The following is a 222580-nucleotide window of genomic DNA, read 5'->3' as shown; positions in this document are numbered from 1 at the left end:
AATGACGTATTGCGTGGGCATGATGCTGGAAAAGGGGCTCGTTCTGATGAGCGACACCCGCACCAATTCCGGCGTCGACAACATTTCCACCTTCCGCAAGATGAACCACTGGGAAATCCCGGGTGAACGCATGATCGCCGTGATGACGGCAGGCAATCTCGCCACCACGCAGGCCGTGATCAGCCAGCTTGAAGAGCGCAACAAGGCGCCTTCGGAGCGGCACAATTCGCTGCTTGATGCGGAAACCATGTTTCAGGTGGCAACGATCGTGGGCAACCTGCTGCGCGATACCATTGCTGCCCGCGCCAGCGACAACGGGCAGGATGCGGCCGCGGGCACGTTCAGCGCGACGATGATCGTTGCCGGCCAGATCAAGGGCATGGAGCCGCGGCTGTTCCTGATCTACCCCGAAGGCAATTTCATCGAGGCGAGCTTTGATACGCCGTTCTTCCAGATCGGGGAGACCAAGTACGGCCGCCCGATCCTGATCCGCGGCTATGATCGCGAAATGACGTTCGAAGCCGCTGTCAAGCTGATGACCGTCTCGTTCGATTCGACGCTCAAGGCCAATCTCTCGGTGGGCCTGCCGCTCGATCTGCTGGTGATTGAGCGTGATCACTTTACGCCGCATCACGAACGCCGCATCGATGCGGCCGATCCCTATTTTCAGGCGGTTTCCACCGGATGGGGCGAAGCGCTGAAGCAGGCGCTCGATGCCTTGCCGGATTACCGGATGGACCCGGACTTGCAGGACGCGGCGGAATAAGTCCTGCCCGGCACCTGCAACGGCAGGGGCTTGCGTTCCAGTCCTGACGCTTTGCACCTTGTCTGGTTGTGATACACTGCATCTCGCAGGCGGCCCGCCCAGAGGCCGCAGCGGGAGAGGCCAGGATCATGCAGGATGTCGCCGCGCTCGATCTCCATTTTCTCGAATGGAACACACCCGAATTCGCGGCCAATCCCTGGCCCGAGTTCGAAAAGGCGCGGGCCCGCCATCCCTGGATTGCGCGGACGGGCGAAGGCTATGCGATCTTCGATCTGCGCGCCATTCGTGATCTGATGGTGCGTGATGACGCCTTGCGGCCGAGTTTCGATGGCATCGTCGATATCATGGAATGCCGGGGATCGCCCTGGGGCCGGTTCGCCGAGGAGCAGATGATCGCGCTGCCGGACCGCGAGCACCGGTTCCTGCGTGGTGCCTTCGCGCGCAAGTTCACGCCCCGCTATGCGAACCGGCTGCGTCCGCTCATGCGCGAGACGATGGCGCGCCTGCTGGCCGAATGGGCGCCGCGCGAGAGGATCGATTTCGAGGAATTCGCGTCGTACTATCCGATTGCGGTGACGGCGCAGATGGTCGGCGCGCCGGTTTCGGTTATCCCGGGCCTGCGCCAATCGATGGAGACGATGGGGCTGGCCTTTTCCATGGACAAGTCCCGCGTGCCGGCGCTCGATGCGGCTTTCGAACATCTGGACGCTTTCGCGCACGATTTGCTGGCCCGGCGGCGCGGAGCGACCGGCAGCGGAGAGGAAGCCGATCTTCTCGACATGCTGGTAGAGGCCGGGGCGGAAGGTGATGTGAGCGAGCGGCAACTGGCCGATCTCATCATCTTCCTGTTCGTGGCCGGATACGACACTTCGAAGAACGTGCTCACCTACATGATGCACGTGATGATGGATAACCCGGCGATCTATGAGCGCTGCGCGGAGGATCACGAGTACTGCCGCCGCGTGGTTGAGGAGACGCTGCGGGTTTTCAATCCCGGGTCTGCATTCCGCTTCGCCACGCAGGACATCGAATACCGCGGCGTGCGCATCCCGGCCGGGACCATGCTGTTCTTCAACCTCAATGTCGCGGGGCACGATCCGGTGCTGTTCCCCGATCCTGCGCGCTTCGATCCCGGCCGCGCCATCGTGGCCGAAAACCGGCATGTCGCCTTCGGCATGGGTAAGCACATGTGCCTTGGCCAGTACATCGCCCGTGCCCAGCTTCAGGAGGGGATTCACCTGATCGCGCAGCATATGCGGAGCCCCCACGCTGATGGCACACCGGGCTGGCGGCCCTTTCCGGGCGTATGGGGGATCAAGGGCCTGCCGGTCGCTTTCACACCTGCCTGAGATTTTCATACCGGCGCAAGACGAGGAACCACTATGGCGACAATGACCGCCGATCCGGCAATAGCGCGATCCGGGGCACCGTCCGGCAAGACCTGGCGGGAACGCGTCCGCGCGCTTGGCCCGCAGATCGACGCCGCCGCTGCCGTGCACGAGGCGGCCAGCGAACTCGATCCCGCGGTGGTGCGGATGATCGACGATGCCGGGGTCTTCGCAATGATGGCGCCGCGCGAGACCGGTGGGGCGGAGGCACATCCGTCCGATCTTGCCGATGTGATCGCGGAACTGGCTTACTGGGATGGTTCGGCGGGCTGGTATGCCCATGCCGTGATGACCGGAGGGGCCGTTGCAGGCGCCTATCTTGGCGATCGGGCGATCGAGGCCGTTTTCCCGGGTGGACGCTATCTTCACGCCGCCGGGCAGGCCGCCCCCACCGGAAAGGCTGTTCGCGAAGGGGAGGGCTATCGCATCTCGGGCCGCTACGCGTTCGGATCGGGCAGTCCGCATGCGCAGTTTCTGGTGGGCGGCTATGTATTGCACGAGGATGGCGAGCCGGTGAAGAACGCGGCCGGTCTGCCGGTGATGCTGATTGGCCTGGCTCCGCGCGATACGGTTACATTCCTGGGCAATTGGGACGTGATGGGGCTGCGAGGCACGGGCTCATACGATTTTGCAGTGAACGATCAGGTGCTCCACGCGGATTTCTTTCACAACACCAGCGCGCCGGTGCAGCGGCGGGGCGGTGCGCTTTACCGGATGGGTTTCATGGCGCTGCCGTGCCTGTCCCACGGCGCCTTTGCAGTCGGCGCCACGCGGCGCGTGCTGGACGAGTGGAAGTCCTTTGCCGCCAACCGCCGCCGCCCTGATGGAACAACGATGAACGAAACCGCGACGTTCCAGCGGGATATCGCGATAGCCGAGGCGGATGCCCGCGCCGCCAAAGCTTATCTGCGGACTACATTCGACAAGCTCTATGACGCTGCCAGCGCAGGGGAGGTGCCCGAGGATTTACGGCTCGACGGGCGCCTCTCGGCAAGCCACGCCTTCATCGCCGCGATGCGCATCGGCCAGACCGCTTATGCCTCCTGCACCACCGCCGTGCTGCGCAATGGTCATCCCCTGCAGCGGGCCTATCGTGACATCTGCGCAGGCAATGCGCACTTCCTCACTGCCGAACAGTCGCTGATTGATGCGGGACGGGTGATTGCCGGTGTACAAGGGGCGGCGCTGGTGTTCTGAATCTGGAGGCTCTGCTAGGTCCTTCGTGGAGGGTTTAGCGATGCGAATCATGGTGTTGGGGGCGGGCGGCTTCATCGGCCGCCATGTCCTGTCGGAACTGTCTGCTGCCGGACACGATATTGTCGCCGTGGTTCGCCGCTCCCGCGAGATCGAACGCGCGTTCCCGCAAGTGACTTTCGTGGAAAGGGATCTGGCCCGCGCGACTGGTAAGCAAGGCTGGCTTCCGCTGCTTAGCGATATCGACATGATCGTGAATGCTGCCGGATTGCTGCGCGGGCGCGATCTGCAGGCGGTGCATGTAGCAATGCCGGAGGCGCTTCATGCCGCCGCGCTTGATGCAGGCGTGCGCCGCGTCGTGCTGATATCGGCGATCAGTGCCCGGCCGGACGTGACGACGGATTATTCGCTGACCAAGCTGGCGGGCGAACAGGCGCTGCGCGAGTGCGGCATCGATTGGACCATCCTGCGGCCGTCGCTGGTCTATGGAGATGGCAGTTATGGCGGCACCTCGCTGATGCGCGGGATGGCGGGGCTGCCGTTTTTCGTGCCCTTGCCGGGGAAGGGGGATTTTCCCTTCACCCCGATTCACGTGCGCGACCTTGCCCGGGCCGTCCGCCATGTCTGCGAAGATCCGGCTTTCGCCGGGCAGATGCTGGAACCGGCCGGGCCGCAGACGCTGGACTTGCGGCAACTGCTGGCGCGCTATCGCGGCTGGCTCGGTTTCGGCAAGGCGCGTTTCATGGCGGTGCCGATGCCGGTCATGCGCGCGCTGGGGCGGCTGGGAGACATCGCGGGGGACGGCCCCGTCTCGACCAACAGCCTTGTGCAGATGATCGCCGGAAATGCAGGAGACGGGGCGGTTTTCGCACGCGCCATCGGTTTCGAACCGGCCAGTCTGGAACAGGCGCTGCGCGACCGCCCCGCGCAGGTGCAGGACCGCTGGCACGCGCGCCTGTTCTTTCTGGCTCCGGTGCTGAAGGTTTCGCTGATCTTGCTCTGGCTGTTCTCGGCGTGGCTGGGGCTCACGCACGGCGCGGAGCAGACGGCGCTGTTCGTGGCAGGAATGGGGCTTCCCGATGTGCTCGCCGCCCCGTTGCGGATTGGCAGCAGCCTGCTCGACATAGGTATCGCCGCATTGGTGATGTTCGACCGGCGCGCGCGGTGTGCCACGCCGGTTCAACTGGCGGCGGTGGCAGGATACACGCTGGTGATCGGCACGGCCTTGCCGCATTTGTGGCTGGATCCGCTGGGCCCGCTGTTGAAGAACCTGCCCGTGCTGTTGGCGATCGCGGTGCATGGCGCCATTGCGGACAAGCGCTGATGGAACTCTTTTTTCTGATCAAATGGATTCATGTCCTGAGCAGCACGATCCTGTTCGGCTTCGGTGCGGGGACGGCGTGGTACTTCTGGAACGCGCACCTTACCCGCGATCCCGCCATGATCGCGGGCGTGGGGCGCATGGTCGTTGTTGCCGACTGGATCTTCACCGGCTCCAGCGGGATCGTCCAGCCTGCCAGCGGGCTCTGGCTGGTCCATATCGCGGGATATTCGCTCACCGAATCCTGGCTCATGCTGTCTTACGCGCTCTACATTCTGGCTTTCCTCTGCTGGGCGCCGGTGGTGCGATTGCAGATCAAGGCGCAGAAACTGGCACAGGCCGCCAGGGAAAGCGGAGAGCCGCTGGGGGCCGAATACAAGCGCACCATGCTGTGGTGGTTCGGCCTCGGCTGGCCTGCCTTCCTCGGCCTGCTCGGCGTTTTCTATCTTATGATTGCCAAGCCCGTCTTGTGGTGAGGCCTCCAGGGCCGGTGCCGCGAACGCGCCTTTCCGGACAGCCTCACAGTCCCTGACGGTCAGGCCCATTATCACGGCGCGCCGAAACCGGCCTGGATATCGTCAAGCGCCGGCGGTTGTGGCATGATCTTCTCCCGCCTGTGTTTCTGTCCAGGTGAACTTTGGCGGGCAACAAGTGTACTCTCGTGCGGGCGCAGTGCCGCGGCCAGAGGGGCGATTCATCGTGTGCGCGTTAGCCTATGCGATTGAATTGCTGCGGACCGGTTGCGAAATGAGAGCCATTAATTTTTCGCACGAATTTTCGGGAGAATCGCAATGGCCGATGCAGAAACCAAGGATATGCAGGAATCGGCACGGAAGTATTGGTCCGCTGAAGGCTATCTGCCCGGCGGCGTCATCCGTGAGATCGACTATGCAACCCAGTCCGGCGGTCTCGACCCTTCGCTGGAAGGGATCAAGATCGTCGATACCGACACCCACATCGTCGAACCGCCGACGCTCTTCACCGACCGTGCCCCGGCCGGGATGAAGGACAAGATGCCTTATGTGAAGCGGACGGAGGACGGCGTCGACCGCTGGTTCATCGGCGACCGCAACTGCGGCACGCTGGGCGGCAACGTGATCCGCAAGGACAACAACAAGCTGCTCGGCCGTCTCGCGTTCCCGACGCTGGAAGAAGCGCATGCGGGCGGGCACGAAGTCGCTCCGCGCCTTGCCGCGATGGACGACATGGGCGTTCACGCGCAGATCTGCTTCCAGAATTCGGGCATTACCCAGGCAGGCATGCTGATGACGCTGGGGGACAACGATCTCGCCCTGCAGATCATGAAGACCTACAACGATTTCAATGCCGACTGGCAGAAGGAATCGGGCGACCGTCTGTTCCCGATGGCGCACCTGCCGTTCTGGGACAAGGCGGAGCTGGAGAAGGAAGCGCGCCGGTGCATCGACATGGGCCTGCGCGGCTTCGTGCTGCCCGATACGCCCGAGCGTGTGGGTGTGCCCAGCTTCCATCACGATTACTGGACACCGTTCCTCGAAATGATCGATGCCGAGGGCATTCCGCTCAATTTCCACCTCAACGCCGCGATCGATCCGAACACGCTGACCTGGGAAGGGTTCCAGTTCGAACAGATCCTCTCGGTCGTCGCCACGATGTTCTCGATCGGCAATGCCGCGACGCTGGGCAACTGGATGGTCTCGGGCCGTCTCGATCAGCACCCGAACCTCAAGATCGGCCTGATCGAAAGCGGCATGGGCTGGGTGCCTTTCGCGGTCGAGGCGCTGGAGCATCAGTTCCAGGAAATGCTGCCGGGCAAGCGCGACATGCTCAAGAAGCAGCCGTGGGACTATTTCCGCGACCACTTCATGTGCACTTTCTGGTTCGAGAAGGTCGGCCCCAAGCAGTTGCTGGAGACCATCGGTGTGGATAACGTGATGTTCGAAACCGATTTCCCGCATCCGACCTCGCTCTATCCGGGCGTGCAGGAGCACATCAAGAACGTGCTCGGCGGCTATTCCTATGAAGTGAAGAAGAAGGTTCTGCAGGACAACGCGGCGCGTTTCTACAAACTGCCGTTCTGATCCGCCGCGCCGCAAGCGGCTGGGATAAGGAAGACCCGGGAAACCTTGCGGTTTTCCGGGTTTTTCCTTGGGCGCTGCAGGTGGACGGAGTTACCGGCAGAATTTGCCGCCGTCGGCCTCCACGTGGAAATGGTTGGCATGCGCGGCGTTGTAGTCCGGCCCCAGCGTCGTGCCGAAGCGCTTGCAGGCGCTGGCGTGAACGACGCGCAGGAAATGCCGCTCGGCGGGCGTGCCGCCATCCCAGTCGTCTAGCACGGAGATGCGGCGCCCGTCGGCCAGCACGAAGGCGGACACGTCGATGGCATTGGCCGTGGCATGGCCCGACCTGCGGCTGGTGCCTGCCACATTGCGGCAGTTGTAGCTGCCGAACGTCTCGATCCGGGAAAGCCGGCTGCCCAGAATCTGCTCTGCGGCGCGGCCAACGCCGTAACGCGCCCAGGCGGCGAATGTCGTGGCTGCATGGCATGTGACAGGGCCGAGATTGGTCAGGCTCAGCGAGGCCGTGTCGCTCTGGAGGCTGGAGAGCCGCACCGTTTCCACAGTCGAACAGCCGGTGCCGAAGTACTGGTCGGGCAGGGGGGTGAAGGCCGCATGCTGCGCGCCCAGCTCCGAAAGGCATTGCCGGTATTCGGGGGCAGGGCTGAACGGCACCGTCTGCCGGTGCACCGCTTGCTTGCGGGGCGCCTGCGCCTGCGGAATGTCGATGCAAGCGCTCAGGGTGGCAAGCAGAGACAGGATGAGCAGATATCTGCGCATGACCGGCAATGTCCCAGTCAATGGTTAACCCAACCTTGCTGATTATGCTTAACAAGTTCCAAACTGGACTGGATCGGCCGGGCCGGTGGCAGGCCGCGCAGGGGGTGTCCGCCGCAATTCGATTGACAAAACGGCTGCGCCCGTTAGGTCCGGCGCCGGGCCACGCGGTCCCAACGCCGCGCGTGCTCTCTGTAAGGAGAGTCTTAAATGACTGATATCACGATTCCGGCGCGCAAGCCTGCGCGTCCGCATTTCTCGTCCGGTCCCTGCGCCAAGCCGCCCGGATATTCCCCTGAAAAGATTTCCACCGAATCGCTGGGCCGTTCGCACCGCGCCAAGATCGGCAAGGCGCGTCTCGCCTATTGCATCGATCTGATGCGCGAAGTGCTGCAGGTGCCCGATACGCACCGCATCGGTATTGTCCCCGGTTCGGATACCGGCGCTTTCGAAATGGCCATGTGGACCATGCTCGGCGCCCGCGGCGTGACGACGCTGGCCTGGGAAAGCTTCGGTGAGGGCTGGGTCACCGATGCCGTCAAGCAACTCAAGCTCGATCCCACGGTGATGCGCGCCGATTACGGCCAGCTCCCGGATCTCGACAAGGTCGACTGGTCGAACGACGTGCTGTTCACCTGGAACGGCACCACTTCCGGCGTGCGCGTGCCCGACGGCGAATGGATTCCCGACGACCGCGAAGGCCTGTCCTTCGCCGATTCGACGAGCGCGGTGTTCGCTTACGACATTCCGTGGGCCAAGATCGACGTCGCCACTTTCTCCTGGCAGAAAGTGCTGGGCGGCGAGGGCGGCCACGGCGTGCTGATCCTCGGCCCCCGCGCTGTCGAGCGTCTCGAAACCTACACCCCGTCCTGGCCGCTGCCGAAAGTCTTCCGCCTCACCAAGGGCGGCAAGCTGACCGAAGGCGTGTTCAAGGGCGAGACGATCAACACCCCCTCGATGCTCGCGGTCGAGGATGCGATCTTCGCGCTCGAATGGGCCAAGTCGCTCGGCGGTCTCGAAGGGCTCAAGGCGCGTTCGGATGCCAATGCCCATGCGCTCGACAAGATCGTCGCCGAACGCGACTGGCTGGGCCACCTCGCGGCGGACAGCGGCACGCGTTCGAAGACCTCGGTCTGCCTGACGGTGGAAGGCGCGGATACGGACTTCATCAAGAAGTTCGCCGCCGTCCTCGAAAAGGAAGATGCGGCCTATGACATCGCCGGGTATCGCGATGCCCCGGCTGGCCTGCGCATCTGGTGCGGTGCCACGGTCGACACCGCCGATATCGAGGCGCTCGGGCCCTGGCTCGACTACGCTTACGCCACCGTCAAGGCCGGCTGAGCCTTCCGAACAAAAACTGCGTCGCCCCCGCGAAGGCGGGGGCCCCGCTTCCTTCCCGCTAAGGCGCGACTGTTGCGCCACAAAGCGGGATCCCCGCCTTCGCGGGGATGACGAAAAGGGAACGCGGGCAGGACGAAAAGGATACGAAAAATGACCACCAAGCCCAAAGTCCTCATTTCGGACAAGATGGACCCCAACGCCGCCCGCATTTTCGAAGCGCGCGGCTGCGACGTTGACGTCATCACCGGCGAGACGCCGGAACAGCTCATTGCCCGCATCGGCGACTACGATGGCCTGGCCATCCGCTCCTCGACCAAGGTGACCAAGGAAGTTCTGGCCGCGGCCAAGAACCTCAAGGTCATCGGCCGCGCCGGGATCGGCGTCGATAACGTCGATATCCCGGCGGCTTCGGCGCAGGGCGTAGTGGTGATGAACACGCCGTTCGGCAACTCGATCACCACGGCCGAACACGCCATCGCGATGATCTTCGCGCTGGCCCGCCAGATTCCCGAAGCCAATGCCCGCACCCAGGCCGGCGAATGGCCCAAGAGCAAGTTCATGGGCGTCGAAGTGACCGGCAAGACGCTGGGCCTCATCGGTGCGGGCAACATCGGCTCGATCGTCGCCTCGCGCGCGCTCGGCGTGAAGATGAAGGTCGTGGCCTTCGACCCGTTCCTGACGCCCGAACGCGCGGTGGAAATGGGCGTGGAGAAAGTCGAACTCGACGCGCTGCTCGAACGTGCCGATTTCATCACCCTGCACACGCCGCTGACCGATCAGACCCGTAACATCCTGAGCCGCGAAAACCTGCTCAAGACGAAGAAGGGCGTGCGCATCGTTAACTGCGCGCGCGGCGGCCTGATTGACGAAGCCGCGCTCAAGGACCTGCTGGACAACGGCCATGTCGCCGGGGCCGCGCTCGACGTGTTCCAGACCGAACCGGCCAAGGAATCGCCGCTGTTCGGCACGCCGAACTTCATCTGCACCCCGCACCTGGGCGCATCGACCACCGAAGCGCAGGTCAACGTGGCGCTGCAGGTGGCCGAGCAGCTTGCGGACTACCTTGTCAACGGCGGCGTCACCAACGCGCTCAACATGCCGTCGCTCTCGGCCGAGGAAGCGCCCAAGCTCAAGCCCTACATGAAGCTGGCGGAGCAGCTCGGTTCGATGGTTGGCCAGCTCACCCACGATTCGGTGCCGCGGATCTCGATCCACACCGAAGGCGCTGCGGCCGAACTCAACATGAAGCCGATGGTCGCGGCTGTGCTGGCCGGGTTCCTGCGCGTCCAGTCGGACACGGTGAACATGGTCAACGCGCCGTACCTCGCCAAGGAACGCGGCCTCGAAGTGCGCGAAGTCAAGACCGAGCGCGAGGGCGACTACCACACCCTGATCCGCGTTTCGGTGAAGACCGAGGCCGGTGAGCGTTCGGTGGCGGGCACGCTGTTCAACAACGTCGAGCCGCGCCTGATCGAGATGTTCGGCGTCAAGGTGGAAGCCGAGCTGGACGGCCCGATGATGTACATCGTCAACGAGGACGCCCCGGGCTTCATCGGCCGCATCGGCACCCTGCTCGGCGAGAACGGCATCAACATCGGCACCTTCAACCTCGGCCGCCGCGAGGCTGGCGGAGAGGCGGTGCTGCTGCTCTCGGTCGATACCGAAGTGCCCGAAACCGTCCTCAAGGCCGCTTGCGCGCTGCCGGGCGTGAAGATGGTCAAGGCGCTCAAGTTCGCCTGATCCGGGTACAGACAGATCCCAACGGAAAGGGCCGGTACCGCAAGGCATCGGCCCTTTTTCGTGGGAGAGAAAGGTTGCCTGTGCTTCCTTCCCGCCGGGAGATCAGCCGCTTTCGCGGGCAAGGCCGGTCAGCCATTCCGAGAATGCGCGCATGGCAGCGGTTTGCGGCCGCGAGGACAGACGCGTGAGCCAATAGCTGCCGCGATCCACCGCAAGATCGAACGGGGCCGCCAGCAGCCCGCTTTCCAGTTCCCGCTGGAACATCGCGATGGGCAGCAGCGCGACGCCCATGCCACGAATGGCTGCCGTGGCCATGAGGTGAGAAGCGTCGAAGATCGGGCCTCTCGCCACTGCGTTCCGCACGTGTGCCGCTGCAAACCAGGCAGGCCAGTCCTGCAGCCGGTAGGAGCGGAGCAGCGTGACGTGCGCCAGATCGCTGGCCTGCATGATCCGGTTTGCCAGCGCGGGGCTGCACATCGGCGTCATCGGCGCGGGCATCAGCGGTTCGGCTGCGACGCCATGCCAGGAACCATCGCCGAAGCGTATCGCCAGGTCCAGGCTTTCAGTCCACAGGTCGACCGCGTTGTTGTTGGTCTGCAATCGCACTTCGATGCCGGGGTGCGCCGTCTGAAAGTCAGGCAGACGCTCCATCAGGAAGCTGAGCGCGAACGTGCCGACGGCCCCCACGGTGAGGATTTCGCGAACATTTCCGCCAGCCACGACGGCCAGTGCAGCGCTCATCCGGCCAAGCGCGTCAGACACGACAGGAGCCAGCACGGTCCCTTCATCGCTCAGCACCAGCCCGCGTGTCGTCCGCCGGAACAGGGGCTTGCCGACATGGCTTTCGAGTGTCTTGACCTGCTGGCTGACGGCAGCCTGGGTTACGCAGAGTTCATCTGCGGCCCGGGTGAAGTTGAGATGCCGCGCCGATGCCTCGAAGGCGCGCAAGGTGTTGAGCGAAAGGGCCCTGATATCCACGCTTGTTCCTAGGTATTCTTGGGATGAACCGCAAAAACCATCGTTTGCCGGAAGGGTCAATTGCAAAGATATTGGCCCCCGAAAGTCAGGATGGAAGCGAGGAAAGCGATGATTGACAGGCGCGGCGCGATAGTGGGTGCGGCCGTTACCCTGCTGGCGGGATGCGGGCAGGGACGTTTGAGCGCCCTTGGTAAAACTGGGGGTAATCTTTCCTCTCATGTGGAGGGGCTGCGGCGGATAGAGCAGGCGGCGCGGGGGCGGCTGGGGGCGTTCATTCTCGATCCGGCCAGTGGCACCAGCTTCGGCTGGCGTGAGAACGAACGCTTCACGCACTGCAGTTCGTTCAAGCTGTCGCTGGCGGCCATGCTGCTTGCCGGGGCAGACAAGGGCACCCTCGATCTCGATGAAATCTTGCATTGGCAGAAGGCGGACGTGCTTTCCTACAGCCCGGTGACATCCAAGAACATCTCCGGCGGGCTTACGGTGCGCGAGCTGGCCCGGGCAGCTCTGGTCACCAGCGACAACACCGCCGCCAACACTCTGCTGCGGCGCTTCGGCGGGCCCGAGGCGCTGACGCGGTTCTGGCGGGCAGCGGGCGACAAGGTGAGCAGGCTGGACCGTTACGAGCCCGAACTGAACCATACGCCGCCCGGCACCGCGCTGGACACGACCACGCCTGCGGCGATGGCGCAGACCGTGGGCAAGCTGGTGACAGGGGATATCCTTGAGCCTGCCAGCCGCACTGTTCTGCGGGAATGGATGATGGCCGTGTCCACCGGGCGCAAGCGCATACGGGCAGGGTTCCCGGCGGATTGGGTGGCAGGCGACAAGACGGGAACCGGTATCGGCGAGACCCGCCACACGTACGCCGATCTGGCCTTCGGCGGTCCCAAAGGCGCGCCGCCGGTGATCGTTGCGGCCTATTTCGAGCCCGAGCGGCTCGCCCCGCCGATAGATGCGGTTTCCGAGGGCGCGCTTGCGGACGTGGGGCGGCTTGCCGCAGCTGCATTCCCTTTCCACGGCGGACGGGCCTGATCCGGGCCGCTCGCCTGCCCTTGAGCCAATCCTCCAACCCATTCGACATTCCCGCCGGACCGGGCTAAGGGCGCGGCCATGATGCAGGATACCGATCGCGATCTTCTCCCCGAGGGGCTGGGGGACCGGCTGCCGCAGCAGGCGGCGGCGTCTCAGCGGGTGCGCCGGGCGGCGCTCGATGTCATGGCGGGCCATGGCTATGAGCGCGCCGAGACGCCGATGCTCGAATTCGAGAAGTCGCTGGCCAGCCGCATGGCCGGGGTGCAGGTGCGGCGCATGTTCCGCTTTGTCGATCCGGTGTCGCTGCGGATGCTGGCGCTGCGTTCGGACATCACCGCGCAAGTCGCCCGCATGGCGGCCACCGGACTGGCGGCTGCGCCGAGGCCGCTGCGGCTGTGCTATTCGGGGCAGGTGGTCACGATCAAGGGCGACGGGCTCGATCCCGCGCGCGAGCGGTTGCAATTGGGCGCCGAACTGATCGGCACCGATACCGCAGCGGCGGCTGCCGAACTGGTGGAAATTGCTATCGAATCGCTGCGCGCGGCAGGTGCCACGGGGATCTCGGTGGACTTCACGCTGCCGGATCTCGTCGATACGCTCTCCGCCGGGGCGCTGCCGCTGGCTGAGGGGCAGATTGCCGCCGTACGCCAGATGCTCGATGCCAAGGATGCGGGCGGGCTGGCCGCAGCGGGCGGCGAGGCGTACCTGCCGCTGCTCTATGCCGTGGGGCCCTTCGAAACCGCGATCGAGCGTCTGGCCGCGTTCGATACCGGCGGCGCGCTCGCCAGCCGTATCGCGGGCCTGCGCGAGATTGCCGCACGGGTGAACGGCACCGCGCGCCTGACTCTGGACCCCTCCGAGCGTCATGGTTTCGAGTACCAGTCCTGGTTCGGCTTCACGATCTATGCCGAGGGCATTTCCGGCGCGCTGGGGCGCGGCGGCACCTATCGTATCCTTGGCAGCGCCGGGGATGAGGCGGGCGAGCCTGCCGCAGGCTTCTCGCTCTATCCCGATCCGCTGATCGATGCGCTGGCGGCCGGAATGCCCGGGCGCAAGGCGCTGTTCCTGCCGCTCGGCCACGACCGCGAAGTGGCCGCGCGCCAGCGGGCGGTGGGCTGGACGACGGTGGCCGCGCTGGCGGAGAGCGACGATCCCGTGGCGCTGGGCTGTTCGCACCGGCTGGAGAACGGCGAGGCTGTCGCGCTCTGAATTTCCGGCAGGGCGGACAATATCCGCGCTGCCGCGTGCTGCTTCGGTGCAATCATATTGCCATATATCGCCAACCGCGCCTTGCTCTCGGCGCGCGACTCCCCTAGGGCGCGCGGCGGACTTCATAACAGCAGTGAAAGCGTCAAACGTTGGCTAACGTAACCGTGATCGGCGCCCAGTGGGGCGATGAGGGCAAGGGCAAGATCGTCGACTGGCTGGCAAGCCGCGCCGATGCCGTGGTGCGTTTTCAGGGCGGGCATAACGCCGGGCATACCCTTGTCGTGGGGGAGCAGGTCTACAAGCTCTCGCTGCTGCCATCTGGGATTGTCACCGGCACGCAGTCGATCATCGGAAACGGTGTGGTTCTGGACCCTTGGGCGCTGCAGGCCGAGGTGGAGAAGCTGCGCGCGCAGGGCGTGGAGATCACGCCTGAAAACTTCGCGATTGCCGATAACTGCCCGCTGATCCTGCCTGTTCACCGCGAGCTGGACGGCATGCGCGAGGCGGCGGCCGGTGCAGGCAAGATCGGCACGACCGGGCGCGGCATCGGCCCGGCTTATGAGGACAAAGTGGGCCGCCGCGCGATTCGCGTCTGCGATCTGGCACACCTCGATTCGCTCGACCCGCAGCTTGACCGCCTCTGCGCGCACCACGACGCGCTGCGCGCCGGTTTCGGCCAGCCGGGGATCGACCGGGCGGCGCTGCTCAAGGAACTCGCCGAAATCGCGCCGTTCGTGTTGCAGTTCGCGCAGCCGGCCTGGCGGCGGCTGAACAAGATCAAGAAAGCGGGCGCGCGCATCCTGTTCGAAGGCGCACAGGGCGTGTTGCTCGATGTCGATCACGGCACGTATCCGTTCGTGACCAGTTCCAACACCGTGTCCGGCACCGCTGCCAGCGGCTCGGGCCTTGGCCCTTCGGCCACTGGTTTCGTGCTCGGCATCGTCAAGGCTTACACAACCCGTGTCGGTTCGGGCCCGTTCCCGACCGAACTGGATGACGAAACCGGCCAGCGCCTGGGCGAGCGGGGGCACGAATTCGGTACCGTTACCGGCCGCAAGCGCCGCTGCGGCTGGTTCGATGCGGTGCTGACGCGCCAGTCCTGTGCGATCTCGGGCGTGACCGGCATCGCGCTGACCAAGCTCGATGTGCTGGACGGGTTCGAGAAAGTGAAGATCTGCACCGGCTATCGCCTGAACGGCAAGATCCTCGACTATTTCCCCAGCCACGCGGCGGATCAGGCCAATGTAGAGCCGATCTACGAGGAAATGGAGGGCTGGAGCGGTACAACCGCCGGGGCACGCTCGTGGGCGGACCTGCCCGCTCAGGCGATCAAGTATATCCAGCGCGTGCAGGAACTGATCGAAACTCCGGTGGCGCTGGTTTCCACCAGCCCCGAGCGCGAGGATACCATCCTCGTGCGCGATCCTTTCGCGGACTGAGGCGATGCGGGGCTGGCGCAAGTTTGCCCCGCTCTGCTTGCTGCTCACGCTGGGCGCCGCGCAGCCGCAGACGCCGCTGTCCCTGCCCAAAATCGGCTTCGTGCGCGTGCACAAGGGCGCGCGGACGATGGAATTGTTCGCGGATGGGCGGCTGGTCCACGTGATCGAGCATATCCAGCTCGGCGGCGCGCCGGCCGGGCCCAAACGTTTCGAAGGCGATCAGCGCACGCCCGAGGGGCTCTACGAGATCGACTGGAGCAATCCGGACAGCAGCTACCACCTCTCACTCCACATCTCCTATCCGAACGGGGCGGACCGCGCCTACGCCGCTGCGCGGGGGCGTTTGGCGGGCGGCATGATCATGATCCACGGCCAGCCCAATGCCTTGCCGTTCGGCCGCGTGCCGGGCGACTGGACCGATGGCTGCATCGCCGTTTCCAACGAAGAGATGGACGCGCTGTGGGAAGCGGTGCCGGACGGCACACCCATAGAGATTACGGCTTAGGTGCAGGAACTGAAGTTCGCATCACCACTGCTCGTCATCCCCGCGCAGGCGGGGGTCCCGCTTTTGGCGACATAGCGTAAGAAAAGGCAGCGGGGCTTGGCCGACCGATCGGGCAGCCCATTTGCAGGGTGCAGGCAAAGCTCAGAAGTCGACCGCGATTCCCTTGCGGACCCAATCGCCATAGCGGGTGGGCGACAGGCCATCGGGATCGGTCTGATCCTTGGCGGCTTCCGGCTGGGGCGCAGGTTCATTGGTCCAGTGAGCGGGCTTCCGGAACTCTTCGGGACGTTTGGTGGCGCGCTGTGTCATGCTCCCCATGTGGGGTGGCTGGCGGGAAAAGGCAATCCGCTCTAGAGGCAGCGCATGGATATTCCCGGTCTTCCCGCGCGCCGTGCGGCGCTCAACCTTATCGATGCCGTGCTGCGGCGGGGCGAAACGCTGGATCAGGCGGCAGGCGCGGCGCTCGCCCGCGTGCGCGGCGATGCCGACCGGGCGCTGGCCCGCGCGATCGCCGGGGAAGTGCTGCGCTGGAAAGCGGATCTCGATGCGCTGATCGACAGCGCCACCCGCCAGCGCCTGCCCGACGATGCCAAGCCGCGCGCCGTGCTCGAACTGATGCTGGCGCAAGTGCTGCGGCTGGAAACCCCCGCTCATGCCGTGATCGCGACCGGTCTGCCGCTGCTGGCGGGCGGGCCGCGGCGGCTGGCGCACGGCGTGTTCTCCACGCTCACCAAGCGGGAGGCCACGCTGCCCGAAGTGCCCACGCTTCCCGATGCGGCGCGGATGCGCTGGGGCGAGCGTGCCGGAGCCATCGCGGCGGGTCTTGCGGTGCCGCCGCCGCTCGATCTGGCGCTGCGCGATCCCGCGCAGACGCAGGCATGGGCCGGGAAGCTGGGCGGCACGTCGCTGATGCCGGGCCACGTCCGCCTGCCGCGCGGCACCGCTGTCGAGAATCTGGAAGGCTTCCGCGAAGGCGCCTGGTGGGTGCAGGATCTCGCCGCGAGCCTGCCCGCCCGGCTGCTGGGCAGCGGGGCAGGGCGGCGCGTGCTCGATCTCTGCGCGGCGCCGGGCGGCAAGACGCTGCAACTGGCGGCGGCGGGCTGGCAGGTCACGGCGCTCGATATCAGCAAGCGGCGGCTGGAAAGGTTGCGCGCCAATCTGGAACGGACCGGCCTTTGCGCAGACGTGGTGCAGGCCGATGCGCTGGCATGGCAGCCCGAGGCGCCGTTCGATGCCGTTCTGCTCGATGCGCCCTGCACCGCCACAGGCACCTGCCGCCGCCACCCGGACGTGCTCCACCGCATCGGCCCGCGCCAGATTGCGGAGATGACAGAGCTGCAGGAAGCCCTGACCGCGCGCGCGGCCGGATGGCTGAAACCGGGCGGCACGCTGGTCTATGCGGTATGCTCGCTGGAGCCGGAGGAGGGCGCCGAACAGGCCCGCAAGGTCACGCTGCGGCCGCAGCCGGTCGCCCTGCACGAACTGCCCGAAGGACTGGCGCCAACGGACGAAGGCTGGCTGCGCAGCGATCCCGGCATGCTGGCCGGGGCAGGCGGGCTCGACGGCTTCTTCGTGGCCCGCTGGCGGAACCCTGAACCGGCAAGGGTTCGGCTCAGGGAGCATCAGGCAGTTTCCTGAAGGACAGGCGCCGCAGCATAGCAGCTTGAGCACGGATTGTGCGGCGCGATGGATGCTGAAACACGTTCGGCATGACGGGGGTGGGGCTAACCCCGTCCCCCAAGGCTTCACGCCCTGCGGGGCCGCCTGCGCCAGAACAGAAGGCCGATGAATGCCAGGCCGAACAGGGCCAGCATCCCGGGCTCGGGCACTTGCGTTCCGCCGGAGGAACTGCTGCTCGATCCTGCCGGTGGCTGCGGATCGGTGGGCGGGGTGTAGTAGCCGCCATTGTAGGTGCCCACGTGCATTTCGCCGTTCTGCACCAGGCTGCCGAACACCGCGGAACCCTGGATGTAGTTCGCCGTGCGCGCATCGGCCTTGGGAGCCAGGACCGAGCCGCCCCAGGCCGTGCTCAGCGAGAGATCCTTGGCATCGGGGAAGTTCCAGATGACGTGCTCGCCCAGATTGTTGGTGCCGCCCAGGAAATTGTCGTTGAGATTGATCGCGCTGCCCGAGACATTGACGATCGCGGTATCGGCGCCGTTGAGGTTGAACTGGATCTCGCCGATCTTGTCGAGGTCGGCCGCGCTGATGTTGAACACTGCGGTGCCATCAGCGCCCGGCTGCGCGTTGAACGTGCCGCGATTGCCGCTGATGCTGAGCGAGCTGTTCGCGTCCAGCGTGCCCAGCGAATAGCTGAGATTGCCCATTGAGGTTTCGATCAGGCTCTTTTGCTGGGTGAGGTTCTGGACGAAGCCCGGATCGGAGACGGCGAGCCCTGAATTCACGGTATTGTTGTTGACGTTGGTGTTGCTGATCGTGCCGCCGACCAGCACCGTCTGCGGATTGCCGTTAAGGTTGAGCCCGCTGTTCACATTGCCGCCGACGATCGCGCCGGACCCGTTGTTGAGGTTCTTGTAGCCGCCGTTCACATCGCCGACCACCGTCAGGCCCGGCGTGCCGGTGCCGGCATCGACCGTGGGGCTGATTTGATAGTTCGAGGCGTTGCCGTCGAGATTTCCGCCGACGAAGGTGCGACCTTCAACCTCGGAGGACGAGGTGAGATCGCCCAGCACCACAAGGTTCCAGGTGCGCAGCACATCTGTGCCTGCAACCATGCCCGATGAGGCAAGGGCAGGAGCTGCCGGCAGGGCAATGGCAGCGGCTAACGGCAGAACGAATTTGTGAAAGCGGGGCACGGGCGGAACATCTCGATAACGGACGGGGGAGACGCGCGCTTACTGCCAGCCAATCCATTGCGAAAGGTTAACGTGAGCGCTGTTCCAGTCCGGGACCGGGGTGAATCCGCCCCGTGCCGTTCAAGGGCGGTTCAACTCTTGATCTTGTTCTGAAAGCTCTTGCGCAGCTTCATCAGCTTGGGCGGGATTACCGCCAGGCAATAGGGATTGCGCTGGCCTTCGCCTTCCCAGTATTCCTGATGATAGCCTTCGGCCGGATACCACGGGGCGGGGCCTTCGATCGTGGTTACCACTTTGCCGCCATTGTCTTCGTTGGAGCGGGCGATGGCCGCTTCGGCTTCGGCGCGCTGGGTATCGTCCAGCGGGAAGATCGCCGAGCGGTATTGCGTGCCCACATCGTTGCCCTGACGGTTGAGCTGCGTCGGATCGTGGGTGCCCAGAAACACGTCGAGAATCTCCGCATAGGAAATCGCGTGCGGATCGTATGTCACCTTGATCGCCTCGGCATGGCCGGTCGCGCCGGTGCAGACTTGCTGGTAGGTGGGGTTTTCCACGGTGCCGCCGATATAGCCGCTTTCCACTTCGCTCACGCCGATCACGTCGCGGAACACCGCTTCGGTGCACCAGAAGCATCCGCCTGCCACGATTGCCGTTTCCATTGTCCGTTCTGTCCTTGTCGTTCGGGGGGCATTCACGAAGGCGAAGATAGGAACGCGGCTGTTGCTTGTCATCTGGTGGAGGGACAGCGGGCTGATCCGGCTTGTGTTTGAATGGTGCCGGGATAGTCTCTGCCCTGCCTGCATCGGGAGAAGTCACATGCGCCGGACCTTGCTTGCCATATCCTCTTTTGCCGGTCTGTTGGCCGGCCCTCTTTCGACCGCGAACGCGGAAGTGGAAACCGACACGGGAACAGCCGCGGAGGCCGATTTCTGCAAGGGGTGCGATGCCCTGCTGGAACTGGCGCTGGCCCATCCCGGCCGCAAGGACGACCGTGCGCGTGACGCCTACCGCCACCCGGCCGAAACGCTGGCGTTCATGAGAGTACGCCCCGACATGAAAGTGGGCGAATACGCCCCCGGCGGCGGCTGGTATTCGCGGGTGCTTGGCCCCTATCTGGCGAAGGAAGGGCATCTGGCGGGTCTGTTCTTCAGCCCCACGCCGGGGCGGTTCGCTGCAGAGAAAGTGCAGTCCGATGCCGAGGCTTTCCCCGGGCGCGTGGCGGCCGGAACCGGGCTGGCGGCAGGCAACTTTTCCGGCATGACTCTGGGGGCGGTTCCCAATGCCGAAAAAGGCACGTTCGATCGCATCCTGGTGTTTCGCATGATGCACAATCTGCTGCGCTGGAACATGGCCGACGGCGAAATCAAGGCCATGCGCGCGCTGCTCAAGGACGATGGCCTGCTGGGCATCGTCCAGCACCGTGCCAGCCCGGACGCCGCCTATGCCTATGCAGACGGCAACCATGGCTATCTGCGGGAGGCGGACGTGATCCGGTTCATGGAAGTGAACGGCTTCGAACTCGTGGCGAAATCGGAAATCAATGCCAACCCCAAGGACAGTGCCGACTGGGAAGGCGGCGTGTGGACGCTGCCTCCCACGTTCGCGCGCAAGGATCAGGACAAGGCGAAATACGCTGCCATTGGCGAAAGCGACCGGATGACGCTTCTGTTCCGCAAGCGCCCCTGATAAAGGCGCGCCCATGGCCGAAATTACCGTAGCAGCTTTGCAACTCGCCCTGGGTTCCGCCGACGAGGCGGAAAATATCGCTGCCGTGTCCGTTCTGGTTGAGGACGCGGCAGGGCAGGGCGCGCAGATCGTACTGCCGCCCGAGCTGTTTTCCGGCCCCTATTTCTGCAAGACCGAGGAGGAAGAGCTTTTCGCGCAGGCCCGGCCAGTGGCGGAGCACCCCTCGGTCGTGGCGATGCAGGCCCTCGCGGCAAAGCTGAAGGTGGCGATTCCCACCAGTTTCTTCGAGCGGGACGGGCACCATTATTACAACACGCTGGCGATGATCGGCCCGGACGGGCAGATCATGGGCACCTATCGCAAGAGCCACATCCCCGACGGGCCGGGCTATGAGGAAAAGTACTACTTCCGGCCCGGCAATGACGGGTTCAAGGTGTGGGACGTGTTCGGCACCCGCATTGGCGTCGGCATCTGCTGGGATCAATGGTATCCCGAATGCGCGCGGGTGATGGCGCTGATGGGGGCGGAACTGTTGTTCTACCCCACGGCCATCGGCTCCGAGCCTTACGACGCGGATCTCGACACCAGCCGCATGTGGCGCCGGGCGATGCAGGGCCATGCAGTATCAAATTGCATGCCGGTGATCGCCGCCAACCGCATCGGAGCCGAATCCGAAACCGGCAGCGAGCAGGCGTTTTACGGTCACTCCTTCATCACCGGCGAATGGGGCGATTTCCTGGCCGAATTCGGCAGGGAAGAGACCGGTGTGCTAGTGGCCAAGATCGATCTTGCACGTGCCGCAAAGCACCGTGCGGGCATGGGCTTCTTCCGCGACCGCCGTCCGCAGCTCTACACGCGTATCGCGCAGGATATCTGAACCGCGATGGGCCGCCACCGCTACCTGATCGCGCTGGGCTCCAACATGCGCCACCCGCGCCACGGTCTGCCGCGCGCGGTGATCGGTGCGGCGATCAAGGCGCTGGACCACGGCAAGACCGAGGTGTTGGCCGTGTCGAAGACAATCGAGACCCCGCCGCTTGGCCCTTCACGCCGCCGCTATGCCAATGCCGCAGTTCTGCTGCGCAGCAAGCGCGCGCCGGACGAAGTGCTGCGCAAGCTTCAGAAGATAGAGCGCAAATTCGGCCGCAGGCGGACCGGACAGGCCTGGGGTGCCCGGGTTCTGGACCTTGATGTCGTGCTGTGGAACGGCGGTCCGTGGGTAAGCGAAGAGGGCGGCGACAGCCTCGTTATCCCACACCCGGCCTTCCGCGAACGCGCTTTCGTGCTGGGCCCGGCGGCCACGATCGCAGGCGATTGGCGCGACCCGTTAACAAGATTGAGCGTCCGGCAGCTATCAGCCCGCTTGACCAAGCCCCGTCGGCCCCTTAGGTGACCCCTTCCGCAGTCGCGATGCCATCGCGAACGGCTTGGGGGCCCTTAGCTCAGTCGGTAGAGCAACTGACTTTTAATCAGTAGGTCGCTGGTTCGAACCCAGCAGGGCTCACCATAAAATCAATGACGGGCGCAGCCAATCGAGCCCATAATCTGCCGTTCGGTGACCAGCTAGGCTCGTTTTCGCGTTTCATCTTCGATGAAGGCTTCCAAATCGAAGGGGTGGTAGCGCACTGTCCAGCCTCGCAGTTTCACGAGAATTGGGCCAGCCCCGATGTCGCGCTACACTTGCATTTCCAGAGTTCGCTTGGTGATGCTGGGTAAGACCGCTGTCCGCGCTATTGCGGACGCTAGATAGCCGACTGGTGGTAGTTTCCTATCAGCGAAGTCTTCGGCTTTGATTTTTTTCTTGTGCTGCTGCTGCGAAAAATTCCGCACATTGTTCTGTTTATTTGCGATGTAATTTGCCATCTTCCCATTCGGCAGAAGAAGGAACAATGGTGCGCCATGAACGGAGCGGATCTACCTGTTTACTCGACCGATTTATTCATCCCCAGATATCAGTCGATGCGGGTGGGTGATTGGGAAATGCGGTGCGGCGCCAACGTGCTGTGCTGCGGTTACTGGAGCGACACTCAGCTCGTATTGGGCATGGCGGCGCTGATTCGTGGGTACGATACGTGGATGTCGATGACGCCGATGGAAATAGAAAGTCAGGAAATCGGTTGCCGTCTGGCGCGGGGGCATACGGCCATTATGGGGATCGGCATGGGATGGGCCGCAGTGAATGCCGCCCTGCGACCTGAAGTGACGCGTGTGACAGTGGTTGAACGTGATCCCGATGTGCTCGCGTGTCATGAGGCACTCGATGTCGTGGGGCAACTGCCACCCAATGCGGCCTCGAAAGTGCAGATCGTTCAAGCTGATGCTCTGGAATGGATTCCGGATGAGCCGGTCACCACGCTGTTGGCTGATATCTGGCTTCCCCTCAATGGCGATGAACGGGTCGAGGAGGTCCGGCGGATGCGCGGGAACACCGGGGCAGAGCATGTCTATTTCTGGGGACAGGAAATGGTGATCGCCCGCCGCGCCCGCGCTCAGGGCCGCCCTCTGGATGCGGCGACTGTCGCTTCCATCGTGACGGAACTGGATCTGCCGCTGCTGGGGCCGGGGGTGCTGCGGTATCCTGAACTGATTGCGAAGGCTGCGGCAAGGCATCTGCGTGACTGAAGAGGGGCAGGAGGAAGAGCCGATGCCGCCTGTGCTCGCACGTGCAAGGGCCTCGGACATCAGGACGGATCCGTTCCCGCACATCGTGATACCCGATGCACTGCCATCAAAGGACTACACCCGGCTGGCCGCCGCTTTTCCGCCTTTTGAACGCATCGCCGGGAAATGTAGCGGCCAGTTGCCGAGTAATCGGCGGCATCCGATGTTGGCGCACTCGATTCTGAGAGCACCTGATTTGGCGGACTGCTGGAAGGCGTTCGTTCGGCAGCACAGCGGTCCAGCCTTTCTGGAGAGGGTTGGTGAGTTGTTCCGGGGGTATTGGCCGACGGCGATTCTGGCGGAACTGGAGGGGCGATTCTCGGGGCATACGGTGGAACGCCTCAATCTGGCCGTCTCGTCGCAGTCCAAGATCATGCAGGATGCCCGGATCGAGATAAACACACCGGTACATGGCGCTCCATCGTCCTCGCGAGGCCCCCATCTCGATCAGGCCAGTCGCATTTTTTCCGGACTTTTCTATATGCGCGCGCCGGAGGACGATAGTGAGGGAGGGGAACTGGTGCTCTACCGCTGGAAGCGGGGGGGCGTCGGCAATATAGGGGCCTACGAACTGCCCGGCGATGATGTGGAGGCGGTTGTGCGGATACCCTATCGCGCCAACCAGCTGGTGCTGTTTCCTCAGGGAATCGACGCGCTGCACGGCGTCGGAATGCGATATCCGACGCCGCATTTCCGCCGGTATGTCTTCATTACGGCGGAGCTCGATCATGACTGGCTGTATCCGCCACGAGTGCATGACGATCTTGGCCGGAAAGCCGCGCAGGTATGAGGTTGCTGGTGCATGGCATGCAATCAAGCGGCGCGACAACCTTTACCCAGGTGCTTGCGCAACGGCCCGGTTGCATCGCCTTGGTTGATATTCCTAATAATTTCGCCGCGCCTCGCGTCACGACGCGAAAAGACTTCGTGGCGAAGGCTGTCATTACAACGGCTTATCCTCTGGCAGTACACGTGGAGCGGTTTCGGCCTGACCGGGTGGTCCTGTTCCTGCGCGATCCGCGGGACAACTATGTCAGCCTGAGCACAAAGCCCTACCGGCATCACTCCGGTCTGATGGAAGAGAAATTCCGCCTTCTGGAGCAGTTGTTTGCCCAGTCCGACCGTTTCGACGCGATCATCCATTACGAGGATCTGGTCGCGCGCAAGCCGTGCGTGTCGGTCGCCATGGAGGCGCTCGGCTGGCCGGTGAGGGAGGAGCACTTCCGGTTTCGTCGCTCTTGCGACGAGCTTCTGAGGAGCCTCTGGGAAGCGGAGCCCAGCTTGATCGCCGAGATGGACGCTGCCTTCGGCGCTGCGCGTGGAGATCGCATGAGCGGGCGGTATCGGCGGGAAAACCGGAATAAGGATAGCGAGGGAAAAGTTGCTCAGCTATGCCCGGGATTGCTAGCTCACTATCGCATTCGTGAGCTCAGCCGGGGTGAAGATATGGATGCCGGAGCGTGAGGCGTGCGGTCAACCGGCTGGCCAGATGTTCGGGGCCGATTTGCCGGGACGATATCATCCGTTCGAACTATGAAAAATCAAGTCATGACAAAGCACGATAGCCAGTACTACCGTTTATGCGGGTTTTCCGTCCGATCGCAAATCCCGCTCCCCGAACTCCCTGTGCTTGAGGCAGGCGATGTTCCTTCCGATGTCGATCTGGACATTCGTTTCGGACCGGTTCCCGAGCGGCTGGAAAATGCCGATCACGTTTATCCGCGGTTTGAGACATCGGGCTCTGATCTGCTGCTGATAAAGTCGGCTCAGATCGCCCGGTATTTGCTGCAAGCGCCCGGAAAAGTAACAATCCAGTCGTGGGAGCCGTTCGTGGAGCGGGATGTCCGATCAGTCTTGCTGGCATCGGTCATGGGGGGCTTTTTCCACATGCAGGGTCTGTTTCCCCTGCATGCAAGTGCCGTGCGTTTCGGCGATGGAGTCGTCGCGTTCTCAGGTGCCTCGGGGGCCGGCAAGTCGACGCTGGCGGCTTTCCTCAGCGAACGGGGATATCAGGTGATTACTGATGACGTGTGCGTCATCGATCTGGCAGAGGATGCAGGGAGGGCTCTGGTCCGTCCATCCTTTGCCCGGCTGAGGCTTTGGGGCGAGAGCATGGATGCTCTGGGTAAGCCTTTGACCGAGGAGAGCCGGAATACGGTGCGATGGAACAAATATCATCTCATGCTGCCATCCTCGCGGGACGTGTTGCCGCTAAAGGCTGTCGTGCTGCTTGAGGCGGATGCTTCGTGTGACAGGCCGGGGCTTGTCCCCGTCAAGGGCGGTCAGGCCATTGCGAAGATGATACAGAACGTTTTCCGTCCGGAATATGCCCGTTTTCTGGGACGTGATCAGGTGAGTTTTCGCTCTTCGACGTCGATTGCCGGGAATGTTCCCGTCCATGAGTTGCGCCGCAAGCGCGATTTCGAGCAGATGGAAGATGTCGTTTCTCTGCTCGAAAATGCGTTTGCCTGACAATCAGTTAAAGATGATCTGATAGTGCATCTGCCCGTCCCTCGGGCCGTTGTTGGTGATGAATAGTGGGCAGACACGCCCGTCCGGAAGGCGGATGGGCGCTGTGTCCTGAATGAAGTAACGGTCCGCCGGGCCGGACAGTTCCAGGTAGTATCCTTCTCCGCCCTGGGCGCGAGGGCGTCCCTTGTTGTAAGGGGATTCGACCACGGCCCTGAGTGTCAGCGCCAGCGGATCCATCTGGTCGGTGGGGATAATAAAGTCTTGGTCGATCCAGGCTTCGAAATCCTGGCGGGTCAAGGAACCGGGATCGACGGTTTCCTCTGCCGGTGAAAGTGTTTGCGATCCATCAGTCATGGCAATGGTCTCCCTGTTCGATATTTTCGGATGTTTAAGCTCCCGGCATGACGATACGCGGCGCCATGTGCTCCCTGGCTGGTTCCCATCGCAGCAGCATGTGGCTGGCGGTCGGCGGGATATCCGGATCGGGTAGGAAGCCGAGCTGCCGGTAAAGCTTCACGGCTCCGTAATTGTGATGTTTGACCGATAATGTGACAGGCACCGCCATGGAGCCTGCAACCTTTTGCATGGCCTGCAGGACCGTGGTGCCGATCCCCTGTCCATGCCAGGCGGGCAGAACAGTGATGTCGACGATATGGACTTCGTTGTGTCCGAAATCGATCATCAGCCTGCCTGCCACATCCCCGGACTTCTCGATCATGTAGTAGTGGGCGTTGGGATAGGCCGAAGCATGACCGTCGTTTTTGGCCCTGTACTGAAAATCCATCACGCTCCGGACGAACTCGGTCTCACCATCGATCAGAGTGAGGTCCTGTCGATTGGCATCATGAATGCTCCGTTCCAATTGGGCATCGGCGGTTGTCGCCGCGCGCAGTCGGACACCGTTCGGCAGGTCGGCAATTCCAAGCATGAAACCTGTAACCTTTCATCTGGCATGTTTTGAGCGCCCGGCCGTTTCCGGGTCGGGTAACTACGGAGTGTCGCAAGTCGGTGGCGGAGGTGGGCCTTGCGGACATGGTCTTGCGGTTTTGGCGGCCGCATGAGCACGTCGCGGAAGGATGATTGACGTATCTCAACAACCTCTCTCCGTGGAGCGCTTTACCTTCATCGGACCGCAGATGTTACAATATTGTAACATCTGCGGTCCGATGAAGAGCCGGGATGATGGATGTGTTGTGCCTCATTTTCAAGGGGGCGGGAAAAATGTGCTATTTAATCTATTTTCCGTCTCATATATCATTTCATGATTAATTTGTTTTAATCTTATGAATCGTCTGAATTGCTGCAGTTTGTCATTTTCATCGGTGGGTGGCGATGACATTTCCGGGGTGCGGCAGATTTTAATTGAAAAAGGCAATTGCAAAATTGTCCTTTGGACGTAATTTGCAAGGAGTCGTTAGGGTTTGACTTGCATTTATCCTGATGAAGTGTGACGTCTGAGCGGCAATCTTAATAAGGAGGGGAGCATGACTACACCCTTTGTTGGCGAGATTCAGTTGATGGGCTTCGGCTGGGCGCCGAAAAATACCGCGCTTTGCAATGGGGCGGAACTGACGGCGTCCCAGTATCCGGCGCTCTATGCTCTTATCGGTGACGTGTTTGGCGGTAATGCTGGGGGGGGCACCTTTAAATTGCCCGATATGAGGGGGCGGGTTCCGGCCGGTCCGGATGGTAACTACGTTTACCAGCAAGGAGTCTTCGGGGGCTACGAGACGGTGCCGCTAACGCAGGCAACGGCGCCGGCGCATAGGCATTTCCTGCGTGGTGCGGATGAGGACGGCGATTTTTCCTACGGTGTTGATCGTGTCTTCGCAAACGTCGGAGTAAATCCCACAACGGGAACGAGGCCTCTTGCTTATGGGCCGGCAGAGAACCTGACGCCTATCGGGCAGGGGGAGGTTAGTAGCTTTGGCGGAGGTCAGCCTCACACCAATGTCCAGCCTTTCCTGGTAATCAACTTTACGATCGCTCTGACGGGGGTGTTCCCCTCGCGAAACTGACGGTTGCGGCGCAGTTTGAGGTTCGATGGAAGTTTCATTTCGGGAGAGGTGAGATGTCTGATCCGTTTTATGGTGAAATTCGCATGTTCGGAGGGGATTATGCGCCTGTGCATTGGGCTTTTTGCAGTGGAACCCTTCTGAACATTTCTGGCAATGAGGCCGTGTTTTCGTTGTTGGGAACGGCCTATGGCGGCAATGGGACGACGAATTTTGCGTTGCCCGACATGCGCTGCCGGGTGCCGATGGGGCAGGGTAACGGTCCGGGCCTTACGCCTCGTGTGCTTGGGCAGTCCGGTGGCTTAGATACGGTGACTTTGACGGAAGATCAGATTCCGTTTCATTCTCACCATGTGATGGTTTCGCAAAATTCGGCTACAATGACTACTTTTGCGGATGCGGTTCCCGCAAAGCAATATATCTATGAAGATGTTGAAGGAGCGCCGGTAGTGGGTAATTTGGCTGATGGAACTTTATCTACTACCGGAGATGGGAATGCGCATGAAAATAGAATGCCCTTCCTTTCTGTGAGTTTTATTATCTGCATGCTGGGGGTGTATCCCATGCGGAATTGATCAGGCGTGTGATTTTGAGGAGTGGAAAGCATGAGCGTTGATCCGTTCTTTGGTGAAATCGACATCCTTCCCTATACTTTTACGCCGGAAGGTTACGTTGCTTGTGAAGGGCAATTTCTGCCAATTACGCAGTACCAGGCGCTTTACGCGGTGATCGGCATTAATTTCGGTGGTAATGGTCAAACCACTATGGGGGTCCCAAAACTGACGGGGCGTGTGCCGACTTGTTGGGGGGAGGCCCCGGGTCGGCTTCGTCAAGATATCGGTGAATTCGGCGGGCTAAATTCAGTGTCTCTGCACTATACGCAAATGCCGCCTCATAACCATACCTGGACAGTGGTTGGCGAACCGAATTCGAATATCGACCAGCAGATCAACTATACGATGGGACTCGCAAAAGCTATCGATGATCCTGCGCAGCCCACCATTCCGATGTATTTGGAGCAAAATCCCCCCGGCACACCTGCGCTAGACACGAGATTTTCCGATGAGGCCATCTCCATTTACGGGCAGAGTATAGGGCACGCGAACATGCAGCCTTTTCTTGGGCTTAGATTTTACATGGCTGTTATGGGGGTTTTCCCCTCACGGTCTTGAGCGGGGTGACGGTCCGGTTTGAAAAAATTAATTGGCTACATGGCGGATGTAGACTATTATTGATTATAGTGAGTCCATTATACGATGGATGTGTACGGTACGGAGGGCTGAGACATGAAAGAAGTTAAAGCGCAAGAGGGTGTGTCCTCCCGAGTTGAAGAGGACAAGGCTCGCAAGTCGTGGAAGCATCCCGAGGTGCAGGAAATCGATGTAGCTTTTGTTACGATGTCTGCATTTAGCGGAAGTAGCGATGCTATTACATCGACTTGACCTGTGTTGTTTGGGTGGAAGAGCTATCTTGCAGGATAGGGCTGCGGCCCATCCGCATATGGCTATGAGCTTATGGCCGTAGTGGAAGTTTCCAGACAAAAGCGCTCCTGAGAAACCGGGGGCGTTTTTGTGTTATGAATAGATGGCCGCCATTTTGATCAGCTGTTTCGACCAGTTATGTGGTTGATGAACAGGCTGGTGCCCAGAAGCCTTGAGACGCGCACCTGCTGTGAGAAAGGGAAATCCACGGCTTGGGTTTCCGGCTGAGAATTGACGAGTTGCTCCGGTACCACTTTTTGGAAAAGAGAACTCTTGGCGGTGGCACGTGCAATCTCAGACAGGATCTTCTCCCTTTCGGAGAAGAACATTCTATGTGAATCCGCTGCTTGCCGGCCTTTTACGAAAACGGCAAGACGGTCTGCGGAAAGGTGGCGTTGATACAGCGCCTTGGCAAAGGCCCGGTCGTGGCCATGGGAAAACAGGTCGATCGGAACCGACAGGCAGAACTTGACGATTCTGAGGTCGCTGCAGACGTCACGCTCATCAATCCGGTTCAGCGCCTGGCTTGCTTTCATCAAGCTGCCGTGATCTCTCTGCTGCAGCAGAAACGCGCGCCCGTGTCCTGCCATTTCTCCATCAAACCCGTGCATTCGATACCGCCGGTTCACGCGGTCGGTAAGATCCAGGTTTGAAACAACATCGCTTTTGAGAAGTGTAACGCCGCTTGGCACTTCCGGTGCCCGGGAAAGCCGGGACTGGACAGCATGGAACAGTGCGGGCGGCAGGACGTCGTGCAGAACATAGGCCATGGCCCGGCGTGGCGTGACTTCTCCGGCTTGGGCGAGGGACGCCACGCGATGCAGATAGGACAGCCGGGACCGGCGATGGCGAAATTCCGGCGCGGTCAATTCAAAGCCGGCGCTGAAGGTGAAGTTTCCACGGATGCCGTTGAGGATCGTCGAAATGCCTTTCTTGTGGGCGTCGCGCTGAATTGCGTCCATCCACACAAGGTTGGCGGGATTTAGCGGTATTTCATCCATGATGCCGATGTACCGGGCGGTAACGTCGGTCATGGGGTTCGCATCGTTGAAGATGATCCGGTGTTCGATATTGGGGAAAAGCGCGGCAACCTGACGGGCCTGAGGGCTTTCATCTGCGAGTTGGCGAAGCGATGGCGGAAGCTCTTCGGGCGCGCGCGGCGCTGCAGTGTAGGCACTTAGCGTTTTCCCTTTCTCCGCTAAGACTTTTGCCGATAGTGCCGTTACGACGCCGCTATCGAGGCCGCCGCTCAAATGACTGCCGATGCCGCCGATACTGCGGGTCTGGGCTCGAATGACGGTTTGCATCAGATCATCGAGCGCTTCCAGCGTTTCGTCGAATGAGCCGAAGCGTTGTTCGGGGATGCTGGATAAGTCGCACCAGTGAACGGTTTGCGCCTTGTCTCGCGACAGGCGCACCATGCGCCCGGGGGCGACGCGAGAGATATGCCGGAAGAAAGTGACGGGGCCTTTATGCGGCAGCAGCGAGATATATTCGGCAAGCCAGGTCTCGTTCAATTCTCTCGGCACATCGGCAAGGGCAAGCAATCCCTTGAGCATGCTGCTTGCCGCAATGAACCGGGGGTGTTGGAAATAGTAGAGAGGCCTGTAGCTTGACGGGTCCCGAACGAGCGTCAGGGTTTTGTCTTTCCGGTCCCAGACAGCAATCGCGAACAGGCCGGCCAGTCTGGGCAGGGTGTCCTCTATTCCCCAGTGTTCAAAGGCGGCAGCCAGCAGGGCCGCGTCGCAAAGCAGGCGCGCCTGCTGGGCGGAAAGCGCCAGTTCGCTATGTAGTTCATCGCGATTATCCAGCCGAATATCGGCAACGAGCTGGTATCGGCCGCCGGCGAAGTCCACGGGCTGGCGGTCGAGCACGTCCTCGGGCAGCATTCGCATCAGGTTGCGGCCCAATGCGATCTCGCTGCTGCCATCAAGGGCTGTATTGTCCGGCCCGAACATGGATTGGGCCCTCAGCATCCGCTCCACGTAGTTGCGGGCGGAAACCTCGCTCGACCAGGACAGGCAGGTGGCAAGGGCAGTCACGAAGTAAGGCTCCGGGAATTTATCGCATCCGTTTCAGGTGATGCATGTTGCAGCTTCGTTAATATCCTGCCGGTAACTTATAGTCGAGTTTCTTCATGATATCTCCATGGCAACTGATGATTTTGTTGATATGTCGAGACTTCAGGTGATTGTGCCAGTCGCCAGGGCGGCCGTTTCTGAAAAAAGGAGTGCGGGCAGAAACGCGCTCGCCAAATCCCGAATCGGATTCGAGTTCCTGCAAACGATCAAACCGGCAGGCCGCTACAGCGTTGCGCAACGCGTCCGGGCTTGCTGTGAACTGCAGAAAATGCGCAATTCGGGCAAAGTGTGTGATGGGATCGGAAACAATGTCTTCGTATCTCAGACACAGCTTCGGAATGGGGGCGGCCTGCCAGCTTGTCACGTGCGTGCTCCAGCTGCGCAGGATCTGCCTCATTATCGGAGTTGCTCTCTTGTGCGGATCGGCAATCATCGACCGGTCGTCACATAGAAAGTCAACGGCCTCATCAATGCTGATATCAGCGTGAAATGCCCAGGAAACAGCAATATCCAGTGGATTGCGGACGAGATAGACCGCGCCTGCCGTAATATCGGGCGGAAACAGCCATTCCCCTCCTGCCGTTCGGTCGTAAGCGTCGTGAGCTTTGAGAATGGTTTTGCCAATCCGTTCCCGGGCGATAAATCGATAGGCCTTTGGCCTGAGATTTTCCTGGTCGTCCGGAGATAGATGAACTGTCGGCAGGCCGACTGCAGGATCGATGATCTTTCGGCTGGAGGCCAGGGCACTTTCATCGCCATGGTTCAGGCTGAAATTGCCTCCCGATGAAATATGCCTGAGTATTAGGCGTATCCATGTGTTTCCCGATTTGGGATAGGATGCAATCCAGTATGCGCGTTTAATCATTTTCAGCGCTGCTGAGAAGGCCTGTAAAATCAATCTCCTGAACGGTGCCAGATGGCCTGTCCATCTCAAAGCAAGGTGTCGCGTTCAATAACTGGATGGCCTTGAGGAATTTGTCTTTCGGGCGGTGCATTTTTGAAATGGGGCCCCTTTGAGACTGCGAAAGTTCGAGTTTTCGTAGTGCATCCTTGCCTTTCAGCCGGGTTCTTACAGGAGGAGAGGACAAAGGGCCGCTTCTGAGGAATACGATCATGGCAAGGGGCGTAGGACCGGTACAGGATGGGAAAGGAACGCGGAAGGAGGGATGGGCGAAGCCGACCCGGTATTCTTCCGGAATTTGATGACCTAGCAGGCCGAGGCTCTCCTTTGTGAGAATTAATGCGCGGGCTGTCGGTAATACCGCCGGGCGCGGCGAGGTGTCGATCAGGCAAGGATCATCAGCAATGATCCGGTGCCCCTGACCTGCAAGCTGGGCCACCAACGTCGATTTTCCACTTACGGGACCTCCGCAAAGAACGACCGCCTGCCCGTTCATTTCCATTGACACCGCTTGCAGGCACATCAATCCTACGGCCTGAGCCCAGACCGGCAGAACGGAAGACATGAAAAACCAAGCGATTTCAGGAGTTTTCCGAGGAAGAACGGGATCGATCGTCAAAAGGGTACTGTTGGTTAGCAGATAACGCCCCACTCCCGGCACCTTCAGAAGGAAACTGTCATGGCCTTGTGTCTGACAGGCAGGCATGGCGAGATCGGGAGCAGGCAGGTTTTCCGGGACAGGGCCGAACCGGATTTCCAGATCGGCGCAAATTTGAGCATCGGCTGCTGGCACAAGATCGGGCAGAGCGAGTTCCGAACGTATCTGGAAACGACCCAGATTATATGAGAAGATCAAAGTGTTTGAGACGAAGGGGGCTTCCAAGCGCCTGTTTCCCGGAAATCTGTTCGTTGATGGCCTGAACTGGAAATCTGACTCTGCAGATGCTCCCCGGCGTCATGCAGGCCTATGCCGCAATCTCGATCAGTTTTCCCTTATAGAGGTCTCCCAGAAGGGCGATAACGTCGACGCGAACGGTATCGACCGATGCATCGAATTCCCTGGCAAGAGCGTCGCACAGGGTTGCGACGGTCATGGGGTGTTCGAGGCGCGCCCAGACCTCTGACGCGATATCGTTGAGGTTATAATATTTGCCCTCTTCGATGCTCATCAGCACCACATCGCCATCCAGTTCGGCCGCAATCTGGTTGTCGCTCTGCCTTACTGTTGTAGACAAAGCGATTGTCACGTTTTCCGTCATTCCCGTTCTCCGAAGAAAAAACAACCTTATATTACATGGATCTGTGCCGAGAGCGTAGGGCTAATTGTAGCAGATGGCCGGTGCTTTCTCGCGTCTCGTCGAAATTCCTGTCAGGCTCTCGCTTTCCGCAAGGTCATTTGCCGCCTGAGCGAGCCTATGGGGCGGGTTCAGGAGCGGTTCGTACCTTTGACCTGTTTGTGAGTGATCCTGAGGGAGGTGTGCTTGCTGCATTTTGGTCGAGCAGAGCAGGTTTGAGGGCAAACGGCAGTCCATGGGGTTCCGGTCCCAGTGATGCTTTCACCGGAGTCGCGTCTCCCGGTCTACGCCGGTTCAGACTGCATGGGGCGGCGCAGCATCGATGCTGCAGCTCTGCGCGCCGTGCAGGAACAGGCGGGTGCGATAGAGGATCTGCCGGTCGTAATCGTCAGGAGACATCTGGTTCCACAGCGTAAGCTGTACCGAGCCTTCGACGACGAGGATCAGAAAGGCCGCCGCCGCATCGCGCGCGTCGGGCACGGAGGGGGCATCCGGGCGCAGGCGGCGTTGCAGAAGATCGGTGAGGTAGCCCAGCGTCGGCTCGGCAGTGCGTTCCCACAAGTAGCGGGCGACTTCGGGGCTGCGGAACACTTCGGTATTGGCGATGCGCACCAGACGCATCCCGGACTTCTTCTTGATGTTGGAAACCCACAGCCGGGCCACGGCCACCAGCGTCGCTTCCAGATCGTCGCATTCCTGCTCGCGCAGGCGTTCGACCGGGATGATCCACTGGTCTATCGCCCGCTGGAGCGCGGCCTTGAACAGCGTCTCCTTGTCGCCGTAGCGCGCGTAGATCGTGCGGCGCGACATGCCGACATCGGCGCAGATCGTATCGATCGTGGTGGCATCGAAGCCGTTGTCGAGAAACAGGTCGAGCGAGCGATCGAGCAGCTCCTCGTTGCGCTGCTCGATCATCTCGCGCGTAGGCCGGCCCGGGCGGCGGCCGTCGCAACGGGGCTTTCGCACCGGTTTTCCGGTGAAGAGCGGGGCCGGTTCGCTTGTCGTCATGGCCGCTGGTTAGAGGACAGCCGGGCGGGCTGTCACCCGGTAATGTCCACATCGGCATAACCGGCCAGCATCGCCGGATCGGGCAAGGGCATCTGCAGGTAGATGTCGAGATGGTGGATCAGGCCCGCATCGTCGAATTCATAGACCGAGAGCGAATTGACCGCGTTTTGCACGCCGCCCATCGTCGTGCGCTCCTCCAGTTCGAGGAGGACGAGGTTGCCTTTCTCGGTCACGCGCTTGAACGAGCATTCCCAATCGGCGGTTGGCGCCCACCCGGCGAGGAAATCGCGGTAGGCGGGCCAGTCCATCACTTCCTTGAAATTGCCCACCCGTTCAAAACGGGCCACGTCGAGGAAAGCGCTCATCTCGTTCCAGCGGGCGGGATCGAAGCCGGGCTGCTTGGAGGCATCGACGAGCGCCTTGGTGGTCTCGCCATAGTCCAGAACCTTGCGCGAGAGGCCGGTGTAGTCGCCGATGATCTGCGCGATGTCGTGCATGTCCATGATGGGGTCTCCGGTCAGGCGGCCTTGGCGGCAAGATAGCGGTCGATCACGGTGTGGAACCGGGCAATGCTCAGTTCCTCGTGGATCAGCGACATGTGATCGAGGCCCTTGTTGCGCAGGCCCTGCTGCTGGCGCGGCATCTGTTCGTAGTCCTGCTGCAGCGCGAGGAAGTAGGGGTAGCTGCCCGCCTCGGTCACTTCCACCGGCTCGGCGCGGTATTGCGCGCGGACTTGTTCAGGCAGCCACATATAGGCGGTGACGTGCCATATGCACTTGTTGGGATCGCCGCCCGGGTCGGGATAGGCCATGATCGTGGTGGCCTCGCCCGCGCGGATGGTCATGAAGAAGTTGGGGAACAGGAACCAGCCCTGATTGTCGCTCATCTGATCGTCGGAAAGCGCGCTGACGTCGAGTCCCTTGGCGGTCAGCGTCTCGCGCGTGGCCTGCTGGAGCAGAGTGCGCACAGTGACGCCTTCGGGGAAGGAAAGGGCGCCGCCCGCATCGCGATAGCCGTTCACCAGCTCCTCGAACCGGGGCAGGACTTCGGCGACCGTGGGGAAAGTGCCGGGCAGGCTGCGGATGCCTTCGACCTGTTCCTCCAGCGAGCATTCGGCGGTGCGTTTCACTTCGAAGGGGGAGACGGCCATGCCGTGATCGCCGAAGAAGCCGTGACGGCTGTTCCCGGCTTCAAGGTCGATCACCGAGAGCAGTTCGGGGTGGACGCCGATGATATGATAGCCTTCGGAGAAAGCATCGATCACCACTTTCCAGTTGCAATCGAGCGGTTCGCGCACGTCCATGCCCACTGGGGTCATCTCGTCCAGCTTGTAGGCGGAGAGGCGTTCGACCACTTCGGCGCCGAGGAATTCGGCGAGCGGCTTCGCCTGCTTGTCCGGGTTCAGGAAAATGAAGCCCGCGAAAGTATCGACCGGCACTTCCACCAGACCGTGCGCGCCCTTGTCGATGTCTCCCACGATATCGGGCCGGGCCACCGCGATCAGCTTGCCGTCGAGGCCATAAGTCCAGAGGTGATAGGGGCAGGTGAAGCGGCCGGAGTGGCCCTTCTTTTCCGCGCACAGGATGTTGCCGCGGTGGCGGCAGGCGTTGATGAAGCCGCGGATCACGCCGTCGCGGCCGCGCACGATCAGGAAGGACTCGTCGAACAGCGTATAGACTTTCCAGTCGCCGCTTTCGGGCAGTTCATCGGCGCGGCCGACGACTTGCCACACTTTGCTCCAGATCCGCTCACGTTCGAGGTCCTGGATTTCGGCGGAGGTGTAGCGGTCTGTGCCGATCCGCCAGTTGAAGGCCGAAAAGTCGATTTCGCCGAACGGCCGCACGGCAGTTTGTTCTGTCATGGTGTGAACCTCTCCCATGGTTCCTGAGTCTCATCCTTCCTACGGGGTTCCGGAGGTCTCAACAATAATAAATGATACGGTGCATTCTCTTTTGTGCGAGCGCGGAGGCCAAAGCGCACAGGCGTATCGGCCGCTCAGGCCATGGCGGCGCTGGCAGCGTCCATGATCCAGCGGCCGGAATCCTTCGCTTGCTCGTAGATGTCTAGGTGGACGATCTTCCTGTCCTCGTTGAAGACGTAGAGCGCGATCACGTTCTTGCGGATGAATTCCTCACCGCGATAGTGGCGTTCCTCGATTTCCTGCACCACCACGCGTCCGGCTTCGGTGATGCGGAAAAGCGTCATTTCGAACCGGGTGCCGCCGCTGACCCATTCGGTCATGAAATGGCAATACTGCTGCCAGTCCAGCTCCTCCAGGTAAGCGCCTACGCGCTTGAATTCGCCGGTGGCGACATATTCGGACAGCGGTTCCCAATCGGCAGGCGAGGACGCGCCCTGTGCGGCGATCCGGGCGACGGCCTCGCTATAGGCCTCGACGCGCCGGGTGAAGGGGCCTTTCTCGCTGGTCGTCGCGGTGGCCGTGATCACTTCCATGTGTGGTGTTCTCCCCTTGGTATTCTCAGTGCGCGCCGGGGCCTTCCACCCAGCTCGCGATGGAGGCATGATAGTGGGCGAGGCGCACTTCCTGCCGGGTCAGCGTCAGGAACGGCTGGGCCATGTTGCGCAGGCCGCGCTGCTGGTGCTGCATCTGTTCGTAGTCCTGCTCCAGCGCCAGGAAGTAGGCGAAGTGTTCGCCCTCCGGCACGGTGGTGAGCGGCGTGCGCAGTGCGGCGCGCCGATCCGGCGGGACCCATTGCAGGGTCTGCACGTGCCAGGTGCAGCGGTTGGGATCGCCGTCCTCGCTGGGAAAGGCCATGATCAGCGTGCCTTCGCCGGCGTGGATCGTCAGGAACAGGTTCGGGAACAGGATCCAGAAGTGATTGTCGCTGAGCTGGTTGCCGGTGAGCCCGCCGACATCGAGCCCCTTGGCTTGCCAGCTTTCGCGCATGGCCTGTTGCAGCAGCGCGCGCAGCGGGATTTCGGGGGCGGGCGGCATCGTGCCGTCGGGCCGGCGGCAGCTTTCCACCAGTTCGTCGAAACGCGGAAGGCAATCCGCCACGGCGGGGAACGTGGCGGGCAGGCCGTGGATCGCGGCGATCTGGTCCGCAAGGCTGCTCGCGCCGAGATTCGAGGCGCCGAAGGGAGCAGTCGCGACGCTGTGATCGCCGCAGAAGCGATAGCGTTCGCGCGATTCGTCCATGGCCGCGACGAGTTCGGGGTGCACGCCCTGGATGTGATAGCCTTCCTGAAAGGCATCCATCACCACTTTCCAGTTGCAGCCTATGCTCTCGCGCACGTTGAGGCCGCAGGGGATCATCTCCTCGATATGGTAGGGCGCCAGCAATTCGCGCGCTTCGCCGAGGAAATCGGCGAGCGGGGCGGCGTCGCGATCCGGATTGAGGAAGACGAAGCCTGCGAAAGTCGCCACCGGCATTGGGATCAGGCCGAGGTCTTCCTTGGCGCCCACGAAGTCTTCCAGCGAACCGTCGAAATCGGGGCGGGCGACGGCCAGCAGCTTGCCGTCCAGCCCGTAGGACCAGTTGTGATAGGGGCAGGTGAAGCGCGCCGCATGTCCCCGGCCCTGGCAGAAGGCATTGCCCCGGTGGCGGCAGGCGTTGACGAAGCCCCGGATCGCGCCGTCGCGCCCGCGCACGACGATCCACGACTGGTCGAACAGCCGGTATTCCAGCCAGTCGCCCGCTTCGGGAATGTCGTCGCAGCGGCCCGCGACCTGCCAGACGCGCAGCCACAGCGCCTCGCGCTCGCGTTCGGCATAGGCCCGCGAGCGGTAGCGGTCCGTGGGCACGCGCATGCGGTATCCGGTAAAATCGATATCCGCGATGCGTGGCCCTTCGTCGACCAGCCTGCCGGGCTTCTCGTCCTGCATTGTCCTCTCCCGCCGGGGCGAGCCTGTGGACTCGCTGCTTTCGGCGCGATTAAAATGCCATATGGTCTATTTATTCGCAACCCACTGCCGCAGCCGGTTTCGCGATCCTGCGGTTTCTTGTTAGGGGAGCCCGCATGACAGCGGCGAAGCAGGTAAAGACGCAGTTGGAGGAAGGGCAGGCGGCATCGACGCGTGGCAAGAGCGCGGCTGCGCGGCCCGCCCGCCCGCGCGGGCGGCCGACGAGCGAGGACGTGGAGGCGATCGAGAAGGCGCTGCTCGATGCCGCGCTGGCCGAGTTCATCCGCGAAGGCTACGGCGGCGCCTCGATGCGCAGCATCGCCAAGGCGGCTCAGGTCGCGCGCACCACGCTGCAGGCGCGCTATGCGACCAAGGACGCGCTGTTTCAGGCGATCATGACCGGGCAGATCACCCGCATGTCGGCCGCCGCTTCGCTCGATGCCGAAGGAACGCCTGACCTCGCCGCCGGGCTTAAGGCCTATGCCAACCGCGCGCTGTCCTACAGCCTTGAGGGCGACTATCTCGACATCAACCGGCTGATCTACGGCGCCGCCAGCCAGTTCCCCGAAGTCGCTCGCGCCGCGCGCGAAAGCACGCGTCTGGGCATAGACCATATCACCGCCTTTATCGCCCGCTGCGCCGAGGCGGACGGCATCGCCTGCCGCCGCCCGGAAGTGCCCGCCGAGTGCTTCATCCTGCTGGTGCGCGGCTGGTACGGCCATGCCTTCCTGCGCGAGGAACCCGTTTCCGCCGCCGAACGCGAAAGCTGGGTCGATACGATGGTCGATCTGCTCGTCGCGGGCCGTGCGGACTGGTGAGCCGGGCGCTCTGCTTCTTCTGAGCGGCCTGTCCGGGCGTGCTTGACACGCCGGCGCGCTGCATCATAAAAATAGGCCGTGTGGTATTTTATCGTTCGCGGCATCGTGCATGACCGGCGGGCGGTTGGGGGAGAGGACACATCATGATCCAGGTGAGCAACCTGACGCCGCAAATCGGCGCCCGCGTGGAAGGAAAGCCGGAAGAGGTGCTGATGCCGGAAACGGCGGCAGGGCTGCGCAAGCTGCTGGTGGAGCGCGGCGTGCTCGTCTTTCCGGAGCTGAACCTGACCGGCGAGCAGCAGGTCCGGCTGGCGGGCATGATGGGAAATGTGAGGGACGAGGGCGAGAAGGGGATCTTCAAGATCACGCTCGACGAGAAGACGAACTCGCGGGCGGAATACCTCAAGGGCTCATGGCTCTGGCATATGGACGGCACGCATGACGATGTGCCGGTGTTTGGCTCGCTGCTGACCGGGCGCAAGCTGTCGGACGTGGGTGGGCGCACGGGCTTCGCCAATTCCTATGCCGCCTACGAAGCGCTGCCGCCGGATGAGAAGGCGCGGCTCGAAGGGCTCAAGGTGGTGCACAGTTTCGCGACGTCGATGGAGCGCGCGGGCGTGATGCCGACCGAGGATGACATCGCTTATTGGCGCAGCATTCCCGACAAGACGCATAACCTTGTCTGGACACATAGGTGCGGGCGCAAGTCGCTGGTCGTCGGCTGTCATGCCTCGCATGTGGTGGGCATGGACCGGGCCGAAAGCGATGCATTGCTGGCCGGACTGCTCGACTGGATCACGCAGCCGCAGTTCCTCTACTGGCACGAATGGACCCTGGGTGATCTGCTGATCTGGGACAATACGGGCGTGCTGCATCGCGCCGAGCCCTATCCGCTAGACAGCGGGCGGATGATGCACCGCACTACGCTGCTGGGTGAGGAAGCCTTCGCCTGACGCGTCAAAGGAGGGGGCACGCGCGCACGAAAAAGGGGCCGTGCCCCCCGACACGGCCCCTCCGCACTCGGTAAGTTTCCCCCCCGGTGCTTATTTCGGTGGCATACGGATCGCGCCGTCGAGGCGCACGCACTGGCCATTGAAGTAAGTGTTACGCGAAAGTTCCATCACGAGGGAAGCGAATTCCTCCGGGTGGCCGAGGCGCTTGGGGAACGGCACCGCCTTGCCCAGGCCTTCGTAGACGTCTGGCGCCATTTCCTTGACGCGCAGCATCGGTGGCGTGGCGAAGGTGCCGGGCAGGATCGCGTTGACGCGGATGCCGAGGTCCATCAGGTCGCGCGCCATCGGCAGCACCATCGAATTCACCGCACCCTTGCCGCCGCCATAGGCGACCTGACCGATCTGGCCGTCCTGCGAGGCGGCAGACGAGGTGAAGATGATGCAGCCGCGCTCGCCGTCCTCGTTCACCGGATCGGCATTGGCCATGCCCAGCGCCGCGATCGAGGCCATGCGGTAGGAGGCGGTGAAGATGCCTTCGGCCGATTTGGAAATCTGCTCGGTGGGGGTGCGCTTGTAGCAGTTGTTCTTCTTGTCCCACGAAACGGTCTTGCCGCCGCCCGCGACGATGGCGCAGTGCACGACGATGCGTTCCTGCCCGTGGGCCTCGCGTGCCTTGGCGAAGCCGGCCTCTACGCTCTCTTCGTCCATGATGTTGACGTTGCAGAACACGCCGCCGATTTCGGCCGCGAAAGCCTCGCCCGCTTCCTCGCTGATGTCGAAGATGGCGACTTTCACGCCCGCGTCGGCCAGAGCCTTGGCACTGGCGCGGCCGAGGCCCGAGGCGCCGCCGGTCACGACTGCGGCAATGGTGTTGTCGATCTTCACTGGCATATCTCCCGCATCTGGCGAATCATGTTGGCGGCCTCGCTAGCGCAGATCGCAAGCGATTTGGCGCGCGGGATTGCTTGCACGCGCAAGTATCGCCCGAGCGGACAGGCGGCTCTCGCGCTGGTCCAGGGCTGCAATCCGGCTTGCACCGATTGACGACAGGCTTGCACCTTCGGACAGGCGCGCCTTGGATGCCGGGGCGAAACAGCGCAGCATCGCAAGAATGCAAGGACGGCCGGTGCGAAGACCGGCGCGCAGGAAAGGGAAGAGCAGCATGGCCGAAGGGGACGCAGTCCTGGATACCAGCGACGTTGACAAGTGGGTGGGCAAGCCCGTCATTTTCGCCGAGTTCTGGGATCCGTGCAACGCGACCGACATTCGCCGCTGGGTGCAGGCGATGGACTATGCCAATCCGCTGCACTGGGACGAGCAGTTCGCCCGCGCCAGCAGGTTCGGCGGCATCGTCGCGCCGCAGAGCTTCACCGTGGCGATGGACTACGGCCACGGCTGCCACCCCTCCTGCGTGGGCAAGATCCCGGGATCGCACCTGATCTTCGCGGGCGAGGAATGGTGGTTCTACGGCACCCCCGTGCGCCCCGGCGACAAGCTGACGCAGGAGCGTACCTTCGCCGGATACAAAGTGACCGACACCGCCTTTGCCGGGCCGACGATGTTCGCAGACGGCGATACCGTCCACCGCAACCAGCACGGCGGCCTCGTCGCCAAGGAGCGCGCGACCTCGATCCGCTATCTGGTGGAGGAAGCGGCCAAGCGCAAAGTCTATGACAAGGGCAACGTGCCGCCGCGCCTGTGGACCCAGGCCGAGCTGGACGAAGTGGCGCGGGTGCGGCTGGAATGGATCAAGTCCAACCGCATGGGCACGTCGCCGAACTGGTCATCGGTGAACGTCGGCGACGCGCTGGTGCGCCGCGTGATCGGTCCGCACAGCCGCGTGACGTTCGCGCTCGAATGCCGTGCGCACCGGCAGAACATCTGGGGCACCTGGCGCTGGAACGTGCCCGAAGGCGTCTATGATCCCGCCACCGAGGATGCCGGTTTCACCTCCGGCATGAGCTACGATTTCGAGGCCCGCAAGATCGACCCGCGCCATGGCGACGGTCTGTTCCACGGCCCCAGTTCCGGCCACATCAGCGACGAGAAGGGCCAGAAAGTCGGCATGGGCGGCGTCTATGGCTATGGCTCCTCGATGAACGCCTGGCATCTCGATACCGTGGCCTACTGGGCCGGGCATGACGGTTACATCTGGCATTCCAAGACGCAGTTCCGCAGTCCAGCCTTCGAAGGCGACGTGACCTATGTGGACGGCACTGTGGTGGACAAGCAGGAGACCAGCGAATTCGGGATGCCGGTCGTCACCGTGGAAACGCGCATGACCACGCAGGACGGCAGCACCATCCTGAAAGGCACGGCCACCGTTTCGCTGCCGCGCTGACGGGGCGGCCCGCGCTGGACAGCGCAGGGGCGCCGCCGTAACAGCGCGGCGTGCCGCCCTCAGCCCGTCCCGAACCAGACTTCCGCGCCGATTGCACGCGCTGCGCGGCGCTGTGCTGCGTCGCTTTCGCGCTGAACGATCCGGAAATGTTCGCGGTGCGCAAGGAAGCGGGCGAGCCGTGCCCCAACCTCAATGCGCGGGGCGGCTGCACCATTCACGGGGCGCTGGCGGACAAGGGCTTTCGTGGCTGCGTGCTCTACGATTGCCTGGGCGCGGGCCCGCGCGTGACGCAGGAGCTGTTTCAGGGCCGAAGCTGGCAGGACGATCCGGCGCTGCTGGGCCCGATGTGCGATGCCTTCCGCGTGCTCACCCGCGCGCACAAGCTGCTGTTCCTGCTGCGCGAGGCAGGGCGGCTCGATCTCTCGCCAGAGGACCGGCTGAGGCTGGCGGCGCTGCGGGAAGCGGTGGACCGGGCAGGCACATCGTTCGCGGCCATGGCGGAAATCGAGAGCGAAGCGCACCGCTTCCTGCGCGGTTTGCGAAGCTACATCGACAACGCGGGCTGAAACCGGGGACGAAACTTGCCGACAATCCTCCCCCTCCGGGGGAGGGGAACCGCCCGCAGGGTGGTGGAGGGGGCGAGCACACGCCAGCATCGCGCCAAACCCGCCCCCCTCCGTCAGCCGCTGCGCGTCTGCCACCTCCCCCGGAGGGGGAGGATTTGGGAAGGGCGGCGATGTGCGCAGTGTCTCGAAAAATATGGATAGCTGCCGCGCGCTCAAACGAAATCCTGTCAACAAAGGTTGACGAAAAGGCGCGTCAACATTAGTTGACGGTCATGTCGAAAATTTTGCTCGCAGAACCTGCAGATCCGGAAGAGGCGCTTGCCGCAGTCGTTGCGTTGCGTCGCCATGCCGACAGGCTCGAAAGGCGGGCTGTTCGCCAGGCCATTTCGGCAGGCTGGAGCTGGGCGGACATAGCCGAGGCACTGGGTGTCACGCGGCAAGCTGCCCACAAGAGACTGGCCCCTTTGATACTGCGGGAAGGTGAAAGAGAATGACCATGCTGAAGAAGCTGCGCGACCGCGTCGAAAGTATCCGCGGAATTGCCGGACTATGCACAAGGGCTGAAACCATCGCGCGCAGTGGCGGAGAACTGGAACCTGCTGCCGAGCATTTCCTTTTAGCCGCTCTGGAAATGGAGGACGGGAGCGCGGCGAGAACGCTGGCCGCACTTGGTCATGATCGGGCGTCGTTGGATCACGCCATCCGGGAACAACACGCGGCCATGCTTCTTGCCGCGGGGATTCCGCAAGACCATCTTGTGGAGGGCGAGGCTGTTGCCGCTCCATCCGGCACCGGCCTCTATCGTGCGACGGCCTCCGGGCAGCAACTCTTGCAGATCCTCAGCCTTCAAGCCCGCGAGAGACGCTCAGGCGGCTTTCAGAGTGTTCACGTTCTCGAAGCGGCAGCAGCCTTGCGCCATGGCATCGTGCCCAGAGTACTCAGGAAACTGGGAATATCGGACCAGCTTGCACAACCTTCGCAGGTAGTCGGTTGAGTTGGGATTGGCTTCTCAACGGCAGCTTCCGAGAAAGTTTGCACCGGACCAGATGAGCAGAAAGTCGTCGATTGGCTGTTTGTCCGCCTCCGCCCCATTGATGCTCAGTCTGCCTGCCGAGACGCAGCTCGCCAAACCATTTTCCTACATCCCCTCCATTTGCGATACTGCGTGCGGCATCCGTCTGGCCGTGTTCTTTGAATCGTCTATGTCTTCGCTTTCGCTGCCGTTTTGCAGCGCGAAGTTCCTGTGGGTATAAGCCACTGTAAAACCAGGAAGTTATTCGGACTTCCCATGGCGCGAGTGGGTGAAGTTCGTGAACATGAAAAACCGCGCCGGTGCAGGACGCGGCGCGGTTTTCGGAATGTTGCGAATGGAAAGGTGCAGGTTCAGCCCAGCGCCTGTTCCTTCTCTGCGTAGATCCGTTCCAGTTCCTCGCGGTCGCGCTGGGCGCGGCTTTTCTTTTCGGCGGCGGTCTTGAGCTGGCCGCAGGCGGCATCGATGTCGCGGCCGCGCGGGGTGCGCACCGGGGCGGAAATACCCGCCTCGAACACGATGTTGGAAAACGCCTTGATCCGTTCGGGCGTTGAGCAGTCGTAAGGCGCGCCGGGCCAGGGGTTGAACGGGATCAGGTTGACCTTGGCGGGCAGCTTGTAGTGCTTGATCAGGCGCACGAGTTCGCGGGCGTCCTCGTCGCTGTCGTTCTTGTCCTTCAGCATCACGTATTCGAAGGTGATGCGCCGGGCATTGCTGGCGCCCTTGTAGTCGGCGCAGGCCTGCAGCAGTTCCTCGATGCCGTACTTCTTGTTGATCGGCACGATCTCGTCACGCACGTCCTTGGTCACCGCGTGGAGCGAGACCGCGAGATTGACGCCGATTTCCTCGGCGCAATCGGCCATCCTTGGCACCACGCCCGAGGTGGAGAGCGTGATGCGGCGCTTGGAGAGGGCGAGGCCGTCCCCGTCCATCACCAGCTTGAGCGCGTCGCGCACATTGTCGAAGTTATAGAGCGGCTCGCCCATGCCCATCATCACGATGTTGGTGAGCAAGCGCCCGTCCGCCGAGTAGGAGCCTTCATCCTCCTCGTCGTCGAGCCCGGCCATAGTGCCGCCGCCCTTAGGCCATTCGCCCAGCGAGTCCCGCGCAAGCATCACCTGCCCGACGATCTCGCCCGCCGTCAGGTTGCGTACCAGCCGCATCGTGCCGGTGTGGCAGAAACGGCAGTTGAGCGTGCAGCCCACCTGACTGGACACGCACAGCGTGCCCCGGTCCGCGTCGGGAATGAACACCATCTCGAAGTCGTGCCCGTCCGCCGTGCGCAGCAGCCACTTGCGGGTGCCGTCGCTGGAGTGCTGGGCCTCGGCCACGTCCGGGCGGCCGATCACGAAGCGTTCGGCGAGCCAGGGGCGCATGGTCTTGGCGATGTCGGTCATCGCCTCGAAATCGGTGACGCCGCGGTGGTAGAGCCAGTGGAACACCTGCTTGGCGCGCAGCTTGGCCGCCTTGGCATCGAGCCCGGCGGTCTCGAACAGTTCGGCGATGCGTTTCTTGGGCAGGCCGATCAGATCGATGCGCCCATCCTCGCGCGGCGTGACGTCACGCGGGACGGGAACCGGGTCGATATGCCCGGGGATCGGCATGAGTTTCGTAGCTGTCATGATTGGCGGTCCTATAAGGCATATGGCGCGATTCCGGAAGAGCGCACGATTCTTGCGCGGCGGGTATGACGGCATGGGGGCCTGCGGTTCCGGCGTGATGGGCCGGGGGATCAGGCTGCTTCGCTGGAAAAACCAATATGTTTCGCCGGTTAAGCCGATGTCCTAAGGCAGCCTCTTACGCCAGGGGGCATGGCGATTGTCTTTTTCATGTCGCAAATGTGCGGGGTGTAACCGGGCGCTCCGGTGCCGCGAATGGGCAGGCAAAGGCATTTGCTGCGAGGACTGATCATGAAACTGGCGCTTTCGATCCTGCCCATTGCGTCTGTCGCTCTGGCCGTTCCGGTTCAGGCCGAAGACGCCGGTTTTTCGGGCCCGCGTGCCGGTGTGATCGCGGGTTACGACCGGACCGATCTGGCGCCCGGGGCCGGCCCGCAGGGAGGCGGGCTCTATGGCCTGCAACTGGGGTATGACTGGAACCTTGGCGGTGTGGTGCTGGGCGTGGAGGCCGATCTTGCCGGTTCCACGGCCGATACGGACTTGCCTGCCCTGCGTTCGGACGCGCAGCGTTATGCGACGGTAGCGGCGCGTGCGGGTTTCGAGCCGCTCTACGGCGTGCTGCTCTTCGCACGCGGCGGGGTGGCCCATGCGCGGGTGGACATCGATCCCGGCGCGGACTTCGACGGCAGCGGGTTTACCGTGGGCGGCGGCGCCGAACTGGCTTTGTCCGGGCGGCTCTATCTGCGCAGTGAATACCGCTATTCGGACTATGGCGACCGGCTGCGCGGCCAGCAGGTGCTGGGCGGTGTGGGGCTGCGTTTCTAGCGCAACTGGGCGCAGCCGATCGCGGCGGCATCCATGGCTGAGGCCGCGCCCGCGAGTGGCCAGGTGTTGGAAAAACGCCCGCCGGTTTCACCCCGCGCATAGACCGTCATCCGCGTGGCCGAGCGCATGGCGGCGATGATCGCGGCGTTGTCGTGGTCGTCCTTCGGCCAGGCGTCGCCGCCGCCGCCAGTCAGCTCGATGCGCTCGCGGCCGATGCGCAGGACGATCTTGGTGCCTTCGGCCAGTTTGCGCGACAGGCGGAAATGGACCTGATTGCGGGCCGCGCGTTTGGGCCAGGTGCCGATCGCGGCATAGGGCTGATAGTCGCGGCGCAGCGTGCTGGGCAGCGCCATGGCAATGGCATAGCAGCGCGGCACCAGCGGATCGCGAAACGCGCCCCAGGTGCCATAGAGGCCAAGGCTTTCGCGCGCCTGTGCCGCGCCTGCGAAAGCGGCGAGGGCGGATAGGGCTGCGATGGGCAGGATGGTCCAGCGTTTGATCACGCGGGGCTCATGGCATGAAACGGCATGATCGCAAATGCGTCAGGAGAGTTTTGCGGACAGCGATGCAACTGCCGCTTCGATGCCGCCCGCGAAATCGCCCGCGCGAAAGCGGGGGATCATGTCGCTTTGGATGACATCGGAACAGGCGGCGTTGGTCAGCACTTTTTCGAGGCCGTATCCCACGGCGATGCGCACTTTGCGCTCGTTCGGAGCCACGAGGATGACGACGCCGTCGTCATGGCCTTTCCGGCTGATCCCCCAGCGGTTAGCCAGCGTTCGCGTGTAATTGGCAATCTCTTCGCCGCCCAGCGAGCGCACGGTTACGACGACCATCTGGTGGCCCGTCTTTTTCTCAAGCGTCTGCAACTGCGCGGTCAGCCGGGATTCGGTTTCGAAATCGAGGATGCTGGCGGCGTCGTTGACCCGGCCTTGCAGGTGCAGGGCTTCACCGGCCGGTTGCGCGGTCGATTCCGTGAACGGCGGCGCCGCGCTGCCGCAGCCTGTGGCTGCGAGCACGAGGGGCAGGACGGCGTGGCGAAAGGGCGCTTTCATGTGGTGGATGTGCCCGTATGGCTTGCGCCCGGTCAATGGCCTTTCGCAGTGCCCGGCACCTGAGGCCGGGCACCGCGCCGTTCGCGCTACCCGGCCTCAGGTGTTCACAGATCCTTCGGTTCGCCTGTGCCCATGTAGCGGGCAAGGTTGCGGTGCAGGCTGATCACCGCGCCTTCGGCTTTGGGGTTGGGTACGTTGCCCGCATAGCCCGCCATTTTCATGCCTTGCTGCACGGCGGCCATGTTGGAAAAGTCCTGTAGCAGCACATGCGGGAAGGCGCTGGGATCGGCGTATTCCCACTGCGTTTCAGGGGCTTCGCCTGCGGGGTAGAGTTCGTAGACGGCGACCTCGAAAATGCACTTGTCGGGATCGTAGCCGTAGGGCCGCGCCTGATAGCACAGCATGTTGTTGACGGCGTGGCCGATCTGCTGGTTTGGGAAGATCTGCCAGGCCGTGCCGCTCGCCGCCACATGCGCGGCATCGACCTTGGGCCAGACCACGCCGCGTTCCTCGTCGATCTTGCGGGCGGTTTCCAGCCAGTAGCGCAGCACTTCGTCGCCCGGCGTGCCTTCGGGCAGGGCATCGGGCAGGGTCTGCGCGACATCGACAAGCGTCTGGGTGGTGTTGGTGTTCACGCCTTCCCAGGTGTATTTCTGCATCTGCGCGGTGGTCACGCGCGGATCGCCCGCGCCCAGGCGCAGCTTGGCGCTGGTTTCCTCCAGCCCCTTGGGCGCGTCGTAGCCGATGTGGCTGTGCTTGCCCTGCGCGCGGCCCCAGCCGACGAAATCGCCGAACTCGGTGAATTCCGGGTGCGTGCCGGGCACGTGATAGGTCTCGTCGAAAGCTTCCAGTGCGACTTTCCAGTTGCAGTCGAAAATCGTCCACTTGCGCCAGCGCGGGCGCATGTCCTGAAGCTGGAAGGGATCGAGCATGGTGGCCGCTGGTTCCAGATAGGTGCGCAGCAGTTCGGCCTCGGGATCAAGGTTGACCCACACGAAACCGCCCCAAGTATCGATCTTCACTTCGCCCAGGCGCGTGACCTCGTCGCACAGCTTCGGGCCCCAGTCTTCCTTCGACTGGATGTAGCTGCACGAACCGTCCAGCTCGAACGTCCAGGCGTGGAAGCCGCAGACAAAGTTCATGCGTTTGCCGTGCGCGTTGCGCTCGCCCTTCGGGGTATCGACGAGGCGGCGGCCGCGGTGGGTGCAGACGTTGCGGTAGGCCTTGATCCTGCCGTCCGCGCCATTGGCGGCATCGCCTTCCGCCACGCGCACGATCAGCACCGAATCGTCGAGGATTTCGTAAGTGATGTAGCTGCCCACGTCGGGCAGGTCTTCCACGCGGCCTGCCTGCAGCCAGCATTTGCGCCACAGCTTGTCCCGCTCGGCGCGGGCATAGTCTTCGGAAATATAGGCTTCGACCGGGATGACGACCGGCTCGGGTGCCGTCTCCGTGGCCGCTGCGACCTTGCTCAGTTCGTTCATCGTTCCGCTCCCGTCAGATGTCTTTGCAGGCTGCTAATCAACAGCACTGTTCACTGAGGGTGGTGTACCTCCGGGCGTGGCCGGTGAACTTTGACCAAACGCAAAACTGTCAGATGCGGGGATATTCGATGGACACCACTTCCCACTCCTTGGCGCCCGAAGGCAGGCGCACCGTGCGCAGATCGCCGATGGCCGCGCCGCGCAGCGCGCGGGTGAGGGGCGCGCTCCAGCCAATGCGCCCGGCCGAGGCATCCTGCTCGTCGTCGCCGACGATGGTGACGGTCATGCGTTCGTCGTCCTCGTCCGCCAGTTCGACGGTGGCGCCGAAGAACACTTTGCCGCGCTCCTCCTGCCGGGCCGGATCGACCACGCGCAGCGCTTTCATGCGGCGGGCGAGGTGGGCCAGCTCGCGATCGATCTCGCGCATGCGCTTGCGGCCGTAGAGGTAGTCGCCGTTTTCCGAACGGTCGCCATTGCCCGCCGCCCAGGAGACGATTTCGACGATTTCCGGGCGTTCCTTGCCGAGCAGGTGATCGTAGCGGGCGCGCAGGGCGGCCATGCCTGCGGGGGTAATGGGAGGTCCGGCTGGTTTCATCGCGGTGTCTTTAAGCGGGGCGGATCGCGGCGCCAAGCCGGTGCGGGGCGTTTTCGTCCGGGGAAGCAGGCTTGCAAGGTGTCTATTTGTCCGACAAAAGACCTGCCGAACAGGAACGAGGAGGAAAACCCATGGACATATCCCGCCGTAATCTGATGACCGCCGCCGCTGCGGTGGCACCGCTGGCGGGGCTGTCCTCGGCGGCTCTTGCCGGGGCGGCCTCCGCTTCGCAGGATACGGGGCCTTGCCCGCTGCCGGAAGCGCCCGGTGCCAGGCTGGCTCCCCGCCCGCCGATGGGCTGGAATAGCTGGAACAGCTTTGCGGGCACCATCACCGAGGCGCAGACGCTCGAAACCGCCGCGATCATGAGCGAGAAGCTGCTGCCCTTCGGCTATGACGTTCTTACCGTCGACATCCAGTGGTACGAGCCGGACGCCAGCAGCTACAGCTACAATCCTCATCCGGTGCCCGCGCTGGACGCATATGGGCGGCTGGTGCCCGCGCCGAACCGCTTCCCTTCCGCGAAAGGCGGCAAAGGCTTCGCGCCGCTGGCGGAGAAAGTGCACGCGCTGGGCATGAAGTTCGGCATCCATGTGATGCGCGGCATTGCCCGCCATGCGGTGGAACTGAACCTGCCGGTCTATGGCACCAAGGTCCAGGCGCGCGATATCGCCGATACCTCCAGCATCTGCCCGTGGAACCCGGACATGTACGGCGTCGACATGACCAAGCCCGGCGCGCAGGATTACTACGACGGGCTGTTCCGGCTCTATGCCTCGTGGGGCGTGGACTTCGTGAAGATGGACGACATGAGCCGCCCCTATGATGCCCATGCGCCGGAGATCGAGGCGGCCTCGAAAGCGATTTCCCGCTGCGGCCGGCCGATCGTGCTCAGCCTCTCGCCGGGCGAAACGCCGGTGGTGCGCGGCCCTCACGTGCGCCAGCATGCCCAGATGTGGCGCATTTCCGACGATTTCTGGGACGATTGGGGCATGCTGGCCGCGCAGTTCACGCGGCTGGAGAACTGGACGCAGTATTGCAGCGCCGGGTCCTGGCCCGATGCCGACATGCTGCCGCTGGGACGGTTGGCGCTGGGCGATCGCGACACCCGTTTCACGCCCGACGAACAGCGCACGCTGATGACGCTGTGGTCGATCGCCCGCTCGCCGCTGATCATGGGCGGAGACTTGCGCCATCTCGACGCGGCGACGCTGGCGCTGCTGACCAACCGTGAGGTGCTCGCCGTCAATCAGGCCAGCGCAGGCAACCGGCCGCACTATCTGGAAGACGGCATGAAAGTATGGTCGGCCTGGAGCGAGGATGGGCGCGATTGCTATCTGGCGTTGTTCAACGTGACCGGCGGCGAACGGGACGTGGGCGTCAAGCTGGCGCAACTCGGCATCGACCGGCCTGCGCAAGTGCGCGATCTCTGGCAGAACGCGGACATCGGCGTGGCGCAGGAGCGGGTTTCGGCAAAGCTCCCGGCGCATGGATCGCTGCTCTACCGGCTGCGTTTCCGGTAAGGCATGGAAGGCACGGGCGGATCTGAGCTGCCCGTGCCTTTGCGTGTTTCTTGTCTTCGTTAGCCCGGCTTCTTCTTGCCCGGCATCAGGTGCGTGAGCTTGTTCGGGCCTTTGTAGTCGGACTTGTCGGGGTACATCGATTCATAGACCACGGCGTTTTCCAGCACGCGCTGGATGTAGTTCTTGGTCTCGTAGATCGGAACGCGCTCGATCCAATCGATCCAGTCGACCGCGCCGGTGCGCGGATCGCCATTGGCGCGCAGCCACTTGTTCACATTGCCCGGTCCGGCGTTATAGGCGCCCACGGCCAGCGGCGTGGCGCCGCGGTAGTAATCCATCATCCGCGCGAAGTATCCGTCGCCCAGACGGATGTTGTAGACCGGATCGCTGATTAGCGAATCCCGGTTGTAGCTCAGGCCCATCTTGCTAGCCTGCTCACGTGCGGTGCCCGGCATGAGCTGCATCAGGCCGCGTGCCCCGGCATGGCTCAGCGCGTTCTGGGCGAACTGGCTTTCCTGCCGGGTCAGGGCATGGACCATGGTCCAGTTGGTGCCCGGCGGCGTTGGCAGCAGCGGATAGGCGATCTCGCCGAACTCGCCGAAGCCGTCGGCATGGGCTTGCTGCCCCAGGATCACGGCAAGGTCGCGCCGTCCGATTTCCTTTGCAAGGTCCGCCACGAGGACATGATCTGCTTCTGTCTGGGCCGAATCGGCGATCTGACGGAAGAATTGCACGGTCGTGCGCCAGTCCCCGTCGCGCGCGACATCGCGCACGGCATCGACGATCGGGCGGGCAAGGAAGGCCTTGCGTTCCGCCGCGGTTGGCATGGCTTGCGGCACAGTGTCGAGATTGGGCAGCGGGCGGCCGAGCCGTTCAAGGGAAAGCTGGCCGTAGAAATAGTGCGGATAGCGCGCGGCCATCTCGAAATAGCGGTTGGCGCCCGGTGTATCGCCCGCCTGGGCGAGCGCTCGGCCTGCCCAATAGAAGCCCTTGGAGCGCGTTCCCGGCGTTTGCGCCGCCGCGCCGTAGCGGTAGAACAGAGGCGCGGCGCGGCGCGGCTCGTGCAGATCCCACAGCGCTTTGGTGCCGCCCAGCCAGACCAGCGAGGTGTAATCGTCGCGCAGGCGGTAGGATTTCTGGCTGATATCAGTGCCCGGCGCGAAGGCATCGTCGATCGAACTGGCGATCTTGACCGCGCTGTCCGCCCCGGCGCCGCGCGCGGCAGTGAGCAGCTCCTTCACCCATTTTTCGGGATCGAATACGGGGGCGGAGAGCAGCGGGCGGTTGGCCAGCATGGTGATCTCGCTGGGAAGATTGCCCGACCGGCGTGCCTGCACCGCGCGGTTGTAGACATAGCCCGGGTCGGCGGCGGCCATGGCGGGCAGCTTCAGGCCCAGACTGCCCGGGGCCGATCCCTGCAGCAGGGCCAGCCGTTCCATGAAGATATTGCGCTTGGCTGCCGACACGAACGAGATCTGCCGTTCGGCCTGGTCCGTCTCTCCCTGCCAGAGCAGCGCGTCCATGCGCGCGTCGTGATCGGCAGGCGTGAATACGTCACGGTACAGCGAGAGCAGGGTGGCCTCTGCATTGGGCGTCAGGCTGCCGCCGCGCCAGGCAGCCTCGGCCTTTTCGCGCGCATCGAAACGGCGCACGGCGGCCAGCGCGGTAGCATAGCGCCCGGCGGCCTCGCTGGAGAGCGGGGGATAGCGGTCGAAGAAAGCGATCACCGTGGCGGGATCGGGCGATTCGTCGAGCAGTGCCCTTTCGGCGAAAGCACGGATTTTCGTTTCTTGCGGATAGCCGGGATACGTCAGCAGGAAGCTGGCATAGGCGGAAAAGCCCATGCGGCTGTTGGCCACCAGCTGGCGCCAGCGGTCTATCGACTGGTGCACCGCCATGTCATGCTTCTGCATGGACCGGGCCCGCGCAACATCCCATTCGCGGCCATCCTCACCCCAGGCCGGCGCCCCCAGACATGCAAGTGAAACCGTCAGAAACAGGGGAGAGACACGCAACATGCTGGACATTTTCGAAGAAGGCTCCTTATCAGGCGCTGAACATTATGGCCGACGTGGATGGGGATAGTCCCCGACGGGCCTGATAGTTGAACGTCAGCAGGGGTAAAGTCCATGTTCTCGGGGTCCATTCCGGCACTTGTCACACCGTTTCGCGACGGACCGTTTGACGAGCCGGCTTTCCGCCGCCTGGTGGAGTGGCAGATCGAGAGCGGATCGTCGGCGCTGGTCCCTTGCGGCACGACGGGCGAATCGCCCACGATCACCCATGAAGAGCACATGCGGATTACCGATGTGTGCATCGAGGTGGCGGCCGGGCGCGTTCCGGTGATCGCCGGAGCGGGTTCGAATTCGACGGCAGAGGCGATCATGCTGGCCCGCCATGCGCAGGAAGCGGGCGCCGATGCGGTGCTCGTCGTCACGCCTTATTACAACAAGCCGAATCAGGAAGGTTTGTACCAGCATTTCAAGAGCATCCATGATGCTATCGGCATCCCCATCATTCTCTACAACATTCCGGGCCGTTCGATCGTCGATCTGGGCATGGAAACGATGGTGCGCCTTGCCGGACTGCCGCGCATCGTGGGGATGAAGGATGCCACGGGCGAGATCGCGCGTGTTTCGGACTATCGCCAGGCGATCGGCAACAGCTTCTGCCAGCTTTCGGGCTGTGACGAATCCGCGCTGGCTCATTTTGCGCATGGCGGCGCGGGGTGCATTTCGGTCACGGCCAATGTCGCGCCCCGGCTCTGCGCCGAATTTCAGGCTGCCTGCGCGGCGGGGGATATGGCCTCTGCGCGCGCGCTCAACGACAAGCTGCATCCGCTGCACCGCGCGATGTTCGCCGATTGCTCGCCGGGGCCGGTGAAGTACGCGATGTCGCGCGTGCTTGACTGGATGACCGTGGACGTGCGCTTGCCGGTCGTGCGCTGCAGCGAACAGGCCCGCGCCGCGGTCGATGCGGCGCTGGCCCACGCTGGTCTGCTGTAAGAGCCGGGCTGCTGTAAGACTGGCCCGAAGGCCCGGCGGATCAGTCCGCCGGGTTGTATTTCTGCACGAACCGCATCGCTGCGGTAAGCATCTGCAGCCGCGTGTCTGATTGCGAAAGCCAATGGTCCTCGTGCTTGAGGACGACCATTTCATAAGGCTTGTGCGCGTCTTTCAGGGCATCGGCCATGACGGCGCTTTGCTTGAACGGGACAACGGTATCGTCCTTGCCGTGGATCAGCAGGACAGGCGCATCCGCCTGATCGGCGAAACGGCGCGGGGAAATGCTGTCGAACTCCTTGGGATTGCCAAGCGATTCGCGCAGGGACTTTCTGGTCATGCGCGTGCCGCCGCTCTCATAGACGTCGGTGTTGTACATCAGCTCGACATCCGCGACCCCGGCAACTGAAACGGCGCAGCGGTAGATCCCGTGCTGCAGGGTGACTCCGGCAAGCGCGGCATAGCCGCCATAGCTGGCGCCCACGATGCAGGCCCGCTTGGGATCGGCTATACCTTGGCGGACGAGTTCGTTCAGGCCGTCGGAAATGTCGGTCTGCATCTTGCGGCCCCATTGTCCGTACCCGGCGCGGCGAAAGGCATCGTCGCGATTGGTCGAGCCGCGGAAATTGGGCTGGAACACGGCATAGCCGCGTGATGCGAAAGCTTGCGCCCACCAGTCAAAACCAGGCTCGTCATGCGCGGTAGGGCCGCCGTGGGGGAGCATGATCACGGGCAGGTTCTTGGCCTCGCGCCCCGGCGGCAGTGTCAGGATGCCGTCCATTTCAAGGCCATCGGCAGCCTTGTATTCAACGGTTGAAATCGGCCCCACCGCATCCGGCAAAATGGCATCGCGGTCATAGCTGACGGCATCGGCTTTCAGGTTGGCAACATCCACACGAAACCAGGTGCCGCTGTCCTTGTTGCCGCTGGTATGGACGATGGCGTGCGTCATGTCCGGCGTATAGTCGATCAGCGTCGCATGCCATTTGCCGAAGGCCCGGTAAATCTTGTCAGCCGCTTTCTGGCGCTCAGGATCGAAGAAGACAGGCTTGGGCTCCGCACCGCCGGGCAGATAGCCCAGCAGGCGGCTGTTGCGCTTGTCTATGTAAAGGCGTTCGACCCGGGTGTCGGGCAGGACTTCGACCGCGTCCCCGCCTGCCAGCGGCACTTCGAACCAGTGCGTGACGCCTTCGTTATCGTCTTCCGTGGAATACAGAAAACTCGAACCGTCCTTGCCAAAACATATCAGGCTGATGTCGCCCGTCGGATCGACACCTTCTGCCAGCTTGTCGTGATGTTCGTTGGTGATCTGCCACTTGCCGTTGTTGCGATTGACGTCGAGCGTGACGGCAATCTCTCCGTTCTCATCGACCAGCCAGTCGCGAAAGTGGTTTTCCGAGGCGGGCGCGGCAGCGATCCGGGCTCTGTTCGTTGCCAGGTCCACGCCGTAAAGCGTCGGGCGGCCATGGCGCCAGCGGGTATTCAGACCGTCGGTATCCAGAGCGATGCCACCGAAGTAGCCTTTCCATTCCCCGTCGATCTTGCGAAGGCCGTAACGGCCTTGGGTGGTGTTGGCGATGCCCTTGGTGCCGCCGAACACGAATTGCGCCTTGCTCCCGTCTATCGGGAGAACGATCGTGCCGTTGAATTCGTATTTCGATGCCGTGAACATCGGCCCCAGTGACGCTGTTGTGCTCTTGGTGACGAGAACGAAGTCATCACCCGCCCAGTCGATGCCGCGCAGCTTGGAGTCTCCGGCCGGGATGTTGAGGAGTTGGCGGTTGTCGGAATCGATGACAATGACCCGGGGCTTGCCTTTGACCGTGGCGACGACGGCGATCTTGTCTCCGGTGGTGGACGATATGGCCATGTCTTTCACCAATGGCAGGTTGCCATAGGCTGCGAGCGGCGGGACGGAAGGTGCTGCGGCCACGGTCATGGCGGACAATAAAGCAAGCGCGGAAGTCGCGGCCTTCGCGCTCGAAACCAGCTTATGCATTCTTTGGAAATTCCCCCTGAATTCAAGATATCATATCCTGGCAGCATGCTGCGAAGGCAAGGCTCTTGATATTTTGAGCGGCGATTATTTCGATTAAATTTCTGAAAGGCCGGGTAATGGCGGAGATCATGGAATGACCTCTGCCAGATAAAGCACCGGGCGGGGTGGCTGGCGCCGGCCGCTGCAGAGGCCGCAAGGCGCAGGGCAAATGCCAATCGCCGAAACGGACGTTTTCTTTTGCCGCGCGCATCCCTACATGGCGCATCACCATGGCACGTCCGCAGCACTCCACATTCGATAAAGTCAAAACCGTCGCTGAGAACCGCAGGGCGCGGTTCGATTATCATATCGACGACAAGTTCGAGGCCGGTATCGCGCTCACCGGGACCGAGGTGAAGAGCCTGCGTTTCGGCGAGGGTTCGATTGCCGAATCCTATGCCGAGATCAAGAATGGCGAGTGCTGGCTGGTCAACGCCAATGTGCCTGAATTCAGCCACGGCAACCGCTTCAACCACGAGCCCAAGCGCCCGCGTAAACTGCTTCTACACGAACGCGAGATATCCCGTCTGCAAGGCGCGGTGGAGCGCAAGGGGATGACGCTGGTGCCGCTGTCGATCTATTTCAACAGCCGCGGCCGGGCCAAAGTCGAACTGGCGCTTGCCAAGGGCAAGAACGCGGCGGACAAGCGTCATACGATCAAGGAGCGCGACTGGAAGCGCGATCAGGCCAGGATTTTGCGGGATAACCGATGAGTACGCTTCTTTCCCGCATGTCCCGCTGGCTGCACAGCCAGATGCCCACGCACGAACAGCTTGAGGCGAATCGTTTCACGGCGCCTTTCGCGCGGCGGCAGGAACTGTTCCGCTTCACCCGCCGCTCGGTGCCGCGCGGTGTGGCGGTGGGGCTGCTGGTGGGCATCTTTGCGCTGATTCCGGGTATCCAGATCGTGGGAGCAGCGCTCATGTGCGTGCCGTGCCGGGGCAATATCCCGATTGCCGCGGCGATGACGTTCCTGTCCAATCCGGCAACCACGCCGCTGATTCTGGCCGCCTCGATCTGGGTCGGAAACCTGCTCGGCTATCATGCCGATCTCTCGACGTTCTATGCCCTTTACGAGAGTGGCGCGGGGATCGGTGACTGGACGCACTGGCTGGTTTCGGATGCGGCGCCTGCGCTGCTGATCGGCCTTTTCGTGATTTCAACGGTCGCGGCCTCGATCGGCTATGTGGTTTCCATGTGGTTCTGGCGCTTCTGGATCGGGCGCAAGCACCATGCGCGCCGGTTGCGCTGGCATCACCGGCTGCACGGCGCGGAGCCCGATCATGCCAGTCCGCCCGTAAAGCCGGACGCGTCTGCATGAAGCCTGTGCCGGACAGGGCCCGGCGCCTTCCCGATGCGCTGCTGATCGCGCTGGCGCTGCTGCTGAGCGCCGCGCTTGTCTGGCTCGTGTCCGGGGATGGCGTGCTGACGGCGATCTTCGTGGCGGCCATGGCGGTTTTCTCCGCCCTGGCCTGGATGGTCTCGCACCGCCGTCCTGCCCCTGCCGAACCCGAGTTTGCACAGCCCGACTGGTCGGTGACTGTCACTGCGATCGACCGGCCGGATGCAGCCGTGTCCGTAACTGACCGGGCAGGGCGCCTGGTCTGCGCCAACGCCTGCCATGAAAACTGGTTCGGTGTGGCCAGCGCGCCGCCGCAATTGCCGGTGGACGATGCCTCGCTGGAATGCCTTGCCGATGCCACACGCCTCGTCTGGCGCGACGGATCGGCCCAGAGCGAGATCGCCGGGCCGCGTGGCGAACGCTGGTGGGTGGAAGCACGGCGCGCCGGGCGCGGTGACGATTTCATCGTCTGGCGTATCACGCAGGTGAGCGCCGCCGATTTCGTCGGCGATCTGGTCGGCCATCTCGATGGCAAGCTGGGGCGGGCCTTGGCGAAGGCGGGAATCGCGGCGGCTCTGGTCGATCCCGACGGCATGATCCGCGCCGCCAGCGCAGGGCTGGCGCTGCGCGCGACCGGCGATGCGCTGACCGATATGACCGGGCAGGACTTCGTCTCGCTGCTCTCGCAGGATGAAGGCGAGCGCATCGGCTGGGCCCGCGAAGGCGGGCGCGGCGGCGCGCTGGTGCTCTATCACTTGCCGGTCGCCGATCCCGATCTGCCGGTGGAGCCCGATCCCAACACTACCCCCTCGTTGATGCTGGTAGTGGAGGCCGGGCAGGGCATTGGTGCGAGCGCGGGCGGCAGCGCCGCCGTGCCGCATCTCGAAGCGCTGCTCAGCCAGCTTCCGCTGGGCCTGGCCATGGGCGACCGCGACGGGCGTCTGCTCTTTGCCAACCCCGCTTTCATGCGCGCGGCCGGGCGCGAGGGGCAGGCGCCGCCAACGTACCCGACGGATCTTGTCGTGCGCGAGGACAAGCGCGCCCTGTCCGAAGCGATCCGCCGTTTCGCACAGGGCCCCGCCACGGCTGGCGACATCGCCATCCGCCTGACCACCCAGCCGGACGATCCGGTCTCGCTCAGCCTTGCCGGGGTGCGCGGGCTGGGCGAAGCGGCGGTGCTGCTGGGGCTGACCGACACGTCCGAGGAAACCCGGCTCAAGCGGCAGGTCGCGCAGGCCACCAAGATGCAGGCCGTGGGCCAGCTCGCGGGCGGCGTCGCGCACGATTTCAACAACGTGCTCACCGCGATTCTGGGCACCTGCGATCTCATGCTGATGCGCCATACGCCGGGCGATTCGGATTATGACGATATCCAGCAGATCCGCGCCAACTCGAACCGCGCCGCCTCGCTGACCCGCCAGCTGCTTGCGTTCTCGCGCCAGCAGACGCTGCGGCCCGAAGTGCTGCAACTGCCTGATGTTGTGGCCGATGTCTCGCAGATGCTGCGCCGCCTGATCGGCGAGAAGATCCAGTTCGTCGTCACCCATGACCGTGATCTCGGCCCGGTGCGCGCCGACCCGACCCAGCTTGAGCAAGTCATTGTCAATCTGGCCGTGAATGCCCGCGATGCCATGCAATCGCGCGGGGACGGTTCGGGCAAGCTGACGCTCGCGACGCGCAAGGTCAGCACCACCGATGTGCGCGCGATGCGCAGCGAGATCATCCCGGCGGGCGAATATACCGCGCTGATTGTCGAGGATACCGGCGGCGGTATCCCGCCCGAGCATCTCGGCAAGATCTTCGAACCGTTCTTCACCACCAAGGAGCAGGGCAAGGGTACCGGGCTTGGCCTTTCGACCGTTTACGGCATCGTCAAGCAGTCGGGCGGGTTCATTTTCGCCGAGAGCGAAGTGGGCAAGGGCACGCGCTTCATCGTCTATCTGCCGGTCTATCATGTCGCTGCGGCCAGCGCGGCCGAGCTTCCCGCAGTCAAGGAAGAGGCTCCCGTCAGCCAGTGGGCGGGCGGCGGCCGTATCCTGCTGGTGGAGGATGAAGACCCGGTGCGCATGGTCGCCGAACGCTCGCTCATGCGGCAGGGCTATGAAGTCACCAGTGCCCGCGATGGCGAGGAAGGCCTCGTGCTGGTGGAAGAGGGCGGCCAGTTCGATCTCGTGGTGTCCGACGTGGTGATGCCCTCGATGGACGGTCCGGCGATGGCCCGCGAAATCCGCAAGATCGCGCCGCAACTGCCGGTGCTGTTCATGTCCGGCTATGCCGAGGAGCAGCTGCGCAAGGAAATCGGCCTCACCAATGCCTGGTTCATGCCCAAGCCGTTCTCGGTGCAGCAGCTGGGCGACAAAGTGGGCGAAGTGCTGGCACGTACCGCAAGGTGAGGCACGGTCAGTTCGTTTAGAAACGCGTGCGCTTTCCGCTAAAATGAATGAAAGAGATCTTGCGGTGATCTAATGGAATTGTTCTTGGTTAACGGCTTGAAATGATTGTTATGTATATGTGACAATATTTACTGCAATTTCAGCTTGACAGTGTGAGTTGTTGTTCGGCTATGTGTAAGTGCCATTCGCTCCAAGGCATGTGATATTTAGAGAGTGGCGCTTAGGAGAGTAGAACAATGGCCTTTCCGACTGCCGTAAACAGCCAGATCACCGACGCGGTAACACAAACCAACGTCGAAGTCCTGGGGGATGCGCCCGCGCAAGCGCTGGGCACGCTTTATCAGACAATGGCGCACTCGCTGTCGCTTGCCGCGCAGAATGCGGTTTCTGCACAGCAGGCGATGAACGAGCTTTCGATGGCGACCACCACGGCATGCGTGAGTGCGTTGCTGGGCACCGGTTCGCACTGATTGCGCACATCTGAACAGGAGAGAGGGACATGGCATTTCCCACGAGTGTCAACGATCAGATTACCGACTCGACCACCCAGTCGAATGTGAAGGTGCTTGGCGATGCCCCCGCGCAGGCGATGGGCTCGATCTACCAGGAAATGGCCGCGGCGCTGGGCAATGCGATGCAAAATGCGGTCTCTGGCCAGCAGCAGGCCGGGATACTTTCTCAGGCAGTGACCACGCTCTGTGTCAGCAAGCTGGTCGGCACCGGTTCGGGCAGCTGACATGGCTGGTGATCCCGCTCCCGATGCCGGGCCGGACGCAGAGTCTTCGCAAGACGCGTTGAATGACCAGATTCGCGACAGTGTCGCCCAGATCAACAAGCTGCTGGACGATGGAGGCAGCAATGCGCGGGCCATGTCGTATCAGTTGATGGTGCATACCGTCGGCCTGTCGCTGTACAATGCGGTGCATCAGCAGCAGCAATTGTACATGCTGAAGAACGCGGTCACCACCGCGGCGGTTCGCAAGGCGCTCGAGTCCGATCCGTCGGAGGCTATCAAGCTGATTGAGCAGGCCGCCGCAGATGGCGCGCTGATGGATACGATCGCGAAGTTGAAAGCGATGATGGACGATCTCAATGCGACTTATGCCGATGTGACGGGCGCTGCGCAGAGCGCTGGAGGGCAGTCACGCACCACCAAGGCGGAATAGACGGCGCGGCCTGGGGCACACTGCCCGAAAGGGAAACCATGATCGAGAATACGAAGCCCGAAGGCGAAGTGGAACCGGCTGCAGCATCCGCCATTGAAACGGAAAGCGAGGCATCAGGTGATGCCCTGCCGCCTGCTGAATCGGATGAGGGCACAGTGCCTGGTGCGCCGGGGTTGGCAATCGATCCTCAGTCGCAGGAACAGATTGCCGCCGCCATGCAGGAGGCCGAGCAATCGGTGATCGATGCGGTCAGGGGCACCGCACAAACTCTCGCAAACGTGTCCCGCGCGCTTGACTAGGGCTGGAATGGCGCGCTGGCCTTGGCAGCCTCGATCCAGGCTGCTTTCCGCGCCGGGGGCGCTGTCATCGTCCCCGTACGGCCTTCCGGCTTGAAGCCGTCCTGGTTTCGGCTGCGAGGGCTCGCTTGACGGCGCGTGCATTAAATTTGGGAAAACTCCCTGTGTTCCTCTCTTGTTCTACTGGAACAAATGCGATACATCGTTCCCCATAACGTTGACCTTTCCGGTCAGACCGGTAGCAAAGGGGAAGTGATATGGCTGCTCAGCTCAAGCTGATCCAGGAAGGCAAGGACAAGGACTCCATGGACCGTCAAAAGGCGCTCGACGCAGCGCTCGCCCAGATTGACCGCGCATTCGGCAAGGGCAGCGCGATGAAGCTCGGCTCGAAGGAGGCGATGCAGGTTGAGTCGATTTCCACCGGCTCGCTGGGGCTCGACATTGCGCTCGGCGTGGGAGGGCTCCCCAAGGGCCGCGTGATCGAGGTCTACGGGCCGGAAAGCTCGGGCAAGACCACGCTCGCGCTGCACTGCATTGCCGAGGCGCAGAAGAAGGGCGGCACCGCGGCTTTCATCGATGCCGAACACGCGCTCGATCCGGTCTATGCCAAGAAGCTGGGCGTGGACATCGACGAACTGATCGTCTCGCAGCCCGATACCGGCGAACAGGCGCTGGAAATCACCGATACGCTGGTGCGTTCCAACGCGATTGATGTGCTGGTGGTCGACTCGGTCGCCGCGCTCGTCCCCCGGGCCGAGATCGAGGGCGAGATGGGCGATAGCCACGTCGGCCTGCAGGCCCGCCTGATGAGCCAGTCGCTGCGCAAGCTGACCGGTTCGATCAACCGCTCCAAGTGCATGGTGATCTTCATCAACCAGCTGCGCATGAAGATCGGTGTGATGTATGGCAATCCGGAGACGACGACGGGTGGCAACGCGCTCAAGTTCTACGCTTCGGTCCGTCTCGACATCCGCCGCACCGGCCAGATCAAGGACCGGGACGAGATTGTCGGCAACGCCACCCGCGTGAAAGTCGTCAAGAACAAGGTCGCGCCGCCGTTCAAACAGGTCGAATTCGACATCATGTATGGCGAGGGCATTTCCAAGATCGGCGAAATCCTCGATCTCGGCGTCAAGGCAGGTATTGTCGAGAAGTCGGGCGCGTGGTTCAGCTACGATTCGATCCGCATCGGCCAGGGCCGCGAGAACGCGAAGAATTACATGCGGGAAAATCCCGATGTCTGCGAACGCCTCGAAAAGGCGATCCGCGCGCAGACCGAAGGCCTTGCCGAGGAAATGATGGTCGGCCCTTCGGCGGACGACGAATAAGCCAGCCTGCAGCTTTGCAGGATAGGGAAAGCCCCGGCCGCCGCGCCGGGGCTTTTGCTTTGGGAGGCTTATGTTGATCCGGTCGTAAGCGTACGACCTAAACCGTTGAATTGAATGTTCTGGCTATCGGAAACCTTTGCGGTTCCGAACATTGGCTGCCAATATCGGTGGTATGAATACTCTTCTGTCGCTCATCCTAGCTGGTTCTGTGGCTCTTTCTGGTGACGTTGGGGTCTGGGATTTGAAGGTCGATAATTCCACGATTTTTCGGTTCGAAATCGAAGATACACCTAAAGGCAAGGAGGCCGTCTGGGAGCGCCCCGAACACTTTCGGTTCGATGGGGATACCTTTTCGGAGGTCTCTGGGCCGGTTGTGCAGCGCAAGGCGATGAGCGTAAAGGCCATTGGCGACGAACTCGAAATGAGCTTCGAGGACCCAAGACCTCTCTCCCGCCCCGACGTTTTCCACTTTCAGATTATCGATGCCGATCATGCACGAGTGACGTACGAAGGAATGGAGCCATTCGATTTAGTTCGAACTGGCTCGAATGACGCCCAGCTCGGGCCATGGGATGCCATGCACGACTACACACGTGTCGTTGTACGTCCAACCAATGCGGAGATGACAGCAATCTTCAACGCAGACCAAGGTGATCGCAGGGGACCAAACATTGACTGGTCGAAAGTGAGGCCGGCCGATAGCCGCCGGTTGACGCGAACCAAGGAGTTGTTAGCCGGAGGCGCTTTGCAGAGCGGAGACGACTTCGAGCACGCCGCATTCGTATTCCAGCATGGGTCTAAGCCTGATGATTTCCTGCAAGCGCATCTTCTAGCCATGATCGCAGTAGCGAGAGGTAAGCCAGAAGCTATCTGGATCGCATCTGCCACTTTGGATCGCTACCTCTGCAACATTGGCAAGCCACAAGTTCTTGGGACGCAATACAGCTTACCTAGTGACGGCGGCGTTACTCAGGAGCCTTACGATCGTACGCTTGTCTCGGATGCAATGCGCAGGGCGCTTCACGTTCCCACGCTTGCGGAACAGGAGCAGGAACGGCAAAGGATGCTAGAAAATCGCTCTACGGAAAAAAAGAAATAGAGCAGTACGCGCAGGAAAATCTGACCGTTCAAATCAGGAGGTCGGACCAATTCCACGGCAACAGTTCGTCGACCGGCTTGCTAGCCAGATAGACCTTCGTGACGGGCGCCAGCGAAATCGCGAAACATCTCAAGGCGCACGAAGGACATGACCCAGCGTCTTCTCGGCATCCGAATACTTCCTGCGCCGCTCCGCGCGCGCGATGACGTCCACCCGGTCTGCTACTTGGCCTCCTTCTGGAGTCCAGAAAGAGACTTCTCGTCGGAAGTCTATCAGCGCCGAACCTCAATGCCGCGACACGACCGAGGCCGTACGCTTACTTCCGGCCGGGCGATGCCAGGGCTGGCGCTGGCCATACATCAAGGTGCGCCAGAGCCATTCCAGCGGGCCGAAGCGGTGGGTGCGAAGCCAGATCCTGCTGATCACGGCCTGTATGGCGAACAGGCCGCAGGCCACGCCAAGGCCCGCCGCAGCGCCCGTGTTGCTCATCCATCCGAGGCCATAGCCGTAGAACAGCAGGCAGAGGATTGCGGACTGGGCTATGTAGTTCGAAAAGGCCATGCGGCCGATCGGGACGGCCCATTGCAAGGCGCTCCGCGCTCTGCCGTATCCGCTGGCTGCGAGGATAAGCGCGGCGTAGCCGAATGCGGTCATGACTGGCGTCATGCCGTTGAGCAGGCTGAGGGCAAATCGCAGGGCCGGGCTGGCATGCGCCCAGTCGGGGTGCCATTCGAAATAGCCTTTTTCCTGCGCCGTCAGGAACAATCCGGCAGCCGTCAGCAACAGGCCCGAAGCGAGCAGTGCGGCGGGGCGTTTCCCCATTTCGCGGATCGCGCCCGACCGCCAGAGCCACGCGCCCAGCAGGATCAGCGCGAGTGTTCGCGGGAAGATATAGACATGCAGCTTGGCGATCTGCGGAACTTCCGCGATCCGCAGCCGCAGGATGTCGAGGAAGCTCCCGCTCGAATAGATAGCACGCGCTTCCAGCGCATGATGGGTGAGCCAGCCCCCGTCCGGAAAGGAAAAGGGCAGCGGAATCCAGGGCATCGCCGCGTAGGCGAATACGAAGGCAACAGAGCCCATCAGCGATAGCCGGGCCGGTGCGAAGAGCGCTGGCAGCACCACGAACCCGGCAAGGGCATATTCGGTGAGAATATCGCCGTTCCAGATCAGGAACATGTGGATCAGCCCGAAACCCAGCAGCGCCAGCAGGCGCCGGATCAGCAGCACGCCGCCGCGCGGATGATCCGCCAGACGCTCGTGCTGGATGGCAAGACCCACGCCGAACAACATGGAAAAAAGCGAAATTGCCTTGAACTCGAAGGCGAACGAAAGCGCTGTGGCGGCCATGTGGTCTACGGCGCTTTCCGGCGGCGGGGCCAGGAACTGTTCGAAAACCGTCCTGCGGAACTCGGTATCCAGATTGATGGCAAGCACGCCGAACAGCGCGAGCCCGCGCAAGGCGTCGATCGCCCAGACTCTCTGCGCGGGCGGCACGGGAACGGCGCGATCCGGAGGTGGCGGGGCGGGGGGAGTATATGATGGCAAAGGATTTTCCTTTGATATCGGGCGCGCCGGAACGGGCGCTGGCGGAAGATAGGCACTTCCCACGCCGCGCCAAGTGCCGGGCTCGCGTGCGGCTTATCGCTTCGCTCGAACACTCTGACTGCACCAAGCGGCTTGCCGACCTCGCGCGCGTGGCTTATCGGCGCCAGCATGCAGACGACGAACGAGATCCGCCGGTCCTTCCTCGATTACTTCGGCTCGCAGGGCCATGACGTGGTGCAGAGCGCACCGCTCGTGCCCTATAACGACCCGACACTGATGTTCGTGAACGCGGGCATGGTGCCGTTCAAGAACGTATTCACGGGGCTGGAAACCCGCGCCACGCCGCGCGCCACATCCTCGCAGAAGTGCGTGCGCGCAGGCGGCAAGCACAACGATCTCGATAACGTCGGCTACACCGCGCGCCATCACACCTTCTTCGAGATGCTGGGGAACTTCTCTTTCGGCGACTATTTCAAGGAACAGGCGATTACCCACGCCTGGACCCTGTTGACCAAGGAATGGGCGCTCCCGATCGAAAAGCTGCTCGTCACGGTCTATCACACCGACGACGAAGCTTTCGAGCTGTGGAAGAAGATCGCCGGCCTTCCCGACCAGAAGATCATCCGCATCCCCACCAAGGACAATTTCTGGGCGATGGGCGATGATGGCCCGTGCGGGCCGTGCTCGGAAATCTTCTACGATCACGGCGATCACATCTGGGGCGGCCCGCCGGGAAGCCCCGAGGAAGACGGCGACCGCTTCATCGAGATCTGGAACCTCGTGTTCATGCAGTTCGAGCAGACTGCGGGCGAGATCACCGGCGATCTGCCCAGCCCCTCGATCGATACCGGCATGGGGCTGGAGCGTATCTCCGCCGTCATGCAGGGCGTGCATGACAACTACGATATCGACACCTTCAAGGCGCTGATCGCCGCTTCGGAAGGCCTTACCGGGGTTGCCGCCGAGGGCGATCATCAGGCCAGCCACCGCGTGATCGCCGATCACTTGCGATCGACCAGCTTCCTGCTGGCCGATGGCGTGCTGCCTTCCAACGAAGGGCGCGGTTACGTTCTGCGCCGCATCATGCGCCGCGCGATGCGCCATGCGCATCTGCTGGGCGCGAAAGACCCGCTGATGCACCGTCTGGTGCCCGCGCTGGTGGCGGAGATGGGCCAGGCCTATCCCGAACTCGGCCGCGCGCAGCCGCTGATCGAGGAAACGCTGGAGCGCGAGGAAGTGCAGTTCCGCCGCACCCTCTCGAACGGCCTCAAGCTGCTCGACGAAGCCACCGCAGAGATGGGCGAGGGCGCCGAGCTTCCCGGCGAAACCGCCTTCAAGCTCTACGATACCTATGGCTTCCCCTACGACCTCACCGAAGACGCGCTGCGCCCGCGCGGGATATCGGTGGACAAGGACGGCTTCGATGCCGCCATGGCCCAGCAGAAGGCCGCCGCGCGCGCCGCATGGAAGGGCTCCGGGCAGGCTGCGGACAGCGAAGTCTGGTTCGACATCGCCGAGCGCGAAGGCGCCAGCGAGTTCACCGGCTATACCGCGACGAGCGGCGAAGGCCGTGTGGTGGCGCTGGTCGTCGATGGCAAGGAAGTCGAGAGCGCCAAGGCGGGCGATGCCGTGACGGTGCTGACCAACCAGACCCCGTTCTACGGCGAATCGGGCGGTCAGGTCGGCGATGCCGGTACGATTACGGGGAAGGGCCTGAAGATCGCCATCGCCGATACCGCCAAGCCGCTCGGCCGCCTGCACGCGATGAGCGGCACGGTCGAGGAGGGCACGATCAAGGTGGGCGATGTCGTCAACCTCGCGGTGGATGTGGAGCGCCGCGATGCGATCCGCGCCAACCACTCGGCGACGCACCTGCTGCACGCGGCATTGCGCAACCGGCTGGGCGATCATGTCACGCAGAAGGGCTCGATGGTCGCGGCCGAACGCCTGCGTTTCGACTTCGCGCATCCCACGGCGCTTTCGCCGGAAGACATCGCCGCGATCGAGGCTGAAGTGAACGCCGAAGTGCGCGCCAACGAGCCCGTGCTCACCCGCCTGATGACGCCGGAAGACGCCATCGAAGCAGGCGCCATGGCGCTGTTCGGCGAGAAATACGGCGACGAAGTGCGCGTGCTCTCGATGGGCCGCGCGTCCGGGGACCGTACCTATTCGGTGGAACTGTGCGGCGGCACCCATGTGCGCGCGACCGGCGACATCGGGGTGTTCCGCGTGGTGTCCGAAAGCGCCGTCAGCTCCGGCGTGCGCCGTATCGAGGCGCTGACCGGCGAAGGCGCGCGCCAGTGGCTGGTCGGCCGCGAGGATGCGCTCAAGAACGCGGCAGGCCTGCTGCGCACCAATCCCGAGGATGTGGAAACCCGCATCGCCGCACTGCTGGACGAGCGCAAGAAGCTCGAACGCGAACTGGCCGAGGCGAAGAAGGCCTTGGCGCTGGGGGGCGGCGGGGCCGCGTCCGGCCCGGCGGACGAAACCGTTAATGGCGTGACCTTCTCGGGGCAGGTGCTCGACGGTCTCGATCCCAAGGAACTGCGCGGGCTGCTCGATCAGGCCAAGCAGCGGATGGGCTCGGGTGTGGCCGCGATTGTCGCGGTGAACGAGGGCAAGGCCTCGATCGCCGTGGCCGTGACCGATGATCTCAAGGACAAGGCCAGTGCCGTCGATCTGGTTCGCGCGGGCGTTGCGGCGCTGGGCGGCAAGGGCGGCGGCGGCCGCGCAGACATGGCGCAGGGCGGTGGTCCGGATGGCGACAAGGCCGCAGATGCCATTGCAGCCGTGAAGGCGACGCTGGCGGGATGATACCGGGCAGGCAGATGGCAGCGACGTTTTTCGGCGTGGTCGTCTCACTAGCGATACCGGCTTTGGCGATGGCCGCTGACAAGGCTCCATCATGGCCCAAAGGGATCTACAGTTCGGTCAGCACGCACCCGGAGACCGGGGATATGCTGGGCATGGAAGTGCGTTTCTTCAAGCGGGATGGAGAGCCCGTGGTGGAAGCGGTTATCTGCGAAGGCTGGTGCAACGCTTCCAGCATCGTGCCTGTGCAGCGGACAGAGCGCGGTTTTTCATTTCGCGTAACCGAGCGTTTTCAAAGCGGTGATGGACCGCATAGCCTTGTTACTTATGTGGAGCTGATCCCACAGGGCCGCGGTTTGTGGGCATGGACCGCCCTTCGGCAAGGCAAGCAGTCGGCGGAATGGAATGACGCGATATGGCTGCGTCATGTTGACGAGCCTTACGGACTTTCGATCGTACATTCTCAAGACGCCCCCAGCCAGCCGTGACGGACATAGCGTCCATCGTCTCCGAAATCGCCGAGGACATGCGTGCTCACGAGCATCGCGGCAAAGTGGCGGATTACATCCCGGCGCTGGCCGCCGTGCCGGACAGCAAGTTCGGCATCGCCGTTGTCCTGCACGATGGCACTGTCCATACGGCGGGCCACGCTGAGGAGCCGTTTTCGATCCAGTCGATCTCCAAAGTCTTCGCGCTGACGTTGGCGCTGGGCGCGGTGGGGGATCAGCTCTGGCAGCGGGTGGGGCGCGAGCCTTCGGGATCGGCGTTCAATTCGATTGTCCAGCTTGAGACCGAGCACGGCATTCCGCGCAATCCCTTCATCAATGCCGGGGCCATCGTCGTGTGCGACGTGCTGCTGGGGCGCCTGCAGCCGCGCGAGGCGATCGGGCAGATGCTGCGCTTCGTGCGCATGGTCGCGGGTGACGAGAGCATTGCCATCGACGAAGCCGTGGCCAGCGCCGAGCAGGACACCGGCTTTCGCAATATGGCGCTGGCCAACTACATGCGCGCGTTCGGCAACGTCCATGCGCCGGTGGAACTGGTGCTGGGCACCTATTTTCATTTCTGCGCGTTGGCGATGAGCTGCCGTCAGCTCGCCATGGCCGGGCGCTACCTGATGGATGGCGGGCGCTCGGACGGGCATTCGGTGATCTCGCCCCGCCGCGCGCGGCGCATCAATGCGCTGATGATGAGCTGCGGGCATTACGACAATTCGGGCGATTTCGCCTATCGCACCGGGCTGCCGGGTAAGTCCGGCGTGGGCGGCGGTATTCTGGCGGTGGCGCCGGGGATCGCCAGCATCGCGGTGTGGTCCCCCGGCCTCAATCCCAGCGGCAATTCGCATCTGGGCCAGATCGCGCTGGAGCGGCTGGTGCAGCGCACGGGCTGGTCGGTGTTCGAACCACGCCTGTCAGGAGCCTGAGGGTTCGTGCAACTGGCCGGAGCGCAGCGCCGGTTTCTCCTTCAAGCCGCCTTCGTGCATGATCATCTCGCGGAATTCGTCGCGCTTTTCGTGGATCGAGGCGATTACGGGGCCCATGGCGACGCCAGTTTCCACCAGCACGGCTTCGGAAAGCTGGAGCGAGCTTTCCAGCGTTTCGGGCACGGCGTGGGTGGCCCCCGCGCGGTAGAGCTGGGCGGCGTGATCGGCATCGCGGGCGCGGGCGATGACCGGCAGGTCCGGAAACTGGGCGCGCAGCTTGCGCACGATGCGTTGGGCGGTGACGGGCTCGTCCATCGTCAGGATCACGGCGGCAGCGTGGGCCGCGCCCATGCGCAGCATGGCATCGCCGCGCCCGGCATCGCCGAACGTGACGGCATAGCCGCGCCGCCGCCCTTCGGTGACGAAATCGGTGTCGCTGTCGATCGCGACATAGGGGCGCCCGTGCTTGGTCAGCATGTCGGCCACGAGCCGTCCGACGCGGCCGAAGCCGACGATGATTGTGCGCGGCTGGCTGTCGTCTTCGGCTGGCTGGTGCGGGGCATCGCCGCCGTCTACCCGCCGCGCCATGATCTTGCCCGTCAGCGACAGCAGGGGCGTGACGGTCAGGCCGATGGCGGTGACGATCTGCCAGAATTGCGCGGTTCCCGGCTGGATTAACTGAGCGGAGGCTGCGGCGGTGAGCACGATCAGCGTCGTCTCGGAGGGGCTGGACATCAGGATGCCGGTCTCGGTCGCCGTGCCGCGCCGGGCGCCCATCAGCCGCAGCAGCACGCCGGTGACGATGGCCTTGAGGCAGATCACGCCCACCGTCGCGACCAGGATCGAGCCGAGGTTCTGCCAGACCACGGTGATATCGATGCTCATGCCGATGGTGATCAGGAACACGCCGAGGGCAAGGCCCTTGAACGGCTCGGTGATCTGCTCGACTTCCGAATGGTATTCGGTCTCCGCGATCAGGAGCCCGGCGACCAGCGCGCCGACGATAGGCGAAAGGCCGGTTGCGGCTGTGGCCAGGGAGGCGAGGATCACCACCAGCAGGCTGGCGGCCAGAAACAGTTCGGGGCTCTTGGTGCGGGCAGCCTGGGCGAAGAGCGGGGGCAGAAGATAGCGCCCGAAAACCAGCAGCGCGACCACGGCGACGCTGCCCCACAGCAGCGTGTGCAGCAGGTTGCCCATACTGTCGCTGTCCGCATGGGGTGCCAGCGCGCCGAGCAGGAAGATAATCGGCACCAGCGCGATATCCTCGAACAGCAGCATGGCCAGCGCGGCGCGGCCGACCGGGGTGGCGGTATTGGTGATCTTGAGCACCAGTGCGGTGGAGGACAGCGCCAGCGCAAGGCCCAGCGCCAGCGCTCCGGCAAAGCCCTGGCCGATCGCGGCGAGGATGAATGTCAGCGAAGCGCCGATCACGATCAGTTCCAGCGAGCCGAGCCCGAAGACCATCCGCCGCATCTGCCACAGGCGCCCGAACGACAGCTCCAGCCCGATCGAGAACAGCAGCAGGATGATGCCGAACTCGGCGAAGACCTCCAGTCCGTCGGGATCGGTGATCGTGATATAGGACAGCCACGGATGGTCGAAGACATGCCGCCCCAGCCCGAACGGCCCCACCAGCAGGCCCACCAGGATAAATCCGATGACGGGCGTGATCCGGTAGCGGTTGAACACGGGAATAACGATGCCCGCTGCGCCCAGGATCACCAGAGCGTCGGACAGGACGGGGGAATAGAGATCGCTGCTGCCGGCCATGTCCGGCCACTATGACACGGGACTGCGGCCAGACAATGCACAACTTTCCCCCGAAATGCGCCTGCGGCCTGATACCGGGGCAAGATACCCGCGGAGGATCGCGGAACTTCACTTGGCGTTCAGCATCGTGCTGGCTATAGACCCTCGCCATGCTCGAACGTTCGCGATTGAAGACCGCTCTGATTGCCGCCGCTACCGGGGCGCTTGTTCTGACTGCCGGCTGTGCCGGGCAGGGGGGACGGAACAAGGATACCGCCTATGTCGCGCGTGACGTCGATACGCTTTACGCCGCCGCGAAAGAGCGCCTGAACCAGGGGCGAACCCGGCAGGCCGCCGCGCTGTTCGACGAGGTCGAACGCCAGCATCCCTATTCGCCCTGGGCGCGCCGTGCCCAGCTGATGAGCGCTTTCAGCTATTACGCCGCGCGCGATTACAACAAGTCGATCCAGTCCGCGCAGCGGTTCCTCTCGATCCATCCGGGCAACCGTGATGCGCCTTACGCTTATTACCTGGTCGCGATGTGCTATTACGAGCAGATCAGCGACGTGACCCGCGACCAGAGGACGACCGAGCAGGCCAAGCAGGCGCTGACAGACATCATCCGCCGCTACCCGGCCACCAGCTATGCCGCTGACGCCAAGCTGAAGCTGGACCTCGTGAACGATCACCTGGCGGGCAAGGAAATGACCATCGGCCGTTCCTACGAGCGCAGCGGCAAGTGGCTTGCTGCCACTCTGCGCTTCCGCAACGTGGTCGATAATTATCAGACCACCAGCCACACGCCCGAGGCGCTGTTCCGCCTTGTCGAAGGCTATCTGTCGCTGGGCATTCCGGAAGAGGCGAAAAAGGCCGCAGCCGTGCTGGAAACCAACTATCCCGGCAGCAAGTGGTATGCCCGCGCTTACAAGCTCATGCAGAAGTACGCGCCGCAAGACGTCGCCGCCTGATCTGAAACCCTTTGCGGCCTAGATGCGGGTTTACCATTTGGGCACTTGTTTCCCGTAAACCGGCACAATGACGGGACTGTAATGTCCCCGTCCGGGAAGATCGTTCCCGGACAAGTGCGGTCGCAAGGAAACAAGCCATGAAGGCAAAGGAAACAGGAAGGCTGGACGATCTGCATCCCGGCAAACCGGCTTCTGGCCGGTCCTGGGAACTGGAAACGATCGGCGCACTGATGGCGCTGGTGTGGCTTCTGGGGGCGATCCAGTTCATTCAGCACATGATGTGAGCGGTCCTGCCGCCCGTCTCTGAGCGGGGGGTTGAGCTGCAAAGGCAGGCGCGCGAAGCGGGGTGACGGCGGCGTTGCTCTTCGCTAGAACGCTTCGCGAACATGCTAAGCCGTCTCTCCATTCGAAACATCGTTCTGATCGAGGCGCTCGACCTCGATTTTGCCGGAGGGCTTGGCGTCCTCACCGGTGAGACGGGCGCGGGCAAGTCGATCCTGCTCGATGCCTTGGGCCTCGTGCTCGGAAACCGGGCCGATAGCGGCCTCGTGCGCGGGGGAGAAGCGCGCGCCAGCGTGACGGCCAGCTTTGATTTTGCCGCGCTTCCCGATGCCGTGCAGGGCGTGATCGAGGATGCCGGGCTGGAGATCGAGCCGGGCGAATCGCTGATCTTGAAGCGCCAGCTCAAGGCCGACGGCGGATCGAAAGCGTTTCTCAACGATCAGCCGGTGGGCGTGGCGCTGCTGCGCGAAATCGCCCCGGCGCTGGTGGAAATTCACGGCCAGCATGACGATCGCGGTCTCGTCAATCCGCGCGGGCACCGGGCTTTGCTGGACCGCTTTGCCGGTGGCGATGTGGCCGGTGTGGAGGCCGCCTGGAAAACCTGGCGCACGGCGCGCGATGAGCTTGAGGCCGCGCGCAGCCAGGTCGCCAAGGCGGCCGAGGATCAGGATCTGCTGCTGGCGCATCTTGCCGAACTCAGCGCGCTCGCGCCGGAGGAAGGCGAGGAGGAGCAACTCGCCATGGCCCGTGCGGACATGCAGAAGGGCGAGAAGCTGGCCGATGATCTCTCCGCCTTGCAGCATTTGTGGAACGGTTCCGATTCGGCGCTGGCCCATCTGCGCGGCGCGGCGCGGCGGCTGGACCGGATCGCGGGCGAGCACGACCTGCTGGCTGAAGCTCTGGCCGCGCTAGACCGCGCGGTGATCGAGGCCAGCGAGGCGGAAGACAAGCTGGAGCGCGCGGCCGAGGCCTTGGCATTCGATCCCGCCGAGCTGGACCGGATCGAAACGCGCCTGTTCGATTTGCGCGCGGCGGCCCGCAAGCATGGCTGCCAGGTCGATGACCTGCCGGGTAAGATGCAGGAAATGCGCTTGGCGCTCGATGCCATCGAAGGCGGCACCGAGCATCTCTCCGCGCTGGAAAAGGCGGCGGACAAGGCCGCGCTGATCTACCGCGAACAGGCAGAGGCGCTGCATGATCTGCGCCGCGCGGCGGCCAAACGGCTCGACGCTGCAGTGGCGGGCGAACTGGCCCCGCTCAAGCTCGATGCCGCGCGGTTCCAGACTGCAGTGGTGCGCTTGCCCGAGGATCGTTGGGGCGCGCAGGGCATGGACGCGGTGGAATTTCTCATCAGCACCAACCCCGGCGCCGATTTCGCCCCGCTCGCCAAGATCGCCTCGGGCGGCGAGCTTTCGCGCTTCATCCTCGCGCTCAAGGTGGCGCTGGCCGAAGAGGGCGGGGCGGCGACGGTGATTTTCGACGAGATCGACCGGGGCGTGGGCGGCGCTGTCGCTAGTGCCATCGGTGAACGCCTGGCGCGGCTGGCCAGTGCCGGGCAATTGCTGGCGGTGACTCACTCGCCGCAAGTCGCGGCGCGAGGGAACCGGCACTACATGATCGCCAAGTCCAGCGAGGGCACAGTCACGCGCACCTCGGTGACGCCGTTGGACCCGCCTGCCCGCAAGGAAGAAATTGCGCGCATGCTCTCCGGCGCGGAAGTGACCGATGAAGCCCGCGCACAGGCGGACCGGTTGCTGGAGGGGGTGTGAAGAGGCGAAGTCCTCACCACCCCCCGGCCCCCTCCTCTGAAGAGGAGGGGGAGAAGCAAAGCACATTACTCAAAGCCCCCTCCTCTTTAGAGGAGGGGGTTGGGGGTGGTGGACGCCCCGACCGCCAAACGATGCTGCAACGTGCGGCCGCCATGCGCCGAATCTCCTCCGAACCGGAACGCAGGTTGTGGATGGCGCTGCGTGACCGGCGGTTTCAGGGCTATAAATTTCGCAGACAGGCGGTAATCGGCTCCCGTATCGCTGACTTCTTTTGTCCCGCCAAAGGGCTGATCGTGGAAGTCGATGGCGATACGCATGATCGCGAGCAGGATTTGCGCCGTGATCATGCTCTGGAGCAGCATTTGGGTTTCCGCACCGTGCGGTTCGCCAACCTTGAGGTGATGTCGAATATGGAAGGCGTTCTGCTGGCCTTGCTGGATGCACTGGAATCGCAGCCGGACCGTTGGAGGAGAAGATGAGCATCTCCGAAGCCGAAGCCGCCAACGAACTGATGCGCCTTGCGAGGGCGATCGCGCGGCACAATCGTCTCTATCATGCCGAAGACGCGCCGGAGATTTCCGATGCGGAGTACGATGCGCTGGTGCGGCGCAATGCCGAGCTGGAAGCGGCGTTCCCGCATCTGATCCGGCCGGACAGCCCGTCGAGCGCGGTGGGGCATGAAGTCGCGGCCTCGCCGCTGGGCAAGGTCACGCACGAAGTGCGCATGATGAGCCTCGACAATGCCTTTGACGATGAGGAAGTGGCTGAGTTCGTCGCGCGCATTCGCCGGTTCCTGTCTCTATCGGCGGACGAGCCGGTGGTGATGACGGCAGAGGACAAGATCGATGGCCTCTCCTGTTCGCTGCGCTACGAAAAGGGCAAGCTGGTGCGCGCGGCCACGCGCGGTGACGGGCAGGTGGGCGAGGATGTCACGCCCAATGTCGCGCATATCGCCGATATCGTGCAGGAATTGCGCGGTGAGGGCGTGCCTGACGTGTTCGAGGTGCGCGGCGAAGTCTATATGGAAAAGGCCGCGTTCCAGGCACTCAACACGCAACTGATGGATGAGGCGCGCGCTCTGGCCGAAACCAAGGGCGAAGTGTTTGACGAGGCGAAGGTCCGCCAGTTCGCCAATCCGCGCAATGCCGCCGCCGGTTCGCTGCGCCAGAAGGATGCCAATGTCACTGCCAAACGCCCTTTACGCTTCTGGGCGCACGGCTGGGGAGCGGCTTCGCATGTGCCGGGGCAATCGCAGCATGCAGTGATCCGCCGGATCGAGAGCTGGGGCCTGCCGGTCTCGCCGCAATTCCGCCAGTGCGCCTCGGTGGAAGAAATGCTCGAAGCCTACCGCGCCATTCGCGACGGGCGGGCCGGGCTGCCGTTCGAGATCGACGGGGTGGTCTACAAGGTGGACCGGCTCGACTGGCAGCAGCGGCTGGGCTTCGTGGCCAAGGCGCCGCGCTGGGCGCTGGCGCACAAGTTCCCCGCCGAACAGGCCGAGACCGTGCTCGAATCGATCGATATTCAGGTAGGCCGCACCGGCAAGCTCACGCCGGTCGGGCGGCTGAGGCCGGTGCTGGTGGGCGGCGTCACTGTCACCAATGTCACGCTGCACAACCGCGACGAGATCGCGCGGCTGGGCGTGCGGCCGGGCGACCGGGTGGTGCTGCAGCGGGCCGGGGACGTGATCCCGCAAGTGGTCGACAATCTCACGCGCGAGGAAGAGCGCCCGGCCTACCTGTTCCCCGATCACTGCCCCGAATGCCATTCCGAAGCCGTGGCCGAGGAAGGCGAGGTCGATGTGCGCTGCACCGGCGGGCTGATCTGCCCGGCGCAGCGGACCGAGCGTCTCAAGCACTTCGTCAGCCGCGCCGCGCTCGATATCGAGGGGCTGGGCGAGAAGACCATCGACGAGTTCTTCGCCAAGGGCTGGCTGGAAAGCCCGGCCGATATCTTCCGCCTGAAAGCACGCCGGGACGAGATCCTCGCGCTCGAAGGCTGGAAGGACAAGTCTGTGGACAACCTGTTGAGTGCTGTGGAAAGCAAGCGCGCGCCCGATGCGGCGCGGCTGCTGTTCGGCCTCGGCATCCGCCATGTCGGCGCGGTTACGGCGCGCGATCTGATGAAGCGCTTCGAGACGCTGCCCGCGCTGCGCGAGATTGCCGAACTGGCGCATCAAAAGGATGGCGAGGAACAGGCGCAGGCGGCCAGCGATGCCTATGCCGAACTGATCTCGATCGACGGGATCGGCCCTGTCGTGGTGAAGGCGCTGGGCGATTTCTTCCACGAGGATCACAACAAGCAGGTCTGGGACGATCTGCTCTCGGAAGTCTCGCCGCCGCCCTATATCGTCGAAACGCAGGACAGCGCGGTGGCGGGCAAGACGGTGGTCTTTACCGGAAAGCTCGAAACCATGAGCCGTGACGAAGCCAAGGCGCAGGCCGAACGGCTGGGAGCCAAGGCCGCCGGTTCCGTTTCGCCCAAGACCGACCTTGTTGTGGCCGGGCCCGGTGCGGGATCGAAGCTCAAGAAGGCGGCGGAACTGGGCATCGAAGTGATCGGAGAGGCGGATTGGGCGGAAATCGTGAAGGCGGCAGGCTGAAGGGAGCCATCAGCCGCAGTCCCGCAATTTCCGCCCTTCCTCTCCGCTTCGGGAATGCTCAGGAATAGCGGCCCTGGCGCTCATGCACCTGGCGGTAGTGCTGCACGCGGGTCGCGCGCAGTCCGGCCATGCCTTCGCGGTCGATGGCACGCTGCCAGGATGCGAGTTCTTCCAGAGTGAGACTATAGCGTTCGCAGGCTTCGGCAATCGTCAGCAGTCCGCCATTGACGGCAGCGACAACTTCGGCCTTGCGCCTTACGACCCAGCGGGACGTATTGGGCGGCGGCAGGTTTTCCTTCCCAAGCGCCTCGCCCAGTGGCCCGATAACCGTATCGGGCCGGTCGAGATCAGATTGAAGCATGGCTGGTCCCTTTGTCAGTACCAACCCCCCTTGGCTCTAGATTCTTGGCGAAAACCGTTAACGTCACCTCTCTCAAGATGGTTAATTCGAATTTACACGAAATTGCGTAATATGTTGAAAAATATATGCAAAATTGAGTTTTGAGAAGTTAAGGTTTCTTTACGCACCGTTAACCTATCCTAATTACTTTTCCGGACGAGCCCTTCGAAGAGTTTCCGGGACATCGGATAGGATCATGATTTCAGTGGCGCATAAGCGTGCTTGCACGGCTCTGGCTAAACACGTGTTTGCCGAGGGCTGCCAGTTCGTCGTCAAGCAGGACAGCATTGCACCGGGGCAGCGTTTTCGCTTTAATCTCGAAGGGTTACAGCCTGTCGTCGGCACGGTGCGGTGGGTCGTGGAGGACCGTGTCGGGTTCGCTTTTGACCGTCCGCTCAGCCGCAAGAACCAGGACGCGCTGACCAGCCATTGCCGTTCCGTGCACGGACTGGATCTCTATCTGGCCTGAGCGTGAGGTCTTAACGTCCGCGTTTGCGCAGCCAGAGAATCGACCAGTCGCCATTTACGAGTCGCGCCGCAAGCCGGAGCCCGGCTTTGCGGCAGGCGGCGCGCACGGCGGCTTCCTGCGTCTCCAGCAGCCCCGCCAGCAGCAGGTGTCCGCCAGGCACGAGCGCTGCGCCGAAATCGGGGGCGAGCGATACCAGCGGCCCTGCCAGGATATTAGCCATGATCAGGTCGTAGGGGCCGCGCGCGGCGAGCAGGGGATGGCCCATCCCGTCCGCCACGGTCATGACCAGCTGGCCTGCGCCTGGTCCCATCGGCACGCCGTTGCTCTGCGCATTGGCCTTCACCACATCGGGGCAGACCGCATCGATATCGCTGGCCGTGGCCAGTGCGCGCGGCCAGAGGGCCAGCGCGGCAAAGGCGAGCAGGCCGGTGCCGGTGCCGATGTCCGCGCAATTGCGCACTACGGCGCCTTGCGCCTTCATGTGCGTCAGCATCGTCAGGCATCCGGCCGTCGTGGCATGCTGGCCGGTGCCGAAGGCCTGACTGGCGGGAATGGTGAAATCGAACAGGCCCGGCTCGTCGCGGGCCGGATGATCGGGGGTGTGGACGTGGAAGCGCCCGGCATGGATCGGCTGGAGATCCTGCTGGCTGGCGACGAGCCAGTCCGTATCGGGCAGCTTTTCGATCGTGAACTTCGGCGCATCCCCGGCGAACAGGGCGGCAAGTGCCGCCTTATCCGCCGCTTTCGGTTTGTGGGACAGCCAGGCTTCCAGCTGCCAGTCGTCCGGCCGGTCCTCGGCCACTTCGCTGCCGGAAAGAATGATTTCGGGATCCCAGTCCAGCGCATCTTCATGCGCGACCAGCGCGGCCTCGATCACGGGACGGGGGGCGAAGGCAGTAATCTTCCAGCTCACGGTATTTCAGTCTTTCAGTTCCGCTGCGGCAGATTCGGCCGCGTCTGTAACGTTTTCGGCGGCCAGGCGTGCTGCAAAGCGCCGCTTGGCGGTTTCGGCATAAGTCCGGCAGACGGTGGAATCGGTCAGCGGTGCCTTGCCTGCGAACCGTTCCATCATGGCGCTGGCCGAAGGATGCGGCGTGAGCAGGATATCGCAGGGCAGGGCGGCGATTCGCGCCAGCCCTTCATGAACTTGCGCCACGCGGCCGGGATGTTCGGAGAAGCGGTAGCTGTCCGCCGATATCGCCGTTGCGCTGTCGGCATAGGCGATCATGCGGCAGGTGAAGGTCTCGTCGCACGATTGCCAGGTCCAGCTTGTCGAGCCCGGGGAATGGGCCGGGGTGGCATGCGCCGTTGCCGCGATGGGGCCTGCGACGATGCTGTCCCCGTCCGCGAGGATGCGGTCCACTTTGACGGGCGCCATGCCCTTGAGCATGCCGTACTGTGGATCGTTGGAAGAGGGCTCTCCGGTTTCCAGCACGGCAGCGGCGGGTTTCAGGGCCGCGACTTGCGCACCAGTGGCGCGCTGCAGGGCGGCGAGGGCACCGGCATGGTCGAAATGTTCATGGCTGGAGAGGATCCAGCGTACGTCGCTCGCCTTGAATCCCAGTACGGCGATGTTTGCCAGAACCAGCGGTGCGGCCTCCGCCATCCCGCCGTCGATCAGTATGTGGCCTTCGGGGCCGGTGATCAGGATCGCTGAGATGCCGCACGTGCCGACATACCAGGTGTTGCCGAAAATGTGTGCGGGCGGCGCGGGATCGATCCATCCATCGCGGCCTTCGCAGGCTTCGGCCAGCGCCTTCGCCGTGTGCGCTGCAGGCGCTGCCGGAGCCGCATAAGCCGCAGCCGGGGCGGCGGCCAGCAGCGCCGCAGGCAGGATCGTCTTGAGCAGGCGAGTCATGCCCGTGCTTTAGGCCTGCGGCATGGGATATGCCAGAACCGCAGGCACTATCTTGCGTTGCAGAACTTGCACCAGCCCGTGATTTGGCTAAGGGGACTTCGACAAGGGCAGCGTGCTGCGCTGCCGCAGGCAAGGGGATTCGCTAAACCATGGCCACCGCCGGCACCAGGAAACGCCCGCTTTCGCCCCATCTCCAGATCTGGCGCTGGGGCCCGCACATGTTCATTTCGATTTTGCACCGCGTCACGGGCAACGGCATAGCCGTCGCCGGGCTGGGCCTGCTGCTGTGGTGGCTCGGCGCGCTGGCCAGCGGCCCTGCCGCCTATGACACCTTCGCCGGCTGGGTCTGGGCGGATATGGGCAAGCTCGATTGGAACGGCGTGGCGGTTATCGCTTCGCTGGTCAAGATCGTGCTCAAGCTTGTGATGATCGGCATCTCCTGGGCTTTCTTCTCCCACATGATGAGCGGCCTGCGCCACTTCGTGCTCGATGTCGGCGCGGGTTTCGAACTCAAGACCAACCGGGTCTGGTCGATCCTGTCGCCCATTCTGGGTGTGGTCCTCACCGCCGCCTTCTGGGCGCTCCTGCTGCTTCGCTGAGGAACGGAAACAATGGGTAACGGAACCTCCATCGGCCGCGTGCGCGGCCTCGGCTCGGCCAAGACCGGCGCGCATCATTGGCTGGTGCAGCGCTTTACCGCCATCGGCAACCTGCTGCTGGTGCTGTGGCTGGCCGTCTCGCTCGTGCTGCTGCCGGACTTCAGCTACGCCACGGTTGCGGAGTGGCTGGCTCGCCCCATCCCGGCGGTCGCCATGATCCTGCTCGTCGTCTCGACCTTCTGGCACGCCCGTCTCGGCATGCAGGTCATGATCGAAGACTATGTGCATGAGCATGGCAGCAAGTTTGCCTGCCTTGTCGCCCTCAACTTCGCCGCATTCGGTGGCGCCGCTTTCGGTGCCTTCTGCGTCATCCGCCTCGCGCTGGGAGCCCATTGATGTCCGCCCCTGCTTACAAGATTATCGATCACACTTACGACACTGTCGTTGTCGGCGCGGGCGGCTCGGGCCTGCGCGCCACCATGGGCTCGGCCGAGGCTGGCCTCAAGACGGCGTGCATCACCAAAGTGTTCCCCACCCGCAGCCACACCGTGGCGGCGCAGGGCGGCATTGCCGCCTCGCTCAAGAACAACACGCCGGACCACTGGACCTGGCACATGTACGACACCGTCAAGGGGTCGGACTGGCTGGGCGATCAGGACGCCATCGAATACATGGTGCGCGAGGCTCCCGACGCGATCCTTGAGCTGGAACATGCCGGCATGCCCTTCAGCCGCAACGAGGACGGGACGATCTACCAGCGCCCGTTCGGCGGCCACATGCAGAACATGGGTGACGGCCCGCCGGTGCAGCGCACTTGCGCCGCGGCCGACCGTACCGGCCACGCCATGCTGCATACGCTGTACCAGCAGTCGCTGAAGTACGCGGCGGACTTCTTCATCGAATACTTCGCCATCGATCTCATCATGGATGGCGGCAAGTGCGTTGGCGTGATCGCGCTGTGCCTCGATGACGGTTCGATCCACCGCTTCCGCTCGCAGGCCGTGGTGCTGGCGACCGGCGGCTATGGCCGCAGCTACTTCACCGCGACTTCGGCCCACACCTGCACCGGCGACGGCGCGGGCATGGTCCTGCGCGCGGGCCTGCCGCTGCAGGACATGGAATTCGTGCAGTTCCACCCCACCGGCATCTACGGCGCGGGCGTGCTCATCACCGAGGGCGCGCGCGGCGAGGGCGGTTATCTCACCAACTCCGAAGGCGAGCGTTTCATGGAACGCTATGCCCCTTCGGCCAAGGATCTGGCCTCGCGTGACGTCGTCTCGCGTTCGATGGCGCTCGAAATCCGCGAAGGCCGCGGCGTGGGCCCGAACAAGGACCACATCTACCTGCACCTCGATCACATCGATCCCAAGGTGCTGGCGCAGCGCCTGCCGGGCATCACCGAATCGGGCAAGATCTTTGCCGGCGTCGACCTCACCCGTCAGCCGCTGCCGGTGGTTCCGACCGTCCACTACAACATGGGCGGCATTCCGACGAACTACCACGGCGAAGTCATGACCATCGGTGCCGATGGCAACCCCGAAACGGTCGTCCCCGGCCTGTTCGCGGTGGGCGAGGCGGCCTGCGTGTCGGTCCACGGCGCGAACCGCCTGGGCTCCAACTCGCTGACCGACCTTGTCGTGTTCGGCCGCGCGACCGGCCACCGCCTCAAGGAAACCGTCAAGGCAGGGGCCGCGCAGCCCGAACTGCCTGCGGACTCGGCGGACCTGGCGCTGACCCGCCTCGATCACTTCCGCCACGCCGACGGCGGCACGCCGACCGCGCAGATCCGCACCGAGATGCAGCAGACCATGTCGGGCCACGCCGCGGTGTTCCGCACCGACGAAGTCATGGCCGAAGGCAAGGCCGCGATGGCCGAAGTCTACAAGAAGATGCAGGACATCAAGGTTTCGGACCGCGGCCTGATCTGGAACTCCGACCTCGTCGAGACGATGGAACTGGACAACCTGATCGGTGCGGCCACCGTCACGCTGCACGGCGCCCACGCGCGCAAGGAAAGCCGCGGCGCCCACGCGCACGAGGACTTCCCCAACCGCGACGACGAGAACTGGATGAAGCACACCGCCGCCTGGTTCAACGGCTGGGGCGGCAAGGGCGGCGAGGTTCGCCTCGATTACCGTCCGGTTCACGAATACACGCTGACCGACGATGTCGAGTACATCAAGCCGAAGGCGCGCGTGTATTGATGGACCTGCAGGACTTTGTTGCCGAAACGATACTCCAGATTATGTCTGGAGTATCGTCGGCGATAAGGTCCCATGATGTGGGGGAACTAGGTGGGATCATAAACCCTCTCCCCGCGTCAATGGAGGGACTACAGGGGCAGCGCGACCGTACGAGCATAGATTTCAACGTCGCTGTGACGGTGGAAAGCAGTACGTCCGGGGCCAAAGAGGGCGGGTTGAACATTAAGGTTCTCGAAGCTTCGCTTTCCAAAAATTCGGAAAATAAGACAGTTGGTGAGTCTCGCGTAAGCTTTTCTGTTCCAGTCGCGCTACCCTATACGACTGTAAACAACGCGTAAGATCGCGCGCAGCCCTCTCACACTAGCCACGCATCGAAGTCCGACGCTATGTGCAGAATTCGCACGATCTCGATGGCGTCGTCGGAGACGCAATAAATCACCGTATGCTGCCCGCAGCGCATTCTGTGCAGCCCGGGGCGGGTCTCAACCCGAGGATGGCGGAGTGGGAATTCGCGCAGGGCTTTAATCCGCTCGCGCAATTGTGCGGCGTATTTTCGAGCCTGATCCGTGCCCCATGCCGACTTGGTGTATCTGGAAATCTGGCGCAGGTCCTCCGACGCGGCGGTACGAAAGATCAGCCTTCGCACGCTGGGCCGAATTCCTCGTTGAACCAAGTGTCGATGTCGAACGTAGTATCGATCGGGCTGGCCAGTCCTTCATCGATCGCTTCGAGCAGCTTCGATTTGAACGCCGCGCGCTCCTCATGCAGCCGCAGCGCATCGCGCACGACTTCGCTGGTCGAAGTGTACTCGCCCGTTTCGACCTGGCGGCGCGCGTAGGCGGCGAAGTGGTCGCCGAGCGCAATGGAGGTGTTTTTGGCTGCCATGAACGGGTTTATACCAGATATTGGTACCGCCCCCAAGATTGCTTGAGCATTCACCTGCCATTCATGTTTACACACGTAGTCGATTACACATGTAAACGATGGAGCCGCGCTTGTCTGACGCATCCGAACAGCCCGAACGTATTTCCGAGGCCGAACAGGCGGTTATGGAGGCGCTGTGGCAGCGTTCTCCGCTGACCGCGCAGGAAGTGTGCGAGCAGGTTTGCGGGCCGCGCGGGTGGAGCCTCAATACGGTCAAGACGCTGCTTTCACGCCTTGTTACCAAGCAGGCGGTGGCGACCGAGCCCGATGGCAAACGCTTCCTCTATTCCCCGAAGATCGCGCGGGCCCAATATGTGGGCACCGAAAGCCGCCGTCTGGTCGATCGTCTGTTCGGCGGGCGCGCGGCGCCGCTGTTTGCGCATCTGGCCCAGGCCGAAGCGCTCACTCCCGATGACATCGCTGAAATCGAAGCCCTGCTGAAGGAGCTGAAGTCATGATCGAATGGCTGACCGATACGCTCGTGATGACCGGCGCGCTGCTGGCGCTGGTGCTGCTGGTGCGCAGGCCCGTGGGCCGCTGGTTCGGGCCGAACGCGGCCTATGCGCTGTGGGCGCTGCCGATGCTGCGGCTGGTGCTGCCGCCACTGGCCTTGCCGCGCGGGTTCGTGCTGCCCAAAGTTGCGATCGAGCCGATCATGGCCGGGGCGGCGCCGGTACAAACCGCTGTGCCCGCAGGAGCCCTGGAAAGCGCGGCCATGCCCGCGGCTTTTGGTGTGTCTGCGCAGGCAGCGGCGCCCGGCCTGTTGGCGCAGGTTCCTTGGACCGGGCTGTTGCTGACGCTCTGGCTAACGGGGGCCGCGGCGTTCCTGGCATGGCGGTGCTGGAACTACTTCACGATGCGCCGCGAACTCCTGGCGCAGGCGCATCAGGTCGCGACGGCGGAGGGTGTGCGTATCGTTGAAAGCCCCGCTGCGGCCGCGCCGCTGGCCTTCGGGGTGTTCGACAAGGTGGTGGCCCTGCCTGCCGGGTTCCTGGCGAACACCGACTCGGAAAGCTCGGACTTCGCGATCGCGCACGAGCTGGAGCATCATGCCGGTAACGATCTGCTGGCGATCATCCTCATGCAGCCGCTTTTCGCCATTCACTGGTTCAATCCGCTGGCCTGGGCGGCGTGGCGGGCGCTGCGCGGCGATCAGGAAGCGGCGTGCGATGCCCGCGTCATGGCCGGGCGCGATCGCGAAGTGCGGGCGCGTTATGGCCGCCTGATCGCTTCCTATGCTGCGGGAACCCGGCTGGCGCTGGCCGCGCCGATGGCGGGGCCGCTGACCGGGACCAAGCCGATCATTCACCGGCTCAAGGCGCTGGCGCACAAGGATGTCAGTCCGGCGCGGCGGGTGCTGGGCCGCAGTCTGTTCGCGGTTGCCGTCGTCGCGGTGCCGGCCACGGCCACGGTCAGCTATGCCGCAATGGAAGAGACCGGCGCCGCGGATGTTGCGCAGGTTCCCGATGTGCCGGACGTTCCGCCGGTCCCGGCCGTGGACGAGGTGGCAGAGCATCTCGCACTTGCCGATGTGCCCGAGCCGCCCGCCGTACCCGAACCGCCCGCCGCGCCGAACGTCAGTGCCGAGCCTCCGCTGCCGCCTGTGCCGCCGGCTCCTCCCGCCCCGCCCGAACAGTCCTTTGCCGCGAAGCAGGCCTGGATCAGTGAAGCCAAAGCGCAGGAGAGCGAACGCCAGGCAGCGCAAGCCGAACGCCGCGCCGCCAAGGCAGAGCGGATGGCCGCAGAGGCTGTCGCCCGGGCCCCGAGGGTCGAGGAGGCGGTGACGCGCAGTGGCAAGAAAGTCATCCGCATCGTGCGCAAGGACGGCAAGCGCGAGCTCGCACAGGAAATGATCCTCGACGAGGATTGCCCTGCCGACAATGGCCGGAGCCATACGAAGACCAGCCGTGACGGCAACAAGACCTCCGTGGTGATCTGCACGGGCGTGCCCAAGGCGGCGGTGACGGCGACGATCACCGCGCTCAAGTCCGCCCGCAGCACCATCGCCTCGAACAGTCACATCGACAGCAAGACGCGCACGGAGATCCTTGCCAATCTGGATCGCGAGATTGCCGAGGCCTTTGAGGAGGCCCGTCAGGGGCGTTGACTCTCATTATTTAGCACCGGAAGCGTTTCATCGCTCCGGTGCTTTCATTTTTCGCGGTTGATATGGGGTTTGTGCCGCCATATCCTCTTCCAAAAGACGGGAGGGATATGGTCATGCACGATAAATACCCCGGAGTGTTCTCATCTGTCCGGCTTGGGCCGGTCGAGCTGCCGAACCGCTTCTTCTTTGCCCCCCACGGCAGCGCGCTTTCGGCGGGCACCAAGCCTGCCGACGACCTTGCCGCTTATAGTGCCGAGCGGGTGAGGGGTGGGGGCTGCGGTCTCGTGATCGTGGCGCTGGCCATGCACGAGCGTGGCCGCACCCGGCAGCCCAGCCCGCATGAGGCCGTGAACATACCGGCCTTCCGTGTGCTGACCGATGCCATCCACGAGGCTGGCGGCAAGATCTTCGGCGAGCCGTTCTATCACTGGATCGGCGCGGGATACTGGCAGCTTTTCAGCCCGCCCGCGCCCGCCATGGCGCCATCGGTGCGCCAGTTCGGCCATGGCGGGCGGGCGCATTCGACGCGGGCCATGTCGCACGAGGAGATTGCCCGGATGATCGCGGCCACGCGCGAGACGGCGGCCAACATGGCGGCAGCGGGGTTTGACGGGATCATGCTGCATGTCAGCCATGCGGCGCTGATCCAGCAGTTCCTCTCGCCCTGGTTCAATGAGCGTGATGACGAATATGGCGGCTCGCTGGAGAACCGCATGCGGTTCCTTGTCGAAAGCCTGCGCGCGGCGCGCGAGGGGGGAGGTGAGCAATTCGCCGTGGGCCTGCGCCTCAATTGCGACGAGCAGCTTGCGGGCGGCTATGGGCCGGACACGGCGCGTGAGGTCGTGGCCGCGCTCGCGGCGCAGGGGCTGATCGACTATATCGATCTCGACGTCGGGCTGGAGCCGCAGCAGTTCCGCCACGGCATGCCGACCGGATTCGAAAAGGCGCAGTACTACCGCCCATGGGTGGAAGCCGTGCGCGGGGCGGCGGGCGATGTGCCGGTGCTGTCCGTGCTCGGGAATGTGACGAGCATGGCCGATGCCGAAGCGGCCTTGCAGGCGGGCGTGTGCGATGTGATCGGTGCGGCGCGCCAGCTCATTGCAGAGCCCGATTTCGTGCAGAACGCCCGCGATGGGCGCGAGGCGCGCAGCCGCACCTGCATCGCCTGCAACTGGTGCACGGCAGCAGGCGGCGAAGGGGCGCAGGGCTGCGCGATCAATCCGGCCTCCTACCGCGACCGCCTCTGGGGGCGGCACAGTTACGAACCGGCTGCGGCAAGCAAGCGCGTGACCGTGATCGGCGGCGGGCCGGGCGGCATGGAGGCGGCGCGCGTCGCGGCGGAAAAGGGGCACAGCGTCACCCTGTTCGAAGCGCGTGACAGACTGGGCGGGGCTTTGGCGCTCTGGGCGGACTTGCCAGGGCGCGGGCACTATGCCGCCGCCATCGGCTGGTGGGCGCGGGAGATGAAGCGGCTGGGCATCGATGTGCGGCTGGGCACGGCTGCGGACGAGGCCATGGTGCTGGCCGGTGCGCCCGATGCCGTGATTGTCGCGACGGGCGCCAGCTACAGCCCGGGCGGGCGCTCGATCACCTGGGATGGCGACATTCCCGGCTGGGACCAGCCCCATGTCCTGCGGCCCGAAGACGTGCTGCTGGGCGGCGAGCGGCCCGGCGGGCGGGTGTGGGTCTTCGATGCCGAAGGTTATCACACGGGCACCGGGATCGCCGAGATCCTCGCCGGGACCGGTGCCGATGTGGGCTTTGTCACGGCGGGCTATTCGCCGGTGTCCGCGCGCAACACTGATAATTGGGAGGAGGGCTACATCGTCGCGCGGATGAAGCGGGCCGGGGTGGGGCTGGTGCCGTCCACCTGGCTGCGGGCGATCGGCGCGGATACCGTCACGCTTTACGATGTCCATACCGGGAAGGAGCGCATCGAACCTGCCGATGCCGTGGTGCTTGTCACCGGCCGCGTGCCGCAGGATGGGCTGGCCCGCGCGCTGGAAGGCAAGGTGGCGCAGCTTTTCACGATTGGCGATGCGCTGGCGGCGCGGATGCTGGCGGCGGCGCCCTACGAAGGGCATAAGTTCGCCCGCGCCATCGGCGAACCCGGCGCGCCCGCCAGTTTCGCCGAGGCCTGGTTCGCGCCCGACCCGCTGGAAGTCATGCCGTTTCCGGCGGATGTGCCGAGGCCCGTTCCTGCGTCTTGATGCTGTTCAGAGAGGGGAAAGGCGGGGTGGCGGATGCGCGCTCTTGCGGGCATAGCGAAGTGCTCGCCGGTATGAGACTGGCCGGTATTGGGACTGACAAGGGGCAGGCATGGAAGACGCAGGCAGGGTTAAGGCACCGTACCGGGAGCGGTCGCCGGGTATGAAGCTGCTGTTCGTGGCGCTGGTCAGCATGGTGCTGATCGTGCCGCTGATGCTCGTCTATGCGCTGGTCTATGACCGGCAGGACCAGTCGGAAACCGCGCAGGCTTCCATCAATGCCGGATGGGGCGGGGCGCAAGTGCTCTCCGGTCCGGTGCTGGTCGTGCCCTACCGCACCACCCAGACGCAGACCGAAACGGTCGACGGCAAGCAGGTGAGCCGCGCCGTAGAGGTGGAAAAGCCGCTCTACATTTCGCCTGTGACGAACACGGTCTCGACCCGGATCGCGCCCGAAGAGCGGCGCAAGTCGATCTACCGCTCGGTGCTGTTCACGGCGAAGACGGAGGGCAAGGCGACTTTTGCGCTGCCCGGCGATCTCGAACGGTTCGGCGTCAAACAGGACAAACTTCTCTGGAGCCGGGCCGAGCTGCGCATCGGTGCATCCGACGCGCGCGGGCTGACCACCGGCGGCACGATTTCGGTCGATGGCAAGCCGCTCGAAGTCCAGCCGGGTAACGGTCCCGCGGCCTCGGGCGGGCAGGGCTTTTTCGCTTTCGTGAACTGGGACGGCACGGGCCGGATCTCGGTCGATTATGCTTTCGGGCTGCGTGGCAGCCGCACGGTCAGTCTGGTCCCGCGCGGCGGCTCGACCGTGTGGACCGTATCCTCGCCGTGGCCGAGCCCCAGCTTTGAAGGTTCGTTTCTGCCGGAAAAGCCGCAGGTTTCCGAAAAGGGCTTCAAGGCCAGCTACACTATCGACAAGCTCGCACTGGGGCAGCCCCCGGTGTCGACGGAGGATTATGGCGTTCCGCGCGATTCAGGGCGTTACGGCTATGACGGTGCCGAGCTCAACGGAAACGCCAGCCGTGCGGTCAGCGTCAGCCTGATCGAGACGGTGGATCTCTATTCCAAAGTCAACCGCTCGGTGAAGTACGGTTTTCTGTTCATCGGCTTCACGTTCCTCGCCTTCTTCCTGTTCGACATTGTCGGCGGGGCGCGGGTGGCTTCGGTGGAGTATCTGCTGACCGGGGCGGGGCTGGTGCTGTTCTTCGTGCTGCTTCTGGCCTTTGCCGAAGTGATCGGCTTTACCGCCGCCTATCTGGCCGCCAGTGCGGCGGTGATCGGCCTGCTGACGGCTTATAGCGCCGCCGTGCTGAAAAGCTGGAAGCGGGCGCGGTTCATTGGCGCGCTGCTGGTCGGCCTCTATGCGCTGCTGTTCGTGCTGCTCAATCTGGAGGCGTGGTCGCTGATGATCGGTTCGCTGCTGCTCTTCGTGGCGCTGGCCGGGGTGATGTACGCGACGCGCCATGTCGACTGGGCGAGCGTGGGCCGCCATGCCCATGGCGAGGTGCAGGCGTGAGCGCCCGCTGCGCATTTTGAGAAAGCCCTGTCTGCCCTGAGTCTGTCGAAGGACGCTGGCGCTGCGCCACGTTCCACACCCTTCGACAAGCTCAGGGTGAGCGGGATAGCTGCGATGTCTTTGCCTTACTGCCTGCGTGGCAGGCTCTAAGGGATGGGCTGCACCACAGGTTCGGAGGTGAAGGTCACGCCTTCCTTTTCCTCGGTTTTCTTGTCCCGTGCCTTCTTACGGTCCTTGTTGTCATCCGCCCTGAGTTCTTCCAGCCGGGCCTGGATGACCGCCTGCGTTGCGGGCCGGGCCGGGTACTTGCAGCCGCGCGTCATGCCTACGCCTTTCAGGAAGCTGCGCCGGGCCACACCGGCCTGGATCGCGGCGCTGACTTTGCGGTCCTGGCTGTTGGCGCCCGAGATTTCGCGGATGAGACCGCGAAACGGGATGAAGGAAGACACGACCCACTTGGCCACGCGGCCACCGCTGATCCGGTCTCGCTCTTCCTGCGGCAAGTCGATGTCGGGGCCAAGAACCGCATCCAGACCGGTGATCGCGGCGGAGAGCTGGCGGCACTTCCCAAGCCCTTCCAGCGCATAGGGATCGGCCTGCGCGGCAATGAGAAGCGGCGGGATCTCGCCGTCGCGCCCCACATTGAGATCGTCCACCGGGGTCTTGGCGACGTCCACGGCGCTGGGCTCGCGTTCGGTGATCGGCTTGTCCTGCGCCCGGGCAAACGCTGGCGAAGCGGCCAGCGATGCCGCGGCTGCGGCAGATACCCAGAAACGGTGCATTGTCTTTCCTCCTGTTCGCCCGGCCGAGCCTCGCCTGCCTGCAAGCAAGGAGACAGCCTAGCTCATAGTATTGAACGTATCACAGGCATCCTCGTTCCCGGTATCGATGCCGGTCTTGAGCCATTTCATGCGCTGGGCGCTGGAGCCGTGAGTGAAGCTTTCGGGGCTGACGCGCTGGCCTGCGTTCTTCATCAGCGTGTCGTCGCCGATGGCGCTGGCGGCGGTGAGGCCTTCTTCCATGTCGCCCGCTTCGATCTGGCTGCGATTCTTGCCCGCCCACACGCCAGCATAGCAATCCGCCTGCAGTTCCATCCGCACCTGCAGGGCATTGGCCTGCGATGGGCTTTTCTGCTGCGCGCTGCGCACCTGACGGTCGAGCCCGAGCACATGCTGGATGTGATGGCCATATTCGTGCGCCACGACATAGTAGCGCGCGAAATCGCCCTTGGCGCCAAGCTGCCGGTCCAGTTGATCGTAGAAGCTGGTATCGATGTAGATGCCTTGGTCGGCGGGGCAGTAGAACGGCCCCATCGCGCTTTGCGCCACGCCGCAGCCGGATTGGCCGGTGCCGTTGTAGAAGTGCAGCGTCGGCTGCTCGAACGGGATGTTGGCTTGCCGGAACAGCGGCTGCCAGGTGCTGTTGAGCGAATCCAGCGCATTGCAGGATTCGAGCGCATAGGCGTTTTCGGTGCAGATCGTATTCGCATCGCGGGATGCGGCTTGCGGAGCCGTGCCCGCGCCTTGCTGTTGCTGCCCGTTTTCCAGCGATCCCAGCATCTGGGAGGGATCGACGCCAAACACCAGCGCGCCGATCAGCACCAGAACCAGCGTGCCGATCCCCACGGTGCCGCCCCCGCCGGGGATACGGCGCCCTCCGCCGCCGCGGCTGACACGGATATTGGCGGGGTTGAACCTCTTCAAGCGCATCGGAAAGGCGTCCTTTGTCATGGGCGCCAGACGCGCCTCAGGACGGATGCGTAGCCGCGCGGCAGAGCGTGGATCAATCCTTATCGTGCCGCCAGAGCGCCATCCTCGCGTACCGGTCATGCCAAAATGACGAAAAGCCAGCGTCTTCCCGTAAATTTTTCACCGCCGCCGCAGAATCGTCGTATAGACTGGTTCCGATGGGTCCGGGTTCATTGGCAGGCATGGTGAGAATAGCGGGGCTGGCGTCGCTTGGCGTGCTGGCCCTTGCCGTGTCCGCGCCGTCCGTGGCTCGCAACAGCCGTGCCGACCGGGAACTCGAAGCCCGCCTGCGCGCGCATATCGAAGTGCTGGCAAGCGACGACTTCGATGGCCGCGAACCGGGCACGGAGGGTGAGGCCAAGACGCTGCGCTATCTGGGGCGCGAATGGTACAATATCGGCCTGGTTTCCGGCACCAACGATCCCGGTAACGAATGGTTCGCGCCGGTGACTCTGGTGGCGCGCGAACCGGCGGCCTCTTCCGCGCGGTTCCTGCGCAAGGGCTACCGCACGCCGATCACGCCGCAGGACGTGCTGGTGCTGACGTCGGGCAAGCGCAGCCTGGTGCGTAACGCTCCGCTGCTGTTTGTGGGCCGCGCCGACGGGACGGATTTCACGCGCAATGAGCTGGCCGGGCGGATCGCCGTTCTGCTGGATGGCGAAACGCCGGACTCCCGGCGCCAGAACGAATTGCTGGCGATGGGCGCTTCGGCCGTGCTGACCGTGCTCGATGGCGATCGCAGCCTGGAGGAAGTCGCCGCGCGGCGGCAGCGGTCCGGCTATGCCCTGGCCGACGATTCGCTTGGCGGCGATCTGGAAGCCTTCATCAGCCGGGCGTCCATGGCGGCCCTGCTCAAGAGCACGGCGCATCCGCTCGACGATCTGGAGAAGGCGGCCGCCGCGCCGGATTTCGCACCCGTGACGCTCGACGTGACGGCTTCGCTGGAGGCGGCGACCCGCGAAACGACGATCCACACCCACAACCTGATCGCCAAACTGCCGGGCAAGCATCCGGAAGAGGGCGCGGTCCTGTTCCTCGCGCATTGGGACCACTTCGGCGAATGCGGCGAGCCGACTGCGGAAGACCGGATCTGCAATGGCGCCATAGACAATGCCAGCGGCGTGGCCGCGCTCACCGAAGTTGCGCGCCGCCTGGCCAAGGGGCAGCAGATGGACCGCGACGTCTATTTCCTGGCTACGACCGCTGAGGAGCTGGGCCTGCTGGGCGCGCATGCCTTTGCCGAAAATCCCCCGCTGCCGCTGGACCGGATCGTGGCGGCCTTCAATATCGACAGCGATGCGATTGCCCCCAAAGGCACGCCCTTCGCCATTGTCGGCCGGGGCATGACCGGGCTCGATGCCGATATCGCCAAAGTCGCGAAGGACGAGCATTTCAAGCTGATCGAGAATGACGAGGCCAACGAATATGTGCGGCGGCAGGATGGCTGGGCCCTGCTGCAGCACGATATCCCGACCGTCATGGTCACGACCGCCTATGGCAAGATCGGTCTGATGCGCGCATTTTTCGACGGGGACTATCACCGGCCAAGTGATGACCTTGTGCATCTTTCGCACCCCTTGCAGCTGGGCGGAGAGGTGGAGGATGTGAAAATGCTGACAGCGCTGGGCCGCTGGTTCGCCGATCCCGCGAAAGTCCCGCTTAAAGTCGTGGGGTGACGGCCGGGGAAGGCCCCGGCGCGATACCTTCTGTATCTTAAGGAAACTCCCCTCTAGCCCAATCCCCTCCGCTTGATTACATGGGCCGCCACGATTCTCCCCGCAAAGGCATTGGTGGCACATATGGATATCCAGATCGGACTCACTTTCGACGACGTTTTGCTGCGTCCGGCCAAGTCCGATATCGTGCCGACCCAGGCCGATACGCGCACGCGTCTGACCCGCGAAATCTGTCTCAACATTCCGGTTATCTCCTCGGCCATGGATACCGTGACCGAAGGCGACATGGCGATTGCCATGGCGCAGATGGGCGGCATCGGCGTGTTGCACCGCAATCTCACGATCGAGGAACAGTGCGCGGCGGTGCGCGGTGTGAAGCGCTTCGAAAGCGGCATGGTGGTCAATCCCATCACCATCGCGCCCGATGCCACGCTGGGCGAGGCGCAGGCGCTGATGACCGCGAACAAGATCAGCGGCATCCCGGTGGTCGAGGCTTCGGGCAAGCTGGTCGGCATCCTCACCAACCGCGACGTGCGCTTTGCCGACAATCCTGCCCAGCCGGTGCGCGAACTGATGACGCATGAGAACCTGGCGACCGTCGGCCTCGGCGTGTCGCAGGAAGAGGCACGCCGCCTGCTGCACCAGCGCCGCATCGAAAAGCTGCTGGTGGTGGACAATGCCTTCCACTGCGTCGGCCTCATCACCGTCAAGGATATCGAGAAGGCCGTCACTTATCCGGATGCCACCAAGGATGCCGCGGGCCGTCTGCGCGTCGCGGCGGCGACCACGGTGGGCGACAAGGGCTTCGCACGCACCGAGGCGCTGCTCGCCGCCGAGTGCGACGTGGTGGTGATCGACACTGCGCACGGCCATAACAAGGACGTGGCGCTGGCAGTCGAGCGGGTGAAGAAGCTTTCCAACTCGGCGCAGGTCATTGCGGGCAACATCGCCACCGCCGAAGCGGCGCGCGCGCTGATCGATGCCGGCGCGGACTGTCTGAAAGTGGGCATTGGCCCGGGCTCGATTTGCACCACGCGCATTGTCGCCGGTGTCGGCGTGCCGCAGCTCACTGCAGTGATGGAAGCCGCCGAAGAGGCGGACAAGTCCGGCGTTCCGGTGATTGCCGATGGCGGCCTGCGGACCTCGGGCGATGCGGCCAAGGCGCTGGCGGCAGGCGCCTCGTCGGTCATGATCGGCTCGATGCTGGCCGGGACCGAGGAAGCGCCGGGCGAAACCTTCCTCTATCAGGGCCGCGCCTACAAGTCGTACCGCGGCATGGGCTCGGTCGGCGCGATGGGCCGGGGCTCGGCTGACCGCTATTTCCAGGGCGACATCAAGGACCAGATGAAGCTGGTGCCCGAAGGCATTGAGGGCCAGGTGGCCTACAAGGGCCCGGCGAAGGATGTGGTCCACCAGCTCGTCGGCGGCGTCAAGGCCGCGATGGGCTACACCGGATCGGCCACGATCGACGATCTGCGCAAGAATTCGAAGTTCATCCGCATCACCAATGCGGGCCTGCGCGAGAGCCATGTTCACGACGTGACCATCACCCGCGAGGCCCCGAACTATCCGACGCGGTAAAGCCATGAGAGGTCTTGTCCTCCCCGGCACGGGGAGGGGGACCGCCGCAGGCGGTGGAGGGGATTCGCCCCATAGCGCTGCGTCAGGTGGAGAATCCCCTCCACCATGCTGCGCATGGTCCCCCTCCCCGTGCCGGGGAGGACTGGCCCTGTGACCCCCGCCGCCCGCGTTCAGGCCGCCATCGACGTGCTCGACCTCGTAATTGAGGCCGCACGCACCAATGGCGCCCCCGCCGACCGTCTCATCGCCGACTGGTTCCGCCCGCGCCGTTTCGCGGGCAGCGGAGACCGCCGCGCGGTGCGCGAACTGGCCTACCGCGCGATCCGCGGCTGCGGTGAAGTGCCTGCAAGCGGGCGCGCCGCGATGCTGCGGGTGGCGCAGGACGATGCAGCGCTTGCCGCGCTATTCGACGGTTCGCGCCACGCGCCTGAGCCCATTACGCCGGGCGAGCCTGTTGCAGCTGGCGGCATTGCGCCCAAATGGCTGATGGAGCGGCTGGCCGCGAGCGGCGTCTCCGAAGCCGAAGCGGCCGCACTGCTGGACCGCGCCCCGCTCGATATCCGCGTTAATACGCTGAAGGCAGGGAGCCTGACGCTGCCCGAAGGCGCGGAGCGGACAGTTGCGGCAAACGGCTGGCGCTATCCGCCCGAAACGCGCATCGAGCAGACGCCTGCCTATACCACCGGCGCCATCGAAGTGCAGGACACCGGCTCGCAGCTCACGTGTGAAGCCGTGGCCGCGCGGCCCGGCGAACTGGTGATAGACTTGTGCGCCGGGGCCGGGGGCAAGACGCTTGCGCTCGCCGCCGCCATGGAGAACCGCGGCACGCTGGTAGCCAGCGATGCCGACCGCGCGCGCCTCTCGCGTCTGACGCCGCGTGCGGAGCGGGCCGGTGCCACGATTGTCGAGACCGTGCTGCTCGATCCCGGCCGCGAGATGCAGGCGCTGGGGCGTTTCGCCGGGAAGGCCGATGCGGTGCTGGTCGACGCGCCCTGTTCGGGCACCGGGACCTGGCGGCGCAATCCCGAGGCGCGCTGGCGCCTGACCGAGAAGCAACTCGCCCGTTATGCCGGAATGCAGGCGCGGCTGCTCGATGTCGCGGCTGGATTGGTGCGCCCGGGCGGGCGGCTGATCTTCGTGACCTGTTCCCTGCTTGATGCGGAAGGCGCCGGGCAAGCGGAAGGCTTCCTCCAGCGCCATCCCGGCTGGCAGTCCCGGCCACCCGCGCTTCCCGCTGGGCAGGTGCGCGGGCAGGGCTTGCGATTGTCACCGTTTCATGACGGTACGGACGGGTTTTTCGTCGCACGCTTCGATTGCGTGTGATAGCGTCCGTCCCCATGATGAGGACGAAACCCTCGGCCAAGGACTTGCTGATGCGTTACACGCCCGTTGCTGTTGCTCTTTCCCTGCTTGCCGCGATCTCTTCCAGCGTTTCCTATTCCGAGGCTCCCGAAGCCCTCGATCCCCGCGCGGTAACGCTGCTGAGCGAAGGGCGCACGGCGATGGCGGGCGGCCACTACAACGCGGCGGTCGATGCCTATGAATCCGCGCTGACGGTGGCGCCGGGCAGCGTCAGCGTGCTGCTGGCCCTCGCCGATGCCACGCGCAAGGAAGGGCTGCAGGGCAAGGCGCTGCACTACTACCGCGTCGCGCTGACGGCAGACCCGCGCAATATCGAGGCGCTGGCCGGAGAAGGCGTGGCGCTGGCGGAAAAGGGCGCGACCGAAAAAGCCAACCGCAACCTCGCCCGCCTCCAGACGCTGTGCGGCAAGGACTGCTCGGAAGCGAAGACGCTCGCCGCCGCCATCGCCAAGGGGCCGTCCCAGCATGTGGTCACGGCGGACGCGGTGAAGCCCAAGCCGGTGGTTAGCGAGAACTAAGAAGTCTGGCCGAATTTGATGACGGCTTTTGGAGTCTCGCTTCCGATAGCAGCCGTTCCGGACGCGCCGACATAGCGGACGTAAACATATCCTCAGTGGTTATCTGTCGCGAACAACACGAAAGCCCACATCTACGGCGCTCTCCGTGCTTATCATGTGGAAAATCTTGTTCGCTTCGTTTGGATCATTTCCAAACGCGAGCCCTATGAAATTGACTTCACGACACTGGGGTTGCTTGTATATTTTGCAGAGGTGCTCGTCGCCGGGTGTGTCCAAGCTCGTCATTTCTCCAACGCCATCAACCAACCCGTAGATTCCATCATTTGATGGTCGACCGCGCAACACAGGTCGCGTCGCTAGGCTTCTTACACCTTGCCGAGGATCATCTACCAGGTTTGACGGAACGGGATCGTCGTAAGGGGATGAGGCAAGTGCTGTCCTTGAGGCCGCCTTCCATTCTTCCGGCGTTGGAAGACGATAATGATAGGAAGACTTATTTGATAGCCACTGCACGAAGCAGAGTGCATCATTTCGAGTTATCCCTGATACAGCATAGTCATCATCGAGTTTATCGGCATTCTTGATCGGGACATTCCGCAAGTTGGTCGGCAAGGCGCATCCTGCTTCTCGAACCGCAGTGAGATATTCACGCCAACTCGTTTCAAATGTCGCCATGTAGAACGGCTCAATTCCCGTCCCCGTAGTATCAACAAGGCTGATGGATACGCACTCAGGGCAGTCGCGGAAAGGCGCATTTGAAGCCGCACTGGGCGATGCGATCGTGGCGACTATCGCTGTTAAGCTCATGAAATTTATGGCGCGCATGCCTCATCCCGATGTTTCGACGTCAATGAGTGAAAGTTGCATGACTTCACTGCCAAACTGTGAATGGTCGAATTTTTTGAAGGCGGTATGTCCGCTTGCCCCGGCTTTTCGGTCAATCAGCATCCCCCAAGCGCATCGTGAAAACCGACAAAGGTTCAGGCGCCGCATTTACGGTCTGATCCACGCCGGACGCCCGCTCAGATCAGCGCCCGGAACTCCTCCAGCACCGCGCGGTAGACGCGTTTCTTGAACGGCACGATCAGCTCGGGCAGCGTTTCCGCTTCCACCCATTTCCAGTCGAGGAATTCGGGCGGCTGGTGGGCGTTGAGGTCGATATCGGCGTCGCTGCCTTCGAAGCGGCCGAGGAACCAGTGCTGGCGCTGGCCGCGGTACTTGCCCTTCCACAGCTTGCCCAGCAGCTCGTCGGGCAGATCGTAGAGCAGTTCTTCTTTGGTGCGCGCGAGGATGGTGACGTGCTGTTCCTGGACGCCGGTTTCCTCCCACAGCTCGCGGTGGGCGGCGTCCTTGAGCTCTTCGCCCTTGTCCACGCCGCCTTGCGGCATCTGCCACCAGTCGCCCTCCTTGGTGTCGATTCGCTTGCCGACGAAAACTTTCCCGTCATGATTCACCAGCATCACGCCGACGCAGGGGCGGTAGGGCAGAGTCGCAAAGTCATTCATTGGGAAGGGTAATTCCGTGAGTTATGGGAGAGGCGCTGGCTGAAAGGGAGTGTTTCGATCGCCCGGTCGCAACGCATGAATGCTAGAATGGCCCATGGCGGCGCTCTTGACTAGCTTGTTTTATGGTTCTCAAGGCGGAAGGTCAGGATTGTTCGCCTGAGAGATTTTCTAGGTTGCGTCCCGGGGCCCGGAAGCTCAGGGGCGGAATAACACAGCAGTTCCGGCACGTTGCCGAAGAGGAATGGAATGGCCACTATCACAGCCGAGCACGAACACGAGGCATCCGTGCAGGACGCCTCGCCCGAAGCCGTCGTCGTGCGTTTCGCAGGCGACTCGGGAGACGGCATGCAGCTCACGGGTGGCCAGTTCACCCTGTCCACCGCGCTGGCGGGCAACGATCTGGCGACGTTCCCGGACTTCCCCGCCGAAATCCGCGCGCCGCAAGGCACGCTGTTCGGCGTCTCCGCGTTCCAGATCAATTTCGGGTCGAGCGAGATCACCACGGCGGGCGACGCGCCCGACGTGCTGGTGGCGATGAACCCGGCCGCGCTCAAGGTGAACGTGCCCGCGCTCAAGCCCGGCGGTCTCGTGATCGCCGACACCGGAGAGTTCAACAAGCGCAACCTCGAAAAGGCGAAGTACGACGCCAACCCGCTGGAAGACGACAGCCTGGCCAAGTGGGACGTGCTGGCTTTCGATATCTCGGCGCTGACGCTCGAAGCGGTGAAGCCTTTCGGCCTTGGCAACAAGGAAGCGCTGCGCTGCAAGAACATGTGGACGCTGGGCCTCGCGCTGTGGATGTTCGACCGGGACCGCCAGCCGCTGATCGACTGGCTGAACGGCAAGTTCGGCAAGAAGAACCCGGTGTTGGCCGAAGCCAATATCGCTGCGCTCAACGCGGGCCATGCCTATGGCGAAACGGCGGAACTGGCCGGGCCGCTCAAGAAGCTGCACGTCGATCCGGTGCCGTCCGAGCCGGGCCTTTACCGCACGATCACCGGCGCCGAAGCGGTCAGCCTTGGCCTCGTTGCCGGGGCGCAGCTCGCCGAGCTGCCGATGTTCTTCGGCGGCTATCCGATCACGCCGGCCTCTGCGATCCTTCACAACCTTGTGAAGATGAAGGAATTCGGCGTCACCACCTTCCAGGCGGAAGACGAGATCGCGGCGATCTGTTCCGCCATCGGCGCCTCCTATGCCGGGCAGCTTGGCGTCACTTCGTCCTCGGGCCCGGGCATCGCGCTCAAGGGTGAGGCGATGGGCCTTGCAGTGATGACCGAACTGCCGCTCGTCATCGTCAATTCGCAGCGCGGCGGCCCGTCCACCGGCCTTCCGACCAAGACCGAACAGTCGGACCTCTATCAGGCGGTCTACGGCCGCAACGGCGATGCGCCGATGCCGGTGATCGCAGCCTGCTCGCCGGCCGACGCCTTCGAATGCGCGATCGAGGCCTGCCGCATCGCGGTGCAGTTCATGACCCCGGTCGTGCTGCTGACCGACGGCTATATCGGCAATGCCTCCGAACCGTGGAAGGTGCCCGATCCGAAGAGCTATGCGCCGTTCCCGGCCAAGTTCCTTGAAGAGAGCAACAATGGCGAAGGCCATGTGCTGCCCTTCAAGCGTGACGAGCGCGGTGTGCGCCCGTGGATCAAGCCCGGCACCGAAGGCCTGATGCACCGCATCGGCGGCATCGAGAAGGGCATCGACACTGGCGACATCGATTACGCGCCCGCCGTCCACCAGGCCCAGACCGATGCCCGCAAGGCGAAGATTGACGGCGTGGCCAAGGCTATCCCCGCGCAGGACGTGTGCCTGGGCGAAGAGGGCGGCAAGCTGGCCGTGGTCGGCTGGGGCTCGACTTACGGCCCGATCCATCAGGCCGTGCGCCGCGCCCGCAAGAAGGGGCTGGACGTTGCGCACGTCCACGTCCGCCACGTCTGGCCGCTGCCGGAAAATCTGGGCGATCTGCTCAAGGGCTTCGACAAGGTGCTCGTGCCCGAGATGAACACCGGCCAGTTCAAGACCGTGCTGCGCGACCAGTTCCTGGTCGACGCCAAGCCGCTGACCAAGACCAGCGGCCAGCCCTTTGCGATTGCCGAAATCGAGGAGGCCATTGCCAGCTTCTTCGATGGCGTACCCGGTCACGTCGAAGGCGAAGTGGCCGTTAACGAAACCCAGCTCCCGAACCCGGAGGCTTGAGCCATGAACGATATGACCCCCATCCAGACCACGCTCAAGGACTGGGAATCGGACCAGGAAGTCCGCTGGTGCCCGGGCTGCGGTGACTACGCGATCCTCAAGGCCGTGCAGCGCACGCTGCCGATGGTGAATGCGGACCCGAAGAACACCGTGTTCGTCTCCGGCATCGGCTGCTCCAGCCGCTTCCCCTACTACGTCGAGAGCTACGGCTTCCACACCATCCACGGCCGCGCGCCCGCGTTCGCGACCGGCATCAAGCTGGCCAATCCGGACCTCGACGTCTGGCTGGTGACGGGCGATGGCGACGGCATGTCGATCGGCGGCAACCACACGATGCACGTGCTGCGCCGCAATCTGAACTGCCAGATCATGCTGTTCAACAACGAGATCTACGGCCTCACCAAGGGCCAGTACTCGCCGACCAGCCGCGTGGGCACCAGTTCGCCCAGCTCGCCGGTCGGCTCGGTGGACCGCCCGGCGCTGCCCTGCGCTTTCGCGCTGGGGTCTGGCGCGCGCTTCGTGGCGCGCGGGTACGACATCTCGAAGGATCTGCCCGAAGTGCTCAAGGCCGCCTACGAGCATCAGGGCGCGGCTTTCGTGGAAATCTTCCAGAACTGCATCGTCTACAACAAGGACCGCTTCGACGACTTCACCCAGAAGAAAGTCGCGGCCGATACGCAGGTCTGGTGCCAGGACGGCGAGCCGCTGCTCTTCGCCAAGGGCACCAAGGGCCTCGCGCTCGATTGCGATACGCTTTCGCTCAAGGTCGTCGATGTTGTCGCCAAGGAAGATGGAACGCCCGATTGGGAAGCGGCGGGCGTGGCCGTGCACAACGTGAAGAACCGCGGCCTCGCGCACATGCTGGTGGAAATGCCCTTCGGCGCTTTCCCGATGGCGCTCGGCGTGATCTACGACGATCCGCGCCCGGCGTTCGAGACCGAAGTCGTGGCCGAACGCGCCAAGCTGATCGAGGGCAAGACCGCCGATCTCGGCAAGCTGCTCTCCAAGGGCCAGACCTGGACGGTCGAGCCCGAGGCCACGCACGGGCTGATGGACTGACAGACAACGGGTGAGGCGCATCCTTGGATAACCTCACCCACAGCCTTGTGGGCTGGGCGCTGGCCGAAACCGGCCTGAAGCGCCGTACCCGCAAGGGGCTGGCCGCCTGCGTGCTCGCGGCGAACATGCCCGATATCGATGTGTTCTTCGGCTGGGCGCCGTGGCCGCCGCTGGCGATGCACCGGGGTTTTACCCATGGGCTGATCGGCGGCGTGCTGTTGATGCCGCCGCTGCTGGCCGGGCTGCTCTGGCTGCTCGACCGCTGGCAGGTGCGGCGCGGGGTGGCGTTCCCGTCCGGGCTGGCGATGCACTTCGGCTGGCTGCTGGCACTTTGCTATCTGGGCGCGATCACGCATCCGTTGCTCGACTGGCAGAACACTTATGCGATCCAGTTGCTGTCCCCGGCCAGCACGCACTGGTTTCATGCGGACGGGCTGTTCATCGTTTCGCCTTACCTGCTGGCCATGCTCGGCGCGGGGGTGTGGCTTTCGCGGCGGCGGGCAAAGCAGGCACGGCCAAGGGCCGGGCGGCCCGCACTGGCGGCGCTGGGCAGCGCCGTGGTCTTTATCGCACTCAACATGGGGATTTCGGCGCTGGCATGGCGGGCGCCGCACAGCGGGGCGCCTCATGCGGATCCCGAACGTGTCTTCGCCGGGCCGCAGCCGCTGGCCTTCTGGCGGCGCGAGGTGGTCTGGCGGCAGGGCGGCATGGTCCGCTTCGGCACTTACGATCCGCTACGCTCGCTGTTTTCGCTGACAGGCTACGGCGATCCGGTGCCTGATAACATGGCGGATCCGCACGTGCGCCGCGCGGCCCATGCGACGGCGGAGATTCGCAAGTTCCTGGCGTGGTCGCAGATGCCGCTGGCCCGGATAGCAGAGGAACGCTGCCGGATCACCGTCACGTTCACCGACGCACGTTTTACCGGCCCGGCAGTGCGCGGCGGTTTTACCCATGCGGTGACTTTGCCGGTGCAGGCGCCGGGTTGCCCTTGAAGCAACGCGCCTGAGTTCTGAACCAGAACCCGCTCATCCTGAGCTTGTCGAAGGATATCGGTTTCTGCTGACAAGCTCAGGCTTTTGGCACGATGCTCTGGCGTCGGCGGTAGAGCAGGGCGCTGGCCAGAAAGGCCCATCCCGCGCCGCCGAGCCAGCCTGCCAGCGCGTCGCTGGGCCAATGGACGCCCAGCCAGACCCGGCTCCAGGCTATCGCCACGCTTAGCGCCATAGCGCAGGCGATGAGCGTATGGCGCACCGCACGGCGGGGGCTGAGCGCGGCGAAGGTCAGGGCCATGGCGATGTAGATGGCGGCGCCGTTGAAGCTGTGGCCGCTGGGAAAGCTGTAACCGCTTGCCGCTGTCAGATGCGGGACGATCTCAGGCCGGGGCCGCCCCGCCAGCGCCTTGGCCGCGCTATTGACGATAGCCGCGCCGGTCACGGTGAATGCGAGCAGCACCGCCTCGCGCCGCAGCCGAAGTGCCAGCAGCACGGCAACGGCCAAGACCGCGAAGAGGCTGCGCAGGGGCGCGCCGCCCAGCGCCGTGATGCCGCGCATGATTTCCACCGCGTGCGGCGTGCTCGGGGGAAGCAGGGGACCGTTCCGCCAGAACAGCAGGCCCGCCTTGTCGATGGCGGCACTCTGCCCGGTGGCCACGGCCCAGGCCACGGCAGCGAAGCCGGACCAGCATAGCGCGGCGACGATCAGGGCCTTGCGCGGATCGAGGGGCAATCCGCGCGTGGCAGGCATGACGGTTTCGGCGGAATCGGTCATGGGTTAGGAAACACTGGTCCCCAAGAGGCGTTTCGAATCCATGCATTCTCCTGTCATCGTCTGGCTGCGGCGCGATCTGCGCCTGTCCGATCAAGCTGCCATTGCCGAAGCGGCCGGAAAAGGGCCGGTGATCCCCGTCTATGTGCTGGATGACGAGACGCCAAGGCACCGCGCCATGGGCGGGGCCTCGCGCTGGTGGCTGCACCATTCGCTGGCCAGCCTCGATGCCGCGCTGCGCGAAAAGGGCTCGCGGCTGATCCTGCGGCGCGGCAAGTGCGAGGATGTACTGCCCGCGCTGGCGGAAGAAACGGGCGCCCGTGAGGTCCACGCGCTGCACCATTACGAACCGTGGTGGCGCAATGCGGAAAAGGCGGTGGGCAAGCGTGTGGCTCTGCACTTGCACCATGGCAATTATCTGGTGCCGCCCGGCGCGGTGACGACGGGGGCAGGCGCACCCTACAAGATCTATACTCCGTTCTGGCGTGCGCTCAGCGAACGGATGCCGCCACCGGAGGTGCAGCCCTGCCCGGATGCCATTCCCGCACCGGAAAGCTGGGTGCGTTCCGAGAGTTTGGCCGATTGGAACCTGCTGCCCGTGGAGCCCGATTGGGCAGGCGGCCTGCGCGATGCCTGGGAGCCGGGAGAGGATGGCGCGCACGCGCGTCTGCAGGCTTTCGCCGGCAAGGCATCGCGCTACCGGGAACAGCGTGACTTGCCGTCGCGGGATGCAACCTCGTTTCTTTCGCCGCATCTGCATTTCGGAGAGATTTCGCCAGCGCAGGTCTGGCATGCCATGGCGGGGGCGGGCGGTTCGGTGGAGACCTTCCTCGGCGAAGTGGGCTGGCGCGACTATGCGCAGAACGTGATCCTGCAGTTTCCCGATTACGGCGGAAAGTCCGCGCGCGAACCGTTCGATTCGTTCCCCTGGCGCACGGGGGAGAATGCCGAGGCCGACCTGCGTGCTTGGCAGCAGGGGCGCACTGGCTATCCCATTGTCGATGCCGGGATGCGCCAGCTCTGGCACACCGGCTGGATGCACAACCGCGTGCGCATGATCGCGGCCAGTTTTCTGGTGAAGCACTTGCTGATCGACTGGCGCCGGGGCGAGCAGTGGTTCTGGGACACGCTGGTGGATGCCGACTATGCCTCAAACGCCGTGAACTGGCAGTGGACGGCGGGTTCGGGCGTCGATTCGAATATGTTCGTGCGGATCATGGCTCCGCTTTCGCAATCGGAGAAATTCGATGCCGCCGCCTATATCCGCCAGTGGGTGCCGGAACTGGCTGATCTGCCCGATGCCGAAATTCACGATCCGGCGCCGATGGCGCGGCCCGCAGACTATCCCAGCCGCCTGATCGATCACCGCGCCGCGCGCGAACGCGCGCTGGCCGCGTGGGAACAAGCGAAGGACTGAACGGGAACGATAACAGACCAGCCTTGGCATTGCCCGCGCCGCCAATCGGCGCCATACGGCAGGTATGAATGCGCATACGCCAGGCAGGGGTGGGGAACTGGTCACCGGCGGACGGGCTCTTGGTATCGGCCCGCAATGGCTGGCACGTCTATGGTCCGGCGGAATTGACCGCATTCTTGGCCGGATTGACCGGGGGCTGGCGCGCGGTTCGATACAGGCAACCTTTCCGGACGGAACGACTCGCATACTCGGCGGGCGCGATCAGGGATTTGGCGCGGTGGTCGAGATCCGCAGCTGGCGCGCCTTGCTGCGGCTGGCGACCGCGGGATCGGTCGGCTGGTATCAGGCCTGGGAAGCCGGGGAATGGGACAGCCCCGATCCGGTGCCGCTGTTCGCGCTGTTCATGGACAACGCGGTTTCCATGGGCAATGCCGCCCGCGCGCATGGCCCGTGGCGGCTGGTTTCGCGTTTCATTCACTGGCTCCACCGCAACACCCGCTCCGGTTCACGCCGCAACATCCATGCGCACTACGATCTGGGCAACGATTTCTATGCCCAGTGGCTGGGCGAGACGATGATCTATTCCAGCGCGCTCTATTCCGCCGCCGGGCAGGACGGGCCCAATGCGCTGAGCCAGTTCGTGACCGAACTCGATGCCGCGCAGTCCGCCAAGACCGGGGCCATGGTGGACCGGCTGGATCTGGAGCCCGGCAACCGGGTGCTGGAGATCGGTTGCGGCTGGGGCACACTGGCCGCATTCATGGCTGAGCACGAACGCGTGCATGTCGATGCGATCAGCCTCTCGGACGAGCAGCTCGATTTCGCGCGCAGGCGCTGGGCGGTCAACCAAGGCAGTGTGGACTTCCTCAAGGAGGACTACCGCGACGTTTCGGGTCTCTACGATGCCGTTGTTTCTGTAGAGATGGTGGAGGCGGTGGGGCGGCAGTTCTGGCCGGATTTTCTTGACTGCGTGGCGCGCAATCTCAAACCCGGGGGCAGGGCGGCGATCCAGTATATCGCCATGCGTGAAGAGATCTTCGAAAGCTACGCACGCAGCGCCGATTTCATCCAGACCTTCATCTTTCCCGGCGGCATGCTGATCAACGAACGCGAATTCCGCGCGCTCGCCCTCAAACGCGGGCTGACGTGGGAAGACCGCCACGGCTTCGGCCCGGACTATGCCAGGACTCTGCGCCAGTGGCGGGAGAACTTCGATGCGGCGGTGGACGAAGGGCGCCTGCCTGCGGGCTTTGACGAGCGCTTCGTGCAGCTCTGGCGCTTTTACCTGATGTATTGCGAAGGCGGCTTTCTGGGCGGCGGGATCGACGTCGCGCAGGTCACGCTGGTGAAAGCGGGCTGAGGATCAGCCTTCGCCTTCGCTTTGGGCGGGGCCATCGCCGCGCCAACGCGTGAGGATATTGTCCAGCACGAGCGGACTGAGCAATGTCTCGAAGGCAGCGCCGACGAGGCCGTTATCCCACCACACCACTTTGGCGGGCAGCGATTCCATTCCGGGTAAGGTCAGCCAGCAATACGTGCCCGGATGCAGCCGCGTCATCGAAGTGGCCGAAAAACCCGATAGCGACAGATCGCGCACTGCGGTCTGATAGGCTTTCGAACCGGACGCACGCAGCGTGGCGGGGATCGAAATCCTCACACGGTGCGCGCTGCGGTCTTCCTGCGCGGCGGTTTCGTAGTTCTGCTGCTGGGTGTGAACCATCATCACCTGCGTCCCAAGCAATTGCGGCGTCTCAATGCGCCATGATCTGACAAAGGATGTCAGACAGCAGTTACCATGATCTTATCAGGATTGGTTAACATTTTCGCGGTGCGCGGTGGTGAAGGGTTCACCAAGCAGAGCCACCAGCCGCTGTGCCACCACTTCGGGCGGTTTGACCGACTCGGGCGCTTCGCCGGGATAGGCGCGGGCACGCATCGCGGTGCGGGTGGCGCCGGGATTGACGATGGCCACGCGAACCTTTGAAATATTGGCGGTTTCCTGCGCGTAGCAGTCCAGCAGCACTTCGAATGCGGCCTTGGTGGCGGCATAGGCCCCCCAGTAGGCGCGCGGTTTGGCTGCCACGGTCGATGTCATGCCGATCACGCGCGGATTTTCGCTCTTGCGCAGCAGCGGATCGAAATTGGCGATCAGGGCCTGAGTCGCCAGCACATTGGTGGTCAGGCTCTTGTTGAAGGCCTTCTGGTCGATATCGGCGACGCTGGTGAGTTCGGGCAGCACCGCAGCATTGATGACGAGAATGTCGAGCTTGCCCCAGCGTTGCGAAACGGCGGTGGCGAGACGGGCGATGCCGTCGGGCTCCACCAGGTCGACCGGGGCGATCGTGGCCGAACCGCCTGCCTGGAAGATCTGTTCCTCGATCGCTTCCAGTGCCTTGGTGTCGCGGCCGGTCAGCACGACATGGGCGCCTGCTTCGGCCAGTGCGATGGCCGTTGCGGCACCGATGCCCCGGCTGGAGCCGGTGACGAGGGCCACTTGCCCTTCGAAGGTCTTCCTGCTCATGCCCGTGCTCACGCCGCGTTGCGCTGCGTGGTCTCGCGCTCGGAAAAGTCGGTCAGCTTGGTGGGATATTCGCCGGAGAAGCAGGCGTCGCAGAACTGCGGGCACTTGCCTTTGCGCTTTTCCTCGCCGACCGCGCGGTAAAGCCCGTCGATCGAGACGAAGGCCAGACTGTCGGCCTCGATGAATGTGGCCATAGCCTCTGTATCCATCCGCGCAGCGAGCAGCTTGGAGCGTTCGGGCGTGTCGACGCCGTAGAAGCAGGAATGCTCGGTCGGCGGGCTGGCGATGCGCATGTGCACTTCGGCGGCGCCGGCATCGCGCATCATCTCGACGATCTTCTTCGACGTCGTGCCGCGCACGATCGAATCGTCGATGAGGACGATGCGCTTGCCTTCCACGATGGCGCGGTTGGCGTTGTGCTTGCGCTTCACGTCGGCATTGCGGGCCGCGTCACCCGGCTGGATGAAGGTGCGGCCGACATAGTGCGAGCGGATGATGCCCAGTTCGAAGGGAATCCCCGATTCCTGCGCATAGCCGATGGCCGCGGGCAAGCCGCTGTCCGGCACCGGGATGACGATATCGGCATCGGCGAGCGCTTCCTTGGCCAGCTCGACGCCGATCTGCTTGCGCACCTGATAGACCGAGCGGCCGTCCATCACCGAGTCGGGACGGCTGAAATAGACGTGCTCGAAGATGCAGGGGCGCGGATCGGGATTGCCGAAGGGGCGGTGGCTGGAAATCGTGCCCTTGTGATCGACCTGCACCAGCTCGCCCGGCTCGACCGCGCGGGTGAATTCGGCCCCGATCACGTCGAGCGCGACGGTTTCCGACGCGAACACGGTGGCATCGCCCAGGCGGCCCATGACGAGCGGGCGGATGCCCAGCGGATCACGGCAGGCGATCATGCCTTCGCTGGTCATGCAGATCAGCGAATAGGCGCCTTCAACCATGCGCAAGGCATCGATGAACTTGTCGAGGATGGTGGGATAGCGGCTGGTGGCGACGAGGTGGATGATCACCTCGGTGTCGGAGGTGGACTGGAAAATCGAGCCCTTCGACACGAGATCGCGCTTCAGCGTCATCGCATTGGAAATGTTGCCGTTATGGGCGATCGAGAAACCGCCCGAGGCGAGATCGGCGAAGAGCGGCTGCACATTGCGCAGGCCCGAACCGCCGGTGGTGGAATAGCGCACGTGGCCCGAGGCCATGGTGCCCGGCAGGGTATCCAGTTCCTTCTGGCGGAACACTTGCGCCACATGGCCAAGGCCCCGGTGCGAGTGGAACTCGCTGCCTGAGAAACTGGTGATGCCCACGGCTTCCTGCCCGCGATGCTGCAGGGAATGCAGCCCGGCTGCGGCGATGTTCGCCGCATCCTTGGCACCGATCACGCCGAAAATACCGCACTCTTCGCGCAGTTTGTCCCCGTCGGCGTCACGAAAGGGGTGTGTCATGTTCATGGATCTGTCCGGCCCGCTGGCGCGTCAAAACGCCCGCGCATTTGGAAGGGATTGCCTTCAAATGCAAGGGGGGGACCCTCCGGTTTTTGACGGATATGCCCATGAACCGTGTTCATGGCTCTGATGTGACAGGCCGCGTGGCCTGAGACAATCCGTGTGACGATCCGTGGAACACGTCCGTCTGGCTGCCCGCGGGAAGGGCAGGGCGGCGTTCAGCCCGCTTTCAGCTGCCCGCGCGATAGAGTCGGGCACTTCTTGCCAGCCCCGGCCCATATCCCTAAGGCCGCTTCATCAACCCGGTCACAGACGGACCCGTCGCTTGATCTTATCCCCTTTCGAATGGACTATCGCCAAGCGCTACATGCTGCCCGGCAAGGGCGAGCGTTTCATTGCGCTTGTCGCGGGTATCAGCCTCGTTGCCGTGATGCTCGGCGTGTGGGCGCTGGTGATCGTCATGAGCGTGATGAACGGTTTTCGCGCCGAACTGTTCGACAAGATCGTGGGGCTTAACGGCCATGCGATCGTTCAGGCCTATGGCAACCGGCTCGATCACTGGCAGGATGTGCTCAAGGAAGTGGAGGCGACGCCCGGCGTCACGCGCGCCTCGCCGCTGATCGAGCAGCCGCTTCTGGCCAGCTTCAATGGCCGCGTCGAGGCCATCCTGGTGCGCGGCAACACGCATGCCGATATCAACCGGCTCAAGGACAAGGTTGTCGATGGCAACATCGATCAGTTGCAGGTGGGCAGCGACAATGTCGCCATCGGTTCCCAACTCGCGCAGAATCTGGGCGCGCAAGTGGGGGACGTGATCACCGTGATCAATCCGCAAGGGCGCTCGACGCCCTTTGGGACCGTGCCACGTCAGATCGGCTACCGGGTTGCCGCGATTTTCGAAGTGGGCATCTATGACTACGACAATGCCTATGTGGTCATGCCTATCCCCGATGCACAGACCCTGCTGCTGACAGGCGACACGATCGGTATGATCGAAGTGACCACCACCAACCCCGACAAGGTCGGCCAGATCCTCGCCCCGCTGGAACGCAAGCTGGCGGGCAAGGCGGTCGTCAACGACTGGAAAACCATCAACGCGTCTTTGTTCGAGGCGCTGGCGGTGGAGCGGGTGGTGATGTTCGTGGTGCTTTCAATCATCGTGCTGGTGGCGGTGTTCAACATCCTGTCCTCGCTGATCATGCTGGTGCGCGCCAAGACGCGCGATATCGCGATCCTGCGCACGATGGGCGCGACGCGAAGATCGCTGCTCAAGGTCTTCGTGACGACTGGCTTTTGCATCGGTGCGCTGGGGACGGTGCTGGGGCTCGTGACCGGGCTGATCTCGCTCCATTTCCGCCAGCCGATCGTCCATGCGGTGGAGCGGCTGACCGGGCAGAACCTGTGGGATCCCTCGATCCGGTTCCTGACCGAACTGCCCAGCCGCCCCGATCCGGTGGAGATCACGGTGATCTGCGTGATGGCGCTCGTGTTCAGCTTCCTCGCCACGCTCTACCCGGCCTTCAAGGCGGCGAGCACCGATCCGGTGCAGGTTCTGCGTTATGAGTGAGGCTGCCATGGAATCCGTTGTCCGCCTGACGGACGTAACCCGCAGCTTCGCGCAGGGCGGCGTCACGATCGATGTGCTGCGCGGCGTGAACCTTTCGGTGAACCCCGGGGAGATCGTGGCGCTGCTCGGCCCCTCGGGCTCGGGCAAGTCGACGATGCTGCAGGCGATCGGCCTCTTGGAGGGCGGCTTCGGCGGCAGAATTGAGATTGCCGGGATCGATGCCAGCAAGCTGGGCAAGGACCAGCGCGCGGCGGTGCGGCGTGATCACATCGGCTTCGTCTATCAGTTCCACCACCTGCTGCCCGATTTCAGCGCGGCGGAAAACGTGGTGTTGCCGCAACTCATCACCGGTAAGCCGCGGGCCGAGTGCGAGGCGCGGGCAGAGGATCTGCTCAAGGCGCTCGGACTGGGCGCACGGCTCGATCACCGGCCCAGCCAGCTTTCGGGCGGCGAGCAGCAGCGCGTGGCGGTCGCGCGTGCGCTGGCCAACCGGCCGCGGCTGGTGCTGGCGGACGAACCCACCGGCAATCTTGACGAAGCGACGGCCGATGTCGTGCTCGCCCAGTTCCTCGCGCTGGTGCGCGATCAGGGCAGCGCGGCGCTGGTCGCCACCCACAACGAGCGGCTGGCCGCGCAGATGGATCGCATCGTGCGCTTGCATGACGGCTATCTGGCATAGACAATCCGCACTGGACCGGCGTTGATTTTCCGGTTTCCAGTGTCCACATCGACTCTAGAGGAATGAACGAAAGGACCCCGCGATGAGCGACACCCCGTCCACCATCCAGAACGACGAGGGCGGCCCCAAGGGCTTCGGCTGGACCGATTCGGCCGAACTGCACAAGTGTCAGGACGGCGGCGGCCTGTTCCACCGCTTCAAGACCATCCGGCGCGGCACGGTGGCCGAACTGATCCACTTCGTGATGGATCTGCCGGAGGAAAAGCGGGAGGACTACGCGATCCAGAAGGATGGCGACCACACCATCAAGATTGGCGAGATTCGCAGCCTTTACCGGCGTTCGGATTTCCCCAAAGACCTTGGTTGATCCCCGCACGATAGCGGATTTTACCGCAACCTTGCCCAATGGCGAGGCGATCAGCCTTGCCGATCGTCTCGGCAAGGTGGTGCTGGCCGTCAACACGGCCAGCAAGTGCGGTTTCACGCCGCAATATGCCGGGCTGGAAGAGCTCTGGCGCAAATACGGGGAGCGCGGTTTCGAAGTGATCGCCTTCCCGTGCAATCAGTTCGGCGGGCAGGAGCCGGGCAGCGCGGAAGAAATCGCGGATTTCTGCGATGCGAACTTCGGCGTCTCGTTCCCGCTGATGGGCAAGATCGACGTGAACGGCGAACATGCCGATCCGTTTTACGAATGGCTCAAGGCGCAGGCGCCCGGCATTCTGGGCAGCAAGGCGATCAAGTGGAACTTCACCAAGTTCCTGATCGGCCGCGATGGCAAGGTGGTGCGCCGCTATGCGCCCACCGACAAGCCGGAAAGCCTGGAAAAAGATATCGAGGCGCTGCTGTAGCGGCGGTTGCAGCAGCGGGCGCCGTGTCAGGGCGCCCGCGTTCCTTTGCGCCTGCGTTCAGCTGAGCAGTCCCATCCCGCCCAGCAGCGCCATGTTCGCTACACTGAGCGCGCCGATGATCAGGTTCAGCACGAACGCGCAGAGCACCAGCACTATGGTGTAAGGCATGGCCTTGTCCTGGGGCATCTCCAGCATCGGCACGGCGCCGGTGTAGAGCAGGTAGAGGCCGTAGAAGGCCAGGATATGCAGCGGCGCGAGCGGCGGCCAGATCGACAGGATACCCACCAGCAAAGCCGGAGTGGCGCTGTAGGCGATCAGCTTGAAGGCCCGGTCGCTGCCCTGCTGCGCGCCGAACTTGCGGGCCAGCAGATCGGCCACGACCGTCAGCAGGAAGAACGAGATCAGCGTGAGCACGAAAGCGACCGCGGCCCCGATCACCGCGCTGACGAGCGAGGGATGATAGGCTTCCGCATAGGGGCCGATGCTGTTCCCGCCGTAAAGGATCGTGCCAATCACGCCGCAGACAGGGCCGAGCAGTGCCAGCGGGACGAAATAGCCGGTCGTCACTGTGCGGGTGGTGGTGTCGTCCTCCCCGGTGATGCGTTTCCATTCGCTTTTCGGGGTTAGGATAATCGCTTTCGCGCGTTCCGCCAAAGACGGCGGGCCTGCTGATCCTGAGCTTTCCATCGCACTCTCCATTGTGTTGCGGGAACTCGTCCGGTTCCCATCAGAACACAGGCAGCATCCGCCCGTATTTGCGCGAAGGCAAACCTTTCAGGCGGGCTTTTCCCCAAGCCGGGCAGGTTCTGGCGGCATGTGTTCCGCCGGAGTGGAATCGAGCATGATCGCTTTGTTGCGGCCCAGCCGCTTGGCCATGTAGAGTGCCCTGTCCGCCGCTTTGAACGCGGCGCCGTGATCGGGCGCCGTGTCCAGCCGGGCCAGGCCGATGCTGATCGTGCAGGTGCGCGATGCCGGGCCAGAGCCATGGGGATGGGCGGCAAAGCGGGTGCGCATCGTTTCGGCCTGGGCAATGCAGGCTTCGTCGTCCGGTGCCCGGATGATGGCCGCGAATTCCTCGCCGCCCACGCGAAAGACGTTGCCGGTGCCGAACACGTTCTCTGCGGTCTTGGCTGCACCGGCAATCACGGTATCGCCGAAGGCATGGCCCATCTGGTCGTTGACGGCCTTGAAGTGATCGATGTCGAGCACGGCCAGCACGGTCTGCCTGCCCGGGGCGGAGGCGGCATTCTGCTCCAGCATGTTCAGCCGCTCTTCCAGCGCGCGGCGGTTGCCGATCCCGGTCAGCGGATCGATCGAGGCGAGGCGGTAGTTCTGTTCGGCCTGCTGTTCGCGGCCCAGCGCGGTAACGAACATCGCCAGCAGGGAGCCTTCGAGAACGAGCAGGAAGTTGAACAGGGCAATGGACCAGACTTCCGGTTCCTTCGGCCCGAAGGGGGCGGCCAGCCACAGCGAAAACGGGCTGCGGGCAAGGTCGAACAGGAAGAAGGCGGTAAATATCCAGTAGAGCGTGGTGGCCGAGGGCAGGCGCGGGCTGCGCAGGCGGCCAAACTCGCGCGCGGCGAGGCCATTGAAGGCGGTGAACAGCAGCACGCGCGGCAGCATCCGCAGATCGGGCATGTGCGAATCGGCGCCGATCGTGGCGGTGAACACGAGCACGGCGGTGCAGGGCAGCAGGACGGCCATCACCTGCGGGCGGCGGCCGCCCAGAACCCGGGCGGCCGTCCACGCCGCGCCATAGACCACCGTCAGGAAGTACCAGCCCAGCAGCAGGCCCCAGGGGCCGGGCAGAACATCGGGATAAGTCAGCAAGATCCCCGCGGGCACGGCGATCCCGAATGGCGCGAACAGCCAGCTGCGCGTGCCGGGGCGCCCGTCCTTGAACCACGACAGCAGCATCGCGATACACATGATCGCGCCCAGGGCCGTGCTGCAGATGGCGATAGTGGTGATGTCGGGGGCGGTTATGTCAGACATCCTGCGGCAGGGGCGCCCAAACAGCGATGGAAGCAGTCGTGAAGACAGTCATGGCAGTGGGTCTGGTTTCGGTTTGCTGGAACTGCGGGGGGCCGCGATCTTGCGCGCTCTGCCGGGCCTTTTACCGGGGGGAGCTTTAACACTCCGTTGCTGTCCGGACAAAGAATGCAGGTTGCCGTGCAGGCGTTTGGCCGGGGCCGGTTTGCCCAAGCGGACGAATAGACGTGATTTCCCCCTGATTTTCGCGTGGCAGACTTGATCGGCAGGCCAGCCACTGCCTAGATTTGCGGGATGTCCTTCGCTCCTTTCGTACCGCTTCGCATGTTCTCCAGCTTCACCATGCTGGATGGCGCGATCGATCCGAAAGCGGCGGCGAAGCTGGCCAAGGAACGCAAGTTTCCCGCTGCCGCCATCTGCGACCGCAACGGCCTTTACGGCGCGCCGACTTTCGCGCAGGCATGCGAGGGCGCGGGCATACAGCCGGTGGTCGCCACGTTCCTGGCCGTGGTCCGCCCGCAGTCCGGGCAGGGCGGCGGGGTCGCGCAGGGGCAGGATCGTCCCATCGACTGGCTGGCCTTGTTCGCACAGAACGAACAGGGCTGGCTCAACCTTTGCCGCCACGTCAGCCGCGCCCACCTAGACCGGCCGCTGGAGCTCGATCCGCATGTCGAGCTGGAGACGCTGCGCGGCTACACCGACGGCCTGATCTGCCTCACCGGCGGCAACGAAGGCGCGCTCGCGCGGCTTTATGCCGATGGCAGGCATGAGGCGGCGGAAAGCTATTGCGACGAGTTGCAGGCGCTGTTCGGCGATCGCCTCTATATCGAGATTACCCGCACCGGCGAGCCCGAGGAGGACGCGAGCGAGGAAGACCTGATCGCGCTCGCCTATGCGCGCGATATCCCGCTCGTTGCCAGCAACCCGGCGCAATATGCCGAGAGCACGTTCCACGCCGCGCACGATGCCATGCTGTGCATTGCCCATTCGACGCAGGTCGACGCGGCGGACCGGCCGCGTTCGTCTTCCGAACGCTGGGTGAAGCCGATCGAGGTGATGGAGGAGCTGTTCTCCGATCTTCCCGAGGCCTTGGCGAACACGCTCGTTGTCGCCCAGCGCTGCGCTTATGCGCCGCCCAGGCGCCGGCCGCTGCTGCCCAGCCTTGCCGGCGATATCGAGGGCGAGCAGCGCATGCTCGTCAACGATTCGCGCCGGGGTCTTGCCCGCCGCCTGCTGCCCTACTGGCCCGGCGTGACCGAGGAGGAACTCGACGCGGCGATGGCGCTCAAGGACGGCGAGCGCGTCGCCGCTTACGAAGCCTTGCGCGAAAAGGGCGTGACCGAGGAATTCCTCGACTATGCCAAGCGCCTCGATTTCGAGACCGATATCATCATCGGCATGGGCTTTCCCGGCTACTTCCTGATCGTTGCCGACTTCATCAAGTGGGCCAAGGACAATGGCATTCCGGTGGGCCCGGGGCGCGGTTCGGGCGCGGGCTCGCTGGTCGCCTGGGCGCTGACGATTACCGATCTCGATCCGCTCAAGCTCAACCTGCTGTTCGAACGCTTCCTCAACCCGGAACGCGTCTCGATGCCGGACTTCGATATCGACTTCTGCGAAACCCGGCGCGGCGAAGTGATCCGCTACGTGCAGCGCAAGTACGGCCACGATCACGTCGCGCAGATCATCACCTTCGGCAAGATGAAGGCGCGCGCGGTGCTGCGCGACTGCGGGCGCATCCTGCAGATGGGCTATGGCCGGGTGGACGGGCTGTGCAAGATGGTGCCCAACCATCCCACCGATCCGTGGAACCTCGACGAGGCGCTGAACGGGCGCAAGAAGCACGGCGTCACCGCCGATCCGCCGGTCGCCGAATTCCGCCACGAATACGATACCGATCCCGAAGTGCGGCGCATGGTGGATCTTGCCGTCCAGCTCGAAGGCCTGCCGCGCAACTCCTCCACCCACGCGGCGGGCGTCGTCATCGGCGATCGTCCGCTGGCGCAACTGGTCCCGCTCTACCGCGATCCGCGTTCCGACATGCCGGTGACGCAGTTCGACATGAAGCACGTGGAGGATACCGGGCTCGTCAAGTTCGACTTCCTTGGCCTCAAGACGCTTTCGGTGCTGCGCAAGGCGACAGACCTGCTCGAACGGCGCGGCATTAAAATCGATCTTTCCACGCTGAAGTGGGACGATCCGGGCGTCTACGAACTGCTCAAGCGCGGCGATACGGTCGGCGTGTTCCAGCTCGAATCGGAAGGCATGCGCCGCACGCTGGCGGCAGTGAAGCCGACCAATTTCGGGGACATCATCGCGCTCGTCTCGCTCTACCGCCCGGGCCCGATGGACAATATCCCGCTGTTCGGCCGCCGCAAGAACGGGCTGGAAGAGATCGTCTATCCGCACGAGAAGCTGGCACCGATCCTGTCCGAGACATACGGCATCTTCGTCTATCAGGAACAGGTCATGCAGGCCGCGCAGGTTCTGGCGGGCTACTCGCTCGGCGGCGCGGACATGCTGCGCCGCGCGATGGGCAAGAAGAAGAAGGAGGAGATGGACAAGCAGCGCGAGATCTTCGTCACCGGCTGCAAGGAAGTCTCCAACATCGATGCGCCCAAGGCCAACGAACTGTTCGACTTGATCGACAAGTTCGCAGGCTACGGCTTCAACAAGTCGCACGCGGCGGCCTATGCGCTGCTCGCCTATCACACCGCCTGGCTGAAGGCGCACTACCCGCACGAATTCTACGCCGCGGCCATGTGCTTCGATATGCACCAGTCGGAAAAGCTCGCCGTGTTCGTGGACGATGCGCGCCGCAACGGCATCGAACTCGCCGCGCCCGACATGAACCGCTCCGAAGCCGAATTCATCGTCGAGGAAACCACCGAGAGCTATGCCGTGCGCTATGCGCTGGCGGGGCTGCGCAATGTCGGCGAGAAGGCGATGGACATGATCGTCGCCGAGCGCGAGGCGAACGGCAAGTTCGCCAATCTCGACGATGTGTTCCGCCGCGCGCCGGCCGGCTCGATGAACCGGCGCCAGCTCGAAAGTCTGGCTGCCGCGGGCGCGTTCGACAGTCTGGAGCCCAACCGCGCCCGCGTCATCGCCAATGCCGATACGCTGCTGGCCGAGGCGGACCGCTCCTCGCGCGAGCGCAATTCGGACCAGAACAGCCTGTTCGGGGGCGAGGATCACACCGAGCAGGCGCTGCGCCTTGTCGATGCCGAGCCCTGGAGCCGGATGGACCAGATGGCGAAGGAACGCGAAGTCTTCGGCTTCTACTTCGCCGCGCATCCGGTGGAGCAGTTCCGCCACGTCGCCTCGTCCAACGGCGCGCGGACTTACGCCAGCCTGATGGCGGGCGGGGGCGGCGGCGGGCGCACCGGCGCGGTGATGGCGGCGATGGTGGAAGGCGTGCAGAAGCGCAAGACCCGCAAGGGCAAGGACTTCGTCATGGCCGATTTCTCCGATTCCTCAGGCAACTTCTCCGCCTGCTGTTTCGAGGAAAGCCAGGTCGACAACTTCGTGAAGTGGGCCAAGGAAAGCGCCTGCGTCCTGCTCAATGTCGAACTCGACAGCCCGAGCCCGGAAGAACCGCCGCGCGTCACCGTGCGCGGGGCGCGGCCGCTGGCCGAAGTCACCGCCGATGCGCGCATGCTGCTCAAGCTGGAGATTGACCGGGTCGAGGCGGTGCAGGAACTCGCGTTGCTGCTCGGCCCCGGCACGAAAGGCGCGGGCGAAGTGATCGCTACACTGAAGCTGGAAGGCGGGCGCGAGCAGAAAGTTAGGCTGGGGCGGGACTTCGCGCTCGACGGCGAATTCGTCGAGCAGCTTGCGAATGTTGATGGCCTGACGATCGGCGAGTTCAAGGCCAAGCGCGGTCCGGAACGGATGCAGCGCGCGGCTTAGGACGGATCGCTTTTCCGCATCAGTCTCCGGAACTGAAATTCCCATTGTCATCCCGCCCAGGCGGGATCCCGTCTGTTGCCTGCATGACGTATGGAAGGCAGTGCGTGCCCGGGCTGCCGTAAACCGCTGTATGCAGTCGCATACGACCAATAAATTCCCTCCGGCTTGCCTAGTGTGGCGTCAGAGTTAGCGCTTATATGCGTTCACAAGTGCACACACGGCGCATGCGATACGGGGACCGCGGATGCTTGGGATGATGCAGGACTGGGAAATGCGTGTGTCCGCGCTGCTGGACTACGCGGCCAGTGAGCAGCCGGAGCGCGAGATCGTTACGCATTGGGCCGATGGCAGTGAGACGCGCACTGACTGGCGCGGGCTTCGCCGCGATGCGCTCAAAATGGTGCAGGCGCTGCGTCGGCTGGACGTCTACCCCGAAGCCCGGGTGGCCACGCTGGGGATGAACCATGCGCGCCATCTCACCGCCTGGTTCGGCGTGACCGGAGCAGGGTGCGTGCTGCATACGATCAACCCGCGCCTGTTCGACGATCAGCTGGACTACATCGTCAACCATGCGCAGGACCGCGTGCTGCTTTACGATGCCGCGTTCCAGCCGATCGTGGACCGCATGAAACCGCGCTGGCCGACGATCGAACACTACATCTGTTTCGATTCGGGCGAGCACGCCCCGGCATTCGAGGACTGGATCGGGCGTGAGGACGGCGCCGCGTTCTGGAGCCCGGGGGACGAGCACCAGCCCTGCATGCTGTGCTATACCAGCGGCACCACGGGCCACCCCAAGGGCGTGCTCTATTCCAACCGCACCAATGTGCTGCATACATTGGCGATGATCGCGCCCAGTTGCCTGGCGATCGAGCCGCGTTCCTGCGTGCTGCCCGTCGTGCCGATGTTCCATGCCAACAATTGGGGGCTGCCCTGGGCCTGCGCTGCGACCGGCGCGAAGATGGTCTACAGCCAGGTCAACGATCCGGAGGTCCTGTGCCGCCTGATGGAGCAGGAGCGGGTCAGCCATGTGGGCGGCGTGCCCACCGTGTGGTTTTCGCTGTTCCAGCATCTCGATGAAACGGGGGCGGACCTGCCGCCGTTCAAGGTGGCGCTGTCCGGCGGCTCGGCCGTGCCGTACAGCGTGGTCGAGCGGCTGATGCGCAATGGCGTGCGCGTGATGCAGGCCTGGGGCATGACCGAGACATCCCCGATCGCGACCGTAACCTGGGAGCCGCCCGAATGGGACGATATGAGCTTCGAGGAACAGGTCGCTTACAAAAGCTCGCAGGGGCGGCAGGTCTTCGGCAGCGAAGTGCGAGTGGTTTCGCTCGACGGCGGCGGCGCGGAGCTCCCGCACGACGGGACTTCGGCCGGGGCGCTGCAAGTGCGGGGCGGCTGGACGATCCGGCGCTATTTCGGCGAGACGGACGATGCCACAGGCGGCGGGCAGTGGTTCGAGACGGGCGATGTCGCCACCATTTCCCCCTCCGGTGTGCTGCGGCTGACAGACCGGACCAAGGATCTCATCAAGTCGGGCGGCGAATGGATCAGTTCGGTCGAGCTGGAGAATGCTGCGGTGCGCCATCCGGATGTGCTGGAAGCGGCCGCGATCGGCGTGCCGCATCCGCGCTGGACCGAAAGGCCAGTCCTCGTTGTGGTCCGGCGTCCCGGCGCGGCGCTTTCAGAAGAGGATCTGTGCGGGTTCCTGTCTGGCATGGTGGCGAAGTGGTGGCTGCCCGATGCGGTCGAATTCGTCGCGGCCATTCCCCACACGGGATCGGGCAAGGTCAGCAAGAAGGAACTGCGCGCGCTATACCGGGACTACCGGCTTCCGGCCTGAGAGAGCGCGTTTCGAAACAGGTTTTGAGCGGAAGGGCGCCGGGCCGCGTCAGTGATGCTTGACGTTGCGCGCCGCATCTTCGGCGGCGTTGCCCATTTTGGAGGCGGCGTTCCCAACGTCGCTGGCGGCCGAGGCAATGGCATCGTTCCTGGCGTTCTCGGCCGAGGAATTCTTGTTGAACAGATACATGATGCCGATCACGCCCGCGAGGAGGGCCAGCGACATGATGATCGCGATGCCGCTTCCGGACTCCTGACGGATCGCGGTGCTAGCAGGCGCTGGCGCGCGATCGGTGGTGGCGGTTTCGTCAGGCATGGGGGCTCCTGTTTCCGGTGCGGACGTGCCCGCCTCCAATGGGCCAGCGACGCCGCGATTGCCAGCCCTGTCTTGGCCAGTCTTGTCCGCGAAGGCGGCGGCGGTACGGCCCGCCAGCTATATCAACGGCCGCGATATTCGGGCGGCCTCTTTTCGTGGAAGGCGGCCACGCCTTCGGCAAAGTCCTCGCTCATCAGCATCATCACCTGCTGCCGGTCCTCCACCGCCATGGCATCCGCAAGCGAGCGCGCATCGAGATTGCGGTTCAGCGCTTCCTTGGTGAGCCGCAGACCCATCGGCGCATGGGCGGTCATTTCGGCCGCAAGCTCCAGTCCTTTGGCCAGCAGGCCTTCGGCGGGAACGATCTCGCTCAGCAACCCGCAGGCCAGCGCTTTGTCCGCCGTCATGAACTTGCCGGTGAGGATATATTCCGATGCGATGGAGGCCCCGGCCAGGCGCGGCAGGAAATAGCTGCAGCCCAGATCGCAGCCGCCCAGGCCTACCTTGATATAAGCCGCATTCATTTTCAGGTCTGGCGCGCCGTAACGCACATCGCTGGCCAGCAGCATGGAAAAGCCCATCCCGCAGGCCGCGCCATGGCCAAGTCCAATGATGGGCTGAGGGCAGGCGCGCATCAGCTGCAAAATGCCCGCGATGGCGCGCTGCAGCCGCCAGTAGTGCTGCAGTTCCCCGCGCGATCCGTCGTTCTGCCAGCCGGCAAGGTCCAGCCCGGCGCAGAAGGCACGGCCCTCCGCCTGAAGGATCACCACGCGCACGTCAGGCCGTTCCGCCAGCCCGGTGAAGTAATCGCGCAGGGCGAACGTCATGGGCTCGTCCAGCGTATTGAGCGCCTGCGGGCGGTTCAGCGTGAGAATTTCGATGGCACCGTGGCGTTCTGTCCGGATGGGCAGCTCGGTTTCTCCAGGGCTTTGGGTCATGGTATCCCTTGCAGCATGGCAGCCCGCAGCCTTCCCGGTATGGGGCCGGACGCGCAAGGTCTGCAGCGGCGGCAGGGCTTGCCTGATCCGGAGCCTTCGGTTCTCGTCAGGTGATCAGGCGGACCTGATCGCCGCGGCTCACGCGGACGTGGATCTGATAGTAGTATTTGCCCGTTGGCTTGCCATCGCTGGTCAAACCGATCCGGACCTGCCGGGCGATGCCGCGAACGATCAGGCGGTGGTTGCGCAGCTTCTTGCGCACCACGTCCAGATCGGTGGACCCGGCCAGAGCCTTGAGCGCTTTGGGCGTGATCGCCACGGTCAGGCAGTTGCGGTCCCGGTAATCCTTTTCGGAATTGAGGTAGAAGGTCCCGTGCTGCTCGCCGACGGTAACCACGGGCATATCGAAAGTTCCGGCCACGCCAGCCTTGTTGCCGAGGTAGGAGGCATAGGTCACAGCCTCGACCGGCGAGAGGCAGCCAGGCTTGCATGACGGCCCTGTGCGATGGAACTTGATCGTAAGGGTGCGCTTGGTGTCTTCGGCGGGGGGCGGATTCGGCGGGCCTGTATGGGCCGCAGCGGCTTGGGCCAGGATCGCAAGGGCAGTGGCCAGCATCGTGGATCGCCTCCTCTTTTCCGGAATTTCCCCTGAGTTTATAGCAGCGAAAGTTGACCGTCCAGCGACGGTTTGCGGAACTGCCCGCAGTCGAGCGCGACGTCCGGATCGCCCATGCCCAGGCGCCGGGCCGCGATGCGGAAGCGGCGGCGGAGCAGATCGGCCCAGACGCCGTTCGGCTTCATCCGGGTGAAGAATTCGGGATCGTTGTCACGCCCGCCGCGCATGGACTGGATCGTGGCCATGACTTTGCCCGCCCGGTCCGGAAAGTGCGTGTCCAGCCATTCGCGGAACAGCGGCGCCACTTCGTGCGGCAGGCGGATCATGATCCAGGTGGCCCCGCGCACGCCTTGCCCGGCGGCCTCGGACAGGATGCCTTCGAGGAAGCTGTCGGTGATCGCCGGAATGACCGGCGCGACCGAGACATGCGCGGGCACGCCCGCCGCCGCCAGCCGCCCCAGCGCCGCGATCCGCTTGGCAGGCGCCGCCGCGCGCGGCTCCAGCAGGCGCGAGAGATGCGGATCCAGGCTGGTCACGGAAATGCCCACGGCGATGAGCTTACGGCGCGCCAGTTCCGTCAGCAGATCGAGATCGCGCAGCACCTGGTTCGACTTGGTGGTGATCGTGACCGGGTGGCGCGTTTCCAGGCACAGTTCGAGCACCTGGCGGGTGATCCGGTAGCGCCCCTCGATCGGCTGGTAGGGATCGGTATTGGTGCCCATGGCGATGGGGGCAGGGCGGTATCCCGGCTTGGCCAGCGTCTTGCGCAGGAGGGCGGCGGCATCCGGCTTGGCGAACAGCTTCGTTTCGAAATCCAGCCCGGGCGAGAGATCGTGCCAGGCATGGCTCGGCCGCGCGTAGCAATAGATGCAGCCGTGCTCGCAGCCGCGATAGGCGTTCACCGAACGGTCGAAAGGGATGTCCGGCGACTGGTTGAACGCAAGGATCGAGCGGGGATGCTCCTCGGTGACGGTAGTGGCGGGCGGCCTGGCCGGGCCGTCCACGGTTTCGGCTTCATCGCGCCAGTCCCCGTCCTGCTCGCGCACGGGCAAGTTGAAGCGCATGCTGGCCGCACCGCTGACTGCTCCTCTGCCCTTGATCGCCGACATGGGATAATTGGAACATAACAAGAACATTTAGTCAATATGGGCAAGTCCGCAGGTGGTTGTGCACGTGTAAGCATCTGGTCTCGATCGTGTTGAGCGAGTCTTAATTATAGAGATTCAGGAGGTTGGCGTCAGAATCGGTCATAAAGTGGCCTCGCCTTTCATTACGGCCACGCATGAACCGCGTAAGGTTGAGACGATCCCGTTCGATGTGCGGCGGGCATCTACGCGTAGTACGCTCGGTCTTCCCATTTCAACGCCCTGATGGATCAGAAAGCTGGCTTCTCCGGTGTTCGGTTCAAGCGACAGCAGTAATCCGCAAAGAGGTGCGTTAGCGCTTCCGGTGGCTGGGTCCTCCCATGTTCTTGCAAGCGGCGCAAACATGCGGGCGCGGAGCGTCCTTCCCTCCTTGCAATAGACGTGGACGGGAAAGCGCCCACCGAATTGCGGATGAGAGTCTCTTGCTTGTCGAAATGCTGCCAGATCAGGATCGCAACGCGTAAGTGCTTCACTGGTCAGTTCGGCAATGACATAAGAGGTGCCGTTGGAAGCGACTGTCGGAGCGTGGTTTGTCGTAACCACGCTGCTGGGGGCTAATCGAAGTGCCTTGGCGATAACATCAGGCGCCACCGCTTCTCCGATGCTCAACGGCTGCGGTGCGGCGATCGATGCGGCAATCGGTGCGCCATCGGCGGCGCGTTCGATCTCTACATGCACGGTTCCGGCAGGAATCTCGAACTCCGCAGTCATCAGATCGGGGCGCTGATTGGCTACAACGAACGCCGTACCGACCATGGGATGACCGGCAAATGCCATCTCGGCTGTTCGGTTGAAGATGCGGACGCGAGCCGTGTTGGCGGGATCAGTCGCTGGGAGAACGAACGTGGTCTCACTCAAATTGAACTCGGCAGCCAACGCCTGCATTGCAGCGTCGTCGATCTCTTCACCACTCATCACCACCGCCAGTGGGTTCCCGCCGAAGCGGGTCTCTGTGAAAACATCGACGGTGAAGAATGGCAATGTGGGCATGACATAGCTCCCGTTTGTTTGGTCGATTGAACGACAACAAGCATGACGTAGCTGCGTTTCTCATATAATTATAAACAGTTATATAGGCTTGTTCTGTCAGCTTCGTTGCAACACTTCGTCGGTCTGGTTGACTGGATACCTCTCGTAGATTCGGTAGAGCACATCTGCCTGCCGCTTCCAGTTCCCGCAGCGATAGCTCGCTCCGGTTGATCTTCTCCGGGCCGGTCCCTACTCGTGAAGGAGAAGGGAACAGGAATGGCAGGTGCACCGCGCAGGGTGGGGGCGGAAACGTCCGCGACCCGGGCCCTCATTATCGAGGCGGCCAAGCAATTGATCCGCGAGGAAGGCTATGCAGCCACCAGCACCCGGCGCATTGCCGCGCGCGCGGGGCTCAAGCCGTCGCTGGTGCATTACTACTTCCCGACGACGGACGATCTGCTGGTGGAAGTCTCCCGCCAGGGCGCCGAAGACAGCGACCGCATGATCGAGGAAGCGCTGGCGTCCGACGATCCGCTGCGGGCGCTGTGGGAATTCTTCGTCGATACCAGCCGCACCGCGATGGCGCTGGAGTTCATGGCGATGGCCAACCACCGTGAGGCGGTGCGCCGGCATATGGCCGAACACAGCGAGGCGATGCGCGTGCGGCAGGGGGAAATCCTGAGGCATATCCTGGGGGATCGTATTCACCGGCTGGAAGGCTTCTCGCCGGAAGGACTCAGCCTTGTCCTCGCCGGGATCGGGCGCGCGATCGTGATGGAAGAGGGGCTGGGCGTGAAGACCGGCCATGCCGAGGCGAGGAAAATCGTCGAGACCTGGCTGGCAAAACTTGCGCCAGATCAAAGCTAACATACCGCGACAGGAGGCATGGCTCGGGTGACGGGGTTGAACTGGTGTTCAGCATATAGCCCCGAAAACCATTGGGAGTTCATGCCGTGACCGAAGTCGCTGAAAAGACCCGCCTCAAGTTCGAACGCATCAAGCCGAAGGTGGGCGCCCGCATCCTTAACTCGAAGGACGAGATCATGTCCGGCGAACTGTCGGGCGAAATCCGCGATCTGCTGGAGGAAGTGGGCGTGCTCGTCTTCCCGCAGATCAACTTTACCGACGAAGAGCAGGTGAAGTTCACCAATTCGGTGGGCGGCAACGCCGAGGAAGTGCGCGGCGAGCAGGTGTTCAAGATCTCGCTCGACAAGAACGTGAACAAGGAGGCGGTCGAATACCTCAAGGGATCGCTGTTCTGGCACGTCGATGGGACGATGAACCGGATTCCGATCCGCGGCTCGGTGCTGTCGAGCAAAGTCCTGCCGACCTGGGGCGGCAATACCGAGTTCTCGAACTGCTACACAGCCTACGAAGATCTTTCGCCCGAGATGAAGGACAAGATCGAGAATATGCGGGTGATCCACTCGATGTGGGTTTCGCAGCTCTATCACTGCCCTGAACCGACGCTGGCCCAGCTCGAAGACTGGATGAACAAGGGCGAGGACGGCACGGGCGAGCGCGAGCTGCCGCTGGTCTACAAGCACGCTTCGGGCCGTAGATCGCTGATCCTGGGCAACACCGCCGAGCGCGTGGTGGGCCTTTCCTCGCAGGAAAGCGCCAAGCTGCTGCACGGACTGCGCGAACACGCGACCAGCGAGCCTTATCACTATGCGCACGAATGGACCGTGGGCGATGCGGTGATGTGGGACAACACCGGCACGCTGCACCGCGCGATGCCTTATGATCCCGATTGCGGCCGCCTGCTTCACCGCACCATCATCAAGGGCGAAAGCTGGGGCTGACCGCCTGAAGAGACCCCCCGCCTGCCTCGTCCGAAGGGCGGGGCGGCACAAAAAGCCCTCGGGCGCTGACTACGGCCGCTGCAGCGATGAGTTGCGGCGGCCATACTCATTTCCGGCCATGGCACCTATATAAGCATGAACCGCCCATTCATGCCTTTGCCGGATCATTCCGGCATTCGCGGTATAAGTGGCCCGGCCGATCGCAGTGATCGCTTTGGCCCACTTGACCCGCAAGGCGCATTGGCGGAGATTTGGAAACATCGTTCCCGCCCTGTTTTGCCGGAGTAAATGCCATGTCGGTCGCCACTCAAACCAAGCTTCGCACCGAAGACATCAAGCCGAAGATCGGCAGCCGTGTCCTCAATTCCAAGGAAGAGCTGCTGTCCGGAGAACTCGCCGCCGAGCTGCGCGATCTCATCGAGCAGCGCGGCGTGCTGGTGTTCCCGAAGATCGATTTCACCGAGGACGAGCAGATCGCCTTCACCAAGACGCTGGGCAACTATGCGCCGGAAAATCCGGACGGTTCGGTCAGCAAGATCACGCTCGACGTGAAGGAAAATCCGGCGGCCGCCGAATACCTCAAGGGCTCGCTCTACTGGCATATCGACGGCACCCGCAACGAAGTGCCGATCCTGGCCTCGCTGCTGACCTGCAAGGTGCCGAGCCCCAAGGGCACCGGCAACACCGGCTTTTCGAATACCTATGCCGCCTATGACGATCTGAGCGACGAGCAGAAGGCCGAATACGAAAGCCTGAAAGTGCTCCACGCCCCCTGGGCCTCGCTGTTCTACTACGAGCCGGAGCCGAGCCTCGCCAAGCTCAAGGGCATGCAGGCGATCGGCGAAAAGGTGCTGCCGCTGGTGTGGGAGCACAAGTCGGGCCGCAAGTCGCTGGTGCTGGGCTGCACCGCGCATCACGTGGTGGACGTGCCCTATGGCAAGAGCGCTGAGATCATCCACGGCCTGCGCGAATGGGCGACCGGCCCGGACTTCACCTACAGCCACGAATGGGAAGCCGGCGATCTGGTGATGTGGGACAACACCGGCACGATGCACCGCGCCGAAGCCTACGATCCCACTTGCGGCCGCATGATGCTGCGCACCAAGCTGGAGGGCGAGGAGCCCTGGGCGGAATAATCGCCGCCCTTGCAGGCTGAAAACGAAAGGCCCGCTCTTCCTTGCGAAGGGCGGGCCTTTCGATTCGGGACTGCTTCCGGAGGTCAGCGCTGCATGCCGATAGTGTCGAGAATATAGCCGCAGGAGCGCACCGTTCGCGGCACATAGGGCACGTCATGGGCGCGCAGGGTGGCGCGCAGGCGGCTCATCCAGACATCGACAGTGCGCTCGTCGTTCACCTCCTGGCTCTTGCCGAGCACGCCGATCAGGTTGCTGCGGGTGAAGACGCGGTCGGGATGGCGCGCGAAATGGGCCAGCAGGCGGAATTCGTTGACCTTGAGCGGAAGCGGCCTGCCGCGAAAGCGCACCAGATAGGCATTGGTGTCGACGCTCATCTCGCCGATGGTGGTGACGGGATCGTCCGGCGGGACCAGTGCCACGCGGTAGGTCTTCATCCGTTCGACCAGCCGCTTGGGATCGAGCGGTCCGATGATGTAATCGTCCGCCCCGGCGGCCAGCGCGCGCATCTGCATCTGTTCGTCCTGCCCTGGCAGCACCATCGAAATGCGGGCATTGCGCCCCGGCCCCGATGCGCGCAGCAGCCGCACCAGCTGTATGCCCGCCATGGCCGGAAGCAGCCAGTCGATGAAGATCCAGGTTGTATCGTCGAAGGCCTGGCCCAGCAGGCTGTCCGAATCCACGATCTGCACTTGTATGCTATAGAACAGGTCGGACATCGAATTGATCAGGTCCAGCCCGCCGGACGTGAGCAGAAGCCGGTTGAGTTTCAGCATGGGGGTATTTTTCCGGAGAATCGCGCTGTCTATGTCTCAGCTAGGAGGATGTGCGATTAAGACGCCCTGAACCGTGCGGTTCCGCAGTTCGCGTGCGTAAGAGAACTGCAACATTTCCAGAAAATTTCGGCCGTAAATCCTACATTTGGCAGGAATAGATGCCCGCCCTGACCGCAGGGCAGGCGTATCAGCGCCGAACCGGAAGCTCCTGCGGCAATCGCCATCAGGGAGCACCGACGTGCCTATCAAAGCTGTTTCATTGTGTCTTTCCACCTGTGTTCTCGCGCTGGCCGTGTCCGCGCCCGCTTTTGCGGATGAGGCTGCCGCCGCCGGGACTGCGGCTGACGCCGGACCCGGGCTGAACGAGATCGTCGTGACCGCGACCAAGCGCGAAACCAACCTGCAGAAGACGCCGATCGCCATCTCGGTCGTCGATCCCACGATGATCAAGGACCGCCACATCCAGAGCCTGATCGATCTGGCCGACGGTTCGGTGCCGACCCTGCGCGTCGCCACCTTCGAAGCGCGCCAGTCCGCGCTTACCGTGGGCATTCGCGGCATCGTGCCGTTCGACCAGAATCAGACCGCGCGCGATACCGGCGTCGGCGTCTATATCGACGGCGTCTATCTCGGCCGTTCGCAGGGCCTCAATGCCGCCCTGTTCGACGTGGACCGGATCGAAGTGCTCGAAGGCCCGCAGGGCACGCTGTTCGGCCGCAATACCGAAGGCGGCGCGGTCAGCATCGTGACCAAGCAGCCCACCGGCGAATTCGGCGGCCGCATGAGCGCGGGCGTTGGCAACTACGGCAGCTACACCGGGCAAGTGCACCTCAACCTGCCCGAGGTTCACGATGTCTCGGTGAAGATGGACGGCCTGATCCAGCATCAGGACGCGACAGTGAAAGACCCGCTCGCGGGCCAGACCGGCTGGAACTATCACAACGACGTCGGCGGCCGCGTGACCGCCAAGTGGGAGCCGATCAAGGGCTTTTCGGCGACGTTCGCCTATGACCGGGCCAAGGATCAGAACACCCCCAATTTCAGCCAGCTGATCACGTACAACCCGCTGAACGAGAATGCCGGCACATATGCAGGCGGCATCCTCACCTACAACGGCACCGCCTGCAACAAGACCACTAATGTGTGCATCGCTCCGCTCGCCCCGATCCTGAAGCCGACCGGCGGCAAGCGCCTCAAGACCGCGCAAGTCGGCGTGCCGCAGCAGCCCAGCGTGGACCGGACCAGCGGTTTCTCGGCCAACCTGAAGTGGGAGGTCGCGCCCTCGCTCGAACTGCGTTCGATCACCGCATGGCGCCAGGTGGCGACCGACCAGTGGGACAATTCGGGCGGCCCGGCGCGCACGATCTTCGCGCCCGATACGCCGTTCAGCCGCTATAGCCTCTCGCACTTGTCGCAGCGCCAGTTCAGCCAGGAATTCCAGGCCGTCGGCAGCCTGCCGCACCTCGATTACGTGGCCGGGCTCTATTACTTCACCGAATATGCGCATGAGCTGGCGGCGACGCCCGCCTCGAACACCTGGAATGCGGACGGCACCGCCTATTCGATCAACAGCGCCATCGCGACCGGGCCGATCACCGGCAGCAACAATGGCTGGGACCGCGATTCCTGGTTCGTCCAGCGGGACAGCAACGCCACCGCGCACAGCTATGCCGCCTTTGCCCAGGCCACCTGGTCCCCGATCGACATCGTGCACCTGACGGTGGGCGGCCGCTACACCAAGGACAAGCGCCACGGCGCGCTGACGATGGTCTCCGGCGTCGATACGCCCTGGACCTTCACCTACAACAAGGGCCGCTTCGATCCGATGGTGACGCTGGCCTGGGATGCCACGCAGGACGTGAACCTCTACGCCAAGTACGCGACCGGCTACCGCGCGGGCGGCGCCAACGACCGTTCGGCAACCTTCCTCGCTTTCGGTCCGGAAAAGGTGAAGTCCTACGAAGTGGGCGCCAAGATGGACATGCTGGACCATCACGTGCGCCTGAACCTGGCCGGTTACATCATGAACCGCACCGGCACCCAGACCGACTTCGATAACGTCGATACCAATCCCTATCTGCCCGATGGCGTGACGCCGAACCCGACCTTCAACCTGCATACCGAGAACACGGCCAATGCGCCGGGCACGTCGAAGATCCGCGGCGTCGAGGCGCAGCTGACGGTCCGGCCGGTCGATAACCTCACGCTTGGCGCGGCTTATGCCTATACCCACATCACCGTGCCGCCGACGCCGAACCCGAACCTGGGCGGTGCGCTCTATCAGGTCTATACCGTGTATACCCCGGAAAACGCAGCTTCGGGCTATATCAATTACGACGTGCCGGTTTCGGATAACGGCATGAGCCTGCGCATGCACATCGACGGCAACTACTCCGATCCGGTCTACAGCTTCCAGAACGAGTCGACCCGCACGGACAAGAGCTTCGTGGTCAATGGCAGCATTGCATTGGCCGATATCCCGATGGGCGAGGGCGGGCAGAAGCTGACCGTCTCGGCCTGGTCGCGCAACTTGTTCAACACCACCTACATCTACCGCCGCTCGGCCGCGAACGACAAGGTGCTGGGCGATTACGGCAACTTCAACCCGCCGCGCACCTTCGGTCTGGAAGCGCAAGTCGCGTTCTGACCGGCCTGCAAATCCGGCGCCGTCTCCGCACGGCGCGATGCGAAAAGCCCGTCCTTCCTTGGAAGCGGCGGGCTTTTTGTTATGCTGGGCGTTCATGGGGGCGGATGGTTCGCGGCCCATGCCGATTGCGTGGAGAGATCGCCCTGTTCCAGCGTTTGAAATGTTTCGCCGCTCTGTTTCCGGTTCTGTTCGCGGCCCTGTGTTCGTGTTTGTGTCTGGCCGGGCCGGTGTCCGCTGCAACGCCTGCCGAAATGCGGATCGCCACCCGCGAGGCACCGCCTTTTGCGATGAAAGGGGAGGACGGGCAGTGGCACGGCCTGGCGATCGATCTGTGGGACAGCATCGCGAACGAGAACGGCTACGCTTACCGTTTCGTGGAAACGGACCTCGACGACATGATCGATGGCGTGGCTGACGGGCGCTACGACGCCAGCGTCGGGGCGCTCACGATCACCGCCGACCGGGAGGAAAAGGTCGATTTCACGCAGCCTTTCACCACCACCGGCTTCGGCATCGCTGTGCGCAAGTCGCCCACTGCGTGGCTGGCCTTGATGCAGAATTTCTTCACCTGGGATTTCTTCAAGGCGGTGCTGGCGCTCTCGGCGCTGCTGCTGTTCGTCGGCTTCCTGTTCTGGCTGGCCGAACGCAAGAAGAACCCCGAGGAATTTGCGGACAATGCCAGCGGCATCGGTTCCGGTTTCTGGTTTTCGGCCGTGACGATGACGACGGTGGGCTATGGCGACAAGGCCCCGCGCACGCCTGCGGGCAAGGCGATTGCGCTGGTGTGGATGTTCGCGGCGATCATCATCATTTCCACCTTCACCGGCATGATCGCCTCGTCGCTGACGGCAGGGCGGCTGGCAGGCGCGATCGCCGGGCCGGACGATCTGCCGAAAGTGACGGTAGGCTCGATCGGCGGCACCGCCTCGGACGAATGGCTGCGGCAGGAGCGCATTGCCTTCACCGGCTATCCCAGCGTCGAGGCCGGGCTGAAAGCGTTGCAGGACGGCGAGATCGACGCGTTCGTCTACGACGAGCCGCTGCTGCGCTATATGCTGCGCCAGTCCCGCGCGCGGGATGTGGAACTGCTGCCCGGCACGTTCGGGCGGCAGGACTACGGCATTGCCTTCCAGCAGGGCAGCCCCTTGCGCGAGCCCGTCGACGTGGCGCTCCTGCGCTACATCCGCAGCAGCGCCTGGCGCGAGGCCGTCGCCCAGACGCTGGGGAAGCGGGAATAGGAAAACGGCTTTCAACCGGAGGTCATGCCGGAATGGCGGCCGGAATGAGGGACAGTTCCCCCCTCCTCTTCAGAGGAGGGGAGCGAGACTTGGGGCTGCGCAGCAGGCCTTAGTCGCAGCGGGGTGGTGGCTCGCGTCCCGGCGCAGTGCTGGCGGCACGCCACCACCCCCAACCCCCTCCTCTGAAGAGGAGGGGGCTTTGTCCGCCATGGGCTGAATGCAGAGAGAGCCTAAAGGAACTCCAGCACGCGCCGGGTGAAGGCGTCCGCCGTATCCACGTTGGAGATATGCGCAGCCTCCCCGATCAGGCTGAACTCACCCTGCGGCGCGCGCTCGGCCAAGGCGCGGCCGAGGTCCGGCGGGGACATGCCGTCGAGCCCGCCCGCGATGAACAGCGTGGGCATGGCCAGCTCTGCGATCCGCTGCGACACGTCGAACGTGGTGATCCCGCGCGACACGTTGGCGAGAGAGGGACCGTCGGCAACGGCGGCCAGCGCGTGCCACACCTGATAGGTGCGAAGTCCCTCGGCCGTGGTCTGAAACGCGGGGGAGACCAGCGAGGGCCAGTTCGCCTCGAAGCGCCGGAGCGGGCCTTGCGGCTGCTCGAACGTGCGCGCCCAGCTTTCGGCCAGACCGGCAAAGGTGGGGGTGGCGGTGCAGTCGAAGCTGTTGGCCACGATCATCCGCCCGACCCGCTCCGGGCGCCGCAATGCCAGTTCCAGCGCGACCATGCCGCCGAGCGAGAGCCCGACGATATCGCAGTTCGCGATGTCCATTGCGGCCAGCATGATCTCGATATCGTCGGCCAGCTCGCTGACGCCGAACGGCGTGGTCACAGGCGCCGAGGCGCCGTGCCCGGCATGGTCCGGCACGATGACGCGGTAGCCTGCGCCTGCGAGCGCGGGGACTTGCGGGGCCCAGGCCCGGCCGGTGTTGCTGATCCCGTGCAGCAGCAGCAGCGGGCGGCCTTCGCCGAACTCGATAGCGTAATTGCGGCGGCTTCCCGCCATGTAAGTGCCCATGATTGGCTCCTTGCGGTTTCAGGGGTGGAGAACGATGCGGGTGCCCGGGCGCAGGCGGATGGCGATCAGGCCGAGCACGAGGCACAGCCCGGCCATCAGCCACCAGGCGGGCGTGAGGTCGGCGAGATGCTGGCGCAGCAGCCCGGCCGCCAGCGGCAGGATTGCCGCCAGCGCATAGCCGCCGCCTTGCACGAAGCCCGCGATGGCGCCCGCTTCGCCCGCGCTTTCGCCATGGTCCATCGCCACGATCAGCGAGAGAGGAAACAGCGCGCCGATGCCGAGCCCGGCCAGCATCGCCGCAGGCCATGCGAGAGCCAGGGGCGCCAGACTCAGGCAGAGAAGCCCGGCGAGCAGCGCGGCAATCGCCAGAATGAGCGCCCCGCGCCGGTCGGGCCAGCGGTCGATCCATGCCGAGACGGCCATTCCCGCCGCCACTTCGGCGAACGTCACGGCGCCCAGCAAGGCTCCGGCCTTTTCGGCGGACCAGCCCAGATGGGTGTAGAACGGCGGCAGCCAGGCCAGCACCAGCGTGTAGGCGCCGGTGCCCAGCCCGAAAAAGGCCAGCAGCGTCCAGCCGCGCAGGCTGCGGTACGCGCCCCGGACGGAGGCCGTGCGAGGCGGCTCGGCGAGCCTGCGCGTGGCCTTGAGCCACACCGCACAGCCCGCCAGCGCGGGCAGGGCCCAGATGCCCAGCGCCATCGGCCAGCCGCCCGCCTGCGCCACCCACGGGCTGGCGACGCCCGAAATCAGCGCGCCGCCCATGATCGCGGTCGAATAGAGGCCCATCAGCCCGGCCGTGCGCGCCCCGGCATGGCTGCGGATCATGGCGGGGATCAGCGCTTGCACCACCGCCACGCCGATCCCGGCGCCGATGGCCGTCAGCAGCAGGCTCGCCGCGCCGGGCCAGAGCCAGCGCATGAGATCGCTGGCGAGCACGAGCGCCACGCCCAGCGCGATACCCATCCGGTCTCCCAGCAGCCGACGCAGCCGCCCGGCCATCAGCAGGCAGGCACCCATCAGCGCCACCGGCAGCGTCGTCAGCAGGCTGGCGCCGGTGTCCGAAAGGCCGGTGTCCCGTTGCAGCATGTCGAGCAAGGGGCCGATGGCGGCAATTGCCGGGCGCAGGTTGATACCCACGAGCAGGATCGCGGCCGGAAACATCCAGCCGGGGCGGAAACGGGACATGACGGACTCCTCACCGCAGACGCCTTGCCCGGCGCCCGCGCTTTGCATATATCTCGATGTAGAGATATTTATCTTTACGTCAAGATAAGTGAGGCGAGATGGACAGGGCAATGCAGGCGGCCAGCCAGTGGGCACGCGAAAGGCCGGATATCGATACGCAGGCGATGGTGCTGCTGGGGCGGCTGGGAGAGGCGGCGCATGTCATCACGCGCGACCGGCTCAATCCCCTGTTCGCCTCCTTCGGGCTGCAACCGGGGGAGTTCGACGTGCTGGCGACGCTGCGGCGCAGCGGCGCGCCCTATGCGCTGACGCCGACCGACCTTTACGAGGCCGCGATGATCTCCTCGGGCAGCATGACCAACCGCCTGGACCGGCTGGAAAAGGCCGGACTGGCGGCGCGCCGTCCCAATCCGGCGGACAAGCGCGGCACGCTGGTCTCGCTGACGGCGGAAGGGATCGCGCTGATAGACCGGGCGATAGGGGCCCACGCCGCCAATCTGCAATCGGTGGTGGCGGGGCTCGATGAAGGGGAGCAGCGCGAATTGTCCCGGCTGCTCGAAAAGCTGCTCGCGCTGCAAACGCGGTAAGCCCGGACCGCCAGTGCGGCCCGGGCTCCCGGTGTTTTACTGGCCGTCCGCCATCATATGCGCGCGGTATTCGCCCTGCCGTTCCAGCATCCAGCCGGGATATTCGGCGGGCAGGGCGCTCACGGCATCGAGCGCCGCCAGTTCCTCCGCGGAGAGGCGGACATCGACGGCAGCGAGATTGTCGGCGAGCTGATCGGGCCGCTTGGCGCCGATGATCACGCTGGTCACGGCATCCTGATGCAGCAGCCAGGCCAGCGCGATCTGCGCGACGCTCACCCCGTGGGCGGCAGCGATCGGCCGCATGGCGTCGATCACGGCATAGCCCCGGTCGCGGTTCACCGGCGGGAAGTCGAACGCGGCGCGGCGCCCGTCGCCCGACTGTTCGTCCTCGCGGCTGTACTTGCCCGAAAGCAGGCCGCCGGCCAGCGGGCTCCAGACCATCAGGCCCAGCCCTTCCGATTTCAGCATCGGCACCACGTCGCGCTCCAGATCGCGCCCCGCCAGCGTGTAATAGGCCTGGAGCGAGAGGATCGGCGCCACCTCGCGCGCCTGCGCGATGCCGATAGCCTTGACGATCTGCCAGGCCGCCCAGTTGGACAGCCCGATGTAACGCACATGCCCCTGCCGCACGAGCGTATCGAGCGCTTCGAGCGTTTCCACGATCGGCGTGGCGGGATCGAAGCCGTGGATCTGATAGAGGTCGATATAGTCGAGCTGCAGCCGGGCGAGGCTGGCCTTGCACTGGTCCATGATGTGCTTGCGCGAGGCGCCGCGCATGTTGGGGCCTTCGCCCATCGGGCCCAGCACTTTGGTCGCGATCACCAGATCGTCGCGCGAAAGGCCGAGATTGCGGATCGCGGTGCCGAGGATGCGCTCGCTTTCGCCGCCCGCATAGACATTGGCGGTATCGATGAAATTGACGCCGCCATCGACGGCGGCTTTCACCAGCGCATCGGCCTCGCTCTGGCCGAGCTGGCCGATCAGGCCCCACATGCCCTCGCTGCCGCCGAAGGTCATGGTGCCGAGGCAGAGCTGCGAAACGAAGAGCCCGCTGGGGCCGAGCTGACGGTATTGCATGCATAGTCCTTTCAAGGGTGGGGGTGCCTCAACCAGATAGGCCGCGGCAGGCCGCTTCACGACGCAGATCGTCGCAAACTCTTGCCCGATTCTCTCACCCGGCCCGTTCGCCCCTTCCGCTGTCCCGGCCATCGGGTAGAGTGGCACTATGCCGGATTCCCGCCTCGATCGCCTGCAGGCCCTGCTGCACCGCCAATGGACGCGTTTTGGCCACGAGCCGCCGCTGGAGGGCCTGAGCCTGAGAGTGGAGAACCAGCCGTCCGATCCGATCCATCTGGTCTATCGCGCCTCGTTCTGCGCCGTGCTGCAAGGCGCCAAGCGCAGTTTCGTGGGGGAGCGGATGTTCCGTTACGACAAGGGCAAGTGTCTGATCGCCTCGATGGACCTGCCCGCGACGGCCCAGATTGCCGAGGCAAGCCCGGACAAGCCCTACATGGCTTTCAGTCTGGAAATCGATCCGGCCATGATCGCCGATCTGGTGCTGGAGGAGGGACACACCGCGCCGGAGGCGGCGGGGCTGACCACCGTGGCGATCGGCGCGCTGGACGCGGAATTGCTCGATCCGCTCGAACGGCTCTTCGCACTGCTGGACGCGCCGCGCGATCTTGCCGTGCTGGCGCCGCTCATCCGGCGGGAGATCGTCTGGCGCCTGCTCAACGGCCCGCATGGCGCCATGCTGCGCCAGATCGGCCTGGCCGACAGCCGCATGGCCCGCATCGCGCGCGTGGTCACATGGATCCGCAACCATTTCGACGAGCCGCTGCGCGTGCCCGATCTCGCCGCGCGGGCAGGGATGAGCCTCGCCAGCTTCCACCGCCACTTCCGCGCCGCCACGGGCATGAGCCCGGTGCAGTACCAGAAGCAGATCCGCCTGCAGGCGGCCCGGCGCCTGCTGCTGGCCGACGGCGCCGAAGTCGCCTCGGTCGGCTATGCGATCGGCTACGAAAGCCCCTCCCAGTTCAGCCGCGACTACCGCCGCCAGTTCGGCGAGCCGCCGGGCCGGGATGCGGCGGTGATGCGGTCGGGGATTATGGTGGGGGTTGAGGGGTAGGGGCGTGCGCAGAACTGGTCGTTCGTTGAGGCTAGGAATGAAGAGAACTGTCCGGACTTTGAACCGAAGACAAAGAGAGGGCCCCTTCGTTCAGCCTGATAGCACAGCGGTTTTGAGGCAAAAGGTCGCAGGTCTGAATTCTGCCTTGAAGGCGCAATTATCATATATATTTCAATAGTATAATTGATATTAAATCTGCTTGACGTAGCGCTCGAGACATGGTTGCGACTTCAGGTGTGGACAAAGTTTTGCATTCGCGGTGTGTGCAGGTTTCGAACACAAACAATTCGGGTTGGGGATAACTGCAAGTCGGTATTGCGTTTAACTATGTTTGTTCTACATTTGTGCTCTTGGAGGGCGACATGGTGGAAATCCTCAAGCCGGAAACCCTAGCACTTTTCTTGATGTTCTCTGTGCCAGGGATCATCGCCCTATATTTTCGGGCGCAATTCCTTGCAGGCCGTCTCCCATCGGTGTCTGAGGGGGCCATTTCCTATCTCACACTATCTCTGGTCTATCATGCGATAGCATTCCCGATTGCTCAGCCTCTTTACCTCTCGGGCAGAATTGATGGTTGGTTTTGGGCGGCGTGGTTCGCTCTGTTGTTTGTAGCGCCCGCTGCGCTTGGCTTGCTACTCGGTCTGAATGTCCGGAAGGGGTGGACGAAAAAGTTGGTAAACCGCCTAGGGTTGAGCACCGTGCACCCTGTGAAGAGCGCATGGGATTGGCGATTTGGCGGATGCAGTGAATGCTGGGTTCATGTGACGCTCAAGGACAATACTCGTTGGGCAGGTTATCTTAGCGCTGGGTCTTTTATGTCATCTGATCCAGCAGAAAGAGACCTGTTTATAGAATATGTCTACGATGCCGGAGAGGATGGGCAGACTTGGATACCTCGAAATAGTAGTGTTTGGATTGCGCATGGTGAATTGCAGTCCTTAGAGTTCCTTTCAGCTAACTAGGAAATATAGATGAGCAAGCCTGACGATACCAGTTCTCATAATAATGACTCGGGCAAATTTGGTTATCAGCCTCTGGAAAAGGGTTTTCAGCCCTCACCTCTGCGCACGGTGGACACGAGTGAGCCTTCTACACCGCCGCCTGTCCCTCCAAGCCAAGGCAGCAGCGCCAAAAAGTAGATTTTGAAGTGAAGGAGAATAGAATGTCTAAAGATACACCGCGCCCAACCATCGCTAGCAATGGGCATCAGCCAGTATCTACTACCCCCTCCAATCCAGGGCAGGCTGGACATCAACCCACAACTGGACAGGGCGGTTCTGGTCCGGGCACACCTCCGAGCCAAGGCGGCAGTGGCAAGAAGTGATAGCAGACACGCGGCTCGATTCTATATGTTGCACTTAATGGTAACAATGGCAGAGGGGGCCATATTTCACTCTTCCGTTTAGGCTCACCTTTATAGGAGGTTTCACATACCTCTTGTCATTTGGTAGTCGACAAAACGTACTACTCCAGACGTCAGTGCTACGGCGCAAGTCTGTCAACCGCTGGTTACTGCCGCCTCAAGGTCAGCCTCCCCGAACAAACTCATCGTTCTACCGGTTAACTTGATAGCTCGATTCCTACCGTTTCTAAGGGCCTGCAATACGTGACCAACGACAGGTTTTGGTGAGCGGATCGGGGCCGCCAATGGCAGTTTTGTCGGTGGGTAGGGAGGCTATTTGACCGTCGCTGTTCAAAACCTTTTGGTCCTTTCACAGCCCATTTCCGCCATTGCCAAGCCGCGCGCACAACGCCGCCCAGTATGGGGAGCGCGAGGGCGATGGCCCTCGCATTCTTCTTTTCTCCTGCCGTTTTCCTACACGGCACCGGCCTGTCATACTGCGCGCGGCATCTGCTTGCCCTGCTCTTTGAAATGGTTGTTTTCTCCCCGAAATCGCGCGTGGGCGCGGTGAAGTTCTGGCCTGCGTAACTCTCTAAGGTTCCTCGATTTTCATAGAACTTGCGGTGGCCGCTATGGGCGAAGTTCGCAAACTTCCACCCAAAGGGCGGCGCGCATGAAAAAGCCCCCTCCCGTTGCCGGAAGGGGGCCTTGAAAAGCCGTCAGGCTAGTGGGCTCAGCCGAGGCCTTGCGCTGCCATTTCCTTTTCGAGGTTCTCAACGATCGCCTCGAAGAACTGCTCGGTGGTCATCCAGCTCTGGTCCGGGCCGATCAGCAGGGCGAGGTCCTTGGTCATCTTGCCGCTTTCGACGGTTTCGATGCAGACCTTTTCCAGCGTGTGGGCGAACTTCTCGACTTCGGGCGTGCCGTCGAACTTGCCGCGATAGGCGAGGCCGCGGGTCCAGGCGAAGATCGAGGCGATCGGGTTGGTCGAGGTCGCCTTGCCCTGCTGGTGCTGGCGGTAGTGGCGGGTGACGGTGCCGTGGGCGGCTTCTGCTTCCACGGTCTTGCCGTCGGGCGCCATCAGCACCGAGGTCATCAGGCCCAGCGAGCCGAAGCCCTGCGCGACGGTGTCGGACTGGACGTCGCCGTCGTAGTTCTTGCAGGCCCAGACGAACTTGCCCGACCACTTGAGCGCCGAGGCGACCATGTCGTCGATCAGGCGGTGTTCGTAAGTGATGCCGGCGGCCTTGAACTTCTCGGCGAAGCCTTCGCTATCGAACACTTCCTGGAACAGATCCTTGAAGCGGCCGTCATAGGCTTTCATGATCGTGTTCTTGGTGGACAGGTACACCGGCCAGCCGAGGTTGAGGCCGTAGTTGAACGAGGCGCGTGCGAAGTCGCGGATCGATTCGTCGAGGTTGTACATCGCTATGGCGACGCCCGAGCTCGGGAAATCGAACACGTCGAGATCGATCTTCTCGCCGTTTTCGCCGTCCCACACCAGGCGCAGCTTGCCGGCGCCGGGGATCAGGGTGTCGGTGGCCTTGTACTGGTCGCCGAAAGCGTGACGGCCGACGACGATCGGATCGGTCCAGCCCGGGACCAGGCGGGGCACGTTGCTGATCACGATCGGCTCGCGGAAGACGACGCCGCCCAGGATGTTGCGGATCGTGCCGTTGGGCGACTTCCACATCTTCTTGAGGCTGAATTCCTCGACGCGGGCTTCGTCGGGGGTGATCGTTGCGCACTTCACGGCGACGCCATACTGCGCGGTGGCGTTGGCGGCGTCGATGGTGATCTGGTCGTCGGTCTCGTCGCGCTTGGTGACGGAGAGGTCGTAATACTTGAGGTCGATATCGAGGTAGGGGAGGATCAGACGTTCACGGATCCACTGCCAGATGATCCGTGTCATTTCATCACCGTCCATCTCGACGATGGGGTTTACAACCTTGATCTTTGCCATTCGCGAAAGCTCCACTGGGGACGAGAATTTGGGCGTCTCTTAGGCACGCTGATTGCGCTTAGCAAGGCAAGTATCGGCTTTACAGGCCGTGTTCACGGCGCCAGCCTGGCACAAATCGCAGGGAGGAAGGATTGCATGGGTGAAGAGGTGCTGGCCGCCGTGCGCGGCGGTGTGCTGGAAGTGACGATCAACCGTCCCGAGGCGCGCAATGCCATGACCAAGGCCGCGGCGGAGGCGATTGCGGCGGCGATGAACCGGCTCGATGCCGAGGACGACCTGCGCTGTGCGATCCTTAGCGGGGCCGGGGGCACGTTCTGTGCGGGGATGGATCTCAAGGGCTTCCTGCGCGGCGAGCTTCCGGTCGATGCGCGCGGCGGGTTCGGCGGGATCACGACGTGGACGCCGAACAAGCCGGTGATTGCCGCGGTGGATGGCCATGCTCTGGCGGGGGGCATGGAACTGGCGCTTGCGTGCGATCTTATCGTGGCGAACGTGGACGCCCGGTTCGGTATTCCGGAAGCCAAACGCGGGCTGGTCGCGGCGGGCGGCGGCCTCGTGCAACTGCCGCGCCTGTTGCCGCGCCCGCTCGCGATGGAACTGGCGCTGACCGGTGAGGCGATCGGGGCGATGCGGGCTTTCGAACTGGGGCTGATCAATCGCGTGACCGAAGGCCCGGCGATAGAGGCTGCGCGCGATCTGGCGGAGATGATCGTGGCCAATGGCCCGCTGGCGGTTGCGGCCTCCAAGGCCATCGTGCGCGATTCGTGGCTCTGGCCGGTCGAGGATATCAACACGCACCAGAATCCCTACGTCGCGCATGTCTTCACTTCGGAAGACGCGAAAGAGGGCGCGCGTGCCTTTGCCGAGAAGCGCAAGCCGGAATGGAAAGGGTGCTAGAAAGCAGAAAACCCGCCGTTTGCGCGGCGGGTTTTCTTAGGAATGGTGGGCGTAGCAAGGATTGAACTTGCGACCCCTACGATGTCAACATAGTGCTCTACCACTGAGCTATACGCCCATTCCATTCGAGCGTCCGAGTGGTCATCCGGTGAAGGCTGTCCCGTTCGGAGGACTGGCCCTTTAGCGTCGGGATTTTATCGATGCAAGCGCTTTGGGCCGGAAAATTTTCGTCAGAGCTGGGCGTGGGCGCTGAGGCCGAAAACGCGCTGCACTTCCATCACGATGTCGCGCAGGTGGAAGGGCTTGGACAGGACCTTCGCCTGGGGTGCCTCGCGGCTGGCGCGCAAGGTGACGGCCGCGAAGCCGGTGATGAACATGACCTTGGTCATTGGCGAAACCTCAGCGCAGCGCTGGGCCAGCTCGATTCCGTCCATCCCGGGCATGACAATATCCGACAGCAGCAGGTCGAATTCCTCGCTCTCAAGATGGGGCAGGGCTTCCGAGCCGCAATCGACGGCAACCACATCATAGCCGGCATTTTCCAGCGCCCGCGCCAGATACGTGCGCATGGCTTGGTCGTCTTCGGCGAGGAGGATGCGGATCATTGCGTGAATTCCAGATTGCTGCTTGCGACTAGGGCTGTGCTGTTAGGCTGTATATAGCGTTTTGTGAGTTAACATTCTTGCCCGAATTCGGGACTGACCGGGAACGGGACGCTTTGACTCGGCAAGATGAAAAAGCCAGCTTCCCATGATGAATGATGGTTCGGGCGAGAATGATTCGCAAGGCTGCGGCCGCGGGTGGATTCCCGGGGCTCCGGGGATTCCCGCTTTCGTTCTGCATGCCAGCGAACCTTCGGCGATCCCGGTTCTGATTGCGGTGCCCCATGGCGGGCGGGCCTACTCCCGCGCTTTGCTGCACGATATGCGCCATCCCGAATCGGCCGTGCTGCGGTTGGAAGACCGCTATGCCGACCGGCTGGCGCAAGGTGTCGCGCGGGAAACCGGAGCCGGTCTCCTGGTAGCCAATGCCCCGCGGGCGATGATTGATCTCAACCGGGCGCCCGACGATGTCGATTGGGATATGTTCGCCCAGGCGGACCGTCCCGCAGGCGCTGTGAGGCCATCCAGCCGCCGGGTCCGCAGCGGTCTGGGGCTGATTCCCCGGCGATTGGCGGGGATGGGGGAATTGTGGCGCCGCCGGATGGAAAGTGCGGAACTGGCCCGCAGGATCGAGGGTATCCACGCCCCCTACCATGCCACGCTGGCGCGCGCGCTGGCCGATCTGCGCGACAGGTGGGGCGCGGCGCTGCTGATCGATCTGCATTCGATGCCGCCGCTTCCTGCCCGGGGTGGCATGCCTCCGGCTGAAGTGGTGATCGGGGATCGTTTCGGGGCTGCCTGCCATGGCCGGCTGATCGGGGCAGCCTTTTCCCAGATGGCGGTGTTGCGGCGGGAGGCCGCGCACAACCGCCCCTATGCAGGCGGATATGTGCTGGAGCGCCATGCCGATCCGCGCAAGGGCATTCATGCGCTGCAGATCGAGATCGACCGGAGCTGCTATCTGGATGCGGGTCTTGCCGAGCCGGGCGAAGGGATGGCGGCCATGGTAGAGGATATCAGCACGCTGGTGCGCAGGCTTGCCGGTGTCGTGTCGGACATGGGGCAGGAGCAGGGCGGGAAAGGCTGGCCGCTGGCTGCGGAATAACCCGCGCAATAAAAAACCACCCCGCGCATCGCGCGAGGTGGCCAAGGTTCAGGGAGGAGGTGCACGATGTGCACCAACCCAACCGGGCCATGAGGGTAGCGCCGATCAGGCCATGCCAGCATACGCATACCTGAAGCGACATTCAAGTGATTCGTGGATGCAAAATTGGCTGTGTTTGTCCAGCGCTGCTTTGCAGTCTCAATCAGATTGGGCGGAAGTGTGACAATTCTGCAATAACTTCCGCCCGAATTTCTGAAATATCTATATAAATCAGGCGGTAGCAACCGGCTGCGGCATCTTGCCCTGAGCCATCTGGCGGCCGAAAATGTCGCGTACCAGTTCCAGCGAGAACAAGTGGGCATAGATCAGCGGAAGCAGGCCGTTCTGATTCCACTGACGCAGCACGTCGCCGCGCACTTCGCGCAGCTTGTTTTCGTCGATCATCTGGAAGCCGCGATAGTTGAACGGCTTGCCGTCACCAGTGTCGATGTTGAGCTCGCCGTCCATCAGCAGGTCGTGCTTCTTGAGCTCGGCCATGAAATTGCCGGTCTTGGTGCCCGCGATCTCGAAGTTCTCGCAGAACTTGAGCATGTTCTTGGTGGCTTCGGCCGGCTCGGTGCCGTCGAACAGGGGCTGGCCCTCCTCGATTTCGCCAACGAGGTCGCTGCTCGGATCGACGCAGAGCGAAAGCTCTTCGTTCTCGGGGCTCAGCTTGGCCAGCATGAAGGGATAGCGGCGCGCATAGGCCGGGATGTAGACCGGCGTGTTGAGCGTGCCGTCTTCCTCGACAAAGACGTTGATGCCTTCGTTCATTCCCATCAGCGCCAGCGGGATCGGATTGTCGCCCGTGGTGAAGATGATCGGGAAATTGCGCTGTGCCTGCGGGAATTCTTCCACGGTCAGCGGGATCGAATTGACGCCGATGAGCCAGGTGGCCTTGTCTGTGGCCCGCGTCTTCCAATTCGCGTGCTGCTGCGAATTGAGCGGGACGAGATCCTTGTAGAACAGGGGAAGGGCAGGGTTTTGCGGCGCGGTGGCCATCGCGTTAATCTCCGGACATATAAAGTATTGGATATCGTGGTGCCGCTTTAGAGGCAGGGTAGGGCGCGCGCAAGCACGTGCCTTACCCTGCCGGGGATTGTGGCGGCGGTGCCGTCAGACGAGTTTGCCGGGGTTGAGCAGGCCCTGCGGATCGAGTGCCTGCTTGACCGCACGCAGCATCGACAGGGCAACGGGATCGCCAAGCCGGACCAGTTCGTCGCGCTTGAGCTGTCCGATGCCGTGCTCGGCCGAAATCGAGCCGCCCCATTCGGTCACGAGATCATGCACGTAGCGGCTGATCGCCTTGCCTTCGTTCTTTTGCCAGGACAGCCCATCCGTCACCTTGGGGGCAATGACGTGATAGTGCACGTTGCCGTCGCCCAGATGGCCGAAGGCCACGGCCTCGGTGCCGGGCCATGCCGCTTCGATCATGGGAGCGGTGGTATCGACGAATTCGGGCATTTTCTCCACCGGCACGGAAATGTCGTGCTGCACGGCGGGGCCGCGTTCGCGTTCGGCCGGGGCGACCGACTCGCGCAGCAGCCAGAAGGCTTCCGCCTGCGCCTCGCTGGCGGACATCGCGGCATCTTCCAGCAGGTCCTTCTCGAACGCTTCGGCCATCATCATCTCGCAGCGTTCGCGCAAGGTTGCGGCGGAGGCGCGGTCGGCCACGACTTCGATCAGCACATGCCAGGCATGGCGGCCTGACAGCGGGGCGCGGGCCGAGGGCAGGTGGGCCAGCACGGCATCGAGACAGGCCTGCGGCATCACCTCGAAGCCTTCCAGCGCATTGCCCGCGCTGTCCTCGCAATGGAGCAGCAGGGTTCGGGCTGCGGCGAGCGAGGGCAGTCCGGCCCAGATCACAACGCGTTCGGCAACCGCAGGCAACAGTTTGAGGGTGGCAGCGGTGACGATCCCCATCGTGCCTTCGGAGCCGATCAGCAGTTGCTTGAGATCGAAGCCGCGGTTGTCCTTCTTCAGCGGCGTGAGCATCGAGAAGACCTGCCCATCGGCGAGAACGGCCTCAAGGCCCAGTACCAACGCGCGCATCGATCCGTGGCGCAGGACCTGCGATCCGCCTGCATTGGTGGAAATCAGGCCGCCGACAGTCGCGGACCCCTTGCCGCCCAGCGTCAGGGGGAAGCGAAGCCCCTTGTCCTCAGCGGCTTCGTGCAATGTCTGCAGTACGACGCCTGCTTCGCATGTGACGCGGCGTGCTTCGATGTCGATCTCGCGGATCGCGTTCATCCGCCGCAGCGACAGAAGCAGGGCGTCGCCCGATTCGTCGGGCGTGGCGCCACCTGACATGCCGCTGTTGCCGCCTTGCGGGACGATCGGCACGTTGTGCTCGGCGCACAGGCGGACGATGCGGGAGAGTTCTTCCGTACTGGCGGGCGAGGCCATGGCGCGTGCCCGGCCCGTGAAACGGCCGCGCCAGTCGGTCAGCCAGGGTTCGACAAGGTCCAAGTCGCGCGTGAGGCCGCGCGGGCCAAGGCAGGCGGCGGCTTCTTCCAGAAAATCTGCAGATGTAGTCATGCCGCGCGATATGGCACAGCCGGACGCAGGTTTCATCCTCTCACAGTGCAAATCCTGCCGAGTTAAGCACCGGTTCAAGGTCTTGCGCTATGGCAGCGGGAACGGCATGGCCATGTCCCGGGGGCTGCTCAAGCATGAATTTCGTTTCCGTTCTGCTCTATCCGGCTGCGCTGCTGCTTCCTGCAGCGGGCGCATCAGGGGGCGGCGTGGAGGCCGGAAAAGCCGTTTTGCCGGAGCAGCAAGTGCAGGGCGGGCGCCTGGACTACGTCTCGCAGCCTCGCGCCCGGGACTTTGTGCCTCAGGGGCCTTTAGCGGGCCGGATGCGGCAGGATGCCGAGCCGCAGCCAGCCCGGCAGGTGCGCATTGAACAGCGCATGGAGATCCGGATTACGCCCAGGACCGCACTTCGGCAGCGGCCGGACATGTCTGCCGACGCGCCCGACAGCGATTACAGCGTGCATTTCAAGGAACGCAAGATTGGCAAGTGCCTGCCGATCGCGGGGATTGCGGGGGTGAAACCCAGCCGGGGGAGCCGCCTGCTGCTTTATATGCGCGATGGGCGGCTGGTCGCTGCCGATCTGGAGCGCTCGTGCCGGGCGCGGGACTTCTATTCCGGCTTTTACCTTTCGCGCACGCCAGACGGCCAGCTTTGCGTGGACCGCGACACGCTGCTTTCGCGCAGTGGAATGAACTGCAAATTGACGCGCATCCGGCGGCTGGTTGAGGACGGCCGCTGACGCAGGCGCTTGCCCGAATTGCAGGACTGGAGCGGAAATCCTTGACTTTGGTATCCTTTGGCGCATAGGGCGCCCGCAATCGTACCCATGGTTTGCGGGCAGGATGTCAATTCCGGTTCCGAACCTGTAAGGTGCTCCCACTCTCGATTTTCCGGAAAATATACAGCCTATGAGCTTTGCCGATCTCGGCCTGTCTGACGAATTGCTGCAAGCGGTTGAAACCGCAGGCTATACTGAGCCGACTCCGATCCAGGCGCAAGCCATCCCGCCGGTCCTCATGATGAAGGACCTGATCGGAATCGCGCAGACCGGCACCGGCAAGACCGCCAGCTTCGTGCTGCCCATGATCGACATCCTGGCACACGGGCGCCGCCGGGCACTGATGCCGCGGTCGCTGATTCTGGAGCCGACCCGCGAACTCGCCGCGCAAGTGGCCGAAAATTTCGAGAAGTACGGCAAGAACCACGATCTCAAGATGGCGCTGCTGATCGGCGGCGTGCAGATGGGCGATCAGCTGAAGACCCTGTCCGAAGGTGTCGATGTGCTGATTGCGACGCCGGGGCGTTTGATGGACTTGTTCGAGCGCGGCAAGATCCTGCTCACCGGCTGCGAACTGCTGGTGATCGATGAGGCGGACCGGATGCTCGACATGGGCTTCATCCCCGATATCGAGACGATTTGTTCGAAGCTGCCGGTCAACCGCCAGACGCTGTTGTTTTCTGCGACGATGCCGCCCGTCATCAAAAAGCTGGCGGACCGGTTCCTGTCGAACCCCAAATATATTGAGGTGGCCCGTCCGGCGACGGCGAACACCAATATCGTCCAGCACAAGGTGGCCGTGAACGCGCGCAAGAAGCGCGAAGTGCTGCGTCACCTGCTGCGCACTGATGATGTTTCCACGGCGATCGTCTTCTGCAATCGCAAGAGCACTGTGCGTGAACTCGCCAAGAGCCTGAAGCGTTATGGTTTCGCGGCTGGCGAAATCCATGGCGATATGGATCAGCCCGCCCGTCTGGCGGAGCTGGAGCGGTTCAAGGCCGGTGACGTCAACATTCTGTGCGCTTCGGATGTTGCTGCACGCGGCCTCGATGTGAAGGGCGTAAGCCACGTCTTCAATTTCGACACGCCCTGGCACCCGGATGACTATGTGCACCGCATCGGCCGCACTGGCCGTGGCGGCGCCAAGGGCCGGGCTTTCACGTTCGTGGCGCCTGAGGACGCTGAAGCGATCGAGAATGTCGAAAAGCTGACCGGCGGCGCGATTCCGTTGTTCGAATTTTCTGCCCAGGCAGAAAGCGAAGAGCCCGTGCGTGAGGAAGCTCCGGTCCGCGAGAAGCGCGAGCGCAAGCCGCAGCGGGAAAAGGCTCCGGCGAAAGAGACCCGCAAGGAAACCGCTGACGAACCTGCCCGTTCGCGCCGCCGCGAGCGTGAGCACGAGCCTGCCGATGATGGCTGGAACGGTCCGGTTCCGGAATTTCTCAGCGTGTCCGCTATCGCCTGACGGATTGTTTACGGGCTAAGCCCGTGCAAACTTGCGCGCCCGATGGGAAGAAGGAGCGTGCAAGGCCATGATGTCCAGATTGATTATCGCCGCTGCGGTCTCACTGACCGTAGCCGGTACGGCTGATGCAGAGGCGCCGCTGGTGGCGGCTGTGGAAAGCGGCAAGCTGCAAGGCACGGCCGAAGGCCAGGTGCTAAGCTGGAAGGGTATCCCTTTTGCGGCCCCACCGGTGGGTGACCTGCGCTGGCGCGCACCGCAGCCCGTCGCGCCGTGGAGCGGCGTACGGATGGCGGACGCCTATGGCCATGATTGCATGCAGAAACCGTTCGATGGCGATGCCGCTCCCCTGGGAACGCCGCCTGCTGAGGATTGCCTCTATGCCAATGTCTGGCGTCCGGCGCAGGCGCAGGGCAAGCTGCCGGTGGTCGTGTGGATCTATGGCGGCGGCTTCGTGAACGGCGGGGCTTCGCCGCCGACCTATTCTGGCGCGCAACTGGCGAAACAGGGCGTCCTGTTCTTCAGCTTCAATTACTGCGTCGGCCGTTTCGGGACCTTCGCGCATCCGGCGCTGATCCGTGCGGACGAAGACCACGGATTGATCGGTAACTACGGTTTCCTGGACCAGATCGCCGCGCTCGCCTGGGTACAGCGCAATATCGAGGCGTTCGGCGGCGATCCCGAAAACGTGACGATCATTGGCGAAAGCGCGGGCGGCATGTCGGTGCACAATCTGGTGACTTCGCCGATGGCCGAGGGGTTGTTCGAAAAGGCCGTCGCGATGTCGGGCAGTAACGGCACGGCGCTGTCCACGCCGGATCTGGCCTCCGCGGAGGCCGTCAGCGTGGCGTTTGGTCAGTCCAAGGGCATTGCCGCGGACGATCCCGAGGCGCTGGCAAAGCTGCGGGCGCTGCCGGCGGATGAGGTCGTCGACGGGCTCAATCTCATGGCGCTGTTCATGCCGAAGGGCCCCGTCACGTTCGCCAGTCCGTTCAGCGACGGGCGTATCGCTGTCGATCAGCGGGCGGCCTACAAGGCGGGCAAGTTCGATCACGTGCCGATGATCATCGGCGCTACCAGCGATGACATCGGCGGGATCGGGGGCGGGATGATCGCCGGTGCGCGGGAGCTTTCCGGCATCATCTCACAGCATGGCGCGCCGGTGTGGGAGTACCGCTTTTCCTACGTCGCCAGTTCGCTGGAGCAGGGGAAGGGGGCGGGCCATGCCTCCGACATTCCCTATTTCTTCGATACGCAGGCGGTGAAGTACGCAGCGGAAACGAGCGCGCGCGACGATGCGATGGGGCGCACGATCAGCGCCTATATGGTGAACTTTGCGAAGACCGGCGATCCCAACGGGGCGGGCCTGCCGCAATGGCCCCAGCAGAAAGCCGATCCCGCCGCGATCATGGATTTCGCCCCGGACGGCACGGCGCAATACGGCCCGGACCCGTGGCGCGATCAGATAGAGGATGCGCTGGCGGCAAGCGGGAACTGAGCCCGCCGCAACTACCCTGCCGCTTTCACGAAACTGTCGATCACGCGCTTGCGACCGGACTGTTCGAAGTCGATTTCCAGCTTGTTGCCTTCCTGCGCGGCCACGGTGCCGTACCCGAACTTCTCGTGAAACACGCGCGCGCCGATCACGATGTCGGTGCGCGGTTTGGCCGCGAAGCTGGCGGCGCTGCGGGTGCTTTCGGCGATCTTGCGCGGCTTGGGATCGTAGTCCTGCCGCGCGGCGCGCTGCCAGCCCGGGCCGCGCGTGGCGGTGCGGGCGGGCTGGGCGCGGGCAACGTCGGCGAAGGGATCGGAATGTTCGGACCACTGCGCCCGCCACAGCGAGGCGCCACCCGATAGCGTGGTTTCGCTCTCGATATGATCCTCGGGCAGTTCGGCAATGAAACGCGAGGGAATCGAACTCGTCCACTGGCCATAGATGCGCCGGTTGGCCGCATGCAGGATCGTGCACTTGCGCCGCGCGCGGGTGATCGCGACATAGGCGAGGCGGCGCTCCTCTTCCAGGCTGGCGAGGCCGCCTTCGTCGAGCGAGCGCTGCGAGGGGAAAACGCCTTCCTCCCAGCCGGGCAGGAACACGTTGTCGAACTCCAGCCCCTTGGCGCCGTGCATGGTCATGATCGTGACCTTTTCCTCGTCGGCCGTGGCGTCGTTGTCCATCACGAGGCTGACGTGTTCGAGGAAGTCGCCAAGGCTCTCGTATTCTTCCATGGCGCGTGCCAGTTCGACGAGGTTTTCCAGACGGCCTGCCGCTTCGGGCGTCTTTTCCGCCTGCAGAACGTCGGTATAGCCGCTTTCGTCCATGACGGTGCGCAGCAGGTCGGCGGGGTTCTCCGTCTTCTCCAGATCGCGCCAGCGGTCGAAGTCGCGCATCAGGGCGAGGAAGGTGTTGCGGGCACGGGCGGGCAGTTCGTCGGTATCGGCGATCTCGATCGCGGCGGCAGCCAGCGGGATGCCCCGGCGGCGCGCCAGCAGGTGCAGCTTTTCCAGCGCCTTGGCGCCAAGGCCGCGCTTGGGTGCATTGTAGATACGTTCGAACGCGAGATCGTCCGCAGGCTGGGCGATGACGCGCAGATAGGCGAGGGTATCGCGGATCTCGGCGCGCTCGTAGAAGCGAAATCCACCGATAATCCGGTACTTGAGGCCGATACTTATGAACCTGTCTTCGAACTCGCGGGTCTGGTACTGCGCCCGCACGAGAATCGCGATCTGGTCGAGCGGGGCGCCTTCGCGCTCCAGCCGCTCGATCTCGTCGCCCACGCGGCGCGCTTCCTCGGGCGCGTCCCACACGCCGATCACGCGCAGCTTGTCGCCGGGGTGCTTCTCGGTCCACAGCGTCTTGCCGAGGCGCTGGCTGTTCTCGTTGATGAGCCCTGAAGCGGCGGCGAGGATCTGCGGGGTGGAGCGGTAGTTCTGCTCCAGCCGGATCACTTTCGCGCCGGGAAAATCCTTTTCAAACCGAAGGATATTGGCAACTTCTGCACCGCGCCATGAATAGATGGACTGGTCGTCGTCCCCCACTACGCAGATGTTCTGGCGGCCTTGCGCGATCAGGCGCAGCCACAGGTACTGCACCTGATTGGTGTCCTGATATTCGTCCACCATCACGTATTTGAAGCGCTGCTGATATTGCTCCAGCACGTCGCGGTGGGTGCGCAGGATGTTCAGCATGTGCAGCAAAAGATCGCCGAAATCGCAGGCGTTCAGCGCTTTCAGCCGGTCCTGATAGATCTGGTAGAAATGGCGGCCCTTGCCGTTGGCATAGGCCTCGTTCTCTCCGGCATCGAGGTCATGCGGATTGAGGCCGCGGTTCTTCCAGCGGTCGATGCAGCCCGCGAGCTGGCGCGGGGGAAAGCGCTTTTCATCCACGCCTTCGGACTGGATCAGCTGCTTGAGCAGGCGGAGCTGATCGTCGGTATCGATGATCGTGTAATTGGATTGCAGCCCCACCAACTCGGCATGGCGGCGCAGCATCTTGGCCGCGATCGAGTGGAACGTGCCGAGCCAGGGCATGCCTTCCACGGCAGGCCCGATCAGCTGCCCCACGCGTTCGCGCATCTCGCGCGCGGCCTTGTTGGTGAAAGTCACGCAGAGGATTTCGCTCGGCCAGGCGAGGCGGCTGCGGACCAGATTCGCCAGCCTGCGGGTGAGCGCGGCGGTCTTGCCCGTGCCCGCGCCTGCCAGCATCAGCACGGGGCCTTCGGTGGTCAGCACGGCGTCGCGCTGGGGCTCGTTCAGGCCCTCGATCAGAGGGTCTTCAGAACCGGCGGGCTGGGGAGATTGCAGGTCGTTCACAGGCGAACAACTAGGGAACGGTGCGGCGTGGCGCAAGGCCGCTTCATCGCATCCGGGGAACTAAGCCCCCGCTAAATCGTCGTGGTCTTCACCTGTTTGCCCAAGGAGAAGACGATATGCGAAAGATCCATTTTGCCGGGTTGAGCGCGCTTGCCCTGTTGGCCACGCCAGTCGTGCTGATCGCGCAGGACATGCCGCCGCCGGACGATACGCAGGGCGTGGAGTCCGGCCAGTCGGCGATGCCCGATGAAACGATGCCGGACGAGGCTATGCCCGGCGAAACCATGCCGCCGGAAAGTTCCGGTTCGATGGACGCGCCGGATGATGCCGGCTCCGGTGCGGATCTGACGCCTGGCCAGCAGGCGGAACTCGCCACATGGCCCGCCGAGGTCAAGAGCTACTACGCCAGCCTGGCTCCGGATCGGCAGAAGGCCTTCTGGGCGCTGTCTCCGGACCAGCGCGCGCAAGTCGCCGCGCTTCCGGCCGAGCAGCAGGAACAGGTCTGGGCCTCGATCATGCAGCAGCTTTCCACCTTGCAGGCCGGTGCAGGCCAGTCCGCCGGACCGGATGAATCCTCATCGGACGGTACGCCACTGGCACAAGGCTCTTCAGATGCCGCGGTTCCGCCGCAGGCGATGAACAAGGCCTATCCGCTTTGCTCGAAGAGCGTGCAGGACGAATGCCGCAACCCCAGCGGCGCTTGAGGCCTTAGCGCAGCCGGAGGGAAGGGCGCCGGAGCCGTGCGGCGCCCTTCCTGCCATGCAGGCGGGAACCGTTGCGCAGCCTGAGCATTTCTTCAGCGACAGGGGGCATCTCTTGAGGAGATACGCCATGAATGCAAAGACCCTGACCGTTGCAGCCCTGAGCATTTCGACCGCCGCATTGCCTATCGCCGGAACCGCTTTTGCCGCTGCCCCGGCCACCCCCCAGATTCTCTCCAGAGACGCGCATGGCCGCGCGACGCAAGTGCGTGTCGACGGGCAGGCCTATCCCGTCTGCGAAGGCAGCGTTCAGGACGAATGCATCAACCCGCGTCAGGCAGGCTTGCGCTTCGGTGATGTTCCGCTCGGCTACTGGCCGGGCCAGCTTGCCAGCGACTCCTGACAAAGAGCAGGAACCTCAGGCCCGGCGCAGAATATGCAGCCGGGCCTTGCCGGCATCGCGCGTGGCTTCGGCCTCGAAGCCCCTGATCGATACATTTTCGCCCTTGGCGGTTTCCAGACTGACCCAGGTCGCTTCGCCGATCCAGCCGAGCCGGGCCAGCTTGTCGATCGCCACGGAGCCCGCGCCGGTTTCATAAGGCGGATCGAGCAGAACGAGGTCCAGCGGCTCTTTCGCCGGGCCGAGCGAGAGCGCTGAACTGGCCCGCACGTCGCTGCGCGGCTGCGCGTGCAGCGCGGCGATATTGCGGCGGATCGCCCGGATCGCGGCGGCATCCTGATCGACGAAGAGGCAATGCGCGGCCCCGCGCGAAAGCGCTTCCAGCCCCAGAGCGCCCGATCCGGCGAAGAGATCGGCCACTTTCAGCCCTTCGAACGAACCGAGGCGGCTGTTCAGCATCGAAAACAGCGTTTCACGGGTGCGGTCCGCCGTGGGGCGCGTGGCGTGGCCTTCGGGCGTGGCGAGTTTACGCCCGCGCCATTCGCCCGCAACGATCCTGAGGCCGCCCTTCATGCTTTCGCATCCGGCAAGGTCTTGCGGAATCGTTCGAGCGCCTTCGAATCGACTTCGATGGCGGCGCCCTTGGGCAGGTCGAGCAGCTGGAAGGGGCCATAGGCAGTGCGGATCAGGCGGCTGACTTCCAGCCCGAGATGTTCCAGCACGCGCCGGACCTCGCGGTTCTTGCCTTCGGTCAGGGTCATTTCGATCCAGCGGTTGCGCCCGCTGCTGCGCTCCATGTTGGCGTCGATCTTGCCGTAGCGGATGCCGTCGATCTCGATTCCTTCGATCAGGCCTTCGAGATCGGCTTGCGTCACGGCCCCGAAAGCGCGGGCGCGGTACGTGCGCGGCACGCCGGTTGCGGGCAGTTCGAGCTGGCGCTTGAATTCGCCGTCGTTGGTGAGCAGCAGCAGGCCCTCGGTGTTGAAGTCGAGGCGGCCGACCGGCATGACTCGCCCGGTTCCCGGCGGCAGGGCATTGCGCAGCGCGGCGTAGATCGTCGGCCGCCCGGCGGGATCGCGTTCGGCGGTGATGAGGCCTGAGGGCTTATGGAACACGAACAGCCGCGTAGCCTCGGCTTCCTTCACCGGCTTGCCGTCCACCGTCACGCCCTTGAGGCTGGTCAGAACGGTGGAGGGGGCCTCGATCACCTCCTCGCCCAGCTTGACGCGGCCCTCGGCAATCATCCGCTCCGCCTCGCGGCGGCTGGCGACACCGGCGCGGGCCAGCAGCTTGGCGATCCGCTCGCCTTCGCGAACGGGAAGTGTGGGGTCTTTGGGGGTCGGAGCGGTCTTTGCCGGATTCCGGCCGAAAGGTCTAGCACTGCGCGGCCCGCGAGCAGGGGCGCCGCTGCGCGAACCATTGCGGGAATCGCCGCCGCGCCGTGGGCCGCCCGATTTTTGAGGTGGTCTGGACATTTCCGGCGCCATACCTGTTGATGGCGGCTTCATCCAGCCTTCCCTTGCCGGTGGCATAGGCTACCGTCCCCGGATCGTTGCCCGAACTGCACCCGGGCCCGTCTTTCAAGGGAGTTCGCCCTCAATGTCCGCTACCGCCGCAAGCCGTCCCGGAAAGGGGCGTCATGTTCTGCTTGCCGCGCTTGGCAACCGCAAGACCGGTTTCATGGCCTTGTTCGGGTTCGCCAGCGGACTGCCCTTCGCGCTGTTCCTGGGTTCACTCTATGCCTGGCTGAGCGAAGCCGGTGTCGATCTTGAAACCATGGGCGTGTTCTCGCTGATCGGGCTGGCTTATGCCTTTCAGTTCCTGTGGTCGCCGCTGCTGGACCGGGTCGATATTCCGGTGATGCGGCGGCTGGGGAAGCGCAAGCAGTGGATCGTGCTCGCGCAAGTGCTGCTGGGCGTGATTCTCGTCACTCTCAGCCTGCTCAATCCGCGCGATGAGCTGGGCTGGTTCTCGTTGCTTGCTGCGATTGGTGCCTTTGCATCCGCCACACAGGACATCGTGATCAACGCCTGGCGCATCGACGTTGCGGACGAAGACGCACCGCTCGATATGCTTTCGACAGTCTACCAGATGGGCTACCGGCTCGCCTCGCTTGCAGGGGGGGCGCTGGCGCTGATTCTGGCCGCGCGCATCGGCTGGCCGGAGACGTACCTGACGATGGGCGTCATTCTGCTCGCGATCGGGTTGGCCGGACTGTTCGCGCCCGACGCGGAAGCGAGCGGGCCCACGGCCGAACAGATGGATGCCTTGCAGGCCTTGCGCAGGCGGGGCGAGCTTGCGCCCAAGGTGCGGCTGCGTGCGCTGTTGATCGTCGGTTCGCTGTGGGCGGCGGCGCTTGTCACCGTGATCACGTTCATGGTGCTGTCGATGACGTCGGTTCCCGACGAGCGCCCCAATCCGACCGTGTTTATCGCCACGGCCGGTCCGTTGATCGTTGTGGCCACGATCGTGCTGCCTGCGCTGATCGCGGGCTGGCTTGCGGTACAGCAGCGCCGGGGGCGCTATGTCCTGACCGAGGATGCGCATCGGGAAGATGGAAGCTGGCCGGTTCTCGATCAGCTCTACCACGCTCTTCTCTCGCCGCTGGTGGAATTTGTCGGGCGTATGGGATGGTCGCTTGTGCTGATCCTGGCGCTCGTGCTGACCTACCGCATATGCGACGCGATCTGGGGGACGTTCGCCTATCCCTTCTATCTGGGCTATCTGCACTACACGAACGACGAAGTGGCGATCGCCTCGAAGTTCTTCGGCGTTGGCGCCACGGTGCTGGGCCTTGCGATCGGCGGCGGATTGCTGACAGTTCTGGGCCGCATGCCGACAATGCTGATGGGCGCGGTGCTCGCTGCGGTCACCAACCTCCTCTACGCCGATCTCGCCGTTGGGGGGGCGCATATGGCGGCCTTTTCGAAAATGGTGGGGCTGACAAGTCTGATAGCGAGCCTGGGGGGAGAACCGCGGCTCGCCACACTGATGGCGACGATCGGGCTGGAAAACCTGGCGACGGGCATTGCCGGGGCGGCTTATGTCGCCTGGCTGTCCTCTGTGGTGGCGAAGGGGTACAGCGCGGTGCAATACGCGCTGCTGTCGTCGCTGACGCTGCTGGTAGGCACGCTGGGACGCGGTGCGCTCGGCAAGATGATCGAGCAGCAGGGTTACTATGCCATGTTTATCTTCGTGACCTGGATCGGGTTGATCGCGGTCGTGCTGACGGCGCTGGAATGGTGGCGGGTATCGCGCCGCCGGGCCAAGGACGATTAATCAGGCAATTCCCCGTTCTCGCCCAGAACCACACCGGCGAGATAGAGCGAGCCTGCAATCAGTACGATATCCCCGCTGGCTGGATCCACAGTCAGCCTTTGCAGAGCTTCGGCCACATCGGCGGCCGCTTCGGGGCGCGGAATTGAGGGGCCTTCCTCGAAGGCCGGAAGGTCATGGCAGGCGTGGCCGGACACCGGCACCACCGTCACGCTGGCCAGCCGCTGGCGCAGCGGTTCGAGCAGCGCGGCCGGGGCCTTGTTCGCCAGCATGCCGATGACGAGGTGGATATTCGCGCCAGTCCGGCCGAAGTGGCGCGCCAGGGCTTGTCCCGCATCGGGGTTGTGCCCGCCGTCCAGCCAGCAAGGGGTGTCGGGCGGGAGCAGGGCGGTGAGCGGGCCTTCGTGCAGACGCTGCAGGCGCGCGGGCCAGTGGGCGCGGTGCATGGCCTCAGCCAGTGCCGCATCGGGCACGGCCAAGGCGCTCTGATGGCGCAGCATGGCAATGGCGAGGCCCGCGTTGATGATCTGATGGGCGCCGGGCATCGCCGGTACAGGCAGTGTAAGCGCGCCCTTGGTGTCGCGGTATATGAAATTTTCGGCGCCCGCTTCGACGAACCAGTCACGCCCGTGCTGGATGTGGGGGGCGCCCGCCAGTTTCGCCCGTTTGTCCAGAGCCTGGTCCATGGCGCTCGTGTAGCCGAGGGTCACCAGCGGTACGCCGGGCTTGGCGATCCCGGCCTTCTCGAATGCGATACGGGTGAGCGGATCGTCCGGCACGCCCTTTTCGGCGGCAAGCAGGAAGGCCTCGTGGTCTATGCCCAGCGAGGCGATGCCGCAGACCGCCGGTGCCTCAATCACATTGGTGGCATCGAACCGGCCGCCGAGGCCCACCTCGATCACGCAGGCATCGGCGGGCACGCGTGTGAAAGCCAGAAAGGCGGCGGCGGTGGAGACTTCGAAGAAGCTGGCGGCGATCCCGGCAGCTTCGGCCGCATCGAGCACTTCGGCCAGCAGCTCTGCCAGCATGGCGTCCTCGATCAGCGTTCCGGCCACGCGGATGCGCTCGTTGAAGCGCACGAGGTGGGGGCTGGTGAAGACATGCACGGTCCGGCCCGCCACCTCCAGCGCCGCGCGCAGGAACGCGCAGGTCGAGCCCTTGCCGTTGGTGCCTGCGACATGGAAGACGGGCGGCAAGTGGCGTTGCGGATTGCCGAGCCGGTCCAGCAGCGCCCGGATCGTGTCGAGCCCGATCCGTCCTTGCGGCACGGAGAGCGCCCCCAGCCGGTCAAGCTGGGCCTGCACGCGCGGATTGTCCGAAACCGCGAAGTCGGAAGGCCGCGTCACGGAGCGGTCAGCGGGCCGAATGCACCGCTTCGGCCAGCGCCGAGGTCAGTTCCTTGAGCGGCCCCGCTGCCTTGTCGCCATGCTGCTTGACCAGATCGACCAGCGCCGAACCGACGACGACGCCGTCCGCGACCTTGGCGATCTGGCTGGCCTGTTCGGGGGTGCGCACGCCGAAGCCGACGGCGACGGGAATGTTCGAGGCGGCCTTGAGCCGGGCCACGGCATCCTCAATCGAGGCCTGCGCGGCCTGCTGCATGCCGGTGATACCCGCGACCGAAACGTAATAGAGAAAGCCCGAGGAGCCTTCGAGCACGGCGGGCAGCCGCGCGGCGTCGGTCGTGGGCGTGGCGAGACGGATCAGCGATACGCCTGCACCGCGCAGGGCCGGGCCCAGCGCGGCGTCTTCTTCTGGCGGAATGTCGACGCAGATCACGCCGTCCACCCCTGCCTTGGCGCATTCGGCGGCGAACCACTCGGGGCCGCGGACGGTCATCGGGTTGGCATAGCCCATCAGCACCAGCGGCACGTGCGGGTGCCGCGCACGGAACTCGGCGGCCATGCGGAAGATGTCCGCCGTGCGCGTGCCTTTGTCGAGGCTGCGGATATTGGCTTCTTGAATCGCCGGGCCATCGGCCATGGGATCGGTGAAGGGCATCCCCAACTCGATCACATCGGCGCCGCCTTCGACCAGCGCGTCGAGATTGGCGGCAGTGTCGCCGTCACCGCCGGTGATGAAGCAGACGAGGGCGGGGCCTTTGGCAAAGGCGGTTTCGAAGCGGGTCATTCGTCGAACAGTTCTTTCGAGGCAGCACGGCGGATAGCGGCAATGAGCAAGGACAATCCGGCGAGGAAGAAGATGGACAGGAAATCGAAGCGCCCGGCGAACCAGTCGCCCAAAGGCCAATATGTCCAGCCCTCGGTGCTGAAATTGTGGAACGGCAAATAGCGGGCTAGGTCAGTCACTGGACCGACGACCAGCAGGACAGCAAGGGCTTCCAAGAAGTATACGGGCATGCTGTCCCGCTTGATCACAATTCCACCCCCAGCGCCTCGGCCACAGTGAAGATATCCTTGTCCCCGCGTCCCGAGACGTTGACGACAAGGATCTTGTCCTCGTCCATTTCGGCGGTGAGCTGGGGCAGGGCGGCCAGCGCATGGGCGCTTTCGAGCGCCGGGATGATGCCCTCCAGCGAGCAGCACAGTTTGAAGGCTTCCAGCGCCTGATCGTCGGTGATCGGCACATAGCGCACGCGGCCGCTTTCGTGCAGCCAGGAGTGCTCGGGGCCGAGGCCGGGATAGTCGAGGCCTGCGCTGATCGAATGCGCTTCGGTGATCTGGCCGTCCTCGTCCTGCAGCAGGTAGGTCTTGTTGCCGTGGAGGATGCCGGGCTTGCCGCCGGTCAGCGAAGCGGCGTGCTTGCCGCTTTCGATGCCGAAGCCTGCCGCCTCGATCCCGGTCATCGCGACTTCGGGATCGTCTAGGAAGGGGTGGAACAGGCCGATCGCATTGGACCCGCCGCCGACGGCAGCCACCAGCATATCGGGCAGGCGGCCTTCCTTTTCCATGATCTGTTCGCGGGTTTCCTTGCCGATGATCGACTGGAAATCGCGCACCAGCTCGGGATAGGGGTGCGGGCCAGCCGCCGTGCCGATGATGTAGAAGGTATCGTGGACGTTCGCGACCCAGTGGCGCAGCGCGTCGTTCATCGCGTCTTTCAGCGTCATCGCGCCGCTTGTCACCGGCACTACTTCGGCACCCAGCAGCTTCATGCGGAAGACATTGGGCTTCTGCCGCTCGACATCGGTCGCGCCCATGAAGATCTTGCATTCGAGGCCGAAGCGCGCGGCGACCGTCGCCGTGGCAACGCCGTGCTGGCCCGCGCCGGTCTCGGCGATGATCTTGGTCTTGCCCATGCGCATCGCCAGCAGGATCTGGCCGATGCAGTTGTTGATCTTGTGCGCGCCGGTGTGATTGAGCTCTTCGCGCTTGAAGTAGATCTTCGGGCCTTTTCCGGCGGGAGCGGCCTCGCGGAAGTGCTCCGTCATGCGCGGGGCGTAATAGAGCGGGCTGGGGCGGCCGACGAAATCCTTCATCAGCGCATCGAACTCGGCCCAGAATTCGGGATCGTCCTGTGCCTTGCGGTACTCTTTCTCCAGATCGAGAATGAGCGGCATCAGCGTCTCGGCGACATAGCGCCCGCCGAACTGGCCGAAGTGGCCGGAGGCATCGGGCAGCGAACGCAGCGAATTCACAGGCGGTTGGGCAGTCATGCGCCTGCGCTTGGCAGAGGGGCCGGGGCTTGTCCAGAGGGGCCCTTGCCAGAGCACCGGCACGCCGCTCGATGCAGGGCGCTCAGGCTATCCTGCATGCAGCAGGACCGGCCGCACGGGCGGCTTGACAGCGGGGGCGGAGGCGGCGCCTTTCCGGAGGCTGAACGGTGATCCGGGAATGCGCTGAAACGACAGAAAATATCGTTGAAATTCAAATGTGTTTGAGCTGTCGCAAGCCGTCATCGAACTGCGAATATTTGCCTTGAAATGGCCCTGATTGGTTCACTTGGCGGCAAGCGCGGCGGGCTTAGCCGGATGGTGTCCCGGATAGCCGGGAAGACCATTTGGAGTATCGAATATGCGCATTGCCATCGTCTCGCTTGGCGCGGCCGCTGCGGCCGTGCTTGCTACCCCCGCGCTTGCCAACGAGACCCGTGTGGAGACTCGCGGCGGCGTCATCTGGAATAAGGGCGATACCGAAGCGATCGCGGGCGTTGCCGGCGGTTACGACTTTGACCTGGGCGACAAGGCCTTTGCCGGTGTCGATGTATCAGCCGATAAAGTGCTGGCATCGAACACGCGTGTATCCTGGGGTTTCGGCGGCCGTGTCGGGCTGAAAACCGGTACGGGCGGCAAAATCTATGCTCTCTCGGACTATCAGACCAAGTTCTGCGCGAGCTGCAATGAGTCGGTTGCCGTTGGTGCGGGCTATCAGCAGGATCTGGGCCACAAGCTTTACGGAAAGCTGGAGTACCGCCACTATCTCGTGGACGACCATGTGCCGGATACCGACGCGGTTCTGGCCGGTGTCGGCATGAAGTTCTGACCTCGAATTTCGCGCGTGGAGAAGAGGGCAGGCCTGCCTTTTGATGGCCGCCTTTTCCTGGGCCGCAGCGCGCGCACTGGTGTGGGCCTGGACGATTTCAATTGCATTATATGCAATTCAAGGCGCGGAAATGACAAGGAAATGTGTCTATATGGCAGTTTTCTTACACTTTGGCTTCTGGAGAAAAAAATCGTTCATCTGGCAGCAAGGGCGCGGGGCGCAGCGGGCCTTCCCCGGTGAGGGCCGGGCATAAAATACTGGAGTTATAAGATTATGCGTATTGCACTTGTTTCGCTCGCCGCGGTTGCCGCTGCGGCTGCTGCCACCCCCGCCCTGGCCAACGAAGCCCGCGTCGAAGCGCGCGGCGGCGTGGTCTGGGACGGTAGCGACAGCGATGCAGTTGCGGGCGTCGCAGCCGGTTACGACTACGATCTCGGCGACAAGTTCTTCGTTGGTGTTCAGGGCTCGGCCGACAAGGTGCTGGCCAGCAACACCCGCGTCAGCTGGGGCGTTGGCGGCCGCGCCGGCGTCAAGGTTCAGCCCGGCACCAAGGTCTATGGTGTGGCGAGCTGGCAGTCCAAGTACTGCCGTTACTGCAACAGCGCCGTTGGCGTTGGCGCGGGCGTGCAGCAGGATCTGGGTTCGCGCTACTTCGTGAAGGGCGAATATCAGCACCTGCTCGTCGGCGACAGCACTCCCGATGCTGACATGGGCCTGATCGGCGTTGGCATGAAGTTCTGATCCGGCATCCCACGGCTGGATAAGGAGGGCGGTCCGCTTGGTGCGGGCCGCCTTTTTTCATGCCATGCGCGCGGCGGCGCAGAAGGCGGCGATCTTGTCCACGTCCTTCACGCCCGGAGCGCTTTCCACGCCCGATGAGGTATCAACGAGCGGCGCGCCGGTAAGCGCCAGGGCCTGGCCGACGTTTTCGGCATTCAGGCCGCCAGCCAGCCCCCATTTGATGGGGCCGTCCCAGTGCGCGATCAGGCTCCAGTCGAAGCTCAGGCCCATGCCGCCGGGAAGGGCGTCCGTCGGCGTCTTGGCATCGAACAGCATGAGATCGGCAGCCCCGCCATAAGCATGGGCCCGCGCGACATCGCCGATACTGGCGATGGGCATGGCCTTCCATACTGGCAATCCGAACCGCGCCCGCAGTTGCGCGGCCCGTTCCGGACTTTCCTTGCCGTGGAGCTGCAGCACGTCGAGTCCGGCGGCGGTCACGGCTTCGGCAATGGCGGCATCATTGGCATCGACGAACAGGCCCACGCGCTGGATGCGTCCTTGTGCCCGCGCGCCGAGTTCGGCGGCTTGCGCGGGCGTAACGTTGCGGGGGCTTTTGGCGAAGAACACGAAACCGGCATAGGCGGCGCGCGCACGGACCGCTGCTTCCAGCGCATCGTGCGTGCTGATTCCGCATATCTTGACCGCCGGAGTTGGCATCGGTGCGTTCTCGCCTAGATTGAGGGCCGCATATTTGAATGAGGGACCCGAATGAACCGTCTCGCGCGCTATCTAATGCCGTTTGCCGTTGCTGCAATGCTTGCCGGGTGCAGCATGAAGGAGTCCTTCCAGGACGCATCGGTGGAAGTAGGCCAGTTTCATGCGGCGCTGGATGCCGGGCAATGGCAGAAGCTGTGGTCCAAGGCCGATCCCCAATTGCACAAGGCCACTACGCGAGACCGTTTCGGCAAGCTGCTGGAAGCAGTCCACCGCAAGCTGGGCAAGGTCAAGGAAAGCAAGCAGGTGGGCTGGAACACCAATGCTACCACTGGCGGCACGTTCCTGACCCTGACCATGCAGACCACGTTCGAGAAAGGCACCGGTACCGAGCAGTTCGTCTACCGCAAGGAAGACGAGGGCAAGCTTGCACTGGTGGGATATCATATCCAGTCGCAGGACATGATGCTGAATTGAGGCCTGGGTTCTAGGCGTGGTATAAGCGAGCTTTCCAAGGTCCGCTTAGAGTTTGTTGGATTGCAGGAAGGCAGCGGGAAGTGCGGCCGTGTTTGCCGTTCCCGCTCAGGCTGAGCTTGTCGAAGCCCCGGCGGCATAGTGCAGCGTTTCCAACCTTCGGCAGGCTCAGGATGAGCGAAGTGGGGCAAATAGACAATCCTCCCCTGAAGGGGAGGATCTGAAAGCAGCCGCTAGATGATCAACGCTGGATACACGTTGACCATATGTCGCTGTTCAAGCGTCTCCGGGCGCCAGTTCGAACCGGACGTTGAGATTGACCTTAACGTCCACTTCGCCCGCCGCGACGGGTGAGGGGGCGGCTTCGTCGGTCATCATCCGCTTGGCGGCCGTCAGCATGATCGGCGGGTTGAAGCCGCCCGATTCGGTGACGGAGAGTATCCGCACGACGTGCAGGCCTGCCGCCTCGGCATAGAGGTCCGCCCGGCGGCGGGCTTCCTTGATGGCGTCGATGCGGGCCTCGTCCTGCGCGGCTTCGGGATGGGAAAGCGTGAAGTCCGGCCCGTTGACCTGATTGGCCCCGGCGGAAACCAGCGCATCGATCACTTTGCCATAGTCGTCCAGCTTGCGCTGACGCACGCTGACCTGATTGTCCGCCTGATAGGCGATGATCCGGCGCTCGTCGCTGTCATAGCTGCCATCGGGGCGCCGCGCCGGCTGCGAGTAGACCGGGTTGACGGAAAGATTGCGGGTCTGAATGTCCTTGGCGGCGATCCCGGCGCGTTTGAGGGCCGCGATGACTTTGTTCATTCGCGCCGCGTTTTCAGACAGGGCAGTACTGGCGGTCTGGCCGCGGGTGGTTACGCCGGCCGAGAAGGTGGCCATGTCCGGTTCGCGGGTCGAAGTGCCCTGGGCGTTGATCTGGAGCAGCGTGTGACCCTGTTCCATCAGGACCGAAGCGGCGGTCTGCGCCGATACGGACGGCGCGCCAAGCGCTGTCAGGGGCAGGCTGAGCGCCAGGGCACTGGCAAGGTGGGGCAGTTTCATCGGACATCCTCCTGTTGCATTCCCGGATCAACGGTCTGCACAGGAAGAGGTTTCCCCAGCCTGAACCCGTTCAGAGCGTGGCTTCGATGGCTTTCGCGGCGGCCAGCGGATCTTCGGCGCGGCTGATCGGGCGGCCGATCACCAGCACGCCGGCCCCGGCATCGCGCGCCTGGCGCGGGGTGACGATGCGCTTCTGGTCTCCGTTCCCGCTCTCGGCAGGGCGCAGGCCGGGGACGACGAAGAAGCCGTCCTTCCACTGTTTGTGGACCGCGCCGACTTCATGGCCGGAACAGACAATACCGTCGAGCCCGGCGGAATGAGCCAATTCGGCCAGGCGCAGCGCCTGCTCGTTGGGATCGGCCTTCACGCCGATGGCGGTGAGATCGTCGTCATCGAGGCTGGTCAGCACGGTGACGCCGACGACCTTGGTATTTTCGCCCGCCGCGGCCTTGGCATCTTCCATCATCGCCCGTCCGCCCGCGGCGTGGACCGTTACGATCGCCGGTTCAAGCACGTGGATCGCCTGCATGGCAGCCGCCACGGTGTTCGGGATATCGTGCAGTTTCAGGTCGAGGAAGACAGGCAGGCCCAGCTTGTGCAACTCGTGCACGCCGTGGTGGCCATGGGCGCAGAAGAATTCGAGCCCCAGCTTGATCCCGCCGATATGGCCCGCGACCTTTCGCGCCAGCGCCTCTGCGGCGTCGAGACGGGGCATGTCGAGAGCGAGAAAGACGGGATTATGGTTCATCGGTTCAGACTTCCGCAGAGCTGGGGTTTGAAGGCGTTTCGAGCGGCGTTGCCGGGGACGAGGCTCCGGAGGCGGCCGGCGTTTCGGAGCGTGTGCTGACCGAGGGCATCGAACTGGCCCTCAGCGAGTTTTCGAGGCTGGCGATCCGGCGGCTCATCCGCCAGCGCACCGCGCGCAGATAGAGCCAGGACGGCGCCAGACCGAGCAGGAAGAACAGCAGCGCCACCACTCCGACAGGCCATTCGAAGTGGAGGTAGTTGCCATCGTCGAGCGGCCAGAAGTTCACCGCCACCTTCTTCCAGTTCATGGCGATGAAGGCGACCATGACGGCCGTGATCACGATCCAGGTGACAGTGCGGACGATCTTCATTTTTCCTCCTGCTCCCCTTGCGGAAAGGCGGAATGCTAGGCGCGAATCGGGAGCATGGGAAGAGAGGGCGCGCTCTTCACGCCCCGAACACCCGGGCGAAGATCGTATCGACGTGCTTGAAGTGATAATCGAGGTTGAACTTTTCCTCGATCGTCTCGGCGCTCAGTGCGGCGGTAACGTCGGGATCGGCCTTGAGCAGTTCCATCAGGCTGAGCTGGCCATCCGATTCCCACACCTTCATCGCATTACGCTGGACGAGGCGGTAGCTCTCGTCGCGGGTGAGGCCCGCCTGCGTCAGCGCCAGCAGCACGCGCTGCGAGTGGACGAGGCCGCCCATGCGGTCGAGGTTCTTCTGCATGCGCTCGGGATAGACGAGCAGCTTGTCGATCACGCCGGTAAGGCGCGCCAGTGAGAAATCGAGCGTGATCGTCGCGTCCGGGCCAATGAAACGCTCGACCGAGGAGTGCGAGATATCGCGCTCGTGCCACAGCGCCACGTTTTCCATCGCGGGCATGGCGTAGGAGCGGATCATGCGGGCCTGCCCGGTGAGGTTCTCGGTCAGCACCGGATTGCGCTTGTGCGGCATCGCCGAGGAGCCCTTCTGGCCGGGCGAGAAATATTCCTCGGCCTCCAGCACTTCGGTGCGCTGCAGGTGGCGCACTTCGACGGCAAGGCGCTCGATCGAGCTGGCGATCACGGCGAGCGTGGCGAAGAACATCGCGTGGCGGTCGCGCGGGATGACCTGTGTGGAGACCGGCTCGATATCGAGGCCCATCTTCTCGGCGACATAGACTTCAACCGCCGGATCGACATTGGCGAACGTGCCGACCGCACCCGAAATCGCGCAGGTGGCCACTTCCTCGCGCGCGGCGATCAGGCGCTTCTTCGCGCGGGAGAATTCGGCATAGGCTTCGGCCAGCTTCAGGCCGAACGTTACTGGCTCGGCGTGGATGCCGTGGCTGCGGCCGATGCAGGGGGTGTACTTGTGCTCTTCGGCCCGGCGCTTGATTGCGGCCAGCAGATCGTCGAGATCGGCCAGCAGGATATCGGCGGCGCGCACCAGCTGGACGTTGAGCGTGGTATCGAGCACGTCGGAGCTGGTCATGCCCTGGTGCATGAAGCGCGCTTCGGGGCCCACCTGTTCAGCCACCCAGTCGAGGAAAGCGATCACGTCGTGCTTGAGCACGGCTTCCTTGGCGTCGATCGCGGCGACATCGACTTTCGGGTCCGTCGCCCACCAGTCCCACAGCGCCTTGCCCGCGCTGGCGGGTACCGTGCCCATTTCACCCATCTTGACGGCGGCATGCGCCTCGATCTCGAACCAGATGCGGTAGCGGGCTTCCGGTTCCCAGATCGCGGTCATGGCGGGACGGGCATAGCGGGGGACCATTGCAAACTCCTTGGTGTGACGCGGGCAGCCGCTAAGGTGCAGCCGCACGAATGGCAAGGCTTAGCGCGCGATTGGCCGCTTTCCGGTGCGGAAAATCCGCACCGGCGGGTAGAGCCAAGCCCGTAATTCCGCAGCAGGAGACCGCTTTCATGAATACGATCCGCCATAGTGCTGCCCTGCTGGCGGCGGCGTTGATTGCCCCGGTGGCCGCGAACGCGGATGATGGGCCAGCACCGGCACCGCAGGGAAAATCTGCCGTCTTGCCGCTGGGCACCGATCTGGAGCATTTCGCTTATCCCTGGCCGGTCAGGTTCCTGCCGGTTGTGGTGGGAGACGAGGATGCGCGCATGGCCTACATGGACGTGCGGCCTGAGCGGCCCAATGGCAAGACGGCCGTTCTCCTGCACGGAAAGAACTTCTGCGGTGCGACCTGGGAGGCGTCCGCCCGGGCGCTGCTCGATGCGGGCTATCGCGTGGTGATTCCCGATCAGCTTGGTTTCTGCAAGTCATCCAAGCCGCGGGACGCGCAATATTCGTTCGCGATGATGGCGGAGGCTACGCACCGGCTGATCGCGTCGCTGGGGATCGGGAAGCCGGTTATTATCGCGCATTCGACCGGAGGCATGCTCGCCTTGCGGTTTGCGCTGATGTATCCGCAGGTGCCCGCCAGACTGGTGCTGATCAACCCGCTGGGCCTCGTGGACCGGATGGAGCAGGGCGTGCCCTATCGCCCGCTGGCAGTCCTGCTGGAGCGGGAGAAGGCCAAGGATCGTGCCGCTATCAAGGCCTATCAGTTGAATACCTACTATCACGGCCAGTGGCGGCCCGCATACGATCGCTGGGTGGATATGCTGGCAGGCCAGTACGCGACGGATGACGGCGATGCCGTTGAGCTGGCGCAGGCGAAGACCGCGGAAATGATCCTGACCCAGCCGGTTTCGCACGAATTCGGGCGGCTGGCCGTGCCGGTGACGCTCATGATCGGCATGAAGGACACCACGACGTTCGGCAAAGGACAGGCGCCCGATGCGGTCAAGGCGCGGCTGCGCCCGATCCCCGAAGTGGCAGCGGCTGCCGCTGCCGCCATGCCCGCATCGCGAATCGTGCGCTTTGCCGGCTACGGGCATTCGCCGCAGGTCGAGGCCCCGGCGGCGTTCAACCGGGCTCTGTTGGCGGAACTGGCGCGTTCGGCCCCCTGATCAGGGAGGACTCTGGGGCTGTTTGGAAAATGCCCATTCGGGCATTTTCCGTGGGGGAGCGGGCCGGTGCCGCGAAAGTCGCTTCCAGCGAATTTCCAAACGGACTCTCAGAACGGCCAGATCAGGGGGATCATGATCAGCGTGGTGATCGATACGATCAGCGTCAGCGGAAAGCCGAAGCGGTAGAAGTCGGTGAACTTGTAGCCGCCGGCACCATAGACCAGGGTGTTGGTCTGATAGCCTATCGGCGTGAGGAAGCTGGCCGAGGCGGCGAACATCACTGCGACCACGAACGGGCGCGGATCGGTGTGAAGGGCCTGGGCGAGACTGACGGCGATGGGAGTGACGACGACGGCAACGGCATTGTTCGTCACCAGTTCGGTCAGCACCAGGCTGAGCACATAGATCACCACCAGTGCCGCGAAAGGCCCCATGGTGCCGAGCCAGGGTTCGGCCAGACCTACGATGGCCTCGACCATGCCGGTCTTTTCCAGCGCCGTGCCGATCGAAAGCATGGCCACGATCAGGGCGATGATGCGCCAGTCCACCGATTTGAAGGCTTCGTCCGGCTCCACGCAGCGCATGCCGAGCACGACGGCGACGCCGAGCACGGCCAGCCCCGCCAGCGGCATCACGTTGAACGCCGCGGCGATGACGATGCCGATCATCGTGCCCACCGCGATCCAGGCCTTGTTGCGGCGGAACCCACGCGCGGTCGGCTCGGCGATGTTGACCAGTTGCTGGTCCTCGACAAGGCGGCGCAGGTCTTCGGGCGCGCCTTCCATCAGGATCGTGTCGCCCACCTCCAGAGGAACGGTTTCGTAGCGTTCCTCAAGATTGGTGCCCTTGCGGTGCAGCGCGATGGGATAGACGCCGTAGCGGCGGCGCAGGCGCAAATCCGCCAGGGTATGGCCGATCAGCTCCGCGCCCGGCGCCAGCAGTGTCTCGGCCATGACCGAATTGCGCGTGGACAGCTGGACGAGGTGCGGATCGGTGGTGGAGGCGGCGGTCAGCGCGTGCTGGCCGTGCTCCTTGATCGTCATGACATCGCTGGCCGAAGTGCGCATCACCAGAATGTCGCCTTCTTCCAGCGTGAACCGGTCGAAACCGCGCCGCAGCGATTCGTCGCCGCGCAGCACGTCGACAAGGCGGCGTTCCGGGCGCGCGAAGAGGTCTATGTCCGCAGGCTTCTGGCCGATGTAGGGGGAGCCAGCCTCAATGAAGACCGAGACGACAAAGCGCTTGTTGTCGCTGGAGGAGGACACGGCGGCGACCGTGTGGCGTTCTGGCAGAAGCCGGTGGGACAAGGTTAGCCAGATCACGCCGATCGTGGCCACGATCAGGCCAACGGGCGCGATTTCGAAGATCGAGAAGGGAGCAAGCCCCGCCTTGCGCGCTACGCCATCGACCAGAATGTTGGTCGAGGTGCCCAGCAGCGTCACCGTGCCGCCCAGAACGGCGGCAAAGGAAACCGGCATCAGGATCTTGGACGGGGCAATGCCCAGTTCCCTGGCCAGCGTCATGCCCACCGGGATCATCATCATCACCAGCGGCGTATTATTGGTGAAGGCGGACAGAGTGGCGATCACGGCGAGGAAGGCGGCGATCGAAACCATCGGCCGGGTCTTGCCGATGCCGGTGATGCGCGTGGCCAGGAAATCGAGCGCCCCTGTGCGCACCATGGCCGAGGAGATGATGAACATACACACGATGGTGAGCGGGGCCGGGTTGCCCATGGCGGCCTGCACGTCGCTGGTGGAGATCACGCCCAGCACCAGCAGCACGCTGACGAGCACCAGCGCGGCCACTTCAGGCGCGGCCAGTTCGAAGGCGAAGGCCAGAAAGAGCAGGATCAGGAGGACGCCCATCACGGCGGGCGAACTCACGTCGAAGCCCAGGATCATCGTCGTTGCTGCCTTTCCCCCACGTTGGCCAAATAGGCTGTGTCAGGCGTTAGCGGGAATTGCAAACTATGCAAGTTTAATTGTCTATAGAAAAGATTGAGAATGGAGAAGGTGAAGTTAAAACCCTGTCATATCAGTTTCCTGCCCTGCCTGGCTGACAGGCCACGTGAAGTACTCTTTGCGTACGCCGGTAACATGGCCCTCCGGCGAGAAGCTGCGTTCCACGATTGTACCATGTCCATCGCGCGATATCGCCACTACCGTGCTGCAGCGGGTTCCGTAGATCTCGTTACGAATGAAGACGGGGGCGAAGCGCGGTTCCGGTCCATGATGCGGGCGGGCGCTATCGACTGCGGGCGTTTCGTCGCGAAGGGCTGGCAGCAGGGCTGAAACGTCCGTTTCACCGCGTGCCAGCCACTGTTCCACGGCGCGCTCCACTTGCACGGTTTTCGGCCAGGGGACATCGAAACCGCCGTTCGAAAGACCATGTATTCCCGGTGTCAGGCGCCTTCGTTCCAGTTGCGGGTGGTTGGTGAGGAACCATGCGCTTCCTGCTTCCACCAGCACCAGATTGAACGGATTCATCGCTGCCATGCTATCCGGCTGCGTGCCAGTGAGCAGATCGGTAACCAGCCGCCCGCGCGAAGGGCGGCCGGGCTGCGGGCCTTCGGGCACGCGGTAATTGGTAACGAGCGCGAACCGCCCGGCGTCGGTGAGGCCGAGCCAGGTACCGCCGCCGGTCAGGTCGGTTCCGGCGAGGATGCCTGTTCCATCGGTCCAGCGGGAGAGGGGGGCCGCGGGGCGCGCATGAAATTCGTCCCGGTTGCCCGCACAGACGAGCAGCCAGCTGGGATGTGCATCCCAGGCAAGAGCGGCAACGCACATCAGATCAGCCCTTTCATCCGCAGGCTGACATGCCCTTCGCGCCCTATGATCACATGGTCGTGCACCGTGATGCCCAGCAGCCGCCCGGCTTCGGCGATACGGTTGGTGATGTCGATGTCCGCCCGGCTGGGCTGGGGGGAGCCGGATGGGTGGTTGTGGACGAGAATCAGTGCCGTGGCGCCGATATCCAGCGCGCGGCGGATCACTTCGCGCGGATGGATGGCGGCTTCGTCGATAGAGCCTTCACCGACAAGATCGTCCAGCACCAGCATGTTGCGCGCGTTGAGATAGAGCACGCGCACACGCTCGACCGTCAGGTGGGCCATGTCGATGGTCAGGTAGTCGATCAGCGCCTGCCAGGAGCCGATCACCGGCGCTTTGCGCACTTTCTCGCGCGCCATGCGTGTGGCGGCAACGCGCACGAGCTGCAGAGCCGCCGCAGTCGCCTCGCCCATACCGGGATGGGCTTCCAGCGTGCGCGGATCGGCCTGGAGCACGCCTGCCAGCGAGCCGAAGCGCTGCAGCAGGCTGCGTGCCAGCGGCTTCATGTCGCGCCGGGCAACCGCCTGCGCTAGCAGGAGTTCTATCACTTCGTGATCGGCCAGCGCTTCCAGCCCGCCTTCGAGCAGCCGCTTGCGCAGCCGCTTGCGATGGCCGCTGGGATCGTTGGCGGAATCGCCAGGGGGTGCCACCGATGTGGAGCGTTGCGCAGGTGCGGCGCGTTCATCGAAGAGTGGGGCGTCGTCTGGCATAGGCTGCACAAACAATTGCCTTTCCCGCGCGGCCAGCGCAAGTGATGGAGCGGATGGCGCAAGAGCAGGACCAGTTTTCCGGGCCCGGTTTGGAGGCCGATGAAGCGAGTGCGCCGCCCGTGCGCCGCGCTCGCTGGCGCTTTTTGCTGCTTGCGGCTCTGGCCGTATTGCTGGCCGTGCTCGGGCTGGCGTGGGCGCTGCGCAAGGATATTGCCGACGACTTGATTGCTGGCCAGCTCGATTCGATGGGGCTGCCCGCGCGCTACGAAGTGGTGTCGATTGGGCCGTCGGAACAGGTTATCCGTAATCTGGTGATCGGCGACCCGCAAAAACCCGATCTGACAGTGAAGGAATTGCGCGTTGCGACGCAGCTTTACTGGGGGCTGCCGGGGATAGGGCGGATCACCGTGGTGCAGCCGCGGCTCTATGGCACTGTGCGTGGCGGTAAGATCAGCTTCGGCACGCTCGACAAAGTGCTGTTCTCAGGGGAAGGCGGACCTTTCGAGATGCCCGATCTCGATGTCGCGATTAAGGATGGCCGGGCCCTGATTGAAAGCGATTACGGCCGTATTGGCGCCAAGCTGGAAGGCGCGGGCCCGCTGCGCGGCGGATTCTCCGGTGAACTGGCCGCTGTCGTGCCGGAACTGGCGTTCGAGGGCTGCACCGCGGACCATGCCAGTCTCTACGGCAAGGTTACAACGGCATCGCGCAAGCCACGGTTCGAAGGGCCGGTGCGGTTGAAGAACCTCGCCTGTCCGGACAAGGCCATGCAACTGGCCGAGGCCGGGATGAAGCTTGATGTGACGCTCAACGAGCGGTTCGATGGCGGGGAGGGCAAGCTGGGCTTGCGCGCGGAGCGCGGCCGCTATGCAAACAACCGCATCGAAAGCGCTTCTGGAACGGCGCATGTCACGTACCGGGATGGCTCACTTAATGCCCGCTACGATCTTACCGCGCGCGGTCTTGCGACGCCGCAGGCGCGTTTTGCGAGTCTTTCGTTCGATGGGCGCGCCCGGTCGGCCGATGGACTGGCGCGTTTCGACATCGATGGCGATTTGCGCGGCAAGGATATGGCACTCGGTCCTGCGCTGGATCGTTCGCTGGCGGGGGTTCAGCAGACTGGCGAGGGCACGCTGGTGGCGCCACTGGCAGCGAAGATGCGGACGGCGCTGCAACAGGAGACGCGCGGCAGCTCGCTTGCTGCCAGTCTGATCTTCCGCCGTACGGGCGAAGGATACAGCCTTGTCGTCCCCCGGGGAGCGATGCGGGGCGGCAGCGGGGCGTCCTTGCTCACGCTCTCGCGGGTTCAGGCGATGTTCGCGCCGCAGGGGCCGCCCCGTGTCACTGGCAATTTCGCCACGGGCGGGCGCGGGCTGCCGAAAATCTCGGGCCGTATGGAAAGCGGCACGGACGGGCGGCTGGCCATGCATGTGACGATGCCCCAATACCGTGCAGGCAAGGACAGCGTATCCTTGCCCCGTCTGTCTTTGGTGCAAGACGCGCGCGGTGCGCTGCGGTTTACCGGGCAGGCCGAGCTTTCAGGCGGCTTGCCCGGTGGACGGGCCGCCGGCCTGATCGTTCCGGTCGAGGGCCAGTGGGCGGCCAATGGCGATCTCGCGATCTGGCCGCGCTGCACACAAGTCGCTTTCCGTGCACTGCAATTCTCCAGCCTTACGCTCGATCGTCACAGCCTTTCGGTATGCCCGGCGGCAGACGGGGCAATCGTTCGCAGCCGGGGAGGTGCTCTGCGGATCGCGGCGGGCGTGAGCGCACTCGATTTGTCCGGGCGCCTGGGGGAAACGCCGGTTGCCATTGCCAGCGGGCCGCTTGGTTTCGGGATGACGGGAACGGCACCGGGCACGATCAAGGCCAGCGCGCTCACAGTCGATCTCGGCCCGCCTGACAGCGCCTCACACTTCCGCGTCAGCGATCTGGAAGCGCGCATAGGAGACGATGTCGGCGGGACGTTCAGCGAAGCCGATGTCCGTCTGGCTGCCGTGCCGCTCAATATGCTCAAGACGGCAGGCAACTGGCACTATACCGGAGGCGTGCTCTCGATCGACGGAGCGGCGTTCACGCTCACCGACCGCGAGCCGGTAGCCCGGTTCAAGCCGATGATCGCCCGCGACGCGACGCTGCGGCTGGTGGACAACGTGATCACCGCCCATGCGGTCATCCGGGAGCCGCAAAGCGATCGCGAAGTCGTGCAGGCAGACATTGTCCACGATCTTGCTACCACCACGGGCCACGCCGACCTGACCGTCGATGACTTGCGCTTCGACGACAAGCTGCAGGCGGGGGACTTGTCGGACCTGGCCGTTGGCGTGGTTTCCAACCTGGAAGGCTCGGCCGATGGCACAGGGCGTATCGACTGGAACGAACAGGGCGTCACCAGTCATGGCCGCATTGCCACCAAGGGTGTGGATTTCGCAGCGCCATTCGGTCCGGTGAAGGGGCTTTCGGGGCAAGTCGTGCTGACCGACCTGCTGGGCTTCGTCACGGCTCCGGACCAAACGCTGCATATCGCCTCGATCAATCCCGGCATCGAAGTAACCGATGGCACGCTCTCGTTCGAGATGAAGCCAGGCTATGTGCTGCAGGTCAACGGCGCAAAGTGGCCGTTCATGAACGGCACGCTGACGCTTGAGCCTGCGCGCATGACGATCGGAGTGGCCGAAACGCGGCACTATACGCTTAAGGTGCAAGGGCTCGATGCTGCGACGTTCGTGCGCCATCTGGATATGTCCAACCTCAATGCTTCGGGTGTGTTCGATGGGCAATTGCCGTTGATTTTCGACGAGAACGGAGGGCGGATCGAGAACGGCTATCTCGTATCGCGCCCGCCCGGCGGCAATGTGGCCTATGTCGGAGAGCTGACTTACAAGGACTTGTCGACAATGGGCAATTTTGCGTTCGACATGCTCAAGTCGGTGGATTTCAAGCGCATGGAAATTTCGCTCGGCGGCACGCTGGCAGGTGAAATCATCACGCGCGTCAGCTTCAACGGCATCAGCCAGGGGCTTGGCGCCAAGAAGAATTTCCTGACGAAGCAGATCGCCAAGCTGCCGATCCGTTTCGTGCTCAATATCAAGGCGCCGTTCTTCAGCCTCTTCGCGCCGCTTCGCTCGCTCTACGATCCCAACTATGTGGTGGATCCGCGCACACTTGGCCTGATCGGAACCGGAGGGAGCCTCAAGGCCGGGCCGCAGCCAGATGTGTCCGTTTCCGCCATTCAGCCTTCAGTCAGTGAGAAAACTCCATGATGCCACGCGAATTGACCGGAGGCGTTCCGGCTGCAAGAAACCCGGCCATGACAGCGCGGGACGAGATGATATTGCAGCGGGAAGGGCAAAGGTCCGGCAGGCGCGCCGTTCGCGCTGGCGGGATGTTGATGGCTGCAGGCATGGCCGGCATTCTCGGGGGCTGTGTGAATGTCTCGGCACCCGACAAGCCGATCGTGATCGAACTGAACATCAATATCCGTCAGGAAGTTGTATATCGCCTGGACGCTCAAGCGGCCAAGACGATCGAAGAGAACAAGGACATTTTCTGATGACCAGGTTGTCTATCAAGAGTTTCAGGAAGGCCGGAGCGGCCACGAAAATGGCCGTCGCCGCTGCACTGCTCGCCACTGGGGCCGTGGCGGTCCATGCGCAGGGGCGCAGCCCGGAATATGCCGCTGCACGCTCCGCCGGGCAGGTGGGCGAGCAGCAGGACGGCTATCTGGGTGTTGTCGGCAGTCAGCCGCAGGCCATCGTGGCAATGGTGCGCGATATCAACAACAAGCGGCGTGCGGTCTACACCGAAGGCGCTTCCGCCTCGAAGAGCACGGTGCAGGAATATGCCACGGCGACGGCCTGCCGCCTGCTTGCGGAAACCAAGCCCGGCGAAAAGTACCGGGCACCGGACGGATCCTGGCAGACGCGCGGTGCAGGGCTGCCGCCGCGCCCGGCTGGCTGCAAGTAAAGACAGCCGGGTAAAGACAGGCAGGCGCAAGTATCCGTTGATTCGGGAAAAACAGGGCCGGAGGGCAAGCTGCCTTCCGGCCCTTTATTGTGCCGTATCGCCAACGCGGTATTGGTAGGATTTAGCCGTGATGTTAAAGCCGTCTAGTGGCCTCAAGGCCGCAGTGCGGCGCCAAGAGTGGCCGCGCGGCACGTGGCAAGGTTGACTCGCGAAATGGCGCAACCTAAGGGGGCGGCGCCCTGGGCGGGTAGCCGTTGAACGCGTCAAACGTTCCTGCATGATGGAGGAGCCTGACATGAACGATGAGCCGTCTGCCCGAGGTCCTGTTGGCGAGGACGCGCGGATCGACGCGCTTGACGAGCGGCTGAAAGCCCTTCGAGAGCGAGAGGAAAAGCGCAACCAGCCGGCGGCGGGTGTGGAAACGGACGAGAATTATCGTGCCGGGAATCGCGTGCTGTCGGAATTGCTGGGGGGCGTCGCGGGCGGCTTGTTCCTGGGCTGGGTGATTGATCACTTTGCCGGGACGTCGCCCTGGGGTCTGTTGGTGATGATGTTCGTTGGAATATTCATTGCCTTCAGGAACATAATCCGGATTTCGAACCGGCGTCCTGACTGACCCAAGGGGGGTGGGAAGGGGCGCTGCCGTTCACTAGGCGACAGGGATATTCGCGTGGCAGCCGAAGGCAAGGTCGACCCGATGCACCAGTTCAGCATCCATCCGTTGTTCGGATCGGATAGCTGGAATATCGCTGGTTATAACATCGCATTCACTAACAGTACGTTGTGGATGGCGATCGCGGCCCTGCTGCTGTTCGTCTTCGTGGCGGGCGGTGCCAAGCGCCAGCTCGTGCCCGGCCGCTGGCAGATGGCGGTGGAGACTTTTACCGGCTTCGTCGACGGCATGCTGGCCGCGAATGTCGGCCCCAACGGCAAGAAGTATGTGCCTTACATCTTCTCGCTGTTCATGTTCATTCTCTTCGCGAACTTCCTTGGCCTCCTGCCGCTGGGCGTGATCGGGCTTCACGCCTTCACGTTTACCAGCCACTTCTCGGCCACCGGCGTGCTTTCGATCCTTTCGTTCTCGATCGTGATCATTGTCGGTTTCGTGAAGCACAAGCTGCACTTCTTCTCGCTTTTCGTGCCGCACGGTACGCCTGCCCTGATGATCCCGGCTATTTTCGTGGTCGAGCTGATCTCGTTCATGGTGCGTCCGTTCAGCCTTGGCCTGCGACTGTTCGTTGCGATGATGGCCGGCCACGTCCTGCTCGAAGTGCTTTCCAGCTTCGTGATCAGCTCGGGCAATGCCAGCATCGGCCTCTTCGCCATTGCCGGTCTGCCCAGCTTCGTCCTGATGGTCGGCATCTGCGCGCTTGAGCTGCTGGTTGCCGGTATCCAGGCTTACGTTTTCGCTCTTCTCACTTGCGTCTATCTCAATGACGCTGAGAATCTTCACTGATTTTACCGCCACACGGGTTTTCCAAAGGGAGTTTTTGAAATGGACGCAGAAGCTGCAAAGCTGCTTGGTGCTGGTTTCGCCGCTATCGGCGCTGGCCTCGCTTCGATCGGCGTGGGCAACGTTTTCGCCAAGTTCCTCGAAGGCGCGCTGCGCAATCCGGGCGCCGCTGACGCCCAGCAGGGCCGCCTGTTCATCGGCTTCGCCGGTGCCGAGCTTCTGGGCCTGCTTTCGTTCGTTATCGCCGCGCTGCTGATCTTCGCCTGATCGCAACGTGCTAGCGGCCGCTCCGGCTGCCCGGACCCTTTGGTTGGGCGCCGGACGCGGACCGCAGGAATTTTTACGGCCACTTCGAGACAGGGCTGATCCATGCCTCAGATCGCACAGCTCGCCGCGACCTATTCCAGCCAGATCTTCTGGCTGCTGATCTTTTTCGGTTTTACCTTCTTCGCCGTTGGGCGGGGCATGGTGCCGAAAGTGATGGATACGGTCGCGCAGCGTGACAAGCAGATTGCCGACGACCTTCTCGCCGCGGAACGTGCCCGCAAGCAGGCGGATGAGGAAGAGGCTTCCTGGCGTGCGCGTGAAAACGCCAACCGCGCCGAGGCGCAGGCCCTGATCGCGGATGCGCGCGGCAAGGCTGCTGCAGCCACCGCAGACCGTCTTGCAGCGGCCCAGACCGTTATCGACGGCAAGCTGGCCGATGCCGAAAGCCGTATTGCCGAGGCATGCCGTTCGGCCGCTGCCGAGATCGAGGATGTTGCCGCGGATGCCGCGCGCGATATCGTCGGCCGCGTTGCCGGTCTTTCGCTCGATGACGCCGCTGTCCGTTCGGCCGTGAAGGAGAACCTGGTCCATGGCTGAGAATGTTGCCGTAGAGCAGGGTCTTGCTCATGAAGGTGCCGAAGTCGCCGGTGCGACTACCGCGCATGTAGAGCATCACGCCGAACCGGCGCTGCTCGGCATCGCGCCGCCGGTCGCCGTTGTCAGTGCCTCGATGATCGTGCTGCTCGCCATTGCCGTCTGGAAGGGCCTTCCGGGCATGCTGACCCGGGGCCTCGATTCCCAGATCGCCGAGATCAAGGCGCAGCTTGAGGAAGCCAAGACCCTGCGCGCCGAGGCGGAAGCCCTGCGCAAGGAATATGCCGACAAGATCGCGAACGCCGAAAAGGACGCGGCCGCGATGCTCGATCATGCCCGTCATGAAGCCGAAGCGATCGTCGCCAAGGCCGAGCAGGACACGGCTGACGTGATCGTCCGCCGCGAAAAGATGGCGCAGGACAAGATCGCCGCTGCCGAACTGGCCGCTGTGACCGATCTGCGCAATCAGGCCGCCGCTGCTGCTGCCGCTGCCGCCAAAGGGCTGATCGCCTCCAACCATTCCGCCGATGCCGACAAGGCACTGGTGGACCAGGCCATCGCCGGGATCTGATTTCCCGCCGCATGGCCGGTTAAAAGGATAAGAGAGCCCCTGTCGCAGGACGGGGGCTTTTCTTTTGCCCGTTTTATGTCCCGCTGGTTTCCGGCGCGAAAAACGCTAGGTTCGAAGGACAATAACACGGAGAGGTGAGTCATGTTCATAAAGCTGACTGGAGCGGACCGGACGCCGATTGTTATCAACGCATCGCAAGTGACATTCATCTCGCAAGTGGACGAAGGGACGCGCCTCCGTTTTGGCGAAGGGCGCAGTACTACCGTGATCGAGCCGCTAGAAGAAGTTATGGATCGCCTCAACCGGACCTTGTCGTTTCCGGATACTTGAGCAGGGCTGCACTGCCAAAGGGCAAGTCGTGGTTAATTTGGTAAGATTGTTCGGGCTAAAGCCAGTGCCGGTCAACCCGGAGGAGCGTGCCGCGAATGTCAACCAAGGCCGGTATTTTTAGGCGCTATCCTGAGTTAACAGCAGCAAGGCACAAGGACGTGCCTGCAAATGGCATCCCGGAGTTTTGTGTCTATCTGGCCTTGTCGATGCTGCTGCATGCCGCATTGCTTGGCGATTGGACTTTCGAAGTCGATGATCAGTTCTATGCGCTGGTAGGTCATCGCCTGACCGAAGAGGCCCGGCTCTATGTGGATATCTGGGACCGCAAGGGGCCGGTCCTCTATTACCTGTATGCACTGTTTGCCTGGATCTGGGATTCCCCGGTTTGCTACCAACTGGCAGCCACACTTTTCTGCGCGGTTGGCGCAACTGTGGTGCAGGGGATAGCGGTAAAGCTTGCCGATCGGCGTGGCGCTTTCCTGGCCGGTATTTCCTACCTTCTTCTTAGCTTTCAGTTCGGCGGCGCCAACGGGCAGTCGGTGGTGTTTTATGAGCCGATGTTGGCCATTTGTGTCTGGAGTGTGGTTTCGCGCATTGATGTAGTCCGGGAAGGGCGGGTGGATTTGCCGCTTGTGGGTGGCTTTTTCGCAGCGGGACTAGCGCTAATGTGCAAGCAATCCGCAGCTTTCGAGGCCATTTTTTTTGGCGCGGCCTATTGCGCCATAGGATGGCATGCGGGTGCTCCGCTGCCCCGTATTGTCCGCAGTTCTATGGTTTTGGCCATAGTTGGCGCAGCGCCGTTGCTGACGTTTGCCTTTGGTTTCTGGTTCGCAGGATATTTCGATCCGTTCTGGCATGCGCTGGTAGGGTCGAACTTGGAAAGGCAGTATATGGGGGCTCACGAACGCCTGAGCCGCCTTCCTGCTGTCCTGACTGTCATGGCTCTGCCAACGGGGGTGGCGCTGCTGGGCTGGCTCAGGCTGAGGCGGAACGATCAAGGCCGGGTAACCGTCAGATTGGTTTCTGGTTGGCTAGGAGCGGCGGCGTTTGCGATTTTGCTGTATCCCAACATCTTCGAGTTCTATCTGATGGCCTTGGTGCCTGCGTTGTGCGTTATGGCGAGCGGTCTTTATGAGCAAGGACGGGTGGGGCTGCTGGCTCTAGCGGGTCTGGCCACTTCGATTTTGCCTTTTTCATCTGCACTTGACGTGCCTGCACGTATTCGGGCCCGGGCAGCTTCCGCAGAACTGGTAAACTATGTTCGCAAGGAAAAAGGGCAGGGGGGGCTCTTTGTCGCCGGACAACTCAGCTACCTCTATGTGCTGACCGGCAGCCTTCCTCCATCGCGACTGGTTTTTGTCTCCCATCTCTTTGATATGACAGAGGCTTCGGCGATAGGCAGAAACCAACTAGCAGAAGTTCATCGTATCCTCGCGCAAAGGCCGGGGACAGTTGTGCGGCAGGTTCCGCTTCAGGGCTCGCCTCTGAATGACCGGGCAGTGGCTTTGCTCGACTCATATCTGGACGGATGTGCCAAACGCCGCCGCTTTACACTCTACGACCAGTACGGAGCTCAGGAACAGGTGGTCTACAGTCAATGCGGCAGGGGGCGCTCAGGACAGGCTGAGCCATAGATTCAGAATGTATCCTTGGCAGATCGCAAGGCGGAAAACGTCGCGATGGCATCATGGGGATGACCGGCTGGAGCCCAGCGGGCCTGCATGGAGGGATCGTCGGCGCGCAAGAAGGGATTCGTCTTGAGTTCGCGTTCCAGCTTGGCGGGAACCGTGGGCAGGCCCGCTTCGCGCCAGCGGGCAATGTCCCTGGCATAGGCGGCCAGATCGGCGTTTCCGGGATCGGCGTGAAGGGCGAATTTCAGATTCGCTTCGGTATATTCATGCGCGCAGTAGAGCATCGTTTCGGGAGGCAGGGCCTTCAGCCGCCCCAGGCTCGCCCAGAACTGTTCCGCCGTGCCCTCGAACATGCGCCCGCAGCCCAGTGCGAAAAGCGAATCGCCGACGAAAGCCATTGCGGCGCCGGGCAGGTGATAGGCGATGTGTCCCAGCGTATGTCCGCCCACGTCGATCACGGTGCCCTTGCGATCGCCGATCGAGACGGTGTCGCCCTGTTTTACCAGCCGGTCGGCTCCGGCGATCTTGGCGGCGTCCCCGGCGGGGGCGGTGATCCGGCAGCCGGTGGCGGCCTTGATCGCCTCGTTGCCGCCCGCATGGTCCGGGTGCCAGTGGGTGTTCCAGACTTGCGTGATCTGCCAGCCTTTGCGGCCCGCCTGCCGCAGGTATTCGTCCGCATCGGGCGTGTCGATGCAGACGGTCTCCTCGCTCGCGGGATCGTGGAGCAGGTAGCCGTAGTTGTCGGACAGGCAGGGGAATTGGTGGACTTCGAGCATCGGAATTCTCCTCGTCCGCCAGTCTAGCGTCTGGAGCGCAAAGCAAAAGCCCGCCCGGCCAATCCCGAAGGAAAGGGCCGGACGGGCTCTTGGTGATTTCAGTGTCCTAGAAAGGACGCCTCAAGATCAACGGTTCTTGAGGGCCTCGCCGAGGATGTCGCCGAGCGACGCACCCGAGTCGGACGAACCGTACTGTTCCACGGCTTCTTTCTCTTCGGCCAGCTGACGGGCCTTGACCGAGAAGTTCGGCTTCTTCGAACGATCGAAGCCAGTGACCATGGCGTCGAGCTTCTGGCCGACCTGGAAGCGGTCGGGGCGCTGCTCGTCGCGGTCGCGGCCGAGGTCCGAACGCTTGATGAAGCCGGTCGCGCCGTCTTCGCCAGCCTGGACTTCCAGGCCGCCGTCGCGGACTTCGAGGACCGTGACGGTGACGACTTCGCCGCGGCGGAGCGAACCGCTCGCAGCCGCCACGCCGCCAGCCGCCGGAGCGCCACGCTCAAGCTGCTTCATGCCGAGGCTGATGCGTTCCTTCTCGACGTCGACATCGAGAACCACGGCCGAGACTTCCTCGCCCTTGCGGTGCAGGGCCAGGGCGTCCTCGCCCGAGATGCCCCAGGCGATGTCCGACATGTGGACCATGCCGTCCACGTCGCCGTCGAGGCCGATGAACAGACCGAATTCGGTCGCGTTCTTGACTTCGCCTTCGACCTGCGAACCAACGGGGTGCTTCTCTGCGAAGGCTTCCCAGGGGTTCTGCTGAGCCTGCTTGAGGCCGAGCGAGATGCGGCGCTTGTCGGAATCGACTTCCAGCACCATGACTTCGACTTCCTGCGAGGTCGAAACGATCTTGCCCGGGTGGACGTTCTTCTTGGTCCAAGACATTTCGGACACGTGGACGAGGCCCTCGATGCCCGGCTCCAGCTCCACGAAGGCGCCGTATTCGGTGATGTTGGTGACAGTGCCCGACAGCTTGGCGCCGACCGGGTACTTGACCGCCGCGCCTTCCCAGGGATCGCTCTCAAGCTGCTTCATGCCGAGGCTGATGCGCTGCGTGTCCTGGTTGATGCGGATGATCTGCACGGTGACGGTGTCGCCGATGTTGATCACTTCGCTCGGGTGGTTGACGCGCTTGTAGCTCATGTCGGTGACATGGAGCAGGCCGTCGATGCCGCCGAGGTCGACGAACGCACCGTAGTCGGTGATGTTCTTGACGACGCCTTCGATGACCTGGCCTTCGCTCAGCTTCTCGATCAGCTCGCTGCGCTGCTCGGCGCGGGTCTCTTCGAGGACGGCGCGGCGCGAGACGACGATGTTGCCGCGGCGACGGTCCATCTTGAGGATCTGGAAGGGCTGCGGCACGTCCATCAGCGGCGCGACGTCGCGAACCGGGCGGATATCGACCTGCGAGCCGGGCAGGAAGGCCACGGCGCCGTCGAGGTCGACCGTGAAGCCGCCCTTGACGCGGCCGAAGATCACGCCTTCGACGCGCTTGCCTTCGCCGAATTCGTTTTCGAGCTTGTCCCACGCGGCTTCGCGGCGGGCGCGGTCGCGCGACAGCATGGCTTCGCCGTCGGCGTTCTCGACGCGGTCGACATAGACTTCGACTTCGTCGCCGACCTTCAGGCCATGGTCGTCTTCACCGCGCGCGAATTCGCGCAGCGGCACGCGGCCTTCGCTCTTGAGGCCTACGTCGATGACGGCCTTGTCGTTTTCGATTGCGGTGATGGTGCCCTTGACGACGCGGCCTTCGAAGCCGTCATCGGCGACACCGCCGAGCTGTTCGTCAAGCATTTTCGCGAAATCATCGCGAGTCGGATTGGCAGCAGATGCCATTAAGAGTTTCCTTCAAAACGATTTTTCCGGCCAGGCGGTTGGTTCCGCCGGTCTTTCCTCCGCCATCCGCACCATTGCATCGGCGGGCCAAAAGGGCCGAACTGCCACGGGCGCCGGATACGCACCGCAGCGTCCATCAGGCCCGCAAGGGCCGTCGAGACCGGCGCGGCCTACGCGCGCAGGCCGCGAAATGCAAGGAAAATGGGGCTATCCCGCCGCCGGAAACGTTGCGGAGGATGCTGCGGGAGCATCGGGTTCCACGAACCGCATGGCGACATCGCAGCGGGCATAGCGGGCGCCGTAGCGCGCCATGATTTCGGCATCGTGGCGAAAGCCCAGCTTCTCGTAGAGGTGAATCGCGGCCTCGCAGCGCTTGTTGGTCAGCAGGTAGAGCGGGTCGGCCTGCATCGCCTGCGCCCGCTGGATCGCCGCGCTCAGCAGGAACTCGCCCGCCTTGAGCCCGCGCGCGCTTTCGCGCACGCCCATCTTGGTCAGCTCGAAACCGCCGCCGGCCGTCTTCTGCAAGGCACAGGTGCCGACGATGCCAAGCCCTTCCGCCTCGACGAACAGGATTACGCCCCCCGGATCGACAATCGCCGCGCGCGGGTTTTCCAGCACGTCGCGGTCGGTCTGTTCGAGTTGGAACATGGCGGTGATCCACTCGGCGTTGATGTCGTGGAAGTGGCGGGCCAGATCGTCCGAGAATTCGCGGAGGGACAGGACATCGGGCACCACGGCGCGGGCGCGGCTTTCCAGGGACTGTCTGGCGAGCGCGGCCTCGATTTCCGCGATACGGGCCATGAGATCGCCGCCCAGTTCCTCACACAGCAATTCCGCTGCACGGCCCACGCGGGGCCAGACCTGCAGCTTGGTGCGGATCATGGCCGCTTCGCCGGTGCCGGTCAGCGAAACGAGCCGCTGGCGCTGATCGGTGCAGGGGGCTGTCGTCACGAAGCCCAGCTTCGCGAGCTGGCCGACGATACGCGTCACGCCGGGCTGGCTGGTGCCGACCGCTTCGGCGAGCTGGCCCACCGTCATTGCCTTCCGGTCGAGCATGGCGAGGACCGGCATGTGGGCCGGCAGCAGGGGCAGGCCGGATTCGGCGATGATCGCGGCGGCCCCGGCCTGCATCCGTTCTCCCAGGCGCTTGAGGCGGGTCGCCAGAAACAGCGGGCCCATTTTCGCAACGGCGTCAGTCACGATCGAATCTCCATATCGCGATATATAACGCTGTATGTATTGGCGTGGATTTTTCCGGTCAAGGTGTGCCGGTGGAGATCGCGCAGCTTGCTTGATGCACAAACCGCCGTTTGCCCCTCGACTTCGCTCGGGACGAACGGAGGAGGTTCAGGCCGGGCGCGAGGTTCCTTCGTCCGCCAGTGCAATGGCGGCGGCGATGGCGGCATCGCGGTTTAGATCCGATGTGTCGAGCAGGGCGGCGTCCCCGGCGGCGCGCAAGGGGGCGTCCTTGCGGTTGCGGTCGCGTTCGTCACGCGCGGCGAGGTCTGCGGCGATGTCCGCCAGTGCGACCTGGCGTCCCTGGCTTTCCATTTCCAGAAAACGGCGCTGCGCCCGCGCTTCGACGGAGGCGGTGACGAAGAGTTTGACCTCCGCTTCCGGTGCGATCACCGTGCCGATGTCGCGCCCGTCGAGAACGGCGCCGCCCGGTTGCAGGGCAAAGCCGCGTTGCCGCTCGTAAAGCGCCCGGCGCACGGCGGGGTGGACCGACACGCGGCTTGCCAGGCCGCCGGTCGCTTCGGAGCGCAGTTCCGGATCGGCCAGCAGGCTGTCGGGAAAGGCGCAGGCGGCCAGCGCATCGGCCTCGCGGTCCGGATCGCCGCCCGTCAGCTCGACTTGCCGCCCGACTGCGCGGTAGAGCAGGCCGGTGTCCAGATGGGGCAGGCCGAAATGGTCTGCGAGCGCCTTGGCGATCGTGCCTTTGCCGGAAGCGGTGGGGCCGTCTACTGCGATAATCATCTGCGCGCCCATGGCGCGGCGGACCGGGGTTGGCAAGGGGGACGAGGCAGCGCTTAGTCCGCGATGTCCTCTGCCCATAGGGCTCCGTTTTCGGCGATGAAGCGGGCCATCAGCTCTATGCAGCGCGGATCGTCGGCGACTTCCACGTCCACACCGTGATCGCGCAGGAACTGTTCGTTGCCGCCGAAATTGCTGTTCTCGCCAATCACCACGCGGGGAATCTTGAACTGCACGATCGTGCCTGAGCACATCATGCAGGGGGATAGAGAGGTGTAGAGCGTGCAGTCGCGGTAGCTGGTCTGGCGTCCGGCGTTCTGCAGGCAGTCCATTTCGCCGTGGAGGATGGGATTGCCCTGCTGCACGCGCCGGTTGTGGCCCACCGCAATGATCGCGTCTCCGCGTGTCAGGGCCGAGCCGATCGGCAGGCCGCCTTCGTTGCAGCTTTTCAGTGCCTGCTCATAGCATGCATCGATGGCGGCCCGATCGATCCCGTTCATGCGGTAAGCCCGTCCAGCATGGCCTCGAACACCGGGAAACTGGTCGCGATCGGGCGGGTGTCGTCCACTTCCACGCCGTCGCGGCTTGCAAGCCCCGCGACCGCCATGGACATGGCGATGCGGTGATCGAGATGCGTGGCGATCGGGCCTGCGGTGCCGGGCAGGGGCGCGCCGCCCGTGCCGGTAATGACAAGGCCGTCCTCGCGCTCCTCGATACGCGCGCCGGCGGCGGCGAGTGCGGCGGCCATCACGGCGAGGCGGTCCGATTCCTTCACGCGCAATTCGTCGAGACCGCTGGTCACGGTCACGCCCTCGGCCAGCGAGGCGGCGACGAAGAGGGCGGGGAACTCGTCGATCATGCTGGGTGCGATGGCCGGATCGACCTCTATGCCCTTGAGCGCGGAGTGCTTCACCAGCAGATCGGCCACCGGCTCGCCGCCGACTTCGCGCGGGTTCACTTCCGCGATATCGCCGCCCATCTGGCGCAGCACTGTCACCAGCCCTGCGCGGGTGGGATTGAGGCCGACATTCTCGATCAGCACTTCGCTGCCCGGCGTGATCAGTGCGGCGACGAGGAAAAAGGCGGCGGAGGAGGGATCGCCGGGTACGTCGATCACTTGCGGCTTGAGTTCCGCCTCGCCGCGCAGCGTGATCACGCGCGCACCGTCCGCATCGGTTTCGACGGTCAGATCCGCGCCGAAACCGCGCAACATGCGCTCGGAGTGATCGCGGGTGGGCACCGGCTCGATGACGGTGGTGATTCCCGGCGTGTTGAGCCCGGCCAGCAGCACCGCGCTCTTCACCTGCGCGGAGGCGACCGGCAGGCGGTAGGAGATCGGCACGGCGGGGCTGGCGCCGCGCACGATCAGCGGCAGGCGGCCGCCCTCGCTCGCCTCGAAACCGGCGCCCATCTGGCTAAGGGGCTCGATCACGCGGCCCATCGGGCGCTTGGAGAGGCTGGCATCGCCCGTGAAGCTGGTGGTGATCGGATGGCTGGAGACAAGGCCCATCAAAAGGCGCGTGGAGGTGCCCGAATTGCCCATGTCGAGCGGCGCTTCGGGCTGGAGCAGGGCGCCCACGCCGACGCCGTGCACCGACCATGCGCCTTCGCCGGTGCGCTCCACCGTGGCGCCCATCGCGCGCATGGCGGCGGCGGTGGCGAGCACGTCCTCGCCTTCGAGCAGGCCGGTCACGCGCGTTTCGCCCACTGCCAGCGCGCCGAGCATGATCGAGCGGTGGCTGATGGACTTGTCGCCCGGAACGCGGATCGTGCCCTTGAGCGGCCCTGCGGGCAGGAAGCGGCGGGGGCGCATATCGGTATCGGCGGCGTGACTCACAGGATCGGGCTTTCGCAAGAGGCAGAACGATGAGGGATGCTCTCCATTTCGTCCAGGCGGAGCCGGGAATCGTGATTTTCGAGCACCGGAGCGCAGCGTACTTCCAGTACGTGAGCACCGAAGCGCAGAATAATCGCGTTTCGCAGGCCCGAATGGGCGGAATGGAGGGCATCCCGGGCCGCGGCTTTTGACAGCGCGGGCAGCCTATGGCAAGGCGCGCGCCCTGATGCGGCGGGCACGCTTGATTTTGCGCGCCGGACCCACCATCAAGACACGGATTTTACACCCGGCCTTCAATCATGGGGCGGGCAAGATTGAGGACATTTCATGGCAAAGCCTGAATGGGGCGCCAAGCACGGCTGCCCGAAATGCGGCACCCGCTTCTACGATCTGGGCAAGGACGACCCGGTCACCTGCATCGAATGCGGCTACGAATGGACGCCCGAGCCGGTGCTCAAGTCCAAGCAGCCGATTCCCTTCGAGGAAGTCCAGAAGAAGGAAACGGAAGAGCAGGAAGATTCCGATCTGGCCGAGGACGATCTGGCGATCGATGAAGACAGCGATTCGCCCGACAACGATGTCGATCTGGGCGGAGACGACGATCTTGGAATCGGCGGCGCCAGCGACGATGGCGACCGCGACGAGTAAGTTCGCCGTCAAGTTTGGCCGGTGCCCGGTAAAAAATCCGGGTGCCTCCAAATTCCCTCTTGCCAAGCGGGAAAGCCCCCACTAGAGGGCGGCCTCCCAAGCGGAAGCACAACGCTTTCGAGAGGGGATACGGAAGCAGACCTCCCAGGGCTGTCTCCGGAAATTGAAATGGCACGGGGCCGTAGCTCAGCTGGGAGAGCGCTACAATGGCATTGTAGAGGTCAGGGGTTCGATCCCCCTCGGCTCCACCATTTCAAGAAATGGTTCCGCCTCGGAACTTCTTCGGAAGGCTTTGGGGCTCCGCCATTTCGACATATGAGTTTCGCGCAATAGCGATACGCTGGCTGACGAGGTTTCGTCCGCCGGCGTTTTTCGCATGATGTTGCGCTCACGCCGGTCCGCGAGGTTTCGCTCACCGGCGTTTTCGGCGTTCTGCGGGTCTGGCCGGTCCGCGTGATGGAGTACGGCACAATGTTTGACTCTCTGTCCGATCGTCTCGGCGGCGTGTTCGACAAGCTGCGGGGCCGCGGCGCGCTCAAGGAGCAGGACGTCCGCGATGCCATGCGCGAAGTGCGCATCGCCCTGCTTGAGGCCGATGTCGCGCTCCCGGTCGTGCGCCGTTTCGTCGATCAGGTTACGGAAAAGGCGATAGGCCAGTCGGTCCTGCGCTCGGTCACGCCGGGCCAGCAGGTCGTCAAGATCGTCAACGACGCGATTGTCGAGATGCTCGGCGGCGATACGACGCCGGAACTCGATCTCAATGCCGCGCCGCCGGTGGTAATCATGATGGTCGGCCTCCAGGGCTCGGGCAAGACCACCAGCACCGCCAAGATCGCCAAGCTTCTCAAGGAGAAGCAGGGCAAGAAGGCGATGATGGCCTCGCTCGACGTCAACCGCCCGGCCGCGCAGGAACAGCTCAAGGTGCTGGGCGAGCAGGTGGGTGTTGCCACGCTGCCGATCATTCCCGGCCAGCAGCCCACCGAAATCGCCACCCGCGCCATGCAGGCCGCGAAGCTGCAGGCGATCGACGTGCTGCTGCTCGATACCGCGGGCCGTCTCCACGTCGACCAGCAGCTCATGGACGAGATGAAGGCGGTTGCCGAAATCTCCCGTCCGCAGGAAACGCTGCTCGTTGTCGACTCGCTGACCGGTCAGGACGCGGTCAATGTCGCGCAGAGCTTTGCCGGTGAAGTAGAGCTTACCGGCGTCGTGCTCACCCGTATGGACGGCGATGCGCGCGGCGGTGCAGCGCTTTCGATGCGCGCCGTCACCGGCAAGCCGATCAAGTTCGCAGGCACCGGCGAGAAGATGGACGCCATCGAGGTGTTCCATCCCAGCCGCGTCGCCAACCGCATCCTGGGTATGGGCGACGTCGTCAGCCTCGTCGAAAAGGCGGCCGAAGCCGTCAAGGTCGAGGATGCCGAAGCGCTCGCCAAGCGCATGGAGCAGGGCAAGTTCGACATGAACGACCTGCGCATGCAGCTCAAGCAGATGCAGAGCATGGGCGGGCTTGGCATGCTGGCGGGCATGATGCCCGGCATGAAGAAGGCCAAGGCGGCGATGGCCGCATCCAACATGGACGACAAGGTGCTGGTGCGCATGGATGCGATCATCGGCTCGATGACGCCCAAGGAGCGCACCAATCCCGCGCTGCTCAACGCCAAGCGCAAGATTCGCGTGGCCAAGGGCTCGGGCACGCAGGTTCAGGACGTCAACAAGCTGCTGAAAATGCACATGGAGATGTCCAAGGCCATGAAGCAGATCAAGAAGATGGGCGGCCTCAAGGGGCTTGCCGCCATGTTCGGCAAGGGCGGTCTCGATGGCGCCATGCCGGGTCTTGGCGGGCAGGGCCTCGGCCCCGGAGCGGGCGGACTGCCTGGTCTCGGCGGCGGTGGCGGCGCGCCCGATCTCAGCAAGTTTTTGAAGAAATAAGCATTCGAATTTGAAGGAAAGGTAGAACAATGTCCGTTTCGATCCGTCTGTCGCGCGGTGGCGCGAAGAAGCGCCCTTACTACAAGATCGTCGTTGCCAACTCGCGCGCTCCGCGTGACGGCAAGTACCTGGAGCAGATCGGCACCTACAACCCGCTGCTCGCCAAGGACGACGAGAACCGCGTCAAGCTGAACGAGGACCGCGTGAACTACTGGCTCGGCGTTGGCGCCCAGCCGACCGACCGTGTTGCCCGCATGCTCGACAAGGCCGGTATCAAGGAACGCGCCGCGACCAATAACCCGCAGAAGGGTGAGCCGGGCGAAAAGGCCAAGGAACGCGCCGAGGAAAAGGCCGAGAAGCTGCGTGAAGCTGAAGAGGCCGCCAAGGCTGCTGCCGAGGCTCCGGCCGAGGAAGCTCCGGCTGCAGAAGAAGCAGCTCCCGAAGCTGCTGCTGAGGAATCTACTGAGGCCTAAGCCTTGGCTGGTAACGACCGCCCCGTCATGCTGGCAGCCATTACCGGCGCCCATGGTGTGACGGGCGAAGTTCGCCTCAAGCTGTTCGGAGAAGGCGTGGCTGCGCTCAAGCGCTACCGCGCCTTCAACGATTCCGCACTGACGCTAAAAAAGCTGCGTGACGACGGTAAGGGCGGCGCGATCGCCCGCTTCGAGGAAGTGACGAACCGTAACGCGGCGGAAAAGCTGCGCGGCACGGCGCTAACCGTGCCGCGCTCGGCCATGCCCGATCTGGGCGAGGGCGAGTATTATCACGCCGATCTGATCGGTTTGCCCGTGGTTTCGGATACAGGCGAAACGCTCGGTACTTGTATTGCCGTTGAGAACTTCGGTGCTGGCGACGTGCTGGAGATCGAACGGGAAAAACCGGACGAGAAGGGGCGTATATCGCGCTTCATGGTACCCATGACGCAGACGGCCGTGCCTGAATGGAACGGAGAGCGGATCGTCCTCAATTCGGCTTTCGTTGAAGAATGACTTTCGCCGCCACCGTCCTCACCCTTTACCCGGAAATGTTCCCTGGCCCGCTTGGCGTCTCGCTGGCGGGCCGGGCGCTGTCCGAAGGTAAGTGGACGATCAACCCCGTCCAAATTCGCGACTTCGCGACCGACAAGCACCGCACGGTGGACGATACGCCCGCGGGCGGCGGTGCCGGGATGGTGCTCAAAGTAGACATTCTGGCGGCCGCCATCGACCATGCGCGCAGTCTCAGTCCGGATGCGCCGGTGATCGCCATGACGCCGCGTGGCAAGCCTATCACGCAGACCCGGGTGCGCGAACTCGCGGCGGGCCCCGGTGTCACGGTCCTGTGCGGCCGCTTCGAAGGTTTCGACGAACGCATCTTCGAAGGCCGGGGCGTGGAAGAGGTTTCGGTCGGCGATATCGTGCTGTCCGGCGGGGAACCGGCCGCTTTGATGCTGTTAGACGCTTGCATTCGCCTGCTTCCCGGCGTAATGGGCGCGCCTTCCAGCGGAACCGAGGAATCGTTCGAGGACGGTCTTCTTGAGTATCCGCACTATACCCGGCCCACCGAGTGGGAAGGGCGCACGATCCCTGAAGTGCTGCGATCGGGGGATCATGCGAAAATCGCCACCTGGCGGAAACAAAAGGCGGAGGATGATACACGGTTACGCAGACCGGACCTTTGGGAGCGTCACAGGGACGCTCGGGACCAGTCTGCCTCTGGCGCGCGGCATGAAAATGAGGATTTGGGTTCATGAACCTGATTCAGCAGATCGAGGCCGAGGAAATCGCCAAGGCCGCCAAGGATATCCCGACGTTCCGTCCGGGCGACACTGTTCGCGTTGGCGTGAAGGTTGTGGAAGGTACGCGCAGCCGCGTGCAGAACTTCGAAGGCGTTTGCATCGCGCGTTCGAACCGTGGCTTCAATTCGAACTTCACTGTTCGCAAGATGAGCTTCGGTGAAGGCGTGGAGCGTGTGTTCCCGCTCTACTCGCCCAACCTCGATTCGATCACCGTGGTCCGCCGCGGCGTCGTGCGCCGTGCCAAGCTGTACTATCTGCGTGGCCGTACCGGTAAGCGTGCTCGCATCGCCGAGCGCCGCGAGGTCAACGAAGCCAAGGCGTAAGCTTTGGCTCTTTCGCCGGGCTGCAAGGCCCGGCGGCAGAAGAGGCGGTTCGGCTACGGGCCGCCTTTTTTATGCCCGGGCCATAGGCGCGGGTGCAGGATGAAAGATTTTTCATCCGAATCGCTGTCCTGATTTCGAAGGGAATGAGACCGCTTTGATGTTGCAATGCAGCGAAACTGCAGCCTATTCTGGAATTTGCATCACTTCGTTAGCCGGGTTGTATGACGTGTTGCGCCGCACAAGGGCAAAATGGTGTGAACATGGCGGAAAAACCCGATTAACTGCGGATTTTCCGGTGGTTTAGGCCTTGCCAGAGCCTGCAAAACCCGCTCAATTCCGTCGCTATCTCAGAGGCGATTCAAAGTTTTCCATACACAACCGGTTCCACTGAAAGGTAGGGGTTCCATAATGAACAAGAACGATCTCATCAGCGCTGTTGCCGACTCGAGCGGCCTGACCCGCAGCGACGCCACCAAGGCCGTTGAAGGCGTGTTCGATGCTATCACTGGTGCGCTGAAGTCGGGCGACGAAGTGCGCCTCGTTGGCTTCGGCACCTTCTCGGTCGCCAAGCGCAAGGCTTCGACCGGCCGCAACCCGCGCACCGGCGAGCCGATGGAAATCAAGGCTTCGGCTCAGCCGAAGTTCAAGGCTGGCAAGGGCCTGAAGGACGCTGTCAACTAAGACTGTCCGGCGGCTCGTAACGCCTCACGAGCCATAAAGAATTACGCCGCGCCAACCTCGGTTGGCGCGGCGTTTTTCATGCCTGTATGATTGGATGAGGCCGGCGCGCCTCAGCTCTCCATTTTTAGAAGGGCCATGGGCGCCGCCTTCGTGCGTGGATTGACGGGCCAGACCAGTGATTGCCCACGGGTGCCGGGCTCCGGGCCTTCGTCGGTATTGTTGGCGAGAACCTCGGCGTTCGTATGGATCGTGAAAGTTCCATCAGCCTCGGCCGCAGGGCCGTTTTTGGAGCCGCCGTTCTTGGCCATGCCGGACATCATGCCCGTCATGGCGGTGCTGCTTCCGACAGGGCCGAACCCCGGCGCATCGACGCGCACCGTGCCGTCCTGCCGCAGCGAGATCCGCACGAACGAATTGCTCATCGAAAAACCTTCCATGGTGGGGAAGATGAAGTCGTGATCGAGCTTGCCGGACAGGGCGAAATCGACATCGAACTTGCCGTTGCCCAGATATTCGACCCTCTTCCAGCCCGCCTGGCGGCGCAGCTTGGCGGCCAGCTCCCGGCCGGAATCGGGGTTGCTGGGATCGATGCCGCCCAGGAACATCTGCGCGATCTGAGCATCGCGCTTCTGCTTGCTGCTGCGCTTCTGTTCCCATTCCGCCTTTTGACCCGCGATTTCATCTGGCGTGCAGTCCCGCTCCTTCAGGGTCTCCTCGTCATGGCAAGCTTCTGCGGAAAAGGTCTTGCTTGAGCTGGAGTCCATCATTGGCAGCATCAGTATCTCGCCGGTGTAGTGGAACGCGAAAGTGCGGTCCTTGCGCAAGTCCAGTTGCGAAGTGAACTTGCCCGGGGTGAAGATGCACGCGGCCAGCAGCAGCGACAGCGCTGCGGCGGCCAGTCCGGCGGTGAGGCGCCGGGCGCCGCCCCGGCGTGAGTTCCCCTGCATGTACGTCTCCTTTTGAAAAATTTGCGGCGTCATTCCGCCGCCGGTTCGCGCGTCGCTGCGGCATAGAGCGCGATCGCAGCGGCATTGCTGACATTGAGGCTTTCCATCGCCGCGCTGATCGGCAGGCGGGCGATGGCATCGCAATGCTGGATAATGTTGTGGCGCATGCCTTCGCCCTCGGCGCCCAGAACAAGGGCAACCGGACCGGCGGGCAGGGCCTGTGCCAGCGTGGCGTCCGCTTCACCGTCGAGGCCGATGCGCCAGTATCCGGCCTCGGCGATCTCTTCCAGCGCGCGGGCCAGATTGACTACGCGCACCCAGGGCACGATTTCCAGCGCGCCCGAGGCCGATTTCGCCAGCGTGCCCGATTCGGGCGGAGCGTGGCGGTCCTGCGTGACGATCGCGCAGGCATCGAAGGCCGCGGCCGAGCGCATGATCGCGCCGACATTATGCGGATCGGTGACCTGATCGAGCACGATGACGGGGCGGTCCGGATTGCCATCCAGCACATCGGCCAGGAACAGGTCATCCAGCGGTGCGCATTCGAGAACCAGTCCCTGATGCGGCGCATCGCGCGCGACAAGGCGAGCCAGATCGGCGCCTTGCGCCCATTCGACGGGAAAATCGCTGGGCAGCTCGCCATCAAGCGAATCGACACCTTCGCGCGTCGCCCAAAGCTTGCGGTGGCTGCGGGCGGGATTCTTGAGAGCGGATTCCACGGCATGGCGCCCCCAAAGGCGTACCATGCCCGAACTGGCACGGCCGCTGCCGCGCCCGTTTTTCATCCGCCCCGCACGGCCGCGCAGGGCCCGGCCTGGGCGTTTGCTGTCCCGTCCGCCCTCCCGGTCATCGCTGCGCTTGTTCATCGATTGTCCTTTCTGTGAAAAATGTGTGCCCGCTTTGGCAGCGACCCCATTGACAGGCAAGGCTCGGTTCGGCAAAGGCGCGGCTCCTCGGCAACGGGGGCTTCTTTTGAAGCTCCAAACAACGCCGGTATCTCCCGTTCGGGATGGCCGGCTAGCCAGCAACTGGTGTGGACAGGTGGCCGAGTGGTTAAAGGCAGCAGACTGTAAATCTGCCCGCGCAAGCGTACGTTGGTTCGAATCCAGCCCTGTCCACCACCAGCTTTCCCGTTATGGCACGTGAAAGCCCGTAGAAATCCCGGAAATCCTGGGGTATTCTCTCCGTGCAGGACCGCCTGCGCCCGCCGCATTTTGCCTGCAACCGGGCTGGAATGTGGGGGAAGTGTGGGGGAGGATTGGCTTTCCCCCACATTTTGATCCTCCAATGTGGGGGAGGAAAGTGTGGGGGAATGACATGGGAAAGCTGACGGCAGTGGCGGTTAAGGCCGCTTTGGCAATTCCCGGTACCTATCAGGACGGCGACGGGTTGTTTCTGAAAGTCGACAAACGCGGCGGCGCATCTTGGACTTTGCGACTCCAGCGCGACGGAAAGCGGCAGGACATCGGGATTGGTTCCGCCCGGCTGCTGACACTGGCGGAAGCCAGAGAGCGAGCGAGAGAGCTTCGCAAGGCGGTAAAGGTTGAACGTCGTGACGTTCTGGTGGAGAGGAAGGATGAAGCCGCTGCCAAGGTGACGTTCCGCGAAGCTGCGAAGACCTACCACGCCGAAAACGAATCAGGTTGGAAAAGCGAGGTCTATCCTCGTCAGTGGCTCGCCAGTCTGGAGAATTACGCTTTCCCCAAGCTCGGTGATCGTCCGACAGGCGGGATTACGGCGGCTGATATTATCGGTGTGCTGACGCCGATCTGGCAGGACATTCCAGAAACCGCCCGCCAAGTGCGCAACCGAATATGCGCTGTGCTTGATTATGCCCATGCAAAGGGCTGGCGCTCGACAGAAGCACCATCGGGCAGCGGAAGCCTCAAGGCGGGTCGGGGCCTGCCCCGGCAAGTGAAGGAGCGGGAAAACCGGAAGGCTATGCCCTACGTCGCGGTGCCTGCGTTCATCACTGCCTTGCAGCGAAAACCATCATATGGGCGGCTCGCGCTCGAATTGCTTATCCTGTGCGGCGTGCGCTCGCAGGAGGTGCGGCTGGCGACATGGGCTGAATTTGACCTGGAGGGCCGTCTGTGGACGATTCCAGCCGATCATATGAAAAGGGGTAAGGCGCACATCGTTCCGCTCTCTGACGCTGCTCTGGCGGTTCTGGCGAAGGCGGCGGCATTGAAGCTGGCGGGCACCGAAATTGTTTTTCCCGGCACGGGCGGCAAGCCCATGTCAGATATGACGCTGTTGAAGGTGCTGCGTGACGCCAGCGAGCCCTACCATGTCCACGGCTTCCGTTCGGCTTTTACCGATTGGGCCGCAAATGAGGGCTTTGCCGATGCCGTGGTGGAAGCCGCCCTTGCGCACAAGACGCCGGACGCGGTGCAGGCGGCCTATCGTCGAACCACCTACTTGGGTACGTCGCACCAGCCGGGTGCGCGGGTGAAACTCATGAAGGCGTGGGGACAGTATTGCGCAAGCGGGGTGGCTGGCGGTGCCAAGGTCGTGCCAATCAGGAACGCGAGGGGTGGCAAATGAACGATGAAGGCGACTTTTCGCTCTCCTCTGACGAAATGCTGGTTTCGGCAGAAGATTTTTCGCTGATGAGAGTCGAAGTAGGATTGCGTAATGCAGATCTTTGTCCCCTCGCCGAACATCTAAGGAATGGCTTTTCGCTTCCCCCTGAGGTTTCTGGCGCGATCGCCGATGCAATTGAAGGGCGGTCTGGAGCGCCGTGCAGCATCTCCGCAGTCCATCAAAGGGATGGAAGACCAAGTGAAGGCCTACATTCACGCAATATCGAGATCGGACTGGCCTACGAGAAGGAACTTAAAGCTGCAAAGCGAGGGGAGGCAAAAAGGATCAGGTCCAATCTCGCGAAGCGCTTTCATGTTTCTGAAGCTACCGTCAGGGATGCGGTGGCCTATACCCGTCGGTGGTTAAGTGGTTTGGTGGGAACAGTGAGCGCTGGAAAGTGAACAACTAACTCCAGTGTTAAATGTCTTAGACTCTTGCTGACATGCGCCGTTTGCTGCCTATTGTCAGAAGCCGTCATTCCCAAACAGGAGGCGGCAATGAACATCGACCCGATGATACCGAAGCCCGAAATCGTGAGGGTTTCTAATCTCTCTGAACCAACAATCTATCGCGAACAGCGCGCGGGGCGCTTTCCACCGTTCGAGCACATCTCGGCTCGGCGTGTAGGGCTGCGCCTATCAGTTCTCAATGAATGGCTAGAAGGCCGAAGGAATTGGGAGGGTGAAAGCCATGTTTGAACCCATTCTTTGTTCACAGGCCGAAGCGTGGAAGATGCTCGGAATTGGGAAAACACTTGGGGCCGAACTTCTGGCGACTGGCCAACTCCAATCCGTCCGCATTGCGGGCCGACGGCTGGTAGTGATCGCCAGCGTCAGGCGACTAGCTGGAATTGAGTCCGATACTGGTGGGGAGGACTGAGGTATGGTCCAGCACCTATATCAGCTGCCATTCGGCTACGCGGTCGAATTTCGATGGAACAGGCAGAGGCTTGATAGCGAATGGCGCCCGCGCATACCGCCCCGCGATACTGCACTCAAGCTGCTGCCGGACTACCGGAACGCGCGCAATCATTTCCTGAGCGGGCTTGGGCTCGACGTTGTGGTGGTCGAACTATGAGCAATACGTTCGACCACATGAAAGCCGCCCGCCGCTGGCTGATCTGGCAAGAGGTCCGGAAGCCCGGAAAGTCAAAGCCGGACAAGGTGCCGTTTTACACGGACGGTACACCGCGCGGCGCCACTGATACCCCGGAGGACACCGTCCGGCTCGCAACCCATGACGAGGCTTGGAGGGCTGCCGTTGCACGGGGCCATGGCTGGGGGGTGGGCTTTGCCTTGGGGCGGGATGCTACCGGCCATTTTTGGCAAGGCATTGACCTGGACAATATCACCGAGAACCGCCTTTCCGATTTGGCGGACACGCTGCCCGGCTATGTGGAGAAAAGCCCCAGCGGAAGAGGCATTCATGCCATCGGCTACGGTCGCCAATTCCGTTCGCTTGGCTCGAATGGAACCGGCATAGAGGCATATTCCGCTGGGCGCTTTTTCACTTTCACGGGAAACGTAATTCGCGACGGGCAAGTCGTCTGCCTCGCGGATCATATCGAGAAAGTTCTTGTTCCCCTGCACAGGAAAAGGGCCGGACGCAACCGCTCCAAATCCGCTGAACCTCAAATCGAAAAGACGATTTCGCCACAGGTCATCGCGGATTTGCGCTCGGCACTGAATTTTCTTCGTGCTGATAGCCGGGATCTTTGGATTGCCATGGGCCACGCGCTGAAAGAGCTTGGCGAGGCCGGGCGGGAATTGTGGCTTAGCTGGTCGCAGAGTTCCAAGAAATGGCAGCCGCAGGATGCCGAGAAGTGGGACAGTTTCGCGCCAACAGAGACGGGCTACCGGGCTGTCTTTGCTGAGGCACAACGTCAAGGTTGGCAAAATCCTGCTAGCGGCCCAGCGCAAAGCACTCGTGCTGAGACCAACGACACTGGTGCAACAGGCCATCGATCACTGGCATTCCGTTCGCTGGACAATGTACCCATGCGGGCAATCGACTGGCTGTGGCCAGGCTGGATCCCCAAGGGCTATATCACGTTGTTCGCCGGTGAGACCGGCGCGGGCAAATCGACTGTCCTTGCCGACATCACGGCGCGCGTGACGTCCGGTGCGTCTTGGCCCGGCGAAGCTCTCGACGCATCGCGCGAACCGGGACGTGTTCTCTGGCTGGGCAGCGAAGACAGCATTGAGGAAATGACCGTGCCTCGGCTCTCCGCCTGCGGTGCCGAACTTTCTCGAATTATCGAAATCCAAGGCGTCCAGATTGACGGGCAGCGTTCCGCATTCTCGATGCAGGACGACCTTCAAGCGGTCGCTCGCTGGCTGGAATTTTCTCGCGACGAAGGCCAGCCTTTTTCCATGTTGGTGATTGATCCGGTCACTAGTTACTTGCCGGGGCAGAAATTGCGGAAGGTCGATCTCAATGATGCCGGGCAATTGCGGAGCATTTTGGAACCGTGGCTGCGGCTGGCGCAGGATTTCAACATCGCCATTGTCTGCGTCACGCACTTTGCGAAGGACACGACACGGGCAATGTTGCATCGTGTCTTGGGCTCCGCAGCCTTTGCGCAAACATGCCGAAGCCTTTGCGCGGTAATCGAACGTCCGGCAGCAGAGGGCATAGGGGCAGACCCGCACGCCAAGGCGTTAGTGCAGGTCAAGGTCAATCTGCCCGAGCATCCAGGCGGATCATGGAAATTCAGAACGGTGAAAGTCGAGGTCGGCACCGACCCGCGCAGTGGCAAACCGATTTACGCAACACGGCCGGATTGGGAGGAACTGGATAGCGCACTTACGCCACAAACTGCGATTGGCCGTGCGCGCGGCCCGGCCAGCAAGTTTCTCTCAGCTTTCGGCAGTTGGCTCCGCGCTTATTTCGCCGAGCAAGGGGGCGAGTGGCATGCCGTGGCAGATGTCCGCTCCCACGCTATCGGCGAAATTGGAATTTCGGAAAGCTGGTGGGACAGGCACAGCGGGGAATTTCTCGAAAAGCAAAATGCTGGTGGGAAATGGCTGTGCCGCATTCCTCGCGAAGAAACCTGCCAAAGTGGTGGTAGTGGTGCCTATGTGGGGGAAGTGGTGAAACTGGGCGAAGTGGCACCCCTCCAGATGGACCACTACCCACCACTAGCACCACCTTGCAGGGTTTCGCGTGATGCCCCCGTGCCTGCTTCTGATGATCCGGCGTGGTAGAAAACGCCCCATGCCTCGTGGACGAGTATGCTGGCCGAGAATTTCGAGATGGGAATGAAAATGGCGAAATTCAAAAAATACCTGGACGGACCCAAAAAGCCGCCACGTATGTTGACTGCGGACCAAATTGATCCGCGATTGATGACGCGGCTTGCAAAAGGCTTCATCGAATCCGCCCTGGTGTCCTCGCCCGCCTTCGACGATAGTGTCCGGATCAGGGTGCAGAAAGCCATTGCCGTTGGCGACTGGCGGGCGCATCCCGCAGCGAAAGACTGGGCAGGGAACGCTGTTGCCGCCGCGATTAGCGAGCACATCGACGTTCAAACCGGCAAGCCGATTGCAAAAGCCTTGCTGAAAGAAATGCTTGCCAAGGGGCAACTGAGGATCGAGCAGCGTCCGGACGCGAATGGCAAAATGTGCGACTTTGTTGTTGTCGGTGAGGCTATGGGAAGTGGCTGCGCCAATCAGGTGTCGTGACGTGGAACGTCCAAAATTGGGATCATTCAGTCATCGCGCAATGCCAGTCTCTCAGCCGATGTTTGGTTGAAAATTGCTTCTCGGTCAGCGAAGCATATGAAGCCGATAATTAGAGCAAACCACAACGCGAGGCCCCAACCTCCAAGAAAATGAGTCAATAGCAATAGCGAACCTAAGCACCCGACATATGCAAGGATTTCCGGCAGGGCCTTTATAATCAGCACTAGGGCAGCAATTCCTACAGCCAGCAAAAGCAACGCAAGCAAGATGCCGAGCGCAATCTCAACAATCATGACAATCTCCTACCCGTTGCAAAACGAACGAGCCTCTTAGTGCCAGCTACCCATCTAACGCCCATGGATCGCAAGCTAATTGCGGATAGTTGCCTTTTACTTACCGGAATGTCAAAAAATCTAATTTACGTCCCTCATGCTCAATTCCTCTCCTCGCTACCCATCTGCGCGGAGGCACCATGGTGGATTTGCGCACGAGATTTGGCAGGCTGGTAAAGGCGCATCGTGTGCGTTTGGGTATCACCCAAGAAGCATTGGCCGAACGTGCAGGTATCAGCACGGACATGGTATCCAAAATCGAGAGCGGCAACAGTGGTGCGCGTTTCGGCGTCATCGTCCAACTTGCGGATGCCCTCGAAGTCGACCCTGCCGAACTTTTCACCCCACACTTGCCAGCCGGACAATTGCAGCGATTGCCGCTCACTGAAATCACAAGCCGTCTTGCCAGCCTCAGTGACAGCGAATTGCGGTGGCTGAAAGGCATTATCGACGCGGCGTTGCAATCCAAAGCTCTATGACGAGCCGAACTTTTCTAAATGGGAGGCGGAGAGAAATTTCGGCCTTTCGCGTGGATGAAGGGAAGAAAAGAAATAGGGCTATCTGAAAATGTTCGGATAAATTACAAATTGTTGCGAACATTGTCGGCGGACCGGTTGGGGGCTCCTATGGTCGTGCGTCCACAGTGCTGCAGTTCCCTCAGGCGTAATCGTAGGCTAGGGTAGTGCGGTGAAATTATCTGGCTCGAAACTGACTCGAATTTTGGACGATCGCGAAGCGCCTGCGGCTCAAGGGAAGCGCGTGGGACAGCGTCATTTGAACTCCAATGCCATGCCTATACCGACCGATGTGAAGCTTTCCAGTCGTCCGAAATCAAGCCGCGATTTGGCTCCACTTCTCGCGCATCCTGATCAGGTTATGTTCCTCGACATCGAGACGACTGGTCTGAGTAGGCACTACGACTACATCACCGCCATAGGCTACGAGATGGGCGGTCGTTATGATGTCTGGCTTGCAGGTGACGATATCACGTCATTTCGTTCAGCCCTTGAGAGTGCGCGTAGCCTAGTCACGTTCAACGGTACGCTATTTGACCTTCCATTCATCGAGGATGCCTTCGGAAACCTGAACTGGCCAAGTCACCATGTCGATCTACGATACGCTTGTCGCCGGGCCGGTTTGGTGGGTGGTCAGAAGCGTATCGAGGAGCAGCTTCAGATAAAGTGCCGCGAAGGAATGGAAGGTGTCGATGGCGCAATGGCCGTCCTCCTTTGGCACAGGTATCTTCGTGGAGACGATCATGCTTTGGAGCAACTCGTCTCTTACAATTGCGCCGACGTCCGAGCTATGACCCATATCCTAGATCACGTGGTCAGTGAATTAGTGCCGCAGGACTTACTTGCGTACAAAAAGTCATTGTATTCCTTTAAATATTTGGCCGATGGACACGAATACCGACTTCCACGCCGTCGTCGACATATTCCAGTGCACCTTCGACCCGCTGCCACGTTCGAATCTCTGTTCAGTGGCACGTTTGTTGCTAATGCCACTATAGTTGGTTTGGACCTAACTGGTTCCGAAAAGCGGCTCACTGGCATGTGTTTTATGCGGGGTAACCAAGCGGAAACCGAGGCAGTCGCAACGGACGACGAGATCGTAGATAAGATTGTGTCTGCCCAGCCCGACCTTGTGTCGATCGACTCACCGCTCTGCTTGCCGACAGGCAGAACGACCGTCTTCGACGATGATCCCCAACGGCATTTTGGCATAATGCGGATCAGCGAACGAATTCTCAAGCGCAGGGGGATTAATGTCTATCCCTGCCTGCTGCCCAGTATGCAGCGATTGACTGCTCGAGGAATCGAGATCGCGACACGACTCCGCGAGCGCGGTATTCGGGTTATTGAATGCTATCCGGGCGCTGCTCAAGATATTATGGGGATTCCTCGTAAAGGAGCCGGTGTGGAATGGCTCAAACTGGGCATGTCGGAATTCGGAATCCATGGGGCGTTCGAGACCGAGCACGTAACCCACGATGAACTTGACGCGATTACTTGCTCGATAGTCGGAGCTTTCCATTTGGCCGGCATGACGGAGGGTTTGTCTGGTCCAGAAGAAGAGCCGATGATCGTCCCTCGGCTCAATGGCGAATCTACTCAGGTCGTTGGATTGAGTGGAGAGATCATGTCGGGGAAGACATCGACTGCACGAATCCTTGAAGATGAGGGTTTCGCTTACACGCGGATCAGCGAGGTCATTGATGATGTGATCCGGGAACGCGGGGAAATGCCCTCTCGTGAAGCACGTCAGCGCATTGGTCTCGAACTTCATCGCAGTCCAGGTCAGCGTTGGCTTTGTAGAAAGGCAATTGAGCGTATTCCTGGCGAGGTGCCGTCGCGGATCGTCGTTGATGGCCTCCGCTGGCCGGAGGATATCGACTATCTTAGGGAAAGGTTTGGGGGTGGGTTCAAGCATGTGCACGTGAAAGCGCCGTTGGACGCGCGGCTTAATCGCGCTCGAAGCGTCGGGCGGATGACAGAACTTCAGTGGGCGGCGGAACATCCTGTCGAAAGTGGGGTCAGTGCTTTAGAAGGAGTTGCAGACGATGTCCTGATGAACGATGGTTCCTTGGTATCTCTTCGTCAGCGGATACGCAAATTCATGCAGTTAGAACCATGAGCTTCAAATGCCAGTAAGTGTGGTAGTCGGAGGCCAATATGGCTCCGAGGGGAAGGGAAAGGTCGCGCTCGACACAGTGCGGCGGGACACGAAGTCGACGCTAGCCGTGCGACCAGGCGGCAGCAATTCCGGTCACACGGGATTCAGCAGCACTGGTAGGCGTCATGTATTGCGTCAGCTTCCAGCAGCGGTAATCGATGGTCGGATTGGCGCCGTCATCCCCGCAGGCTCATACGTTGATCCCGACCTACTACTGCGTGAGATTGTCGAAATAGGTATCTCGCCAGCGCACATTCACATAGACCCTCGTGCCCATGTCATCACAAACGCACATCGCGAATGGGAACGACAATCAACGCTGACCGAGACGATTGGTTCAACCGGTTCAGGTACTGGAGCGGCCGTTCTCGCGAGGGCGGCGAGATACGCACCTGGCATTCCGCGTGGAATACCGGCTGCTGAATGCGATCAACTGAGGCCATTTTTGAGCGACACAGTGGCGCTTATGCGGGGCGCTTTAAGTCGAGGTGAGCGAATTGTCGTCGAAGGAACTCAAGGATTTGGCTTATCGGCGCTTCATGGTGATGTTTGGCCTAAAGCAACAAGCCGCGATACCACGGCTGCAGGATTTTTGTCTGAGGCGGGATTGGCGCCGAGTGATGTGGATGACGTAGTGTTAGTGCTGCGCTCTCACCCCATTCGAGTAGCAGGAGATTCAGGCCCCCTGCACGGTGAGACAAGTTGGGATGAAATCGCTCAAAGTTCGGGCGGGCCTTGGTGGGGGGGCGAATTGACCAGCGTGACCCATCGATTGCGGCGGGTCGGAAAATTCGATGCAGAAGTCGTTCTCCGCGCCATTATGATCAATCAGCCGCAGAGGATCGTTATGAACCATCTGGACCATGTCGATTATAAAGTAGCCAACGGTAAAACTCTAACAGACAAGGCTTGCGCGTTTATCGCTGACGTGCAACGTCAGATCGGTCGACGCATCGACGCGATAGGTACAGGTGAGCAGGCTTTTATTGATATCAGCAGCGCCGATGTCCACGCTTGAGCCAGAGGAATGGCTACGGTCTGAGGGTGAAAAAGGCGATGCAGACGCCAACTTGCGCCATTTAAAGTACGCAGCAAGCGACCCCTTTCCTGAGATACCGTCCGCGCTGTTGGGGTCGTCCGCATTTCTCAAATACATTCGCACTACGGCAATGATTCATCCTTTCCGTGGTTGGAACCACGAAGGAAATGAGCCGAACAAGGATCTCGTTAAGCCTGCCTCTTACGAAATGCGGCCGGGCGGTTCATTTTTCATGTTCGACGACAATGGGGACTTGGCAGAACAGAAGCTCGTTCACAGGGGGGAGAAGCCCTATATCCGGCTCCCGGCAAATTCCATTACGTTCGTGTCCACCGAAGAGACCTTCCGACTTCCCAACTATATCGCGGTCAGGTTCAACCTGCGCATTAAACACGTACACCGGGGTATCCTCCTCGGAACTGGGCCGCTCATCGATCCAGGCTATAACCGTCCAATTCTGATTCCTCTGCACAACCTTACGAACAATGATCACTTCATTGCCCTGGATGAAGGACTCATTTGGGTCGAATTTACAAAGACATATCCGACTACCGATAATCCACTCTACCATAAACCGTTTGGCACCCCAGACTTGCCCAAACACACCAAAGGTAAGGATTTTCGCCAATATCTCTTTGCAGCGGGCGGCGGCGTGCCTATCCGTAGTTCGATTACGGACGTGAAACGGTCGGCGCAAAAGGCAGAGAAGAAGGTAGAATCGTTTGACAGGCGCATCCGAAACTTCGGGCTACTCGGTATCGCAGCGCTGGTCCTTTCTGTGGGAGGTCTTCTTTATCCCACGCTGAGCCTTGTTTATACGGCTAGCCAGCAGATTGATGGCACGCGTAAGGAAATTTCCGATTTGAAAGCCGAGATTAAAGAATTGAAGGAAGCGCTGAAGACGAAAGAAAATAAACCTAAAGACGGTGAAAAGGGGGGGTGATGTCTTGGGTGAGCGCGCTTGTCGCAAACTTGGCAGTGTTGATTGCGGGGGTACGCGTTCTGGCAATGGCTTGGGAATCGCCTCAACGTGACTCTCTTCCTCTAATCGTGACCAAGGAAGATCTCGAGCGGCACAACAGCGCACTTAGAATGCGCGAAATGTTTCTATTCTTTATTGGAACAATAATGATTTGTATTTCTGTTTACCGTCTTGGTGGATAGGTAGAAATTGTAGCGCTGATCCATGGAAATTATCATCCATTTCATGTTGGATTTTCGGCATTAATATTGGGAGTGGATGTGCATTCGTCCGTGGGGGTCGCAGGGGAACTGCTCTGACTTTTCTGACATGTTGCATGGCCTGACCTCCAAAAGGAAATTTTGACATCTATCCTGTGTCTCTACATAGATCGATCTGCCGTGATCGCTATCGAAGGTATCCCCCGGGGGGTGGGGCGGCGCTGACTGGGTCCCCTTTTAGGCTTGTTCAATCAACGCTGCGATTTGATCCACGCAGGCGAGGTCATGGCGTTCAATGCGGGCATGATGGCAAGCATAGGTCCGGCGCCACATGCCTTTTGGCCGCTCTACCTCCGCGCCCAATCCCCCGGCGCCGCCAAGTTTTCGCTGCGCCCGAAATAGCTTTTCAAATGGGCGGTCAAAATGGCTCAGTCGCTCAACACGATAGGCCAATCCCCATGCTTCCCGACTGGCGAAACGGTTTCCGCCCGTTGGTAGATGCAAAGTGCGGGCACGCTTCCCGCTCGTCGGGCATTTCATCCACCAGCGCCGCCCGCCAAAATGCTGCTCGGTCGATGTCAGTGCGATCTTTTGCACGACTTTCTTGAGTTTCCCGTCAGGCAAGGGAACGGAATATCGCAGAAGCAAATGAGGGCTTTCCATTCCGCCCAAATCTAGCCGAAAATGAGCCGATGCGAGGGAATTCCTGCCGCGCGACCACTTGATTTCCCCGGCACCAGCCTGTCCCTCTCGGATCGGGCCAAGTCGCATGAGCCAGGCAAGATCAAGTGTAAGGCAGTCCTCGACTAGTGGTTTGCCATCACGTCGTCCGGAAAGGATGCTACCCATCTGTTCGCTCCCGATTCTCCCAAATCATCTGGGGAATGACGGCGATACCCCGAAAAACTGTGGGAGGGAATGTGGGGGTATTCATTGCGGCTTTTAGAAAAATTATATTAATTCAATTAACTGTTGAAAATGTTCGGTTCAAGCCCTGCCACCACCAGCTCTCTTCTCAAGCTGAAGCCAGACGAAGCAGGTCCCCTTTCGAGGGCGGCATTGCGGTCCCCGGGCTCACGGACTAGATGAAGGCATGCCCTCAGACATTCTTGATAATCAGGGCCGCGGCGAAGCTTCGTGGCAATGGCCCTCCGTCCACACCGAAGGGCGCAAGTTCGGCGCTATCGCCGGTGGTATTGCGCTGATCGGATGGCTGATCCTGGGCCCTTGGGTGGGCTGGCCGCTGGCGGTGCTCACATTGTGCGTGCTGGCTTTCTTCCGTGATCCGGTCCGCGTCACGCCGCAGGACGAGCGCTGCATTGTCGCGCCTGCGGATGGGCTGGTGACGCTGATCCAGAAAGTGCCGCCGCCGCGCGAACTGACCGCCGACGATGGCAGCGGCGCCGCGCCGATGCCGGCTGACCCGGTAACGCGCATTTCGATTTTTATGTCCGTCTTCGATGTGCACATCAATCGCGCGCCGATCGGCGGCACCGTCCAGCGGGTGATCTATATTCCGGGCAAGTTCGTGAATGCCGATCTCGACAAGGCGAGCGAGGAGAACGAACGCCAGCATATCCTGATCGAACGCGGCGACGGAACGCGCATCTGCTTCACACAGATCGCCGGGCTGGTCGCGCGCCGCATCGTGCCGTTCATCAAACCGGGGGACATTATCGCCGCCGGTCAGCGGATCGGCCTGATTCGTTTTGGCAGCCGCGTCGATGTCTACCTGCCTGCGGGCACCGAACCGCGTGTGCTGATGGGCCAGCGTATTGTGGCAGGTGAGACGGTGCTGGCGGAAATGGGCGCCGCGCCTGTGATCGAGGGTGTCGCCCAGTGAGCGATAGTGCGCCCGAAAGTACCGCAGAGGAAGCTGACGGGTTTGCCGAAGGGCAGCCTGCTCCGCGGCGCCGTTTCGCGCGCGGGCTTTCGATGCGGGCCATCGTGCCCAATGCCATTACCGCCGCTGCGCTCTGTTCGGGCCTGACCGGCATCCGATTCGCGATCGGCGGGGATTTCGACCGGGCGGTTCAGGCCGTGATCCTGGCCGGGCTGCTCGACGGTATCGACGGGCGCGCGGCACGGCTGCTGAGAGCCCAGACCCGCTTCGGTGCAGAGCTGGACAGCCTGGCCGATGCGATTTCCTTCGGCGTCGGCCCCGCACTGATCGTCTATCTGTGGACGTTGCACCAAGTCCCTAGCGTGGGCTGGATGGCGGCGTTGGCTTTTGCGATTTGCTGTGTCCTGCGGCTGGCGCGCTTCAATGCGCGGCTCGATATGCAGGATCAGCCGCACAAGCAGGCAGGGTTCCTTACCGGGGTTCCGGCGCCGCTGGGCGCCGCGCTGGCATTCCTGCCGATGTACCTGTGGATCGCCAGCGGCCGGTCCGAATTCGCCAATCCGATAGTGGTGAGCGGCTGGATGGCGCTGATCGCTTTTCTGATGATTTCCAGTGTGCCGACGCTGGGCTGGTCGCGGTTGCGTCCGCCCAATAGCCTGCGGCTAGGCATGATTGCGCTTGTCGGGCTGATTGTCGCGGCACTGTTGACCGAACCGTGGTTCACGCTTGCCGCCATCACGATCTGCTATCTGCTGCTGATACCGGTGGGACTGGCAGCTTATGTGAAAATCAGGCGGCAAGCGCCGCACCCGGCCACTCCAGCCCCGGAGTCTGAACCGTTCGACGAGCAGGGCGCTCCGCTCGGTCCTTCCTGAACGGCACCAGCGCGGGCGTTTGCCGACGTTCGGTGGTTTTCCAGAAAATCGCGATGCTTTCCGGGCAGTCTTCGAGCTGCGCCCGCAGTGCAAGTGCGCCCGGGCCATAGCGCCGCCACGTCGCGGCTATGGTCCAGATCGAAACCAGTGCGGCAAAAGCGAAGAGGCAAGCGGCAAGTGCAGTCATGACCGTTCCTTTCGAACCATGGCCCAGGCCCTGTTGCCAGACCTGTGGGCAGCTTGTGGAAAACGCGAATCTGTTCTAATAATGTTCCAGCAAGGCTTTTGTTCTATTTTTGTTCCGTTGTTGTCAAGCTGTTTTTCGGCGGGTGATTGCAAAGGGCGCGGCCTGTGGGTCTGGGGCGGGGCATTTCTCCAATCGCCAGTCCAGGTGCTGTGGCACTTTCCGGCCGGATGACGGGTAGGAGGTCATGTGGCGAAAATTACGGGCTTGGGCGGCGTTTTCTATGTCGTGAAGGATCCGGAGGTGACGAAGGCGTGGTATCGCGATGTCCTGGGGATCGACGGCGACTATGGCCCGATGCTGCTATGGTCTGAGGAGAAGGGCGAAGCGCCCTATTCGCTGATCAGTCCGTTTGCCGATGACACCTATTTCCGCCCGGGGCGCGGCGGCTTCATGATCAATCTGCGTGTCGACGATCTTGACGGCTTCGTCGGGCAGCTGCGTGAAAAGGACGTGGAGGTGCTTGGCACGGTCGATGAGGGCTATGGCAAATTCGCCTGGCTGCTCGATCCCGATGGGGTGAAGATCGAATTGTGGCAACAGTGCGCGCCGCCGGAAGGCTAGGGTGTCAGCCAGTAGTCAAGTCAGGCTGGTGTTCAGACGGGGGTAGCGTTCAAGCCACCGTTTGGTGTGAACCCGCTGTTCGAACATGGTGCGTCTGGTTCCGGCGAAATGCGCGGTGGGGCGAAGGCGTCCGCGATAGAGGTCCTCCAGCCCGAGCGGCGCGTTGATTTCCACCCGGCCGGCTGTTGTCAGGCGCGCCGCCACGGCGGTTGCGGTTTCGGGCCAACGGGTCATGGCATCTGCTGTGCTGCGATAGGGGGAGTCGCCGTTGCGCAAGTGCATGCGGGCCTGATTTTTCACCGACCAGTCCAGTGCGGGAATTTGCGCGTGCAGCCGGGCTTCAAGAGCCTCGTCGATACTGCGGCCGGTCTGTGCCGGGCCGAACCAGATCACATCGATATCGCTGGAAGGAGGCGAGGGCGCGCGGCCATGGAGCCAGTCCCACACGGCGTCGCGCACGAAACCGGCGCCGATCCAGCTATCGGGCAGGCCAAGCGTGCGGACGGCAGCCAACGCCTGCATGCGCGCCGCATCGGCTTCGAGCAGGGTTGCAAGGGCGGCTGCGTGGCTCATCATGCCTGCATAGGCGCCTGCCTGCTTCCGGCAAATGGAGAGAATGGCGAATTGGGGCTGGATTTTCGGGCGAAACGCGGCTAAGGGCGGCGCCGTCAGGGAAGGTCCGGCCGAATTCGCGGCTTTTCCGCTCCTGGCAAATCCACATGGGAAGCACACATACCGGTGCCGCAGCGGGCCCAAAAGTCTTCGGACTCTCCGCACGGTTCCAGCTTTCCAGAGGCGTAACCGGAAAGGAATTACTTATGGCGGCTCCTGTCGTCACCATGCAGCAGCTTATCGAGGCCGGCGCTCACTTCGGCCACCAGACCCACCGCTGGAACCCGCGGATGAAGCCGTACATCTTCGGCGCCCGCAATGGCATCCACATCGTCGACCTGTCGCAGACCGTGCCGCTGATGGCCCGCGCTCTGGAATTCATCTCGGCCACCGTGCAGGCTGGCGGCAAGGTGCTGTTCGTCGGCACCAAGCGTCAGGCTCAGGAGCCGATCGCGCAGGCGGCGCGTGCTTGCGGCCAGCACTTCGTCAACCACCGCTGGCTGGGCGGCATGCTCACCAACTGGAAGACGATCTCGGGCTCGATCAAGCGCTTCAAAGCTCTGGAAGAGCAGCTTTCGGGCGACACCACCGGTCTCACCAAGAAGGAAGTCCTTCAGCTCACCCGTGAGCGTGACAAGCTGGAACTGTCGCTGGGCGGTATCCGTGACATGGGCGGCATTCCCGACGTGATGTTCGTGATCGACGCCAACAAGGAAGACCTGGCGATCAAGGAAGCCAACGTGCTGGGCATCCCGGTCGTTGCCGTGCTCGACACCAACGTGAACCCGCAGGGCATCGCCTTCCCTATCCCGGGCAACGACGACGCCAGCCGTGCCGTGCGCCTCTACTGCGACGCCGTCGCTCAGGCCGCAACCAAGGGCGGCCGCGAAGCCGTGATCGAAAGCGGTGCCGACATCGGCGCCATGGACGAGCCGGTTGCCGAGGAAGCCGTGGCTGAGACCACCGAGGCCTGACACGGGTCCGGCAACGACTCTTTCGTCATGGAATTGTCGCGCGCCGGGTCCAATGGGCCTGGCGCGCACTCGTATTTATGGCCGCATGTCCGGCCGAACCAAGTAAGAGGATTTTGAGCGATGGCCTACACCGCCGCTGACGTGAAGAACCTGCGCGAGCGCACTGGCGCCGGCATGATGGACTGCAAGAAGGCTCTCGACGAGTCCAACGGCGATCTCGAAGCCGCTGTCGACGCGCTGCGCGCCAAGGGTCTGGCCGCTGCCGCCAAGAAGTCGAGCCGCACCGCGGCCGAAGGTCTGGTCGGCGTGACCGTTTCGGGCACCAAGGGCGTGGCCGTCGAAGTCAACTCGGAAACCGACTTCGTCGCCAAGAACGACCAGTTCCAGGACTTCGTGCGCAATGTCACCGAAGTCGCGCTGGGCGTGGCCGGTGACGATGTGGAAGCGCTCAAGGCCGCGGCCTACCCCACGGGCGGCACTGTTGCCGAAGCGCTGACCAACAACGTCGCGACCATCGGTGAGAACCAGCAGGTTCGCCGCATGAAGACGGTCGAAGTCGCCAATGGCGTCGTCGTGCCCTACATGCACAATGCTGCTGCGCCGAACCTCGGCAAGATCGGCGTGCTCGTCGCGCTCGAATCGGAAGCGCCTGCCGACGTGCTCGAATCGCTGGGCAAGCAGATCGCGATGCACATCGCCGCCGCCTTCCCGCTGGCGCTGACCGCCGACGATCTCGACGCCGAGCTGATCGCCCGCGAGCGCAAGGTTGCCGAGGAAAAGGCCGCCGAATCGGGCAAGCCCGAGAACGTGCAGGAAAAGATGGTGCAGGGCGCGATCGCCAAGTACGCCAAGGAAAACGCGCTCCTCTCGCAGGTCTTCGTGATGGACAACAAGACCCCGATCCAGCAGGTCGTCGATGCGGCCGGCAAGGAAGCGGGTTCGAAGATCGTCCTCAAGGACTACGTGCGCTTCCAGCTCGGCGAAGGCATCGAGAAGGAAGAAAGCGACTTTGCGGCGGAAGTGGCCGCGGCGGTTGCGGGCTGATCCTTCAGCCACCTCCTTCGGGAAACGAAACAGTGCGGGCCGGGAAGCGAATGCTTCCCGGCCCGTTTTGTTTTCCGGCGGGTAAAGGTGGTCAGTAGGCCGCGGTGAAGCGGGTCCGGGGATGCTTGTGGGCTTCCAGTTCGTCCACCATGGCAATGGCATAGTCGGCAAAGCTGATTCTGCTTTCCCCGGCATCGTTGGCGATGAGCTGGTCGGTGCCGGTCCGGAACGTGCCGGTGCGCGGGCCTTCCTCGAAGAAGGCGGCCGGGGAGAAGAACGTCCAGTCGATGTCGGTGACGGGCCGGAGCGCATCGAGAAAAGTGATGCCGCCCTGCGCGAAGGGCTTCCATTCCTCGGGAAAATCGGGCGAATCGAACAGGCGCTGGCCGGGGGCGATTTCCAGACTGGCCGCGCCGCCGGTGACGAGCAGCCGGGGCACGCCCGCCTGACGCAGCGCGGCCAGCAGGGTTTCGGCCGGAACATCGAAATGCAGCGCGCTGATCACGGCATCGCATCCGGCGATGACCCCGGCCAGAGCCACCGGATCTGTGGCGTCGGCAGCGACAGGGGTAATTCCCTTGGCTTCGGGGATTTTCTCGGGATGGCGGGCGACGGCGATGACGTCATGGCCGCGCGCGGCTGCTTCGCGAGCGATTTCGGAGCCTGCGTGGCCGCTTGCGCCCAGAACGGCAATTTTCATGTCTCGTACTCCAGCAGTTTCTACTATATACCAGGTGTGATATGGAAAGCATCGATGCAAGAAGGCACTTCACAGGCACCGGGTTACCCGGAAGAAACCGCTGGGCGGGAGCCGGATGTCTTTGCGGCGCAATGCCCCACGCGCCAGTTGCTGGACCGGGTTGCGGACAAGTGGAGCGTTCTGATCCTGGCGGCGCTGGGGGAAGAAGATATGCGTTTCAATGCGTTGAAGCGCAAAGTGTCGGGCATTTCGCAAAAGATGCTGAGCCAGACCCTGCGCGCGCTGGAGCGGGACGGACTGGTGCAGCGCTCGGTATTTCCGACGATCCCGGTCTCGGTCAGTTACGCTATAACGCCGCTGGGGTGCGAACTGCTCGATGCGCTTCGCTCCATGATCGATTGGGCGCAGAGCCGGCTTCCGCAAGTTGTAAGCGCGCAGCGTGATTTCGATGCGCGCATGGCCGGAATGGGGTGAGCTCTAGGTGGTTGGTTGGGAGGGCTTGCCTGCCACCGCCATCCACAACCTCTGCTCTTGGCAATCCGCACCGCTCCTCCTAAAGCCGCACCACCATTTCCCCGGAGTCCGAGCAGCATGTCATCCTCTCCCTACAAACGCGTCCTGCTTAAGCTGTCGGGCGAAGTCTTGATGGGGAGCCAGCAGTTCGGGATCGATCCCGAATTCGTCGCCGAACTGGCCCAGGAAGTGAAATCGGCCAAGGAAACCGGGCTGGAAATCTGCCTTGTCATCGGCGGCGGCAATATCTTCCGCGGCATGGCAGGCGCGGCCAGGGGCATGGACCGGGCGCAGGCCGACTACATGGGTATGCTCGCCACCGTGATGAACGCGCTGGCCATGCAGAACGCGCTGGAGCAGCTGGGCGTGGAAACGCGCGTGCAGTCCGCCGTGCAGATGGATCAGGTCTGCGAGCCGGTGATCCGCCGCCGCGCCGAGCGCCATCTGGAAAAGGGCCGGGTCGTGATTTTCGCCGCTGGCGTGGGCGCGCCCTATTTCACCACCGATTCCGGCGCGGCGCTGCGGGCGGCTGAGATGCGCTGCGATGCCCTGCTCAAGGGTACCAGCGTCGATGGTGTCTATGACAGCGATCCGAAGACCAATCCTGACGCCCGGCGCTATGAAACCGTCGATTACGACACTGTCCTCGCTGACAATCTGAAAGTGATGGACGCATCCGCCGTGGCGCTGTGCCGCGACAACGCTATTCCGATCATGGTGTTCTCGATCCGCGAGAAGGGCAATCTTGCCCGCGTCCTTGCCGGGCAGGGAACCCAGACGATCGTGCAGAAAGGAGCCTGAACCATGGCCAAGTACGACAAGGCCGATCTCGAACGCCGCATGAAGGGCGCGGTGGAATCGCTCAAGGGCGATCTCACGGGCCTGCGCACCGGCCGTGCCAGCACCCAGTTGCTCGATCCGGTGCAGGTGGAAGTCTACGGCGCGATGATGCCGCTCAATCAGGTGGCGACTGTGTCGGTGCCCGAACCGCGCCTGATCTCGGTGCAGGTCTGGGACAAGTCGAACATCGGTCCGGTCGAAAAGGCGATCCGTTCGGCGGGGCTCGGCCTCAACCCGATCAACGACGGCAACACCCTGCGCCTGCCGATCCCGGATCTGACCGAGGAACGCCGCAAGGAACTCGCCAAGCTCGCGGGGCAGTATGCGGAGAAGGCCAAGGTGGCGATCCGCAATGTGCGCCGTGACGGCATGGAAGCGCTCAAGACCGACGAGAACAAGAAGGAAATCTCCGAGGACGAGCGCAAGCGGGCCGAGGGCGACGTCCAGAAGCTGACCGACGAGCAGATCAAGGCGGTCGACGAGGCTTACGCGCACAAGGAAAAGGAAATCCTGGGCAAGTGAGGCCGGTGCGCGGCCTTTCAGTGGAAGAAGTGTGATGGGCAAGGATGAGCCTGCACGCGCCCGCCATGTCGCCATCATCATGGATGGCAACGGGCGCTGGGCCAAGAAGCGGCACCTGCCGCGCGCGTTGGGGCACCAGCGCGGCGTGGAGGCGGTGCGGCGCGTGGTGCGCGGCGCACGCGAACTGGGGCTGGAGGCGCTGACGCTCTATGCCTTCTCGACCGAGAACTGGCGCAGGCCGGAAGAGGAAGTCTCCGACCTGATGAGCCTGATGAAGCGCTTCATCGTCTCGGATCTCGACGAATTCGCCGAAGCGGGCGTGCGGCTGAAGATCATCGGCGACTACAGAGCGTTCAAGTCCGATGTCGTCGAGCTGGTTGAAAAAGCCATGGCGCGCACGGCGGGTAATACCGGCACTACGCTGGCCGTGGCGCTGAACTACGGCTCGCAGGACGAGATCGCCCGTGCCGCCGCCAAGGCCGCGGCCAAGGGGCCGGTCACGCCGGAGACCATTTCCGCCGAACTCGACACCGCGGATCTGCCGCCGCTCGATCTGCTGATCCGCACGTCCGGCGAAGTGCGGCTATCGAATTTCCTGCTCTGGCAGGCGGCCTATGCCGAGATGCTGTTTACCGATGTGCTCTGGCCGGACTTTACCGCCGGGCATCTCAAGGATGCCCTGGAGACCTTCGTATCCCGCGAGCGGCGCTATGGCGGGCGCTGAGCGATGAGCGGCAAGGCATCCGATCTGGGCACACGCGCCGTATCCGCAGTGGTGATGCTTGCCGTGGCCGCTGCGGCCTTGTGGCTGGGCGGGCCGGTGTGGATCGCGTTCGTTTGTGCTGTCGCAGTCGTCGTGCTGTGGGAATGGGTGCGGCTCGCGCGGCGCGGCACGGACAATCCGGCCGAGCGCGGGCTGTGGAACTTTGGCGGCATGCTCTATGTGGGCATGGGCGCGGCAATGCTGCTCTTTCTGCGCAACCCCGCCTTCACGCTGGCGCCGTTGCTGACTGTGATAGCGAGCGTGATCGCGGTCGATGTCGGTGCCTATTTTACCGGCCGCACATTCGGCGGGCCCAAGATCGCGCCTGCCGTCAGCCCGTCCAAGACCTGGTCCGGGCTGATCGGCGGCATGCTGGGAGCAACGCTGGCGCTGTTCGGCGCTGCCAGGCTCTGGCAGGCCGGAGTGATCTCGCTGACACCGGCGGGAGTGGGGGCTGACAGGGCGGCCTGCTTCGGCATGCAGCCGTGCTGGTATCTGGAAACCGGCACTGTGCCGTTGTTTGCCACCTGCCTGCTGACCGGCATTCTGCTTGCTGCCTGCGCGCAGGCGGGCGACTTTTTCGAAAGCTGGATGAAGCGCCGGGCAGGGATGAAGGATTCCGGCCACCTTATCCCCGGCCATGGCGGCTTCTTCGACCGCGTCGACGGTTTGCTGGCAGTGCTTGCTGTTTTGGCGCTTATGCTGTTGTTTCAGCCGCGATGACGCAAGTGCGCACTCTGACGGTACTGGGAGCCACGGGTTCCGTAGGCGCTTCGACGCTCGATCTGGTGCGCCGTCAGCGGGAAGCCTGGCGTGTCGTGGCGCTGACGGCGCATTCCAATGCCATCGATCTGGCCCGGCTCGCGCACGAATTCTCCGCCGAAGTGGCCGTTATCGCCGACGAGGCGCGCCTGCCTGAACTGCGCGAGGCGCTGGCGGGGACGGGCATCGAGGCGTTGGGCGGCCCAGCAGCCCTGGCGGAGGCCGCCGCGCGCGGAGCGGATGTAACGGTTGCCGCGATTGTTGGCTGCGCAGGGCTGGCGCCCACCATGGCCGCGATCGAACAGGGCGGGGTGGTCGCGCTCGCCAACAAGGAAGCACTGGTTTCGGCGGGCGAAGTGATGACGGCGGCGGTCGTCCGGCATGGAGCGACATTGCTTCCGGTCGATTCCGAGCACAACGCGATCTTCCAGTGCCTGCAGGGCAATGATCCGGCCCATGTCCGCTGGATCACGCTGACCGCCAGCGGCGGTCCGTTCCGCGATTGGTCCTGGGATCAGCTTTGCGCGGCGACCCCGGCGCAGGCGATCAAGCATCCCAACTGGGACATGGGTGCCAAGATCAGCGTCGATTCCGCCACGATGTTCAACAAGGGGCTGGAACTGATCGAGGCGCATCACCTGTTCCCGGTGGGGCTCGATAAGTTACGGATCATCGTTCACCCGCAGTCGATCGTTCATTCGATGGTCGAATACCGTGACGGTTCGACGCTGGCGCAGCTCGGCCCGTCCGATATGCGTGTGCCGATCGCTTCGGCGCTGGCATGGCCGCAGCGCATGGATACGCCTTGCGAACCGCTCGACCTTGCCGCCATTGGCGAACTGACCTTCCGTCTGCCCGACGAGGAGCGCTTTCCCGCTACGCGGCTGGCGCGTGAAGCGGCGCAGGCCGGGGGCGGCATTCCCGCCGTACTCAATGCCGCGAACGAAATTGCGGTTGCTGCGTTCCTGGCTGGTCAGATTTCGTTCACCCGGATTGCGGCACAAGTTGATCTTGTGCTCAATGCCTATGCGCCTGCGCCGCCTGCCAGCCTGTCCGACGTGCTTGCCGTCGATAGCGAGGCCAGGGAGCGGGCGCGGGAATTGATGGAGACTGCCTGACTTGACCGGATCACCCAATCTGCTGACGATGATCTTTGCTTTCCTGCTGGTGCTGGGGCCATTGGTCCTGATTCACGAGTTAGGGCACTATCTCGTCGGCCGCCTGTTCGGGGTGAAGGCCCATGCCTTCTCGATCGGTTTCGGCAAGGAAATCGCGGGCTGGACCGACAAGCGCGGCACCCGCTGGAAGCTCTCCGCGCTGCCGCTGGGCGGTTATGTGCAGTTCGCTGGAGACATGAACCCGGCCAGCGCGCCCTCGGCGGAGCAGGACGGGCTGACGCCGGAAGAGCGCGCGCATACGTTTCACGTCAAGCCGCTGTGGCAGCGCGCGCTGATCGTGTTCGCCGGGCCTGCGACGAACTTCCTGCTTTGTGTCGCGATCCTGGCAGCCTTCGCCTTCGTCAACGGGCGGCTGGTAGCCGATCCGGAAGTGGCTGATTTCACTAAGAACTCACCCGCGCAAGCGGCTGGTCTGCAAATCGGTGACCGTATCGTCGCGATTGACGGGAACAAGGTGGAAAGTGTCACCGACGTTCCCGAATACACTGTCTACTACGGCGGGCAGACTGTACCTGTCGCGGTCGAGCGGGACGGGCGCACGCTGGTGCTGCCGGTGAAGCTCGCCAACCGGGAGGTCAGCGACGAGTTCGGCAATACCACCAAGATCGGCGATCTGGGCATCGACTTCGCAGCGCCGGTGATCGGCGGCTTTTTTGGGCAATCGCCTGCTGAGGCGGCGGGCCTCAAGTCAGGCGACCGTATCGTTTCAATCGACGGCACGGACGTGCGCAGCTTCGGGGATATTCCGGAACTGGTTCAGCCTTTCCCGGGCAAGCAGGTGACGATCACGGCCATGCGCGATGGCGAGGCACGCGTCTTCCCCGTAACGCTCGGTTCGGTGAAGGTAACCGGGGAGAACGGCCGCAGCGAGACCATCGGCCAGCTCGGCATCCGCGCGGGATTCGGGCATGTCGTCCCGGTCGGTGCGGTCGAGGCGCTGGAAATGGGCGTGTCGCGCAGCTTTTCCATCATGGGCACCATGGTCACGGGTATCCGCCAGATCTTCACGGGTCAGCGTTCGGTGAAGGAACTGGGCGGGCCGATCAAGATCGCCAAGTATTCGGGCGAGCAGTTCAGCCTCGGCTGGGATGCCTTTGTGGGCTTTGCCGCCCTGATCTCGATTAACTTGGCATTCATCAACCTCCTGCCAATCCCTGGCCTCGACGGCGGGCACCTGGCTTTCTACGCGGCCGAACTGGTCCGTCGCAGGCCTTTGGACGCGCGCAGTCAGGAATGGGCGATCCGCACGGGCGTGGCACTGGTTCTCACGCTTATGCTGTTCGTTACGGTCAATGATCTGGTGTCCCTCCCGGTTTTCGGGGGATAGCCTGGAGGTTTTGTTCAGCGATCACAGTCTTGCCGGGTTTGGCTGCTTGATTGGAAGGCAGCCATCGGGCAGATGGCTGCGATTGCTTGCCGGGTAAGCGTAGGGCATGCCGGGCCATCGGGGTGATCGCGAAAGCGAAGACGGGATTTTGCGTAGAATGATGGGATGGGTAATGGTTCGCAGCAATGAAGCCCGCCGCGCGTCGCAGCTTGCGGCCGTGCTTCTGGGGACCACGGTCCTTGCCGGTGTGCCCGTAGAGGCTTTCGCTCAGGATGCAGATCCGGCTCCTGTTCCGGCGCCTGCGGCCGCTCCGGCCGCAGAGCAGACGATTCAGTCGATCCAGGTGACCGGGGCCGAGCGTCTCGAACCGCAGACGGTGCTGTCCTACATCAAGCTGCGTATTGGCCAGCCTTATTCCAAGGCCGCCGCCGACCAGGCGCTCAAGGATCTCTACGAGACGGAGCTGTTCAAGAACGTCGAAGTGACTAACGATGGCGGCAACGTCACGATCAAGGTCCAGGAAAACCCCGTCGTCAACCGCATCATTCTGGAAGGCAACAAGCGCCTGAAGGACGACAAGATCCGGCCTGAAATCAAGATCGCCCCGCGCCAGATTTTCACGCGTTCCAAAGTCCGCGCCGACGTTGCGCGCATCATCGAGCTTTACAAGCGCCAGGGTCGCTACGCTGCGACAGTCGAGCCGAAGATGGTCATGCTCGACCAGAACCGCGTCGATATCGTCTTCGAGATTACCGAAGGGGCGAAGTCCAAGGTCCGCCAGATCAACATCATCGGCAACAAGCATTTCTCGGATGGGAAGCTGCGCGGCGAGATGGTGACAAAGGAAGCCCGCTTTACCCGCATCTTCAGCTCCAACACGAGCTACGATCCGGATCGCATGGCCTTCGACCAACAGAAGCTGCGCCAGTTCTATCTGACACAGGGCTATGCCGATTTCCGCGTGGTCTCGGCCGTGGCCGAACTGACGCCGGACAAGAAGGACTTCATCATCACCTACGTGGTGGAGGAAGGGAAGCGCTACAAGTTCGGCGATGTGAAGGTGGAAAGCCAGCTTCGCGACTTCGACGGCGAGAAGCTGGCGAAGAACCTGCCGATGCACAAGGGCGACTGGTACAACGCCAAGCAGGTCGAAGACACGATCGACAGCCTGAATGAGACGGCTGGCGCTTTCGGCTATGCTTTCGCCGATGTCCGCCCGCAGTACGACCGTGACAAGGACAACCTCACCATGGGGATCACGTTCGTGATCCAGGAGGCCCCGCGCGTCTACGTCGAACGGATCGACATCAACGGCAACACGCTCACGCAAGACAAGGTCGTGCGCCGCGAGTTCCGCCTTGCCGAGGGCGACGCGTTCAACTCGTTGCAGGTCAAGCGCTCGACCAACCGCATCAAGTCGCTCGGCTACTTCCAGGAGAAGTTCGAAGTCGAGCAGAAGCCGGGCAGCGCCGACGATCGCATTATCCTCGAAGCCAACGTCGAGGAAAAGCCGACGGGCGAATTGCAGCTTTCGGCAGGCTTCTCCAGCCTTGAGAGCTTCATTTTCCAGGCCTCGGTCCGCCAGCGCAACTTCCGCGGGCGCGGCCAGACGATTGGCCTCTCGGGCAGCATCTCCCGCTATTCCAAGAGCGTGCAGGCCAGCTTTGTCGAGCCCTATCTGTTCGACAAGAACGTGTCGCTCGGCTTCGATATCTACCGGCGTGATTATAATAGCTTCAATTATTATAACTCTAACCGGAATACGACGTACAAGCAGTCCACAACGGGTTTTCAGGTTCGTGCCGGTGTTCCGCTGACTGAATACCTGACTGCGGTTGGGCGCTATACGCTTAACTATGATGATGTCGCTCTGGATAGAGGGACATATTACTCGTACCGTCTGGATCCCAACGTTCTGCAGTGCGACCCCCTCTACGCAGGGCGCTATTTGTGTGACGCTATTGGTAAGCGGCTCAGCTCAATTGTTGGCTTGTCGCTGATCTATGATACGCTTGATAATCGCATCCGTCCGTCTCGCGGTGAAACGGCATCTGTCAATGTCGATATCGCAGGGCTGGGCGGTGATGTTCACTACGCTCGCTTGCGCGCCAATGCTGCCAAGTATTGGCCGTTGGGGGGGGGCTTTATATTCTCGCTTTCGGGTGAAGGCGGTATCATCAAGGGCTTTGCCGGAGACGATGTGCGTCTGACCGATCGCTTCTTTCTTGGTGAACCGCAAATGCGCGGGTTTGGTATTCGCGGTATCGGTCCTCGAGTTTTGCGCAAACGGCTCGTGGAAACCGACGGTGTTCTTGCTCCATCCGACAGGCGTAGGGATTGGACTGACGACGCTCTGGGCGGCAAATATTACTATAAAGGACGTGCGGAAATCGAGATACCGCTGGGATCGGGCGCGCGGGAGATGGGGCTGCGGCCATCCATCTTCACCGATGTGGGCGCTGTCTGGGGTATCAAGCAGCCGCAGTTGACGCAGTGTAACCCTGGTTGCAATCCAACGTATCTTGTTCGCGATGCGGATGGCAACGATACACAGACAACTACGCTGGATGCGGTTGATCCAACTACTGGCATCGCCAACACTCCAACCGGTGCGTATCAATTCCAGTTTGCAGAGGAATTTGCCGGAGACACCTGGAAGCCGCGTGTCGCCGTGGGCTTCGGTGTGAACTGGAACTCTCCGTTTGGTCCGTTCCGCATCGATATCTCCAAGGTCCTCCTCAAGGAGGATGGCGACAAGACCAAGACCTTCACATTCAACGTGGGAACGCAATTCTGATGAAAACCATGATCAAGACCGTCGCGCTGGGCTCGGGCCTGGCGCTGGCTACTCTCGCCGCGCAGCCGGCTCTGGCGGCCAAGGCCGCTCCCGCAGCGGCGTCCGAAAGCGGTACTATCGTTGCCGGACTGGGCGTTGCCAATCTCGATGCCGTGGTCGTCAACTCGAACGCCTACAAGACCGCCGAGCAGCAGCGCGAAACGACCTACAAGGCACAGTATGATCAGGCGAAAGCCCGCAACGATCAGCTGACCGCGCAGCTCAAGCCGATGGTCGACAAGTTCAATGCCGATCGTCAGGCCGCCAGCCCGAACCAGGCCTCGCTGCAGCAGCAGGCTGCGGCGATCCAGCAGCTTCAGGAAAAGGGCAAGGCCGAACTGCAGCAGATCCTTCAGCCCGTCGCCCTGTCGCAGGCCTATGTGCAGGAGCAGATCGAGGACAAGCTGAACGACGCGCTCAAGTCGGCGATGAAGAAGCGCAGCATCTCGATGGTGCTTTCGCCCGATGCCGTGATCGCGTTCAACGGCGGGGCCTACAATCTCAACCAGGATATCCTGAACGAGTTGAACACGGCCATTCCTTCGGCGCAGCTCGTGCCGCCGGCAGGCTGGGAGCCGCGCCGCGTCCGTGAGGCTCGTGCGCAGCAGGCTGCCGCTCAGGGGCAGACGGCTCAGCAGGGCACGGCCACGCAGCCGGCTGGCCGCTGATAGAGCGCGAGTACCGGGCATGAGCGAAGAAACGGAACTGGTCTACGATACCGCGAAGATCCTGGCGGCGCTTCCGCACCGCTATCCGATGCTGCTGGTCGACCGGGTGGCCTCTTTTTCAGAAGAGGAGATCCACGCGGTCAAGGCGGTCAGCTTCAACGAGGATTTCTTCCAGGGCCACTTTCCCGGCCGGCCGATCATGCCCGGCGTCCTCCAGATCGAGGCGCTGGCGCAGGCCGCCGGCATTCTGGCGATCGAGAGCCTCGGGCTCGCCGGGACCGGCAAGCTGGTCTATTTCATGGCCATTGAGGACGCCAAGTTCCGCAACCCGGTAACGCCTGGCAATTTGCTCGATCTGCGCGCGGGCTTCGTTCAGAAACGTTCGCGCGTGTGCAAGTTCTGGGGCAAGGCCTCGATCGGCGACAAGGTAACCTGTGAGGTGAACTTCACCGCCATGATCGCGGACGCCTGACGCGCCGGAGCGGGCATCGCCGCGATGCCCGCGCGGCAAGGCAGCGGCTTGATCCGGGCAGGGACTCTATCCTTGCATTTTATCGCTTCCAGCGCTATGCGCGCCGCTTTCCAAGGCAGGCCGGTCGGAACCGGCCAAATGCGAAAGAGATACGACATGAAGGCCGATACCCATCCCGACTACCACATGATCACGGTGCAGATGACGGACGGCACCACCTTCCAGACCCGTTCGACCTGGGGCAGCGAAGGCGATACGCTGGTTCTCGACATCGATCCGACCTCGCACCCGGCCTGGACCGGCGGCAAGGCCCAGATTCAGGACGGCGGCCGCGTGGCGCAGTTCAACAAGCGTTTCGGCGGTCTCTCGCTCACCAAGAAGTGAGCGCAGGCCCGCAAACGCGGGCCTCATCGCCAAAACGAAAAAGGCGGCCTTTACGGGCCGCCTTTTTTGATTCCTAAAGGGTGTGGAGAGCGGGCTCTCAGCCGTCCAGGCCGTAGTCCATCAGATCGTGCCATGCGGTCTGTTCCGCTGGCACCGCCCGCAGGAATTCCATGCCCGCGGCCTGGCCCCGGATCCAGCGGACAACCGCAGGAAGCATCGAATCGTCGCTCAGGCCGATGGAGATGAAGGCGCCTTGGCGCAGTCCGTCACCGTCAGTCTGCACGCAGCATCCGTGAAGCGAGATGTCGGCAAGAAGCACTGGCAGGCGCCGTCCCTGGGAGGTTTCCAGTATGGCTTCGAAATGTGTGGTGTGGCGGCGTTCGCGGCGGCGGTCGTCGAGTGTGTCCTGCTGCGCGGCATAGAGCCGTCCGATGGGTGCGTTCATTTTGCTTTTGTCCTTGGCGTCCCGATGGATTGCCCGCCATTGTCTGCCTGCAATCGTTAACCGGCGTTCACAAGACAACCTTGATATTCCGGTAACCCTGTTTTCTGCCGGGATGACGATTGCGTTTCGATTGCAAAAAACTAGGCTGGCGCGAAGTGCGTAGCGGGATGGCGGGGCGCACGATGGCCGCCGGGCCTGTGGAATTAGGGCGCTGGCGGCGTCGACGTATCGAAGGAGCCGCAACAGGCTTCGAACAGGAGAAGCGTAATGATCCGAACTGCCCGAATCGCTGCCGCATGTGTTCTTGCCCTGTCCGCGTCCGTCTCGCTGGCGGCCGATGAACCGGCCGGTGGAGAGGGGAAGACGGTCCATGCCACCGTGATCGGTCTCGACGGCAATGCGATGGGCATGATCACCTTGCAGCAGACGCCTGCGGGCGTGTTGCTGTCTACCGATCTCAAGGGGCTGCCGCAGGGCGAGCATGGTTTCCACTTCCACGAGAAGGGCGTGTGTGACCCGGCTGCCAAGTTCAAGACGTCGGGCGGTCACTTCGCCGCCGGTATGCCCGAGCACGGCCTGATGGTCATGGACGGGCCGCACGGCGGCGATATGCCCAACCAGTATGTGGGGCCGGACGGGGTGCTCAAGACGCAAGTCCTCAACACCGGCGTCACACTGACGCCCGGGCCGAAGTCGCTGCTTGATGCGGATGGTTCGGCACTGGTGATCCATGCCGGGCAGGACGATTATACCAGCCAGCCTTCGGGCAATGCGGGCGGCCGTATCGCCTGCGCGGTGATCAGCGCCGGGGAATGACCGGCGGGGCTGGCCGGGCCCTGGCAGGGCTGGGCCTAGCCCCAGCCCCAGGGGCGTTCGCGATACCACTGCGTGATGACGTACTTGCGGCCCGCCCGCACTTTCATCGCGTGGTGGAGCGTGGCGCCGTTCAGGGTGCCGTCCAGGCTGCGGTTGTTCCAGGCCACCAGTTTGCCGCATTCCGGCTGGATCGTCTTGTTGATCACCTTGAAGCGCGTGGCGCCGCCTGCTTCCACGTCGTTCAGGTAGATCATGAAGGTCCACGAGCGCTGCCCGGCCACAGAGCAATAGGTGTCGTAGTCCGCGCTGCCGGGCTCGAAATAGTCGGTATGGGCCTTGAATTCCTGTCCCACTTCGTAACGCTGGCCCTGCAGCGGTTCGGCGTGGGCCTGATCGAGCCCGGACAGCCGTGCGATTTTCAGGGCAAGTGCGGCAACTATGGGCGTTTCGGGAGAAAGGTCGCAGGTTGAGCTGGTGCGGAAGGCATTGTCCCCGTTGCTGTCGGCAACGGTGGAGGGGCGGTGCTGCGCCTCGATCAGCCGGACGAGCGTGCTGCATTCATCGCGCGAGAGAAAGTCGCGCACGATGAAAAGATCGAGCTGTGAGGAAGGGAAGCGCTGCACGCCTGGATGCGAAAGCAAATGAGCCGCCGGTGATTCGCCAAGTTCGGTCATGGGGGCTTCATAGACGCGGCGCGGTTGCGGGAAAATTGCACGAGTTGGGGGATGAACCGATTTTTTGCTTTGCAAGACGTGCCGCCTTGTGCAAAGGCGCGCTCCCGCACCGGTCGCCGCGCATGGCGGCCTTGAGGGTGCTTTTCGCACGGGCATGAAAGCCGGTGCGCAGTGTGGCGATCGTAGCTCAGTTGGTTAGAGCGCCGGTTTGTGGTACCGGAGGTCGTGGGTTCGAACCCCATCGATCGCCCCATTTTCTTCCGATCAGGCAGCAGATTTGCGCAAGGGGCGCTGGGAGTGTCCCGGAGCTGGCGCAATTTGCAGGTGACAAGCGGCAGCCTTTGCTGTTGAGGCACTTGCTCCGCTCGTTAGGGACTTTAGAAGCGCGCCTGTCATGCACGGATTTGCCAACCCGGCCCGTTTTCTCCGCATCGCCCGCTGGCTGATGCCGCTTTGCATGGCTGCGGGAATCGCCGTGGCCGCAGGCGCGCTGGGCTGGGGGCTGTTCGAGGCTCCGGCCGAGAAGCTGCAGGGCGAGACGGTGCGAATCGTCTATCTGCACGTTCCGGCGGCCTGGCTGGGCATGGCCGGCTGGATGGGGATTGCCGCCGCCAGTTTTTCTGAACTCGTCTGGCGCCATCCGCTTGCGGGAATTGCCGCCCGTGCCTGCGCGGTGCCGGGGGCGCTGTTTACCGCCGTGTGCCTCATCACCGGATCGCTCTGGGGGCGTCCCGCCTGGGGCACCTGGTGGGTCTGGGACGGGCGGCTGACCAGCATGCTGGTGCTGCTGTTTCTCTATTTCGGCTGGATGGCGCTGTCGCAAGCGAGCGCGGCGTCGGACGGCGGACAGAACAAGGCGCCTGCGATCTTCGGGCTGGTGGGCGCCGTCAACATTCCGATCATCCACTATTCGGTGACCTGGTGGAACAGCCTGCACCAGCCGCCCAGCATCACCATGGGCACGTCAGCGATGTCCGCTGATTTCCTGATGCCGTTGCTGGCGGCCATGCTGGGCTTCACGCTGATTTTCGCAGGTGTAGTGCTGGCGCGGATGCGCGCGATTCTGGCGGATCAGCAGGCCGAGGCCCGGTTGCGCCGCAAGGCCCTCAGCGAAGCGGTTTTCCAGTAATGTGCGAAGGGGAATTCTGACTATGCGCGAAGCGTTGGATCCCTGGACATTCGTGGTGGCTTCCTATGCCATCGGCATTGGGGCGACCGCGGCGATGATCGCATGGTCGCTGCTGTCGATGAAGCGCGCGGAAAAGCGCCGCGAGGAAGCGAGAAAGCGCTGACAATGGCAATCAAGGCAAAGCATCAGCGGCTCGTTCTGCTCGTGATCGCACTGGTTGTGCTGATGGGCGCCGGGCTGCTGGCAGCCTGGGCGCTGCGCAATCAGGCGAGCTATTTCTACGTTCCCAGCGAGATCGTGGCCAGTCCGCCCGCGCCGGACCGCGCCGTGCGTCTGGGCGGCATGGTCGAGAAAGGATCGATCAAGACCGCGCCCGACGGCGTGACCATCGCGTTCGTGGTGCAGGACGGCAAGGCGCGCGTGCCGGTGACCTTCAAGGGCATTGTGCCTTCGCTCTTCGTCGAAGGGTCGGGCGTTGTCGCGGAAGGCAAGATGCAGGCGGACGGCACGTTCGTGGCCGACAACCTGCTGGCCAAGCATGACGAGAATTATGTGCCGCGCGAAATGCAGAACATGACGGCCGATCAGGCCAAGCAAGTGGTGGCCGACACCCAATGATCGCCGAACTCGGTCTCGCTGCCCTGTGGATGGCCGCAGCGCTGGCGGCGCTGCAGCTTGTGGCAGGCGCGTTCGGGCTGACGCGGCGCGGGGCGGCGCTCGGCGCGGCGGT

Annotated in this window: 223 protein-coding genes and 5 tRNA genes; 144 read left to right on the top strand and 84 right to left on the bottom strand. The window is 63.2% G+C overall.

Going from position 1 to position 222580, the window contains the following annotated elements; genetic code table 11:
- The first annotated feature begins 1 nt into the window (after position 1).
- The 6 genes from MTR66_RS01140 (at position 2) to MTR66_RS01115 (ending at position 6729) form a co-directional block, all read left to right on the top strand.
- Complete coding sequence (locus MTR66_RS01140; RefSeq protein ID WP_243917176.1) at positions 2–766, top strand: peptidase; 765 nt, start codon at positions 2–4, stop codon at positions 764–766.
- A gap of 128 nt (positions 767–894) precedes the next feature.
- The gene (locus tag MTR66_RS01135) at positions 895–2115 is read left to right on the top strand and encodes a cytochrome P450 (RefSeq protein ID WP_243917173.1); all 1221 of its coding nucleotides are present in this window, start codon (positions 895–897) and stop codon (positions 2113–2115) included.
- Positions 2116–2148: 33 nt separating this feature from the next.
- Positions 2149–3351 (top strand): acyl-CoA dehydrogenase family protein, encoded by a 1203-nt coding sequence (locus MTR66_RS01130; protein ID WP_243917171.1) that lies wholly within the window; start codon positions 2149–2151, stop codon positions 3349–3351.
- Positions 3352–3391: 40 nt separating this feature from the next.
- The gene (locus MTR66_RS01125) at positions 3392–4672 is read left to right on the top strand and encodes an SDR family oxidoreductase (RefSeq protein WP_243917169.1); all 1281 of its coding nucleotides are present in this window, start codon (positions 3392–3394) and stop codon (positions 4670–4672) included.
- Entirely contained in the window at positions 4672–5145 is a 474-nt protein-coding gene (locus tag MTR66_RS01120) for a DUF2269 family protein (RefSeq protein ID WP_243917167.1), read from the top strand. Before MTR66_RS01125 ends, MTR66_RS01120 begins: the two co-directional genes overlap by 1 nt.
- A 315-nt stretch (positions 5146–5460) precedes the next feature.
- Positions 5461–6729: an amidohydrolase family protein gene (locus tag MTR66_RS01115; RefSeq protein ID WP_243917165.1), complete on the top strand. Its 1269-nt coding sequence runs from the start codon at positions 5461–5463 to the stop codon at positions 6727–6729.
- 90 nt (positions 6730–6819) lie between these two features.
- Here the strand turns inward: MTR66_RS01115 and MTR66_RS01110 are convergent, their stop codons facing one another.
- Complete coding sequence (locus tag MTR66_RS01110) at positions 6820–7485, bottom strand: extensin family protein (RefSeq protein WP_243917163.1); 666 nt, start codon at positions 7483–7485, stop codon at positions 6820–6822.
- A gap of 207 nt (positions 7486–7692) precedes the next feature.
- On the opposite strand from MTR66_RS01110, the gene MTR66_RS01105 reads away from it, so the two are divergent.
- On the top strand, positions 7693–8823 hold the full coding sequence (locus MTR66_RS01105) for a phosphoserine transaminase (protein WP_243917161.1): 1131 nt from the start codon (positions 7693–7695) through the stop codon (positions 8821–8823).
- A 150-nt stretch (positions 8824–8973) separates the two neighbouring features.
- Positions 8974–10563 carry a phosphoglycerate dehydrogenase gene (gene serA / locus MTR66_RS01100; RefSeq protein WP_243917159.1) on the top strand — a complete coding sequence of 530 codons (1590 nt, stop codon included), beginning with the start codon at positions 8974–8976 and terminating at the stop codon, positions 10561–10563.
- A 102-nt stretch (positions 10564–10665) separates the two neighbouring features.
- On the opposite strand, the gene MTR66_RS01095 is transcribed toward serA, so the two are convergent.
- Positions 10666–11541, bottom strand: a complete 876-nt coding sequence (locus MTR66_RS01095) for a LysR substrate-binding domain-containing protein (RefSeq protein ID WP_243917157.1) — start codon at positions 11539–11541, stop codon at positions 10666–10668.
- A gap of 108 nt (positions 11542–11649) precedes the next feature.
- Here MTR66_RS01095 and bla (MTR66_RS01090) point away from each other — a divergent pair, with 108 nt between their 5' ends.
- From bla (MTR66_RS01090) to MTR66_RS01075, 4 genes are all read left to right on the top strand, one after another.
- A complete protein-coding gene (bla, locus tag MTR66_RS01090; protein WP_243917155.1) occupies positions 11650–12576 on the top strand; it encodes a class A beta-lactamase in 927 nt (308 codons plus the stop codon).
- An 81-nt stretch (positions 12577–12657) separates the two neighbouring features.
- Entirely contained in the window at positions 12658–13785 is a 1128-nt protein-coding gene (locus tag MTR66_RS01085; protein WP_243917220.1) for an ATP phosphoribosyltransferase regulatory subunit, read from the top strand.
- A gap of 149 nt (positions 13786–13934) precedes the next feature.
- Positions 13935–15224, top strand: a complete 1290-nt coding sequence (locus MTR66_RS01080; RefSeq protein WP_243917153.1) for an adenylosuccinate synthase — start codon at positions 13935–13937, stop codon at positions 15222–15224.
- A 37-nt stretch (positions 15225–15261) separates the two neighbouring features.
- The gene (locus MTR66_RS01075; protein ID WP_407673014.1) at positions 15262–15729 is read left to right on the top strand and encodes a L,D-transpeptidase family protein; all 468 of its coding nucleotides are present in this window, start codon (positions 15262–15264) and stop codon (positions 15727–15729) included.
- Between the two features lie 141 nt (positions 15730–15870).
- Here the strand turns inward: MTR66_RS01075 and MTR66_RS01070 are convergent, their stop codons facing one another.
- The gene (locus tag MTR66_RS01070; RefSeq protein WP_243917151.1) at positions 15871–16038 is read right to left on the bottom strand and encodes a DUF1674 domain-containing protein; all 168 of its coding nucleotides are present in this window, start codon (positions 16036–16038) and stop codon (positions 15871–15873) included.
- Between the two features lie 54 nt (positions 16039–16092).
- Here MTR66_RS01070 and MTR66_RS01065 point away from each other — a divergent pair, with 54 nt between their 5' ends.
- Positions 16093–17367, top strand: a complete 1275-nt coding sequence (locus MTR66_RS01065) for an RsmB/NOP family class I SAM-dependent RNA methyltransferase (RefSeq protein ID WP_243917150.1) — start codon at positions 16093–16095, stop codon at positions 17365–17367.
- 107 nt (positions 17368–17474) lie between these two features.
- On the opposite strand, the gene MTR66_RS01060 is transcribed toward MTR66_RS01065, so the two are convergent.
- Positions 17475–18464, bottom strand: coding sequence for a choice-of-anchor A family protein (locus MTR66_RS01060; RefSeq protein WP_243917149.1), 990 nt, complete (start codon positions 18462–18464; stop codon positions 17475–17477).
- Positions 18465–18676: 212 nt separating this feature from the next.
- Positions 18677–19204: a peptide-methionine (S)-S-oxide reductase MsrA gene (gene msrA, locus MTR66_RS01055; protein ID WP_243917148.1), complete on the bottom strand. Its 528-nt coding sequence runs from the start codon at positions 19202–19204 to the stop codon at positions 18677–18679.
- Between the two features lie 199 nt (positions 19205–19403).
- Between msrA and MTR66_RS01050 the strand changes: the two genes are divergently transcribed.
- The 8 genes from MTR66_RS01050 to MTR66_RS01015 all read left to right on the top strand — a co-directional run bounded on the left by MTR66_RS01050 (position 19404) and on the right by MTR66_RS01015 (position 25364).
- Positions 19404–20231, top strand: coding sequence for a class I SAM-dependent methyltransferase (locus MTR66_RS01050; protein WP_327194462.1), 828 nt, complete (start codon positions 19404–19406; stop codon positions 20229–20231).
- A 13-nt stretch (positions 20232–20244) separates the two neighbouring features.
- On the top strand, positions 20245–21108 hold the full coding sequence (gene aguB / locus MTR66_RS01045; protein ID WP_243917145.1) for an N-carbamoylputrescine amidase: 864 nt from the start codon (positions 20245–20247) through the stop codon (positions 21106–21108).
- A gap of 6 nt (positions 21109–21114) precedes the next feature.
- A complete protein-coding gene (gene folK, locus MTR66_RS01040) occupies positions 21115–21624 on the top strand; it encodes a 2-amino-4-hydroxy-6-hydroxymethyldihydropteridine diphosphokinase (protein ID WP_243917143.1) in 510 nt (169 codons plus the stop codon).
- Between the two features lie 38 nt (positions 21625–21662).
- Positions 21663–21738 (top strand) — tRNA-Lys (locus MTR66_RS01035).
- A gap of 296 nt (positions 21739–22034) precedes the next feature.
- A complete protein-coding gene (locus MTR66_RS01030) occupies positions 22035–22853 on the top strand; it encodes a polyamine aminopropyltransferase (protein ID WP_243917141.1) in 819 nt (272 codons plus the stop codon).
- Entirely contained in the window at positions 22846–23682 is an 837-nt protein-coding gene (locus MTR66_RS01025) for a 2OG-Fe(II) oxygenase (RefSeq protein WP_243917138.1), read from the top strand. Before MTR66_RS01030 ends, MTR66_RS01025 begins: the two co-directional genes overlap by 8 nt.
- Entirely contained in the window at positions 23679–24356 is a 678-nt protein-coding gene (locus tag MTR66_RS01020) for a sulfotransferase family protein (RefSeq protein ID WP_243917136.1), read from the top strand. The genes MTR66_RS01025 and MTR66_RS01020 overlap by 4 nt, the downstream gene beginning before the upstream one ends.
- A 69-nt stretch (positions 24357–24425) precedes the next feature.
- The gene (locus tag MTR66_RS01015; RefSeq protein ID WP_243917134.1) at positions 24426–25364 is read left to right on the top strand and encodes a hypothetical protein; all 939 of its coding nucleotides are present in this window, start codon (positions 24426–24428) and stop codon (positions 25362–25364) included.
- A gap of 3 nt (positions 25365–25367) precedes the next feature.
- Here the strand turns inward: MTR66_RS01015 and MTR66_RS01010 are convergent, their stop codons facing one another.
- Positions 25368–25718 (bottom strand): DUF6916 family protein, encoded by a 351-nt coding sequence (locus MTR66_RS01010; protein ID WP_243917132.1) that lies wholly within the window; start codon positions 25716–25718, stop codon positions 25368–25370.
- 34 nt (positions 25719–25752) lie between these two features.
- Positions 25753–26292: a GNAT family N-acetyltransferase gene (locus MTR66_RS01005; RefSeq protein WP_243917130.1), complete on the bottom strand. Its 540-nt coding sequence runs from the start codon at positions 26290–26292 to the stop codon at positions 25753–25755.
- A gap of 556 nt (positions 26293–26848) precedes the next feature.
- Between MTR66_RS01005 and MTR66_RS01000 the strand changes: the two genes are divergently transcribed.
- The 4 genes from MTR66_RS01000 (at position 26849) to MTR66_RS00985 (ending at position 28821) form a co-directional block, all read left to right on the top strand.
- Positions 26849–27382, top strand: coding sequence for a phage tail protein (locus MTR66_RS01000; RefSeq protein WP_243917128.1), 534 nt, complete (start codon positions 26849–26851; stop codon positions 27380–27382).
- Between the two features lie 53 nt (positions 27383–27435).
- Positions 27436–27954 (top strand): phage tail protein, encoded by a 519-nt coding sequence (locus MTR66_RS00995; RefSeq protein ID WP_243917127.1) that lies wholly within the window; start codon positions 27436–27438, stop codon positions 27952–27954.
- A gap of 30 nt (positions 27955–27984) precedes the next feature.
- The gene (locus MTR66_RS00990; protein ID WP_243917125.1) at positions 27985–28551 is read left to right on the top strand and encodes a phage tail protein; all 567 of its coding nucleotides are present in this window, start codon (positions 27985–27987) and stop codon (positions 28549–28551) included.
- 114 nt (positions 28552–28665) lie between these two features.
- Positions 28666–28821, top strand: a complete 156-nt coding sequence (locus tag MTR66_RS00985; RefSeq protein WP_243917124.1) for a hypothetical protein — start codon at positions 28666–28668, stop codon at positions 28819–28821.
- A gap of 158 nt (positions 28822–28979) precedes the next feature.
- On the opposite strand, the gene MTR66_RS00980 is transcribed toward MTR66_RS00985, so the two are convergent.
- From MTR66_RS00980 to MTR66_RS00940, 9 genes are all read right to left on the bottom strand, one after another.
- Complete coding sequence (locus MTR66_RS00980; RefSeq protein ID WP_243917123.1) at positions 28980–30902, bottom strand: asparagine synthetase B family protein; 1923 nt, start codon at positions 30900–30902, stop codon at positions 28980–28982.
- A 58-nt stretch (positions 30903–30960) separates the two neighbouring features.
- Positions 30961–31839, bottom strand: a complete 879-nt coding sequence (locus MTR66_RS00975; protein ID WP_243917122.1) for a sulfotransferase domain-containing protein — start codon at positions 31837–31839, stop codon at positions 30961–30963.
- The gene (locus MTR66_RS00970) at positions 31799–32725 is read right to left on the bottom strand and encodes a phosphoenolpyruvate carboxykinase (ATP) (RefSeq protein ID WP_243917121.1); all 927 of its coding nucleotides are present in this window, start codon (positions 32723–32725) and stop codon (positions 31799–31801) included. The genes MTR66_RS00975 and MTR66_RS00970 overlap by 41 nt, the downstream gene beginning before the upstream one ends.
- 82 nt (positions 32726–32807) lie before the next feature.
- Positions 32808–33101 carry a PqqD family peptide modification chaperone gene (locus MTR66_RS00965; RefSeq protein WP_243917120.1) on the bottom strand — a complete coding sequence of 98 codons (294 nt, stop codon included), beginning with the start codon at positions 33099–33101 and terminating at the stop codon, positions 32808–32810.
- A gap of 330 nt (positions 33102–33431) precedes the next feature.
- Positions 33432–34052, bottom strand: a complete 621-nt coding sequence (locus tag MTR66_RS00960; RefSeq protein WP_243917118.1) for a TetR/AcrR family transcriptional regulator — start codon at positions 34050–34052, stop codon at positions 33432–33434.
- Positions 34053–34177: 125 nt separating this feature from the next.
- Positions 34178–34648, bottom strand: a complete 471-nt coding sequence (locus tag MTR66_RS00955) for a hypothetical protein (protein WP_243917115.1) — start codon at positions 34646–34648, stop codon at positions 34178–34180.
- Between the two features lie 14 nt (positions 34649–34662).
- Complete coding sequence (locus MTR66_RS00950; protein WP_243917113.1) at positions 34663–36006, bottom strand: aromatic ring-hydroxylating oxygenase subunit alpha; 1344 nt, start codon at positions 36004–36006, stop codon at positions 34663–34665.
- Positions 36007–36140: 134 nt separating this feature from the next.
- A complete protein-coding gene (locus MTR66_RS00945) occupies positions 36141–36599 on the bottom strand; it encodes a hypothetical protein (protein ID WP_243917111.1) in 459 nt (152 codons plus the stop codon).
- Positions 36600–36624: 25 nt separating this feature from the next.
- The gene (locus tag MTR66_RS00940) at positions 36625–37992 is read right to left on the bottom strand and encodes an aromatic ring-hydroxylating oxygenase subunit alpha (RefSeq protein ID WP_243917109.1); all 1368 of its coding nucleotides are present in this window, start codon (positions 37990–37992) and stop codon (positions 36625–36627) included.
- Positions 37993–38126: 134 nt separating this feature from the next.
- Here MTR66_RS00940 and MTR66_RS00935 point away from each other — a divergent pair, with 134 nt between their 5' ends.
- Both MTR66_RS00935 and MTR66_RS00930 read left to right on the top strand, forming a co-directional pair.
- Positions 38127–38828 carry a TetR/AcrR family transcriptional regulator gene (locus MTR66_RS00935; protein ID WP_243917107.1) on the top strand — a complete coding sequence of 234 codons (702 nt, stop codon included), beginning with the start codon at positions 38127–38129 and terminating at the stop codon, positions 38826–38828.
- A 143-nt stretch (positions 38829–38971) separates the two neighbouring features.
- Entirely contained in the window at positions 38972–39781 is an 810-nt protein-coding gene (locus MTR66_RS00930; RefSeq protein WP_243917105.1) for a TauD/TfdA dioxygenase family protein, read from the top strand.
- Positions 39782–39871: 90 nt separating this feature from the next.
- Here the strand turns inward: MTR66_RS00930 and MTR66_RS00925 are convergent, their stop codons facing one another.
- Positions 39872–40666: an SDR family oxidoreductase gene (locus tag MTR66_RS00925; protein WP_243917103.1), complete on the bottom strand. Its 795-nt coding sequence runs from the start codon at positions 40664–40666 to the stop codon at positions 39872–39874.
- 277 nt (positions 40667–40943) lie between these two features.
- Here MTR66_RS00925 and MTR66_RS00920 point away from each other — a divergent pair, with 277 nt between their 5' ends.
- From MTR66_RS00920 to MTR66_RS00905, 4 genes are all read left to right on the top strand, one after another.
- Positions 40944–42122 carry a MaoC family dehydratase gene (locus tag MTR66_RS00920; RefSeq protein ID WP_243917102.1) on the top strand — a complete coding sequence of 393 codons (1179 nt, stop codon included), beginning with the start codon at positions 40944–40946 and terminating at the stop codon, positions 42120–42122.
- 50 nt (positions 42123–42172) lie between these two features.
- Positions 42173–42688, top strand: coding sequence for a hypothetical protein (locus MTR66_RS00915; RefSeq protein WP_243917101.1), 516 nt, complete (start codon positions 42173–42175; stop codon positions 42686–42688).
- A gap of 272 nt (positions 42689–42960) precedes the next feature.
- Positions 42961–43182, top strand: coding sequence for a hypothetical protein (locus MTR66_RS00910; RefSeq protein ID WP_243917100.1), 222 nt, complete (start codon positions 42961–42963; stop codon positions 43180–43182).
- Positions 43179–43682: a Clp protease N-terminal domain-containing protein gene (locus MTR66_RS00905; RefSeq protein WP_243917099.1), complete on the top strand. Its 504-nt coding sequence runs from the start codon at positions 43179–43181 to the stop codon at positions 43680–43682. The genes MTR66_RS00910 and MTR66_RS00905 overlap by 4 nt, the downstream gene beginning before the upstream one ends.
- A 389-nt stretch (positions 43683–44071) precedes the next feature.
- Here the strand turns inward: MTR66_RS00905 and rlmN are convergent, their stop codons facing one another.
- The gene (gene rlmN / locus MTR66_RS00900; RefSeq protein ID WP_243917098.1) at positions 44072–45340 is read right to left on the bottom strand and encodes a dual-specificity RNA methyltransferase RlmN; all 1269 of its coding nucleotides are present in this window, start codon (positions 45338–45340) and stop codon (positions 44072–44074) included.
- A 288-nt stretch (positions 45341–45628) separates the two neighbouring features.
- Here rlmN and MTR66_RS00895 point away from each other — a divergent pair, with 288 nt between their 5' ends.
- Positions 45629–46162 carry an outer membrane protein gene (locus MTR66_RS00895; protein ID WP_243917096.1) on the top strand — a complete coding sequence of 178 codons (534 nt, stop codon included), beginning with the start codon at positions 45629–45631 and terminating at the stop codon, positions 46160–46162.
- Here MTR66_RS00895 and MTR66_RS00890 read toward each other — a convergent pair.
- The 4 genes from MTR66_RS00890 to greB all read right to left on the bottom strand — a co-directional run bounded on the left by MTR66_RS00890 (position 46159) and on the right by greB (position 49296).
- The gene (locus MTR66_RS00890) at positions 46159–46662 is read right to left on the bottom strand and encodes a hypothetical protein (protein WP_407673015.1); all 504 of its coding nucleotides are present in this window, start codon (positions 46660–46662) and stop codon (positions 46159–46161) included. The two genes, MTR66_RS00895 and MTR66_RS00890, sit on opposite strands and share 4 nt — an antisense overlap.
- Positions 46663–46704: 42 nt before the next feature.
- Entirely contained in the window at positions 46705–47217 is a 513-nt protein-coding gene (locus MTR66_RS00885) for a TPM domain-containing protein (RefSeq protein WP_243917092.1), read from the bottom strand.
- 104 nt (positions 47218–47321) lie between these two features.
- The gene (locus tag MTR66_RS00880) at positions 47322–48701 is read right to left on the bottom strand and encodes an aromatic ring-hydroxylating oxygenase subunit alpha (protein WP_243917090.1); all 1380 of its coding nucleotides are present in this window, start codon (positions 48699–48701) and stop codon (positions 47322–47324) included.
- Positions 48702–48810: 109 nt separating this feature from the next.
- Positions 48811–49296, bottom strand: coding sequence for a transcription elongation factor GreB (gene greB / locus MTR66_RS00875; RefSeq protein WP_243917088.1), 486 nt, complete (start codon positions 49294–49296; stop codon positions 48811–48813).
- A 131-nt stretch (positions 49297–49427) separates the two neighbouring features.
- On the opposite strand from greB, the gene MTR66_RS00870 reads away from it, so the two are divergent.
- Complete coding sequence (locus MTR66_RS00870; protein WP_243917086.1) at positions 49428–50819, top strand: alpha-galactosidase; 1392 nt, start codon at positions 49428–49430, stop codon at positions 50817–50819.
- 59 nt (positions 50820–50878) lie between these two features.
- On the opposite strand, the gene MTR66_RS00865 is transcribed toward MTR66_RS00870, so the two are convergent.
- Positions 50879–52846 carry a lytic transglycosylase domain-containing protein gene (locus tag MTR66_RS00865; protein ID WP_243917084.1) on the bottom strand — a complete coding sequence of 656 codons (1968 nt, stop codon included), beginning with the start codon at positions 52844–52846 and terminating at the stop codon, positions 50879–50881.
- A gap of 102 nt (positions 52847–52948) precedes the next feature.
- Here MTR66_RS00865 and dapA point away from each other — a divergent pair, with 102 nt between their 5' ends.
- On the top strand, positions 52949–53824 hold the full coding sequence (gene dapA, locus MTR66_RS00860) for a 4-hydroxy-tetrahydrodipicolinate synthase (protein ID WP_243917082.1): 876 nt from the start codon (positions 52949–52951) through the stop codon (positions 53822–53824).
- Between the two features lie 40 nt (positions 53825–53864).
- Here the strand turns inward: dapA and MTR66_RS00855 are convergent, their stop codons facing one another.
- Complete coding sequence (locus MTR66_RS00855) at positions 53865–55820, bottom strand: alpha/beta hydrolase family protein (protein WP_243917079.1); 1956 nt, start codon at positions 55818–55820, stop codon at positions 53865–53867.
- A gap of 269 nt (positions 55821–56089) precedes the next feature.
- On the opposite strand from MTR66_RS00855, the gene smpB reads away from it, so the two are divergent.
- The 9 genes from smpB to MTR66_RS00810 all read left to right on the top strand — a co-directional run bounded on the left by smpB (position 56090) and on the right by MTR66_RS00810 (position 63483).
- Positions 56090–56572 (top strand): SsrA-binding protein SmpB, encoded by a 483-nt coding sequence (gene smpB, locus MTR66_RS00850; RefSeq protein WP_243917077.1) that lies wholly within the window; start codon positions 56090–56092, stop codon positions 56570–56572.
- Entirely contained in the window at positions 56569–57180 is a 612-nt protein-coding gene (locus tag MTR66_RS00845) for a DUF2062 domain-containing protein (protein ID WP_243917075.1), read from the top strand. The genes smpB and MTR66_RS00845 overlap by 4 nt, the downstream gene beginning before the upstream one ends.
- A complete protein-coding gene (locus MTR66_RS00840; RefSeq protein WP_243917073.1) occupies positions 57177–59594 on the top strand; it encodes a hybrid sensor histidine kinase/response regulator in 2418 nt (805 codons plus the stop codon). The genes MTR66_RS00845 and MTR66_RS00840 overlap by 4 nt, the downstream gene beginning before the upstream one ends.
- A gap of 236 nt (positions 59595–59830) precedes the next feature.
- Positions 59831–60064 carry a RebB family R body protein gene (locus tag MTR66_RS00835; protein ID WP_243917071.1) on the top strand — a complete coding sequence of 78 codons (234 nt, stop codon included), beginning with the start codon at positions 59831–59833 and terminating at the stop codon, positions 60062–60064.
- Between the two features lie 29 nt (positions 60065–60093).
- Positions 60094–60330, top strand: coding sequence for a RebB family R body protein (locus tag MTR66_RS00830; protein ID WP_243917069.1), 237 nt, complete (start codon positions 60094–60096; stop codon positions 60328–60330).
- Between the two features lies 1 nt (position 60331).
- On the top strand, positions 60332–60760 hold the full coding sequence (locus tag MTR66_RS00825) for a RebB family R body protein (RefSeq protein WP_243917067.1): 429 nt from the start codon (positions 60332–60334) through the stop codon (positions 60758–60760).
- Positions 60761–60798: 38 nt separating this feature from the next.
- Entirely contained in the window at positions 60799–61059 is a 261-nt protein-coding gene (locus MTR66_RS00820; RefSeq protein ID WP_243917065.1) for a hypothetical protein, read from the top strand.
- A 254-nt stretch (positions 61060–61313) separates the two neighbouring features.
- Positions 61314–62384, top strand: coding sequence for a recombinase RecA (gene recA / locus MTR66_RS00815; protein ID WP_243917063.1), 1071 nt, complete (start codon positions 61314–61316; stop codon positions 62382–62384).
- A 172-nt stretch (positions 62385–62556) separates the two neighbouring features.
- Complete coding sequence (locus MTR66_RS00810) at positions 62557–63483, top strand: hypothetical protein (RefSeq protein WP_243917061.1); 927 nt, start codon at positions 62557–62559, stop codon at positions 63481–63483.
- A 285-nt stretch (positions 63484–63768) separates the two neighbouring features.
- On the opposite strand, the gene MTR66_RS21325 is transcribed toward MTR66_RS00810, so the two are convergent.
- Positions 63769–64980: a DUF418 domain-containing protein gene (locus MTR66_RS21325; protein WP_243917059.1), complete on the bottom strand. Its 1212-nt coding sequence runs from the start codon at positions 64978–64980 to the stop codon at positions 63769–63771.
- 219 nt (positions 64981–65199) lie between these two features.
- On the opposite strand from MTR66_RS21325, the gene alaS reads away from it, so the two are divergent.
- Genes alaS through MTR66_RS00790 form a run of 3 tightly spaced genes read left to right on the top strand, consistent with a single transcriptional unit; the run spans position 65200 to position 69265 of the window.
- Positions 65200–67845, top strand: coding sequence for an alanine--tRNA ligase (gene alaS / locus MTR66_RS00800; RefSeq protein WP_243917057.1), 2646 nt, complete (start codon positions 65200–65202; stop codon positions 67843–67845).
- Between the two features lie 14 nt (positions 67846–67859).
- Positions 67860–68330 carry a hypothetical protein gene (locus tag MTR66_RS00795; protein WP_243917055.1) on the top strand — a complete coding sequence of 157 codons (471 nt, stop codon included), beginning with the start codon at positions 67860–67862 and terminating at the stop codon, positions 68328–68330.
- Positions 68327–69265 carry a glutaminase gene (locus MTR66_RS00790; protein ID WP_327194460.1) on the top strand — a complete coding sequence of 313 codons (939 nt, stop codon included), beginning with the start codon at positions 68327–68329 and terminating at the stop codon, positions 69263–69265. The genes MTR66_RS00795 and MTR66_RS00790 overlap by 4 nt, the downstream gene beginning before the upstream one ends.
- Here the strand turns inward: MTR66_RS00790 and MTR66_RS00785 are convergent.
- Positions 69254–71035 carry a cation:proton antiporter domain-containing protein gene (locus tag MTR66_RS00785; protein WP_243917053.1) on the bottom strand — a complete coding sequence of 594 codons (1782 nt, stop codon included), beginning with the start codon at positions 71033–71035 and terminating at the stop codon, positions 69254–69256. The genes MTR66_RS00790 and MTR66_RS00785 overlap by 12 nt on opposite strands.
- A 149-nt stretch (positions 71036–71184) precedes the next feature.
- On the opposite strand from MTR66_RS00785, the gene MTR66_RS00780 reads away from it, so the two are divergent.
- The 5 genes from MTR66_RS00780 to ligA all read left to right on the top strand — a co-directional run bounded on the left by MTR66_RS00780 (position 71185) and on the right by ligA (position 76635).
- Positions 71185–71982, top strand: a complete 798-nt coding sequence (locus tag MTR66_RS00780) for an outer membrane protein assembly factor BamD (RefSeq protein ID WP_243917050.1) — start codon at positions 71185–71187, stop codon at positions 71980–71982.
- A gap of 137 nt (positions 71983–72119) precedes the next feature.
- A complete protein-coding gene (locus MTR66_RS00775) occupies positions 72120–72266 on the top strand; it encodes a hypothetical protein (RefSeq protein ID WP_243917048.1) in 147 nt (48 codons plus the stop codon).
- 102 nt (positions 72267–72368) lie between these two features.
- Complete coding sequence (gene recN, locus MTR66_RS00770; protein WP_243917046.1) at positions 72369–74033, top strand: DNA repair protein RecN; 1665 nt, start codon at positions 72369–72371, stop codon at positions 74031–74033.
- A gap of 131 nt (positions 74034–74164) precedes the next feature.
- On the top strand, positions 74165–74512 hold the full coding sequence (locus MTR66_RS00765) for an endonuclease domain-containing protein (protein ID WP_243917044.1): 348 nt from the start codon (positions 74165–74167) through the stop codon (positions 74510–74512).
- Positions 74509–76635, top strand: coding sequence for an NAD-dependent DNA ligase LigA (gene ligA / locus MTR66_RS00760; protein ID WP_243917042.1), 2127 nt, complete (start codon positions 74509–74511; stop codon positions 76633–76635). Before MTR66_RS00765 ends, ligA begins: the two co-directional genes overlap by 4 nt.
- Before the next feature lie 58 nt (positions 76636–76693).
- On the opposite strand, the gene sciP is transcribed toward ligA, so the two are convergent.
- Complete coding sequence (gene sciP / locus MTR66_RS00755) at positions 76694–76996, bottom strand: CtrA inhibitor SciP (protein ID WP_243917041.1); 303 nt, start codon at positions 76994–76996, stop codon at positions 76694–76696.
- A gap of 235 nt (positions 76997–77231) precedes the next feature.
- Here sciP and MTR66_RS00750 point away from each other — a divergent pair, with 235 nt between their 5' ends.
- Positions 77232–77504: a PilZ domain-containing protein gene (locus MTR66_RS00750; protein WP_243917040.1), complete on the top strand. Its 273-nt coding sequence runs from the start codon at positions 77232–77234 to the stop codon at positions 77502–77504.
- 10 nt (positions 77505–77514) lie between these two features.
- On the opposite strand, the gene MTR66_RS00745 is transcribed toward MTR66_RS00750, so the two are convergent.
- Positions 77515–78417, bottom strand: a complete 903-nt coding sequence (locus tag MTR66_RS00745; RefSeq protein WP_243917039.1) for a 50S ribosomal protein L11 methyltransferase — start codon at positions 78415–78417, stop codon at positions 77515–77517.
- Between the two features lie 6 nt (positions 78418–78423).
- Positions 78424–79362, bottom strand: coding sequence for a subclass B3 metallo-beta-lactamase (gene bla / locus MTR66_RS00740; protein ID WP_243917038.1), 939 nt, complete (start codon positions 79360–79362; stop codon positions 78424–78426).
- Between the two features lie 149 nt (positions 79363–79511).
- Between bla (MTR66_RS00740) and sdhC the strand changes: the two genes are divergently transcribed.
- Genes sdhC through sdhA form a run of 3 tightly spaced genes read left to right on the top strand, consistent with a single transcriptional unit; the run spans position 79512 to position 82165 of the window.
- Entirely contained in the window at positions 79512–79961 is a 450-nt protein-coding gene (gene sdhC, locus MTR66_RS00735; RefSeq protein ID WP_243917037.1) for a succinate dehydrogenase, cytochrome b556 subunit, read from the top strand.
- 12 nt (positions 79962–79973) lie between these two features.
- A complete protein-coding gene (sdhD, locus tag MTR66_RS00730) occupies positions 79974–80357 on the top strand; it encodes a succinate dehydrogenase, hydrophobic membrane anchor protein (RefSeq protein WP_243917036.1) in 384 nt (127 codons plus the stop codon).
- Positions 80357–82165 (top strand): succinate dehydrogenase flavoprotein subunit, encoded by a 1809-nt coding sequence (gene sdhA, locus MTR66_RS00725; protein WP_243917034.1) that lies wholly within the window; start codon positions 80357–80359, stop codon positions 82163–82165. Before sdhD ends, sdhA begins: the two co-directional genes overlap by 1 nt.
- 355 nt (positions 82166–82520) lie before the next feature.
- Here the strand turns inward: sdhA and MTR66_RS00720 are convergent, their stop codons facing one another.
- Together MTR66_RS00720 and MTR66_RS00715 are read right to left on the bottom strand one after the other, a co-directional pair.
- The gene (locus MTR66_RS00720; RefSeq protein ID WP_243917033.1) at positions 82521–82811 is read right to left on the bottom strand and encodes a type II toxin-antitoxin system RelE/ParE family toxin; all 291 of its coding nucleotides are present in this window, start codon (positions 82809–82811) and stop codon (positions 82521–82523) included.
- A complete protein-coding gene (locus tag MTR66_RS00715) occupies positions 82799–83050 on the bottom strand; it encodes a type II toxin-antitoxin system ParD family antitoxin (RefSeq protein ID WP_243917032.1) in 252 nt (83 codons plus the stop codon). Before MTR66_RS00715 ends, MTR66_RS00720 begins: the two co-directional genes overlap by 13 nt.
- Positions 83051–83160: 110 nt before the next feature.
- Here MTR66_RS00715 and MTR66_RS00710 point away from each other — a divergent pair, with 110 nt between their 5' ends.
- The 4 genes from MTR66_RS00710 (at position 83161) to creD (ending at position 88925) form a co-directional block, all read left to right on the top strand.
- On the top strand, positions 83161–83547 hold the full coding sequence (locus tag MTR66_RS00710) for a BlaI/MecI/CopY family transcriptional regulator (protein WP_407673013.1): 387 nt from the start codon (positions 83161–83163) through the stop codon (positions 83545–83547).
- Complete coding sequence (locus tag MTR66_RS00705; protein WP_243917030.1) at positions 83544–85196, top strand: M56 family metallopeptidase; 1653 nt, start codon at positions 83544–83546, stop codon at positions 85194–85196. The genes MTR66_RS00710 and MTR66_RS00705 overlap by 4 nt, the downstream gene beginning before the upstream one ends.
- A 113-nt stretch (positions 85197–85309) precedes the next feature.
- Positions 85310–87406 carry an oxidoreductase gene (locus MTR66_RS00700; RefSeq protein ID WP_243917029.1) on the top strand — a complete coding sequence of 699 codons (2097 nt, stop codon included), beginning with the start codon at positions 85310–85312 and terminating at the stop codon, positions 87404–87406.
- A gap of 160 nt (positions 87407–87566) precedes the next feature.
- Positions 87567–88925 (top strand): cell envelope integrity protein CreD, encoded by a 1359-nt coding sequence (gene creD / locus MTR66_RS00695; RefSeq protein WP_243917028.1) that lies wholly within the window; start codon positions 87567–87569, stop codon positions 88923–88925.
- 146 nt (positions 88926–89071) lie between these two features.
- On the opposite strand, the gene MTR66_RS00690 is transcribed toward creD, so the two are convergent.
- Both MTR66_RS00690 and ypfJ read right to left on the bottom strand, forming a co-directional pair.
- Positions 89072–89707, bottom strand: a complete 636-nt coding sequence (locus MTR66_RS00690; protein WP_243917027.1) for a hypothetical protein — start codon at positions 89705–89707, stop codon at positions 89072–89074.
- A gap of 57 nt (positions 89708–89764) precedes the next feature.
- Entirely contained in the window at positions 89765–90634 is an 870-nt protein-coding gene (gene ypfJ / locus MTR66_RS00685; RefSeq protein WP_243917026.1) for a KPN_02809 family neutral zinc metallopeptidase, read from the bottom strand.
- Between the two features lie 221 nt (positions 90635–90855).
- Here ypfJ and MTR66_RS00680 point away from each other — a divergent pair, with 221 nt between their 5' ends.
- The 4 genes from MTR66_RS00680 to MTR66_RS00665 all read left to right on the top strand — a co-directional run bounded on the left by MTR66_RS00680 (position 90856) and on the right by MTR66_RS00665 (position 95810).
- A complete protein-coding gene (locus tag MTR66_RS00680; RefSeq protein WP_243917025.1) occupies positions 90856–92349 on the top strand; it encodes a M28 family peptidase in 1494 nt (497 codons plus the stop codon).
- A gap of 123 nt (positions 92350–92472) precedes the next feature.
- Complete coding sequence (gene guaB / locus MTR66_RS00675; RefSeq protein ID WP_243917024.1) at positions 92473–93930, top strand: IMP dehydrogenase; 1458 nt, start codon at positions 92473–92475, stop codon at positions 93928–93930.
- Between the two features lie 150 nt (positions 93931–94080).
- Positions 94081–95253: an RsmB/NOP family class I SAM-dependent RNA methyltransferase gene (locus tag MTR66_RS00670; protein WP_243917023.1), complete on the top strand. Its 1173-nt coding sequence runs from the start codon at positions 94081–94083 to the stop codon at positions 95251–95253.
- Between the two features lie 14 nt (positions 95254–95267).
- Positions 95268–95810, top strand: a complete 543-nt coding sequence (locus MTR66_RS00665) for a tetratricopeptide repeat protein (RefSeq protein WP_243917022.1) — start codon at positions 95268–95270, stop codon at positions 95808–95810.
- A 99-nt stretch (positions 95811–95909) separates the two neighbouring features.
- On the opposite strand, the gene MTR66_RS00660 is transcribed toward MTR66_RS00665, so the two are convergent.
- Together MTR66_RS00660 and MTR66_RS00655 are read right to left on the bottom strand one after the other, a co-directional pair.
- Positions 95910–96635 carry a formylglycine-generating enzyme family protein gene (locus MTR66_RS00660; RefSeq protein ID WP_243917021.1) on the bottom strand — a complete coding sequence of 242 codons (726 nt, stop codon included), beginning with the start codon at positions 96633–96635 and terminating at the stop codon, positions 95910–95912.
- 197 nt (positions 96636–96832) lie between these two features.
- Entirely contained in the window at positions 96833–97315 is a 483-nt protein-coding gene (locus MTR66_RS00655) for an RNA pyrophosphohydrolase (protein ID WP_243917020.1), read from the bottom strand.
- A 246-nt stretch (positions 97316–97561) separates the two neighbouring features.
- Here MTR66_RS00655 and MTR66_RS00650 point away from each other — a divergent pair, with 246 nt between their 5' ends.
- The 3 genes from MTR66_RS00650 to MTR66_RS00640 are packed head-to-tail and all read left to right on the top strand — an operon-like array spanning position 97562 to position 101565.
- Positions 97562–99511: a 2-oxoacid:acceptor oxidoreductase subunit alpha gene (locus MTR66_RS00650; RefSeq protein ID WP_243917019.1), complete on the top strand. Its 1950-nt coding sequence runs from the start codon at positions 97562–97564 to the stop codon at positions 99509–99511.
- A 3-nt stretch (positions 99512–99514) separates the two neighbouring features.
- A complete protein-coding gene (locus MTR66_RS00645) occupies positions 99515–100570 on the top strand; it encodes a 2-oxoacid:ferredoxin oxidoreductase subunit beta (RefSeq protein ID WP_243917018.1) in 1056 nt (351 codons plus the stop codon).
- 23 nt (positions 100571–100593) lie between these two features.
- Positions 100594–101565, top strand: a complete 972-nt coding sequence (locus MTR66_RS00640; RefSeq protein ID WP_243917017.1) for a metal-dependent hydrolase — start codon at positions 100594–100596, stop codon at positions 101563–101565.
- 76 nt (positions 101566–101641) lie between these two features.
- Here MTR66_RS00640 and MTR66_RS00635 read toward each other — a convergent pair whose 3' ends face one another.
- Complete coding sequence (locus MTR66_RS00635) at positions 101642–102340, bottom strand: phosphatase PAP2 family protein (RefSeq protein WP_243917015.1); 699 nt, start codon at positions 102338–102340, stop codon at positions 101642–101644.
- A 40-nt stretch (positions 102341–102380) separates the two neighbouring features.
- Here MTR66_RS00635 and MTR66_RS00630 point away from each other — a divergent pair, with 40 nt between their 5' ends.
- Both MTR66_RS00630 and MTR66_RS00625 read left to right on the top strand, forming a co-directional pair.
- Entirely contained in the window at positions 102381–103754 is a 1374-nt protein-coding gene (locus MTR66_RS00630) for a cryptochrome/photolyase family protein (RefSeq protein WP_243917013.1), read from the top strand.
- A 64-nt stretch (positions 103755–103818) separates the two neighbouring features.
- Positions 103819–105114 (top strand): SAM-dependent methyltransferase, encoded by a 1296-nt coding sequence (locus MTR66_RS00625; protein WP_243917011.1) that lies wholly within the window; start codon positions 103819–103821, stop codon positions 105112–105114.
- Between the two features lie 3 nt (positions 105115–105117).
- Here the strand turns inward: MTR66_RS00625 and MTR66_RS00620 are convergent, their stop codons facing one another.
- From MTR66_RS00620 to purF, 3 genes are all read right to left on the bottom strand, one after another.
- Positions 105118–105474: a PilZ domain-containing protein gene (locus tag MTR66_RS00620; RefSeq protein WP_243917009.1), complete on the bottom strand. Its 357-nt coding sequence runs from the start codon at positions 105472–105474 to the stop codon at positions 105118–105120.
- Between the two features lie 84 nt (positions 105475–105558).
- A complete protein-coding gene (locus MTR66_RS00615) occupies positions 105559–106275 on the bottom strand; it encodes an SDR family NAD(P)-dependent oxidoreductase (protein ID WP_243917008.1) in 717 nt (238 codons plus the stop codon).
- A gap of 8 nt (positions 106276–106283) precedes the next feature.
- A complete protein-coding gene (purF, locus tag MTR66_RS00610) occupies positions 106284–107732 on the bottom strand; it encodes an amidophosphoribosyltransferase (protein ID WP_243917007.1) in 1449 nt (482 codons plus the stop codon).
- A 319-nt stretch (positions 107733–108051) separates the two neighbouring features.
- On the opposite strand from purF, the gene MTR66_RS00605 reads away from it, so the two are divergent.
- The 4 genes from MTR66_RS00605 (at position 108052) to MTR66_RS00590 (ending at position 110820) form a co-directional block, all read left to right on the top strand.
- On the top strand, positions 108052–109293 hold the full coding sequence (locus MTR66_RS00605) for a lipoprotein-releasing ABC transporter permease subunit (RefSeq protein ID WP_243917006.1): 1242 nt from the start codon (positions 108052–108054) through the stop codon (positions 109291–109293).
- Positions 109294–109300: 7 nt separating this feature from the next.
- Positions 109301–109972 carry an ABC transporter ATP-binding protein gene (locus MTR66_RS00600; protein ID WP_243917005.1) on the top strand — a complete coding sequence of 224 codons (672 nt, stop codon included), beginning with the start codon at positions 109301–109303 and terminating at the stop codon, positions 109970–109972.
- 82 nt (positions 109973–110054) lie between these two features.
- Complete coding sequence (locus tag MTR66_RS00595) at positions 110055–110339, top strand: hypothetical protein (protein WP_243917004.1); 285 nt, start codon at positions 110055–110057, stop codon at positions 110337–110339.
- Positions 110332–110820: a glutathione peroxidase gene (locus MTR66_RS00590; RefSeq protein WP_243917003.1), complete on the top strand. Its 489-nt coding sequence runs from the start codon at positions 110332–110334 to the stop codon at positions 110818–110820. The genes MTR66_RS00595 and MTR66_RS00590 overlap by 8 nt, the downstream gene beginning before the upstream one ends.
- 57 nt (positions 110821–110877) lie before the next feature.
- On the opposite strand, the gene MTR66_RS00585 is transcribed toward MTR66_RS00590, so the two are convergent.
- Together MTR66_RS00585 and MTR66_RS00580 are read right to left on the bottom strand one after the other, a co-directional pair.
- A complete protein-coding gene (locus tag MTR66_RS00585; RefSeq protein ID WP_243917002.1) occupies positions 110878–111507 on the bottom strand; it encodes a Yip1 family protein in 630 nt (209 codons plus the stop codon).
- An 87-nt stretch (positions 111508–111594) separates the two neighbouring features.
- Positions 111595–112815 carry a GGDEF domain-containing protein gene (locus tag MTR66_RS00580; protein WP_243917001.1) on the bottom strand — a complete coding sequence of 407 codons (1221 nt, stop codon included), beginning with the start codon at positions 112813–112815 and terminating at the stop codon, positions 111595–111597.
- A gap of 291 nt (positions 112816–113106) precedes the next feature.
- Here MTR66_RS00580 and dnaE point away from each other — a divergent pair, with 291 nt between their 5' ends.
- Positions 113107–116724, top strand: coding sequence for a DNA polymerase III subunit alpha (gene dnaE, locus MTR66_RS00575; RefSeq protein WP_243917000.1), 3618 nt, complete (start codon positions 113107–113109; stop codon positions 116722–116724).
- A gap of 244 nt (positions 116725–116968) precedes the next feature.
- A complete protein-coding gene (locus tag MTR66_RS00570) occupies positions 116969–118567 on the top strand; it encodes a long-chain fatty acid--CoA ligase (RefSeq protein ID WP_243916999.1) in 1599 nt (532 codons plus the stop codon).
- 48 nt (positions 118568–118615) lie between these two features.
- Here the strand turns inward: MTR66_RS00570 and MTR66_RS00565 are convergent, their stop codons facing one another.
- From MTR66_RS00565 to MTR66_RS00545, 5 genes are all read right to left on the bottom strand, one after another.
- On the bottom strand, positions 118616–118882 hold the full coding sequence (locus tag MTR66_RS00565; protein WP_243916998.1) for a hypothetical protein: 267 nt from the start codon (positions 118880–118882) through the stop codon (positions 118616–118618).
- A 122-nt stretch (positions 118883–119004) separates the two neighbouring features.
- Complete coding sequence (locus MTR66_RS00560) at positions 119005–119820, bottom strand: enoyl-CoA hydratase/isomerase family protein (protein ID WP_243916996.1); 816 nt, start codon at positions 119818–119820, stop codon at positions 119005–119007.
- A 106-nt stretch (positions 119821–119926) separates the two neighbouring features.
- A complete protein-coding gene (locus tag MTR66_RS00555) occupies positions 119927–120436 on the bottom strand; it encodes a hypothetical protein (RefSeq protein ID WP_243916994.1) in 510 nt (169 codons plus the stop codon).
- A 38-nt stretch (positions 120437–120474) separates the two neighbouring features.
- On the bottom strand, positions 120475–121545 hold the full coding sequence (locus MTR66_RS00550; RefSeq protein ID WP_243916993.1) for a PA0069 family radical SAM protein: 1071 nt from the start codon (positions 121543–121545) through the stop codon (positions 120475–120477).
- A 138-nt stretch (positions 121546–121683) separates the two neighbouring features.
- A complete protein-coding gene (locus MTR66_RS00545) occupies positions 121684–122571 on the bottom strand; it encodes a PhzF family phenazine biosynthesis protein (RefSeq protein ID WP_243916991.1) in 888 nt (295 codons plus the stop codon).
- Positions 122572–122826: 255 nt separating this feature from the next.
- On the opposite strand from MTR66_RS00545, the gene MTR66_RS00540 reads away from it, so the two are divergent.
- The 3 genes from MTR66_RS00540 to MTR66_RS00530 all read left to right on the top strand — a co-directional run bounded on the left by MTR66_RS00540 (position 122827) and on the right by MTR66_RS00530 (position 125491).
- The gene (locus MTR66_RS00540; protein WP_243916989.1) at positions 122827–123417 is read left to right on the top strand and encodes a TetR/AcrR family transcriptional regulator; all 591 of its coding nucleotides are present in this window, start codon (positions 122827–122829) and stop codon (positions 123415–123417) included.
- An 86-nt stretch (positions 123418–123503) separates the two neighbouring features.
- Positions 123504–124355, top strand: coding sequence for a TauD/TfdA dioxygenase family protein (locus MTR66_RS00535; protein ID WP_243916987.1), 852 nt, complete (start codon positions 123504–123506; stop codon positions 124353–124355).
- Between the two features lie 293 nt (positions 124356–124648).
- A complete protein-coding gene (locus tag MTR66_RS00530; protein ID WP_243916985.1) occupies positions 124649–125491 on the top strand; it encodes a TauD/TfdA dioxygenase family protein in 843 nt (280 codons plus the stop codon).
- An 83-nt stretch (positions 125492–125574) separates the two neighbouring features.
- Here the strand turns inward: MTR66_RS00530 and MTR66_RS00525 are convergent, their stop codons facing one another.
- Positions 125575–126264: a response regulator transcription factor gene (locus MTR66_RS00525; protein WP_243916983.1), complete on the bottom strand. Its 690-nt coding sequence runs from the start codon at positions 126262–126264 to the stop codon at positions 125575–125577.
- A gap of 238 nt (positions 126265–126502) precedes the next feature.
- Here MTR66_RS00525 and MTR66_RS00520 point away from each other — a divergent pair, with 238 nt between their 5' ends.
- Both MTR66_RS00520 and MTR66_RS00515 read left to right on the top strand, forming a co-directional pair.
- On the top strand, positions 126503–128911 hold the full coding sequence (locus MTR66_RS00520; protein ID WP_243916981.1) for a TonB-dependent receptor: 2409 nt from the start codon (positions 126503–126505) through the stop codon (positions 128909–128911).
- A 251-nt stretch (positions 128912–129162) separates the two neighbouring features.
- Positions 129163–130149, top strand: a complete 987-nt coding sequence (locus tag MTR66_RS00515) for a transporter substrate-binding domain-containing protein (protein ID WP_243916979.1) — start codon at positions 129163–129165, stop codon at positions 130147–130149.
- A 230-nt stretch (positions 130150–130379) separates the two neighbouring features.
- On the opposite strand, the gene MTR66_RS00510 is transcribed toward MTR66_RS00515, so the two are convergent.
- Positions 130380–131171, bottom strand: coding sequence for an alpha/beta fold hydrolase (locus tag MTR66_RS00510; protein ID WP_243916976.1), 792 nt, complete (start codon positions 131169–131171; stop codon positions 130380–130382).
- An 18-nt stretch (positions 131172–131189) separates the two neighbouring features.
- Positions 131190–132356, bottom strand: coding sequence for an MFS transporter (locus MTR66_RS00505; protein WP_243916973.1), 1167 nt, complete (start codon positions 132354–132356; stop codon positions 131190–131192).
- 98 nt (positions 132357–132454) lie between these two features.
- Between MTR66_RS00505 and MTR66_RS00500 the strand changes: the two genes are divergently transcribed.
- Positions 132455–132943, top strand: a complete 489-nt coding sequence (locus MTR66_RS00500) for a MarR family winged helix-turn-helix transcriptional regulator (protein ID WP_243916971.1) — start codon at positions 132455–132457, stop codon at positions 132941–132943.
- A 36-nt stretch (positions 132944–132979) separates the two neighbouring features.
- Here MTR66_RS00500 and MTR66_RS00495 read toward each other — a convergent pair whose 3' ends face one another.
- Positions 132980–134020 (bottom strand): aldo/keto reductase, encoded by a 1041-nt coding sequence (locus MTR66_RS00495; protein WP_243916970.1) that lies wholly within the window; start codon positions 134018–134020, stop codon positions 132980–132982.
- Between the two features lie 148 nt (positions 134021–134168).
- On the opposite strand from MTR66_RS00495, the gene MTR66_RS00490 reads away from it, so the two are divergent.
- The 3 genes from MTR66_RS00490 (at position 134169) to MTR66_RS00480 (ending at position 137001) form a co-directional block, all read left to right on the top strand.
- Positions 134169–135071, top strand: coding sequence for an AraC family transcriptional regulator (locus tag MTR66_RS00490; RefSeq protein ID WP_243916969.1), 903 nt, complete (start codon positions 134169–134171; stop codon positions 135069–135071).
- 362 nt (positions 135072–135433) lie between these two features.
- On the top strand, positions 135434–136033 hold the full coding sequence (locus tag MTR66_RS00485; RefSeq protein ID WP_243916968.1) for a DUF6338 family protein: 600 nt from the start codon (positions 135434–135436) through the stop codon (positions 136031–136033).
- Positions 136034–136851: 818 nt separating this feature from the next.
- Positions 136852–137001 (top strand): hypothetical protein, encoded by a 150-nt coding sequence (locus tag MTR66_RS00480; RefSeq protein WP_243916967.1) that lies wholly within the window; start codon positions 136852–136854, stop codon positions 136999–137001.
- Between the two features lie 145 nt (positions 137002–137146).
- Here MTR66_RS00480 and MTR66_RS00475 read toward each other — a convergent pair whose 3' ends face one another.
- Positions 137147–138376 carry an NADP-dependent isocitrate dehydrogenase gene (locus MTR66_RS00475; protein ID WP_243916966.1) on the bottom strand — a complete coding sequence of 410 codons (1230 nt, stop codon included), beginning with the start codon at positions 138374–138376 and terminating at the stop codon, positions 137147–137149.
- A gap of 135 nt (positions 138377–138511) precedes the next feature.
- On the opposite strand from MTR66_RS00475, the gene MTR66_RS00470 reads away from it, so the two are divergent.
- The gene (locus tag MTR66_RS00470; protein ID WP_243916965.1) at positions 138512–139273 is read left to right on the top strand and encodes a crotonase/enoyl-CoA hydratase family protein; all 762 of its coding nucleotides are present in this window, start codon (positions 138512–138514) and stop codon (positions 139271–139273) included.
- Between the two features lie 43 nt (positions 139274–139316).
- On the opposite strand, the gene MTR66_RS00465 is transcribed toward MTR66_RS00470, so the two are convergent.
- Together MTR66_RS00465 and cpdR are read right to left on the bottom strand one after the other, a co-directional pair.
- Positions 139317–139391 (bottom strand) — tRNA-Val (locus tag MTR66_RS00465).
- A gap of 112 nt (positions 139392–139503) precedes the next feature.
- The gene (gene cpdR / locus MTR66_RS00460) at positions 139504–139878 is read right to left on the bottom strand and encodes a cell cycle two-component system response regulator CpdR (RefSeq protein ID WP_243916964.1); all 375 of its coding nucleotides are present in this window, start codon (positions 139876–139878) and stop codon (positions 139504–139506) included.
- A 148-nt stretch (positions 139879–140026) separates the two neighbouring features.
- Here cpdR and MTR66_RS00455 point away from each other — a divergent pair, with 148 nt between their 5' ends.
- The gene (locus MTR66_RS00455) at positions 140027–140980 is read left to right on the top strand and encodes an N-formylglutamate amidohydrolase (RefSeq protein WP_243916963.1); all 954 of its coding nucleotides are present in this window, start codon (positions 140027–140029) and stop codon (positions 140978–140980) included.
- Between the two features lie 270 nt (positions 140981–141250).
- Here MTR66_RS00455 and MTR66_RS00450 read toward each other — a convergent pair whose 3' ends face one another.
- Positions 141251–142021 (bottom strand): SapC family protein, encoded by a 771-nt coding sequence (locus MTR66_RS00450; protein ID WP_243916962.1) that lies wholly within the window; start codon positions 142019–142021, stop codon positions 141251–141253.
- A 114-nt stretch (positions 142022–142135) separates the two neighbouring features.
- Positions 142136–143557, bottom strand: a complete 1422-nt coding sequence (locus MTR66_RS00445; protein ID WP_243916960.1) for an FAD-binding oxidoreductase — start codon at positions 143555–143557, stop codon at positions 142136–142138.
- 134 nt (positions 143558–143691) lie between these two features.
- On the opposite strand from MTR66_RS00445, the gene MTR66_RS00440 reads away from it, so the two are divergent.
- The 3 genes from MTR66_RS00440 to MTR66_RS00430 all read left to right on the top strand — a co-directional run bounded on the left by MTR66_RS00440 (position 143692) and on the right by MTR66_RS00430 (position 147290).
- The gene (locus MTR66_RS00440) at positions 143692–144294 is read left to right on the top strand and encodes a hypothetical protein (protein ID WP_243916958.1); all 603 of its coding nucleotides are present in this window, start codon (positions 143692–143694) and stop codon (positions 144292–144294) included.
- A 169-nt stretch (positions 144295–144463) separates the two neighbouring features.
- Positions 144464–145795 (top strand): DEAD/DEAH box helicase, encoded by a 1332-nt coding sequence (locus MTR66_RS00435; protein WP_243916957.1) that lies wholly within the window; start codon positions 144464–144466, stop codon positions 145793–145795.
- Between the two features lie 70 nt (positions 145796–145865).
- Positions 145866–147290 carry a carboxylesterase/lipase family protein gene (locus MTR66_RS00430; protein ID WP_243916956.1) on the top strand — a complete coding sequence of 475 codons (1425 nt, stop codon included), beginning with the start codon at positions 145866–145868 and terminating at the stop codon, positions 147288–147290.
- 11 nt (positions 147291–147301) lie between these two features.
- Here MTR66_RS00430 and MTR66_RS00425 read toward each other — a convergent pair whose 3' ends face one another.
- Positions 147302–149602, bottom strand: coding sequence for an ATP-dependent helicase (locus MTR66_RS00425; protein ID WP_243916955.1), 2301 nt, complete (start codon positions 149600–149602; stop codon positions 147302–147304).
- Positions 149603–149718: 116 nt separating this feature from the next.
- Between MTR66_RS00425 and MTR66_RS00420 the strand changes: the two genes are divergently transcribed.
- Both MTR66_RS00420 and MTR66_RS00415 read left to right on the top strand, forming a co-directional pair.
- Positions 149719–150306: a hypothetical protein gene (locus MTR66_RS00420; protein ID WP_243916954.1), complete on the top strand. Its 588-nt coding sequence runs from the start codon at positions 149719–149721 to the stop codon at positions 150304–150306.
- Between the two features lie 127 nt (positions 150307–150433).
- On the top strand, positions 150434–150706 hold the full coding sequence (locus MTR66_RS00415; protein WP_243916953.1) for a hypothetical protein: 273 nt from the start codon (positions 150434–150436) through the stop codon (positions 150704–150706).
- A gap of 15 nt (positions 150707–150721) precedes the next feature.
- On the opposite strand, the gene rsmD is transcribed toward MTR66_RS00415, so the two are convergent.
- Positions 150722–151276 carry a 16S rRNA (guanine(966)-N(2))-methyltransferase RsmD gene (gene rsmD, locus MTR66_RS00410; RefSeq protein ID WP_243916952.1) on the bottom strand — a complete coding sequence of 185 codons (555 nt, stop codon included), beginning with the start codon at positions 151274–151276 and terminating at the stop codon, positions 150722–150724.
- The gene (locus tag MTR66_RS00405) at positions 151273–152178 is read right to left on the bottom strand and encodes a pseudouridine synthase (protein WP_243916950.1); all 906 of its coding nucleotides are present in this window, start codon (positions 152176–152178) and stop codon (positions 151273–151275) included. The genes rsmD and MTR66_RS00405 overlap by 4 nt, the downstream gene beginning before the upstream one ends.
- A gap of 124 nt (positions 152179–152302) precedes the next feature.
- Between MTR66_RS00405 and MTR66_RS00400 the strand changes: the two genes are divergently transcribed.
- A complete protein-coding gene (locus tag MTR66_RS00400; RefSeq protein ID WP_243916948.1) occupies positions 152303–153982 on the top strand; it encodes an AmpG family muropeptide MFS transporter in 1680 nt (559 codons plus the stop codon).
- Here MTR66_RS00400 and MTR66_RS00395 read toward each other — a convergent pair.
- Genes MTR66_RS00395 through trpB form a run of 4 tightly spaced genes read right to left on the bottom strand, consistent with a single transcriptional unit; the run spans position 153979 to position 157595 of the window.
- Positions 153979–155325, bottom strand: coding sequence for a bifunctional folylpolyglutamate synthase/dihydrofolate synthase (locus MTR66_RS00395; protein ID WP_243916946.1), 1347 nt, complete (start codon positions 155323–155325; stop codon positions 153979–153981). The two genes, MTR66_RS00400 and MTR66_RS00395, sit on opposite strands and share 4 nt — an antisense overlap.
- A gap of 7 nt (positions 155326–155332) precedes the next feature.
- Positions 155333–156109 carry a tryptophan synthase subunit alpha gene (gene trpA, locus MTR66_RS00390; protein WP_243916945.1) on the bottom strand — a complete coding sequence of 259 codons (777 nt, stop codon included), beginning with the start codon at positions 156107–156109 and terminating at the stop codon, positions 155333–155335.
- Positions 156106–156339: a hypothetical protein gene (locus MTR66_RS00385; RefSeq protein WP_243916944.1), complete on the bottom strand. Its 234-nt coding sequence runs from the start codon at positions 156337–156339 to the stop codon at positions 156106–156108. The genes trpA and MTR66_RS00385 overlap by 4 nt, the downstream gene beginning before the upstream one ends.
- Before the next feature lie 14 nt (positions 156340–156353).
- Positions 156354–157595 carry a tryptophan synthase subunit beta gene (gene trpB / locus MTR66_RS00380; protein ID WP_243916943.1) on the bottom strand — a complete coding sequence of 414 codons (1242 nt, stop codon included), beginning with the start codon at positions 157593–157595 and terminating at the stop codon, positions 156354–156356.
- A gap of 358 nt (positions 157596–157953) precedes the next feature.
- Here trpB and MTR66_RS00375 point away from each other — a divergent pair, with 358 nt between their 5' ends.
- Both MTR66_RS00375 and MTR66_RS00370 read left to right on the top strand, forming a co-directional pair.
- The gene (locus MTR66_RS00375; protein WP_243916942.1) at positions 157954–158421 is read left to right on the top strand and encodes a hypothetical protein; all 468 of its coding nucleotides are present in this window, start codon (positions 157954–157956) and stop codon (positions 158419–158421) included.
- A gap of 273 nt (positions 158422–158694) precedes the next feature.
- Positions 158695–159162, top strand: coding sequence for an outer membrane protein (locus tag MTR66_RS00370; RefSeq protein WP_243916941.1), 468 nt, complete (start codon positions 158695–158697; stop codon positions 159160–159162).
- A gap of 57 nt (positions 159163–159219) precedes the next feature.
- On the opposite strand, the gene MTR66_RS00365 is transcribed toward MTR66_RS00370, so the two are convergent.
- The gene (locus tag MTR66_RS00365) at positions 159220–159861 is read right to left on the bottom strand and encodes a phosphoribosylanthranilate isomerase (protein ID WP_243916939.1); all 642 of its coding nucleotides are present in this window, start codon (positions 159859–159861) and stop codon (positions 159220–159222) included.
- Positions 159862–159975: 114 nt separating this feature from the next.
- Between MTR66_RS00365 and MTR66_RS00360 the strand changes: the two genes are divergently transcribed.
- Positions 159976–160335 (top strand): DUF4019 domain-containing protein, encoded by a 360-nt coding sequence (locus MTR66_RS00360; RefSeq protein ID WP_243916937.1) that lies wholly within the window; start codon positions 159976–159978, stop codon positions 160333–160335.
- A 273-nt stretch (positions 160336–160608) separates the two neighbouring features.
- On the opposite strand, the gene MTR66_RS00355 is transcribed toward MTR66_RS00360, so the two are convergent.
- The 4 genes from MTR66_RS00355 to purB all read right to left on the bottom strand — a co-directional run bounded on the left by MTR66_RS00355 (position 160609) and on the right by purB (position 163887).
- Positions 160609–161379, bottom strand: coding sequence for an SIMPL domain-containing protein (locus MTR66_RS00355; protein WP_243916934.1), 771 nt, complete (start codon positions 161377–161379; stop codon positions 160609–160611).
- 70 nt (positions 161380–161449) lie between these two features.
- Positions 161450–162127, bottom strand: a complete 678-nt coding sequence (pyrF, locus tag MTR66_RS00350) for an orotidine-5'-phosphate decarboxylase (protein ID WP_243916932.1) — start codon at positions 162125–162127, stop codon at positions 161450–161452.
- A gap of 4 nt (positions 162128–162131) precedes the next feature.
- Positions 162132–162497: a lipopolysaccharide assembly protein LapA domain-containing protein gene (locus MTR66_RS00345; RefSeq protein WP_243916931.1), complete on the bottom strand. Its 366-nt coding sequence runs from the start codon at positions 162495–162497 to the stop codon at positions 162132–162134.
- Positions 162498–162573: 76 nt separating this feature from the next.
- Entirely contained in the window at positions 162574–163887 is a 1314-nt protein-coding gene (gene purB, locus MTR66_RS00340) for an adenylosuccinate lyase (protein ID WP_243916930.1), read from the bottom strand.
- A 149-nt stretch (positions 163888–164036) separates the two neighbouring features.
- Between purB and MTR66_RS00335 the strand changes: the two genes are divergently transcribed.
- Complete coding sequence (locus MTR66_RS00335) at positions 164037–165086, top strand: alpha/beta fold hydrolase (protein ID WP_243916929.1); 1050 nt, start codon at positions 164037–164039, stop codon at positions 165084–165086.
- Positions 165087–165193: 107 nt separating this feature from the next.
- Here MTR66_RS00335 and MTR66_RS00330 read toward each other — a convergent pair whose 3' ends face one another.
- The 3 genes from MTR66_RS00330 to radC form a co-directional block, all read right to left on the bottom strand.
- Entirely contained in the window at positions 165194–166990 is a 1797-nt protein-coding gene (locus MTR66_RS00330) for an SLC13 family permease (protein WP_243916928.1), read from the bottom strand.
- A 117-nt stretch (positions 166991–167107) separates the two neighbouring features.
- Complete coding sequence (locus MTR66_RS00325; protein WP_243916926.1) at positions 167108–167875, bottom strand: NRDE family protein; 768 nt, start codon at positions 167873–167875, stop codon at positions 167108–167110.
- Complete coding sequence (radC, locus tag MTR66_RS00320; RefSeq protein ID WP_243916924.1) at positions 167875–168627, bottom strand: RadC family protein; 753 nt, start codon at positions 168625–168627, stop codon at positions 167875–167877. Before radC ends, MTR66_RS00325 begins: the two co-directional genes overlap by 1 nt.
- Positions 168628–168680: 53 nt before the next feature.
- On the opposite strand from radC, the gene MTR66_RS00315 reads away from it, so the two are divergent.
- From MTR66_RS00315 to MTR66_RS00270, 10 genes are all read left to right on the top strand, one after another.
- Complete coding sequence (locus tag MTR66_RS00315; protein ID WP_243916922.1) at positions 168681–171890, top strand: intermembrane phospholipid transport YdbH family protein; 3210 nt, start codon at positions 168681–168683, stop codon at positions 171888–171890.
- Positions 171887–172180 carry a YnbE family lipoprotein gene (locus tag MTR66_RS00310; RefSeq protein ID WP_243916919.1) on the top strand — a complete coding sequence of 98 codons (294 nt, stop codon included), beginning with the start codon at positions 171887–171889 and terminating at the stop codon, positions 172178–172180. The genes MTR66_RS00315 and MTR66_RS00310 overlap by 4 nt, the downstream gene beginning before the upstream one ends.
- Entirely contained in the window at positions 172180–172593 is a 414-nt protein-coding gene (locus MTR66_RS00305; protein ID WP_243916911.1) for a YdbL family probable chaperone protein, read from the top strand. Before MTR66_RS00310 ends, MTR66_RS00305 begins: the two co-directional genes overlap by 1 nt.
- Before the next feature lie 295 nt (positions 172594–172888).
- Positions 172889–173209: an AtpZ/AtpI family protein gene (locus MTR66_RS00300; protein WP_243916909.1), complete on the top strand. Its 321-nt coding sequence runs from the start codon at positions 172889–172891 to the stop codon at positions 173207–173209.
- A gap of 54 nt (positions 173210–173263) precedes the next feature.
- Positions 173264–174049, top strand: a complete 786-nt coding sequence (locus MTR66_RS00295) for a F0F1 ATP synthase subunit A (protein ID WP_243916907.1) — start codon at positions 173264–173266, stop codon at positions 174047–174049.
- A gap of 39 nt (positions 174050–174088) precedes the next feature.
- Positions 174089–174313 (top strand): F0F1 ATP synthase subunit C, encoded by a 225-nt coding sequence (locus MTR66_RS00290; protein WP_008833283.1) that lies wholly within the window; start codon positions 174089–174091, stop codon positions 174311–174313.
- 102 nt (positions 174314–174415) lie between these two features.
- A complete protein-coding gene (locus tag MTR66_RS00285; RefSeq protein ID WP_243916899.1) occupies positions 174416–174910 on the top strand; it encodes a F0F1 ATP synthase subunit B family protein in 495 nt (164 codons plus the stop codon).
- A complete protein-coding gene (locus tag MTR66_RS00280; protein WP_243916892.1) occupies positions 174903–175478 on the top strand; it encodes a F0F1 ATP synthase subunit B family protein in 576 nt (191 codons plus the stop codon). Before MTR66_RS00285 ends, MTR66_RS00280 begins: the two co-directional genes overlap by 8 nt.
- A 141-nt stretch (positions 175479–175619) precedes the next feature.
- Positions 175620–175808 carry a hypothetical protein gene (locus MTR66_RS00275; RefSeq protein ID WP_243916891.1) on the top strand — a complete coding sequence of 63 codons (189 nt, stop codon included), beginning with the start codon at positions 175620–175622 and terminating at the stop codon, positions 175806–175808.
- 95 nt (positions 175809–175903) lie between these two features.
- A complete protein-coding gene (locus MTR66_RS00270) occupies positions 175904–177442 on the top strand; it encodes a hypothetical protein (RefSeq protein ID WP_243916890.1) in 1539 nt (512 codons plus the stop codon).
- Between the two features lie 2 nt (positions 177443–177444).
- On the opposite strand, the gene gloB is transcribed toward MTR66_RS00270, so the two are convergent.
- The 6 genes from gloB to aroA form a co-directional block, all read right to left on the bottom strand.
- A complete protein-coding gene (gloB, locus tag MTR66_RS00265; RefSeq protein ID WP_243916889.1) occupies positions 177445–178215 on the bottom strand; it encodes a hydroxyacylglutathione hydrolase in 771 nt (256 codons plus the stop codon).
- 126 nt (positions 178216–178341) lie between these two features.
- On the bottom strand, positions 178342–180048 hold the full coding sequence (gene rpsA / locus MTR66_RS00260; protein WP_243916880.1) for a 30S ribosomal protein S1: 1707 nt from the start codon (positions 180046–180048) through the stop codon (positions 178342–178344).
- A 207-nt stretch (positions 180049–180255) separates the two neighbouring features.
- Positions 180256–181248: a bifunctional helix-turn-helix transcriptional regulator/GNAT family N-acetyltransferase gene (locus tag MTR66_RS00255; RefSeq protein WP_243916878.1), complete on the bottom strand. Its 993-nt coding sequence runs from the start codon at positions 181246–181248 to the stop codon at positions 180256–180258.
- 147 nt (positions 181249–181395) lie between these two features.
- Entirely contained in the window at positions 181396–182025 is a 630-nt protein-coding gene (locus tag MTR66_RS00250) for a (d)CMP kinase (protein WP_243916876.1), read from the bottom strand.
- Between the two features lie 53 nt (positions 182026–182078).
- A complete protein-coding gene (locus MTR66_RS00245; protein ID WP_243916874.1) occupies positions 182079–182522 on the bottom strand; it encodes a nucleoside deaminase in 444 nt (147 codons plus the stop codon).
- Positions 182519–183835: a 3-phosphoshikimate 1-carboxyvinyltransferase gene (gene aroA, locus MTR66_RS00240; RefSeq protein WP_243917218.1), complete on the bottom strand. Its 1317-nt coding sequence runs from the start codon at positions 183833–183835 to the stop codon at positions 182519–182521. The genes MTR66_RS00245 and aroA overlap by 4 nt, the downstream gene beginning before the upstream one ends.
- Positions 183836–184186: 351 nt before the next feature.
- Between aroA and MTR66_RS00235 the strand changes: the two genes are divergently transcribed.
- From MTR66_RS00235 to MTR66_RS00200, 8 genes are all read left to right on the top strand, one after another.
- Complete coding sequence (locus tag MTR66_RS00235) at positions 184187–184507, top strand: TIGR02300 family protein (protein WP_243916872.1); 321 nt, start codon at positions 184187–184189, stop codon at positions 184505–184507.
- A gap of 175 nt (positions 184508–184682) precedes the next feature.
- Positions 184683–184758 (top strand) — tRNA-Ala (locus MTR66_RS00230).
- 220 nt (positions 184759–184978) lie between these two features.
- Positions 184979–186439, top strand: coding sequence for a signal recognition particle protein (ffh, locus tag MTR66_RS00225; protein ID WP_243916869.1), 1461 nt, complete (start codon positions 184979–184981; stop codon positions 186437–186439).
- 29 nt (positions 186440–186468) lie between these two features.
- The gene (gene rpsP / locus MTR66_RS00220; protein ID WP_243916868.1) at positions 186469–186912 is read left to right on the top strand and encodes a 30S ribosomal protein S16; all 444 of its coding nucleotides are present in this window, start codon (positions 186469–186471) and stop codon (positions 186910–186912) included.
- Between the two features lie 27 nt (positions 186913–186939).
- Positions 186940–187428 (top strand): ribosome maturation factor RimM, encoded by a 489-nt coding sequence (rimM, locus tag MTR66_RS00215; protein ID WP_243917217.1) that lies wholly within the window; start codon positions 186940–186942, stop codon positions 187426–187428.
- On the top strand, positions 187425–188171 hold the full coding sequence (trmD, locus tag MTR66_RS00210) for a tRNA (guanosine(37)-N1)-methyltransferase TrmD (protein WP_243916866.1): 747 nt from the start codon (positions 187425–187427) through the stop codon (positions 188169–188171). Before rimM ends, trmD begins: the two co-directional genes overlap by 4 nt.
- Positions 188168–188539, top strand: a complete 372-nt coding sequence (rplS, locus tag MTR66_RS00205; protein ID WP_243916864.1) for a 50S ribosomal protein L19 — start codon at positions 188168–188170, stop codon at positions 188537–188539. The genes trmD and rplS overlap by 4 nt, the downstream gene beginning before the upstream one ends.
- A gap of 408 nt (positions 188540–188947) precedes the next feature.
- Positions 188948–189220: an HU family DNA-binding protein gene (locus tag MTR66_RS00200; RefSeq protein WP_243916862.1), complete on the top strand. Its 273-nt coding sequence runs from the start codon at positions 188948–188950 to the stop codon at positions 189218–189220.
- Between the two features lie 110 nt (positions 189221–189330).
- Here MTR66_RS00200 and MTR66_RS00195 read toward each other — a convergent pair whose 3' ends face one another.
- Together MTR66_RS00195 and MTR66_RS00190 are read right to left on the bottom strand one after the other, a co-directional pair.
- Positions 189331–190167, bottom strand: coding sequence for a hypothetical protein (locus MTR66_RS00195; protein WP_243916859.1), 837 nt, complete (start codon positions 190165–190167; stop codon positions 189331–189333).
- Positions 190168–190196: 29 nt separating this feature from the next.
- A complete protein-coding gene (locus tag MTR66_RS00190) occupies positions 190197–191033 on the bottom strand; it encodes a TrmH family RNA methyltransferase (protein WP_243916857.1) in 837 nt (278 codons plus the stop codon).
- Between the two features lie 169 nt (positions 191034–191202).
- On the opposite strand from MTR66_RS00190, the gene MTR66_RS00185 reads away from it, so the two are divergent.
- The 6 genes from MTR66_RS00185 to MTR66_RS00160 all read left to right on the top strand — a co-directional run bounded on the left by MTR66_RS00185 (position 191203) and on the right by MTR66_RS00160 (position 196436).
- Positions 191203–191288: transfer RNA gene (locus MTR66_RS00185), tRNA-Tyr, on the top strand.
- Between the two features lie 196 nt (positions 191289–191484).
- The gene (locus MTR66_RS00180; protein WP_243916855.1) at positions 191485–192714 is read left to right on the top strand and encodes a tyrosine-type recombinase/integrase; all 1230 of its coding nucleotides are present in this window, start codon (positions 191485–191487) and stop codon (positions 192712–192714) included.
- Entirely contained in the window at positions 192711–193154 is a 444-nt protein-coding gene (locus MTR66_RS00175; protein WP_243916852.1) for a hypothetical protein, read from the top strand. The genes MTR66_RS00180 and MTR66_RS00175 overlap by 4 nt, the downstream gene beginning before the upstream one ends.
- Positions 193155–193250: 96 nt before the next feature.
- Entirely contained in the window at positions 193251–193451 is a 201-nt protein-coding gene (locus tag MTR66_RS00170; protein ID WP_243916850.1) for a helix-turn-helix transcriptional regulator, read from the top strand.
- 375 nt (positions 193452–193826) lie between these two features.
- Entirely contained in the window at positions 193827–195959 is a 2133-nt protein-coding gene (locus tag MTR66_RS00165; RefSeq protein WP_243916848.1) for an AAA family ATPase, read from the top strand.
- 27 nt (positions 195960–195986) lie between these two features.
- Positions 195987–196436, top strand: a complete 450-nt coding sequence (locus MTR66_RS00160) for a hypothetical protein (RefSeq protein WP_243916846.1) — start codon at positions 195987–195989, stop codon at positions 196434–196436.
- Positions 196437–196462: 26 nt separating this feature from the next.
- Here MTR66_RS00160 and MTR66_RS00155 read toward each other — a convergent pair whose 3' ends face one another.
- Positions 196463–196729: a hypothetical protein gene (locus MTR66_RS00155; protein ID WP_243916844.1), complete on the bottom strand. Its 267-nt coding sequence runs from the start codon at positions 196727–196729 to the stop codon at positions 196463–196465.
- A 179-nt stretch (positions 196730–196908) separates the two neighbouring features.
- Between MTR66_RS00155 and MTR66_RS00150 the strand changes: the two genes are divergently transcribed.
- The 4 genes from MTR66_RS00150 to MTR66_RS00135 all read left to right on the top strand — a co-directional run bounded on the left by MTR66_RS00150 (position 196909) and on the right by MTR66_RS00135 (position 201426).
- Positions 196909–197247: a helix-turn-helix domain-containing protein gene (locus MTR66_RS00150; protein WP_243916842.1), complete on the top strand. Its 339-nt coding sequence runs from the start codon at positions 196909–196911 to the stop codon at positions 197245–197247.
- Between the two features lie 241 nt (positions 197248–197488).
- The gene (locus tag MTR66_RS00145) at positions 197489–199405 is read left to right on the top strand and encodes a ribonuclease H-like domain-containing protein (protein ID WP_243916840.1); all 1917 of its coding nucleotides are present in this window, start codon (positions 197489–197491) and stop codon (positions 199403–199405) included.
- A 7-nt stretch (positions 199406–199412) separates the two neighbouring features.
- Positions 199413–200462 (top strand): adenylosuccinate synthetase, encoded by a 1050-nt coding sequence (locus tag MTR66_RS00140; protein ID WP_243916838.1) that lies wholly within the window; start codon positions 199413–199415, stop codon positions 200460–200462.
- Complete coding sequence (locus MTR66_RS00135; protein ID WP_243916837.1) at positions 200449–201426, top strand: dCTP deaminase domain-containing protein; 978 nt, start codon at positions 200449–200451, stop codon at positions 201424–201426. Before MTR66_RS00140 ends, MTR66_RS00135 begins: the two co-directional genes overlap by 14 nt.
- Before the next feature lie 476 nt (positions 201427–201902).
- Here the strand turns inward: MTR66_RS00135 and MTR66_RS00130 are convergent, their stop codons facing one another.
- Positions 201903–202514 (bottom strand): hypothetical protein, encoded by a 612-nt coding sequence (locus MTR66_RS00130; RefSeq protein WP_243916836.1) that lies wholly within the window; start codon positions 202512–202514, stop codon positions 201903–201905.
- 244 nt (positions 202515–202758) lie between these two features.
- On the opposite strand from MTR66_RS00130, the gene MTR66_RS00125 reads away from it, so the two are divergent.
- The 3 genes from MTR66_RS00125 to MTR66_RS00115 all read left to right on the top strand — a co-directional run bounded on the left by MTR66_RS00125 (position 202759) and on the right by MTR66_RS00115 (position 205191).
- Positions 202759–203508, top strand: a complete 750-nt coding sequence (locus tag MTR66_RS00125) for a phosphatidylserine decarboxylase (RefSeq protein ID WP_243916832.1) — start codon at positions 202759–202761, stop codon at positions 203506–203508.
- A 92-nt stretch (positions 203509–203600) separates the two neighbouring features.
- The gene (locus tag MTR66_RS00120) at positions 203601–204383 is read left to right on the top strand and encodes a CDP-alcohol phosphatidyltransferase family protein (RefSeq protein ID WP_243917215.1); all 783 of its coding nucleotides are present in this window, start codon (positions 203601–203603) and stop codon (positions 204381–204383) included.
- 433 nt (positions 204384–204816) lie between these two features.
- A complete protein-coding gene (locus MTR66_RS00115; RefSeq protein WP_243916831.1) occupies positions 204817–205191 on the top strand; it encodes a VOC family protein in 375 nt (124 codons plus the stop codon).
- 15 nt (positions 205192–205206) lie between these two features.
- Here MTR66_RS00115 and MTR66_RS00110 read toward each other — a convergent pair whose 3' ends face one another.
- Positions 205207–205764, bottom strand: a complete 558-nt coding sequence (locus MTR66_RS00110) for a nucleotidyltransferase family protein (protein ID WP_243916828.1) — start codon at positions 205762–205764, stop codon at positions 205207–205209.
- A gap of 245 nt (positions 205765–206009) precedes the next feature.
- Here MTR66_RS00110 and rpsB point away from each other — a divergent pair, with 245 nt between their 5' ends.
- Both rpsB and tsf read left to right on the top strand, forming a co-directional pair.
- Entirely contained in the window at positions 206010–206777 is a 768-nt protein-coding gene (gene rpsB, locus MTR66_RS00105; protein ID WP_243916826.1) for a 30S ribosomal protein S2, read from the top strand.
- A 120-nt stretch (positions 206778–206897) separates the two neighbouring features.
- Positions 206898–207821 (top strand): translation elongation factor Ts, encoded by a 924-nt coding sequence (gene tsf / locus MTR66_RS00100; RefSeq protein WP_243916824.1) that lies wholly within the window; start codon positions 206898–206900, stop codon positions 207819–207821.
- A gap of 91 nt (positions 207822–207912) precedes the next feature.
- Here tsf and MTR66_RS00095 read toward each other — a convergent pair whose 3' ends face one another.
- Positions 207913–208521: an NAD(P)-dependent oxidoreductase gene (locus tag MTR66_RS00095; protein WP_243916822.1), complete on the bottom strand. Its 609-nt coding sequence runs from the start codon at positions 208519–208521 to the stop codon at positions 207913–207915.
- 54 nt (positions 208522–208575) lie between these two features.
- Between MTR66_RS00095 and MTR66_RS00090 the strand changes: the two genes are divergently transcribed.
- From MTR66_RS00090 to rpmE, 11 genes are all read left to right on the top strand, one after another.
- Positions 208576–208995, top strand: a complete 420-nt coding sequence (locus tag MTR66_RS00090; protein ID WP_243916820.1) for a winged helix-turn-helix transcriptional regulator — start codon at positions 208576–208578, stop codon at positions 208993–208995.
- A gap of 117 nt (positions 208996–209112) precedes the next feature.
- On the top strand, positions 209113–209835 hold the full coding sequence (gene pyrH, locus MTR66_RS00085) for a UMP kinase (protein WP_243916812.1): 723 nt from the start codon (positions 209113–209115) through the stop codon (positions 209833–209835).
- A 3-nt stretch (positions 209836–209838) separates the two neighbouring features.
- Positions 209839–210396 carry a ribosome recycling factor gene (gene frr, locus MTR66_RS00080; protein WP_243916810.1) on the top strand — a complete coding sequence of 186 codons (558 nt, stop codon included), beginning with the start codon at positions 209839–209841 and terminating at the stop codon, positions 210394–210396.
- A gap of 34 nt (positions 210397–210430) precedes the next feature.
- A complete protein-coding gene (gene uppS / locus MTR66_RS00075; protein ID WP_243916808.1) occupies positions 210431–211120 on the top strand; it encodes a polyprenyl diphosphate synthase in 690 nt (229 codons plus the stop codon).
- A gap of 3 nt (positions 211121–211123) precedes the next feature.
- Positions 211124–211882 (top strand): phosphatidate cytidylyltransferase, encoded by a 759-nt coding sequence (locus MTR66_RS00070; protein WP_243916806.1) that lies wholly within the window; start codon positions 211124–211126, stop codon positions 211880–211882.
- Positions 211879–213039: a 1-deoxy-D-xylulose-5-phosphate reductoisomerase gene (locus tag MTR66_RS00065; protein WP_243916804.1), complete on the top strand. Its 1161-nt coding sequence runs from the start codon at positions 211879–211881 to the stop codon at positions 213037–213039. The genes MTR66_RS00070 and MTR66_RS00065 overlap by 4 nt, the downstream gene beginning before the upstream one ends.
- Position 213040: 1 nt before the next feature.
- Positions 213041–214426 (top strand): RIP metalloprotease RseP, encoded by a 1386-nt coding sequence (rseP, locus tag MTR66_RS00060; RefSeq protein ID WP_243916803.1) that lies wholly within the window; start codon positions 213041–213043, stop codon positions 214424–214426.
- A gap of 172 nt (positions 214427–214598) precedes the next feature.
- Positions 214599–217223, top strand: a complete 2625-nt coding sequence (gene bamA / locus MTR66_RS00055) for an outer membrane protein assembly factor BamA (RefSeq protein ID WP_243916802.1) — start codon at positions 214599–214601, stop codon at positions 217221–217223.
- A complete protein-coding gene (locus MTR66_RS00050) occupies positions 217223–217930 on the top strand; it encodes an OmpH family outer membrane protein (RefSeq protein WP_243916801.1) in 708 nt (235 codons plus the stop codon). Before bamA ends, MTR66_RS00050 begins: the two co-directional genes overlap by 1 nt.
- 19 nt (positions 217931–217949) lie before the next feature.
- Positions 217950–218402, top strand: a complete 453-nt coding sequence (gene fabZ, locus MTR66_RS00045) for a 3-hydroxyacyl-ACP dehydratase FabZ (protein ID WP_243916800.1) — start codon at positions 217950–217952, stop codon at positions 218400–218402.
- A 156-nt stretch (positions 218403–218558) separates the two neighbouring features.
- Positions 218559–218786, top strand: a complete 228-nt coding sequence (rpmE, locus tag MTR66_RS00040) for a 50S ribosomal protein L31 (RefSeq protein WP_067732819.1) — start codon at positions 218559–218561, stop codon at positions 218784–218786.
- 97 nt (positions 218787–218883) lie between these two features.
- Here rpmE and MTR66_RS00035 read toward each other — a convergent pair whose 3' ends face one another.
- On the bottom strand, positions 218884–219231 hold the full coding sequence (locus tag MTR66_RS00035) for a PilZ domain-containing protein (protein WP_243916799.1): 348 nt from the start codon (positions 219229–219231) through the stop codon (positions 218884–218886).
- 267 nt (positions 219232–219498) lie between these two features.
- Here MTR66_RS00035 and MTR66_RS00030 point away from each other — a divergent pair, with 267 nt between their 5' ends.
- Positions 219499–220047 carry a superoxide dismutase family protein gene (locus tag MTR66_RS00030; protein WP_243916798.1) on the top strand — a complete coding sequence of 183 codons (549 nt, stop codon included), beginning with the start codon at positions 219499–219501 and terminating at the stop codon, positions 220045–220047.
- Positions 220048–220082: 35 nt separating this feature from the next.
- On the opposite strand, the gene MTR66_RS00025 is transcribed toward MTR66_RS00030, so the two are convergent.
- Positions 220083–220721 (bottom strand): prolyl hydroxylase family protein, encoded by a 639-nt coding sequence (locus MTR66_RS00025; RefSeq protein ID WP_243916796.1) that lies wholly within the window; start codon positions 220719–220721, stop codon positions 220083–220085.
- A 176-nt stretch (positions 220722–220897) separates the two neighbouring features.
- Between MTR66_RS00025 and MTR66_RS00020 the strand changes: the two genes are divergently transcribed.
- From MTR66_RS00020 to ccmE, 4 genes are all read left to right on the top strand, one after another.
- Positions 220898–220974, top strand: a tRNA-His gene (locus MTR66_RS00020).
- Positions 220975–221115: 141 nt separating this feature from the next.
- Positions 221116–221850 (top strand): heme ABC transporter permease CcmC, encoded by a 735-nt coding sequence (gene ccmC / locus MTR66_RS00015; protein WP_243916794.1) that lies wholly within the window; start codon positions 221116–221118, stop codon positions 221848–221850.
- Between the two features lie 22 nt (positions 221851–221872).
- Positions 221873–222013: a hypothetical protein gene (locus MTR66_RS00010; protein ID WP_243916792.1), complete on the top strand. Its 141-nt coding sequence runs from the start codon at positions 221873–221875 to the stop codon at positions 222011–222013.
- Between the two features lie 2 nt (positions 222014–222015).
- Positions 222016–222468, top strand: a complete 453-nt coding sequence (gene ccmE, locus MTR66_RS00005; RefSeq protein ID WP_243916790.1) for a cytochrome c maturation protein CcmE — start codon at positions 222016–222018, stop codon at positions 222466–222468.
- Positions 222469–222580 lie beyond the last annotated feature (112 nt).

The organism is Novosphingobium beihaiense (assembly GCF_022832375.1).
Classification (GTDB): Bacteria; Pseudomonadota; Alphaproteobacteria; order Sphingomonadales; family Sphingomonadaceae; genus Novosphingobium; species Novosphingobium beihaiensis.
This window is presented reverse-complemented; position numbering and strand designations above follow the sequence as displayed.

Bases quoted from the DNA above. Each gene is read 5' to 3' on its own strand.
- MTR66_RS01140 (WP_243917176.1), top strand. From the start codon at position 2: ATGACGTATTGCGTGGGCATGATGCTGGAAAAGGGGCTCGTTCTGATG.
- MTR66_RS01135 (WP_243917173.1), top strand. From the start codon at position 895: ATGCAGGATGTCGCCGCGCTCGATCTCCATTTTCTCGAATGGAACACA.
- MTR66_RS01130 (WP_243917171.1), top strand. From the start codon at position 2,149: ATGGCGACAATGACCGCCGATCCGGCAATAGCGCGATCCGGGGCACCG.
- MTR66_RS01125 (WP_243917169.1), top strand. From the start codon at position 3,392: ATGCGAATCATGGTGTTGGGGGCGGGCGGCTTCATCGGCCGCCATGTC.
- MTR66_RS01120 (WP_243917167.1), top strand. From the start codon at position 4,672: ATGGAACTCTTTTTTCTGATCAAATGGATTCATGTCCTGAGCAGCACG.
- MTR66_RS01115 (WP_243917165.1), top strand. From the start codon at position 5,461: ATGGCCGATGCAGAAACCAAGGATATGCAGGAATCGGCACGGAAGTAT.
- MTR66_RS01110 (WP_243917163.1), bottom strand. From the start codon at position 7,485: ATGCGCAGATATCTGCTCATCCTGTCTCTGCTTGCCACCCTGAGCGCT.
- MTR66_RS01105 (WP_243917161.1), top strand. From the start codon at position 7,693: ATGACTGATATCACGATTCCGGCGCGCAAGCCTGCGCGTCCGCATTTC.
- serA (WP_243917159.1), top strand. From the start codon at position 8,974: ATGACCACCAAGCCCAAAGTCCTCATTTCGGACAAGATGGACCCCAAC.
- bla (WP_243917155.1), top strand. From the start codon at position 11,650: ATGATTGACAGGCGCGGCGCGATAGTGGGTGCGGCCGTTACCCTGCTG.
- MTR66_RS01085 (WP_243917220.1), top strand. From the start codon at position 12,658: ATGCAGGATACCGATCGCGATCTTCTCCCCGAGGGGCTGGGGGACCGG.
- MTR66_RS01070 (WP_243917151.1), bottom strand. From the start codon at position 16,038: ATGACACAGCGCGCCACCAAACGTCCCGAAGAGTTCCGGAAGCCCGCT.
- MTR66_RS01065 (WP_243917150.1), top strand. From the start codon at position 16,093: ATGGATATTCCCGGTCTTCCCGCGCGCCGTGCGGCGCTCAACCTTATC.
- MTR66_RS01060 (WP_243917149.1), bottom strand. From the start codon at position 18,464: ATGGTTGCAGGCACAGATGTGCTGCGCACCTGGAACCTTGTGGTGCTG.
- msrA (WP_243917148.1), bottom strand. From the start codon at position 19,204: ATGGAAACGGCAATCGTGGCAGGCGGATGCTTCTGGTGCACCGAAGCG.
- aguB (WP_243917145.1), top strand. From the start codon at position 20,245: ATGGCCGAAATTACCGTAGCAGCTTTGCAACTCGCCCTGGGTTCCGCC.
- folK (WP_243917143.1), top strand. From the start codon at position 21,115: ATGGGCCGCCACCGCTACCTGATCGCGCTGGGCTCCAACATGCGCCAC.
- MTR66_RS01020 (WP_243917136.1), top strand. From the start codon at position 23,679: ATGAGGTTGCTGGTGCATGGCATGCAATCAAGCGGCGCGACAACCTTT.
- MTR66_RS01015 (WP_243917134.1), top strand. From the start codon at position 24,426: ATGAAAAATCAAGTCATGACAAAGCACGATAGCCAGTACTACCGTTTA.
- MTR66_RS01010 (WP_243917132.1), bottom strand. From the start codon at position 25,718: ATGACTGATGGATCGCAAACACTTTCACCGGCAGAGGAAACCGTCGAT.
- MTR66_RS01005 (WP_243917130.1), bottom strand. From the start codon at position 26,292: ATGCTTGGAATTGCCGACCTGCCGAACGGTGTCCGACTGCGCGCGGCG.
- MTR66_RS01000 (WP_243917128.1), top strand. From the start codon at position 26,849: ATGACTACACCCTTTGTTGGCGAGATTCAGTTGATGGGCTTCGGCTGG.
- MTR66_RS00995 (WP_243917127.1), top strand. From the start codon at position 27,436: ATGTCTGATCCGTTTTATGGTGAAATTCGCATGTTCGGAGGGGATTAT.
- MTR66_RS00990 (WP_243917125.1), top strand. From the start codon at position 27,985: ATGAGCGTTGATCCGTTCTTTGGTGAAATCGACATCCTTCCCTATACT.
- MTR66_RS00985 (WP_243917124.1), top strand. From the start codon at position 28,666: ATGAAAGAAGTTAAAGCGCAAGAGGGTGTGTCCTCCCGAGTTGAAGAG.
- MTR66_RS00965 (WP_243917120.1), bottom strand. From the start codon at position 33,101: ATGACGGAAAACGTGACAATCGCTTTGTCTACAACAGTAAGGCAGAGC.
- MTR66_RS00960 (WP_243917118.1), bottom strand. From the start codon at position 34,052: ATGATCGAGCAGCGCAACGAGGAGCTGCTCGATCGCTCGCTCGACCTG.
- MTR66_RS00955 (WP_243917115.1), bottom strand. From the start codon at position 34,648: ATGGACATGCACGACATCGCGCAGATCATCGGCGACTACACCGGCCTC.
- MTR66_RS00950 (WP_243917113.1), bottom strand. From the start codon at position 36,006: ATGACAGAACAAACTGCCGTGCGGCCGTTCGGCGAAATCGACTTTTCG.
- MTR66_RS00945 (WP_243917111.1), bottom strand. From the start codon at position 36,599: ATGGAAGTGATCACGGCCACCGCGACGACCAGCGAGAAAGGCCCCTTC.
- MTR66_RS00940 (WP_243917109.1), bottom strand. From the start codon at position 37,992: ATGCAGGACGAGAAGCCCGGCAGGCTGGTCGACGAAGGGCCACGCATC.
- MTR66_RS00935 (WP_243917107.1), top strand. From the start codon at position 38,127: ATGACAGCGGCGAAGCAGGTAAAGACGCAGTTGGAGGAAGGGCAGGCG.
- MTR66_RS00930 (WP_243917105.1), top strand. From the start codon at position 38,972: ATGATCCAGGTGAGCAACCTGACGCCGCAAATCGGCGCCCGCGTGGAA.
- MTR66_RS00920 (WP_243917102.1), top strand. From the start codon at position 40,944: ATGGCCGAAGGGGACGCAGTCCTGGATACCAGCGACGTTGACAAGTGG.
- MTR66_RS00910 (WP_243917100.1), top strand. From the start codon at position 42,961: ATGTCGAAAATTTTGCTCGCAGAACCTGCAGATCCGGAAGAGGCGCTT.
- MTR66_RS00905 (WP_243917099.1), top strand. From the start codon at position 43,179: ATGACCATGCTGAAGAAGCTGCGCGACCGCGTCGAAAGTATCCGCGGA.
- rlmN (WP_243917098.1), bottom strand. From the start codon at position 45,340: ATGACAGCTACGAAACTCATGCCGATCCCCGGGCATATCGACCCGGTT.
- MTR66_RS00895 (WP_243917096.1), top strand. From the start codon at position 45,629: ATGAAACTGGCGCTTTCGATCCTGCCCATTGCGTCTGTCGCTCTGGCC.
- MTR66_RS00885 (WP_243917092.1), bottom strand. From the start codon at position 47,217: ATGAAAGCGCCCTTTCGCCACGCCGTCCTGCCCCTCGTGCTCGCAGCC.
- MTR66_RS00880 (WP_243917090.1), bottom strand. From the start codon at position 48,701: ATGAACGAACTGAGCAAGGTCGCAGCGGCCACGGAGACGGCACCCGAG.
- greB (WP_243917088.1), bottom strand. From the start codon at position 49,296: ATGAAACCAGCCGGACCTCCCATTACCCCCGCAGGCATGGCCGCCCTG.
- MTR66_RS00870 (WP_243917086.1), top strand. From the start codon at position 49,428: ATGGACATATCCCGCCGTAATCTGATGACCGCCGCCGCTGCGGTGGCA.
- MTR66_RS00865 (WP_243917084.1), bottom strand. From the start codon at position 52,846: ATGTCCAGCATGTTGCGTGTCTCTCCCCTGTTTCTGACGGTTTCACTT.
- dapA (WP_243917082.1), top strand. From the start codon at position 52,949: ATGTTCTCGGGGTCCATTCCGGCACTTGTCACACCGTTTCGCGACGGA.
- MTR66_RS00855 (WP_243917079.1), bottom strand. From the start codon at position 55,820: ATGCATAAGCTGGTTTCGAGCGCGAAGGCCGCGACTTCCGCGCTTGCT.
- smpB (WP_243917077.1), top strand. From the start codon at position 56,090: ATGGCACGTCCGCAGCACTCCACATTCGATAAAGTCAAAACCGTCGCT.
- MTR66_RS00845 (WP_243917075.1), top strand. From the start codon at position 56,569: ATGAGTACGCTTCTTTCCCGCATGTCCCGCTGGCTGCACAGCCAGATG.
- MTR66_RS00840 (WP_243917073.1), top strand. From the start codon at position 57,177: ATGAAGCCTGTGCCGGACAGGGCCCGGCGCCTTCCCGATGCGCTGCTG.
- MTR66_RS00835 (WP_243917071.1), top strand. From the start codon at position 59,831: ATGGCCTTTCCGACTGCCGTAAACAGCCAGATCACCGACGCGGTAACA.
- MTR66_RS00830 (WP_243917069.1), top strand. From the start codon at position 60,094: ATGGCATTTCCCACGAGTGTCAACGATCAGATTACCGACTCGACCACC.
- MTR66_RS00825 (WP_243917067.1), top strand. From the start codon at position 60,332: ATGGCTGGTGATCCCGCTCCCGATGCCGGGCCGGACGCAGAGTCTTCG.
- MTR66_RS00820 (WP_243917065.1), top strand. From the start codon at position 60,799: ATGATCGAGAATACGAAGCCCGAAGGCGAAGTGGAACCGGCTGCAGCA.
- recA (WP_243917063.1), top strand. From the start codon at position 61,314: ATGGCTGCTCAGCTCAAGCTGATCCAGGAAGGCAAGGACAAGGACTCC.
- MTR66_RS00810 (WP_243917061.1), top strand. From the start codon at position 62,557: ATGAATACTCTTCTGTCGCTCATCCTAGCTGGTTCTGTGGCTCTTTCT.
- alaS (WP_243917057.1), top strand. From the start codon at position 65,200: ATGCAGACGACGAACGAGATCCGCCGGTCCTTCCTCGATTACTTCGGC.
- MTR66_RS00795 (WP_243917055.1), top strand. From the start codon at position 67,860: ATGGCAGCGACGTTTTTCGGCGTGGTCGTCTCACTAGCGATACCGGCT.
- MTR66_RS00785 (WP_243917053.1), bottom strand. From the start codon at position 71,035: ATGGCCGGCAGCAGCGATCTCTATTCCCCCGTCCTGTCCGACGCTCTG.
- MTR66_RS00780 (WP_243917050.1), top strand. From the start codon at position 71,185: ATGCTCGAACGTTCGCGATTGAAGACCGCTCTGATTGCCGCCGCTACC.
- MTR66_RS00775 (WP_243917048.1), top strand. From the start codon at position 72,120: ATGAAGGCAAAGGAAACAGGAAGGCTGGACGATCTGCATCCCGGCAAA.
- recN (WP_243917046.1), top strand. From the start codon at position 72,369: ATGCTAAGCCGTCTCTCCATTCGAAACATCGTTCTGATCGAGGCGCTC.
- MTR66_RS00765 (WP_243917044.1), top strand. From the start codon at position 74,165: ATGCTGCAACGTGCGGCCGCCATGCGCCGAATCTCCTCCGAACCGGAA.
- ligA (WP_243917042.1), top strand. From the start codon at position 74,509: ATGAGCATCTCCGAAGCCGAAGCCGCCAACGAACTGATGCGCCTTGCG.
- sciP (WP_243917041.1), bottom strand. From the start codon at position 76,996: ATGCTTCAATCTGATCTCGACCGGCCCGATACGGTTATCGGGCCACTG.
- MTR66_RS00750 (WP_243917040.1), top strand. From the start codon at position 77,232: ATGATTTCAGTGGCGCATAAGCGTGCTTGCACGGCTCTGGCTAAACAC.
- bla (WP_243917038.1), bottom strand. From the start codon at position 79,362: ATGACTCGCCTGCTCAAGACGATCCTGCCTGCGGCGCTGCTGGCCGCC.
- sdhC (WP_243917037.1), top strand. From the start codon at position 79,512: ATGGCCACCGCCGGCACCAGGAAACGCCCGCTTTCGCCCCATCTCCAG.
- sdhD (WP_243917036.1), top strand. From the start codon at position 79,974: ATGGGTAACGGAACCTCCATCGGCCGCGTGCGCGGCCTCGGCTCGGCC.
- sdhA (WP_243917034.1), top strand. From the start codon at position 80,357: ATGTCCGCCCCTGCTTACAAGATTATCGATCACACTTACGACACTGTC.
- MTR66_RS00715 (WP_243917032.1), bottom strand. From the start codon at position 83,050: ATGGCAGCCAAAAACACCTCCATTGCGCTCGGCGACCACTTCGCCGCC.
- MTR66_RS00705 (WP_243917030.1), top strand. From the start codon at position 83,544: ATGATCGAATGGCTGACCGATACGCTCGTGATGACCGGCGCGCTGCTG.
- MTR66_RS00700 (WP_243917029.1), top strand. From the start codon at position 85,310: ATGCACGATAAATACCCCGGAGTGTTCTCATCTGTCCGGCTTGGGCCG.
- creD (WP_243917028.1), top strand. From the start codon at position 87,567: ATGAAGCTGCTGTTCGTGGCGCTGGTCAGCATGGTGCTGATCGTGCCG.
- MTR66_RS00690 (WP_243917027.1), bottom strand. From the start codon at position 89,707: ATGCACCGTTTCTGGGTATCTGCCGCAGCCGCGGCATCGCTGGCCGCT.
- ypfJ (WP_243917026.1), bottom strand. From the start codon at position 90,634: ATGCGCTTGAAGAGGTTCAACCCCGCCAATATCCGTGTCAGCCGCGGC.
- MTR66_RS00680 (WP_243917025.1), top strand. From the start codon at position 90,856: ATGGTGAGAATAGCGGGGCTGGCGTCGCTTGGCGTGCTGGCCCTTGCC.
- guaB (WP_243917024.1), top strand. From the start codon at position 92,473: ATGGATATCCAGATCGGACTCACTTTCGACGACGTTTTGCTGCGTCCG.
- MTR66_RS00665 (WP_243917022.1), top strand. From the start codon at position 95,268: ATGATGAGGACGAAACCCTCGGCCAAGGACTTGCTGATGCGTTACACG.
- MTR66_RS00660 (WP_243917021.1), bottom strand. From the start codon at position 96,635: ATGCGCGCCATAAATTTCATGAGCTTAACAGCGATAGTCGCCACGATC.
- MTR66_RS00655 (WP_243917020.1), bottom strand. From the start codon at position 97,315: ATGAATGACTTTGCGACTCTGCCCTACCGCCCCTGCGTCGGCGTGATG.
- MTR66_RS00650 (WP_243917019.1), top strand. From the start codon at position 97,562: ATGGCCACTATCACAGCCGAGCACGAACACGAGGCATCCGTGCAGGAC.
- MTR66_RS00645 (WP_243917018.1), top strand. From the start codon at position 99,515: ATGAACGATATGACCCCCATCCAGACCACGCTCAAGGACTGGGAATCG.
- MTR66_RS00635 (WP_243917015.1), bottom strand. From the start codon at position 102,340: ATGACCGATTCCGCCGAAACCGTCATGCCTGCCACGCGCGGATTGCCC.
- MTR66_RS00630 (WP_243917013.1), top strand. From the start codon at position 102,381: ATGCATTCTCCTGTCATCGTCTGGCTGCGGCGCGATCTGCGCCTGTCC.
- MTR66_RS00625 (WP_243917011.1), top strand. From the start codon at position 103,819: ATGAATGCGCATACGCCAGGCAGGGGTGGGGAACTGGTCACCGGCGGA.
- MTR66_RS00620 (WP_243917009.1), bottom strand. From the start codon at position 105,474: ATGGTTCACACCCAGCAGCAGAACTACGAAACCGCCGCGCAGGAAGAC.
- MTR66_RS00615 (WP_243917008.1), bottom strand. From the start codon at position 106,275: ATGAGCAGGAAGACCTTCGAAGGGCAAGTGGCCCTCGTCACCGGCTCC.
- purF (WP_243917007.1), bottom strand. From the start codon at position 107,732: ATGAACATGACACACCCCTTTCGTGACGCCGACGGGGACAAACTGCGC.
- MTR66_RS00600 (WP_243917005.1), top strand. From the start codon at position 109,301: ATGGAATCCGTTGTCCGCCTGACGGACGTAACCCGCAGCTTCGCGCAG.
- MTR66_RS00595 (WP_243917004.1), top strand. From the start codon at position 110,055: ATGAGCGACACCCCGTCCACCATCCAGAACGACGAGGGCGGCCCCAAG.
- MTR66_RS00585 (WP_243917002.1), bottom strand. From the start codon at position 111,507: ATGGAAAGCTCAGGATCAGCAGGCCCGCCGTCTTTGGCGGAACGCGCG.
- MTR66_RS00580 (WP_243917001.1), bottom strand. From the start codon at position 112,815: ATGTCTGACATAACCGCCCCCGACATCACCACTATCGCCATCTGCAGC.
- dnaE (WP_243917000.1), top strand. From the start codon at position 113,107: ATGTCCTTCGCTCCTTTCGTACCGCTTCGCATGTTCTCCAGCTTCACC.
- MTR66_RS00570 (WP_243916999.1), top strand. From the start codon at position 116,969: ATGCTTGGGATGATGCAGGACTGGGAAATGCGTGTGTCCGCGCTGCTG.
- MTR66_RS00565 (WP_243916998.1), bottom strand. From the start codon at position 118,882: ATGCCTGACGAAACCGCCACCACCGATCGCGCGCCAGCGCCTGCTAGC.
- MTR66_RS00560 (WP_243916996.1), bottom strand. From the start codon at position 119,820: ATGACCCAAAGCCCTGGAGAAACCGAGCTGCCCATCCGGACAGAACGC.
- MTR66_RS00555 (WP_243916994.1), bottom strand. From the start codon at position 120,436: ATGCTGGCCACTGCCCTTGCGATCCTGGCCCAAGCCGCTGCGGCCCAT.
- MTR66_RS00550 (WP_243916993.1), bottom strand. From the start codon at position 121,545: ATGTCGGCGATCAAGGGCAGAGGAGCAGTCAGCGGTGCGGCCAGCATG.
- MTR66_RS00545 (WP_243916991.1), bottom strand. From the start codon at position 122,571: ATGCCCACATTGCCATTCTTCACCGTCGATGTTTTCACAGAGACCCGC.
- MTR66_RS00540 (WP_243916989.1), top strand. From the start codon at position 122,827: ATGGCAGGTGCACCGCGCAGGGTGGGGGCGGAAACGTCCGCGACCCGG.
- MTR66_RS00530 (WP_243916985.1), top strand. From the start codon at position 124,649: ATGTCGGTCGCCACTCAAACCAAGCTTCGCACCGAAGACATCAAGCCG.
- MTR66_RS00525 (WP_243916983.1), bottom strand. From the start codon at position 126,264: ATGCTGAAACTCAACCGGCTTCTGCTCACGTCCGGCGGGCTGGACCTG.
- MTR66_RS00515 (WP_243916979.1), top strand. From the start codon at position 129,163: ATGCGGATCGCCACCCGCGAGGCACCGCCTTTTGCGATGAAAGGGGAG.
- MTR66_RS00510 (WP_243916976.1), bottom strand. From the start codon at position 131,171: ATGGGCACTTACATGGCGGGAAGCCGCCGCAATTACGCTATCGAGTTC.
- MTR66_RS00505 (WP_243916973.1), bottom strand. From the start codon at position 132,356: ATGTCCCGTTTCCGCCCCGGCTGGATGTTTCCGGCCGCGATCCTGCTC.
- MTR66_RS00500 (WP_243916971.1), top strand. From the start codon at position 132,455: ATGGACAGGGCAATGCAGGCGGCCAGCCAGTGGGCACGCGAAAGGCCG.
- MTR66_RS00495 (WP_243916970.1), bottom strand. From the start codon at position 134,020: ATGCAATACCGTCAGCTCGGCCCCAGCGGGCTCTTCGTTTCGCAGCTC.
- MTR66_RS00490 (WP_243916969.1), top strand. From the start codon at position 134,169: ATGCCGGATTCCCGCCTCGATCGCCTGCAGGCCCTGCTGCACCGCCAA.
- MTR66_RS00485 (WP_243916968.1), top strand. From the start codon at position 135,434: ATGGTGGAAATCCTCAAGCCGGAAACCCTAGCACTTTTCTTGATGTTC.
- MTR66_RS00480 (WP_243916967.1), top strand. From the start codon at position 136,852: ATGGCCCTCGCATTCTTCTTTTCTCCTGCCGTTTTCCTACACGGCACC.
- MTR66_RS00475 (WP_243916966.1), bottom strand. From the start codon at position 138,376: ATGGCAAAGATCAAGGTTGTAAACCCCATCGTCGAGATGGACGGTGAT.
- MTR66_RS00470 (WP_243916965.1), top strand. From the start codon at position 138,512: ATGGGTGAAGAGGTGCTGGCCGCCGTGCGCGGCGGTGTGCTGGAAGTG.
- cpdR (WP_243916964.1), bottom strand. From the start codon at position 139,878: ATGATCCGCATCCTCCTCGCCGAAGACGACCAAGCCATGCGCACGTAT.
- MTR66_RS00455 (WP_243916963.1), top strand. From the start codon at position 140,027: ATGAATGATGGTTCGGGCGAGAATGATTCGCAAGGCTGCGGCCGCGGG.
- MTR66_RS00450 (WP_243916962.1), bottom strand. From the start codon at position 142,021: ATGGCCACCGCGCCGCAAAACCCTGCCCTTCCCCTGTTCTACAAGGAT.
- MTR66_RS00445 (WP_243916960.1), bottom strand. From the start codon at position 143,557: ATGACTACATCTGCAGATTTTCTGGAAGAAGCCGCCGCCTGCCTTGGC.
- MTR66_RS00440 (WP_243916958.1), top strand. From the start codon at position 143,692: ATGAATTTCGTTTCCGTTCTGCTCTATCCGGCTGCGCTGCTGCTTCCT.
- MTR66_RS00435 (WP_243916957.1), top strand. From the start codon at position 144,464: ATGAGCTTTGCCGATCTCGGCCTGTCTGACGAATTGCTGCAAGCGGTT.
- MTR66_RS00430 (WP_243916956.1), top strand. From the start codon at position 145,866: ATGTCCAGATTGATTATCGCCGCTGCGGTCTCACTGACCGTAGCCGGT.
- MTR66_RS00420 (WP_243916954.1), top strand. From the start codon at position 149,719: ATGCGAAAGATCCATTTTGCCGGGTTGAGCGCGCTTGCCCTGTTGGCC.
- MTR66_RS00415 (WP_243916953.1), top strand. From the start codon at position 150,434: ATGAATGCAAAGACCCTGACCGTTGCAGCCCTGAGCATTTCGACCGCC.
- rsmD (WP_243916952.1), bottom strand. From the start codon at position 151,276: ATGAAGGGCGGCCTCAGGATCGTTGCGGGCGAATGGCGCGGGCGTAAA.
- MTR66_RS00405 (WP_243916950.1), bottom strand. From the start codon at position 152,178: ATGTCCAGACCACCTCAAAAATCGGGCGGCCCACGGCGCGGCGGCGAT.
- MTR66_RS00400 (WP_243916948.1), top strand. From the start codon at position 152,303: ATGTCCGCTACCGCCGCAAGCCGTCCCGGAAAGGGGCGTCATGTTCTG.
- trpA (WP_243916945.1), bottom strand. From the start codon at position 156,109: ATGACCCGCTTCGAAACCGCCTTTGCCAAAGGCCCCGCCCTCGTCTGC.
- MTR66_RS00385 (WP_243916944.1), bottom strand. From the start codon at position 156,339: ATGCCCGTATACTTCTTGGAAGCCCTTGCTGTCCTGCTGGTCGTCGGT.
- trpB (WP_243916943.1), bottom strand. From the start codon at position 157,595: ATGACTGCCCAACCGCCTGTGAATTCGCTGCGTTCGCTGCCCGATGCC.
- MTR66_RS00375 (WP_243916942.1), top strand. From the start codon at position 157,954: ATGCGCATTGCCATCGTCTCGCTTGGCGCGGCCGCTGCGGCCGTGCTT.
- MTR66_RS00370 (WP_243916941.1), top strand. From the start codon at position 158,695: ATGCGTATTGCACTTGTTTCGCTCGCCGCGGTTGCCGCTGCGGCTGCT.
- MTR66_RS00365 (WP_243916939.1), bottom strand. From the start codon at position 159,861: ATGCCAACTCCGGCGGTCAAGATATGCGGAATCAGCACGCACGATGCG.
- MTR66_RS00360 (WP_243916937.1), top strand. From the start codon at position 159,976: ATGAAGGAGTCCTTCCAGGACGCATCGGTGGAAGTAGGCCAGTTTCAT.
- MTR66_RS00355 (WP_243916934.1), bottom strand. From the start codon at position 161,379: ATGAAACTGCCCCACCTTGCCAGTGCCCTGGCGCTCAGCCTGCCCCTG.
- pyrF (WP_243916932.1), bottom strand. From the start codon at position 162,127: ATGAACCATAATCCCGTCTTTCTCGCTCTCGACATGCCCCGTCTCGAC.
- MTR66_RS00345 (WP_243916931.1), bottom strand. From the start codon at position 162,497: ATGAAGATCGTCCGCACTGTCACCTGGATCGTGATCACGGCCGTCATG.
- purB (WP_243916930.1), bottom strand. From the start codon at position 163,887: ATGGTCCCCCGCTATGCCCGTCCCGCCATGACCGCGATCTGGGAACCG.
- MTR66_RS00335 (WP_243916929.1), top strand. From the start codon at position 164,037: ATGAATACGATCCGCCATAGTGCTGCCCTGCTGGCGGCGGCGTTGATT.
- MTR66_RS00330 (WP_243916928.1), bottom strand. From the start codon at position 166,990: ATGATCCTGGGCTTCGACGTGAGTTCGCCCGCCGTGATGGGCGTCCTC.
- MTR66_RS00325 (WP_243916926.1), bottom strand. From the start codon at position 167,875: ATGTGCGTTGCCGCTCTTGCCTGGGATGCACATCCCAGCTGGCTGCTC.
- radC (WP_243916924.1), bottom strand. From the start codon at position 168,627: ATGCCAGACGACGCCCCACTCTTCGATGAACGCGCCGCACCTGCGCAA.
- MTR66_RS00315 (WP_243916922.1), top strand. From the start codon at position 168,681: ATGGCGCAAGAGCAGGACCAGTTTTCCGGGCCCGGTTTGGAGGCCGAT.
- MTR66_RS00310 (WP_243916919.1), top strand. From the start codon at position 171,887: ATGATGCCACGCGAATTGACCGGAGGCGTTCCGGCTGCAAGAAACCCG.
- MTR66_RS00305 (WP_243916911.1), top strand. From the start codon at position 172,180: ATGACCAGGTTGTCTATCAAGAGTTTCAGGAAGGCCGGAGCGGCCACG.
- MTR66_RS00300 (WP_243916909.1), top strand. From the start codon at position 172,889: ATGAACGATGAGCCGTCTGCCCGAGGTCCTGTTGGCGAGGACGCGCGG.
- MTR66_RS00290 (WP_008833283.1), top strand. From the start codon at position 174,089: ATGGACGCAGAAGCTGCAAAGCTGCTTGGTGCTGGTTTCGCCGCTATC.
- MTR66_RS00285 (WP_243916899.1), top strand. From the start codon at position 174,416: ATGCCTCAGATCGCACAGCTCGCCGCGACCTATTCCAGCCAGATCTTC.
- MTR66_RS00280 (WP_243916892.1), top strand. From the start codon at position 174,903: ATGGCTGAGAATGTTGCCGTAGAGCAGGGTCTTGCTCATGAAGGTGCC.
- MTR66_RS00275 (WP_243916891.1), top strand. From the start codon at position 175,620: ATGTTCATAAAGCTGACTGGAGCGGACCGGACGCCGATTGTTATCAAC.
- MTR66_RS00270 (WP_243916890.1), top strand. From the start codon at position 175,904: ATGTCAACCAAGGCCGGTATTTTTAGGCGCTATCCTGAGTTAACAGCA.
- gloB (WP_243916889.1), bottom strand. From the start codon at position 178,215: ATGCTCGAAGTCCACCAATTCCCCTGCCTGTCCGACAACTACGGCTAC.
- rpsA (WP_243916880.1), bottom strand. From the start codon at position 180,048: ATGGCATCTGCTGCCAATCCGACTCGCGATGATTTCGCGAAAATGCTT.
- MTR66_RS00250 (WP_243916876.1), bottom strand. From the start codon at position 182,025: ATGATTATCGCAGTAGACGGCCCCACCGCTTCCGGCAAAGGCACGATC.
- MTR66_RS00245 (WP_243916874.1), bottom strand. From the start codon at position 182,522: ATGAACGGGATCGATCGGGCCGCCATCGATGCATGCTATGAGCAGGCA.
- aroA (WP_243917218.1), bottom strand. From the start codon at position 183,835: ATGCGCCCCCGCCGCTTCCTGCCCGCAGGGCCGCTCAAGGGCACGATC.
- MTR66_RS00235 (WP_243916872.1), top strand. From the start codon at position 184,187: ATGGCAAAGCCTGAATGGGGCGCCAAGCACGGCTGCCCGAAATGCGGC.
- ffh (WP_243916869.1), top strand. From the start codon at position 184,979: ATGTTTGACTCTCTGTCCGATCGTCTCGGCGGCGTGTTCGACAAGCTG.
- rpsP (WP_243916868.1), top strand. From the start codon at position 186,469: ATGTCCGTTTCGATCCGTCTGTCGCGCGGTGGCGCGAAGAAGCGCCCT.
- rimM (WP_243917217.1), top strand. From the start codon at position 186,940: ATGCTGGCAGCCATTACCGGCGCCCATGGTGTGACGGGCGAAGTTCGC.
- trmD (WP_243916866.1), top strand. From the start codon at position 187,425: ATGACTTTCGCCGCCACCGTCCTCACCCTTTACCCGGAAATGTTCCCT.
- rplS (WP_243916864.1), top strand. From the start codon at position 188,168: ATGAACCTGATTCAGCAGATCGAGGCCGAGGAAATCGCCAAGGCCGCC.
- MTR66_RS00200 (WP_243916862.1), top strand. From the start codon at position 188,948: ATGAACAAGAACGATCTCATCAGCGCTGTTGCCGACTCGAGCGGCCTG.
- MTR66_RS00195 (WP_243916859.1), bottom strand. From the start codon at position 190,167: ATGCAGGGGAACTCACGCCGGGGCGGCGCCCGGCGCCTCACCGCCGGA.
- MTR66_RS00190 (WP_243916857.1), bottom strand. From the start codon at position 191,033: ATGAACAAGCGCAGCGATGACCGGGAGGGCGGACGGGACAGCAAACGC.
- MTR66_RS00180 (WP_243916855.1), top strand. From the start codon at position 191,485: ATGGGAAAGCTGACGGCAGTGGCGGTTAAGGCCGCTTTGGCAATTCCC.
- MTR66_RS00175 (WP_243916852.1), top strand. From the start codon at position 192,711: ATGAACGATGAAGGCGACTTTTCGCTCTCCTCTGACGAAATGCTGGTT.
- MTR66_RS00170 (WP_243916850.1), top strand. From the start codon at position 193,251: ATGAACATCGACCCGATGATACCGAAGCCCGAAATCGTGAGGGTTTCT.
- MTR66_RS00165 (WP_243916848.1), top strand. From the start codon at position 193,827: ATGAGCAATACGTTCGACCACATGAAAGCCGCCCGCCGCTGGCTGATC.
- MTR66_RS00160 (WP_243916846.1), top strand. From the start codon at position 195,987: ATGCTGGCCGAGAATTTCGAGATGGGAATGAAAATGGCGAAATTCAAA.
- MTR66_RS00155 (WP_243916844.1), bottom strand. From the start codon at position 196,729: ATGATTGTTGAGATTGCGCTCGGCATCTTGCTTGCGTTGCTTTTGCTG.
- MTR66_RS00150 (WP_243916842.1), top strand. From the start codon at position 196,909: ATGGTGGATTTGCGCACGAGATTTGGCAGGCTGGTAAAGGCGCATCGT.
- MTR66_RS00140 (WP_243916838.1), top strand. From the start codon at position 199,413: ATGCCAGTAAGTGTGGTAGTCGGAGGCCAATATGGCTCCGAGGGGAAG.
- MTR66_RS00135 (WP_243916837.1), top strand. From the start codon at position 200,449: ATGTCCACGCTTGAGCCAGAGGAATGGCTACGGTCTGAGGGTGAAAAA.
- MTR66_RS00130 (WP_243916836.1), bottom strand. From the start codon at position 202,514: ATGGGTAGCATCCTTTCCGGACGACGTGATGGCAAACCACTAGTCGAG.
- MTR66_RS00125 (WP_243916832.1), top strand. From the start codon at position 202,759: ATGCCCTCAGACATTCTTGATAATCAGGGCCGCGGCGAAGCTTCGTGG.
- MTR66_RS00120 (WP_243917215.1), top strand. From the start codon at position 203,601: ATGCGGGCCATCGTGCCCAATGCCATTACCGCCGCTGCGCTCTGTTCG.
- MTR66_RS00110 (WP_243916828.1), bottom strand. From the start codon at position 205,764: ATGAGCCACGCAGCCGCCCTTGCAACCCTGCTCGAAGCCGATGCGGCG.
- rpsB (WP_243916826.1), top strand. From the start codon at position 206,010: ATGGCGGCTCCTGTCGTCACCATGCAGCAGCTTATCGAGGCCGGCGCT.
- tsf (WP_243916824.1), top strand. From the start codon at position 206,898: ATGGCCTACACCGCCGCTGACGTGAAGAACCTGCGCGAGCGCACTGGC.
- MTR66_RS00095 (WP_243916822.1), bottom strand. From the start codon at position 208,521: ATGAAAATTGCCGTTCTGGGCGCAAGCGGCCACGCAGGCTCCGAAATC.
- MTR66_RS00090 (WP_243916820.1), top strand. From the start codon at position 208,576: ATGCAAGAAGGCACTTCACAGGCACCGGGTTACCCGGAAGAAACCGCT.
- pyrH (WP_243916812.1), top strand. From the start codon at position 209,113: ATGTCATCCTCTCCCTACAAACGCGTCCTGCTTAAGCTGTCGGGCGAA.
- frr (WP_243916810.1), top strand. From the start codon at position 209,839: ATGGCCAAGTACGACAAGGCCGATCTCGAACGCCGCATGAAGGGCGCG.
- uppS (WP_243916808.1), top strand. From the start codon at position 210,431: ATGGGCAAGGATGAGCCTGCACGCGCCCGCCATGTCGCCATCATCATG.
- MTR66_RS00070 (WP_243916806.1), top strand. From the start codon at position 211,124: ATGAGCGGCAAGGCATCCGATCTGGGCACACGCGCCGTATCCGCAGTG.
- MTR66_RS00065 (WP_243916804.1), top strand. From the start codon at position 211,879: ATGACGCAAGTGCGCACTCTGACGGTACTGGGAGCCACGGGTTCCGTA.
- bamA (WP_243916802.1), top strand. From the start codon at position 214,599: ATGGTTCGCAGCAATGAAGCCCGCCGCGCGTCGCAGCTTGCGGCCGTG.
- MTR66_RS00050 (WP_243916801.1), top strand. From the start codon at position 217,223: ATGAAAACCATGATCAAGACCGTCGCGCTGGGCTCGGGCCTGGCGCTG.
- fabZ (WP_243916800.1), top strand. From the start codon at position 217,950: ATGAGCGAAGAAACGGAACTGGTCTACGATACCGCGAAGATCCTGGCG.
- rpmE (WP_067732819.1), top strand. From the start codon at position 218,559: ATGAAGGCCGATACCCATCCCGACTACCACATGATCACGGTGCAGATG.
- MTR66_RS00035 (WP_243916799.1), bottom strand. From the start codon at position 219,231: ATGAACGCACCCATCGGACGGCTCTATGCCGCGCAGCAGGACACACTC.
- MTR66_RS00030 (WP_243916798.1), top strand. From the start codon at position 219,499: ATGATCCGAACTGCCCGAATCGCTGCCGCATGTGTTCTTGCCCTGTCC.
- MTR66_RS00025 (WP_243916796.1), bottom strand. From the start codon at position 220,721: ATGACCGAACTTGGCGAATCACCGGCGGCTCATTTGCTTTCGCATCCA.
- ccmC (WP_243916794.1), top strand. From the start codon at position 221,116: ATGCACGGATTTGCCAACCCGGCCCGTTTTCTCCGCATCGCCCGCTGG.
- MTR66_RS00010 (WP_243916792.1), top strand. From the start codon at position 221,873: ATGCGCGAAGCGTTGGATCCCTGGACATTCGTGGTGGCTTCCTATGCC.
- ccmE (WP_243916790.1), top strand. From the start codon at position 222,016: ATGGCAATCAAGGCAAAGCATCAGCGGCTCGTTCTGCTCGTGATCGCA.